The organism is Actinokineospora sp. UTMC 2448 (genome assembly GCF_024760565.1).
Lineage (GTDB): Bacteria > Actinomycetota > Actinomycetes > Mycobacteriales > Pseudonocardiaceae > Actinokineospora > Actinokineospora fastidiosa.
Window position 1 is genome coordinate 4,918,877 of the sequence record NZ_CP031087.1, and the last position, 225,077, is coordinate 5,143,953.

Here is a 225,077-nt window from a genome sequence, read left to right on the forward strand (position 1 = left end):
GAACAGGTGTCGCCGGAAGGCCAATGTGGACTCCCAGTCGACGGTGTTGTCGCCCAGCGGGTCCGCCGCGACGTGGGCGGCGGCGAACAGGACCCGGGAGGCGTGCGGCCGGGGGTGCTCCTCCCAAGCCCGCGGGGGTGACAGTTCCACCGACGTCCACGTGCCGTCGGCGAGCGGGACCCTGATCACGCGTCCTCCAGGAGCACCCGACGCCCGTGCCGGGAGGATTCGAGGCCCGCGGCCACCAGGCGCAGCCCGCGCACGCCCGCGGCGAGGTCGTACGGATGGGGCGTCCCGTGGTGCACATCGGACAGGAACCGCTCCCACTGGGCGCGGAAGCCGTTGGCGTACACGTCGTTGTCCGGTACCTCGTCCCACTGCGCGCGGAAGTCCTCAGCGGTGGGCTCGTCCGGGTTCCACACCGGCTTGGGCGTGCGCACGCGAGGCTGGACGCGGCAGCCGAACAGGCCCGCGACGGCCGAGCCGTGGGTGCCGTCGACCTGGAACTCCACCAGTTCCTTGCGGTCGACCCGCACCGCCCACGAGGAGTTGACCTGCGCGATGACGCCGCCCGCCAGCTCGAAGATCGCGTACGCCGCGTCGTCCGCGGTGGCCGCGTACGGCCTGCCGTCCTCGTCCCAGCGCCGCGGGATGTGGGTGACCGCCTTGGCCGTCACGGCCTCCACCCGGCCGAAGAGGTTCTCCAGCACGTAGTTCCAGTGGCAGAACATGTCCAGCACGACGCCGCCGCCGTCCTCGGCGCGGTAGTTCCAGCTCGGCCGCTGCGCTGGCTGGAGGTCGCCCTCGAACACCCAGTAGCCGAACTCGCCGCGCACCGACAGGATCCGGCCGAAGAAGCCGTGGTCGATCAACCGCTTCAGCTTGAGCAGGCCGGGCAGGTACAGCTTGTCGTGCACGACGCCGTTGATCACGCCCGCGGCCGCCGCCGCGTCGGCCAGCGCCGTCCCGTCGGCGACCGAGGTGGCCACCGGCTTCTCGGTGTAGACGTGCTTGCCCGCGGCGATCGCCTTGGCGATGGCGTCCTTGCGCTCGCTGGTGACGAGCGCGTCGAAGTACACCGGGGCGTCGTCCTTCAGCGCGGTGTCGAGGTCGGTGTACCAGGTGGCGATGCCGTGCTCGTCGGCGATGCGGGCGAGCTTGTCGGCGTTGCGGCCGACCAGGACGGGCTCGACCGGCAGGCGGGCGCCGTCGGGGAGCCGGAGCCCGCCGTCGTCGCGGATGGCGAGGACCGAGCGCAGCAGGTGCTGGCGGTGGCCCATGCGCCCGGTGACGCCGTTCATCAGGATTCTCATGCTCGCCCCATCCGCATAGAAAGCGCTTTCGTAAGCGCTTACAGTACGATAGGTCCGACCCGGCGGCGCAGGCAAGGGCTCCCGGTAGAAGATGTCCCGTGAGGGAGGGACGATGACGCAGCGACGGGCTCGGCTGATCGATGTCGCCGACGCGGCCGGGGTGTCGATCGCGGCCGCGTCGCGGGCGATGTCCGGCTCGACCGGGGTCAGCGACGCGATCGCGGCCCGGGTGCGCCGGGTGGCCGCGGAGATGGGGTACGTGGCCAACGTGCACGCCCGCACGCTCGCGGGCGGCGCGAGCACCACGATCGGGCTGCTGGTGCACGAGATCGGCGACCCGTACTTCACCGAGATCGCGGGCGGGGTCCTGCGCCTGGGCGCGCAGCAGGGCCTCACCGTGCAGATCGGCCACACCGGCCGGGACCCCGACGCCGAGCTGACCCAGGTCCGGGCGCTGGTGGCCAACCGGGTCAGGGCAATCGTCATCGCCGGGTCCGGGTTCGTGGACGCGGCCGTGCAGGCGCCGGTCAAGGCGGAGCTGCAGGCGTTCCAGGCGGGCGGCGGGCGGGTCGCGGTGATCGGCCGCCACCACCTCGGCGCCGACGCCGTCCTGCCGGACAACCACACGGGCGGCCGGTCGCTGGCCGAGCACCTACTGGCCCTCGGCCACCGCCGGATCGCCTTCGCCGTCGGCTCCCGCGCGCTGACCACGGTCGCCGACCGGCTGGCCGGGATCGCCGAGGCGCTGGCCTCGGCCGGTCTCGACCTCGACGACCTGCCCGTCGTCGAGGAGGAGTTCACGCGCGCGGGCGGGCGCCGGGCGACGCACGCCATCCTCGACGCGCACCCCGACGTGACCGCGATCGCCGCGCTGAACGACGACATGGCGATCGGCGTGCTGGCCGCGCTGCGCGCCCGCGGCGTGTCGGTCCCGGGCGAGGTGTCGGTGTCCGGCTTCGACGACGTCCCGGTCGCGGAGTACCTGTGGCCCGCGCTCACCACCGTCCGCCTGCCGATGGCGGAGATGGGCGAGCAGGTGCTGGAGCTGGCGCTCAAGCCCGCGTCGAGCAGGCCGAGGCGCAGGCTGACCGGCCATTCCCTGGTCGTCCGCGACTCGACGGCGCCGCCGCGCGGTTGACATGCAGCCGTCAGGCTGCCTAACCTGACATGCAGCTGGACGGCTGCATGTCAGGAGGCGCGCGCGTGGACGAGGTGTTCAAGGCCCTGTCCGACCCGAGCAGACGGGCGCTGCTGGACTCGCTGAACAGCCGCACCGGGCAGACGCTGCGGGAGCTGTGCGCCGGGCTGGACATGGCGCGGCAGTCCGTCAGCAAGCACCTGGCGGTGCTGGAGGCGGCGAACCTGATCACCGTGCTGCGGCGGGGGCGGGAGAAGCTGCACTACCTCAACGCCGAGCCGATCAACGCCATCGCCGAGCGATGGATCGACCAGTACGACCGCGGCCGCGTGCGCGCGCTAGCGGACCTCAAGACGGCATTGGAGAGCACGGTGGACGAGTTCGTCTACACCACGTACATCAACACCACGCCGGAGAAGCTCTGGCAGGCGCTGACCGACCCGGCGTTCACCCGGCAGTACTGGGGGACGACCTTCGAGTCGGACTGGACCACGGGCGCGCCGGTGGTGTGGGTGTGGAACGGGGTGCGCATGGAGGACCCCGAGCAGGTGGTCGTTGAGGCCAAGCCGTACGAGCGGCTGTCCTACACGTGGCACACGATCACACCGGAGTTCGCCCGCGCGGCGGAGATGTCCGACGAGGAACTGGCGGCGATGGCGGCCGAGCCGCGCTCGACGGTGTCGTTCACGATCGAGCCGCACGGGCGGGCGGTGCGGCTGACCGTCGTGCACACCGGGTTCACGCCGGACGGGCTGCTGGTCAGGGGTGTGAGCCAGGCGTGGCCGGAGCTGCTGGCGAGCCTGAAGACGCTGCTGGAGACGGGGTCCCCGCTGCCCGCCTGAACACGACCCAGCGCATGGCCGCGTACATGTAGACCGCCTCGCACGCGCCCGCGGCGAGCCGCGCCAGGTGGTAGTCCACCCCGAGGGCGGCCAGCCCGCTGCCGACGCCGAGGATCCAGGCGAGGTAGTTCACCACGACGACCACGACGTAGATCCCGACCTGCGGGCCGACGGGCGCGTGCGAGCGGAAGTTGAAGGCGCGGTTGAGCACGAAGCTCAGCCCGAACGCGATGACGTACCCGATGGTGATGCTCACCGGCAGCGGCCAGCCGAGCCCGCTGCGCATAATCGTCAGCAGGGTGAGGTCGACGGCGAAGGTGAAGCCGTTGATGACGCCGAACCCGACCAGGTTCCCCGGCACGATCCGCGACAGCCCGAACGGCAACCTGCGTGCGACGGCGTCCATCGCCTCGTTGAACCTCGGCACGCGCGCAGTGTTCCAAGCTCGCGTGTCCGGCAGCCGACACCGCGGCGTACGTCAGCTGACGTACGCGGAGATACGTTCCTGATCGGACGACGCGGGTCGGCGGCTCCGGGATCGTGATCGCCATGACGACGACCCTGACCCGCGCCACGCCGGTCCGCTTCCGCCTGAGCACGACCGCCCGCAGGACCTGGCTCCTGACCCACATAGCCGCCGCGGGCGTCTGGCTGGGCATTGACGTGGTCCTCGCCATCCTCGTCGGCACAGCCCTGCTGACGTCCGATCCGATCCTCACCGAGTCGGCGTTCCGCGCCTTGGAGGTGTTCGCGGTCGGCCCGCTGATCGCGGTCTCCCTGATCACGTTCGGCACGGGCGTCGTGCTGGGCTGGGGCACGAAGTACGGCTTAGTCCGGTACTGGTGGGTGGCCGTCAAGCTGGGGCTGAACACGATCCTGACCCTGCTCATCATCTTCGGCCTGTCCCCCACCCTCCACGAGACAGCGACCATGGCGACCGTGTACGCCACCGAGGGCGCCCCAGACATCAGCGGCCTAGTGGCACCCCCCATCGTGTCCACAACGGCCGTCCTGCTGGCGACGGCGTTGTCGGTGTTCAAGCCGTGGGGCCGGACCAGGAGGCCCGCGTGACCAAATCCCGCCCCCGGCCGCTTCGCGCCGCCCGGTCATCGACCACAAGCGTCGTGGAGCGGCCCGATCAACCCGCCCGCCAGCCGCCCGCAACAGCCCAGCAGACCAGCGGAGCCGGGCAGGGGCGGTCGGTGCGCAGTCAGGTCGGTTGTGCAGTTCAGGAAGCGGCCGAGGCAGTCGACCACATCAGCCCGTCCACCCACCAAACAGCCCACCCACCAAGCAGCGGACCCACGAAGCAGTCCACCCACAATGGAGCCCACCGGCCAACCAGCCATTCACCACGCAGCTCACCCGCCCAACAGCCCTCCGCCAAACCAACCATTCACGAAGGAGCCCATTCACCAAGCAGCCCACCCGCGGAGCAGCCCGTTCGCCAGTCCTCCCGGTCGCTCGACGATCCGCAGACCGGTTCTTCCGGCAGCTCTGCCATCCGCCAATCCAGCTCCGACCGGTGGCTCGACCGATCCGCAGGCCAGCAGCTCCGCCAACCGCCAAACCATCTCCGACCTGCGGATCAGCCGATCCGCAGGCCGAAGCTCGGCCACCCGCCAACCGGCCTACGACCGACGGATCAACCGGTCCACTGGCCAGCAGCTCTGCGCAACCGCCAACCCACCTCCGACCGGCGAATCAACGGACTGCAGGCCGTCGCTCAGCCGTCCGCCAACCCGCCTCCGATCCGCTGGCCAGCATCCCTGCACAACCGCCAATCACCTCCGACCGGCGAAGCAACCGACCCACATGCCGAAGCTCAGCTATCCGCCAACCCACCTCCGGCCTGCGGCTTGGCCCATCCGCAGGCCGGTCCTCCGGCAGCTCTGCCATCGGCCAATCCGCTCCGGCGGACCGGTCCTCCCGCCGCCCATCCAGTCCCCCGGCCCCCACCCCACCACCCGGGCGGACTGGGGCGAGCCTTGGCTTGTCCGGTGGTGTATGAGGGGAAGACCATGGGACTGAGGAGGTCTCGATGAAGCTGCGGATCACCGACGTCCTGCTGGCGCTCCTGCTGGCCGCCATCGGGGTGTTCGGTTCCCTCGGCGCCGATGGCGTGTCCACGCTGGACCGGCCCGTGGATGGGTTGGCGTTGGGGCTGGCGGGGGCGAACGGTGTCCTGCTGGTCCTGCGGCGGGCGGTTCCTGTGGTGACCGTGGTGGCCTCCGCTGTGGTGACCTCGGCCTACCTGGTCCTCGGCTACCCCTACGGCCCGATCCTGGTGAGCTTGCTCGTCGCCGTCTACAGCGTGGCGCGGTATGTGTCGTTGCGGTGGTCGCTGCCTGCTGGGGGCGCGGCCTTGGTCATCCTGCTCGTGCATGTGTTCACCAATCCCGTCGCGCTGCCGGGGTTGGTGGGGCTCGTGCCGGGCTCGGCCTGGGTGGTGGTGCCGTTCGCGGTGGGGGTGAGTGTGCGCCAGTATCGGGAGGGGGTCGAGCGGGCTCGGGCGGAGGCGGTGCGCAGGCGGGTCGACGCGGAGCGGTTGCGGTTGGCGCGGGAGGTGCATGACGTGGTGGGGCACGGGTTGGCGGCGATCAAGATGCAGGCCGAGGTGGCGCTGCACCTGATCGACGTCAAACCGGCCCAGGCCGAGGTCGCGCTCATCGCCATCAGCCGGACGGCAGCCGACGCGCTCGACGAGGTGCGGGCGATGGTGCGCTCGACCGGGGAGGCCGAGCGGGCGCCCGTTCCCGGGCTGGCGCGGCTGGCCGACCTGCGGGACCGGATGTCCGACGCGGGCATGCGCGTCGACCTCGACGCCGAGCCCGTGCCCGGGGGCCTCTCGCCCGCCGCCGACCTGGCCGGGTACCGGGTGGTGCAGGAGTCGCTGACCAACGCGCTGCGGCACAGTCTGGCGAAGCGGGCCAGCGTGCGGGTGCGGTTCGACGTCGATGTAGTGATCATCGACGTGCGCAACCCGGTCGAGCGGGCGCCGGGGCCCGACGGGATGGGCATCCCCGGCATGCGGGAACGGGTCACCGCGCTGGGCGGGGACTTCTCCGCCGGGCCCGACAACGGCAGTTTCCGCGTGCATGCGCGCATACCCCGGGAAGGCGTTTCATGATCAGCGTGGTGGTCGTCGACGACCAGGACCTCGTGCGCATCGGGCTGCGCACGCTCATCGAGAGCGAGGCGGACCTGGTCGTCACCGGAGAGGCGGGCGACGGGCTGACGGCCGTCCGCGCCGTGCGCGAGCTGCGGCCGGACGTGGTGCTGATGGACATCCGCATGCCCGGCGTCGACGGGCTGGAGGCGACCCGGCGGATCACCGCCGACCCCGAGCTGGCCGCCGTGCGCATCATCGTGCTGACCACCTTCGAGCTCGACGAGTACGTCTTCGACGCGCTGCGGCACGGGGCCAGCGGGTTCCTGCTCAAGGACACCCACCCCACCGACCTGCTGCGGGCGATCCGGGTGGTGGCCTCCGGCGAGGCTTTACTGTCCCCGTCGGTCACCCGACGGGTGATCAGCATGTTCGCCGACGGCGGCAAACCCAAGTCCGCCCCGCACCCCCGGCTCGGCCACCTCACCGAGCGCGAGCGCGAGATCGTCGGCCTGGTCGGGCAGGGGCTGACCAACGACGAGATCGCGGGCAGGCTGGTGGTCAGCCCGGCGACCGCTCGCACGCACGTCAGCCGCGCCATGAGCAAGGTCGGCGCCCGCGACCGCGCCCAGCTGGTCGTCTTCGCCTACCAGTCGGGGCTGGCGGGCTAGGGCCGCACCTCGAAGGTGAAGCACCCGGCGTTCGCGCTGCGGACGTGCAGGTACGACACGTCCGGCTGGGCGAGCACGAGCCGCACGGCGGCCTCGTGGTCGTCCTCGGGCCGCAGGAAGGTGATGTGGCCGTACGCGCGCTCGCCGTCGGGCTGGAACGGGTTCAGCATGGACGCGTAGTCCAGGAACGCGGGCGGGTACTCCCCCGGTGTCGAGTAGCCCGCGCACCGGTCGAAGTGGACGTACACCGGCCCGGTCTCGGCCCACGGGCTCCGCTGGGTCCACGGGTTGTAGCTGATGAGCGCGATGTCCTCACCCGGGGTCGCCCAGGTGAGGCAGCAGCGCAGCGGCTCGTCGCCGTCCGCGGGCCGCAGGGTCCAGGGGTTGCCGGACTCGTCGGCGCCGCTGTCGCGCATGGCCTGGAGACGATCGGGGTCGATGGCGATGTACTGGATCACGGGTGGAACTCTGCCGCGCCGGACGCGCCGGTTCCGGCGGAAATCGGCCGTGTCGTTCCGGGCCGGGCCGGGTCCCCGATGGACGTCGCCACCAGGCTTACCGCACGACCGGGCGCCAGGTCCAGCGCGGCGGCCCGGGTGCGGTCGAGGGTGACCATCACCTGCTGGCCGTCGCAGTCGACGTGGGCGCGGACCTCGAAGCCCACCCGGCTGAGCCGGTCGACCCGGCCGGGCACGCCCACGCCGTCGAGGCGCACGTCGATGTCGTGCGGGCGGACCAGGGCGTCGCCCAGGCGGGTCGTCGGGCCGAGGAACCGCATGACGAACTCGGTGGCGGGCCGGTCGTAGAGCTCGTCCGGCGGCCCGGTCTGCTCGACCCGGCCCTGGTTGACCACGACGATCTCGTCGGCGACCTCCAGCGCCTCCTCCTGGTCGTGGGTGACGAACACCGTCGTCACCCGGACCTCGTCGTGCAGGCGGCGCAGCCACTCGCGCAGTTCCTTGCGCACCTGCGCGTCCAGCGCGCCGAACGGCTCGTCGAGCAGGAGGACGCGGGGTTCCACGGCCAGCGCGCGGGCCAGCGCCATCCGCTGCCGTTGCCCGCCGGACAGCTGCGCGGGAAGGCGGTCGGCGAACTGCTCCAGCCGCACCAGGCGCAGCAGCTCGCCCACCCGGTCGCGGATCTCCCCGGCCGGGCGGCGCCGGATCTCCAGTCCGAACGCGACGTTGCGGTACACCGTGAGGTGCTTGAACGCCGCGTAGTGCTGGAAGACGAAGCCGACGTCGCGTTGGCGCACCGGCAGGTGGGTCGCGGGCCGCCCGTCGATGAGCACCTCGCCGCCGTCCGGGGTCTCCAGGCCCGCGATCACCCGCAGCAGCGTCGACTTCCCGCCGCCGCTCGGCCCCAGCAGGGCGGTGAGACCGCCGGTGGGCACGTCGACGGACACGTCGTCCAAGGCGGTGAACGCGCCGAAGCGTTTGCGCACCGCGCGGACCTGGATGCTCACGAGCCCTCCTTCGGGCGGATGACGGACACGACGACCAGGCAGAGCACCGCGGCGAAGGCCAGCAGGAACGCGGTGGCGTACGCGGTGGTCTGCTCGAAGTCCTGGTATTTCTGCTCGACCACGAGCGTGGCGGTCTGCGTGCGGTTGATGAGGTTCCCGGAGACGATCTTCACCGCGCCGAACTCGCCGAGCGAGCGCGCCAGGCTCAGCACGACGCCGTACACGACGGCCCAGCGGATCGCGGGCAGGGTGATCCGCGCGAAGACCTGCCATCCGGTGGCGCCGAGGGTCCTGGCGGCCTGCTCCTGCTCGTCGCCGATCTCCCGGAGCACCGGCACGACCTCGCGGATCACCAGCGGCAGCGCGACGAACACGGTCGCCATCACCATGCCCGGCGCGGCGAACACGACCTGGAGTCCGCCCGCCTCCAGCGTCGGCCCGAACCAGCCGTCCACCCCGCCGTACACCAGCACGATGGCCAGGCCGACCACGACGGGCGACACCGACAGCGGCAGGTCGATGAGCACCGACAGCAGCCGTCGCCCCGGGAACCGGTGCCGCACAAGCAGAAGCGAGACCCCGACGCCGAACACGGTGTTGATCACAACGGACACCACCGCCACCTGGACGGTCAGCCACAGCGCGTTGACCACCACCGGGTCCGACAGCGCCGCGACCAGCGCGTCGGCGCCGTCGGCGAAGGTGTTGGCCACCACCAGCCCGACCGGCCAGAGCACCAGCAGTCCCAAGTAGACCACCACGATCACGCGCTTAACCACGGCGGGCCACTCTCCGCTGGATCAGGTCGAGCGCGGTGATGGCGGCCAGCGCGATCACCAGCAGCACGGCCGCGACCGCCGACGCCGCGGCGAGGTCACCGTTCTCGATGTGGCTGAGGATGCGCACCGACGCCACCTCCGTGCGCATCGGCAGGTTGCCCGACAACAGCACCAGCGAGCCGTACTCGCTGATGCCCCGGGCGAACGACATGGCCGCGCCCGCCGCGATCGCGGGGGCGAGCGCGGGCAGGACGATCCGGCGGAAGGTCGTGAGCCGAGAGGCGCCCAGCGTCGCGGCGGCCTCCTCGGCTTCCCGGTCGAGTTCGGCCAGGACGGGCTGCACGGTGCGCACGACGAACGGCAGCGTGACGAACAACAGGGCCAGGAACACCGCTGTCCGCGTGTTGGCGACATCGACGCCGATGGGGCTGCGCGGGCCGTACAGCGCGAGCAGGACCAGCCCGGCCACGATCGTCGGCAGCGCGAACGGCACGTCGATGACGACGTCGAGCACGCGCTTGCCCGGGAAGTCGTCGCGCACCAGCACCCACGCGATGAGCGTGCCGATGAGGACGTTCACCAGCGTGACCAGCAGCGACTGGGCGACGGTCAGGCGGATCGCGGCGAAGGTCTGCTCGTCGGCGACCGCCCGCCAGAACGCGCCCCAACCGCCCGCGGCGGTCTCCACCAGGACCGCGGTCAGCGGGATCAGCACCAGCAGGCTGAACCACAGCGCGGCCAGGCCGAGACCCAGTGCCGGGCCCCGGCCCAGCCGGACGGCCACGCTCACGACTTGCCGGTTTCCCGCTGGATGCGGGTGATCACGCCGGTCTCGGCGGCGAAGAACCGCTCGCTGGCGGCGGGCCAGCCGCCGAAGTCGGCCGCGATCGTCTGCAACGCCCTGGGCGCGGGGAACGGGTTCGCCGGGTCGTTCGCGCCGGGCACCTCGACGCTGATCCCGTCGATCACCGGACGGAAGCCGGTGCGCGCGAACTCGGTCTGGCCGGTCGGGCCGAGGACGAACCTTAGCCACTCGACGGCCTTGGGGTCCGCGGACTTCAGCACCGCGCCGGGATTCTCGATGAGCAGCGTGGTGTCCGGGACGATGTAGTCGAAGTCGGCGCCGTTCTGCCGGGCCAGGATGGCCTCGTTCTCGTAGGTGAGCAGGACGTCGCCGGTGCCGCCGGTGAAGGCGGTGGTGGCGTCGCGCCCGCTGCCGGGCAGGGCGACGACGTTGCGGAAGAACCTGGTCGTGAAGTCCTCGGCGTCGAGTCCGGCGGCCTGGGCGTGGCCGTAGGCGGCGAGGATGTTCCACCGGGCGGAGCCGGACGAGCCGGGGTTGGGGGTCACGATCCCGACGCCGGGTTCGACGAGGTCGTCCCAGCCGGTGATGCCCTTCGGGTTGCCCGCGCGCACGGCGATGACCACGACCGAGGTGGACACGATGCCCTTGGTCGGCCCCTTGTCCCACTCGGGCGCGACCAGTCCGGCGTCCACCAGCCGGGTGACGTCGCCCTCCAGGGAGAAGTGCACGTAGTCGGCGGGCAGGCCGCCCGCCACGGCCCGGCTCTGGTCGCCGGAGGCGCCGTAGGACTCCTGCCAGGTGACGCCCGCGCCGTCCGGCGTCTTCGCCCACTCCCGCTGGATGGCGTTGTTGGCCGCCTTCGGCACGGCGAACCCCACCAGCGACAGGGTGGTGCCCGCCCCGTCGCCGGTCGCGGTGCCGCAGGCCGATAAGGCCACCAGGACCGCTGCGACCGCTGTCTTGCGCACGTCTGCCTCCCGATTCTCGGTGTCGGGAGGGGACCGTAATGATCGGCCGATTATCTTGGAAAGCTGTTCCACATTGTGGATGTGCCAGGATTCGACGGTGTCCGACGTGCGGGAATCCCGGTCCGGAGCGCAGGCGATCGAGCGGGCGCTCGCGGTGCTGCGCTGTTTCGAGAGCGGCGAGCGCACCCAGGGGATCAGCGAGCTGGCCCGGCGCACCGGGCTGACGGTCAGCACGACCCACCGGGTGACGCGGGCGCTGGCCGACGGCGGGCTGCTCATGCAGGTCCCGCGCGGCGACCGCTACCAGCTCGGCCCGACCCTGGCCGTGCTGGGAGCGCGGGCGGCCGACCAGCTCGGCTACGACCAGGCGCTGCCCCTGCTGGCCGAACTTGCCGAGAGCACCGGCGAGTCGGTCAACCTGGGCATCCGCACGGGCACGGACGTGCAGGTGGTGCTCGACGTGCCCTCCACCCAGCCGCTGCGCTTCGACCAGCCGCCGGGCACCCGCGTCCCGCTGTACGCCTCGGCCATGGGCAAGTGCCTGCTGGCCGCCGCCGCCGACCTCGAGGCCGAGGCGGCCGCGCTGGGCGAGCTCACCGCCCACACCGACCGCACGGTCACGACCACGAAGGCCCTGCTCGCCGACCTCCGCGCCGTCCGCGAGCGCGGATGGGCCCTCAACGACGAGGAGCGCAACCCGGGCGTCCGCGCCATCGCGGTCGCCATACGCACCGACACGGGCACGGTCGCCGCGATCGCCGTCCAGGGCCCCACGGTCCGCATCACCGAGGACCGCTTCGCCACCCTGGCCAACCAACTCACCCACACCGCCCGCCGCGTCGCCCCACTGCTGGCCGCCACCCGCTAGGACCGCTCAAGTCACGCAGGCAGACCAAGCACGGCCGCGCCGCCGCATCGGCTCGACAACGATGGGCATCCGCACCGGCTGCCGGTCGGCTGGGGCAAGGGGATCCGCTCCACCGTCGCCGTCCACGACCAGCAGGCCATCTGCCCCACGCACGAAAGCCGCGCATGAGGTCGGCCCCGCCCCGCCGCCAGCCGCCAGCGATAGCCCGCCCAGGTCACGACAGGCGAGCCACCGTGCACGACCGGCAGGCTCTCCGCCTTCCAGACGCGAAAGCTTCCCACTAGGCCGACGCCGCCCCACTGCCAACCGCCCCGATAACCCACTCAGGTCACCTCAGGCGAGCCGCCGCCCACCCGGCAGCCCCTCGGCCCCCACACGCGAAAGCCACCAGGTCGACGCCCCCGCCAGTCGCCACCGATAACCCGCTCAGGTCACTGCGGGCGAACCGCCGTCCACCACCGGTAGGCCCTCCGCCTCCCAGGCGCGGAAGCCGCCGATCAGGTCGGTCGCGCGGCGCAGGCCGATGCGTCGGAGGTCGCGGGCGGCCAGGCTCGATGCGTAGCCCTCGTTGCAGAAGACGATCACCACGCGGTCGGCGGTGATGTCCGGCAGCCGGTGTGAGCCCGCCGGGTCGAGGCGCCACTCCAGGACGATTCGCTCGATCGGGATCGCGCCTGGGATCTCGCCCTCGGCGAGGCGGTTGTAGTACGGACGGATGTCGACCAGCAGCGCCCCCTCCCGGACTAGGGCGTGCGCCTTGAACGGGTCGACCCGCTCGATCTCGCCGCGGGCCTGCGCCAGGTACGCCTCGACGCTCACGGCACCTCCACCACAACGGAGCCGCGCCGCGCGGGCAGGGCCACCCGGCGCGCGGGGATCTCGGCCAGGCTCGGGTATTCGCGGGTCGGCACCAGCGGCGGCGAGTACGCGTGCACGCTCAGCGCGGGCTCGACCGACGTGTTGGCCACGACGTGGGCCCGGCCCGCGCCGAAGGCGACGGTCTCGCCCGCGCGGCGCAGGCCCCGGTGCTCGCCGGAGTCCGGGTACCGGTAGCGCTCGGTCAGCGCGCCGCGGACGACGGTGAACGAGCCGGCCGCGCCGCCGTGGTCGTGCGGCGGGGTGGCCTGGCCGGGCAGCCACGACAGCAGCCAGAGTTCGACGCCCTCGGTGAGGGCCAGCCGGGTCCACCAGCGTGATCGCGGGTCGTACCTGGCGATCTCGGCGAGCTCGTGGCCGAACGTCGAGCCGACCTGCCGGGTGAGGGAACGCAGTTGGCGCACCGACCAGACGACGCGCGTCGGGTGCAGCAGTGTCTCGGAAACCTTCATGCCAGCAGGCTGGCACCGCCCGACCGACTTGGCATGCCTTTCCACATTGCGGAACTCTGATTGAGCAGCGCCGGGCGTGGGCACCTCGCGGGTGTGTGGAAGCGGGTGATCGTCGCGGTCGCGGTGCTGCTGGCGGCGGGCTGCCAGTGGCCGCGGGACGCGGAAGGGACGTTGGACCGGGTGCGCGGCGGGGTGCTGCGGGTCGGGGTGGTCGAGGACCCGCCGTGGACCGTCGTCGACGACCGGGGCGCGGTCGGCGGGGCCGAGGCCGCGCTGGTCGAGCGGCTCGCCGCCGAGCTGGGCGCGCGGGTCGAGTGGATCGAGGGTCCGGAGTCGACGCTGATCGGCGCGCTCAGCCACCAGGCGCTGGACCTGGTGATCGGCGGGATGACGCGGTCGTCGCCGTGGACCAAGGAGGTCGCGCTGACGGTGCCGTACTTCACCAGCAAGCGGGTGGTCGCCGTGCCGCTCGCTGCGGGCTCGTCGCTGGAGGGCGTGCCGGTCGCGGTCGAGGCGGGCACGCCCGAGGTGACGTTCCTGGCCGAGGAGGGCGCGGTGCCGGTCGTCGTCGACGAGGTGCCCGCCGGGGTCCCCGCGGTGGTCCCGGACTGGGCGGTCGATCCGGCGTGCCAGCGGGCGGTGCTGGAGCTGGGCAGCACCGACCACTCGTTCGCCATGGCGCTGGGCGAGAACGCCTTCCTGGTGAGAGTCGAGGAGTTCCTGCTCGCCCTGCCGCCCGAGGAGATCCGCGGCCTGCTGGTGCAGGCGCGCGGCGGGACGGGGTGCGGCCGGTGAGGGTCTACGACAAGTTCGAGCTGCCGTCGGACAAGGCCGAGCTGCACCGCCGCGCCGTGCGGCTGGAGTGGTGGACGCTCGGGTTCTTCACCGTCACGATCGTGCTGGTCGCGCTCGTGCTGGGGCAGTCGCAGGCGCTGAAGGCGGCCTGGGTGGAGGACATCCTCAGCATGACCCCGCCGCTGGCCTTCCTGATCGCCGCGCGGTTCCGCGACCGCGCGCCGAACAAGGAGCACCCCTACGGCTACCACCGCTCGGTCGGCATCGGCTTCCTGGCCGCCGCGCTGGCGCTGCTCGGCCTGGGCGGCTACATCCTGGTCGACTCGGTGGTGCGGCTGATCGCCCGCGAGCGCGTGCCCATCGGCATGACGGAGCTGTTCGGCGTGACGATGTGGCTGGGCTGGCCGATGATCGCCGTCCTGACCGCGACGATGATCCCCGCCGTGGTGCTCGGCCACAAGAAGCTGAAGCTGGCCCGGCAGCTGCACGACAAGGTCCTGCTCGCCGACGCCGGGATGAACCGCGCCGACTGGATGACCGCGGGCGCTGCCGTGCTGGGCGTGGTCGGCATCGGCGCGGGCCTGTGGTGGGCCGACGCGGTCGCGGCCTGCCTGATCTCCGCGGACATCGTCCGCGACGGCGTCCGCACGACCAAGGCCGCCGTGGCCGACCTGATGGACACCCGCCCGCGCACCGTCGACGGCGAGCCGCACCCGCTCGGCGACCAGCTCACCGCCATGGCCATGGACGAGCCCTGGGTGGCCGACGCGTGGATCCGGCTGCGCGAGGAGGGGCACGTCTTCGTCGGCGAGCTGCTGGTCGTGCCCACGGCGGATGCCGACGACCTGGTCCACCGGGTCGCCGCCCTCGGCGACCGCCTCCGCGCGGCGGACTGGCGCATGCACGACCTGGCCGTGGCGCCGGTCCCGGCGATCCAACCCGCGGAATGACGCGCGTGGGGCGGCCCCAGGACCGCCCCACGCACAATCGTGACAATTACACCGGGCAGGTGTTGCGGTATTCGACGAAAGTCGAGTCCTGCGCCGGGCCCGGGCAGACGAACGGGGAATACCGGGTGTCGCTGTCCAGGAAGCGCTTCAGCCAGGGGAGGATGAACCGCATATTCGTGGCCGTGTAGGAGTTCGTCACGAAGTGGCCGCCGGTCAGCTCGACGTAGGCGTGCTCGTCCGGGCTGGTGAGCGCCGCGTACATCGGCTCCGCGTGCCCGCTGACCGAGGCGATGGAGTCCGACTGCGCGCCGATGATCATCGTCGCGGCCTCGATCCCGGGGAACCGCTTGGTCATGTGCCATGGCGTGAGGGCGACCGCGGCCTTGATCGACGGTCGCTTGTTGGCCGCGGCCAGGGTGCCGCCGCCGCCCATCGAGTGGCCCATGACGGCCAGCCGGGCGGGGTCGACGCGGTCCTTGACCGGCGAGGACGCGACCAGCCAGTCCAGGGCGGCGATGAGCTGGTCGCCGCGCTGGTCGGGGAAGTCGAACAGCCCGTGGGTCTCCAGGGTGAACACCACGAACCCGTGCGAGGCCAGCGCCGGGCCGAACCAGGACTGGGTGTACTCCCCCTCGAAGAAGCCGGGGATCACCGCGACGGCGGCGTACGCGCCCTGGCTGGTGTCGGTCGGGTAGTACAGCGTGCCCTTGTTGAACCCGCGCCCCGACCCGGCGGGCACCGACGTCCGCGCGATGTCGAACGGGCCGGTCTGCGACTTCACCAGCTGCTCGGTGGGGTCCGGTCCCTTCTGCGGCTGCGCGGCCGAGGCCTGCGGCCCGACCAGGACCACGGCGCCCACCGTCGCGGCGGCCGCGACGGCCGCCCACATCGATATCACCTTTCGGCGCACGATCAGACTCCTCCGGATTCAGCAGGGAAATCACTGGCACACGAACGCTAAGTGTTTCACTGCCTGTCCGGATAGGAGCGCGCGGAAATACCGTCTCCGGATTCCAGTGGGGTCGGACGAAATCGTCAGGGTGGTGAGTGGTTCTCAGCGCCAGCCGACGTCGATGCGCCCGCCGCGCCGCTCGAAGAAGTGCAGCATGTCCAGCCGCACGCCGATGGTGATGTTCTCCCCCGACGCGGCCCGCACCCTCGGTGGCAGCCGGACGGTCAGCTCTGCGGGCCGCAGGTGGTGGCGGCCCGCGTGCCCGTTCTCCGCCTGCGCGACCTCCGGGCCGCGCTCGGTGCGGGTGATCCTGTCCAGGAACCGGTTGAACAGCGACTCCGAGGCGCGGGCGTGTCTTCGCGCGGCCGCGGCCGCCGCCCTCGGCCGCACGCCGTCGGGGTCGACGTCGATCTCGGTGGCGCCGATGTCGATGAACGCCAGCGACTCGTGGCCGTGGTGCTCCAGGTGCCGGATGCTGCCGCGCAGCGACTGCCCGCGCCGCGGCTCGGCGATCGGGGCCACCGCCTCGGCGCGCACCCCCACCACGATCGCCTCCCCGTGGTAGTGCGCCAGTTCCCGCGCCCTCGGGTCCGACCACGGCAGGTAGAGCTGCTGCTCGCCGATGCGCAGCGCGATGTGGCTGTTGAGGTAGACGTAGACGAACGCCTCCAGCAGCGTGATCCTCGGCGTGCCGAGGAAGGCGGCGACGAACATCGTGGCGGGCTTGTCGTAGACCCGGCCCGCGGTGCCGACGTCCTGCAGCACGCCCTGGCTGAGCACGGCGATGCGGTCGGCGAGGGTCAGCGCCTCGGTCTGGTCGTGGGTGACGTAGACGGTGGTGACGCCGAGCGAGCGCACCATGCCGGAGATCTCCGCGCGCAGCTCGGCCCGCAAACCGCTGTCGAGATTGGACAGAGGTTCGTCGAGGAGGAACAGCCGCGGCTGGCGCACCAGCGCCCGGCCCATCGCCACCCGCTGCCGCTGGCCGCCGGAGAGCTGGTGCGGCCAGCGGTTGAGCAGTTCGCGCACGCCCAGCGCGCCAGCGGACTCGGCGATGCGCTCGCCCTGGGCCGCCGGGTCCATTCCGGATATGCGCAGCGGGAAGGCGATGTTCTCCCCCGCGCGCATGTGCGGGTACAGCGCGAAGTTCTGGAACACCATCGCCACCTGCCGCTCCTTGGGCGAGAGGTGGCCCGCGTCCATGCCGTCGAGGTGCACCTCGCCGGACGTCGGCGTCTCCAGTCCGGCGATGATCCGCAGCAGCGTCGACTTGCCGCAGCCCGACGGGCCGATCAGCACCATCAGCTCCCCGTCGGCGATGTCCAGGTCGACGCCGTCGAGCGCCACCGCTCCGCCGGGGAACACCTTGGTGATGTCCCGGAGCCCGATTCTGGCCACATCGCCCCCCGCCTGCCTCGGTGGTTGGGTCTGAATCGAAGCACTCTGGCCAATCAACTGTATAGGTCGCAATCACCCGAATGCGCTAAGCACCCTCGGTGTCTCCCCTGGCACCCTGCGCGACTGGGCGCTGAGCGGCACTGTGGACAGTCAGTTCCTGCGCGCCGCCAGCACGAATCCGGTGATGGCGAGCACGACCGCCAGTATCAGCCCGACCGCGATGGCCGTGGCGACGAACTCGGGCAATTCGGGGTCGGTGGTGATGTAGGCGATCAGGCCGAGCGCGACGGCCAGGGCGGCGACCGCGACGCCCGCCCACGCCCAGCGCTGCCGGGCCGAGCGGCCGGGCGCGGGCGGGCAGTGGTCGAGGACGGCGTCCAGCAGGTCCGCGTAGCCCTCGGCGAGACCGTTGAAGCGGACCTTGCGGCGGGTGCCGCGGAGCGTGAGCGCCACCCACACCTGCGAGCCGAAGTAGTGCGCGACCGGGCTGCGCACCTGGCCGAACTGCACGCGCGCGTGGACCACGCTCTCCCACGGGACGACGATGTCGCGCCGGTCGGTCGCGTACACCAGGCCCTTCTCGTGGACGATCAACCGCTCGTTGGGCAGCATCGCGGCCTTGGCCAGGTGCACGCCGCCGATCACGAACGCCGACAGCGCGAGCCCGATCGCCCCGCCGAAGGCCTGCCGGGCCGCCGAGGTGTCGTCGTCGCCGCTCAGGCCGACGGCGATGATCGCGGCGAGCACGCCGAGCACGATCCCCCACCCGCCGATCGCCCTGCGGCGGTCGTTGTCGACGGGATGGACACGCACAACCGGGCCGAGTTCGTGCATCGCGGGCGCCTCCCCCGGGAGAATGGCCGTTGATCACCGGTCTACCACGGAGGTGCCGCGTGGCCGTCGTCCGAGGGTTGATCGCCGTCGCCCTGCTGGTGGGGTTCTACCTGCTCGTGATCGTCCTGGTGCTGGTCTACGCGGCGCTGGTGGTGGGCGTGCTGATCACCGGTCAGGTCGCCTTCCAGCCCACGGTCCTGCTGGCCATGATCGGCCTCGGCGTGGTCGTGCTCGCGCTGGTGCGCTCGCTGGTCCGGGTCAGCGACCTGGCCCCGGAGCCCGACGGCGAGGAACTCGCCCGGCCCGCGCCGCTGTGGGAGCTGGTCGACGAGCTGGCCGGGCTCGTCGGCACCCGCGCGCCGGACGCCATCCGGCTGACCATGGACGCCAACGCGGCCGTGGTCGAGGAGATCCGCCTGCTCGGGCTCGTCGGCGGCGCCCGCACCCTGGCCGTGGGCAGGCCGCTGCTCGCGGGCCTCACCGCGGGCGAGCTGCGCGCGGTCATCGCCCACGAGCTGGGCCACTACGCGCGCGGCCACACCCGCCTGGCGGCGCTGACCTACCGCGGCTCGGTCGCCCTGGCCAGGGCCCGGCTGGCCATCGCCGAGGCGGCGGGCGCCGACCGGATCACCCGGATGTACGCGGGCCTGCCGTTCCGGCTGTTCTCGGCCTACGCCTGGGTCTACGACCGGATGACCGTCGGCCCGCGCCGCCGCCAGGAACTGGCCGCCGACGCCGCCGCGGCCCGCGCGACCGACCCGGGGACCACCGCGGGCGCGCTGCGCTCCGCCGTGCGCACGGGCGTGGCGTGGGCCGACTTCGAGGCACGCTTCCTGGCCCCGGCCAGCACGCGCCCGGACGACCCGGTGGCCGCCTTCGCTGCCATGCTCGCCGACCCGGACTACCGCGACGCGCTGGCCGCGGCCGAGCTGCCCGACCCCGAGCCCACCTGGCGCGACTCCCATCCCAGCCTGCGCGCCCGGGTCGCGGCGCTGGCCCGGCTGCCCGCGCGGGCGGTCGAGCCGGACCGCCGCCCGGCCGCCGATCTCGTGCCACCGCCCGTGGCGCGCACCAGGGCGCAGCCGTGGCGGGACTGGGTCGACGCCGCGTCCGCCCGGATCGCGGACGAACTGGCCGCTCCCCTGGTGACCGCCCTCGGGCCGGAACCGACGCTGGCGGCCGTGCTGGACCTGCTGGAGTCCGGCGGGCGCGACCGGATCGCCACCCGCGCCGCGGTCACCGCGGTCATCGGGCGGGCGCTGGTCGACGCCGGGGTGGCGGCGTGGTCGGCGCCGTGGACCCGGTTGCGGCTGATCGCCCCGGACCCGATCGCCGACCGCCTGGACGCGGCGCTGGAGGACCCGAGCGCGGTCCGCGGGCTGCGCGCCGCTCTCTCTATTGTGGACATCGACGCCGTCTTGGCCGTGCCGGAGCGGGAGAAGCCGCCGCGGCGGTCGCTGTTCCCGGACGCGCCGGAGGCGTCGATCATGCCGGTCGTGTGGTTCGTGGCCGTCGTGGCCGTGGTCGCGGTGCTGGTCTCGCTGTCGCAGGAGGACGATGAGCCGGTCGTCCCGGTCCACCGCCCGGTCTTCCCGACGACCTACTACGTGCCGCCGCTGCCGCCCTATCAGCCGACGTACCGGGTCCCGACCTTCGACATCCCGCTGCCGTCGCTGGGCGACATCGTGGTGACCCGCTGAGGGCCGTGGCCCTCAGCGGGTCGGCTCACGTCAGCACGCTCCCAAGTCGGCCCACGTGCTGCCGCTGCCGGGCGCCTGGTTGTAGGAGAAGAACGACTGCAGCTGCCACAGGTGCCCGTTGTGGCTCACCTGCGCGCCGAAGAAGTAGAACTGCGACGCGCTCCACGCGGGCGCCGAGCACGGCTCCGGGTCCGGGTCGGGATCCGGGTCGGGGTCGGTGCCCTCGCCGACGAACAGCAGGTTGTTCGGCGATCCGCTGCCGGGGTTGCCGATCGAGTTCTTCGTGGCCCCGTCCTTCAGCGCGGTCTGCACCTGCGCGGGCGTCGCGCCCGGGTGTCCGGCCAGGTAGACCGCGGCCGCGCCCGCGACGTGCGGGGCCGCCATCGACGTGCCGCTGATCGTGTTGGTCGCGGTGTCGCTGGTGTTCCACGGCGCGGTGATGTCCTGGCCGGGCGCGAAGATGTCGCTGCACGAGCCGTAGTTGGAGAACGACGCGCGCGCGTCCGTCCGGGTGCTCGCGTTGACCGTGATGGCCTCCGGAGTGCGGGCGGGGGTGAAGTTGCAGGCGTTGGCGTTGGAGTTGCCCGACGCCAGCGCGTACACCACACCGGACGCGATGGAGTTGCGGACGGCGTTCTCCAGGGTCGCGTTGGTGCCCGACGCGCCCAGGCTCATGTTCGCCACCGCGGGCTTCCTGGCGTTCGCGGTCACCCAGTCCACGCCCGCGGCGACGCCGGACAGCGTGCCCGAGCCCTGGCAGTTGAGGACCTTCACCGCGACCAGCCGCACGCCCTTGGCGACGCCGTGCGCGGTGCCGCCCACGGTGCCCGCGACGTGGGTGCCGTGGCCGTTGCAGTCGGTGTTGTTGCTGTCGACGGTGTTCGTGCCCCACGTCGCCCGGCCACCGAAGTCGGCGTGGGTGGTCCGGATGCCGGTGTCGATGATGTACGCGGTCACGCCCGCGCCGTCGTTGGGATAGGTGTAGCTGTTGTCCAGCGGCAGATCGCGCTGGTCGATGCGGTCCAGGCCCCACGACGGCGGGTTCGGCTGGGTGCCGGTGGTCCGCACGATCCGGTCCTGTTCGACGTAGGCCACCCTCGGGTCCGCGGCGGCGCGGCGGGCGTCGGCCTCGGACATCCGGGCGGCGAACCCGGTCAGGGCGCGGCCGTAGGTGTGCGTGACGCGCGCGCTGTGCCGTTCGACGACGGTTCGCTTGGCGTCAGCGCTCTTGAGCACGACCAGGTAGCTGCCGGGGATCGCGTCCGGCGATCCGGCGCCCAGGATCTGGCCCTGGGCCGCGGTCGCGGACGGCACGACCGCGACGGTTAACGCCCCGGCGGACAGCACGGCCACGAGGCCGCGCAGGATTGAGCGGTGCAAGGGGTCCTCCTTCACGAGCAGGGGACGCCCCGGTGCCCGCCCTCACCAGGGCACCGGAGCGCGGAACGAGGTCCTTGCAGTCAAGTCGATGCGAGAAGTCTTCACTAGTGGTTAGCCGGAAAATCCGTCCAATCGGACCAGCAGCACAAAACCTGGTGAACAACTTGTCACGCGCGCTCGTAGGTTTGACCCCCGTGCTGCGCCTACGCTCGCCGCATGCGGCGGCTGGCGATCTTCTGCCACCGGCGGGCGGGCTGGGTGGTCGCGGTCTGGCTCGCGGTGCTCGCCGGGCTCACCGTCGGCTCCGCGCTGGCCGGTCCGGACCACCAGGACATCCCGACGCTGCCCGCGTCCGACAGCAGCCGCGCGCAGGAACTGCTGGGCGGGCAGGGCGGCGTGGCCGAGCGCGTCGTGTTCTCCGGCGCGCTGGACCGCGCGCGGATCGAGCCGGTGCTCGGCGAGCTCGCCCGGCTGCCCGGCGTCGTCGCGGTCGTCTCGCCGTTCGAGGCTCCGCAGCAGGTCTCCCCGCGCGGCGGCATCGCCTATGCGACGGTCACGTTCGCCGACCCCGGGTCCGTCGACCTGGAGACGGCCCGCGACCTGGTCGGAATCGCCGAGGCCGCCAGCGGCGGCGGCCTGACGGTCGCGGTGGACGGCCCGGTCGCCGCGCGCACCATCGCCCCGCCGAGCGTGCACGACTCCGGGCTGGGCCTGCTGGCCGCCGCGGTGGTGCTGCTGCTGGCGTTCGGCTCGCTGATGGCGATGCTGCTGCCGCTGGTGACCGCCGCGGTGTCGGTGGGCTCGGCGGCGGGCGTGGTCGGGCTGCTGACGCACCTGGTGCCGGTGCCGACGGTGAGCCTGGAGATCGTGGCGCTGCTGGGGTTGGGCGTCGGGGTCGACTACGCGCTGTTCGTCGTCACCCGGTACCGGCAGGAGCTGCGCTCGGGCGCCAGTCCGGAGGAGGCGCTGGGCACGGCGGCGTCGACGTCCGGGCGCGGGGTGCTGTTCGCGGGCGTGACGGTGTGCGTGTCGCTGATGGGGATGCTCACCGTGGGCATCGACTTCCTCGACGGCATCGCGTTCTCGGCCAGCATCGCCGTGCTCATGACGATGCTGGCCGCGCTGACGCTGCTGCCCGCGCTGCTGCGCCCGTTCGGGCGCAGGCTCGCGCCGAAGGCCCGCCACCGCAGGTACGTCCCGGAGGGCCGGGGCTGGGCGTGGCTGGCCCGCGGCGTGACCCGGCGGCCGGGGCTGAGCACCGCGGCCGCGCTGGTGATCATCGGGGTGCTCGCCCTGCCCGCCGCCGCCCTGCGGCTCGGGGTGCCCGACGCGGGGGTGCACCCGGAGGGCTCGACGACGCGCGTGGCGTACGACCTGCTGGCCGAGGGGTTCGGTCCGGGGTTCGCAGGCCCGCTGGTCGTGGTGGGACGGGTGCAGGACCCGGTGGCGCTGGAGCGCGTGCACGCAGCGGTGTCCACACGCGACGACGTCGAGCTGGTCGCTCCGCCGTCGATCCACAATGGAGTCGGCGCGTTCGTCGTGCAGCCCAAGGGAACTCCGCAGGACCCGGCGACCGCGGAGTTGGTGCGCTCGCTGCGCGAGGACATCATCCCGGCCTCCGGCGGCGAGTTCCACGTCGGTGGGAACACGGCCGTGCAGGCAGATTTCTCCACCGCCATCACCGACCGGCTCCCGCTGTTCCTCGGCACGGTGGTGGCGATCTCCTTCGTGCTGCTGGTGATCGTGTTCCGCAGCCTGCTGATCCCGCTGACGGCCGCGGTGATGAACCTGCTCGCCGCGGCGGCCATGTTCGGCGCGCTGACGGCGGTGTTCCAGCTCGGCTGGTTCGGCTCCGGCCCCACCGGGCCGATCGAGCCCTACATCCCGGTGTTCCTGTTCGCCGGGCTGTTCGGGCTGTCGATGGACTACGAGGTGTTCCTGGTGACGCGCATCCAGGAGGAGTGGCGCAAGGGCCACGACACCGTGACCGCGACCGTGCGCGGGCTGGCCTCGACCGGCCGGACGATCACCGCGGCCGCGCTCATCATGGCGCTGGTGTTCGTGTCGTTCGTGCCGGCAGGCGACCGGGTGGTGCAGGAGACCGGGTTGGGGCTGACCGTGGCCGTGCTGCTCGACGCCGTCGTCATCCGCGCGTTCCTGGTGCCCGCGGTGATGGCGGCATTCGGCCGGGCGAACTGGTGGCTGCCGGGCTTCGTCGACCGCGCCCTGCCCCGGCTCGACGTCGAGGGCCACGCGCCCGACTTCGACTGGTTCCGGCCCGCCCGCGAACCGGTCGGGTCAGGCGTCTGACCGGGGCAGTTGCCTGTACGCCATGCCGCCGGTCGGGTCGACCATGGTGCGCAGCAGTTCCACCACCGCCTGGCGCTGCACCTCCGTCACCATGTCGAGCAGTTCGTGCACCTCGGCGGTCGAGGCGACCGGTCTGCCCGCGCGGGACGGGTCGTAGGACGTCGGGTCGAGCCCGGCCAGCTGCAGCACCTGGCGCGGGTCGAGGTCGAGCGAGCGGGCGACGAGGGTCAGCGAGACCGGCTTGGGGCGCAGCGGCCGACCGTCCGGGCGCTCGCCGGACTCCAGCTGCTGCCATAACGCGCGCGAGACCCCGGCCCGCTTGGCCGCCTTCGCCTGGGAGAGTCCGGCGGCGTTGCGCGCCCGCCGGAGCGCCGGGCCCAGCGGCCAGTGCGTGTCGTCCTCGCGCCCGTCCATGTCGTTGATGATCTCGCAGCGGGGCGCGGGCGCGAACGGTGAAACGCTTGCGGCCTTAATGTTGCTGTTTGTGGCGAACAAGATAGACCGGGACAAGTTGCCACCGGGTGCCGCTCGCGGTAGGAGTGGCCCTGCACCCACTTGGAGGAACCCCATGCCGCAGTACGCCGTCCTGCTCTACAGCCCGACCCCGGGCGACCCCGCCGACGTGCCGGAGGAGGAGATCGCCGCCCACATGGCCTACGGCGACCGGATCGGCGAGCTGGGCGGGACCATCGTCGCCGCCGCGGCGCTGGACGCTAGCACCGAGGCGGTGTCGGTGAAGGGCACCGTGGTGACCGACGGGCCGTTCGCCGAGACCAAGGAGGTGCTGGCCGGGTTCTTCGTGCTGGAGGCGCGCGACCGCGACCACGCGCTGGAGATCGCCCGGCTGTGCCCGTCGACCTGGCGCGGCGGCGTCGAGGTCCGCCCGATCCTCGGGGAGTGACCCCGGCCGAGCGCGCCCTCGCCGACGCCCACCGCGCGGAGTGGGCGATGGTGGTCGCCGCGACCGCCCGGCTGACCCGCGACCTCGACCTGGCCGAGGAGTGCGTGCAGGACGCCTATCTGTCCGCGCTGGAGGCATGGGAGCGCGACGGCGTCCCCGCCAAGCCCGGCGCCTGGCTGACGACCACCGCGCGGCGCAAGGCGCTGGACGCGCTGCGGCGGGACCGGACGCTCCGCACGAAGCTGCACCTGCTGTTGGAGCCGGAGGACGACGAGCCGGTCGCTGCCGACGAGATCCCCGACGACCGGCTGCGGCTGGTCTTCACCTGCTGCCACCCGGTGCTGGCCCAGGAGGCCCAGGTCGCGCTGACGCTGCGGCTGGTGTGCGGGGTGGCGACGCCGGACATCGCCAAGGCGCTGCTGGTCAGCGAGCCGACCATGGCGGCGCGGCTGACCCGCGCGAAGAAGCGCGTCGCGGCGGCGGGCGTGCGCTACGAGGTCCCGTCGGCCGCGGCGCTGCCCGACCGGTTGGACTCCGTGCTGACCGTGGTGCACCTGCTCTTCACCACCGGGCACACGGCCCCGTCCGGCGCGGAGCTGGTGCGCGCGGACCTGGTGGAGCGCTCGATCGATCTCGCCCGGATGCTGCGCGCGCTGATGCCCGACGAGCCGGAGGTCGCCGGTCTGCTGGCCCTGCTCCTGGTCACCGACGCCCGCAGGGCGACCCGCGCGTCGGAGTCCGGGCTGACGCTGCTGGCCGACCAGGACCGCGCGCGGTGGGACCGCGCCGCCATCGACGAGGGCGACGAACTGATCGTGTGGGCGCTGCGGCGCGGATCGCCGGGACGCTTCACGCTGCAGGCCGCCATCGCCGCGCTGCACGCGACCGCGCCGAGCGCGGAGGAGACGGACTGGCCGCAGATCAGGACGCTGTACGACGCGCTGCTGAAGGTGTGGCCGACGCCGGTGGTGGCCCTGAACCGGGCGGTGGCGACGGACCGGGTGGCGGGCCCGGAGGCGGCGCTGGCCGAGGTGGAGCCGCTGTCGGAGCGGTTGTCGGGATACCGCTACCTGCACGCGGTCAAGGCGGACTTGTTGCGCAGGCTGCACCGGGTCGATGAGGCGCGGGCGTCCTACGAGGCCGCGTTGGCGTTGACCGACAACGAGACCGAGCGCGACTTCCTGCGCGCCCGGCTCGGCGAGCTCGGGTGATCAGCGGCGGCGCGCCTCGAACGCGATCCGCCGCGCGGGCCGGGACCGCGACTCCGGCCGCTCCGGGCGCTCCAGGTCAAGGCTCGTCGCGATAGCGGCGCCGATCAGCCGGAAGACGAACCGGAACAGCCTGCGGACCGGCTTGCGCGGCAGCCCCATCAGGCCTCGCGCGCCTCGGCGTCCAACCACCCGTGCGCCCTGGCGATCCCGACGACCGTCTGCCGCACGCGCACCACCTGCTCGGCGGTCAGCGTCGGCACGCCCGACAGCAGCGCCTCGGTGACCTCGTCGCGGAACTCCCGGACGGAGAGCAGGTCGGCGAAGTCCCCGTCGTCGGCGAAGGCCGGATCACTGGTGTACTCCGTGGCCCGACCGGAGACGAGGCTGACGTCGGAGGCCTTGAGCCCGCGCTCCCCCTCCTCGATCACGAACTCCACGACCGCGCCGGGGACGAGCTTGCGCTTGTCGAAGGTGATGTCGTTGACGTGCAGGAACACGTCTTCCCCACCGGTCTCGGGCAGCACGAACCCATACCCGCGGACGTCGTCGAACCGGATGACCTTGCCCCGGACCACAGCCACACCCCACACCCATCAGCCAACTTCCAGCACCCCCATCCTAGCGCTGTCACCTGTGGACGATCACGCCCGGTGGCGGAGCCGATCCCCCGGCGCTTGTGGACGGAGAACGGACTCCGGGCAGGTGGTGGCGTCGGGCGCGACCGGGTGATCCGCGGCGGGTTCGCCCGTTCGGCGCAGCGTCGCGGCGTTACGGACGCGGCGCCGTGGGCAACCGGTCACTACCTCCGTTCCGATCTTGAAAACTGTCGGACCGGCGTGCACTAATGGACTGAGTCGATTCCGAAGGGGGACGACAGCGTGAGCACCGCCCGCACCGCGCTCGTGACCGGGGGGAATCGGGGGATCGGGTACGAGGTGGCGCGCAGATTGGCCGAGACCGGCCTCAACGTCCTGCTCGGCGCCCGGGACCTGGAGCGGGGGCGGGTCGCGGCGGCGGCGTTGGGGCGGGCGGGGCACCGGGTGCGGGCGGTGGGGGTCGACGTGGCCGACGCGCGGAGCGTGCAGCGGCTGGTGGAGGGGCTCGCGGCCGACGGCACCAGCGTCGACGTGCTGGTCAACAACGCTGGCGTCTACCCGACGCATCCGGTGTTCGCCATCCCGGAGGCGGTGTTCGAGGAGACGCTGCAGGTGACGCTGCTCGGCGCGTACCGGCTGTGCCGGGAGTTGATGCCGGGCATGGTCGACCGCGGCTGGGGCCGGGTGGTCAACGTGTCCTCCGGCGCGGGCGCGGTGACCGACAACGTGCCGTCCCCGCCCGCGTACGGGGTCGCCAAGGCCGCGCTCAACGCGTTGACCATCGCGCTCGCCGCCGCCGTGCCGAGCACCGTCAAGGTCAACGCCGTCTGCCCTGGCTGGGTGCGCACCGACATGGGCGGCCCCGCCGCCCCGCTCTCCCCCGCCCAGGGCGCCGACACCGTCGTCTGGGCGGCCCTCCTGCCGCCCAGCGGACCCTCCGGCGGCTTCTTCCGCGACCGGAAGCGCATCCCGTGGTGACCTACGATCTGAATCGTGGAGACCAGGAACATTGACCGACTGAACCGCACCACGGGCGTCATCGGGCTGGGCTGCTGGCAGCTCGGCGCCGACTGGGGCGAGGTGGACGAGGCCGACGCGATGGCCGTCCTGCACGCCGCCGCGGACGACGGCGTCACCTTCTTCGACACCGCCGACGTCTACGGCGACGGCCGCAGCGAGACGCTCGTCGGCCGCTTCCGCGCGGAACGCGACGGCGTCACCGTCGCCACCAAGATGGGCCGCCGGGTCGAGCAGACGCCGGAGAACTACACCGCGGCCAACTTCACCGCCTGGGTCGACCGCTCCCGCCGCAACCTGGGCATGGACACCCTCGACCTCGTGCAGCTGCACTGCCCGCCGACCCCGGTCTACGCCGACGACGCCGTCTTCGACGCGCTCGACGCGCTCGTGGAGAAGCAGGCGATCGCCGCGTACGGGGTCAGCGTCGAGACCTGCGAGCAGGCGCTGACCGCCATCGCCCGCCCCGGTGTGGCGACCGTGCAGATCATCCTCAACTGCCTGCGCCTCAAGCCGCTGGAGCGGGTGCTGCCCGCGGCGGCGGACGCGGGCGTCGGCGTCATCGCCCGGGTGCCGCTGGCGTCGGGCCTGCTGTCCGGCCGCTACACCGCCGGCACGACCTTCGCCCAGGACGACCACCGCACCTACAACCGCCACGGCGAGGCGTTCGACGTCGGCGAGACCTTCTCCGGCGTGCCCTACGACGTCGGGCTGGAGGCGGTGTCGCGGCTCAGGGCCGCCGTGCCGGACGGCTGGACTATGGCGCAGTTCGCCCTGCGCTGGATCGCCGACCAGCCGGGGGTGAGCGTGGTGATCCCGGGCGCGCGCAACCCCGGGCAGGCGCACGCCAACACCTCGGTCGGCAGCCTGCCCCGGCTGTCCGACGACGCCCACGCCACGGTCCGCGCGGTCTACGACGACCTAGTCCGCCCCCTGGTGCACGACCGCTGGTGACGGACGCGACGGCGGCCCGCCGTCGCGGCTGTGCGACAATTTGGTCAGATGCCCAAATTGACGGAGGTGAGCGCCATGCGCGCCCTGATCTGCGGCGCCGGGATCGCGGGACTGACCCTGGCCTGGTGGCTGCGCCGGGCCGACTGGGAGGTGACGGTCGTCGAGCGCGCCCCGGGCCCGCGCCCCGACGGCTACATGATGGATTTCTTCGGCTCGGGCTACGACATCGCCGAGCGCATGGGCCTGATCGACCGGATCGTGGCGGCCGACGCGGGCATCACCGCCCTGCGCTACACCACTGCGGACGGCGAGCCGCGCGGCGGCGTCAGCTACGCGTCGATGCGCGCCGCGCTCGACGGCCGCCTGATCAGCCTGATGCGCGGCGACCTCGACCGGGTCCTGCGCGAGGCCGTCCCCGACCTCGACATCCGCTACGGCACGTCGCTGGCCGACGCCGACACCCTCACCGACGGCAGCCCGGTCGATGCGGACCTGGTCGTCGGCGCGGACGGCATCCACTCGCGCGTCCGCGAGCTGACCTTCGGCCCCGAGCGCGCGTTCCTCCGCCCGCTCGGCTACCACACCGCGTCCTACCTGCTCACCGACCCGGACCTGGCCGACGCCGTCGGCGACCGGTTCCGGATCGTCGCCCAGCCCAACCGCCAGGCGGGCCTCTACCCGGCGGGCGGCCACCTGGCGACGATGTTCGTGCACGCCACGGACGCCCCGCTCACCGACAACCCGCGCGCGCTGCTCAAAGCCCGGTTCGCGGGCATGGGCGAGTTGGTCGACCGGGCGCTGGACCACTGCCCCGACGACCCGTACTACGACACCGTCGCCCAGATCGAGCTCCCCAGCTGGCACCGCGGCCGCACGGTCCTCATCGGCGACGCCGCGCACGCGGTCTCGCTGATGGCGGGCCAGGGCGCGTCGCTGGCCATGGCGGCGGCGTGGGTGCTGGCGGGCGAGCTGGCGAAGGCGGACGTGCCGCGCGCGCTGCCCGCATACGAGGCGCGGATGCGGCCGTTCGCCGAGGCCAAGCAGCGCTCGGGCCGCAGGGCGGCGCGGTGGATGCTGCCGGAGAGCCGCTGGAAGATCAGCCTGCGCAACCGCCTGCTGGGCGTCGCCGACCTTCCCGGCGGGCCGACGGTTGTGCGCAAGGCCATGGCGGGCACGGCGTCAAGCATCGTCGGGTAGCCCGTCCCGGTCGGCCCACTCCAGCAGCGGCTGGAGCGAGAACGCGGTGTCGTCGATGCCCGCGTGCAGGTCGCCCAGCTCCGCGAAGCGGGCGGGCACGGTGGCGATGGTGAACTCGCGCGGGTCCACGTCGGGGATCTCGTCCCAGGTGACGGGCGTCGAGACCGTCGCGCCGGGGACCCCGCGCACGGAGTACGCGCTGGCGATCGTGTGGTCGCGCGCGTTCTGGTTGTAGTCGACGAACAGCGCGCGCGGGTCGCGGTCCTTGCGCCACCACGTCGTCGTCACGTCGTCGGGGGCGCGCCGCTCCACCTCGCGGGCGAACGCCAGCGCGGCGCGCCGCACGTCGGAGAAGCCCCATGACGGCGTGATCCGCACGTAGACGTGCAGGCCGCGCCCGCCCGAGGTCTTCGGGTACCCGGTGACGCCCAGCTCGTCGAGCACCTCGCGGACCACGCCCGCGACCCTGCGCACCGTCGAGAAGGGACAGTCGGGCATCGGGTCGAGGTCGATGCGCCACTCGTCGGGGCGCTCGGTGTCGGCGCGGCGGGAGTTCCACGGGTGGAACTCCACAGTCGACATCTGGACCGCCCAGATGACGTCCGCCAGCTTCGTCACGCACAGTTCGTCGGCGTGGCGGTTGTAGCGGGGGAAGTGCAGCCGCACGGTCTCCAGCCACGGCGGGGCGCCGTGCGGGACGCGCTTCTGGTGGACCTTCTCCCCGGCGACCCCCTCGGGGAAGCGGTGCAGCATGCACGGGCGCTCGCGCAGCGCCCGCACGATGCCGTCACCGACCCCGAGGTAGTACTCGACCAGGTCGAGCTTGGTCGCCCCGCTCTCGGGGAAGTAGACGCGGTCGGGGTTGGAGACCCGCACGGTGTGCGGGCCCACCTCCACCTCCACAGCCTTGGCCATGGACCCGACAGTAATGCTCAGGCGTTCTTGATCGCCGAGATCTCGAACTCCAGGGTGATCTTCTCGCTGACCAGCACGCCCCCGGTCTCCAGGGCGACGTTCCAGGTCACGCCGTAGTCCTTGCGGTTGATGACGACCGAGCCCTCGAAGCCGATCCGGGCGTTGCCGAAGGGGTCGGTGGCGCTGCCGGTGAACTCCAGCGGGAACGTCACCTGCTGGGTGACGCCCTTGACGGTGAGGTCGCCGGTCACCTCGAAGTCGACGCCGCCGAGGTGCTTGATGGCGGTCGAGGCGAAGGTGATGGTGGGGTACGTGGCGACGTCGAGGAAGTCGTTGTTGCGCAGGTGGTCGTCGCGCTGGCCGTTGCGGGTGTCGATGCTGGCGACCTGGATGGTCAGCGCGACGCTCGACTTCTCCGGCGCGGCGCCGTCGATGGTCGCGGTGCCCTCGAACTCGTTGAACGCGCCGCGGACCTTGGTCACCATCGCGTGCCGGGCGACGAAGCCGACGCGGCTGTGCGCGGTGTCGATCGTGTAGTCGCCGGTCAGAGTGGTGAAGTCGGTGGTTGCGGTGGTCATGATGTCCTCCGGGTTGGTTGATGACGCAACTGGGATACTGCCCTCAACATAGATGACGCGTCAACTATTCCGGGTAGACTGTTTCCCATGACACGGTGGCTGGACGACGACGAGCAGCGGGCCTGGCGCGGGTACCTGCACATGCAGGCCCGGCTGACCGCCCGGCTCAACCGGCAGTTGCAGGACGACTCGGGCCTGTCGCTGGCCGACTTCGCCGTGCTCGTCGAGCTGAGCGAGGTCGCGGGCGGGCGCACGCGCGTGCTCGCCCTGGCCGAGAAGCTGGAGTGGGAGAAGAGCAGGCTGTCCCACCAGCTCAACCGCATGCGCGCCCGGGGCCTCATCGACCGCCAGGAGTGCCCCAACGACCGCCGCGGCGCCTTCGTGGCGCTGACCCCGCAGGGTCGCACCACCATCGAGGCCGCCGCGCCCCGGCACGTGGAGACCGTCCGCGAGTACCTGTTCGACCGGCTGACCCCCGAGCTGGTCGCCGCGCTGACCGACATCACCGACCGGGTCGCGGCCAGGCTCGCCGAAGATGAGGACTGATACTCAACAGAGCACGATCGAGAATGCGGCCCCTGTGACGGCAGTGCCAGCATCCGGGGGATGACGACCGACATCGCGCTCGTGCCGGAGGCCCTGCTGACCACCACCCGGACCGTGCGCAGGCGGCTGGACCTGGGCCGCGACGTCCCGCTGTCCGAGATCGACACCTGCCTGGCGATGGCCGCGCAGGCGCCCTGCGGCTCCCGGCAGGCGCACTGGCTCGTCATCACCGACCCGGCGATCCGGGCGGCCATCGCGGGCTACTACCGCTCGGCGTTCACCGTCAAGCACCGCGGCTCGCCGCCGTCGCGCAGCCTGGAGAGCGCCGCGTACCTGGCGGAGAACCTGGCCAGGGTGCCGGTCCTGGTCCTGGCCTGTGTGGACACCGGCGGCCCGCTGCCGCCGGGCAACCAGGCGTCGCTGTGGGGCGGGCTGCTGCCGTCGGTGTGGAGCTACATGCTCGCCGCGCGCAGCCGCGGGCTCGGCACCGCGTGGACCACCGCCCACCTCGCCCACGAGCGCGAGATCGCCGACCTGCTCGGCCTGCCCGCCGGCGTCCACCAGGGAGCGCTGATCCCGACCGCCTACTACCTGGGCACGTCGTTCCGCCCAGCCGCGCGACCCACGCCCGCCGTCCACCGGGACCGCTGGTAAGCGCTTACGAAGAAGTGGCTGGGAGCGCTCCCGATCCGCCCGGATCTCTGTTACCTTCCGGCTGATCCCACTGGGAGCGCTACCAACCAACGGAGGTCCAGGTGCGCAAGGTCCTCGCCTTGGCGGCGGCGGCCGCGACGGCCGTCGGCACGGCCGTGGCGCTCGGCGTCGCCGCCCCGAACCCGCAGGCCGCTGCCGCGGCGCCACCCGAATGGCGCAACGTCGAGATCGGCGGCGGCGGCTTCGTCCCCGGCATCGTGTTCAACCAGACCGAACCGGGCCTGGTCTACGCCCGCACGGACATCGGCGGCGCGTACCGGTTCGACACCGCGACCCAGCGGTGGGTGCCGCTGCTGGACCACGTCGGCTGGGCGGACTGGGGCTGGAACGGCGTGGTCAGCCTGGCCACCGACCCGGTCGACCCGGACAACGTCTACGTCGCCGCGGGCATGTACACCAACTCGTGGGACCCGAACAACGGCGCGGTCCTGCGCTCGTCCGACAGGGGCGCGACCTGGGCGGCGTCCCGCTTGCCGTTCAAGCTGGGCGGCAACATGCCCGGTCGCGGGATGGGCGAGCGGCTGGCCGTCGACCCCAACGACAACCGCGTGCTCTACCTCGGCGCGCCGTCGGGCCACGGCCTGTGGCGCAGCACCGACAGCGGCGTGACCTGGGCCGAGGTGACCGCCTTCCCCAACCCCGGCGACTACGTGGCCGACCCGTCGGACCCCAACGGCTACGGCAGCGACATCCAGGGCGTCGTCTGGGTGACGTTCGACCCGTCCTCCGCGACGCCGGGCGCCCGCACCCGCACGATCTACGTGGGCGTGGCCGACAAGGAGAACACCGTCTACCGCAGCACGGACGCGGGGGCGACCTGGGAGCGGATCGCGGACCAGCCGACCGGCTACATCGCCCACAAGGGCGTGCTCGACCACGAGAACGGCTTCCTCTACCTGGCCACCAGCGACACCGGCGGCCCGTACGACGGCGGCAAGGGCGACGTGTGGAAGCTGGACACCGCGACCGGCGCGTGGACCCGGATCAGCCCGGTGTCCTCGTCCAGTCCGGACGCCTACTTCGGCTACAGCGGCCTGACCATCGACCGGCAGGACCCCGACACGATCATGGTGGCCACCCAGATCTCCTGGTGGCCGGACATCATCATCTTCCGCAGCACCGACGGCGGCGCGACCTGGACCCGCGCGTGGGACTTCACGTCGTACCCGAACCGCGGCTTCCGGTACGAGATGGACATCGCCGAGGTGCCCTGGCTGACCTTCGGCGCCACCCCGGCCCCGCCGGAGACCGCGCCGAAGCTGGGCTGGATGACCGAGGCGCTGGAGATCGACCCGTTCGACTCCGACCGCATGCTCTACGGCACCGGCGCGACGATCTACGGCACGGACAACCTGACCGCGTGGGACACCGGCGGCAAGGCGGTCATCAAGCCCGTCATCAAGGGGCTGGAGGAGACGGCCGTGCTCGACCTGATCAGCCCGCCGTCCGGCGCGCCGCTGGTCAGCGCCCTCGGCGACATCGGCGGCTTCCGGCACGACGACCTGACCGCCATCCCGGACATGATCTTCACCGGGCCCGTCTTCACCTCGACCACCAGCCTGGACTTCGCCGAGAAGTCGCCGAACATCATGGTGCGCGCGGGCAACTTCACCGACGCCGACCGCCCGAACGACAGCCACGTCGCCTTCTCCACCGACGGCGGGAGCAACTGGTTCCAGGGCAGTGAGCCCGGCGGGATCAACAGCGGCGGCACGGTGGCCGCCTCGGCCGACGGCACGGCGTTCGTGTGGTCGCCGGGCGAGGGCCAGGTGGTCCGCTCGACCGGGTTCGGCACGTCGTGGACCGCCGCGCGGGGCCTGCCCGCGCAGTCCGTCGTCGAGTCGGACCGGGTGAACCCGGCGAAGTTCTACGGTTTCCAGGACGGCACCTTCTACACCAGCACCGACGGCGGGGCGACGTTCACCGCGCGGGCGAGCGGCCTGCCCGCGTCGGCGAAGTTCAAGGCCGTCGCGGGCCGCGAGGGCGACATCTGGCTGGCTGGCGACCTCGGCCTGTTCCGCTCGACGGACTCCGGGGCCACGTTCACGAAGATCTCCTCGGTGGCCAGCGCCCGCAACATCGGCTTCGGCAAGGCCGCACCGGGTCACGACTACCCCGCGCTGTTCCTGGTCGGCACGGTCGGCTCGACGCGCGACGCGGTCTTCATGTCCGACGACAGGGGCGCGACCTGGCGGCGGATCAACGACGACCGGCACCAGTACGGCAACATGGGCGAGGCGCTGACCGGTGACCCGCGCGTCTATGGCCGGGTCTACCTGGGCACCAACGGCCGCGGCATCGTCTACACCGACGCTGCGGGCACCACCCCGCCCACGAGCACCACGACGACGACAACCACCACGACCACCACTCCCCCGCCCCCTGGTGAGTGCACTGTCCGGTACACCGTCACCGGAAGCTGGAACGGCGGCTTCCAGGCCTCGGTCCGCGTCACCAACAACACGATGCCCCGCATCGACGGGTGGACGCTGGACTACAGCTTCACCGCGGGACAGCGGGTCTCCCAGCTGTGGAACGGCTCCTACACCCAGACGGGCCCGGATGTCCGGGTGAAAGCCGCCGACTGGAACAAGACGCTTGCGCCGGGGCAGAGCGCCGAGTTCGGGTTCCTCGGCAGCAGGCAGTCCGACAACCCGGCGCCCACCGCGTTCCGCCTGAACGGAACCGTTTGCGCCGTCGGCTGAGACAGCGAGACCCCGCCCACCTGAGTGGGCGGGGTCTGGTGCGTCAGGGGCAGCGGGTGCGGAGGACGCAGAACTCGTTGCCCTCCGGGTCGGCGAGGACCACCCAGCTCTCCGCGCCCTGCCCGACGTCAGCGGGTCGGGCGCCGAGGTCGAGCAGCCTGCGGACCTCGTCGTCCTGGTCCCGGTCGGTGGGGTTGACGTCGATGTGGAGCCGGTTCTTGACCGTCTTGCCCTCCGGCACCCGCGCGAACGTCAGCGTCGGCGGCACCGGTCCCACCCGGTTCTTCCCCTCCGGCACGGCAGGCGAGCCGATGGTGACGACATCGTCGTCGGCGTCCTGCACCTCGTAGTCGAGGACCGCGCACCAGAACCGGGCGAGACCGTGGGGATCGGCGCAATCGATCGCGAGCTCGGTGAACTTGCTGGCCATGACGCGGAACGCTACCGAACGCGCGTCACTGCGCCCACGGTGCGACCGGGTACCACGGGATGATGTCGCGCCGCGCCAGCAGCCGGATGTCCCAGTACATCACGGTGAACACGCCCGCGATGATGAGCGCGGACACCGTCAGCACGGCCAGTCGCCTGGGGTCGGCGGCCAGCCAGCGCTGCAGTCGGCCGCCGGTGCCGTAGGCGAGGATCAGGAAGATCAGCGCCATGATCACCACGTTGCCCAGCGACTGCAGGACGAACGCCGCCGCGCCGTACAGCGGGTCGTGCGCCTCGGCGGCGTCGCGGAACATCTGGCGGAACAGCGGGTACGGCCGTCCGATGAGGAACCCGCCGACCAGCACGCCCATGAACACCATGGGGGCGTTGGGGAAGCGCGCGGCGATCCGGGCGAACGGGTCGCGTACCTTGCCCGCCGCCGCCAGCCCGATGTAGATCATGATCAGGCCGATGACCCCGAACACGATCATCGACTGGATGCTGCGCGCGGACAGCTCGCCCGGCGCGGGCTGCGCGGTGTCGAACTGCGGCATGCTCGTCCCGATGATCCCGACCAGCGCGCCGTACGGCGCGGAGATCGCGACCATGCCCACCGCGAGCCAGCCGACCGGCCGCAGCGTCGCCCGGAAGCGGGACCACCGGGTGCTGGAGTCGGTCAGCATCGGGGCCACCGCGCCGAACGCGGCGATGTTGCACGCGGTGAAGGTGCCCGCGATGCCGGTGACGAACGCGAATGCGATGCCCGAGCCGATCCCGGCGATGGGGGTGGCCGCGGCGTCGTGGCCGAGCAGGGTGTTGGCGACGTTCGCCCCGATGGTGTGGTCGACGAACCGCGCTGACCACACCACGGTCAGCAGGAACCCCGCCAGCGCGCTCAACCCGATCACCAGGCCGGGGCGGCGCGGGAAGATCCCGGAGACGAAGGCCGACGTCGCCTTCGGCTCCACGGTGGACTGCTCGGATAACGTGCCCGGTGCTGTCATCCAGTGCTCCTTGTGCCAAGGGAATCCCTGAGCGGAGCGTTCCGGCTGACGATCATCGCGGACAACCGCCATTGTGCTTAATCCCGGAGCAGGAACTCGGTCACTACGGGCGACAGGATCTCGGGCTTCACCATGTGTGTCTGGCCCGGCAGAGTGCGGTGCTCGGCCGTGGGCAGGGTGTCGGCGAGCATGCGCATGGCGTTGCGGAGGTAGTCCGGGCTCTTCCCGCCGTCCATGGCCAGGACGGGCTGCTTGGCATCGGCCCAGCGGTCCTGCGGCAGCGGCTTGCCGGAGCCGGTCTCGCCGAGGACCCGGTAGTCGTAACGCAGCGTGGGCGCGACCGCCTTGAGCTTCTTCCACATCGGCATGAGCTTCATCACCATGACCGCGAATCCGGGGGTGCCGACCATCCGCATGAACGACGTGACCGCGTCGCCGCGCCGGTCCTGCGCGATCATGGCGTCCATGTCCTCGATCAGGGACGCCGGGCGCGGGGCGTGGGTGTCGTCGACGATGAACGGGCACTCGTAGACGGCCGCCTTGGTGATGCTGTCGAGCCGGTTGGCCGCGTCCAGGGCCAGCACGCCGCCGGAGGACAGGCCGAGGACGGCCGCGGCGCCGCCCGCCGCGTCGATCACGGCGGCGATGTCGTCGATCTCCTTGTCCACGGAGTACGGCGCGGTGTCGCCGCTCTCGCCCCGGCCCCGGCGGTCGTAGGCGTAGACGGTGAAGTCGGACGAGAACGCCTTGACCAGGTCGGGCGACGGGCCGAAGCCCCGGTGGCACAGGGCGCCGTCGACCAGGACGAGCGCGGGTCCGGAACCCGTCGCGGTGTAGGCGATGCGGGTGCCGTCTGCTGAGGTGGCGAAGGGCATGGGTCTGTTCCTCTCAGGCGAAGTGGCGGCCGAGCCAGCCGTCCCAGTCCTGCTCGACGGGGGCGAACAGGACGTGGCCGAGCATGAGCTTGTCGTTCATGCCTCGGATGAAGCGGTAGAGCGCGTCGGCGGTGCGGATGCCGAAGGTCTGGTCGTTGCGGTGGAAGACGGCGCCGTCGATGACGCCCACGCCGTCGATCTCGGTGTGCGCGGTGTCGCCGTCGATGCCGAGCAGGTCGGGGAGCCGGTCCCAGGCGGCCAGCCCGCCGCCCCAGCGGGTGAGCGGGACGCCCGTGCGCGGGGCGAAGTGCGTGACGTACTCGCGCAGTGTCGCCACGAAGAGGGCGTTGCCCTGCAGCATGGCCTCGTACTCGTCGGCCCAGTCGTCGCCGGGGAGGAAGCCGCTGGTGACGACCCGCACGACGGTGCTGGCCCGGTCGCGGCCCTCGACCAGGTACTCGTAGGCCATGAACCGCCCGTCCGGGGCGTCCGGCACGCGGTGGGCGAAGCGCTTCCCGGGCTCGTACGCGGTGACCCGCGATTCCGGCCGGTAGTCGCCCATCTCCATGCGGACGGCGTCGCCGTCGATCTCCGTGCGGCCCAGGAACCAGGACTGCACGCCGGGTCCGGTGGTGATGGCGGCCCAGACGTCCTCGACGGACGCCGGCGTCTCGATCTCGGCGACGTCCTCGAAGCGGTGTCCCATGTCAGTCCGCCTTCGGGTGCACGGCGACGACGACGCGGTGGTCGCGGCCGTCCTCGGAGTGGTACTTGGCCAGCAGCGCGGTGACGGTGTCGCCCAACTCGGCGGCGAAGGCCGCGCGGTCCTGCGGGGTGGCGAAGCGGACCTGGCCGTCGAGCGCGTAGGTCGCCACCTTCTTGTTCGCCTTGGCGGAGTTGGTGATGAGCGCGCCGACATCCCGCACGAGCCGGGCGGCGAGGGCGAGCAGCCAGCGCGCGGAGAGCCGGTCGCCGGAGCGGTCGGGGTCCGGCGCGAGCTCGGGGGCGACGTCCGGTGAGATGACGTAGGAGGTGGCGGTCGCCCGCAGCACCCGCTCGGTCATGTTGCCCCTGCGGCGCTCCTCGACCAGCTCCACCAGGCCGTGCTTCTCCAGCGTGCGCAGATGGTAGTTGATCTTCTGCCGGGGGATGCCGAGCTGCCCGGCGAGGGTGCTCGCCGACCCGGGCTCGGCCAGCCGCGCGAGCAGCCGGGCCCGGGTCGGGTCCAGCCACGCCTCGGCGGCGGCCCGGTCGTCGATGACGGTCACGTCGTCCATGGGCAGAACGGTAGTGACCGACAACTGAAGTTGTCAAGACAAACTGATTTGTCGGTCTCACGGCAGGTAGGCGAGCTGGAACGCGGAGCCCTGGCGGGTGACGACGGTCGACCGGACCGCGGCCGCGAGCATCAGCAGGACGCCGAGGTTCTCCCCCAGCTCCTCCGCGTGGTAGGTCAGCACGTAGAGCGGACCGCTCTCGTCCAGCGCGATCAGCACGCCCTGCAGCGTCTCGATGCCCAGCGCCGAGCCCAGCAGCAGCGCGCAGCCGCCGACCATGCACCAGCGGGCGACCCCCTGCAGCCGCACGGCGAGCAACAGCAGCCCGCCCGCCACGACCGCCCCGAGGACGAGACCGGGCAGCACCCAGTAGTGCGGGAACCGCTCGAACGTCGTGATCTGGTTGCCGATCCGGTCCAGCCGCTCGTGCAGCTGCGTGTGGTCGTCCAGCGCCAGCGCCCCGAGCACGGCGGCGCTGACGAACCACGCCCACGCCCCCCGCACACCGCTCGCGCGGGCCAGCGCGCCGACGACGGCGTGCACGAGCGCGCCGGTCGTCAGCAGCGCCACGCTCCACCAGGTCGGGAGGTTCCCCTCCATGAACACGTCGAGGTAGTTCTGGATCTCCCCTCGGTCGCGGGTCAGCGGATGGTCGATCAGCGCGGGCACGCCCATGCTGAGCAGGCTCAACGCGACGGTGACGCCGAGGACCCACCACCCCACGCGGCCGAACCGCACCTCCACACCCGCCACGACCCGTTCGACGTGCGCGACCACCCGGCAACCTCCAGTTCAGGGAAGGCCTCACACGATATGCCCCTTTTATGAAGACCCGATCGGGCGATCCACCCCGGCTCCGGAACCGGTTCCGGAAAGGTCTTGTCGAACCAGGTCCAGACCATGCATATTTGTTGTCACCCTGGACAAATCACTCGCCGAGGTGACGACGATGTCCCACGCGAAACCCCGACTGCTCGCCGCGCTCGCCGCGGCCTTCGCCGCGTCCGCGCTGGTCGCAGCCCCCGCCTCCACCGCGGAGCCCGTCCGGCCGATGGCCGTGGTGTGGGCCGACGAGTTCACCGGACCGGCGGGCGCGCCCGTCGACCCGGCCAAGTGGCGCCACGAGGTCGGCGACAACGTCAACAACCACGAACGCCAGTTCTACACGGGCAGCACCCGCAACGCCGCGCTCGACGGCGCGGGCAACCTGGTCATCACCGCGCGTCGGGAGAACCCGGCCAACTACCAGTGCTGGTACGGCACGTGCCAGTACACCTCCGCGCGGCTGAACACCGCGGCGACCTTCACCCAGACCTACGGCCGGTTCGAGGCGCGCATCAAGGTCCCGCGCGGGCAGGGCATGTGGCCCGCGTTCTGGATGCTGGGCAACGACATCGGCTCGGTCGGCTGGCCTGCCAGCGGCGAGATCGACATCATGGAGAACGTCGGGTTCGAGCCGTCGACCGTGCACGGCACGATCCACGGCCCCGGCTACTCCGGAGCCGAGGGCGTCGGCGCCGGGTACACCCTGCCGAACGGGCAGCGCTTCGCCGACGGCTTCCACGTCTTCGCCGTGGACTGGGCGCCGGGCCGCATCACCTGGTCGGTGGACGGCGTCGTCTACAGCACCAAGACGCCCAGCGACCTCGGCGGCGACCGGTGGGTGTTCGACCACCCGTTCTTCCTGATCCTCAACCTCGCCGTCGGCGGCTACTGGCCGGGCGACCCCGACGCCACCACGGTGTTCCCGCAGGCGATGGTGATCGACTACGTGCGCGTCAGCTCGGGCGACCGCGCGGGCCCGATCACCGGCCTGGCGGGCAAGTGCGTCGACGTCGCGGGCGCCAACACCGCCAACGGCACGCCCGTGCAGTTGTACGACTGCAACGGGACCGGGGCGCAACAGTGGACGATCGCGGGCGACGGCAGCATCCGCGCGCTCGGCAAGTGCCTCGACGTCACCGCGGGCGCCACGAACGATGGCGCCAAGGTCCAGCTCTGGGACTGCAACGGCACCGGGGCGCAGCGCTGGGCCATCAGCGGGGCGCGCGACATCGTCAACATCGCCGCGGACAAGTGCCTTGACGTCACTGGCCACAACAGCGCGAACGGGACGAGACTGCAGATCTGGACCTGCACCGGGGCGGCCAACCAGAAATGGACGACGCCGTGAATGTGTAGCCGCCTGGCGTGCGGGGTAGTCATCGATCGAGGACAACGGAAGGAGTTCACGGTCGATGAGCACGATCACTGAATCGGTGGACGTCCACGTTGACGTGCGAACCGCGTACAACCAGTGGACCCAGTTCGAAACATTCCCTCGGTTCATGGAGGGGGTTGACGAGATCAGGCAGCTCGACGACCGCACCACCCATTGGAAGACGACCATCGGCGGGGTGACCCGCGAGTTCGACGCGGTCATCGCCGAGCAGCGCCCGGACGAGCGGGTCGCGTGGAAGTCCGTCGACGGGCCCACGCACGCGGGCGTGGTCACCTTCCACCGCATCGACGCCGACACCACCCGGGTCACGGCCCAGATGGACATCGACCCCGAGGGGTTCGTCGAGAACGTCGCTGACAAGCTGGGTGTGCTGGACCGCAGGGTGAAGTCCGACCTGAAGCGGTTCAAGCAGTTCATCGAGCAGGACCGCGCGGGCATGGAGACCGGCGCGTGGCGCGGTGAGGTCGATCCGCCGCCGCAGGCGCCCACCACCAACCCGCTGTAACCACGAGCCGCGTAGCCCCCGGTCCCCCCGCCGGGGGCTACGTTTGTGCCCGGCGGGCGCCGGGAACCTCCACGCCATGGCTCACTTCGGATACACGCTGATGACCGAGCAGGCCGGGCCCGCGCAGCTGGTGGCCTACGCCGCCGCTGCCGAGCGCGCCGGGTTCGACTTCGAGGTCTCCAGCGACCACTACTTCCCCTGGCTCGACGCCCAGGGCCACGCCCCGAACGCGTGGAGCGTGCTGGGCGCCGTCACCCAGGTCACCGAGCGGGTCGAGCTGATGACGTACGTGACGTGCCCGATCATCCGCTACCACCCGGCGATCGTGGCCCAGCAGGCGGCGACGACCCAGATCCTGGCCAGCGGCCGCTTCGTGCTCGGCCTGGGCGCGGGCGAGAACCTCAACGAGCACGTGGTCGGCCGCGGCTGGCCCACCGTCGACGTCCGCCACGACATGCTGGCCGAGGCCGTCGACATCATCTCGGCCCTGTTCGACGGCGGCTACGTCACCCGGGGCGGCAACCACTTCCGGGTGGATTCGGCGAAACTGTGGGACCTGCCCGACACCCGCGTGCCCATCGCCGTCGCCGTCTCCGGCAAGCAGTCGGTCAACCGCTTCGCCCCACTGGCCGACCACATGATCGCCGTCGAGCCCAACGAGCAACTCGTCACCGGCTGGGACGCCGCGGCCCGCGGCCGCAGCCGCAAGATCGGCCAACTCCCCATCTGCTGGGACCGCGACCGCGACGCCGCCATCACCAGGGCCCACGACCAGTTCCGCTGGTTCGGCGGCGGCTGGAAGGTCAACGCCGAACTCCCCGGCACAGCGGCCTTCGCCGCGGCCACCCAATTCGTCCGCCCTGAGGACGTCGCCGCGAGCATCCCTTGTGGACCCGACATCGACCCCATCCTCAAGGCAGTCTCCGCCTACACCGAGGCAGGCTTCACCGACATCGCCCTAGTCCAAATAGGCGGCGACCACCAACGCGACTTCTTCGACTTCGCCGAGAAGGAACTCCTCCCCGCCCTCCGCACCCTCTAACCACTTGCCACATTCGGCCTCAGCTATTGCACACCCTTACACCTACTCACCGCACTTGCGACTGACCACACACGCTCCACCCCTGCGGCACGCGCGCCTACCGCACGCCCGCTACTGCGGGCCGCCACTGCACGCGCGCCCACTGCACACCTGCCTGCTTCACACCCAACTACAGCCCATCCGATTCACACCCAGCTACAGCCCATCTGCCTCACCCACTGCGCCCAACTGCTCCATACCCACCTGCTGCACACCCACACCACTGACGCGCAACCACACCTGCTTTCCCCCAACCACACCCTGCTTCACGCACGCGCGCGCAGAGAGCAGACCCCCTCCCACCCGGGGGCGAACCCCCAGGTTCAATCCTATCGCCGGGGCACGACAAAATTTCTCGATGCCGCAACGCCCTGCCGCATCGGCCCACTTAGCCGCCGCGCCGCGATCGGTCGCCCGGCAATCACCCCCGAAATGAGACGACGCGGGAAGGTCTCGATACCCCTGAAGGACCGGCCTCCAGAACACCCGCCGAGCGAAGCCGAACGTCCCTCACCATCGAGTTATCCACAGCCCGGCGGCGAGGGGCGGCGCGCGTTTCCGGCGCGCCTCTAGGATCGGACCCGTGCCTCCCGAGACCCAGATCGACGTCCGCGCCGCCGCCCAGGAAGTCCTGCGGCGGGTGTTCGGCTACGAACAGTTCCGCGGCGACCAGGCCGAGATCGTCACGCATGTGGCGAGCGGCGGCGACGCGCTGGTGCTCATGCCGACCGGCGGCGGGAAGTCGCTGTGCTACCAGATCCCGTCGCTGGTGCGCTCCGGTGTCGGGGTCGTGGTCTCGCCGCTGATCGCGCTCATGCAGGACCAGGTCGACGCGCTGCGCGCGCTCGGGGTGCGGGCCGGATTCCTGAACTCCACCCAGGGTTTCGCCGAGCGCCGGGACACCGAGCAGGCGTTCCTGGCCGGTGAGCTCGACCTGCTGTACCTCGCGCCCGAGCGGCTCAAGGTGGAGTCCACCGTGCGGCTGCTCGACCAGGGCGAGGTCGCGCTGTTCGCCATCGACGAGGCGCACTGCGTGTCGCAGTGGGGGCACGACTTCCGCCCCGACTACCTGCTGCTGTCCGAGTTGCACAAGCGCTGGCCGGACATCCCCCGCATCGCCCTGACGGCGACCGCCACCGAGGCCACCCGCGCGGAGATCGCCACCCGCCTCGACCTGGCCGACGCGCGGCACTTCGTCGCCAGCTTCGACCGGCCCAACATCCAGTACCGCATCGTCCCCAAGAACAACCCGCGCCGCCAACTGCTCGACCTGATCCGCACCGAGCACGACGGCGACGCCGGGATCGTGTACTGCCTGTCGCGCAGTTCGGTCGAGGACACCGCCCAGTTCCTGGTGGACAACGGAATCCCCGCCGTCCCGTATCACGCGGGCCTGGACAACCGCACCCGCGCTGCCAACCAGTCGCGGTTCCTCCGCGAGGACGGCCTGGTCGTCGTCGCCACGATCGCGTTCGGCATGGGCATCGACAAACCGGACGTCCGGTTCGTGGCGCACCTGGACCTGCCGAAGTCCGTGGAGGGCTACTACCAGGAGACCGGCCGCGCGGGCCGCGACGGCCTGCCGTCGACGGCGTGGCTGGCGTACGGCCTGCAGGACGTCGTGCAGCAACGCAAGCTGATCGACGCCTCGGAGGGCGACGAGGCGCACCGGCGCAGGCTGGGCCAGCACCTCAACGCGATGCTCGCCCTCTGCGAGACGGTCGAGTGCAGGCGCGGCCAACTGCTGAACTACTTCGGCCAGAGCGCCCCCGAGTGCGGCAACTGCGACACCTGCCTGACCCCGCCGGAGACCTGGGACGGCACGGTCGCCGCCCAGAAGCTGCTGTCCACCATCGTCCGCCTCGACCGCGAACGCAACCAGCGCTTCGGCGCCGGTCAGATCATCGACATCCTCCTGGGCAAACGGACCGACAAGGTCACCCAACACCGCCACGACCAACTCTCCACCTTCGGCATCGGCACCGAACTGAAGGACACGGAGTGGCGCGCGGTCGTGCGCCAGCTGCTCGCCCAAGGTCTGCTCAAGGTCGAGGGCGACTACGGCACCCTGCACCTGACGGACGCAAGCCCCGCAGTCCTAGCCCGCCAACGCGAGGTAATGCTCCGCCGCGACCCGGAACGCGCAGCCCGCCCCACCCGCACGGCTTCGACGAGCAAGCGCGCGTCCGTCGACATGCCCTCCACCGCCCAACCCACCTTCGACCGCCTCCGCGCCTGGCGAGCGGCATCAGCGAAGGAACAGGGCCTCCCCGCCTACGTGATCTTCCACGACAGCACCCTCCGCGCCATCGCCGCCGCCAACCCCACCACCCTCGCCGAGCTGAGCAAGATCAGCGGCGTAGGCGAAGCCAAACTGGCCCGCTACGGCCAGCAAGTCCTGGACACCCTGACAGGCAACACCCCAGCCACCCCCAACGCCGCCCCCTCCACACCGAACGCCCCCTCCACACCAACCACCCCCGCCCCCGACCACCCCCACCTCACCTCCCACGACGACACCGACATCCCCCTGCCCGAACCCCCCGAGGAGGACTACTGACCCCACAGGACAACTAAATCGGCCCCAAGGCACGACCGAGCCACCGAGCACCAGGAATGCAGGGCGAACACCAGGAATGCAGGGGCCGGGAGCGAGACCGCCGAAGGTGCGTTCGCATATGGGTGGCCGGGCGCGACGGCAACCCCAGCCGCGCACCCTCTAGCGACGCCAGCCCAGCGGATAGCAGTCAGGGTCTCGGCGGACCACGGCAGTCGGGATGGGCCAGCCAGCACGAGGAACCGGCACGCGTCTTAGGCGCACGGCAGTCCAGGCACAGCAGTCGACGCACGCGTCCAGCGAGAGCGTCCGGCGCGCGGCGTCCAGCGAGAGCGTCCGGCGCACGGCGTCCGGCGCACGGCGTCCGGCGTCGGGAGACGGCGGTCGGCGTCAGGAGCCAACGCCGGGGAGCGGTGGATTGGCGGCAACCAGCCAACTCCGGAGAGCGTAGGGCGGTCAGCGCACCAAGCAACCCGGAGGGTGGGGGACGGTCGGCGCGCCAACCAACCCGCCGGAGGGGTGGGGGATCGGCGCACGGCAGTCGGAACGCCTCGACCAGCACGGGGATGCGGGACGGCGGCCAGCGAGCGAACGGTCAGCGAGCGAACAGCCAGTGAGTGGGCGGGCGAAGTCGGAGTGCTGCGCGTCGTTCATCGGCGGTCTGCGCTCCGCGCGCCTGCGGTCAGCGAGTGGGCGGTCAGCGCAGGTCGGTCGGGCGTGGCACTCGGGGCAAGGAGCCTAGGGCGCGGCAGTCGGCTTTCGCTGACGGTCGGGACAGGCGGGGGCGGGGAGCTGGGCACGTCATGGAGGGGCGGTGGCTGGTGCGCTCTGCCGGAGCACTGGGCCGAGACGTGGCGGTCGGGGTGCCTTCCAGCCTGGGGAGTTGTACGCGGCCTGCTAGCCCGCGTCTAAGCGGTCTGGGCGAGCCAGGCTGGGGGGTCGGCGTCGTGGGCTTCGCACCACTCCAGGGAGCCGACGGTCCACAGGAGGGCTAGGACGAGGACGCTCAGGGGGTCGCCGCCTTCGTTGCGGACGGACAGTTCCAGCTGGACGTCCACGTCCTCCGGGCGGCCGTTCAGGTCCGCAAGGACGGCTCGGACCAGGGCCCGGACGGGTGGGGTGAGGTCGTCCACCGAGACCTCGTTGCCCTCGGCGTCGCGGAGGTCCAGTAGGTAGAGGTGGTCTGGGTTGTCGCCGCCTCGGTGGAGGAGCATCGCCGCGGTCGCGTCCACCAGTTCGCGGATGACGGCGCGGAGGCGGGTGCGTTCGTCGGGGCCGCCGAGCAGGTCGAGCGGGGCGTCGACGCCGGGGGCGGCTCCGCCCCGCGTCACCGTCACCAGCCTGCGCGCGATGCCGCGTGGGTGCTCGGTCATGACAGTCGCTCCTCGTCGTCCGCCGGTTTGGTTCAGGTACCCCGCGGACTGTGCGCGCATGCACCCCATCTGCCCTGCGCGTGTCACGACGTGACACGATTCGCGAGGGCTCGCTACTCAGCGTTGCACATTCCGGATCATCATCCATAGGGTGCGGTGCATCACAGTGCACTCCATCCGGGTCAATCCCGGCGTCCGGAAAGGCGCACATGTCGATCCCCGCCAACCGCAGACGGTTCCTCGCCTACCTGGTCGCCGCGCCGACGCTCACGGTGGCGGCCAAGATCGGCACAGCCGAACCCGCGCTCGCCGCTGTCCCCACCCCGCCCGCCCCCGCCGACCTGCTCGACCTCGGCGACATCCTGATCCTCGCGGGCTCCCCCACCGCGAACCTGCTCACCCTGACCGTCGACGAGGACGGCGGCGCGACGCTGCACCTGCCGCGCGCGGAGGTCGGCCAGGGCATCACCACCGCGACCGCCATGCTCGTCGCCGACGAACTCGACCTGCCGCTGGCGCTGGTCAGGGTCGTGCTCGACGACGCCCGCCCCGAGCTGCTGTTCAACCAGCTCACCGGCGGCTCCAACACCATCCGCTCGGTCTACCGCCCGGTGCGGACCGCCGCTGCCGCCGCCCGCGCCCGCCTGGTGGCCGCCGCAGCGGCCCGGTGGGGCGTCCCGGCCACGACGCTGCGCACCGAGGACGGCGCCGTGCTCGGCCAGGACCACCGCGCGACCTACGCCGAGCTGACCCGCGACGCCGCGCGCACCGACCTCGGCCCCACGACCGTCACGCCCAAGTCCGAGCACCGCATCGTCGGCACCCCCACCAGCCGGGTCGACGCGCGGGCGATGGTCACCGGCCGCCAGCGCTACACCCTCGACCTCGACCTGCCCGGCCACCCGACCATGGTCCGCAGGCCGCCGACGATCAACGGCACCGTCCGGCGCGTGCACAACGCCGCGGCGGTCAAGGCCATGCCCGGCGTCGTCGACGTCGTCGTGGTCGAGACCGGCGTCGCCGTCCTCGCCGAGACGTTCGGGCAGGCCCAGCAGGGCAAGGACGCCCTGGAGGTCTCCTGGAACCCCGGCACGGTCGACGACGAGGACGACGACACGATCCGCCGCAAGCTGCGCGCCGCCGCCCTGCCGTTCGTGGTCCCGCCCCTGCTGACGCAGTACCAGGACGCCGAGTTCGACTTCGCCTTCGTCAGCCACGCGCCGCTGGAGTCCAACACCGCCATCGCCGACGTGCGGGCCGACCGGGCGGAGATCTGGGCCGGGCTGAAGTCGCCGATCGTCGCCCAGCAGACCATCGCCGGCGAGCTGGGCCTGCCGCAGCACCGGGTGAAGGTGCACGTGGTGCAGGGCGGCGGCTCCTTCGGCCGCAGGCTGTTCTTCGACGCCGCGCTGGAGGCCGCGCGGATCTCCAAGGCCGCGGGCAGGCCGGTCAAGCTGCTGTGGAGCCGTATCGACGACATGCGGCACGGCCGCACCCGCGCGGCCAGCCACCACAAGCTGCGCGCCACGTTCGCCCTGGGCAACGTGCTGACCTTCGAGCACCGCGTGGCCAGTGTGGAGACCGACTTCGGGCACGGCCTCGGCGAGATCCTGACCGCCACCGCGGCCGAGCTGCCCGTGGGCGGCAACCTCAGCTTCGCCCAGACGGTCTTCCTGACCACGATCAAGTCCCCGTACCACTTCGGCGTCACCACGCAGCTGCTCAACGAGGTCCCGCTGCGCATGCACACCGGCTCGTGGCGGTCGGTGTACTCGGCGAACACCCGCGGCGCGGAGGAGATCTTCGTCGACGAGCTGGCCCGCCGCCTGCGCAGGGACCCGGTCGCGTTCCGCCGCGCGTTCCTCAAGACCGACCGCCAGCGCGCGGTGCTGGACAAGGTGGCGGTGGAGGGCCAGTGGGGCAAGGCGCTGCCTGCCGGGTTCGCCCAGGGCGTCGGGTTCCACGAGGAGTACAAGTCGTGCACTGCGTGCCTGGTGGAGATCGACGCGCGCGACCGCGCCCACCCGAGGGTGACCAGGGCGGTGATCGCCGCCGACTACGGCCTGCCGGTGAACCCGCGCGGCCTGGAGGCCCAGCTGCTCGGCGGCCTCACCGACGCGATCTCCACGACGCTGACCGCGGGCCTGCACATCGACCGGGGCCTGCCGCTGGAGGGCAGCTACTCCCAGTTCCACTACGCCCGCCAGGCCGATTCCCCCACCGACGTGCGGATCTTCATCATGCCGCCGTCCGGGGAGCCCGGCGGGGCCGGGGAACTCGGCGTGCCCGCGGCCGTGGGCGCGATCGCCAACGCCTACGCCCGCGCGACCGGGGTCAAGCCGCGGTCGTTCCCCATCAACTTCCCCGTCGACTTCGAGCCGTTCCCGCGTTAAGGAGCCATCCGTGCCGACCTACTCCTTCACCGTCAACGGGGAGACCGTCACCGTGGACGCTCCCGCCGACCTCCCCGCGCTGTGGGCGCTGCGGGACAAACTGGGCATCACCGGACCGAAGTACGGCTGCGGCATCGACGTCTGCAAGGCGTGCACCAGCCACATCGACGGCGAGGCGTTCAACCCCTGCGTCACCCCGGTGGCCGACATCGCGGGCCGGGAGGTGACCACGATCGAGGGCCTCGCCGACGGCGACGTGCTCCACCCGGTGCAGCAGGCCTGGCTGGAGCAGGACGTCGCCCAGTGCGGCTACTGCCAGCCGGGCCAGATCATGGCCGCGGTGGCGCTGCTGCGGCGCACCCCGGACCCGACCGACGCCGAGATCGACGCGATCGAGAACGTGTGCCGCTGCGGGACGTACTTCCGCGTCCGGCAGGCGATCAAGCGCGCCGCCGAGTTGATGAGAAGCTGACGTCCGGCTGCCCGACCCCCGGTCCGGATGACAGGATCGGGGGGTGGGCACCCTTCTGGCCGTCAGCGACCTGCACATCACCTACGACGAGAACCGCGAGATCACCCGCGGTCTGCGCCCGGGGTCGGCCGAGGACTGGCTGATCGTCGCAGGCGACATCGCCGAGAAGACCTCGGACGTGCGCTGGGCCCTCGAACTGCTCGCGGGCCGCTTCGCGCGGGTCGTGTGGACGCCGGGCAACCACGAGTTGTGGACGACGCCCAACGACCCCGACCAGACCCGCGGCGTCGAGCGGTACGAGCGGCTGGTGGCGATCTGCCGGGAGCTGGGCGTGCTGACCCCGGAGGACCCGTACGCGGTCTGGGAGGGCGAGGACGGCCCGGTGCGGCTGGCCCCGCTGTTCGTCGGCTACGACTACACCTTCCGCGCCCCCGGCGCGTCGACGAAGGAGGAGTCGCTGTCGATCGCGCACGCCGCGGGGATCGTCTGCACCGACGAGTACTACCTGTTCCCCGACCCGTACGAGACCCGCGACGACTGGTGCCGGGCCAGGGCGGCGGAGACCGAGGCCCGCCTGGCTGGCTGCGACCCCGACGTGCCGCTGGTGCTGATCAACCACTACCCGACGGTCCGCGAGCCCACCGACATCCTGCGGTACCCGGAGTTCGCCCAGTGGTGCGGCACGACGCTGACGGCCGACTGGCACACCCGCTTCCGCACCGCCGCGATGATCTACGGGCACCTGCACGTCCCGCGCGTTACCCACCACGACGGGGTCCGCTTCCAGGAGGTCAGCCTCGGCTACCCCAGGGAGTGGAAGCGCCACGGGAACCCGCACGGCATCCTGCGCAAGGTCTTCCCGAGCCCGGCGCGCGTCTGACCCCGGCGGCACTCCGCCCCGGCACAATCCGGGACCGGCGCCGCGCGGGCGGGTGACGCCTCTCCGGACGACCGCCCTCGGCGCGACCTGCCCGGATGCGCCGCACCGCCATCCGACTATGACCGTCTGTGACCGTTATCACCGTGAGGTTATGGGTTACTGGGATGAGTCGCGGGGGGCTTCACCGCCGATCCTTTAGATGAACGAGAGTCGGCGCCCGGCGGCCGCAATGGGGCGACATGCCGGACGGCGACGGTGGAGGGTGGCTCGCCATGACGGCGGCGAACATCGCGGCGTTGCACGCCGTGGACGGAGACGGAAGACCGGAGTCGGTCGCGTTCGAGGTGTCGGAGTACCGCTCGGTGCTGCACTGGCCCGTGGACGGCGACTCGCTCGGCGCGTACCTGGAGGTCGGCCCCGAGGTGGGCGCCCTGCGCATGCGCGCGGGACTGGGCGCGGAGGTGCAGTGGTGGCTGCGGCTGCGCATGCTGGCGGGCCCCGTCCTCGCGGTGCCCGGCAAGCGCACGGAGTGGACGTTCCTCACCCAGCCCGCGACCGATGACCAGCGGCGGCGCCCCTTGCCGCCGGGTGTGGAGCCGGTGACCGCCAGGGTCCTGCTGCCCACACCGGACACCGACCGGTCGGTGACGCACTGGGCCACCGCGCCCGACCTGGCGCACCCGTCGCTGCCGTTGTTCAGCTCCGTGGTCGGAGCGGTGCGCAGCGTGCTCTACGGGCACCGGTTCTAGGACCTCCCCCGGGCCGCCCCGCCACCCCGGTGGCGGGCGCGGCGGCCGACCGGGCACGATCGTGGGCACCATGACGCTCACCGCCCGCCTCCCCGGCTCCCCCGACCCCGACGCGCTGTTCGACGCCTTCGCGGGGTGGGCGGACGACCAGGGCCTGTCGCTGTACCCGGCGCAGGAAGAAGCGCTGATGGAGCTGGTCTCCGGCGCCAACGTCATCCTGAACACCCCCACCGGGTCCGGGAAGTCGCTCGTGGCGACGGGCGCGCACTTCGTGGCGCTCGCGCACAAGCAGCGCACCTTCTACACCGCGCCGATCAAGGCGCTGGTCTCGGAGAAGTTCTTCGCCCTCTGCGACATCTTCGGCGCGTCCGAGGTGGGCATGATGACCGGCGACTCCAGCGTCAACCCGGGCGCGCCGATCATCTGCTGCACGGCGGAGATCCTGGCCAACATCGCCCTGCGCGACGGCGCGGACGCCGACGTCGGCCAGGTCGTCATGGACGAGTTCCACTTCTACAGCGAGCCCGACCGGGGCTGGGCCTGGCAGGTGCCGCTGATCGAGCTGCCCAAGGCCCAGTTCCTGCTGATGTCGGCCACCCTCGGCGACGTCACCCGGTTCAAGGACGACCTGACCCGGCGCACCGGCCGCGACACCGCCGTGGTGGCCAGCGCCGAGCGGCCGGTCCCGCTGTTCTTCTCCTTCGGCATGACGCCCCTGCACGAGGCGCTGGAGGAGCTGCTCAGCACCAACCAGACCCCGGTCTACGTCGTGCACTTCACCCAGGCGGCGGCGCTCGAACGCGCGCAGTCGCTGATGAGCATCAACGTCTGCACCCGCCAGGAGAAGGACGAGATCGCCAAGCTGATCGGCGACTTCCGCTTCTCCCCCGGCTTCGGCAAGACGCTGAGCAGGCTCGTGCGCCACGGCATCGGCGTGCACCACGCGGGCATGCTGCCCAAGTACCGCAGGCTGGTGGAGCGGCTGGCCCAGGCCGGGCTGATGAAGATCGTCTGCGGCACGGACACGCTCGGCGTCGGGATCAACGTGCCGATCCGGACGGTGGTGTTCACCGCGCTGTCCAAGTACGACGGCGTCAGGACGCGGCTGCTCAAGGCGCGCGAGTTCCACCAGATCGCCGGACGGGCGGGCCGGGCCGGGTACGACACCGTCGGGACCGTGCTGGTGCAGGCGCCCGAGCACGTCATCGAGAACGAGAAGGCGCTGGCCAAGCTCGGCGACGACGTCAAGAAGAAGCGCAAGTTCGTCCGCAAGAAGCCGCCGGAGGGCATGGTCTCCTGGGGCAAGCCGACCTTCGAGCGGCTGGTCGAGGCCGAGCCCGAGCCGCTGACCTCCAGCTTCCAGGTCAGCCACGCGATGCTGCTCAACGTCATCGGCCGCCCGGGCGACGCGTTCGCCGCCATGCGCAAGCTGCTCACCGACAACCACGAGGACCGGCCCGCCCAGCGCCGCCACATCCGCAGGGCGATCGCCATCTACCGGGCGCTGCTGGCCGCTGGCGTGGTCCGCAAGCTGGACGAGCCGGACGAGCAGGGCCGCACGATCGCCCTCGCCGAGGACTTCCAGGTCGACTTCGCGCTCAACCAGCCGCTGTCGCCGTTCGCGCTGGCCGCGATCGAGCTGCTGGACCGCGAGTCGCCGTCCTACGCCCTGGACGTGGTCTCGGTCGTGGAGTCCATCCTGGACGATCCGCGCCAGGTGCTGTCGGCCCAGCAGCACAAGGCCAGGGGCGAGGCCGTCGCGGCGATGAAGGCCGAGGGCATGGACTACGACGAGCGCATGGCGCTGCTCGACGAGGTCACCTACCCCAAGCCGATGGCCGAGCTGCTGGACGCTGCCTTCACCACCTACCGGCGCGGGCACCCGTGGGTCGGCGACCACCGGCTGTCGCCGAAGTCGGTCGTGCGCGACATGTACGAGCGCGCGATGACCTTCGCCGAGCTGGTCTCCTTCTACGGCCTGGCCCGCTCGGAGGGCCTGGTCCTGCGCTACCTGGCCGACGCGTACAAGGCGCTGCGGCAGACGGTGCCGGACGAGGCCAAGACCGAGGAGCTGACCGACCTGGTCGAGTGGCTGGGCGAGCTGGTCCGCCAGGTCGACTCCAGCCTGCTGGACGAGTGGGAGAAGCTGACCAACCCCGCCGACGACGCCGAGGCCCCCGTCGACGAGGCCCCGCCCGCGGTCACCACGAACCCGCGCGCGTTCCGCGTGCTGGTGCGCAACGCGCTGTTCCACCGCGTGCAGCTGGCCGCCCGCCGCGACTGGCACGCGCTGGGCGAGCTCGACGGCGACAGCGGCTGGGACGCCGAGGCGTGGGCGGACGCGCTGGAGCCGTACTTCGACGTGCACGCCCAGATCGGCACCGGCCCGGACGCGCGCGGGCCCGCTCTGCTGATCCTGGAGCAGGGCGAGGACGTCTGGCACGCCCGGCAGATCTTCGACGACCCCAACGGCGACGGCGACTGGGGCTTCACAGCGGACGTGGATTTGCGCGCTTCGGATGAATCCGGGACCGCCGTTCTGGCGGTGCGGACAGTGGGCGAGTTCTGACGTTGATCGGTCCCGGTCGCCGTGGGATGTTCGGGTCCCACCGACCAGGAGCGGGTGATGCCCCGTGGCGGCCCTCCGCCCTCTGCTGACGGCCGCGGTCGCGGTGATCCTCGGGGCCGCCGTGATCGCGGTCGTGGACGGGCCGTCGCCGTCGGGGGCGGCCGAGTGCGCGATCCCGGCGTACGCCGAGGGGACCCCGGCCGCGCCGTCTGCCGCCCCCGACGGCGGTGGGCTGCGGGTGGTGGAGCAGGGCTTCACGCAGAGCGCGGACGTGGTCAGCGTCGGCGCGGTCGTGGAGAACACGAGCGGTCACGCGGCGTACCGGACGCGGGTGCTGGTGCGGCTGTTCGACGCCAAGCGGATGTGGCTGCCCGAGGAGCGCGCGGGCGAGGTCCGGCGGGTGGTGGAGATCCCGGTGGTGCTGCCGGGGCAGCGCGTGGGTGTCGGCACCGACGCCCACCCCGCGCCGCTGTACGGCGGCGGAGCGGCGGTCGTGGCGTCGTTCGAGGTGGAGCTGACCACCACGACCTGGCTGGACGGGAACGCGCTCGGTCCCTTCCGGACCGTCACGGCGACCGGGGTCGCCACCGAGCACCCGAACCCGGCGGCGCCGGGCGTGGTCAGCCTGCGCTACCGGGAGGACTCGCCGAACTGCCGGGCGCTGACCAGCCGGGGCGCCGCCGCGGTGTACCGGGACGCCACGGGCGCGATCGTGGGCGGGGCGATCGAGCCCCCGGGCGCGCTGATCGTCTTCCGCGACGACGACGGCGCCGTGGTCGGCGGTGAGCCGGGACCGCCCGCGAGCCCGTCGTGCGCGCCCGGCGACCGGGAGATGTGGATCATCCCGCTGCACCCGGCGCCGCCGTCGGCCGACCACACGCGCACCGAGGTCCACCCCTACTGCGACCTCTCCCGCCCCGCGCACGCGACCGGAGCCCGCGAACCCCGCAACTGACCGCCTACGGTTGACCTCGGCGGAAAGGGGACGGCGTGGGCAAGGGCGACGGCGACCGGGTGGTGCGGTGCGAGCGGGGCCACCTGCACTGGGGCCGCTTCGGCGCGGCCGGGCTGCTGCCGGTCTCGGACGGGCACGTGCTGCTGCAGCACCGGGCCGTGTGGACGATGGGCGGCGGCACCTGGGGCACCTTCGGCGGCGCCCGGGACAGCCACGAGGACGCGGTCACCGCGGCCCTGCGGGAGACCGCGGAGGAGTCGACGCTGGACCCCGGGCTGGTCAGCCCGCTGGGCATCCTCCGGGAGGACCACGGCGGCTGGGCGTACGACACCGTGATCGCCACCGTCGAGCGGATGCCGCCCGTGGGGCCCGCGTCCGGGGAGACGGAGGACGCGGCGTGGGTGCCGGTCGGCGAGGTGCACCTGCGGCCGCTGTTCGGGCCGTTCGCCAAGGCGTGGCCGAGGGTGCGGGAGCACCTGCGCAGGCCGGTGCTGGTGGTGGACTGCGCCAACGTCATGGGCTCGCGCCCGGACGGCTGGTGGCGCGACCGGCGCGGCGCGGCGACCCGGCTGCGCGACGCGCTGGCCGGATTGGGCGACGTGCCCGGCCTCGGCGGGTTCGACGTGGCGTTCCCTGAGGTCGTCCTGGTGGTCGAGGGCCAGGCCCGCGGGGTCGAGTCGGTCGCCGGGGTGCGCGTCGTCTCCGCCGAGGGCAGCGGCGACGACACCATCGCCGAGCTGGCCCGGGGCGGGGCGCGCACAGTCGTCACGGCGGACCGGGGGCTGCGGGCGCGCTGCCAGGAGGCGGGCGCGGAGGTGGTCGGCCCGCGCTGGCTGCTGGACCGCGTGGCCTACTGACGGCGCGCGGGGCTACCCTGGCCGTGTGCGACGTTCCGGATGGGTGCGGCACGCACGGGATCTCGACCTTCATGATCATGTGTGCTGGTGGTATTCCGATGCTGCGGAGTTCCGGCTCCGCGCGCGGGAGTTCCTGGTCGACGGCCTGGCCGCCGGGCAGCGGGTCCGCTATGTCGGCTCCGCCCCCGAGGCGGTCCTGACCAGGGAGCTCGACGGGGTGACGGAGTTGGCCGAGGCGTTGCGGGACGGGACCGCGCAGGTCCGATCCCTGGCCGAGGCGTACCCGGGCGGCTCCGTCGTCGATCCGGACGAGCAGGTGGCGGTATACGCGCGAGCGACCGAGGAGGCCGTTGCGGACGGGTTCACCGGGTTCCGGGTCGCCGCGGACGCGACCGCGCTGGTGCGCGCCCCCGACCAGCTGGCCGCCTTCCTGCGCTACGAGCACCTGATCGACCGGTACATGTCCGAGAACCCGATGTCGGCGATGTGCGGATACGACCGCTCCGAGCTGGGCGACCCCGCGGTGGCGCAGCTGGCGTGCCTGCACCCGCAGACGAACGTGCGGCTCGCCGGTTTCCGGCTGCACGCCGCCTCGGACCGCACGGTCGCGCTCGCCGGGGAGCTGGACATGACGAACCGGTCGCTGCTCGACTCGGCGCTCGACCGGGTCGACCTGGCCGCCGACGGCGGGGAGATGGTGGTGGACGCGCCGGAGCTGGCCTTCATCGATCACGCCTGCCTGCTGCGGCTGGCGGGCTACGCCGAGCGCCGGGGCGTGACGCTGGTGCTGCGCACCGACTGGCCCGGCGCGAGCCGCATGGCGCAGGTGCTCGGACTGTCGAGGGTGCGCGTGGAGCAAGCGGCATGACGATCGACACGACACTCGACGGTTTCGTCCACCCGGCGCTGTTCTACCGGTCCGACGACGAGTACCTGGCCGCGCTGGTGCCGTTCGTCAGCGACGGCGTCGCGGCGGGGCAGCCGGTCGCCGTGGCGGTGCCCGGTCCCCGGCTGTCGGTGCTGCGCGCGGCGCTGTCCGGGGTCGCCGACGGGGTGACGATGATCGACATGGCCGAGGCGGGCCGCAATCCCGGCCGGATCATCGCCGGGGTCCTGCGCCGCTTCGCCGACGAGCACCCCGGCACCCACGTGCGCATCATCGGCGAGCCGATCTGGCCGGGGCGCACCGCCGACGAGTACCCGGCGTGCGCCCAGCACGAGGCGCTGATCAACGCGGCGTTCACCGGCCGCGATCTGACGATCGTGTGCCCGTATGACGTGGCCGGTCTCGATCCGCACGTGGTGGCCGACGCGCGGGCCACCCATCCGCTGGTGTGGGAGGCGGACAGCCGCTATCCCAGCGACGACTACGCCCCCGAGCGCGTCATCGCCCACTACAACCAGCCGCTCGACGGGCGGGCGGACGCGGTCGCCATGACGGTCACCGAGGTCAACCAGATCACCGCGGCCCGCCGGTTCACCACCGCCCACGCCCGCGCGCTCGGCCTGGCCGAGGAGCGGGTGGCCGACCTGGAGCTGATCGCGACCGAGCTGGTCACCAACAGCCTCATCCACGCCACCGGCTCCTGCGTCCTCCGCCTCTGGCGCCACGGCGACCACCTGGTGTGCGAGGTCCGCGACGCGGGCCACCTGTCCGACCCCCTGGCAGGCCGCCGCCCCGCCCCCGGCGACCAGCCCTTCGGCCGAGGCCTCCTCCTGGTCAACGAACTCGCCGACCTGGTCCGCGCCCACACCACCCCCACCGGCACCACCCTGCGCGCCCTGCTCCGCCTGGCCCGCTAACCGGTCGAGGTACCGGACCACGCCCGCTCCGGCTGGCTCACTGACCGGGCAGGCGGGAGAAGGCCATGAAGCGCGCCGCTCTGGCTCGTTTCGATGACCAGCGGGAGAGGTCGCCGCTTTACCGGCCGGGGCGCGTCACCAACGAGCCCGCACGGCCTGCTTTCGCTCAGGAAGATCCACCGACCGATTCAGCGACTCTTGCCGGGCGAGCCCACACGCCCCACTCCGGCCAAGCCGGTGGGCGCCGCCCGGGCCGGGGCTGCCTCCCCTGCCGCGCCCCTATCCGGCGCTGATCCCGCCTGCGGGGTCGGCGGATCGCACCCGAAACACCACCACCGCGCACACCGCACCACGTGCCACACCGAAACCGTGCTGAGCAACCCCAAGCCAGGCCCGAACCACCACCAGCACCCCGGGGCAGAGCCGCGTGCCCCACCCGAATCGGGCACTGCTCCAGCCTGCGGCCCCCCGCCTGGAAACACCACACCCGCGGCGGTGCGGGTCAGCCTGTCGGGCGGTGGGCGGCGTCGGGGAACATCAGGAGGGCGCGGAGGGCGGTGCCGAGTTCGGTGACGTCGGCCGGGTCCGTCAGGGAGCGGCCCAGTTCGTCGGTGACGCGGCGGAGGCGGTGGCGGACGGTGTTCGGGTGGCAGTACAGGCGTTGGGCGGTCAGCCGGGTCGAGCCGCCGCAGGTGTACCAGGTGTGCAGGGTCGACAGCAGGACATCGCGGTCGTCGAGGGCCAGTACGGGGCCCAGGACCTGTCGGGCCAGTTGGGCTGAGGTCTCCGGCGCGCCCGCCACCAGGCCGGACAGGGGTGACTGGTCGAACTGGGCGACCTCCGCCGACCCCCTGGGTAGCGACGCCAGGGCCACCCTGGCGAAGTGCAGGGCCTGCGCGGTGTTCCCCAGGCCCGCGTACACCGGGCTCACCCCCACCCGCGCGGTCAGGTCGGCGCGCAGGACGTCCAGGACCGGGGTCAGGACGCCGTGCAGGGAGACCACGCCCACCTGCAGGTCGGGGGTCAGCCGCCAGGCCGAGGCCAGGTGCGCGTCGCGCAGCCGCGCCTCCACCCTGGGCAGCGGCTCCTGGCCGAGCCCGGTCACCTCGGCGGCGACGACGGCGAACGTCCCGTCCAGCGGCAGGTCGAGCAGCCGGGCGATGTCCCAGAGCGAGGCGTCGGTCCCGCCCGCGAACAGCGCCTCCACCAGCGCGGACCGCTGTTTGTGGCGGATCAGCGCCAGTTCGGCGTTGGCCTCGCGGTACTCGCTGGTCACCGCCTCGCTGAAGGCGTCGAACAGCCGCCAGGTGGTGCTCGCCGCGCCGACGACGGCGCGCAGGGCCTCCGGATCGTCGCCTGCGAGTTCGACCAGCCGGTCCCAGATCAGCGTGAAGCCGATGCGGAACGCCCGCAGCACCTCCGGCAGCGGCGCGCCCTGGGCGGCCCGCTCGCGCGCGGTCACCCGGGCGGGGGTCAGGTCGGTCGCCCCGCGCAGGCCGGTCAGGGCCGCGCGCAGGTTGGCCGCCACCGAGGCGTGCAGCCGCTCGACCGGGACCACCGCGCCGTACACGGCCATCTCGGCCTCGATCCGGGCGCAGGTGACCGCGGTGAGCGCGTCGACCTCCCGGTCCACCCGGTCGATCAGCTCGGCCACGCGGTCGACGCTGGACACCGGCGCCTCCTCAGTCGTCGTTGTCAGTACAACGACGACCGGGGGCGTCGGGTATCAGCCGAACCGCACGCAGCCCAGCCGGGCGCCCGCCGCGCCGCCCACGTGGGTGTGGTGCTCGTGCAGCACGATCGAGTCGGCCTGCCGGTCGCCGAAGGTCCACGCGACGCGGGAGACCGCGAGCGCGCTGCCGCGCCGGTTGGTGGTGAAGTCGAGCCAGACCTCGTTGCGCGGGTTCGCGTAGGCCGGGTCGGTCGAGGGCTGGTTGGGGTCGGGGACGTTCTGGAAGTGCGGCCCCGAGTCCGCCGGGTTCGGTCCGCACGGGCGGACGTGCACGTGGGCGCCGTACTCGGTGTTCGGCGGCAGGCCGGTCACGGCCAGCGCGACCACCGTCCGCCCGCCCAGGTCGTAGGAGAGCACCGAGGCCCGCGCGCCGACCGGGACCCGGTCCAGCGAGTAGGTGACGGCGTCGGCGCCCGGCCGGTACTGCTCGAACACCGCCGTCCGCGCGTGTCCGCCCTCGGCCGACGCGGGCTGCCCCGCGGCCGACGCGGGCACCGCGCCCAAGGCACTCATGATCGTCGCAACAATTAGCGCTCGCACGAGTCGAGTGTTGTCACCCGGGGACAACCCGTCAACTCAGAGCGATGGACCGGCTGCACACAGTTAAACCGTCGTGTTTACGTCTCGTCCCGACTCTCGGGGATCACGATCACGGTCGGTTCCACCCGCTCGGCGGGGACCACGATCGAGTCGATGACGCCCGCCCGGCTCGCGGCCCTGCGCAGCAGCCGCTTGCGCACCAGCGCGCGGGTCGGCGGGAACAGCAGCGTCAGCGCCAGCACGTCGCTGATGAGCCCCGGGACGAACACCAGCACGCCCGCGGCGGCGATCAGCATGCCGTCGACGACCTCGCGGTCGGGCGCCCGGCGGGCGAACACCGCCTGTTGCAGCGCCCCCAGCGCCCGGGCGCCCTCGCGGCGCAGCAGCCAGCCGCCGAGCAGCGTCGCGGCGACCAGGAGCAGGATCGTCGGCAGCACGCCGACCAGGCCGCCGATCCACACCAGGACGGTGATCTCGACGGCCATCGCGAGCAGCAGCAGCACCAGGACCGGCACGGCGGGCCTCCTTCCACGTCTGTACCGGTTCAACGCGCGAACGGGCCCAAACATCCCCGCACCCACGAAACCGCAGGTCAGGGACGTTCTGGCGGCGCTGACCCCGTCAAGGGGCACGTGGCGATTTTCACGCGCGCCGTTCGGCCTATCCCGGATACGAACATTTCACACTATTGTCATGAGAACCCCGGAAGATCCCGGGGCGCCAGACGGCGACGGGACCGTGCCAGCGCAGTCCGCCCGACGCTCATAATCACGACATAGCGTCCGCACAGTGAAGTGCGTTGATGACTCGCGCCCGTCGCCAATGGGGTCCGACGGCCGCGCTCCGCACGACGAGGTGCGCTCAACCGCCCGATGCCCGGGCAGTCCAATGTCGCCGGAAGATTCCGGGGACGCCACCGGGCGCGGGGTTCCCGGTGCGCCGCCCTGGCCCCTGGTCCCCGCCTGCCCGCTCGCGTTCCCGCCATATGGGAGGGCCGCTAGCGTGACGACCCGCCAAGACCACCTGCGCGGTGGTCTCTACGACGAGCAGTACGAGCACGACGCGTGCGGTGTGGCCTTCGTGGCCGACCTCACCGGCCGCCGAGACCACGGCATCGTCGCCAAAGCTCTCGTCGCCCTGCGCAACCTGGAGCACCGCGGCGCCCGCGGCGCCGAGCCGGACACCGGCGACGGCGCGGGCATCCTGATCCAGGTGCCGGACGCGTTCTTCCGCGCGGTCGTGGACTTCGAGCTGCCCGCCGCGTACGCCGTCGGCACGGCGTTCCTGCCCGTGGACCCCGACGCCCGCGCCGCCGCCGTCTCAGCTGTTGAGACGATCGCCGCGGAGGAGGGCGCCGTCGTCCTCGGCTGGCGCGAGCTGCCGGTGCGGCGCGAGCACTGTGGAGCCACCGCCGCCTCCGTGATGCCGCACTTCGCGCAGCTGTTCATCGCCGCCGCCGACGGGGTCGACGGGATGGCGCTGGAGCGGCTGGCGTTCTGCGTGCGCAAGCGCGCCGAGCGGGCCGCCGACGTCTACTTCCCGAGCCTGTCCTCGCGGACCATCGTCTACAAGGGAATGCTCACCGAGCCGCAGGTCGCCCTGTTCTTCCCCGACCTGACCGACGAGCGGGTCACCAGCTCGATCGGCCTGGTGCACTCCCGCTTCTCGACCAACACGTTCCCGTCGTGGCCGCTGGCCCACCCCTACCGCTACGTCGCGCACAACGGCGAGATCAACACCCTGCGCGGCAACCGGAACTGGATGGACGCCCGCGAGGCGACCCTGGCCACCGACCTGATCCCCGGCGACCTGCGCCGGATCCTGCCGGTCATCACCCGGGGCGCCAGCGACTCGGCGTCCTTCGACGAGGTGCTGGAGCTGCTGCACCTCGGCGGCCGCCCGCTCCCCCACGCCGTGCTGATGATGATCCCCGAGGCGTGGGAGAACCACACCACGATGGACCCCGCGCGGCGGGCGTTCTACGAGTTCCACTCCACCCTGATGGAGGCGTGGGACGGCCCGGCGCTGGTGTCCTTCACCGACGGCACCCAGATCGGGGCGGTGCTCGACCGCAACGGCCTGCGCCCGGCCCGGTACTGGGTCACCGAGGACGGCCTGGTCGTGCTGGCCTCCGAGGTCGGCGTGCTGGACATCGACCCGACCGCGATCGTCCGCAAGGGACGGCTGGAGCCGGGCAGGATGTTCCTGGTCGACACCGCCCAGGGCCGGATCATCGACGACGAGGAGATCAAGGGCGAGCTGGCCGCCGCGCACCCCTACGGCGAGTGGGTCGAGCGGGGCCTGGTGCGGCTGGAGAGCCTGCCCGCGCGCGAGCGCGAGGTCCCGACGCACGACTCGCTGGTGCGCCGCCAGCAGGCCTTCGGCTACACCGAGGAGGAGCTGGCGCTGCTGCTGGAGCCGATGGCCCGCACCGGCGCCGAGCCGATCGGCTCGATGGGCAACGACGCCCCGCTCGCGCCGCTGTCGAGCGACCAGCGCCCGCTGTACGACTACTTCAGCCAACTGTTCGCCCAGGTCACCAACCCGCCGCTGGACGCGATCCGGGAGGAGCTGGTCACCAGCCTCGGCACCCAGCTGGGCGCCGAGCCGAACCTGCTGGCCCCGGGCGCGGACTCCTGCCGCCGGATCACCCTGCCGTTCCCGGTGCTGGACAACGACGAGCTGGCCAAGATCGTCCACGTCAACGACGACGGGGACCTGCCGGAGTTCCAGTCCGTCACCATCCACGGCCGCTACGCCGTGCGCGGCGGCGGCGACGCGCTGCGCGAGCGACTGGGCGAGATCCGCGCCGAGGTGTCGCTGGCGATCCGCGACGGCGCCCGGATCGTGGTGCTGTCCGACCGCGGCGTCGACGCCGACCTGGCGCCGATCCCGTCGCTGCTGCTGGTGGGCGCGGTCCACCAGCACCTGGTGCGGGAGAAGACGCGCTCGCAGGTGAGCCTGGTCGTGGAGACCGGCGACGCCCGCGAGGTGCACCACATCGCCCTGCTCGTCGGCTACGGCGCGTCCGCGGTCAACCCGTACCTGGCGATGGCCACGGTCGAGGAGATGGCCGAGCGCGGCCGGATCCCCGGCGTGGACGCCAGGCAGGCGACCCGCAACCTGATCAAGGCCCTCGGCAAGGGGCTGCGCAAGACCATGTCGAAGATGGGCGTGTCCACTGTGGCCTCCTACCACGGCGCGCAGATCTTCGAGGCGCTCGGCCTGGGCCCGGAGGTGATCGACGCCTGCTTCACCGGCACCACGTCGCGCCTGGGCGGCGTCGGCTTCGACGTCCTCGCCGAGGAGGTGGCGCGCAGGCACCGGGCGGCGTTCCCGGCCGACGGCGTGCGCGCCAGCCACCGCGAGCTGGCGGTGGGCGGCGACTACCAGTGGCGCCGCGAGGGCGAGCCGCACCTGTTCAACCCGCAGACGGTGTTCAAGCTGCAGCACTCCACGCGGACGGGCAAGTACGAGATCTTCAAGGAGTACACCCGGCTCGTGGACGACCAGTCGGCGTCGCTGAAGACGCTGCGCGGGCTGTTCGCGTTCAAGGAGGGCGTGCGCCCGCCGGTGCCGATCGAGGAGGTCGAGCCGGTCAGCTCGATCGTCAAGCGGTTCTCCACCGGCGCGATCTCCTACGGCTCGATCTCCCAGGAGATGCACGAGACGCTGGCGATCGCGATGAACCGGCTGGGCGCGAAGTCCAACACCGGCGAGGGCGGCGAGGACGCCGAGCGGCTCTACGACCCCGAGCGGCGCTCGGCGATCAAGCAGGTCGCCTCCGGCCGCTTCGGCGTCACCAGCGAGTACCTGGTCAACGCCGACGACATCCAGATCAAGATGGCCCAGGGCGCCAAGCCCGGCGAGGGCGGCCAGCTGCCGGGCACGAAGGTGTACCCGTGGATCGCGCGCACCCGGCACTCCACGCCCGGTGTCGGGCTGATCTCGCCGCCGCCGCACCACGACATCTACTCCATCGAGGACCTGGCGCAGCTCATCCACGACCTGAAGAACGCCAACCCGAGGGCGCGCGTCCACGTGAAGCTGGTGTCCGAGGTCGGCGTGGGCACGGTCGCGGCGGGGGTGTCCAAGGCGCACGCTGACGTCGTCCTGATCTCCGGGCATGACGGCGGCACTGGCGCGTCCCCGCTGTCGTCGATCAAGCACGCGGGCGGGCCGTGGGAGCTGGGCCTGGCCGAGACGCAGCAGACGCTGCTGGCCAACCGCCTGCGCGACCGGATCGTGGTGCAGACCGACGGCCAGCTCAAGACCGGCCGCGACGTCGTGGTGGCCGCGCTGCTCGGCGCCGAGGAGTTCGGCTTCGCGACCGCGCCGCTGGTGGTCTCCGGCTGCATCATGATGCGGGTGTGCCACCTCGACACCTGCCCGGTGGGCGTGGCCACGCAGAACCCGGTGCTGCGCGAGCGGTTCAGCGGCAAGGCCGAGCACGTGGTGAACTTCTTCGAGTTCATCGCCCAGGAGGTGCGCGAGCTGCTGGCCGCGCTGGGCTTCCGGACGCTGGCCGAGGCCGTGGGCCACGCCGAGCTGCTGGACACCCGGGCCGCCGTCGACCACTGGAAGGCCAGCGGGCTCGACCTCTCGCCGATCTTCCACGTGCCCGCGCTCGCCGAGGGCGCGGCCCGCCACCAGGTCGTCGCCCAGGACCACGGGCTGGAGCGGGCGCTGGACAACACGCTCATCCAGCTCGCCGAGGGCGCGCTGGAGTCCGGCGACAAGGTGCGGCTGGAATTGCCCGTGCGCAACGTCAACCGGACGGTGGGCACCATGCTCGGGTCCGAGGTGACCCGGCGCTGGGGCGGCGGCGGGCTGCCCGACGACACGATCGAGGTGACCTTCACCGGCACGGCGGGCCAGTCCTTCGGCGCGTTCCTGCCCGGCGGCGTGACGCTGCGGCTCATCGGCGACGCCAACGACTACGTCGGCAAGGGCCTCTCCGGCGGGCGCGTCATCGTGCGGCCGCACCCGGAGGCGCAGTTCGCCGCCGAGCAGCACGTCATCGCGGGCAACGTGATCGGCTACGGCGCCACCAGCGGCGAGATCTTCCTGCGCGGCAAGGTGGGCGAGCGGTTCTGCGTGCGCAACTCCGGCGCGCTGGCCGTCGTCGAGGGCGTGGGCGACCACGGCTGCGAGTACATGACCGGCGGGCGCGTCGTCGTGCTCGGGCCGACCGGGCGCAACTTCGCGGCGGGCATGTCCGGCGGCATCGCCTATGTGCTCGACCTCGACGCGGGCCGGGTCAACCCGGAGATGGTCGACCTCGACCCGCTCGACGCCGACGACCACGACTTCCTGCGCGAGACCGTGGTGCGCCACCAGGCCGAGACCGACTCGGCGGTGGCCCGCTCGGTGCTGGCCGACTGGGACAGCGTCGTCAGCCGCTTCACCAAGGTGATGCCCAAGGACTACAAGCGCGTGCTGGCCGCGCGCGCCGCGGCCGAGGCCGAGGGCCGCGACATCGACCAGGCGATCATGGAGGCCGCTCATGGCTGACCCCAAGGGCTTTCTGACCACCCCTCGGGAGAACGCCCCCTCCCGCCCGGTGTTCCTGCGCCTTCAGGACTGGCGCGAGGTGTACGACGAGTTCGGGAACGAGCGCGTGGCCAAGCAGGCCGGGCGCTGCATGGACTGCGGCATCCCGTTCTGCCACCAGGGCTGCCCGCTGGGCAACCTGGTGCCGGAGTGGAACACCCTGGTCTGGCGGGACGACTGGCGCGCGGCGGCCGAGCGGCTGCACGCGACCAACAACTTCCCGGAGTTCACCGGCACGCTGTGCCCCGCGCCCTGCGAGGCCGCGTGCGTGCTGGGGATCAACCAGGACCCGGTGAGCATCAAGCGGGTCGAGATCTCGATCGTGGACCGGGCGTGGGACGAGGGCTGGATCACCCCGGTCCGGCCGGTTGCCCGCACCGGCAAGACGGTCGCGGTCATCGGGTCCGGCCCCGCCGGGCTGGCCGCGGCGCAGCAGCTGACGCGGGCGGGCCACGACGTGGAGGTCCTGGAGCGCGCCGACGCCATCGGCGGGCTGCTGCGGTACGGGATCCCCGAGTTCAAGATGGAGAAGTCCCGGCTGGACCGGCGGCTGGAGCAGATGCGGGCCGAGGGGACGGTGTTCCGCACCAACGTCAACGCGGGCGTGGACGTGACGGCCGCCGAGCTGCGCTCGTCCTACGACGCGGTGGTGCTCGCGGGCGGCGCGACGGCGTGGCGCGACCTGCCCATCCCCGGGCGCGGGCTGACCGGGGTGTACCAGGCCATGGAGTACCTGCCGCTGGCGAACAAGGTGGCAGCCGGGCTGCTGGACCGCTCCCCGATCGACGCGGCGGGCAAGCACGTCGTCGTCATCGGCGGCGGCGACACCGGCGCCGACTGCGTGGGCACCGCCCATCGGCAGGGGGCGGCGTCGGTGACGCAGCTGGAGATCATGCCCAAGCCGCCGTCGTCCCGCCCGGAGTCCACCCCGTGGCCGACCTACCCGATGCTGTACCGGGTGTCGTCGGCCCACGAGGAGGGCGGCGAGCGGGTGTACTCGGTGTCCACGACGGAGTTCGTCGGGGAGGGCCACGTGCGGGCCCTGCGCCTGACCGACGTCCGCGCCGAGGGCGGCCGGTTCGTCCCGGTCCCCGGCACCGAGCGCGAGATCCCGGCCGACCTGGTCACCCTGGCGATGGGCTTCGTCGGCCCGGAGAAGTCCGCCCTGCTCGGCGACCTGGGCGTCGACCTCGACGACCGGGGCAACGTCGCCCGGGGCGCCGACTTCCAGACGTCGGTCCCCGGCGTCTTCACCGCGGGCGACATGGGCCGGGGCCAGTCCCTGATCGTCTGGGCCATCGCCGAGGGCCGCGCCGCCGCCGCGGGCGTCGACGCCTACCTCACCGGCCGCCGAGTCCTCCCCCGCCCCATCGCCCCCACGGACCGTCCGCTGGTCTAGGGGTTGTGTGACCGGACGGGCCCGCAGTCGACGATGCCTGCGGGCCCGTTCTCTATTCCGGGGCCAGGAATTGCCGCCACCTCGCGCTTAGCACGCGCCACGTGGGCGGGTCGACAGTTCGGACGCACGGGTGGTGGTCGGTCGCCCGACCGCCTGCTTCCTTGCCATCCAGTCCGCTAGGCAGGGGCCCGCCTGGTGCTGGTCCCCTGCCCAGTGGGTCCTCTAGCCCAGCGTCACCGGGAGGGTGGAGAGGCGCCAGGTGCCGGGGTCGGGGGCGCGGTGGGGGATGCCTGCGAGGGAGAGGTTCGGGTGGTGGCGTAGGAGGGCGGACAGGGCGAGTTCCGTTTGGACTCGGGCGAGGGGTGCGCCCAGGCAGTAGTGGGGGCCGTGGGCGTAGGCCAGGTGTTGGGCTGGCGGGCGGGTGATGTCGAGGGTGGCGGGGAAGGCTCGGGGGTCGTGGTTGGCGGCGGCGATGGAGGCGGTGACGGGCTCATCCGCGGGGATCGTGGTGCCGAAGAAGTCGACGGGCTCGCGGGTGTAGCGGGGTGTGGTGAGGAGTTGGGGGCTGCACCAGCGGGTCAGTTCCTCGACGGCGGTTGGCATCAGGGTGGGGGTCTCGCGGAGCAGGGCGAGTTGGTCGGGGTGGGCGAGCAGGGTCTCGACGGCGTTGGCGATGAGGTTGGTCGGGGTCTGGCCCGCGAGGACCAGGTGCCAGACCAGGGTGACCAGTTCGGTGTCGGTGAGGCGGTCGTCGTCGTTGACCTGGATGAGGTCGGAGAGCACGTCGTCGGCGGGTTCGGCCCGGCGGCGGGCGACGGCGGACTTGGCGCCCTCGATGATCGCGGGGATGGCGGCCATGAACTGCGCGCCGAAGCCCGCCGCGACGGCGGCGCCGTGGGTGCGCCAGTCGGCGCGGTCGGCTTCGGGGATGCCGATGAGCTCGCAGATCACCTCCATCGGCAGCGGGCGGGCGAAGTCGGCGACCAGGTCCGCCGGGTCGGGCAGCTCCGCTGCCAGGCGCTCGACGATCCGCTCGACGCGCCCGCGCACGGCCTCGGCCCTGCGCGCGGAGAACGCGGGCGCGACCAGCCTCCGCAGCCTGGTGTGCTCCGGCCCGTCCTTCTCGGCCATCGTGTGCAGGTACGGCTCCACCTCCGGACCCAGCGGCGGCCGCTGGAAGCTGTCGGCACGCAGCTCGAACCGGGGGTCGCCCAGCATCGCCCGGGCGCCCTCGTGCCGCGTCACCACCCACAGCGACCGCATCCCCGGGACCACCAGCCGGGCGAGCGGCCCGGCCTCCCGCGCCTCCCCGTACACCCCGAACGGGTCCCCCAGCACGCGCGGGTCGGTCGCGTCGATCTCCAGCACCGGCACCTCCAGATGATGAGAACATATGATGTGAACATCCGAATGATGCCATCATCTGGATGATGGCATCATATGATCTCAACATCTGGATGATGTGGTCATATGGTGACATCATCTGGGCTGCTATCTTGATCGGCGAAGCACGAGGCGCCAGGGAGGATCACGTGGCCAAGCAGACGAGGCTCGCCACCCGCGAGGGCAACCGGGCGAAACTGATGGCCGCCGCCCGCGCGGAGTTCGCCGAGCGCGGGTACCCGGCGACCAAGGTCGACGCCGTCGCCGCCCGCGCCGGGCTCACCCGGGGCGCGGTGTACTCGAACTTCCCCAGCAAGCGCGCCCTCTACTTCGCCGTCCTCGCCGAGGACGCCGAGGCAGCCGCCGCCGACGGCGGGCAGGCCAGGAAGAAGACCCAGAAGGACGCCCTCGGCGCCCTCGCCCGCGCGTTCGTCGCCCGCCTGCCGCTGGCCACCGCGCCCACCCACCTCGGCGCGCACCTGCTCTCCGAGGTCATGGCCGACGACCGCACCCGTCAGGCCTACACCCAGCTCATGAAGCTGTCGGCGCTGCAGATCGGCTTCGCGCTGGGCCACCTGGGCGGGACCCGCCCGCGCGTGCGCCAGGCCGAGGCCGCGCTGACGATCCTGGAGGGCGCGCGCCAGTTCGCCGCCGCCGCGCCCGGGCTGGTCGAGCCGTTCCACATCGTGCAGACCTGCGAGAACCTGCCCGACCTCGAGACCGCGTGGCGGTTCCCGGACCAGCTGCCGCCCACCAAGGTCCTCGACGACCCGTGGTCGCCCGGCGAGGCGAGGGACCTCGCGCACGACGCGCCCGCCGACCTGACGAGCACCGGCCTGGTCGCCATCCTGGGCGTGCACCGGCTCTCCGCCATCGAGGAGGCCATCCGCGAGATGCCGGACAACGAGGACATCACCCTCGTGGTGGTCTCCGCCGACCCCGGCGAGCTCGTCGGCCTGGTCCGGCTCACCGTCGCCGAGACGCGCGCTCACCTCCGCCAGGCGTTCCCGCCCGCGAGCGTGCCGCGCCTGCGCGTGGTCGTGGACCCCGACGGCGCGATCGCCGCCGCGGCGGGCGTCACCGGTGTCTCCGACACGACCGAGGTCGCGCTCCGCATCGCGGGCGGTCGGATCAAGCTCCGGTCGGAGGGCTTCGCCGCCTGCGCCGCGAGCAGCCTCCACGACACCAAGGCGCCGCGGTAGCCGGGTGCCCGCCGCCGGACGGACCTATCGTGGGTCCGCACGGAGGAGGCAGGCCATGTCCGTCGACGTACGCCCGGTGACCCTGATCCGCCGACCGCGCGCCGAGGTCGCCGCGTTCATGTTCGACCCGGCCAACGACCTGCGGTGGACCGGCGGCATCCGGTCGAGCAGGCCGGACCGGCCGGGCCCGCTCACCACCGGGATGACGGTCGAGCGCACGGCGCGTTTCCTCGGCCGCGACTTCACCTACGGCTACGTCGTCACCGCGCACGAGCCGGGCCGCATGGTGGAGCTGGACGTCGAGCGCCCGTTCCCCATGCGGATCCGGTACGAGCTGGCCGACGCCGAGGGCGGCACCGAGGTGGCCATCGACGCCAGCGGTTCGCCCGGCCGGTTCTTCGGCCTTCTCACGCCGCTGCTGCGCAAGCAGGTCCACCGCGCCATCAGCGCCGACCTCCGGCGGCTGCGCTCGTGCCTGGAGGAATCTCCGTAGAGTCGGGCGCATGCTCCTGTGGATCAACGGGCCGTTCGGCTGCGGGAAGACGCAGACGGCGCACGAGCTGCGCCGACGCCTGCCCGGCAGCGTCATCTGCGACCCGGAGATGGTCGGCTTCGGCCTGCACCGGATGATGCCCGCCCACCTGCGCGAGGACTTCCAGGACCTACCCGCGTGGCGACAGGGCGTCTACGAGGTCCTGTCGCTCACCCTGGCCAAGCACGACGTCATCGCGCCCATGACCCTGACGGAGCCCGCGTACTTCGACGAGATCGTCGGCAGGCTCCGCGACGACGGCCACGACGTGCGCCACTTCTCCCTGCTGGCGGATCGGGAGACGATCCTCAACCGCCTGCGCGAACGCGGCTTCGGCCACCTCCTCGCGTTCATGGCGGGCAAGGACGCCCCGCTACGCCGGGAGAGCTGGGCGGTGTCGAAGCTCGACCACTGCCTGGAGCGGCTGAGCGGCCCCGAGTTCGGTGAGCACGTCTGGACGGACGAGCCGTCGGTGGCCGAGGTGGCCGACCACATCGCCGCCCGAGCGGGCCTGCACCTGACCCCGAACACCGACAGCCCCCTCCGCGGCGCCGTGCGGCGGGCCTGGGTCGGGGTGAAACACATCCGCCTGATCGCTTAGCCGGGCGAACGAGCACCGACCGGTGGAGGGTGGCCGGGACGCGGAGCTGCCGGATCCGTGGTCGGCGAGTTGCCGTGGCCGCCGCTGCCGGGAGGCAGGTGGGGGTTGGCGGGAGTAGGACCGATTCGGTACGGGCGCAGCTGCACGCTGCACCGCCGGACCAGGCGGGCGGGCTCCGGCGGGAGCCGCTTCGGCCCAGGCATCGCTGTGCGCCAGCCTGCCGGGCTAGGCGACCCGGGTTCGCGGAAGTAGGGCCAGCACACGGCCGCCGCTGCGCGTCGGCTTTCCGGACCAGGTGGGCGGGAATCGCGCGGGAGGCCCGGTTCGATACGGCTGGGGGCCGCGACGGCAGCCCGGCGGCGAGCTGCGGCGGCTCGGCGGCTGCTGCAACGGCTCGGCGGCTCGGCTGCTACTGCGGCAGCTCGGCTGCGGCAGCTCGGCTGCGGCAGCTCGGCTGCGGCAGCTCGGCTGCTACTGCAGCGGCGGCTCCGCGGCTGCTGCGGCGGCTGCTCGGCGGCTGCTGCGACCGCAGCTCGACTGCTGCTGCTGCGGCCCGACTGCTGCTGCTGCTGCGGCTCGGCGGCGGCGGCTGCTCGCCGGCGGCGGCGGCTGCTCGCCGGCGGCTCGGTTGCTGCGGCGGCGGCCGGACCAGGTGGCCAGGCAGTTGCCGTCCAGCTGAATCGAGCCGGGGTGGGGAGGACTCGTCCACCTGGACCGGCAGACCGGTCAACAATGCGATTTCCGCCCGAACACGCGACACCACCCGAACGGGCCGATCCTGCGCGACCGCGCTGGCCGCGTTGAGCGGCGAGCCGCTGGTCGGCACAGCGGTCGGCAGGCACCCGCCTCCCCCGGCCGCCTAGTTCGACGGGCGGGCGATCACCGAGAACTCCGTGCCGAACGGGTCGAGCAGGACGGCGAAGCGGCCGTAGATCATGTCCTCGGTGTCGACCACTCGGCCGCCTGCCTTGATGGCCTTGGTGGCGGTGTCGTCGGTGTCGGCGACCTCGAAGGTGGTGGACCAGCGGGAGCGGTGGGCGGTCTGCGAGCCCATGATGCCGCCGATCTCGTGGCCGTCGGGGCGGCGGAGGAAGGTGAAGTCCATCGACGGGAGGTCGGGGTTGGTGTCGAGGGTGAAGTCGAAGACGGTGGCGTAGAACCGGCGGGCGGCAGCGGGGTCGGGGGTGGTGAGGTCGTTGCGCACCAGGGCGCCGGGTTCGTTGACGACCTCGCAGCCGACCATCTTCTTGCCCTGCCACAGGCTGAACGGGGCGCCGACGGCGTCGACAGCGGCGGCCATGAAGCCGAGGTCGGCCATGGCGTCGGGCTCGTTGACGATCCGGCCGCCCGCCTCCCGCACCTTCTCCGCCGTCGCGGCGCAGTCGTCGGTGGCGAGGTAGACGTTCCACCAGTGGTCCGGGCCCTCGGCGTAGCCGGAGATGCCCGCGACCTTGCGGCCGTCGAGCAGGGCGACGCTGTAGCCCGACCAGTCCTCGAAGTCCCACCCGAAGACGGCCTGGTAGAACTCCTGGCCGCGGGCCAGGTCGGGGATGCCGAGGTCCACCCAGGTCGGGGTGCCGAGGGGCTGGTTCTCGCTGACGTGGCTCATGCCCCCACGCTAACCGGGGTCACCGACACTCGCGTGGGTTCGCCGCGCGCGGGGCCGGGTAGCCGGGTGGATGGCCGATTGCGCGATCACCTTCGTCGGCACCGCCACCACGCTGCTGCGGCTCGGCGGGTTCACCGTGCTCACCGACCCGAACTTCGTGCGGCGCGGCCAGTGGGTCCATATCGGACACGGCCTGGTCAGCAGGCGCAGGACCGATCCCGCACTCACCATCGGCGAACTGCCGCCGCTGGACGGTGTCGTGCTGTCGCACCTGCACGGCGACCACTTCGACCGGGTCGCCCGCCGCGACCTGCACCGCGACCTGCCGGTGTTCACCACCGAGCACGCGGCGGGGAGGCTGCGCGGCAAGGGCTTCACCGAGGCCGTGCCGATGCGCACCTGGCAGGAGCGGGTCCTGGACAAGGACGGCGAGCGCCTGCGCGTCACCTCGCTGCCCGCCGTGCACACGCGGGGTCCGCTGGCCGGGCTGCTCCCGCCGGTCATGGGCACGCTGCTGGAGTACGAGCCGCCGGACCGCGCGCCGCTGCGCGTCTACCTCAGCGGCGACACGCTCCCCTTCCCCGGCATCGCGGGCATCGCCGAGCGCTACCCGCACATCGACGCCGCCGTGATCCACCTCGGCGGCACGAGGATCCTCGGCATGCTGCTGTCCATGGACGGCGAGCGCGGCGTCGACCTGCTGGACATGGTGCGTCCCAAGAAGGCCCTACCCGTGCACTACGACGACTACGGCCTCTTCCACTCGCCCCTGTCGGACTTCACCCACGAGGTGGAGCGCCGCAAGCCCAGCGCGACGATCGAATACCTGTACCGGGGTCAGACCAAGCCCCTCTAGATGCGCGCCAGGAAGTCCTGCAGTCGCGCGCGCAGGTCAGCGATCTCGGCCACGGTGACGTCCGTGTCGCGGAACAGCCCGCCCGGGACCTCCGCGACGCGCCCGCGCAGGGCCGCGCCCTCGTCGGTCAGCTCGACCACGACGCTGCGCTCGTCGTCGGCGCTGCGGGTGCGGCGGAGCAGGCCCGCGGCGGCCATGCGCTTCAGCAGCGGCGAGAGCGTGCCGGAGTCCAGCCGCAGCTCCTCCCCCAGCTCCTTCACCGTCCGCCCGTCGCGCTCGTAGAGGGCGAGCAGGACCAGGTACTGCGGGTAGGTGAGCCCGAGTTCGTCGAGCAGGGGGCGGTACCGGGCCGTCATCGCCCGGGACGCGGAGTACAGCGCGAAGCACAGCTGTTGCTCCAGCGTCGGCGAGACGGCCACGGCTACCTCCGGATGCTCAGGCGACCACCAGGTCGACGTCGATGTTGCCACGGGTGGCCTTGGAGTAGGGACACACCTGGTGGGCCTTGGCCACCAGGTCCTCCACAACGGACCGCTCGACGCCGGGCACCGTCACGGTCAGCCGCACGGCCAGGCCGAGGCCGTCGGCGGACTTGCCGATGTCGACGGACGCGGTGACCTGCGAGCCCTCGACGGACGCCCCCTCCTGCCGGGCGACGAGCTGCAGGGCGCCGTGGAAGCACGCCGAGTAGCCCGCGGCGAACAGCTGCTCGGGGTTGCTCGCCGCGCCGCCCGGGCCGCCGAGCCCGGTCGGCACCGCCAGGTCCTGATCGATGACGCCGTCGGACGAGCGCACGTGCCCGCCGCGACCCGCACCGGTGGCGGTCGCCTCTGCGGTGTAGAGCACCTTCATCGCTTGACTCCTTCGCGGTCGACTACCCACAAAGCTAGCCTGCAATTAAGTTGTGCACAACTCGAAGTGGCGGGGCTTACCCGGGGCGGACCCCGGGCAACTCCCCTACATGTTGATCATGTGACCGGCGAGGCCGTGGACGGCCTCCTTGACGGCCTCGCCCAGCGTCGGGTGCGCGTGGACGTTGCGGGCGACCTCGTGCACGGTGAGGTCCCACTGCTGGGCCAGGGTCAGCTGCGGCAGCAGCTCGGTGACCTCGGGCCCGATCAGGTGGCCGCCGAGCAGCTCGCCGTGCTTGGCGTCGCTGATCAGCTTGACGAAGCCCACCGGGTCGTTGAGGCCGTGCGCCTTAGCGTTGGCGGTGAAGGGGAACTTGGCCACCTTCACGTCGTAGCCGCGCTCGCGGGCCTGCGCCTCGGTGTAGCCGAAGCTGGCGATCTGCGGCTGGCAGTAGGTCGCCCTCGGGATCATGACGTAGTCCAGCTCCATGGTCTCCGCGCCCGCGATCGTCTCCGCGGCGATGACGCCCATGGCCTCGGCCGTGTGGGCGAGCATCAGCTTGGCGGTGACGTCGCCGATGGCGAAGATGTGCGGCACGGAGGTGCGGCAGAAGCCGTCGATGTCGATGGCCTTGCGCTCGGTCAGCCGGACGCCGGTCTTCTCCAGGCCGTAGCCCTCCACGCGCGGGGCGAAGCCGATCGCCTGGAGCACCTTGTCGGTCTCCAGCACCTGCTCCTGGCCGCCCTTGGAGACGGTGACGCGCACCTTCTCGCCGCTGTCGTCGATGGACTCGACGCGGGTGCCGGTGAGGACCTCGATGCCCAGCTTCTTGTACCGGCGGGCCAGCTCCTTGGACACCTCCTCGTCCTCCAGCGGCACCATCCGGTCGAGGAACTCGACGATGGTGACCTTCACGCCGTAGTTGTGCATCACGTACGCGAACTCGACGCCGATGGCGCCCGCCCCCGCGATGACGATGCTCTCCGGGAGCGTGTCGCTGAGGATCTGCTCCTCGTAGGTGACGACGCGGTCGGACAGCTTCGTGCCGGGCAGCAGCCGGGTCGTCGCGCCCGCGGCGACGATGGCGTGGCCGAAGGTGACGGTCTCGGTGCCGCTGTCGGTCTTGACCTCGATGGTGTTCGGGTCGGTGAACGTGCCCCAGCCGAAGAACTGGGTGATCTTGTTCTTCTTCATCAGGTAGTGCACGCCCTTGACCCGGCCGTCGGCGACCGTGCGGCTGCGGGCGAACGCCTTGCCGTAGTCGAAGCGCAGCGAGCCCTCGACCTGGATGCCGAGCGTCTCGGCGTCGTGGGACAGGATGTGCGCCAGCTCCGCGTTGCGCAGCAGTGCCTTGGACGGGATGCAGCCCACGTTGAGGCAGACACCGCCCCAGTAGCGCTCCTCGATGATGGCAGTGCTCAGCCCGAGCTGCGCCGCCCGGATGGCGGCCACGTAGCCGCCCGGCCCGGCGCCGAGGACCACGACGTCGAAGTGTGTGCTCATACCGCCCACACTATTGCCCGCGCCGGTGTTGTCAGGTGCGTGCCCGTCCGAGTTCGGCGAGCACCGAGGCGACTACCTGCGGTGAGGAGAGGTCGCGGCCGGGCACCCGGGCCGTGTGCACCCCGGTGGTGGCCGGGAGGTCGCCCGCGCCGACCACCACCAGCGTGCGCACGATGTGGGAGAACTCGGCGAGCACGCCCGCGGCGAACTCCGCGAGTTCGGCGTCGGCCACGATGTGGGTGCGCACCCGTCGGTCGGCGAGGGTCTCCAGCACGTCCTCGACGGCCTCGGGGCCGGTCTCCGGCCCGGGGGTGGCGCACCAGGCGATCTGGAACGAGTCGGTCAGCGGGACCCAGGCGGCGGGGATGTCGTCCGGCCTGGACCCGGCGGCATCGAGCACGACGAGAGCGGGGCCGTACTCGAGTCCGCGCCACAATGGGCGCGGTGGGAGCCTGAGGGGTAGCAAAGCCGCCTCCGGAAGGTCGGGGGTTCGGCTGAGTAGTACCCATTAGCGTGAGTTTCAAACCCGAACCGGTCATGTTCTTTCAGTCAACGGCGTGGCGGCGGGCGGTGCGCGGGCCTACTGTTTGGCGTACAGGGAGAACTCGGGGAGGGTCCGTGGCACGACCGGTCTGGGCAGGCGCCATCAACTTCGGCCTGGTGACCGTGCCCGTGGAGCTGTACAGCGCGACGGAGGACCACACCATCAGCTTCCGCCAGTTCGAGCGGGGCACCTCCGACCGGATCCGCTACAAGCGGGTCAACGAGCGCACCGGCAAGGAGGTCGCGTACTCCGACATCGTCAAGGGCGCCGACCTCGGCGGCGGCGAGTACGTGATCCTGGAGCCCGACGAGCTCGACGCCATCGCCCCGGGGCGGTCGCGGACGATCGACATCAGCGCGTTCGTCGACCTCGACGAGATCGACCCGATCTACTTCCAGAAGACGTACTGGCTCAGTCCCACGAAAGAGGAGTACGGCCGCGCCTACAGCCTGCTCCTGCAGGCGATGCGGAAGACGAACAAGGCCGGGATCGCGTCGTTCGTCATGCGTGGCAAGGAGTACCTGACGGCGCTGCGGCCGGGTGATGAGCTGCTCATCCTGACGACCCTGCTGTTCCCCGAGGACATCAGGAACCCGGCGAAGGAACTGAAGTCCATGCCGGAGCTGGTCTCCGCGCGCGGCAAGGAACTGGACATGGCGGTCTCCCTGGTCGAGTCCATGGCCGAGGACTGGACGCCGGAGAACTACCACGACACCTACACCCAGCGCGTCGAACAGCTCATCGAGGACAAGCGCCAGGGCCGCACGATCGTGGCCGAGGAGGAGCCCGCCGAGCCGACGAAGGTCGTGGACCTGTTCGAGGCCCTGAGCGCGAGCGTGGAGAGCCGCAAGAAGGGCAAGACGGCCACGCCGAAGAAGGCGGAGCTGGAAGAGGACCTGTCCGAGCTGACCAAGGCCGAGCTGGAGAAGCTGGCCAAGGACCTCGACATCAAGGGCCGCTCGAAGATGACCCGCGAGGAACTGGAGAAGGCCATCGAGAAGGCAGGCACCAGGGCGGCGTCGTAGGCGGGCAGCGAGGCCGGTGCTGTAGAGGCGGCAGCGGGGCCACGGCAGAGGGCGAGCGAGGCGCGCTGCTGGCGGGCAGTTGCGCCGAGGGCTGGCAGCGAGACAGCTTGTAGCAGGCAGCGAGACCACCGCAGACGGCCAGCGAGCCGCGCCGCTGGCGGACAGTGACGCCGAGGGCTGACAGCGAGACGAGGTTGTAGCAGGCAGCGAGGCGCGCCGCTGGCGGACAGCAACGCCAACGCCGAGGACTGGCGGCGCGGCCATGCCGTCGTCGGCGGAGAGCGAGTCGGGGATTGGCAGCGGAAGCACGCTATCGGCGCGCGGCGAAGGTGCGTCGCGGGCGGGCAGCGGGCCACGCGTTGGTGGGCGAAAGAGCGCGGCGGGGGCGAGCAGCGGGGGCGAGCGGCGCGAGCACGCCATCGGCGGGCAGCCAGACCACGCCGTCCAGCAGGCGGCGAGACCACACCACCGGCACCCGGCGAGACCCCACCACCGGTGCCCGGCGACGCCACGCCGCAGGCGGGCGGCGAGACCAACCGTTGATGGGCAGGGTGGGCGGTGGTGGTGTGGCCATGGCCGTCGGTGATGGTGCGTGGGTGGCTGCAACCGCCGGGTGCTTGTTGTGCGCAGGGCCGGTCAGGGCGGGACTGAGCAAGCGTGGGGGAATGGTCAGGGGGTGGTCAGCCACTCCCTGTCGGTCGGTGGTTCTGTGGCTGGTGCGCCTCGGCGGGGTGGGTCAGGATGCATGGCGGTCGGCCGTTCTCGGTTCCACCGGGAGGAGCCGGGGGTCCGCGGTTCCGGCTAGCCAGGCGCGTAGGGCGTCGTTGAACAATGCGGTGTCCTCGATGTTCCAGATGTGGTGCATCCCCGGCGCGAGTCGGAGGATGGATTGGGGGGCGCCTTTGGCGATGTCCGCCAAGGACCGCCGGACGGCGGCTGACTCCTTCTGGCCTGCGATCGCGAGCAGGGGGCCGGTGTAGCGGCCCAGGTCCGCTGGCACGCCGCCTGCGCACACTTCGGCGTTCATCGCGGCCGCGGTCTCGCGGCGTACGGAGAGGCCGTGGGCGACGTACTGGGCGCGGGCGTCCGCCGGGATGCCGAACGCGGCGGCCTGGCCGCGCCAGAACCACGGCATCTGGCAGAAGGCCAGGTGGACCTGGCAGATCAGGCGCAGTCCGACGCCCGCGCGGGTGAGCGGCGCGCCCGTGAGGAACGCCGAGCGCACCCGGTCCGGGTGTCGGGCCAGCAGGCGCAACGCCGTCACCGCGCCCAGCGAGAGCCCGACGAGGTCGAACGGACCCTCGACGTGGGCGGTCACGCGGGCGACGACGTCGTCGGCCGCCGCGTCCAGGCCCGGCCAGTCCTCGCCGACCCGGGCGCCGAAGCCGGGCAGGTCCGGGGTGAGGACCATCCGGTCGGTGAGCGCGGGGAGCTGCGGCTCCCACATCCAGTTGCCGACGTTGCCGCCGTGGAGCATCACGACCGGGCGACCCGCCGCCGGGTGGTGCACCTCGGGAAAGCCGGTCATGCCAGCTCCTCCTCGACGGCGTCGAGCCAGGCGAGTTCGGTGCGCAGGTGGGCGATGCCGTTGTCCAGCGTGGCGAGGCGCAGCCGGGCCGCGCGGTCGGGCGCGTCGGCCTCGGCGCGCAGCCGCTCGAAGCCCGCCAGCCGCGCGCTGGTCGTCTCCCTGCGGCCCGCGATGAGCGCGCGGAAGCCGTCGTCGTCGAGGTCGGCGCCGAAGAACACCCTGGCGAGGAACGGGTCGCGCTCGACCTGGCGTTCCGGCGCGCTTTCCAGCCACGCGGCCAGCGCCGACCGCCCGGCGGCGGTGATCCGGTGCTCCTGGCGGTCGGGCGCGCCCGCGCCCGCGACGGTCTCGACCTGCGCATAGCCGTCGGCGACGAGTTGGGCGAGGGTCCGGTAGATCTGGGCCTTGTCGGCCGACCAGAAGTGCCCCACGGTCGAATCGAAGTGCCGCTTGAGGTCGTATCCGGTCATGGGCGCGATGGCGAGCAGCCCCAGGATGATGCGGGAGAGAACCACCCCACTAGTAGACAAGTCCCCTAGGAGATTTGTCAACTAGCCGCACCGCGGGCGGTGTCCTGGGACCTGGACACCGCCCGCGGCTTCAGCGGGTATTCAGTTGTCGACTACCCCCTACAGCGGCGGGTAGGCGTTCGCCATGAGCTCCTGGAACTGGGCGGAGAACCAGTGGCCCGACAGCGGCGCGTTCGGCAGGGCGCCCGACGGGTTGTTGCCGTTGCGGGGGTTGCCCTGGTAAGTCGGGTCGCACATGCGGTCGAAGCCCTTGCCCTCGTCGTTCGGGATCTCCTCGCTGGCGCCGTCGGACTCACCCGGGGGCTTGATCCAGACGTAGGCGTCGATACCCGGCTCCGGGGCGGCCTTCGGCCGCTCGCCGAGGCCCGCGCCGGACTGGTTGCACCAGTTGCCCTTCTGGATGCGCCGGTCGATCCGCGACTCGTTGACGTAGGTGTCCGGGTTGGTGGACGTCGACTTCGCGGTCGGGCGGTTGGGGCCGCCCCAGCCGTTGCGGGAGGTGTCGATCAGCATGCCGATCGTCGACGGGAAGCCGTTCTTGATGAGTTCGGCGCGCATGCCGGTGGCGAAGCCGAGCTCACCGTTGAAGTCGTTCCAGTCGACCCACTTGGCCTGCTCCTTCACCGGGCGGCCGTTGACGATGTCGTCGACCGTCCAGTAGGGCTCCCGCAGGGCGGAGTAGTTCGCGGTGTTGGTGATGAAGCCGTGGACCATGTCCAGGCGCGCGCCCTCGCGGCCGTTGATCGAGGCGAACATCCGCGCCGAGGCGTGGAAGTTGTCGTACTCGGGGACGGGGTCGCCCCAGCCGATCCAGCCGTGGTGGCCCGCGTCGATGTAGTTGTAGACGTTCGGGATCGCGCCACCGAGGTTGGCCACCGCGTAGGCGACGCCGTTCTGGTAGTTCTCGTTCTGCTTCATCACGTCGCAGTTGGCCGTGGCCGTCGCCCTCGGCGTCACGTTGGTGACGATGTTGGGCAGCGAGTCGATCTCGATGACGGCGACGATGCGCAGCTCGGAGTACTGCGGCCGGGACAGGATGTCCGCGATCACGTCGATGTACTCGCTCTTGTAGCGCGGCAGCTCCGTCGGGCCGAGCTCGCCGTTGGAGGCCAGCGCGGCGCAGTCGCGGCCGGGCAGGTTGTAGATGACGACCTGGAAGACGAGCTCACCGGTGGGCGAGGCCGCCAGCTGGCGAACAGCCTCGTCCAGGTGGTCCTCAAGACCCATGGAGCCCGTGGTCGGCGAGTCGTTGCCGTGGATGGCGCTGATGCGGTCCATCCAGACACCGGTGGGCTGGTTGGCGATCCGCGAGCCGCCCGGCTCGGCCTGGGCGCGGGCCTTCCACTGCGGGTTGACGTACACGCTCGCGCCGACGTACGGGTTGTCCACCTTCTGCCCGGGCGGGTTGTCGCCCGTGGTGGTCGTGGTCGTCGTCGTGGTGGTGGTCGTCGTGGTCGACGTCGTCGTGGTGGGCGGGACGTTGCCGGTGCAGACGGTCCCGTTGAGCCGGAACTGCGTCGGCGCCGGGTTGGACCCGGTCCACGAGCCGTTGAAGCCGGGGGTGACCGTCGCGCCGGTGGCCAGGGACGGGCTCCATCCGGGGTTGCGCACCGTCACGCGGTTGCCGGACTGGGTGAACTCGCCGTTCCAGCCCTGCTGGATCCGCTGCCCCGCCCCGAAGTCCCACTCCAGGGTCCAGCCGCCGCTGATCGCGTCACCGAGGTTGGTGACGGTCACGTTGGCCCCGAACCCGCCGGGCCACTGGCTCGACACGGCATAGTTGACCCGGCAGCCGGGCGCGGCGTTGGCGGTGGTGGTGCCCGCCACGACAAGCGTCGCGGACAGGGCGGCCACCGAGGTCACCGCCATCGCCGTGGCCAGCTTTCGGGATCGGCCAATCTTGCGCAGACTCATGCATCGCCTCCTTGCGAGCAGATCGCCGTTTGAGAGCGCTCCCACTAGAAGTGGATCGTTCCGACATCCGCCGCAAGACTGGGTGGTTGCAGGTTGGGAGCGCTCCCAGCAATGACCGTAACGCAGGACACACCACGGTGACAAGACCGTCACAGGAGGAAACTGGGAGCGCTCTCAGTTCTCGTCAGGCCGTGATCAGCACTCGATCACGTTCAGCGCGAGCCCGCCGCGCGCGGTCTCCTTGTACTTCGTGTGCATGTCGGCGCCGGTCTCGCGCATGGTCTTGATGACCTTGTCGAGGTGCACGACGTGCGTGCCGTCGCCCTGCAGCGCCATCCGGGAGGCGTGGATCGCCTTGGTGGAGCCGACCGCGTTGCGCTCGATGCACGGGATCTGGACCAGGCCGCCGACCGGGTCGCAGGTCAGCCCCAGGTGGTGCTCCAGCGCGATCTCGGCGGCGTTCTCCACCTGCGCGACGCTGCCGCCGCGCACGGCCGTCAGCCCGGCGGCTGCCATCGCGGCGGCCGAGCCGACCTCGCCCTGGCAGCCGACCTCGGCGCCGGAGATCGAGGCGGTCTCCTTCAGCACCACGCCGACCGCGGCCGCGGTGAGCAGGAAGTCGACGACGCCGTCGTCGGACGCGCCGGGGATGAACTTGGCGTAGTAGTGCAGGACCGCGGGGATGATGCCCGCCGCGCCGTTGGTCGGGGCGGTGACGACCCGGCCGCCCGCGGCGTTCTCCTCGTTGACCGCCAGCGCGAACAGGCTCACCCAGTCCATGACGTAGAGCGGGTCGTGCGCGCCGTCCTCGGAGAGCAGCTTCTCGTGCAGCGCCTTCGCCCGGCGCGGCACCCTCAGCCCGCCCGGCAGCACGCCCTCGGCCGCGCAGCCGCGCTCCACGCAGTCGCGCATGACCGCCCAGATGGCCAGCAGCCCGGAGCGGACCTCGGCCTCGGTGCGCCAGGACAGCTCGTTGGCCAGCATGACCCCGGCGACGGACAGCCCCGAGGACTCGCAGTGCGCCAGCAGTTCCGCTGCCGTGCGGAAGGGGTAGGCGACCGGCGTGGTGTCCGCGGAGATCACCGGGCCGTCCGCGGAGGACTCGTCCTTCACAAAGCCGCCGCCCACGGAGTAGTACGTGCGCGCGGCCAGTTCCGCGCCGGAGGCGTCGTAGGCGGCGAACGTCATCCCGTTGGGGTGCAGCGGAAGCGACTTGCGGCGGTGCAGCACGAGGTCGTCGTCGAAGGAGAACGGGATCTCGTGGGCGCCCAGCAGGGAGATCCGCCCGGACGAGCGGATCGCCTCGACCCGGGCGGGGACGGACGCGGTGTCGACGTCCTCGGGCCGCTCCCCCTCCAGCCCCAGCAGCACGGCCTTGTCGCTGCCGTGCCCGTGCCCGGTCGCGCCGAGCGAGCCGAACAGCTCGCAGCGGACCCGGGCGACCCGGGGGAGATCGATGCCGGAGACGAACATCAGGGCGGCCCGCATGGGGCCGACGGTGTGCGAGCTCGACGGCCCGATACCGATGCTGAACAGATCGAAGACGCTGACGGCCACGACGTTGGGACCTTCCACACTACGCCGGGTGGGGCCGGGTCACGGCCCCACCCGGTCGGGCTCAGCCCAGCTCTGGATAGAGCGGGCGGCGCTTGACCAGCAGGTCCACGCGCTCGCGCAGGGCCTGCTTGGTCGCCTCGTCGAAGTCGGGACGAAGCGCGATGGCGATGATGTCGGCGACCTCGGCGAAGTCCTCGGCGTCGAACCCCCGGGTGGCCAGCGCGGGCGTGCCGATGCGCAGCCCGGAGGTGACCATCGGGGGGCGCGGGTCGAACGGGACCGCGTTGCGGTTGACCGTGATGCCGACCGAGTGCAGCCGGTCCTCGGCCTGCTGGCCGTCCAGCGACGACTCGACCAGGTCGACGAGCACCAGGTGCACGTCCGTGCCGCCGGAGGACAGCTTGACGCCGACCTCGCGGCAGTCCGGCCGGGACAGCCGCTCGGCGAGGATCTTCGCCCCCTCCAGCACGCGGCGCTGGCGCTCGGCGAACTCCTCGGACGCGGCGATCTTGAACGAGACCGCCTTGGCCGCGATGACGTGCTCCAGCGGGCCGCCCTGCTGGCCGGGGAACACCGCGGAGTTGACCTTCTTGGCCAGCTCCTTGGTGCACATGACCACGCCGCCGCGGGGTCCGCCGAGGGTCTTGTGCGTGGTGGTGGTCACCAGGTGGGCGTGCGGGACCGGGCTGGGGTGCAGCCCGGCGGCGACGAGCCCGGCGAAGTGCGCCATGTCGACCATGAGCAGCGCCTCGACCGCGTCGGCGATCTCGCGGAACTTGGCGAAGTCGAGCTGGCGCGGGTAGGCCGACCAGCCCGCGATGATCAGCTTCGGCTTGTGCTCGGCGGCCAGCGCGGCGACCTCGTCCATGTCGACCAGGCCGGTGTCCTTGTCGACGTGGTAGGCGACCACGTTGTAGAGCTTGCCCGAGAAATTGATCTTCATGCCGTGCGTCAGGTGCCCGCCGTGGGCCAGGTCGAGGCCCAGGATGGTGTCGCCCGGCTTCAGCACCGCCATCATCGCCGCGGCGTTGGCCTGCGCGCCCGAGTGCGGCTGGACGTTGGCGTGCTCGGCGCCGAAGAGCGCCTTGACCCGCTCGATCGCCAGCGTCTCCACGACGTCGACGTGCTCGCAGCCGCCGTAGTAGCGGCGGCCCGGGTAGCCCTCGGCGTACTTGTTGGTCAGCACCGACCCCTGGGCCTCCAGCACGCCCAGCGGCGCGAAGTTCTCCGAGGCGATCATCTCCAGGGTGTTCTGCTGCCGACGCAGTTCGGCGTCGACCGCCGCGGCGACCTCGGGGTCGACCGTGGCGAGGTCGGCGGAGAAGGAGGTCATGTCTAGCCCTCTTCCTTGGTCAGCTCGGCGTAGCGCTCGGCGTCGAGCAGCTCCAGGTCGCCCGCGACGCGGAACCGGAACAGCCAGCCGTCGCCGAACGGGTCGGTGTTGACCAGCTCGGGGCTGTCGACGACGGCCTCGTTGATCTCGACGACCTCGCCGTCGGCGGGCGCGTACAGCTCGCTGACCGACTTGGTGGATTCGATCTCACCGCACGGCTGACCGGCCGTGAGGTTGTCGCCGACCGCGGGCAGCTGCACGTACACCACATCACCGAGCGCGTTGGCGGCGTATGCGGTGATGCCAACGGTAGCCGCCGCCGGGTCGGCGGCGTCGACCCACTCGTGCTCCTCCGTGTAGGACAGGTTCTGCGGGTTGCTCATGTCGGTGTCGACTCTCCTGGTCAGGCGGGACGCTGGTAGAAGGGCAGGGCCACGACCTCGACGGGGGCCTTCGCGCCCCGGATGTCGACGGTCAACGCCGTCCCCGGAGCGCTCAGCGCGGCGGGGACGTAGGCCATCGCGATCGGGTGCCCGAGGGTCGGCGAGAGCGCGCCGCTGGTGACAGTACCGACCTGGGCGGAATCGGCGTCGAGCACGGAGTACCCGTGTCGGGGGGCGCGCCTGCCCTCCCCGCGCAGGCCGACGAGCGCCCGGTCGGTCTCCTGGCGCCTCTCCAGCGCCGCGCGGCCGACGAACTCGGGCTTCTCGAACTTGACGACGCGGCCGAGACCGGCGTCGAACGGGGTCAGCTCGGCGGTGAGCTCGTTGCCGTAGAGCGGCATCCCGGCCTCGAGGCGCAGGGTGTCGCGGCAGGCCAGCCCGGCCGGGGTCGCGCCGCGCTCGGCGCAGGCTGCCCAGATCTCGGGCGCCTGCGCGGCCGTGGCGTAGATCTCGAAGCCGTCCTCGCCGGTGTAGCCGGTGCGGGCGAGCAGGACGTCGTGGCCCGCGGCGGTGGCGGGCATGCTCGCGTAATACTTCAGCCCGTCCAGCGTGGCGCCGGTCACCGCGGCGACGATCTCCGCCGACGTCGGGCCCTGCACGGCGATGAGCGCGTACTCCGCGGAGCGGTCGGTGACGGTGGCGTCGAAGTCGGCCGCCCGCTCGGTCAGCGCGGCGACGACGGTGGCCGCGTTGGAGGCGTTGGCGACGACCATGTACTCCTCGTCGGCCAGCCGGTAGACGACCAGGTCGTCCAGCACGCCGCCGTCCTCCGCGCAGAGCATCGTGTAGCGGGCCCTGCCGGGCTTGACCTTCGACAGCGTTCCGACCAGGGCGAAGTCCAGCGCCGCTGCGGCCTGCGGGCCGGTGACGGCGATCTCGCCCATGTGGCTGAGGTCGAACAGCCCGGACGCGGTCCGCACGGCCTTGTGCTCGGCCAGCTCGCTGCCGTACCGCAGGGGCATGGACCAGCCTGCGAAGTCGGTGAACGACGCGCCCAGCGACTGGTGGACCTCGTGCAGCGGGGAGGGTGTGCTCATGGCCTGGCTGGCTCCTTCGGCGCGCGGGAATCGAGACGGCAGCGTGCCACGGCGGACAGGCTGCCGCTGGGTGATGGGAGACGCGGCGAAGGCGGGCGGACTTCGGGCACCAGAGCTCCTGCGGTTCGACGGGTCGGGAGGACCCGCTTCGGTGGCGGAACTCCCCCTCTGTCATCGGCACCTGAGAGCTTCGCCGTCGAGACGGCTTGCACCGTGGGTGAGGCGCTGACCGCGCGCCTGCTTTCCAGAGTGGCCTGGCCTGGGACGGTAGCTTTACCTGAGAGATTCCGGGGAGTTTGCTCCTTCGGTGCCCCGCTCGCTGGCGGAGGCTCTCCCGTCCTGGCTCGTTGCGGCCCTATATGCGGTTGTGCAGGGCAGACACTAGTCCAGGCGGAACCCGAACGGAAGTTCCAACCGGTGCGCGGCCAGCAGCTCGGTGTCGGCGAGCAGGTCGCGGGTGGGTCCGTCGGCCACGACGACGCCGTTGTCGATCAGGACCGAGCGCGGGCACAGCTGCAGGGCGTAGGGCAGGTCGTGGGTGACCATGAGCAGGGTGCGGTCCAGGCCGAGCAGCACCTCGGCGAGCTCGCGGCGGGCCACCGGCTCGAGGTTGGCGCTGGGCTCGTCGAGCACCAGGATCTCCGGGTCGCAGGCCAGGACCGTGGCGAGCGCCACGCGCCTGCGCTGGCCGCCGGAGAGGTGCAGCGGCGAGCGGTCGGCGTGCTCGGTCATCCCGACGGCCGCCAGCGCCTGGTCGACACGCTCGGGGGGCAGGCCGAAGTTGGCCGGGCCGAAGGCGACGTCCTCCCGGACGGTGGGCATGAACAGCTGGTCGTCGGGGTCCTGGAAGACGATGCCGACGCGGCGGCGGATCTCCTTGAGGTTCGGCTTGGCCACCGCCAGCCCGCCGACCTCGACGCGGCCCGCGCCGGGCGTGTGGACGCCGTTGAGGTGCAGGACCAGGGTCGTCTTGCCCGCGCCGTTGGGGCCGAGCAGGGCCACCCGCTCGCCCCGGTCGACGCGCAGGTTGACGCCGAAGAGTGCCTGGTGCCCGTCGGGGTAGGCGTAGGCGAGGCCGTCGACCAGCAGGGCCGGTGGTGTCACAGCGTGCCGACCAGGACGACGGCCGCGGTCGCGGCCGGGACCAGCCCGGACAGCCAGGACAGCGGCCGGGCCGGACCGCCCGCGTCGGGCAGCGCGCCCGCGTAGCCGCGCGACACCATCGCCAGATGCACCCGTTCGCCCCTCTCGTAGCTGCGCAGGAACAGTGTGCCGATGCCGCGCGCGGTCGCGCCGACCTGCCACAGGAAGCGGGGGTCGTGGCCGCGGCTGATGCGGGCCAGCCGCATCCGGCGGGCCTCGGCGACGATGACCTCCAGGTACCGCAGCATGAGCGTGGCGATGGTCACGACCACCGACGGCGTGCGCAGCCGCTGCAGGCCGACGACCAGGTCGCGCGGCGTGGTCGTGGCCGCGAGGGTCAGCGAGGCGAGGACGCCGATGGTGCCCTTGGCCACGATGTTCCACCCCGCGAGCAGGCCGCCCACGGAGACCGAGACCCCCAGCACCTCGGTCTCCGGGCCGCCGCCGAGGAACGGCGCGGCCAGCGCGAGCACCACGAACGGCGTCTCGATCAGCGCGCGCTTCGCCATCCAGCCGGGCGGGATGGCCGCGACCACCCACACCGCGGCCAGCACGGCGAGGTACGCGCCGAACGCCCAGTACGCGGTGCGGTCGGTCGCGACGACGCACAGCACGAACGCCAGCGCGCCGACGATCTTCACCTGGGCCGGGAGCCGGTGGACCGGGCTGTCCCCGGGCCGGTGCAGCGGGTTCACCCCCGGGTCGGCGTCCGCCTGCGCAGCAGCCAGAACAGCCCGCCCGCGACGGCGACGGTGATCAGCACGCCGATCACGCCCGCCAGGCCGGTGGTCCCCTCTGCGCCGCTCACGGCGTAGTCGGCCAGCGGGCTCTCGGCGAGGTCGTGGTCGGTGGCGTTCTGCGCGACGCACTGGCCGGTCAGCCCGGCGTCGGTCTCCTCGCAGCCCTGCAGGGTGGCGTGGTCGAGGCCGTCCGGGCTGCTAGAGGCCAAATAGGACACCCCGCCCGCCAGCACCAGGGCGACGATCAGGAATCCGAAGAGGAACGTGCGGTTCTTCACGCCGACACCTCCAGCGGCCGCCGCTCGCCGCGCAGCAGGTAGACCAGGTCGGGCCGGACGGCGGCGATCGCGCCCACGGTCAGTGCGGTGATGATCCCCTCGCCGATGCCGATCAGGCAGTGCACGCCGACGACGGTGGTGGCGATGGTGCCGAGGTCGAACGCGGGGTCGCCGCCGATCGCGTACTCGGCCACGAACCCGAGCGACGCGACGACCGTGCTGGCGAACGCTGCGATGAACGCGGTCGCCACGAGCCCGCCCCTGCCCCTGCGGACGAGCCCGCGCAGCCCGAGCGCGACCAGGAATCCGACGGCGGTGCCGATGAGCGCGAGGTTGGTCACGTTGGCGCCGAGCGCGCTCAACCCGCCGTCGGCGAACACCAACGCCTGCACGACGAGCACGATCGCGATGCACAGCGCCCCCACCCACGGCCCCACCAGGATCGCCGCGAGCGCCCCGCCGAGCAGGTGACCGCTGACCCCGGGGAGGACGGGGAAGTTGAGCATCTGCACCGCGAAGATGAACGCCGCCACCAACCCGGCCATCGGCGCGGTCCGATCATCCAGCGCGCCGCGCGCCCGCACGAGGGCGAGCAGAACACCGACACCCCCGACGACGAGAAACAACACCGACGTCGGGGCGTCGAGCAGCCCGTCGCTCATGTGCATGGCGAGGGTGGCGGGCATGGCACCTCCCAGTGGGTTTGGGGATCGCCCCAGCTTAGATGCCACGACCTCGCTACCGCCAACATCTGGCCGTAGCGATGTCCTTGCGATCACCCCACCGACTGGCTGGCTACCGTTCGTGGTCGCTGACCAACAGGTGGACGTGGTCTACCCGGGCGTCCAGCCTGGTCGACTGCGCGCTGTCGGCCAGGGCACGCGCCCGGGCGATCACCTCGTTGGCCGCGCCGCGGTCCCCCGCCCGCGCGTAGGACTCGGCGAGCCACGACATATACAGCGCCCGCTCGCGAACGTGCTCGGCCGGATATTTCTCTATGACCGCGGAAAGGAGCGGTGCGGCATTGCGCGGGTCACCGAGTTCGACCATGCAGCGTCCGGCCATGACCGCGATTTCGTCGCGATTCACCCAGTACACCCATTCGGGCTCCTCGATAGAGGGTGACCGCCGCTCGTAAACGTCGTCCACCGCGTCCAAGGCGCGTCGGGTCCCCTCACGGTCTCTCGACCTGGCGGACGCCCAAGCCACTCTTTCCCACAACAAGGCCCGCACGACCGGCGTCGCGCGTCGAGCTCCAGCGGCGGCCGTGCGGGCGAGCAAAGCGGCGTCCACGGGATTCCCGACGTTGGCGATCTGATAACTCAGACAGGACAGCAGCTGCGCCACCAGAACGTCGTCGCCCGCCTCCCGCGCCGCGGAGACGCCGGACAGATAGACGCGCTGCGCTTCCCGATACCGACCCGCGTCGCTGGCCACCCATCCGGCGAGTTGCGCTAGTTCGCCCACCACTGTCAGCAAGCGCCGGCTCGTCCTTGCGTCGTACGCGGCAGTCTGGATCGTCTGTTGGGCGTCGAGAAGCTCGTTGCGCACCAAAGGGAACAGCTCGCGTCCGCCTATCACGTCGTCGAGGTTGCGCAACCGCACCACCCTGGTCTCCAGTGCCGTCGCCAGCTCCGCTCCCACCCGACGCCCGGAGTCGAGGTGGGCCTTGGCCGGGGAATCGGACACCAACCATTCATGCGCCGCCCGCAGTGGATCGCCCATCGGCCCATACAGCGCGGACTCCGGAACGTCGAGGGCACGGGCGTAGGCCGTGACGTGCTCGGGCTTGATCATGCGCTTGCCGGTTTCCAACTGACCGAGGTACGGCTTGCTGTAGTGGGTGCGCTCCGCCATCGCGGACAGGCTCACTCCCGCCGCCACACGGGCCGCCCTGAGCATCGCGCCGAGGTTGTCCACGTCGATTCCTTTGCAGACTCTTGCAGACGGCCACATTCTTCCTGTCGCGCTCCGTATTCGCCACGATACAGGAAGCGGCCGCCTCGCGAACGGAGATCCGGCGCCGCGTCGAACAAACAACGGAAAAGGGTGCTGGGATTATGTCGGGGAAGCCAACGGTCCCCTATGTCGCGGCGTGGAGCGGCGAACGCGTCTTGCCCACCGTGGTTGTGCCTATGGCCAGCGGCGCGGGGATCCGGTATCGGGATGAGACCGTGGGCGATCGGGATGGGAACGGCGTTCTCTGGGCGCGGATGGAGTCCCGTCCGGGTGTGGGCAGGCCGGTTTTCGGCAACGTCCACTCGCTGCGGCAGCGGCGGGTGATGCGGCGACTGCTGTGCCAGGTGTGCGCGGGCCCGCCTGATCGAAACGACGACGGCGTGTTGTGGGTGCTGCCCGACTACCGCGATGACTGGCCAGGCTGGCCCGATGGCATGGCGACCTACGACGCCCCGGTCTGCCTGCCGTGCGCTCGGATCTCGGCTCGGGTGTGCCCTGGTTTGCGCGGCCGGATGGTGTGCGTTCGGTCCAAGTGCCATCCGGTTGTCGGGGTTCGTGGAGCGCTTCACGTGGTCGGGGCGCTGGGGATGGTCGCGATGGAGGACATCATCGTGGCCTTCGATGATCCGGCGGTTCGGTGGGTTGTCGCGCAGCACCTGGTGCGACAACTCGGTGAATGCGTCGTCGCCAGTGGGAATGTCCTGGGCTGTTCGGGTGATTGAGGGGCGCCGGTGGTGGTTGTTGAGATGTTGCAGACCGCGTGGCAAGCACGTGAGCTTCTTACTCTCGCCGAGGAGCGCAGCAGATGGTCGATCGTCGGTTATGTAGGCGCACTTTCCTCTCCCTGACAGCCGCAACAGCCGCAACCGCCGCCGTCTCCGCTGTTGGCGGTGGTGCTTCAGCCCAAGCGTCCCCCGTGATCGACCGTGCCGCCGGGCCGGTGGGTGGGCGGGTGCTCGCCCTCAGCGGGGGCGCCTGGGTGCTGGCCGACGAGACCGGCGCCGTCCCGACCCGGGGGCTCGACGGGGCGGACGTCATTGCCGTGGCGGCGGGCTTCGTCGCCGTTGGCGCCCACGGTGGGAAGGCCGCCATCTGGGAGTCGGCCGACGGCCTTGGCTGGACCGCGGCCGGCAGGCGCAACGAGCCGCACGCGGTGTTCACCGCGGTCGGGGCGGGGCCGAGGGGGACTCTGGTCCTCGGCTCGCTGCTCTCCGAGGAGGGCACGCCCGTGCGGGCCGTAGCCGCCATCCGCACGCAGTCGCGGGACTGGCTGACGCTGCCGGTGCGGGGGCTCAGCGACGGGCTCGCCGTCACCGCGGTCATCGGGCACGCCGACGGCTGGACGGCCGCCGCCGTCGACCTGCACGGCTCCGTCGTCTTCCACTCCCCCGACGGCATCGCGTGGACCCAGGGCGCCACCGTGCCCGCGAGCGCGGTCCGCGAACTCGTCGGCGACCGCTGGACGGGCAACGCGCTGGATGACACCGCGCCCGTGCGGGGAACCCTCGCTGGCGACCGCGAGGTCGTCGCCGTCCCGCGCGACGCGCACGCCGTCGGCGGCGGCTTCTGGCTCACCCGCGGCACCCTGGTGAGGGAGCGATGATCACCTTCAGCCGCATCGACGGCACCCCCGTCTACTACTGGCGCTCCAACCGGGGCAACACCACCCTGCGCAACTGGCAGTGCACGCAGGCGTTCTACGACTCCCTGGTGCTCTGGATCCGCGACCTGCGCTCGCTGTCCAGCGGGTACGGCAGCATCACCTACCTGGTCTCCGCCGGGTTCTACGTGAACAAGCCCGGCCAGCACGGCGCGGGGACCGCCATGGACCTCGACCACGTGCGCTGGTCCGGCGGCCAGGTCAGCTCGCCGCTGGACCGCCACCACTCCTCCGGCACCCAGTCGCTGCGCCGCCGCTACCTGGCCGTGGACGCCGTCTGCCGCCGCCGCTTCCGCTACGCCCTCGACGGCTGGTACAACGCCGACCACGAGGACCACATCCACGCCGACTTCGCGGGCCTGCCGACCGTCTGCCAGAAGGGCTCCCGCAGCGACACCGTCTTCGTCCAGGCGATGTGCAACAACTTCATGGGCTCCGGCCTATCCGTCGACGGCGACTGGGGCCCCCTGACCCAGAGCGCCTTCACCACCGCCAAGGCCCGCCTGGGCATCAGCGGCGACCCGCACACCAGCACCACGGCCTGGCGCGCCATGCTCTCCGGCATCGCCCGCCACGGCTTCGCCAACCAGGCCATCTGAACGACGGAGGGCCTGCCCGGGTGCTCACGCCGGGCAGGCCCTCCTCCATCCCAGAGCCCCGATAGCCCTGTCTACGGGATAACGAGCGTCCGCCCGCCACGACCCGCACGCATCTCGGCGAAGGCGTTCTCGATCCCCGACAGGTCCGTGCGGGCCGTGATCAGCGAGGACGCGTCCAGCTGGCCGGTGCGGACCCAGTCGAGCACGCGGGGGACGTCCACGTCGGGGTCGATCTCGCCGTAGACGCAGCCGCTGAGGGTGCGGCCGAACCAGTACAGCTCCAACGCGCTGAACTCGACCTTGGCCTTCGCCGAGCCGACGCCGACGACCACGACGTGGCCGCCGCGCCTGCTGGCCGACCAGGCAGTGCGGATCGCGGCCGGGTGGCCGACGCACTCGATCACCACGTCCGCGCCGCGCCCGCCGGTCAGGGCGCGCACGGCCTTGCCCGCCTTCTCGTCGGACCGGACGAAGTCCGTGGCGCCGTGGGCCATGGCCAGCTCGGCCTTGTCCTGCACGTCCAGCGCGACGATCGGCCCGGCGCCCGCGATCCGGGCCGCCTGCAGCACGGACAGCCCGACGCCGCCGAGCCCGACGACCGCCACCGACTGGCCCGGCCGCACGCGCGCGGTGTTGAACACCGCGCCCGCGCCGGTCAGCACGGCGCAGCCCAGGACTGCCGCCTCGGCCAGCGGGATGTCGGACGGGATCTTGATCGCGCCGCCCGCTGGCACGATCGTCTCCTCGGCGAAGGCGCCCGCGCCCAGCCCGGGGTACAGCTCGGCGCCGTCGGGCAGGGTCGCGTGCGAGGTGTCCGACCAGTCGGCCCGCTCGCACAGGTGCGGTTCGCCGATTTCGCAGAACCAGCACTCGCGGCAGGGCGGGGACCAGTTCAGCAGCACGTGGTCGCCGGGGGCGACGCTGGTCACCCCCTCCCCCACCGCCACGACCGTGCCCGCGCCCTCGTGGCCCAGCACCGCCGGGACGGGCTGGCGCAGCGTGCCGTTGGCCAGCGACAGGTCCGAGTGGCACACGCCCGCCGCGGCGACGCGCACCTTCACCCGGCCCGGCCCCGGCTCGCCGACGACGATGTCGGTGACCTCCAGCTGCGTGCCCTGCTCCGCCAGCACCGCGGCCCTGACCATGTGCGCTCCTCCCTGCGTGTGCGTCACCCGAGTGTTCCCGACACCCGCGCGTGCCCCTTCAGCAGGTTGCGGGCGATCGTGCGGCGCTGGATCTCGTCGGTGCCCTCGTAGATGCGCAGCAGCCGCAGCTCCCGGTACCAGCGCTCGACGGGCAGCTCCCGGGTGTAGCCCATGCCGCCGTGGATCTGCAGGACCCGGTCGACGATCTCGTTGGCCTTCACGCCGCCGTACAGCTTGGCCATGGACTGCGCGTGCCGGGAGTCCGCGCCCCGGTCGACCAGCCACGCGGCGTGCAGGACCAGCCAGCGCAGCGCCTCGATCTCCACCGCGGAGTCGGCGATCATCCACTGGATGGCCTGCCGGTCGGCGATGGGCGCGCCGAAGGTCACCCGGGTGCGGGCGTGCTCCATGGCCATCTCGACCAGCCGCTCGCACGCGCCCAGCGCGCGGGCGGGCAGCAGGTAGCGGCCCCGGCCGATCCACTTCATCGCCAGGTCGAAGCCCTTGCCCACCTCGCCGAGCACGTTGGCGCCCGGCACCCGGACGTCCTCGAAGACCAGCGCCGCCGGTCCCCACTCGCCCATGGTGTCGATCGGCTCGGAGCGCCAGCCGTCGGCGCGGTCGGCCAGGAAGCAGGTGACGCCCTCGTCGGTGCGGGCGAACACCATCGCGAAGTCGGCCTCGTTGCCGCCGGTGATGAACGTCTTCTCGCCGTTGATGACCCAGTCGTCGCCGTCGCGGCGGGCCGTGGCGCGGATGGCGCGCGCGTCGGACCCGGCGCCCGGCTCGCTGATGGCGAAGCACGAGCGGCGCTCACCGGCGATCGTCGGCAGCAGGTAGCGCTCGCGCTGCTCGTCGTTGGCGTAGTAGAGGATGTTGTCGGCGTGGCCGCCGAAGCGGAACGGGACGAACGAGCGCCCCAGCTCCGCCTCGATGAGCGCGGTCAGCACCGCGCCCAGCCCCATCCCGCCGTACTCCTCGGGCGTCTGCACGCCCCAGAACCCGGACTCCCTGGCCTTGAGCTGCAGCTCGCGCAGCTCGTCGGCGGCCAGGCCCGGCAGATGCGCGCGCTCGCGGCGCAGCACCTCCGGCTCGAGCGGGGCGATCTCCTTGCGCACGAAGGTGCGCACCCAGTCGCGGACCTGGGTCTCCTCGTCCGACAGCGCGAAATCCATGTGTCCGTCCTATGTGAACGCGTTCAGGCCGGTCAGCGCGCGGCCGATCAGCAGCTTCTGGATCTGGCTGGTGCCCTCGTAGAGGGTCATGACCCGGGCGTCGCGCAGGTACTTGGCGACCGGGTACTCGTCGAGGTAGCCGTAGCCGCCGAAGACCTGGATCGCCAGGTTGGCCGCGTTGACGGCGTTCTCGCTGGCGAACAGCTTCGCCATCGACGCGGCGGTGCCGAAGGGCTGCTCGCGCTCGACGAGGTCGGCCACGCGCCAGACGAGCAGGCGCGCGGCGTCGGTGTTGACGGCCATGTCGGCCAGCATCTGCTGCACGAGCTGGTAGGACGCGATCGGCTTGCCGAACTGCGTGCGCTCCTTGGCGTACTGCACGCTGGCGTCCAGCGCTCCCTGGGCGAGGCCGACGCAGCCGGACGCCACCGACATCCTGCCCTTGTCCAAAGCGGACATCGCGATCTTGAAGCCGACGCCCTCGTCGCCGAGCCGGTTCTCCACCGGCACCCGGACGCCGTCGAGCGCCAGCTCGCCGGTGGACTGCCCGCGCAGCCCGAGCTTGCCCTTGATCTCGGTGTGCGCGAAGCCCTCCGCCGCGGTCGGGACGAGGAACGCGCTGATCCCCTTGGGGCCGGGCCCGCCGGTGCGGGCGAAGATCAGCGCCACGTCGGCCCACGTGCCGTTCGTGATGAACATCTTCGAGCCGGTGATCACGTACTCGTCGCCGTCGCGGACCGCGCGGGTCGACAGCGACGCGGCGTCGGAGCCGGTGTCCGGCTCGGTCAGGCCGAAGCACGCCAGCGACTCCCCGGAGCACAGCCCGGGCAGCCACCGCTGCTTCTGCTCGTGGGTTCCCCACGCGGCGATCGACTTGCCGACCAGGCCGAGGGAGACGCTGACGATCCCGCGGATCGCCGAGTCGCCTCGGCCCAGCTCCTCCATCATCAGGCAGTACGAGAGCGTGTCGCCGCCGGAGCCGCCGTACTCCTCGGGGACGGTCATGCCCAGGAACCCGACCGCGCCGAGCTTGCCGACGATCGCGCGGTCCACCTGCTCGCGGCGGTCCCACTCCCGGGTGTTGGGCACGACCTCCCGGTCGATGAAGTCCCGCGCCAGGTCCCACAGCGCCTGCTGCTCGTCGGTGAGCGAGAGGTCCATGCGTGCCGTCCCTCATAAACCGTACGGTGTTAGGTAACCTGAGGATAGGATCGCCGAGGACGCGCGGGCAACCGCGCCCGGACGTGACCTGGGAGACAGCGTGATCTGGGACCGGCAGTGCCCCGCCCGCCCACACCGCTGCTGAGCCGCGAGCGCATCCGCTCGCGCGCGCTCGCTCTGGTGGATGCCGACGGCCTGACCGGCCTGTCGATGCGCAGGCTGGCCGCGGAGCTGGGCGTGCAGGCGCCGTCGCTGTACTCGCACTACAAGACCAAGGACGAGCTGCTGCAGGACATCGCCGACGGGATCATGGAGGCGGTCGACACCAGCGCGTTCGCCCTTGACTGGCGCTCCGGCCTGCGCACCTGGGCGCGGTCCTACCGGGCGGCGCTGGCCGCGCACCCCAACATGGTCCCGGTGCTGGCCACCGGACCGGCCCGGCGCGAGGTCTCGCTGGCCCGCGCCGACGCCGTCCACGGCGGCCTCGTCGCCGCGGGCTGGCCGCCGCGCTACGCCACGATGATCGGCGCGTCCACCAAGTACCTGGTGCTGGGCGCGGCGATCAGCTCGTTCTCCCGCGGCTTCGAGGACGACGTGCAGGTCTACGTCGACCGCTACCCGCACCTCACCCAGGCCCACCGGCTGCGCGAGCACGCCGACCAGATCGACGCCGACTCCTTCGAGCTGGCCCTCGACGCCTTCCTCACCGGCCTCGACGCCCTGCGGGCCACCCTCGTGCCGTGAGGGTGGCCCGCCCGCGGGTCACATGTTCTTCCGCAGCACGTCCCACTCCGTGGAGCACAGCCCGCAGTCCGGCCCGACGAACTGGGCACGGCTGGCCGCCTCGCCCTTGAGCTGCCACTTCAGCCAGTGCCCGCCGACCCGGCCGAACTCGCCGCCGTTGGGCTCGGCGAAGGTGCCGTAGTGGCCGACGTCCAGGTTGCCCATGAACGCGGGCAGGCCCGCGGGCAGCCGCCGCCAGTCGTCCATCGCGTTCCCGTGGGCGATGTCCTCGGGGCCGCCGATGAAGTAGGCGATCGGGGCGTGGAGCCCCTGGAGCAGGTGGTTCTGCGAGTCGCGCAGCAGGCCGCTGTTCCACAGCACCGTGGTGGTGATCCGCGGGTCGTCGGCGACCTCGTAGGTCTCGATGCCGCACGACTGGCCCATCACCGCGATCCTGGTGGTGTCGATGCGGCCGTAGTAGCGGCTGCGGACCCGGGAGTTCTCCGCCACCGCCCAGTCGATCGCCTCGACCAGCATGTCGGAGCTGGTGGAGCCCCAGCCGCCCGGCCTGCCGTTGGCGATGACCAGGAACCCGTGCGACGCCCATTCGGTCAGGACGTTCTCGAACCAGGTGCCGTCCGCGCGGCAGGCGCCGTTGCCCCACGCGACGATCGGCAGCCGCACGCCCGCGGGGAGCGTGTTCGGCCGGTAGATGGTGTGGTCCGGCAGGCGGTAGGAGGTTTCGTAACCGGCCGGGTAGGGGCCGCTTCCGCCCGCCACCGCGGGCGCCGCGCCGGTGATCAGTGCTGCCAGGACAAGGACGCTGAGAATCGCACCGCGCAATCGCATTGGCTTCTCCGTTGCCGTGGGTGAGTGCGACGTCGCGGGAGAACTCTCGCGGACACGGCGGGGTCACGGCCAGTGACGCGCTGCGACACCGGCCAAAGTGCCGATACCCGCTAGCCGAGCACCTCCAGGTCGAGCAGGGCCAGGCGGTCGGGGTCGGTGAGGATGTCCATCGCGGTGATGCGGCCGTCGGCGACGGTGAACGAGGCCACCGAGAAGACCTTGCCGTCGGCCAGGGCCACCGCGCCCGCGCCGCCGTTGACCAGGGCGGGGACGGTGTGCATGGCCAGGCGCGCGAAGGCCACCGCGCCGCGGGACACCGCGTCGACGCCGCGCAGGACCGAGGTGGGGCCGTGCTCACCGCCGTCGGCGCGGATCACCACGTCCGGGTGCAGGACGGCGACCAGGGCGGCGAGGTCGCCGCCCCGGGAGGCGGCGAGGAAGGCGTCGACCACCGCGCGCTGCTCGGCCACCGGCGTCTCCGGCACGGGCGCGCCCTGCACGCGCCTGCGCGCCCGGCTGGCCAGCTGGCGGGTCGCCGCGGGCGACTTGTCCACGATCGGCGCGATCTCGTCGAAGGGCACGGCGAAGAGGTCGTGCAGCACGAAGGCCAGGCGTTCGGCGGGCGTCAGCGTCTCCAGCACGACCAGCAGGGCGATGCTCACCGAGTCGGCCATCAGCGCCGACTCCTCCGGCTGCGGGCCGTCCGCCGGGGCGACGACCGGGTCGGGGACGTACACCTCGCGCTTGCGCGCGCGCAGCATGTTCAGCGCGACGCGGGCGACCACCGTGGTCAGCCACCCGCCGAGGTTGTGCACCTCGGTGTCCGAGCGGCTCACCCGCAGCCAGGTCTCCTGGACCGCGTCGTCGGCCTCGGCCAGGGAGCCCAGCATCCGGTGCGCCACCGAGCGCAGGTGCGGCCGGTACTGCTCGAACTGCGTCGCGTCCATCAATCCATCCTCCGTCGCCTCGTCACACCGCTGACACGCGGGGTGGGACGGATGTGACGGCGCGGGTCGGACGGGAAGGACGGAGCCGGGATCGGCCGGGTGACCGATCGCCAGGGAGTCAGCCGACCCCGGCTCCGTGGAGGGCCACCCAGCGGCGCATCGAGTACTCCACCATCGTGATGAGGGTGTTCTTCACCGACTCGCGCTCGCGGGCGTCGCAGGGCACGATCGGCACCTCGTGCGGGATGGCCAGGGCGTCCCTCACCTCCTCGACGTCGTGGTTCAGGTGACCGTCGAAGCAGTTCAGGCCGATGATGTAGGGCAGGTTCCGCTCCTCGAAGAAGTCGATCGGGGAGAACGAGTCGGCCAGGCGGCGGGTGTCGGCCAGCACCACCGCGCCGATGGCCCCGCGCACCAGGTCGTCCCACATGAACCAGAAGCGCTGCTGGCCGGGCGTGCCGAACAGGTAGAGCACCAGGTCGGAGTCCAGCGACACCCGGCCGAAGTCCATGGCCACCGTCGTCGTCGACTTGTTCGGCGTGGCGGCGATGTCGTCGATGCCCGCGCTGGCGCTGGTCATGACCGCTTCCGTCGTCAGCGGCATGATCTCCGAGACCGACCCGACGAAGGTGGTCTTGCCCGCGCCGAAGCCGCCTGCGACGACGATCTTCACCGAGGTCAGGGTCGGCGCGGGGTCAAAGTCGACGGAGTCCACTCAGTACCCTTTCCATCAACACCAGGTGCGCCCGGTTGGCGCCGCCGGTTGCGGTCTTGTGCACGGTGACCAACCCGAGCTGGGCCATGTCGCCCAGCAGCACCTTGGCCACACCCAGCGGCGCGCCGAGCAGCGTGGCCACCTCGGCCACCGACCGGGGCTCCCGGCACAGCTCGCCGATGGCCCGGTGCTCGGACTCGGCGAACGCGGACGCGTCGGCGGCGCGCGGGCTCGTCGACACCATGGTCTCCAGCCGCAGCTCGAAGTTGGACCGGGTGCGGCCCCGCGTCCAGGCGTACGGCCGGACGATGGCGGCCTGCTCGGCCGCGTCCGGCAGGCGGACCATCGGCACCGACTCCGCGTCCGGCCACTGCGGCTCGACCGGTCGCGCGGGCCTGGGGTCCACATCGGACCGTCCCTTGGCGCGCTTGCGCGATCGGGTGAGCCCGTTCATCACGTCGGCGATGGTCGGCTCGTGCTCGCTGCTCATGTCGCGGTCATGCGGGCTGCCCCACCATCCTCCCGGCCGCGCCCTGCAGCGCCGCGCGCAGCTCCGGGGTCAGCAGCTGGCCGACCCGGTCGACCAGCAGGGTCATCTCGTAGGCGACCTGCCCGATGTCGCAGGTGGGGGCCGCGAGAACCGCTAAACACGACCCGTCCCCGATGGCCATCAGCAGCATGATGCCGCGCTCCATCTCGACCACCGTCTCGCGCACGGAGCCCGCCTCGAAGCAGCGGGCAGCGCCCTGGGTGAGGCTGATGATCCCGGAGGCGACCGCGGCCAACTGGTCGGCGCGGTCCACCGGCAGCCGGTTGGACGAGGTGAGCAGCAGACCGTCCGCGGACACCACAACGGCGTGCGCGACTCCGGTCACCCGCTCCGCGAAGTCGTTGACCAGCCAGCCGAACCGGCTTGGCTTGGACTGCGTGGACGTCATCGTGCTCCATTCGGTGGTGGGGCTGGGCGAGCGGGCGTCACGCATCGCCGTCGCCCTCGTGATCGACACGCCCGGACTGGCCTGCGCCGGAGGACGCCGACCCGGCGGGCACGCCCCGCTGCGCGAGGCTGTCGCGGCCGCGGTCGAGGCCCCGCTGGAACCCGGAGAGCCGGGAGCGCAGCGCCTCGGCGTCGCGCTCCACCCGGGGCCCGGACGCGGGGGCCGCGGTCTCCAGGCTGCCCGGGAGCAGCCGCTCGCGCGGCGTGCGCCGGGGCAGCCCGGTGGGCGTGGTGGCGGCCGGGACCGACCGGGCCACCGCGTCGGCGGCCTGCCAGCCCACGTCCGCGGCGAAGCGCCAGCGCGCGCCGCGCAGGTCGAGGCTGTCCGGCGTGCCGTGCGCGGGCCCGGTGTGGTGCACACCGCGGGCGCGGTGCACGCCGCGCTGGTAGCTCGACAGGCGGTCGCGCAGGTCGTGCGCGCTGCGCTGGGCGAACGAGGGGCGGTGGTGCACGCGCGTGTCCACGCTGCCCGGCACCAGGTTCCGCCGCGGGGTGCGCCGGGGCAGGCCGGAGTCGGTGTACTCCTCGGCCTCGGCGGACGAGACGGTCCGCGCGGTGCGGAACCCGGTGTCCGCGGCGAAGTCCCAGGCGTTGTCCGGGGCGTCGGAGACCGCGCGGAACCAGGCGGACACCATCTCGTCGAAGATCGGCGTGGTCTCGTGCACCGCGGGCGGGCGCTCGTGCACCACCGTGGTGTCCCACCAGCCGGTGTCGGTCGCCTTCGGCTCGGCCGGGCTGAACAGCGCGTCGCCGACGTCGTCCGGGGCGGTCTCCGGGAGGTTCTGCGTGACCTCGGCGTCCACCGGCTTGCGCGGCTGCCTGCGCGGCAGCGGCGCGGGCTCGGCGGTGTCCGGCTCGGACGGCGCGGGCGCCTCGGCGACGGTGTCGATCGGCTTGTCCGGCATGGACGCGCCGTCGCCCGGCGAGAGCAGTTCGAGAAGGTCCGCTGTGGACGGTCCGTCGACGACGGTGGTCTCCACCGGGGTCCACGGGGCGAACGGGTCGACGCCGGGGACCGGGGAGCCGTTGGCGTGCCCGTTGGTGTGGCCGTTCGTGCGGCGGGGCAGCGCGTCGGGCTCGGCGGCGGGGCCGTGGGCGCGCCGGGGCTCGGGGCCGTGCCCGTTGGTCCCGTTCACCCCGTTGGTCCCGTTCACCCCGTTCACCGTGGTCTCCGGCGCGGGCGGGGCGGCGGGGGCGGGCAGGACGGGGACCCGGGCGGGCTCGGGGGGCGCGGTCAGGTCGGCGGGCACGGTGATGATGGCCCGCATGCCCTGCCCGATCGCCGGTTCCAGCCACACCCGCACGCCGAGCCGGGCGGCGAGCCTGCCGACGACGAACAGGCCCATCCGGCGCGAGGTGGACGCGTCGACAGCGCCCGCGTCGGCGAGCCGGGCATTGGCCTCGGCCAGCTCGGTCGGGGTCAGGCCGATGCCGCGGTCGGCGATCTCCACCCGGATCGCGCCGCCGGGGCTGTGGTGGCTGGAGACCGTCACCTGGGTGGCGGGGGCGGAGAACGCGGTCGCGTTGTCCAGCAGCTCGGCGGTGAGGCGCACGATGTCGCCGACGGCGTAGCCGACGACCAGCACGTTCGCGGGCGGCTGGATGACGACGCGCTGGTACTGCTCGATCTCGGAGACCGCGGCGCGCAGCAGGTCGGCGAGCGGGGCGGGCAGGCTGGCCCTGCGCACCAGGTCGGCGCCGGAGAGCACCATCAGGTTCTCGTTGTTGCGGCGCATCCGGGTGGCCAGGTGGTCGAGCTGGAACAGCACGGCCAGCTGGTCGGCGTCCTCCTCGTCGCGCTCCAGCCGCTCTAGCAGGTGCAGCTGGCGCTGGACCAGGCCCTGGCTGCGGCGGGAGAGGTTGACGAAGACGTCGCTGTAGTTGGCCCGCAGGCCCGCCTGCTCGGTGGCCAGCTTGAGCGCCTGCCGGTGCACCGCGTCGAAGGCGCGGGCCACCTCGCCGACCTCGTCGCCGGTGGTGATGGGGACCGGGTCGATCTCGGGTTCGGCAGGCAGGTTCTTGCCGCCGCGGATGCGCTCGACGGCCGCGGGCAGCGACTCCTCGGCGACCCGGAACGCCTCGCGGCGCAGCAGTCGCAGCGAGGTGAGCAGCTGGCGGCCGATGGTGATGATGACCGCCGCGGCGATCACCAGGGCGACGGTGAGCACGACCGACGCCAGGCCCGCGCCGTCGCTGGCCGCGTCCCGCATGGCCTCCGAGCGGGTGATGATCTCCCGGCCGAGGGTGCCGCTGACGTTGCTGATGCGGCCGGAGGTCAGCTCGGAGGCGCCGTTCCAGTCGACCGAGGTGATCGGCAGCGGCACGCCGACCGGCGGCAGCGTCTCGGCCTCGCCGCCGACGACCAGCCGCAGCAGGCCGACCCGGGCGGCGACGCCGGGCACGTCGAGCATCCGGTCGAACTCGGCGCGCTGGGCGGGGGTGGCCACGGCGCGGAACTCGCGGACGTGCTCGTCGTAGCGGGCCTGCGAGCTGCGCAGCGCCTCCAGCTCGGCCGCGGACAGCCCGCCGCGGGCGATGCCCATGGCGACCAGGGCCTGCTGGTAGTAGACGGCCTCCTTGGCCGCCTCCAGGTGGTGCAGCGCGCCCGCGGTGCCGGACAGGCCCGGGTCGGCGATCTCCTCGGCGGCGGCGCGGTCGAAGGCCAGCAGCGACTCGATGACCGCGGTGTACCCGGCCAGCGCCGACGCGCCGTCGATCTCCCGCTCGGCGACGCGGGCGCGCAGCCCGTCCAGCTCGCCGAGGCGGGTGAGGGCGGCGGCGTGCCGGTCGGCGGTGGCGGGGTTGGCGAACTCCGCGCGCTCGACCGAGCGGACCAGGTTCGCGCGGGCGGCGTCGGCGCTGCGCTGCTCGGCGGTGAGCTCGGAGGTGATGTCCCGGGTGCCGCCGGTGAGCAGCGTCGCGGCCTTGGTGCGCTCGCGCTGCAGCCAGGTGAGGACTTTGCGCAGGTCGTCGTTGACCACGACCAGGCGGTCGACCCTGCGGAAGGAGTCGGCGGTGTCGATCTGCCCGCCGATGGTCAGCCCGCCGAGCACGATGGCGAACACGACGGGGACGAGGATGACGGCGCTGAGCTTGACCGGGAGGTTCCAGTCGCGCCACCGGGTGATGGTGGACCACCGAGTGGCTTCCCCACCCTCGGTGCTCTCGGTCTTGGACGCCATGTCGGTCACGCTCGGCCCCTTACGCATCGTCGGCCGTATCGGCTTCGCCGCGTCACGGGGAATAACAGCCTCACCGCACAGCTCCCTTCCGTGACAGATTCCAGGCAGCACTGATTTCCGACAGCGCCCGCGGTCCCCAGCGGCCGATCCGGCCGCGGACCGCTCGCCCTACTTCCCGGCGGCGACAACGTGGCAGAAGACTACCGGAATCGCCCACTCGGGAAAGCCTCTCGATCTCTCGCCTTTGACCTGGGAAAACGAGCCGTTAACCGGCGCAGGCGGCCCCGATCCGCCGGTCAAGATCGCGTCGTGGTCACCCTTCGCGGTTGTTTGGCCGACTTAATCGCTAGATCGGGCTACATCCGCGGGCGCGTCGTCCCTCGTCGGAGCCCAGGTCAGGCCCACATGCAACTCCCACGACGCAAGGTGACCGATCGATTCACCACTAAGTGTGAGATCGCCTGGGCCCGCGTATCCATACCAGACCGTCATCGTTCCGTGATCTCACGGCTCCGATATACGCAGGCAGGCCTATCCACGGCTCTTTAAAGAGCGCGCGTACACGCTTTGGATCGATAGTGGCCCATACGTCGGCGCATTAGGCGAACCAGCCCCTCGTGGTTACTATGACGCCCGCCCGATTCGGCATTCACCCCTTTCCCCGGAGGAACGCATGACCGAGGTCGTCCCCCCGCGGCCGCGGGTCGCGACGTTCGGCGGCATCGCGCCCGGCGCCGCCGCGCCCGCCCCGCCAGCAGGCCCGGACTTCGCCGCGATCCACGCCAGCCCGGCCTTCGTCGCGCTGCGCGGCCGGTTCCGCCGCTTCGTCTTCGGCATGACCGCGGTGTTCTTCGTCTGGTACCTGACCTACGTGCTGCTCGCGGCCTACGCCAAGGACTTCATGGCGACGCGGGTGACCGGGTCCGTCACGGTCGGGCTGATCCTCGGGCTGCTCCAGTTCGCCTCCACGATCGCCATCACCGCCTGCTACCTGCGCTGGGCGCGCTCGCGGATCGACCCCGACGTCGCCGCCATCCGCGCGGCGGCGCAGGGGGTGGCGCGGTGATCCTGGCCAGCGAGGGCGTCGGCAACCCGACGCTCAACACCGCGGTGTTCGCCGCGTTCGTCGTCGTGACGCTGTACGTGGTGTACCGCGTCAGCTCGCGCAACAGCTCGACCGCCGACTACTACGCCGCGGGCGGGGGCTTCTCCGGCGTGCAGAACGGCATCGCGCTCTCCGGGGACTTCCTCTCCGCGGCGTCGTTCCTCGGCATCGCGGGCGCCATCGCCATCAACGGCTACGACGGGTTCCTCTACTCGATCGGCTTCCTGGTGGCGTGGCTGGTGAACCTGCTGCTGGTCGCCGAGCTGGTGCGCAACACCGGCCGGTTCACCATGGGCGACGTCATCGCCTTCCGCATGCGCAAGCGCCCGGTGCGGGCCGCGGCGGCGACGTCCACCCTGGTCATCTCGTTCTTCTACATGCTGGCCCAGATGGCGGGCGCGGGCGCGGTCGTCGCGCTGCTGCTGGACGTGCAGAGCAAGGCGGGCCAGGCGCTCGTCATCGCCGTCGTCGGCCTGATCATGGTCCTCTACGTGCTGGTCGGCGGCATGAAGGGCACCACGTGGGTGCAGATCATCAAGGCGTCGATCCTGATCCTCTGCGTCGTGCTGATGACGGTGTTCCTGCTCGGCAAGTTCGGCTTCAGCATGACCGCGCTGCTGGAGGAGGCCGCGGCCAACAACAGCAAGGGCGAGGCCGTGCTGGAGCCGGGCGCGCAGTACGGCTCGTCGCCGCTGGACTTCATCTCGCTGTCGCTGGCGCTGATCCTGGGCGCCGCGGGCCTGCCGCACGTCCTCATGCGCTTCTACACCGTGCCCAACGCGACCGAGGCGCGGCGCTCGGTGGTGTGGGCGGTCGGCACGATGACGGTGTTCTACGTCTCGACCCTGGTCATCGGCTACGGCGCGTCCGCGCTGGTCGGCTCGGAGCGCATCCTGGACTCCACCGGCGGGGTCAACTCGGCCGCGCCGCTGCTGGCCTTCGAGATCGGCGGGACGGTCCTGCTGGGCATCGTCGCCGCGGTGGCGTTCGCGACGATCCTGGCCGTCGTGGCGGGCCTGACGATCACCGCGTCGGCGTCCTTCGCCCACGACGTGTACGCCGGGATCTTCCGCCACGGCCGGGCCGACGCGGCGAGCGAGGTGCGGGTGGCCCGCATCACCGCCGTCGTCATCGGCGCGCTGGCGATCATCGGCGGCATCCTGGCCAACGGCCAGAACGTCGCGTTCCTGGTGGCCCTGGCGTTCGCGTTCGCCGCGTCGGCGAACCTGTCGACGATCCTCTACTCGCTGTTCTGGAAGCGGTTCAACACCACCGGCACGCTCTGGGCGATGTACAGCGGTCTCGGGTCGTGCCTGCTGCTGGTGTTCTTCTCACCGGTGTTCTCCGGCTCCCCCAACTCGATCTTCAGCGGCGCGGACTTCGCGCTGTTCCCGCTGTCGAACCCGGGCATCGTCTCCATCCCGGTCTCGTTCGTCTGCGGGTACCTGGGCACCGTCCTGTCGTCGGACAAGGCCGACGAGGCGCTGCAGAAGGAGATGGAGGTCCGGTCGCTGACCGGCATCGGACGCTGACCGCGATCGACCTGGGGGCCGCTCGTCCGGGTGGCCCCCAGGTGTGAGCCGGTCGGCGTCCACCCTGCGCCCGATCCGGTACTAAAGTGCACGCCGTGTTGCACACTTCCCCCGCTCACGGTACGGAGGCCCGGCTGCGCGCGTTCCTCGACGAACACGCGCCCGAGACCCCGTGCCTGGTGATCGATCTGGCCGCCGTCCGGGCGAACTACCGGTCACTGCGGGACGAACTGCCCGAGGCGGGGGTGTTCTACGCCGTCAAGGCGAACCCCGCCCCGGAGATCGTCCGGGCGCTGGCGGTCGAGGGCTCGGCCTTCGACGTGGCCAGCGTCGGCGAGATCGACATGTGCCTGGCGCAGGGCGCGAGCCCGGAGTCGCTGTCCTACGGCAATCCGATCAAGAAGGCGCGCGACATCGCCTACGCGTACGCGCGCGGTGTGCGCCGGTTCACATTCGACTCCGACGACGACCTGGAGAAGCTGGCGGCCAACGCGCCGGGCGCGCAGGTCTGGTGCCGGTTCCTGGTCGACGCGCCGGAGTCGGGGACGCCCTTCGGCCGGAAATTCGGTTGCGCCCCGCAGATGGCGGCGCGACTGTTGGTCCGTGCTGCCGAACTGGGCATGGACGTGCGCGGGGCCTGCTTCCACGTCGGCTCCCAGCACACCGACCCCGCCGCGTGGGTGGCGGGGATCGCGCAGGCCGCGGCGATCGGGCGGGCGAGTGCCGCCCGCGGCGTCGTGCTGACCTCGCTCAACCTCGGCGGCGGGTTCCCGGCCAGCTACATCACGGCCGCGCCCGCGCTGCGCGAGCACGCCTCGGCCATCCGGGCGGCCGTCGCCGAGCACTTCGACACCCCGCCCGAGCTGCTCATCGAGCCGGGGCGGGCGGTCGTGGCCACCGCCGGGATGATCCGCAGCGAAGTGGTGCTGGTCTCGCGCAAGTCCGACGCGGACGAGCACCGCTGGGTGTATCTGGACATCGGCCGTTACCAGGGGCTGGCGGAGACGGAGAACGAGTACATCGCCTACCGGCTGCGCACCGCGCACCCGGACACCCCGAACGGGCCCGTGGTCATCGCGGGCCCGACTTGCGACGGCGATGATGTGATTTACCAGCGGACCCCGTATCGTCTCCCCCTGGCTCTGCGCGCGGGCGATCATGTCGACATCCTCGACACGGGCGCCTACACGGCAAGCTACGCATCGGTGTCCTTCAATGGATTCCCGCCACTGCCGACACTGTTCGTCGGCTGACACACCCCCGTAGGAGGTTGGATAGATGGCGCACGACCTCACGCCCGCAGCGGGCGTAGGCTTCTTCGCCGGTCGTCACGTACTCGCCGAGTTCGAAGGTGTCGACGCCTCGAAGCTCGACGATCTGGCCTTCCTCCATACGACCCTGGAGGACGTGTTGCGGCAGGCGGGCGCCACGGTCTGCGACGTCATCTCGAAGCAGTTCGAGCCGCAAGGGGTGACGGTGCTGGCGCTGCTCTCGGAGTCCCACGCCTCGATCCACACGTACCCGGAGATCGGCTCGATGTTCGTCGACATCTTCACCTGCGGCGACACCGCCGACCCCGAGCTGGCCGCCGCGCTGCTGCGCGACCGCCTCGGCGCCCGCGAGGCGACCATCCAGACCGTCCACAGGGGACACAAGGTGCCCGCGGCCGGGGTGGTCGCGTGACCACCATCGTCGAGCCGCTGGGCGCCGGGATGACCAGGGTGTGGCAGATGCCCGAGGTCATCGTCGACACCCGCACGCAGTTCCAGCACCTGGTCATCGGCAGGACCGCGCAGGGCGTCAGCCTCTTCTGCGACGACGACCGGCAGAGCACCGAGTTCAGCCAGCTGACCTACCACGAGGCGCTGCTGGTGCCCGCGCTGCTGCTCGCGGCGAAGGTCGAGCGGGTGCTGGTGGTCGGCTCCAGCGAGGGTGTTGTGAGCCAGATCTCAGTGGCCGCCGGGGCCTCGGTCGTCGACCACGTCGACATCGACCGGCAGGCCGTCGAGCTGTGCGCGCAGCACCTGCCGTACGGCTACACGCCGGAGGAGCTGGAGCGCGCGGTCGCGGGCGACGGCCCGGTCCGCGTGCACTACGCCGACGGCTGGCAGTTCCTGGCCGAGACCACCGAGAAGTACGACATCGTGCTGGTGGACCTGCCGGACGAGCGGCCGGAGTTCGCCCAGCACAACCGCTTGTACGAGGAGGAGTTCCTCACCCGCTGCAAGTCCGTGCTCGCTCCCGGTGGCGTCGTGGTGTGCCAGGCGGGCTGCCAGACCATGTGGCGCAACGAGACGCTGCTGCGCTCGTGGCGCCGCTTCCACGAGGTCTTCGGCACGACGGTCTACTACGGCTCGGACGAGCACGAGTGGGCGTTCCTCTTCGGCATGGCCGAGGAGGTCCCGGACACGACCGAGCGCATGGTCGCCCGGTTGGAGACGCTGCCCTACCGCCCGGAGACGATCGACGCCGACGCCCTGCGCGGCTGCTCGGTGCCGCCGTACCGGGTGCGCAGGTCGCTCTAGGCCCGATCAGGGAACGGGGCCGTCTCGCAGCGCGCGGGGCGGCCCCTTCCGCATCCGCCGGAGGTGCTGGATGTACGTCCCCACCCATTTCGCCATGTCCGACGACGACGTCACCGCGATGCTCACCGGCGTCGGCGCCGCAGACCTGGTGACCGCGACGCCGGAGGGCCTGCGCGCCACCCTGCTCCCGTTCGTCTACGCCGACGGGACGCTGCGCGGGCACCTGGCGCGGAACAACGACCAGTGGCGGCTGCCGGTGCTCGGCGAGGCGATGGTGATCGTCCGCGGCCCGGACGCCTACGTCTCGCCGTCCTGGTACGCGACCAAGGCCGAGCACGGCAGGGTCGTGCCGACCTGGAACTACGTGACCGCCCACGTCTACGGCGAGGTCACGTTCCACGACTCGGCGGAGTGGGTGGAGCGGGTCGTCCGGGACCTGACCGCCAAGCACGAGAACGGGCGGGCCCGGCCGTGGGCGGTGGACGACGCGCCGGAGCGCTTCATCGCCGGGCAGCTGCGCGCGATCGTCGGCGTCGAGGTGGCGGTGTCCCGCGTCGAGGCGAAGCGCAAGGCGAGCCAGAACCGGTCGGAGGCCGACCGGGCAGGCGTGGCGGCCGGGCTCGCGGCCGAAGGTGACGCGGCGATGGCGCGCGAGGTGTATCCATAAGTCATGTTGGACAACGCCATTCAACTCCCGGACGGCGCGTGGGTGCGCGGGCGGGGGCTGCGCAGGCCGGAGCCGGGCGGCGAGCCGCCGGAGTACGGGCTGTACCTCGGCAACGGCAAGCTGCGGCAGTACAAGCCGGATTGGGAGCACGCCTGGGTCGACTGGCCGGACTTCTTCGTCCCCCGCGACTTCCGGACCGCGGTCACCCTCATCCGGGACCTGCACGCCCGGGCGAAGGCGGGCGCGCGGGTCGAGGTGGCCTGCGGCGGCGGGGTCGGCCGGACCGGGACGGCGGTGTCCTGCCTGGCCGTCCTCGCGGGAGTGCCCGCACAGGACGCGGTGGCGTGGACGCGGGCGCACCTGCACCCGCGCGCCGTCGAGATGCCCTGGCAGCACCGCTGGATCAGGCGGTTCGCCAAGACGGTGTGACCCCGGTGGCGGGACGCGCCCGCCACCGGGGACCGGCTCAGGACCGCAGCGTCAGCCGCGCCCAGTCCAGGGTGCCGCTGTCAGTGCTGTCGTGGTCCCTCACCACCAGCGTCCAGACGCCGTTGACGCCTTCCTCGGTCAGGTCGACCGGGTAGACGGCGTGCAGGTTGTCCGACGAGTCGCCGGGGTTCGCCGCCTTGAGCGGGTAGATGCTGCCGTCGGGCGCCTTCAGGTCGATCGACAGGTCGCCGACGTAGGGGTGGGTGATGTGCACCTCGACGGTGCTGTTGGTGGCCGCGAGCACCCCGCAGTCCTCGACGCCGATCGGGACGTTGACGGTCTGCAGGTTGGGCAGCGGGTAGCTGATGGAGTTCGCCTCGCACACGACCGGCGGGGGCTCGACGACGGTCCAGGTGAACGACGTCTGGCTGATCGGGCCGGAGTTGTCGGTGGCCGACGCGTAGACGTTGTAGGTGCCCGCGGTGGTCGGGGTGCCGGAGATGACACCGGTCGCCGTGTTGACCGACAGCCCCGGGGGCAGGTTGTGCGCGGCGTAGACGAGCGGGTCGTCGTTGCCGTCCCAGGCCTGCAGGCCCAGGTTCACCGTCTCACCGACCTCCGACTGCCGGTTGCCCGGGAAGGCGATGCGCTCGGGCAGCTGCACGTCGGCGAGGTAGTGGTCGATCGCCGTGCGCAGGTTGGGCAGCGGGCCGATGTGGTCGAGACCGGACTGCGCGGTGCCGGTGGCGATCAGGATCTCCCTGGCCCTGGCCGGGCTCAGCGTCTCGCCGTTGGCCTCGGCCACGCTCAGCAGCGACGCCAGGGCGGAGGCCACGATCGGCGACGCGCTCGACGTGCCGCTGAAGTACGAGGTGTAGAGGTCGTTCGGCGTGCTGCCGTGCAGGCCGCCGTAGCCGGTGGTGGTGACGCACTCGCCCCAGCCCTGCAGGTCGACGCGGGTGCCGTAGTTGGAGAAGCCCAGCCGCGTCCGGACCGGGCTGGTGCAGCCGGGGGCCGCGCCCGCGCCGACCATGATCGCACCGGAGTCGGGGCGGTCGTAGGGGAAGCGAGCCCCGAAGCAGGAGCTGTTGAGGTTCTGGTTGCCGTTGCCCGCGGCCTCGACGACGTGCCTGCCGGACTGGACCGCGGTCACGATCGCGTCGTAGACCGAGGGCCAGACCTCCATGGGCGCCCAGTTCCCGCAGTCGTAGACGTGCTGCTCGATGAGGAGCACGTCGCCGACGCCGACGCCCGCCGCGGCGGCCAGGATGCCGTTGGCCAGGTCGTAGCCGTTCTCCTGGCTGCTGACGTTGGTGTAGTGCAGGCCGGCGTCGGGGACCAGGCCGGTGACGCCGAAGCCGTTGTCGTCGGCGCCGATCACGCCCATGACCGCGGTGCCGTGGTCGATGCTGCCCGGGTCGAAGCTCGGGGTGCCGTTGGGGATCAGCGCGCCGGGCAGGCGCAGCTTGGAGAGGTCCTCGTGCTGGGTGTTCCAGTTCTGCTCGAGGTCGACGACCTTGACGTTGCCGCCCCGGCCGCCGGGCTTGGTGTGGGCGTAGTCCGCGTCGATGCCGTTGCTGCTCGCCGCGTCGGCGTAGCCCTGCTGCGGGGAGAAGTCCGGGGTGACGGGGTTGCCCGCCTTCGGCTGCGGGTAGGCGACCTCGACGCCGGGCAGCGCGGTCAGCTCGCGCGCCGCGGCCTCGGCGTCCACCCCCGTCGCGAGCTCGACCCGGTGCCAGCGCGACAGTCCGGGCGCCGACGCCTTGCCGTTCCCCCGCAGGGTGGTCAGCCGCTCGTCCAGCCGGTCGAACAGCGGCTTCGCCTCGGCGATCTCGGGCGCGGCCAGCGCCTGCCGCAGCGCGCCGACGCCGTGGCCCGCGCTGAGCTTCACCTCCAGGACGGCGCCGGGTCCGCTCGGCGCGGCCGCCGCGGCGGGAGCGGGCAGCGCCACGGCCGCAGCGCTCACCATGAGCGCCGCGGCCAAGGTCGGTAACGATCTCCTTCGCACAGTCTTCCCCTTCGTCGATCACGCGTGGCGAGGGTGGACGGGGACGTGCGCCGTTGCATTCCGCGCATCGGCTTTCGGCGCGGAATGTGGTCGAGTCCCCAGTGCCCCAGTGCTTTCACTTCAGCGCAGATCGCCGCCGTTGTCCAGACCAATTGATCAAATGGGCCGATCGGCCCAAGGTCGCTTTGGGACGTTCGCGTGACCGCGCCGCCCTAAGCACACCGAGCGGGGTTCACACAAGGGTGTCTGCCGGATTCCCGGACGCCGCGCCGCTGCGCCACTCTGGAAGCCATGGGGGACAACAATGTCGTGCGCCTAGATTCCGTCAGCAAGTCCTACGGCCGTCTCGTCGCCATCGACGACCTGTCGATCGGGTTCGCGCGGGGGACGTTCACCGCGGTGATGGGGCCGTCCGGCTCGGGCAAGAGCACGTTCCTGCACTGCGCCGCCGGTCTGGACCGGCCGACGTCGGGCCGGGTGGTGCTGGACGGGGTCGAGGTCGACGCGCTGGACGAGAAGGCGCGGACCGTGCTGCGGCGGGAGCGGGTCGGGTTCGTCTTCCAGGCGTTCAACCTGCTGCCCGCGCTGACGGTGGTCGAGAACGTCGCGCTGCCGCTGCGGCTCGCGGGCCGCGCGCCGCGGCGCGAGGAGGTCATGGCCGCGCTGGAGCGGGTCGGGCTCGCCGACCGGGCGCGGCACCGGCCAGCCGAGCTGTCGGGCGGGCAACAGCAGCGCGTGGCGATCGCCAGGGCGCTCATCGCCCGGCCCGCCGTCGTGTTCGGCGACGAGCCGACCGGCGCGCTGGACACCAGGACGGCGCTGGAGGTGCTCGCCCTGCTCAGGGCGGTCGTCGACCGCGACGGCGGCACCGCGGTCATGGTCACCCACGACCCGGTCGCCGCCGCGCACGCCGACCGCGTGGTGTTCCTGGCCGACGGCCGGATCGCCGGGGAGCTGGCCGCGCCGACGGCCGCCGCGGTCGCCGAGCGGATGACCCACCTGGGCGCATGGGAGCGGGTGCGCTGATGTTCCGGCTGTCCCTGCGGGCGCTGCGCGCCCGTCCGGGGTCGTTCGCGGCCTCGTTCCTCGCCCTGCTCATCGGCGGCGCGGTCGTGCTGGCCTGCGGCGGGCTGCTGGAGACCGGCATCAGGACCGCCGTGCCCGCCGACCGGCTGGCGGGCGCCGCGGTCGTGGTGACCGGCGACCAGGACAACCCCGGCGAGTCCGAGCCGCTGGCCGAGCGGGTGCGGCTCGATCCCTCCATTGTGGACATCTTGGGCGGGCTGCCCGGCGTGGTCGCCGTGCCGGACGTGTCGGTCCCCGCTACGATCGACGGGACACCCGTGGTCGGCCACGGCTGGGGGTCGCTCGGTCTCGGGTCGGCCGAGCTGGTCGGCGGTCGTGCGCCGAGCGCGGACGACGAGGTCGTGCTCGACGCGGCGCTCGGCGACCGCGACCGCGTCCGCATGGCAGTCCGGGGCGAACCGGCGGAGTTCCGGGTCGTCGGGACCGTCCGCGCGGACGGCGCGTCGGCGTACTTCACCGACGCCGCCGCCATCCGGATGCTGGACGGCCGAGTCGACGCGGTGGCCCTGGTCGGCGACGGCGATCCGGAGGCCATCAGCGCCGCGGCCGAGAACGCGCTCGCCGGTCACCGCGCGGTCGCCCTGACCGGCGACGACCGGGGCCTGGCCGAGGTGTTCGACGCGCACGGCGCGAGCGCCCGGATCATCCCGGTGGCCGCGGTCTTCGGGGGCGTCGCGCTCATGGTCGCCGGGTTCGTCGTGGCGAGCACGCTCAGCCTCGCGATCCGCCAGCGCGACCGGGAGATGGCGCTGCTGCGGGCCGTCGGCGCGACACCGGGGCAGCTGCGGCGGATGATCATCGGCGAAACGCTGGTCGTCGCCGTGCTCGCCGGGGCGGCGGCGTGGCCGCCCGGCGACGCGCTCGGCGGCTGGCTGCTGGACCGGCTCGTCGACGCGGGCGTCGCCGTGCCGGAGATCGAGTTCCGCGCGGGCTGGCTGCCCGCCGTGGTCGCCGCCGGGTCGATCCTGCTCGCCGCCGTCGCCGCCGCGGCCGTGGCCGCCCGCGCGGCCACCCGGGCCCGGCCGACCGACGCGCTGGCCGAGTCGGCCCTGCCCCGCCGCTGGCTCTCCCCCGCCCGGCTCGTCATCGCGGTCCTGGCGCTGGCGGGCGCGCTCGCGCTGGCCATCGTCACGGCCACGGTCATGTCCGGGCCGGTCGCGGCGAGCACCGCGGGACCGTCGGCGCTGCTGTGGGCGGGCGGGCTCGCCCTGCTCGCCCCCGGCCTGACCCGCGTGCTGCTCGCCGTGCTCGGCGGTCCGCTGCGGGCCGTCACCGGCGCGCCGGGCAGGCTCGCCGTGCTCAACGCCCGGGCCCGGCGGGTGCGGGTCGCCGCCGCGGTCGCCCCGGTCATGCTGGCCACCGGGCTGGCCACCGCGCTGATCTACCTGCAGGTGACCCAGGCCGAGGTCGCCGAGCGGCTGTTCGCCGGGTCGCTGCGCGCCGACGCCGTGGTCACCGCGCCCGGCGGCCTGGCGCCCGACGCGGTGGCCGAGATCGCCTCGGCCCCGGGCGTCACCGCGGCCTCCGCGCTGGTGACCAGCCACGGCCACCTCGTCGAGTCGGACGAGGGGGAAGAAGAAGGAGAAGAGGACACCACCGCGCTCGCGCTGCGCGGGGTGACCCCGGCGGCCGCCGCCGAGGTCACCGCGGACACCCTCACCTCGGGGTCCTTCACCGCCCTTGGCGGCGACACCGTGATCCTTCCCGACACCCTCGACCGCGCCGTGGGGGAGGAGATCCGCCTGCGCCTGGGGGACGGCGAGGAGGTCACCGCGCGGGTGGTCGGGACGGTCGCGGCCACGCCCGGGTTCGAGAGCGCCTACGTCGCAGCCGACCTGCTCCTGCCGCACACGACGACCGGGCTGGTCCCGCAGGTGCTCGTCCGGGGCGACCCGGCCGCGCTCGCCGGGCCGGACCGCGTCGTCGCCGACCGCGCCCAGGTGCTGGCCCGCGCGGGCGACAACACCGGCGCCCTCGTGAACCACCTGCTGGTCGCGATCATCGTCGGCTACGCCGTGGTCGCCCTGGTCAACACCCTGATCGTGGCGACGACCGAGCGCCGCCGCGAGTTCGCGACGCAGCGGCTCGTCGGCGCGACCCGCGGCCAGGTCCTGCGGATGGTGACGGCCGAGGCCAGCCTGGTCGCGGTCTCCGGCATCGCGCTGGGCACCGCCGTCGCCGCGCTCACCCTGGGACCGTTCGGCATCGCGCTGACCGGCGACCCGGCGCCGTCCGGTCCACTGTGGATCTACCTGGCGATCGTCGGCGGGGCGGCGGCGCTGACCGCGCTGGCCACCCTGCTGCCCGCCGCCGCCGTCCTGCGCAAGGCCCCTACCGCTCAGCCTTGAGCGGGAGCAGGCCGCGCTTGGCGAAGACTTCCTTGGCGGTGTGCATGGCGTTGACCGTGCGGGGGAAGCCGACATAGGCCAGGCAGTGGTAGATGGTCTCCACGATCGTCTGCGGCTCCACCCCCACGTGCAGCGCGGCACCGATGTGGAAGGACAGCTGCCGGTCCGTGCCGCCCAGCGCGATCAGCGTCGCGATGGTGAGCAGCTGGCGCTGCGGGGGTGCCAGCCCCGGCCTGCTGTAGAGGTCGCCGAAGGCGAACTCGGCGACGAAGCGGCTCAGGTCCGGGGCGACGTCCGCCATCGGCTCGAAGATCGCCTGGTAGCCGCCGCCGAGGCCGTCGATGGCGGCGACGCCGCGATCGAAGCGCTCGTTCATCACGCGGAGGCGGGCGCTTCGACCCGGCCGTGCAGGCGGGTGAAGTCGAGGATGCGCTGCCAGGCGTCGGAGCACGCGTCGGCCCACTGGCCGTAGGCGCGGTCGAAGAACGAGTGCGGCGCGCCGTCGTAGACGTACATCTCGTGGGTCTTGCCCGCGTCGGCCAACTCGGCGGAGAACGCTGCGAAGTCCTCCTGCGTGGTGGCCACGTCCGCGCCCGCGATCAGCAGCAGCGCCGGGATCGCGAAGTCGGGCAGCTGGTCGCGCACGTTCTTGGGCTGGCCGTAGAAGCCGATGACGCCCGCGAGGTCGAGGTCGCCTGCGGAGAGCCGCCAGGACTCGCTGCCGCCGTAGCAGAAGCCGACGGTGAAGACCGGCCCCGGGTTGAGCTCGCGCACCCGCTCGACGGCGGCGGCCACGTCGGCGCGGATGTGGTCGGGGGTGACCTCGGGCAGGTACTTCTCCCAGTCGAAGTCGTCCCCGCGCACGCCGACGCCCGCGTTGCGGCCGTAGTAGTCGATGTTGATCGCGTGGAAGCCCGCCTCGGCGAACCGCTCGGACAGCGCCTGGTAGTACGGGTGCACGCCGCGCACGTCGGGCAGGATGACGACGTTCATCCCGTTCGGCGTCTGCGGAACGGCCTGGTAGGCGGAGAACACCGTGCCGTCGGCGGAGGTCAGCTCCAGCAGGGCGGTCTCGGCGACGGCGCCGTCGATCGGCGACGCGGGCGGCCTGCTGTCAGTGCTGTGGCACATGGTCGGGTTACCTTTCCGTTCCCTGGTCACGCCGTTCACGGCGCTCGGGATCGACGCTATTGCGCTCCCGGGTGGACAACCACGCCCGACTTTTCCCCGTATCAGGGTTCCTGGGTCTGCCAGTACCACCCCGTTGCCTGGTGGCCCCGGTACCAGTACAAATGACGGCAGGTAGTCGGCGGATACGCGGTGTTAGCGTCGGCGGCATGACCGAGCGAACTGACGTGCTCATCGTGGGGGCCGGGCCCGTCGGCCTGGTGCTGGCGTGCGAACTGCGCCACCAGGGCGTCGTGGTGCGCGTCGTCGACCGCAGGCGACGGGCGGCCGCGGTCGGCGGCACGCAGTCCCGCGCGATCCTGATCTGGCCGAGGATCCTGGAGCAGCTGCGGCGCATCGGGGTCAGCCACCGCATGGTCGAGCTGGGGCACCTGCTGCCCGCCGTCGACTACTTCTCGTCGGGCCGCCTGCGCGGCACCGTCCACATCGACCGGTTGCCGGACACGGCGTACCCGTTCATCCTCACGCTGGCCCAGAACGACACCGAGGCCGTGCTGCTCGACCGGCTGCGTGAGCTCGGCGGCGAGGTGGAGGGCGGCGTCGAGCTGACCGCCGTCCACGACCCCGAGGGCGACCTCGCCGCGGAGCTGCGCCACGACGACGGCACGACCGAGACCGTCCGCCCCGGCTGGCTGGTGGGCGCGGACGGCGCGGGCAGCACCACCCGCGGCCTGCTGGACATCACCTTCGCGGCCGACCCGATCGACATCACCTACGGCATCGGCGACTTCCCGATCGACGGGCCGGTGCCCAACACCGTGCAGTACTACTACTCCCGCACCGGCATCGGCGTGATCGTGCCGCTGAAGAACGGCATGTTCCGCATCGCGGGCAACATCCCGCACCGGGCCGAGGGCGAGCAGCGCCCGCCTGCCGAGATGTACCGGACGATGATCTCCCAGCGCACGGGCCTCGACATCCGGCTCGGCGATCCGCTGTGGACCAACTCGTTCCGGCCGCGCTGCGGCGTGGTCCAGCAGTACCGCCGGGGCCGCTGCTTCCTGGCGGGCGACGCCGCGCACGTGGTGAGCCCGGCGGGAGGGCAGGGCATGAACATCGGCCTGCAGGACGCGGTCGAGCTGGGCTGGAAGCTCGGCGGCGTGGTCGCCGGGCGCTTCGGCGAGTCCATCCTGGACTCCTACGAGCCCGAGCGCCGGTCCGCGGCGCGCCGGGTCGCCGACACCTCGGCGGCGCAGATCCGCTTCGGCGCGGCGCCGAGCCGGTGGAAGGCGCTGCAGCGGGACACCGTGTTCGCCGCGGCCGACCGGTTGGGCGTGCTGCAGCGCCGGTTCGCGCCGCTGCTGGCCCAGACCGACTTCACCTACGGCGACGAGCCCGGAGGTTCGCTGTTCCGCGGCGTGCGCGTGCCCGCCCAGGTCGGCGACCGGCTGCCGGTCTTCGCCCCACCCGCGGTGCTCCCCGGCCTGCCCGCCCTCGACCTGCACGACTTCACCGTGCTGCTGTGGCCGGGCGACACCGGGTCGCGGGACTGGCCCGCGCTCCGCGCCCAGGCCCATGCCGCCCTGGCGACCGAGCACACCGTGCACGACCTGGGGTCGCTCTTCGGCCGCGCGGCGGACAACCTGCGCCGCCTGCTGGGCGGCGCGCCCGCCGTCGTCGCCGTGCGGCCGGATGGGCACATCGCCGCCAAGGCCTCCCCCGCTGGGGTAGGCGCGGTGACCGACTTCCTGCGCTCGACGCGCGTGGGTGTCCCCGGCGGTACCGGTAACAAGCCGCCCTTGTTGCTGTCCTGACGCCGCTTTTGACTCTGACTAACCACTTCTGACTCCTTGGGGCGCCCATGTCCACTGTTTCCGTCAGCCCGGAGGCGACCGCGCCGGGCACCGGCAGGCGCGGGCAGCTGCTGCTCGCCGTCCTGCTGGTCGCCCAGTTCACCGTCGCCCTGGACTTCTCGATCCTCAACGTCGCCCTGCCGGACATCGGCGAGGGCCTGGGCATGTCGCTGTCCAACCTGCAGTGGGTGGTGACGGTCTTCGCGCTCACCTCCGCGGGCTTCACGCTGCTGTTCGGCAGGGTCGCCGACCTGGTGGGCCGCAGGCCCATGTTCCTCGGCGGGATCGTCCTGCTGGGGGCGTCGTCGCTGCTGGGCGGGCTGGCCGACGACGTCACCACGGTGCTGGTCGCGCGGGTCGGGCAGGGCCTGGCCACCGCCGTGCTCGCGCCGGTGGCGATGGCGCTGCTGACGACGTCGTTCCCCGAGGGGCCGCAGCGGCAGCGGGCGATCGGCCTCGGCGGCGCCATGCTGTCGGCGGGCTTCACCGTCGGCGCGGTCCTCGGCGGCGTGCTGACCGGGCTGCTGAGCTGGCGGTGGGCGTTCCTGATCAACGTGCCGCTGTGCGTGGTCGTCCTGCTCGCCGCGCCCGGGCTGATCCCCCGCCACCAGGAGCGCGAGCGCGCGCGGCTGGACATCGGCGGCACGCTCACCATCACGACCGGCCTGCTGGCCCTGGTGTACGGCGTCACGTCCGCAGGCCACAACGGGTGGGACAGCACGGGCACGCTGGTGTCGCTCGCCGCGGCCGTGGTGCTGCTGGCGGCGTTCTGGCTGATCGAGTCGCGCGTCGAGCAGCCGCTGGTGTCGCCGAGGGTGCTGCGGCGGCCCTCGGTGACCTGGGGCAACGCGGGCGGGCTGCTCACCTTCACCATGTTCAGCGCGGTGATCTTCCTGATGACGCTGTACCTGCAGCGGGTGCTCGGGTACTCCCCGCTGGTCACCGGCCTGGCGTTCGGCGTGCAGGGCGTCACGGCGTTCTTCGCCGGGGTGTTCGCGCCGAAGCTGATCGGCCGGTTCGGGTCCAGCCGGGCGACGCTGACCGGCGGGCTCGTCCTGCAGGCCGCCGCCACCGGCGCGCTCCTGCTGGCAGGCGACAGCCGCGACTCGCTGGCGCTGGTGGTCATCGCGACCGCGGTGGGCGGCTTCGCCCACGTGCTGAGCGTGGTGTCGTTCATGGTCACGGCGACGTCGGGGCTGTCGAACCAGGAGCAGGGCCTGGCCACCGGGATGACCTCGCTGACCCAGCAGGTCGGCATCACCATCGGCATCCCGATCATGAGCGCCGTGGCGACGGCCCGCATCGACTCGCTCTCGGCCACGTCCAGCCCGGCGGCCGCGGTGCTCGGCGGGACCAGCCACGCGCTGGCGATCGACGCCCTGATCGTGCTCGCCGGGGCGATCGTCATCGGCTTCTTCCTGCGGCGGGCCGCCCGCGTCTGATCGTCTTTCCCCTTGCAGCCCCCGGCCTTTCACGGCCGGGGGCTGTTTGGCTGGTACCAGCAGACCCAGGCTGGAACGGGCGAGGTGGGGCAGACTGGACGCATGGCCGACCAGAACGAGCTGGGCCGCTTCCTCAAGTCCCGGCGGTCCCGGCTGACCCCGGACCAGGCGGGCATCGACGTCCTGACCCGACGCCGCGTCAGCGGGCTCCGGCGGGAGGAGGTCGCCGCCCTGGCGGGCATCAGCGTGGAGTACTACGTGCGGCTGGAGCAGGGCAGGGCCAGCAAGCCCTCCGACGCCGTGCTGGACGCGCTGGCCCGCGCGCTGTTCCTCGACGAGGTCGAGCGCCGCTACCTGGACGACCTGGCCCGACCGAGGGCGGGCGCGCCCCGGGGCTCCCGCGCCGACCGGCCGAGGGCGGAGCTGGTGCAGCTGCTGTCGATGCTGGACCGGGTGCCCGCGCTGGTGCTGAACCACCGGATGGACGTGCTGGCGTGGAACCGGCTGTCCCCGCAGCTGTTCTTCGACTTCGCCGCGGCCGCCCCCCGCGACCGCAACCTGGCGCGCTTCGCCTTCCTGGACGAGGCGAGCAAGGAGCGCTTCCTGGACTGGAACGACGTCGCCAGGGCGACGGTCGGCCAACTCCGCCTGGCAGCGGGCCGCCACGCCGACGACGACGCCCTGGCGACGCTGCTGGGCGAGCTGACGATGAAGAGCCCGGTGTTCCGCACCCTGTGGGCGGGCCGCGACGTCAAACAGCGCACCCACGGCGTGAAACGCTTCCACCACCCGTTGATCGGCGAACTCCCCCTGCGCTTCGAGAACTTCGACGTGTGCGGCGAGAGCGGACAGCGGCTGGTGACGTTCAGCCCGGAGCCGGGAAGCCCGGCGCAGTCGGCCCTGGAACTCCTGGCCATGTGGACGGCGCCCGCCGCGGTGCGGGAGGAAGCGGCGGAGGTCCCGCGGGAGGTCTGAGGGGCACTGCGGCCGTCGGTTCCGGTTTCCTGCGGTGGGCTGGTCGGGGCACCCGGAAAATCGGTGGACGGGTCGGGTGCGGCCTTGTTCGATCGCGGGATGTCTATCGTGGTGAGCACGCCGGGTGTCGGCGACCTGGACGATGTCGTGCGCGCGCTGGCGCAGTGGCGGCACGAGGGAGCCCCGATGCAGCTGCACCCGGGGGACATCGGGTACTACTGGCAGTTCGGCCCGGAGGTGACCGCCGCGGCGGTGCGAACCTGGCGCCGCCAGGACCGGATCCTCGCGGTCGGCCTGATCGACGGCCCGGAACTGGTGCGGCTGGCCGTCGCGCCGGAAGCGCGGGAGGACGAAGCGCTCGCCCGGCGGATGGCCGAGGACGTGACCCGACCCGAACGCGGTGTGCTGACGGCAGCCAAGGCCTGCGTCGAAGCGCTCTGGGAGGGCCGTTTCCGGGAGTTGCTGCAGGAGGACGGCTGGGAGCCGGATGCGCCGTGGATCCCGATGGCGCGTGACCTGAGCGAACCGGTGGCGGACAGCGGCCTGCGGGTCGAGGTGGTGGGCCCCGAACGGGTCGAGGACCGGGTCGCGGTCCACCGCGCGGCGTTCGCGGGGTCGAGGTTCAGCGTGGAGCGTTGGCAGGCTATGGCCGCCGGGACACCGTACGCCGATGCCCGCTGCCTGGTCGGGTACAACGACCAGGGCGCGGCGGTCGCGGCCACGACTGTGTGGTCAGCGGGCCCGGGGAAGCCCGGGTTGATCGAACCCCTCGGCGTGCACGGCGGCCATCAGGGACACGGTTACGGCAAGGCGATCGCGGTCGCCGCCGCCGCGGCCCTGCGGGACATGGGCGCGTCCAGCGCGACCGTGTGCGCCGAAGGCGCCAACTCCGCGGCTGTCGCCACCTACCGTGCTGGCGGATACCGACCGCACCCCGAGGTCCGGGACCTGCGCCGGGTCGGCTGATCCCGCGGCGAGGGCGAGTCGCCTGCCCGCCACCGTTCACGCCCCGCTCAAGGCAACGCCTGTCCCCTGCCGACCGGCACAGCCGCCCGTCCGGAGGGACGGGCGGCTGTCTCCGTTCGAGGCCGGACCAGGGTCAGGGGGACGACTCGAACGGAAGCCCAGCGGCGATCCAGTCGCTCAGGCCTGGCCGGTAGCGGTGGACGTTGGTGTAGCCGAGGGATTCCAGGGCCTCCGCCACGCGCAGGCTGGCGGTGCAGCCGTGGTTGGAGCAGTACGTCACCACCATCCTCCCCCGGTCCGGCAGCAGTGACGAGACCACATCGGCGCGGACGTCGGACGGGGGCAGGTGCACCGCTCCCGGCAGCCTGCGGGCCGCCCAGCTCATCCGCGACAGCGTGTCCACAACGGACACCTCGCCGTCGTCGATGGCCGCGCGGAGGTCCTCTCGGTCGATCAGGCGCACCATCAGGACTCCCAGGCCAGGGCGGCTCGGTAGCTGTCCTCGAACATGTGGTACCGCGTGATCAGCCCGTCCGACACCCGGATGTGGAGGGCGAAGCGGCTGGCGAAGAACTTGCCGGTCGCCGTGACGCGGTGGGCGAATGCGCCGAGCACCACGCCGTCCTGGCCCAAGACGATGATCTGGTCGATGTCGAACTTCTCCGTCGCGATGTCCTCCAGGGCGATGCGGAGGAACTCGTCGATCGCCGCCGTGGTGGTGCGCTCGCCGGTCCAGGGGACCGCGGGGGCGCCGGGGACCGAGAAGTCCGCGTCGGGCGCGAACAGGTCCACCATGCCGGGGCGGTCGCCCGCGCCGAAGCGCGTGAAGAACTCGCTGATGGTGGTGGCGGTGTCGCGGATGGTCGTCGGGGTGGACATCGTTCTCCTTAGACGACGGACAAGACGATCTTGCCCAGGGTGCGGTTGGTCTCGCCGACCTCGTGGGCCTTGGCCACGTCGGCGAGGGGGAACACGTGCTCGACGTGCACGCGCAGGGCGCCGTCCTGGACCAGGGCGGTCAGCTCGGCGAGCCCGGCGTGGTCCGGCTCGACCAGGAACGGCGTGACCCGCACGCCCAGGTCGGCGGCGCGGGCGGCGACCTGCGGGCTGACGACGCCGATCGGCTGGATCAGCAGGCCGCCGGGACGCAGGCAGGACAGCAGTTCGATCGTGGTGTCGCCGCCCAGCAGGTCCAGGACGACGTCCTGGTCGCGGACGGTCCGGCCGACGTCGACCAGCGTGTAGTCGATCGCCTCGTCCACGCCGACGTCGGCGAGGAACGCGTGCTTGGCCGTGCGGGCCGTCCCGGTGACGATCGCGCCGCGCGCCCGGGCGATCTGGGCGGCGAGATGCCCGACCCCGCCCGCGGCCGCGGTGATGAGGACGCGGTCGCCTGCGCCGATCCCGGCCACGTCGACCAGGGTCTGCCAGGCCGTCAGGCCCGCCATCGGCAGCGCGGCGGCCTCGACCATCGTCATCGCCTCGGGCTTGCGGACGAACTGGCGGGCGGGCGCGGTGACGTACTCGCCGTAGGCCCCGGCGCGCCGGGGGAACCACAGCAGGCCGAGCACCTCGTCGCCGGGCTGGAACCGGGTGACGCGGGGACCGGCGTCCACCACGCCCGCGACGTCCCAGCCCTGCACGAACGGGTGCGGCCCCAGCGCGCCGGGCGGGAAGACGCCCGCGCGGATCTTCCAGTCGACCGGGTTCACCCCGGCGGCGTGCACGCGGACGCCGACCTCGGTCGGCAGCGGCACCGGCTGGGGCACGGTGGCGGGGGCGAAGACCGCGCTCGCCTCGCCCGCCGCGGTGGTCATCATGACCTTCATCCGGATCTCCTCATCGTGTGGGTGATGGCACCCTGGCCCAGCCGTGCCGGTGGGCGTGGGCGGTCAGGACCAGGTCGTCGCCGACCACGACCGGACTGCCGACGGCGGCGAGCGCGGCCAGGTCGGAGGCGTCGTCGCCGTAGGAGTGGCAGCCGGCAAGGTCGAGGCCGTGGGCGACGGCGACGTCGTGGATCGCCTGCGCCTTGCGCGCGCCGACCATCGGCCGGTCGACCGCGCCCGTGTATCGGCCGTCGACCTGCTCGGGCTCCGTGCACACCACCACATCGGCGGCGACGTGCTCGGCGATCGGCGCGACGCACGGGGCGAACGAGCCCGACAGCAGCACGATCAGCTCGCCCGCCGCGGCGTGCGCGCGCAGCCGGGCCAGCACGTGCGGGTGGAACAGCCCGCCCGCAGCGTTCTCCTCGGCGAACCACCGCGCGCCCTCGGCGGCCAGCTCGGCGACCGGCCGCCCGCGGAAGGCCGCGTAGAACGCGCGGTTGGACTCCTCCCGGCCCGCGCCCGCCGCCTTCATCCGGGCCAGCGCGGCCATGACGTCGTCGTAGCGCCGTCGGGGCTCCCCGCGCGCGGCCATGTCGTGGGCGAGGAAGCGGAACAGGCTGGTCACGGTGATCAGCGTCCCGTCGACGTCGAAGAACGCCGCTCGGCGGGCCATGTCAGCGCGTCCGCGCGTCGAGGTAGTCCAGCGCCTCGCGCAGCGTCTGCTCGTGGTGCAGGTCGCCCTCGGGGATGGCGACGCCGTACTCCTTCTGGACCGCCAGCGCCACCTCCATCAGGTGCAGCGAGTCCAGTCCCAGCTCGTCGAAGGTCAGGCCGGGGTCCAGCTCGTCGACGGTCAGCTCCGCCTTCTCGGCGAAGAGCTCCAGGAATCTCGTGGTCGTTGCAGTGTCCATTGTGTCCTTCCGATCAGGCCGGGTCCGGCCACTCCAGGGTCACCGCGCCCCAACTGGCGCCGCCGCCGAACGCGGTGAGCAGCACCCGGTCGCCCGGGTTCACGAGGCCCGCGGCGACGGCGTCGTCGAGGGCGATGGGGATGGACGCCGCCGCGGTGTTGCCGAAGCGCTCGACGTTGACGAACGCCTTCTCCCGGGGCAGGCCCAGCTGGTCGGCCACCGCGCGCAGGATGCGCACGTTGGCCTGGTGGCCCACGAGCCAGTCGACGGCGTCGACCGGCCATCCGGTGCGGGCCAGCACGGTCCGCGACGACTCCGCCATGCGCAGCACCGCGTGCTTGAACACGGCCTGGCCCCGCATGGTGAAGAAGTGGTCGGACGGCGACGCGCCGGTCTTCATCCGGGAGCCGCCCGCGGGCACGATGATCAGGTCGGCCAGCGCGCCGTCGCTGCCGAGGTCGAAGCCGAGCAGCGCGCCGCGCTGGGACTGCTCCCCCGCGGCCAGCACGACCGCCCCCGCCCCGTCGCCGAAGATCGGCGCGGTGGCGCGGTCGTCCGGGTCGATGATCGTGCTGAACGCCTCGGCGGCGATCACCAGCACCCGCTCCGCCGTGCCGAGCGCGATCATCCCGGCCGCGCTCGCCAGCCCGTAGAGGAAGCCGGAGCACACCGCGGCGACGTCGTAGGCGGCGACGGCGCCGAGGCCGAGCCTGCTCGCCACCGTCGGCGCGGTGGCCGGGCAGGGGTGGTCGGGGGTCGTGGTGGCCAGGACGACGGCGTCCACGTCGGCCACGCCCGCCGACTTCATCGCCCGGCTCCCGGCCAGCACGGCCAGGTCGCTGGTCGCCGTGCCGGGCTCGACCAGCCTGCGCTCGCGGATGCCGGTGCGCGAGCGGATCCACTCGTCGGAGGTGTCCATCCGGGCGGCGAACGCGTCGTTGGTGACGACCCGGTCCGGCACGGCGGACCCGATCCCGGTGAGGACGGCGGCACGGCCCATCAGGACGCCTTGTCCACGGCCCACGCGCGGTCGGACTCGATCGTCATGTCGACGGCCCGGTACTCCTCCTGCGCGCGTTCGATCGCGGTGTCGACGTCCATGACCGGCTGGAAGCCGAAGATCTCCACGATCCGCAGCAGCCGTTCGGTCAGCGTGCCGCCGACGACGTGGCGCGGGATGCCCAGCTCGTCGATGGCCTTGGCGATGCCCTCGTCGGCGAGCCTGCGGAAGCGCTCGTTGACCGGCCGGTGGCCGTCCTTGGCCAGCTCCAGCTCGTTGGGCAGGTGCACGAACGCGTCGTAGGTGGTGCGCACGTGCTCCTTGATGGCGACGCCGAGCTGGTCCATGACCTGCTCGAAGAACAGCATCTCCTGCGTCTTCGCCACGGTCTCCATGTCGCCGAGGTGCACGGAGTCGTTGGGGTTGATGCCGACGATCACGCGCACCGAGCCGTAGAGCCACTCCTGCAGCGACGAGCCGTCGGAGACGAAGCCGTCGGTCAGGTGGCTCTCGTGCACGACCCGCTCGACGTGCCTGCGCACGATCAGCTGGATCAGCTCAGCGCCGGTGCACTGCTCCAGCGTCTTGCCGGGGACGGCGAAGGGCAGCAGTTCGCGCATGGTGCGGGCGCGGGTGCGCGGGATGCCGACGTAGTGCGCGAGCGCGTAGGAGGTCAGGGTCTTTCCGGACGAGTACGTGCCGGAGATGGCGAGCTTCATCGTTGTCCGTTTCAGTGGTCGGTCGGAAGGGCGTGGGCGACGGCGCAGGTGAAGGTGATGCCCGCGAGGTCGCAGTGGATCTGCGCGGTGCGCCAGCGGCCGCCGTCCATGTCGATCAGCGCCGGGTCGCGCAGCGTGGTGGTCAGCGGCAGCGCGTCGGCCATCGGGCGGTCGGGACGCGGGACGTCGAGCACGGTCGAGCGCATCCACAGCGTGTTGCTCTCGCTGCGGCGCATGGAGTCGTGCTCGTAGAGCAGGATCTGGGCGAGCTGCAGGCCGGTGGCGAAGGCGTCCACGGTCGTGGGCGCCGGGCTGTACGCGCCCTCGATGCCCTGGTCCGCGGTCGACTGGTCCAGCCGGACGACACCGGATGCCGTCAGGGTGGGCACGTCGACCGCCAGCGCGTCGATGCGGTGGACGGCTGTGGCGAAACCGCTGCCGTAGTAGCGCTGGGAGGCCGGGCCGAGCAGCACGTCGGGGTGCGCGTACTCCGCGCGTCCGATGTGGACGTCGCCGCCCCCGTGCACGACCTCACAGCGCACCCGCATGGCGCCGACCTGGCTGTCCACAACGGAGACGCCGTCCGCTGTCCCGCGCAGCCGCGCGCCGAGGGGCAGCTCCCCCAGGTCCTCCTCGGGCGCGCGGCCCGCCCGGATCTTGATCCGGCGCACCCACATGGCCCGGTGCGCCGCCGGATCCGGGCGGAACGCCGAGACCAGGCAGAGCTCGGCGAGTTGGACGCCGAGCAGGATGGCGTCGATGGTGCTCAGGTGCGGCCGCAGGTCGGCCGACGCTGTCTTCTTCGACCAGTCGACCGGGTAGGCCAGGCCGACGGTCGTGGCCACCGTCGCGTCGTCCGCCGCCCGGACGGACGCGGTGACCGGCCCGAAGGCGTAGTCCACGCGCCGGTATCCGGCGGAGAAGAAGCGCTTGGCGCCGTCGCCGAGGTAGTCGTCCACGGTCGCGCGCGCCAGGGTTTCGCGCGGCAGAGTCTGATGCGTCATCCAGCCGTCCAATCGCCGAGCACGGTTCGTAACACCGAGAAACAAGGGATGAGCGGGCCGGTCACCCATTCGGACCTCTATGGCCGCCGCTCACCCCGAAGCTATCACCGAGAGCGACGAGCGAGCCTGCGCTGCTTTGTACATGTACGGCCAAACAGGTACCGCGAACACCACGGTGATGTGGGCTACAAACGAATGCCGGGCCGCGCGCCCGCCCGTACACACTGGACCGACCTACCGATTCCCGCGAAGGGCCTGCCCGTGTCCACGAACCTCTTCCCCGTGCAGGTGAATGCCGACTACCAGGCTGAACAGCTCATCGCCAAGCTCGGCATCACGCTCGTCGAGTGCAGGCCGGGACTGGTCGTCGGCACGATGCCGGTGTCCGGGAACCGGCAACCCGTCGGCATCATGCACGGCGGCGCCAACGCGGCCCTCGCCGAGACGCTCGGCTCGTTCGCCGCGTGGCTGCACGCTGGCGACGGCGGCCAGGCCGTCGGCACCGACCTGTCGTGCACGCACCACCGCTGGGTCGCGTCCGGCATCGTCACCGGCGTCGCCACGCCGCTGCACGAGGGCCGCACCAGCGCAACGTACGAGATCGCCATCACCGACGAGGCCGGGCGCCGCACCTGCTCGGCCCGGCTCACCTGCGCCATCAGCCGCCGCGTCCGCAGGCCGAGGTGATCATGCTCCACAGTCGACACCCAGCGCCTCGGCCGTCGCGGACGCGGTGATCCCCGGGCGCGGACCGCCTGCGAAGGTGAGCACCGCGCCGTCCACCGCCACGACACCGAGTCCGTGCCGAGGGTGCGGGGTCGGGGTGAGCGATGCCCACGTCCCGGTGTCCGCCGAGTAGGCCTCGACTTCGGCGAACGTCGACGCGCCCTCGCCGCCGATGGCCACCACCACGTCCGGGCACGGTGTCGCCGCGCCCAGACCGCTGCGGGGCGTGGGCAGCGGCTCACGCGTGGACCACTCGCCGCGCGCCGGGTCGTAGACCTCGTGCGCGGCCAGGTTTCCGCCCGCGCGGCCGCCGATCGTGTGCACGGTCCCGCCGATCGCCGCGCCCGCCAGGTGCTCGCGCGCGGTCGGCGGGCCGGGGGCGGTGGACCAGCTGTCGGCGGCGACGTCGTAGACCAGCATGTGCTCCGCCAGGCCGTCCGGGCCGATCCCGCCAGCGAGGTAGACCCGGCCGCCGACGGCGACCGCCACGCCGGCGGCCCGGGGCTCGGGCATCGGGGCGCGGGCGGTCCACGTCGTGCCGTCGAGGCGGTGGACGGCTGTCAGCGGGTCGCGGGCGGCGTCATAGCCGCCGAAGACGTGAACCGCACCGTCCACAGTGGCCGACATGGCATGATGCGCGGGGACCGGCAGCTCCGGGCCGGTCCGCCAGCGGTCGGCGGCGATGTCGTACACCTCGGTGAGCGCGAGCGGGGTCCAGTCGTCCACCAGGCCGCCGACCACGACGACCTCCCCGCCCGCGCGGGCGGCAGTCACCTCGGTCCGCTCGGACGGGGCCTGCGCGAGCGGTCGCCAACCCGCCTGCTCGGGCGTCGTCGTGGCGGTGGACGCGGATCGCGGGGGCACGGAAGGCGCAGGCGCGGGCCGCACCGGCGCGGTCGGCGCCGGAGCGGCGCAGGCCGCGGTCAGCAGCACGGCGGCGAGGGCGGCCAAGCGCATCGACGTCATCTCCCGGCGTTGTGATCTCGCTACCCAGTGTGCTGAGGCGCGGCCGGAAGTGCCTGGTCCTGTTGTTACCAGTACCCGCCGACCGGGGGACGCCCGCTGCCTGGCCGCGCCCGGCGCGCTGCGGCACGCTGGTGGCACACCCGGGAGTGAGGGGGACCGTGGCCTCAGAGCGCGGCCCGGTTCGGCTGCCCGCCGACGCGGGCCTGTCCACCGGAATGGTGACCCTGTTCGCCGTCGCGGCGGGCATGGCGGTCGCCAACATCTACTACGCGCAACCGCTGCTCACCGCGATAGCGCGCGAGTTCGGCGTCGGCAGCGGCGCGGCGTCCCAGCTGGTGACGGTGACGACCGCCGGGTACGCGCTCGGGCTCGTGCTGGTCGTGCCGCTGGCGGACATGCGCGACCGCAGGCGGCTGGTCGTCACGCTGCTCGGGATCGTCGCGGTGCTCCAGGCGCTGTCCGCGGCCGCGCCGACGCTCTGGGCGCTGACCGTCCTGTCCGGCCTGATGTCGGTGCCCGCGGTGGTCGCGCCCATCATGGTCGCCTTCGCCGCCACGCTGGCCGCGCCCGAGCAGCGCGGCAGGGCCACCGGCACGGTGATGAGCGGCGTGCTGGTGGGCGTGCTGCTGGCCAGGGCGGGCGGCGGGCTGGTCGCCGACTGGGCGGGCAGCTGGCGGGCCGTGCACCTCACGGCGGCTGCCCTGATGGTCGGGCTCGCGGTCGTCCTGCACCGACGTCTCCCGGACGCGCCCGTGGGCGAGCGCACGCGCTACCGCGCGCTGCTGCGGTCGGTCGCGACGATCGTGCGGGAGGAGCCGGTGCTGCGGCTGCGCTGCGTCTACGGCTTCCTCGGCTTCGCCGGGTTCAGCGCGTTCTGGGCGTCGTCGGCGTTCCTGCTCGGCGGCCCGCCGCACGGCATGGGCGAGGCGCTGATCGGCGCGTTCGGCCTGCTGGGCGTCGTCGGCGCGATCGCGGCGCGGACGGCGGGGCGGTTCGTCGACCGGGGCAGGGAGAAGGCGACGACCGGCGTCCTGCTCGCCCTCGTGCTGGCCAGCTGGGGTGTGATGGCCGTCGACGGCGGTCACTGGCTCCCCGCCCTCGTCATCGGGGCGATCGCGCTCGACCTGGGGGTCCAGGGCGTGCAGGTGACGAACCTGAGCGTCATCTACCGGCTGCGGCCGCAGGCGCGGGCGCGCGTCACCATGGCCTACACCGGGACGTACTTCCTCGGCGGCGCGCTCGGGTCGGCGGCGTCCGGCATCGCCTACGCGGCGGGCGGATGGCCCGCCGTGTGCCTGACGGGCGCGGTGCTGGCCGCGGCTGCGCTCGGCGTCTGGGTCAGGGTCGGCTAATCCGCGCCGATCATCGGATGCATTTCACGATTGTTTCCTATTCATCTACTCCGCTTCGCATTAGCGCCGGTCGACCGGCACGAACGGGCAGCCTCATACCATGACCGCTTGACATTTACCAGATGAGCGACGATGCTCGCTGACATGGGTAGATCAGGGGGCACAAGCCGTAAACGTGAAGAATTAGCCAACTTTCTGCGCACCAGAAGATCGCGTTTAAGACCGAGTGATTGCGGTTTGTCCGCTTCGCCCGGGCGCAGGCGCACTCCGGGCCTGCGCAGGGAGGAAGTCGCGGTCCTCGCCGGGATCGGCACGTCCTGGTACACGTGGCTGGAGCAGGGCAGGGACATCAACGTCTCGGAGTCGGTGGCGCGCGCGATCGGGTCGGCATTGCGGCTGAGCCCGTCGGAGATCCGCTACCTTTACCAGCTGCTCGATATCAACCCGCCGCCCTATCTGCGCGACGCGGCCGATCCGCGCGCCCTCGATCTGGGATCAATCGTCGACGAATGGATGCCGAGTCCGGCACTGGTGATCGACAGCCTTTGGAACCTGCTCGCATACAACACCTCGGCGGCCGTGGTGTTCGGAATTGTCGAATCCGAACCCAATCTGCTGGTGAGCTTCTTCACAAATCCAGCCGTCCGCGCCCGTTACGTCGACCCGCTGCGCACCGGGCGGCTGGCCGTAGCGCAGTTCCGCACCGGCGCGGCCGCGCGCTATGACGACCCGGAGTTCGTGCGCCTGGTGAACGGCCTGCGCGAGCGCAGCCCGGAGTTCGCCGCCCTCTGGCACAGCCACGAGGTCGTCGACGCCTGCCTCAAGGTGAAGGAGCTCGACCACCCCGAGGTCGGGTCGCTCTGCTTCGACACGCAGTCGTGGCAGCTCGACGGGCCGGACATCCGGCTGTTCCTGCACCTGCCCCGGCGCCAGTCCGACACCCGGGCCAAGCTCGCCCACCTGCTGCGCGTGCGCGAGCCCGCGCTCGTCGCGGGGGTCTAGACCTTCTCCCCGGCGCGGACCTTGCGGGTCACGGAGCGCTCGACGATGAAGGACACGAAGGGGATCATCCCGGCGATGAGCACCCACAGCGTGCCCTTGACCGACCAGCGCGCCTTGAGGGCGAGGTCGAACGCCACCACGAGGTACACCGCGTAGAGGAAGCCGTGCGCCGGGCCGACGATCGCCACGAAGGAGGCGTTGTCGAAGGCGTACTTGAGCACCATCGCCGCGACCAGCGCCAACAGGCCGACACCGACGACGTAGGCCAGCACCCGGTAGCGGGCGAGGGCGCCGCGCACCCCGGGGGCGGACACCGCCTGGGCCGGGTTCTCCTCGTCGGTCATGGGGTCGCTCTGTGTCATCGGGGTTCCTGATTCTCGTGCAGCCTGGCCAGGTAGCGGTTGTACGCGGCGAGCTCGTCGTCGCCGGAGTCGTCGATCACCGGGCGCGGGGGCGGGGGTGGCGGCGCGGCGGCGACCGGGTCCTGCGGGCGGGTGCGCAGGCGGTGCCAGCGCCAGAACATGTACGCCGGGGCGAGGCCGAACAGCGGCCACTGCAGGACGTAGCCCAGGTTCTGGAAAGTGCCGTTGGCCTCGGTGAACCGGTCCCACTGCCACCAGGCGAGCGCGCACGCCGCGACCAGGGACAGCAGGCTGACCCCGACGATCACGACTTTGCGCAGCACAACCCGATGCTAACCCCCGTGACCTGAGAGATCGCGCTCACGTCCGGCTCTCGCGCGCGTACCGCTCGGCCAGGCCGAACACCTTCTGCCCGTACTCGACGGAGTTGTTGTAGGAGAGCACGCCCGCCCACCAGCCCTCCGGCGTGCGCAGGTCGCGCCCGCCCGCGCAGAGGTACCGGCCCGCGGCGAGGGCGGCGTCGTCGATCTGCTGGGGGTCGCCGACGCCGTCGATGTCGGCGTCGGAGGACCAGCGGGCCCAGGTGGAGGGGATGAACTGCATGGGGCCGACGGCGCGGTCGACGGTCCGGTCGCCGTCCAGCGCGCCGCCGTCGGTGTCGGCGATGGCCTTCACCCCGGGCGAGCCGTCCAGCGGGACGCCGATGATGGGCGTCGACGGGCGGCCGTCGGCGCCGAGGGTGCGGCCCTGGTAGCGGCCGTGGTCGGACTCCACCCGGCCGATGCCCGCCAGGGTGGCCCAGGACAGGCCGCAGTCGGGATCGGTCGACCGCACGACCAGCTCGGCGTTGCCGTAGGCCATGAGCGCGCGGGCGGGGACGTCCGTCCGGGTGGCGACGTCGTCCGCCCAGGCCTTCAGCGGATCCGCCCCAGCCGCCCCCGCCTGCGGCGCGGGCGCCCCCACCCGCACGGGCGCGACGGCCCCCGGCTCCACGTCGACCGCGGGCACCTGCAGAGCAGGGATATCCGCCACCGGCCCGGCAACCGGCGCCGAGGTGACCCGCACAACCCACACAACACCAGCCGCGACGACCAGCACGGCGACCACAACCGCCAACCTCAGCAGTGCGCCCCGCACGTTCCGCCGCTCTCCCACCACACTCCCCTTCCCCCCAGCCCAACGACGGGGGCGGAGCGAACGTTACGCGGTAGTAGGTCTCCCCGCGTCCAGTGGGCGGGGGTGCTGGGCAGGACCGGCAGGCAGGAGCGCTGCCCTCATCGGCAGGTCACCCCGAAGGGGTCGGCGGCCTTCGCGGGGCACAGCCCGGCGACCGCGCCTGGTGGCTCCGCGGGCGGGGGCACCCACGACGGGGGCTGGGAGGTCGGCACCTGGGCGGTGGCGGCCGTGGCAGGTCAGACCAGGCCCACGGCGATCCCCGGTGGACAGGTTTGCCGAGGTCAGAACGCCGTGGAGGAAGAGCGGTGCACCGCACGCGCCGCAGCGGGACATGGGTCGCGCTTCTCGCCAGCAACCACCCGCCGATTCCCCGGCGGCGGGCCTTGGAGCCGACAGGGCTGGCCCCAGTCCTTCCGGAGTGGACCGCTGCTCTCGGGACCAGGCCGCATCGCCACCCGCCCGCAGACCGTTCCGGGGCCCCGAGCCAACCCCACGGCAGGTAGGACGCACCCGACGTGCCGCTGGTGGGGTTGAAACCCGTCCTCGCGGCTAGACCGAATCACCGACCCACCCCGCAAACGGTCGCGGAGTTCCCGGCCAGCACCCGCACAGCAGGCGGCAATACACGGCGAGCCGTTCGTCCCGATTGGGCTCGCCCCCGCAGCAAGGCCGGTTCGCCACCCGCCAGCGAAACGATTCCTGGAGTCAGGCCTCGCCCGGACCACCACCCGCCGACGAGACGGTTCCCGAGGTCAGGCCACCCTGCCACCAGGCGCAGCGGTATTCGGCGCGCCGGGTGGGTCGTGGGCTCGGCCGCGTCGCCAGCCACGATCGCCATCGGCCGGCGCAACGATCCCGGAGTCAGGCCGCCCTCGCGCCGGGCATAGCGGTATCCGGCGTGGGGCGGGTGTGGTGGGCCTCGTGGTCAGGCTGGGGCGCCTGGGGTGGGGAGGCCGGGACGCGGGCAGGGCGGCATCCTGGTGGACGTCGCCGCCGCGCGTGTGGGGGTCAAGGGGCCCGAGGGGGCGCCTTGGGCCTGGTCAGGCGACGCCTTCGCGGCGTTGGCGGGCCAGGCGGGCTACGCACCATGCGGGGGCGCTGCCCCTGCGGAGGTGTTCGAGGACGGTCAGGGGGCCGAGCCTGCGGCGCAGGTCGGAGGGGGCCAGGCCCGCCGCCCGGTAGTCGAGGGCTCGTTGGTCGAGGGGGCTGAGACCGGCGTCCCACCACTCCTCGGCCTCGGCGACGCCGCCGACCATCTGCCACCAGCCCGCCGCCTGGGCGAGCAGCTCGGCGGGGACGCCGGGCAGTCGCTTGCGCATGGCGTCCACGTAGCGCGGGTCGGTGGCCTCCACGTCGGCCCAGCGCTGCGCGGCGCCGCCGCGGGCCCGCTGGCCGGGGATTCCCGGCTGCGCGGGCACTGGGGCCTCGGCCAGCCACTCCGACGCGATCCGCCTCGCCTCTACCGCGTCGGCGTCCTGGGCGCGCTCTGCGGTCCACTGCCGGACCAGCGCGTCGACCCCGGATTCGTCGAGCATTCCGCCTCCCTGGAGGTCTCATGATCACTCGATGGCTGAAACCGTAGGGGCAGGCACCGACAGATCGCCAGACCCAATTTCCGTGCCGACCCCACCTACCGGTGGTTAACCCCCGAGATCCACCCGGACGGTCCAATTTGGATCTTATCCGGACACCGGAGATCACCCTGAGTGATCAGGCGAACAGGCTCCGCAGGAAGGTGATGATCGCCTCGGCGCCGTCGCGCAGCCACCCGAAGATCCCCTGGACCGCGTTCGCGGCCGAGTTGGGCTGCGAGATCACGTAGAACAGCACGATCGCAACGCCTGCCACGATCAAGATCTTCTTGACGTCCATCGCCCTCTCCCTGTCCGATCGACGCGCGGTAACCCGTCCGGCGCGCCTCCCGCTGACATGATCGCCCAACTTGTGCACCGGTGACCACGGTTCGCGAGACTCTCCGTGCACAACGGTACGGCAAGCCAGCCTTCGGATACGGGATGTCACCCAACGGGCGCAACCACACGATCACCGGCCGATGATCACTCCATGGAGTGATCTAGGCGATGATCCCATCGGCCCGGAGCTGCGCGATCTCCCCTTCGGTCAGTCCGAGGTCGATCAGCACGGCGGCGGTGTCGGCCCGCGCCTGGCTCGGCGGGCTCGGCGTGTCGGGGGCGGTGCGGCTGAACTTGGGCGCGGGCGCGGGTTGGACGCCGCCGCCAATGTCGACAAAGGTCCCCCGGGCGACGTTGTGCGGGTACGTCCTGGCCTCCTCCGGCGTCAGGACCGGCGACAGGCAGGCGTCGGTGCCCTCGGCGAGCTTCGCCCACTCGTCCCGGGTGCGGGTGCGGATCGTGTCGGCCAGGATCTCGCGGAGCGCGGTCCAGTTCGCGGGGTTGGTGTGCTCGGGCACGTCCTCCAGCCCCAGCACCTCGACCAGCGCCCGGAAGAACCGGTGCTCGATGGCCCCCACGGCCACGTACTTGCCGTCGGCGGTCTCGTAGGTGTCGTAGAACGGCGCGCCGCCGTCGAGCAGGTTCTGGCCGCGCGGCTGGTTGAACGCGCCCAGGTTGCGCAGCCCGTGCAGGTGCGTGGCCAGCAGCGCGGCCCCGTCGACCATGGACGCGTCGACGACCTGGCCGCGCCCGCTGGTCTGCCGCTCGACCAGCGCGGCCAGCACGCCCATGGCCAGCAGCATCCCGCCGCCGCCGAAGTCGCCGACCAGGTTCAGCGGCAGGGTCGGCTTGTGTCCGGCCTGGCCGATCGGGTCGAGCGTGCCGGACACGGCGATGTAGTTGATGTCGTGCCCGGCCGCCTGCGCCAGCGGCCCGTCCTGGCCCCAGCCGGTGACGCGCCCGTAGACCAGGCGGGGGTTGCGGGCGTGCAGGTCGTCCGGGCCGAGGCCCATCCGCTCGGCCACGCCCGGCCGGAAGCCCTCGATCAGCACGTCCGCGTCGTCGGCCATGCGCAGCACGATGTCGCGCCCGACGGGCGACTTGACGTCGACGCCGATCCAGCGCCGCCCCCGGGTGAGCGGGTCGTTGGGGAAGCTGAGCACGTCGAAGCCGGGCTGGGCCCGGTCGACGCGGATCACCTCGGCGCCGAGGTCGGCGAGCATGGTCGCGGCGAACGGGGCGGGCGCCAGGCCCGCCAGCTCGATCACCCGCAGGCCGGTGAGCGGTCCCACGTTCTTCCTCTCCCTCAGAGCGTGCGGGCGATGATTTCCTTCATGATCTCGTTCGTCCCGCCGTAGATCCGCTGCACGCGCAGGTCGGTGAACATGCGCGCGATCGGGTACTCGTTCATGTAGCCGTAGCCGCCGTGCAGCTGCAGGCAGTCGTCGACGACCTTCATCGCGCGGTCGCTGGTCCACCACTTGAGCATCGCCACGGTCGGGATGTCGAGCTCGCCGCGCAGGTGCTTGCTGATGCAGTCGTCGAGGAACACCCGGCACACGCGCGCCTCGGTGGCGACCTCGGCCAGGGTGAACTTGGTGTTCTGGAAGCCGAACACCGGGCGGCCGAACGCCTGGCGGTCCTTCGTGTACTGCAGGGTGACCTTGAGCGCCAGCTCCATGCCGACGACCGACGACACGCCGATGATCAGCCGCTCCTGCGGGAGCTGCTGCATCAGCTGGATGAAGCCCTGGCCCTCCTGCGGGCCGAGCAGGTTGGCCACCGGCACGCGCACGTCGTCGAAGAACATCTCGGCGGTGTCCTGGGCCTTGAGCCCGACCTTGTCCAGCACCCGGCCGCGGCGGTAGCCCTCGCGGGCGGTCTCCACGCCGATCAGCGAGATGCCCTCGGCGCCCTTGGTCGGGTCGGTCTTGGCCACGACGATGACGAAGTCGGCCTGGCCGCCGTTGGTGATGAACGTCTTCGCGCCGTTGAGCACGTACTCGTCGCCGTCGCGGACGGCCTTGGTCTTGACGTTCTGCAGGTCCGACCCGGTGCCGGGCTCGGTCATGGCGATGGCGCCGACCCACTCGCCGGAGGCCAGCTTGGGCAGCCAGGACCGCTTCTGCTCCTCGGACCCGTAGGCCAGCACGTAGTGCGCCACGATGCCGTTGTGCAGGGACACGCCCCAGCCGGAGTCGCCTGCGCGGGCCTGCTCCTCGATCAGCACGACCTCGTGGGCGAAGGTGCCGCCGCCCCCGCCGTACTCCTCGGGGATCGACAGGCACAGCAGGCCGACCTCACCGGCCTTGCGCCACAGGTCGCGGTCGACCTCCTTCTGCTCGATCCAGCGCTCGACGTTGGGCGTCAGCTCCTTCTCGCAGAACGTCCGCGCCAGGTCGCGGAAGGCGTCGAGGTCGTCATCCATCCACGGCGAGCGGTTCACCGGAGCCTCCACGGGGTGAAAAACAATCAGTCCGGAATGTATCTTCAGGAGCGAAGGTACCCGCACGGTCGACGGCCCGTAAAGTCCCGCCGAGGACTTGGGAGGTTTCGGTGGCCACACGCACCCACCGCACGCAGCAGGAACGCAGCGAGCAGACCCGGGAGGCGCTGCTCGACGCGACGATCGAGTGCCTGGTCTCGCTGGGCTACGCGCGCACCACGGTGCAGGAGATCTGCGCGCGGGCGGGCGTGTCGCGCGGGGCGCAGCAGCACCACTTCACCACCAAGGCCGAGCTGATGACGGCCGCGCTGCAACACCTGTTCGGCAGGCTGATCACGCAGGTCACCGCGTCGGCGAAGGAACTGCCGCCGGGCCCGGAGCGGATCAGCCATGGCATCGATCTGCTCTGGGAGGCCTACTCCGGGACGCTGTCGACGGCGGCGGTGGAGCTGTGGGTCGCCGCGCGGACCGACGCCGAACTGCGGGAATCGCTGCGCCCGGTGGACCGCGCGCTCGGCCACGCGACGCTGTCGCTGTACCGGGAGGCGGCAGGCGACCTCCCCGAGGCCGAGGTGGAGACGTTGCTGCTGCTCAGCGTCAACCTGGTCCGCGGCCTGGCGCTGGACGCGATGATGGGCGGCGACGAGGCGCGGCGGGTCCGGCTGCTGGAGGAGTGGAAGGCCACGGTGCTGGAGCGGTATCTCGCCTTCACCGGCTGAACAGCGGTGGCCCACCCGGCCCTCGCTCGGGTGGGCCACCGCTCATGTAGAGATGAGGGCGCAACTACCCGATAGTGACGTTCGCTTTCGCGAACACTTTCCATCCCGGGGTGATCGGTCCACCGGACAGGGGATGACCTGGCCTTAGTCCGCGTACTGCCACCATTCGTCCGACCAATAGGTGTCGGCGACCTCGAACGCGGTGATGCGGTCGGCCTCGCGCCAGGGGGACACCGCGTCGAGCTGGGCGAGGTCCACCCAGTCGGTCTCGTCGTACGCGGTGAGGTTCGGGCGCGGGTCGCCCGCGTCGAGGTCGAGTGTGGACTGGCTGGGCAGCTGGCAGCGCAGGACCCGCAGGACGGCCGGGTCGCCGGTGGACGTGGGCCAGGAGACCAGGGCGCGGTCGGACAGGATGCGGTCCACGCACCGCAGATCGATCGCGAACTCGACGGTGAACAGCTCCGCGAGCGCGCTGGCCTCCGAGCCGCCCTCCGGCACCTCGACGCCCGGCAGCTCCCAGTAGCCCGCCACCGGCTGCGGCCTGCAGCGGCGGGCCACGAACAGGCGTCCCGCGCGGACGATGGCGGCGCCGACGACAACGGTCTCCATGCCCGCCAGCCAATCCCGGCGCGGCGGTCCCGGCGTGGGCCCGGAGGGCGGCCGTCGGGGCGACCGCGTCCGCCCGAACGGGAACGGGCGACCGGGTTGGTCCAGCGATGGGCCACTGGGCGGGGAACGGAGCAGGCGCCACTGCTCCATCCGGGTGGCCGCGGCCGGGCTGACCAGGCGAGGGGACTGTCGCGGAAGCAGTACCGTGCGGGATGATCGCCGCGTGTCCGGTCGGCGGTCGGGTGCCATCGTCCTGTTGGTCTCCCTCGCACTGCTCGGCGCGGCCGGGTGGTGCCTGCTCTCCCGCGCGCTCGCGCCCGGCGACGGGGCGACGGTCAACCTCGGCGACGCTGCGCACTCCCCCGCGGGCGTCGTGGTCATCACCGCCGACGCCGGCAGTCCGCTGCGGCCGGGCGACCTCATCGAGTCCATCGACGGTCGGGAAGTGCCTCACGCGGGCGGGCCTGCCGCGCAGGTGGGAGACGTCCTCGTCTACCAGATCGTGCGCGACGGTGTCGCGCAGTCGATCCCGGTCCCGCTGCGCCCCTACCCGCTGACCCGCGACCTGAACAACGGCTGGCCGACGCTGCTGGTCGCCGGGCTGCTCGCGGTCATCTCGATCACCATCTTCCGCGTGCGCCCCAGCGAACCGGCGGCGCGCGCCGCGCTGCTGGCGTCCGGGTTCGCGGTGCTGACCACGACCGGCGCCGCGGTCTTCGGGCTGCAGCCGCTCGACCTCGCCGCGGGCGACCAGTTCTGGCGGTGGTACGTCGGCGAGGCCGCGTTCGTCCTGCTGTGGGGCGCGATGCTGCACTTCGCGCTCGTGTTCACCGGGCCTCGCCCGCTGTGGCAGGTCGGGTCCGCCTACCTCGGCGGGCCGCTGCTGTACGGCGTCGTCTCGCTCATCTCCCCCACCTTCGCCACGACGGCCTCCCCCGCGATGCCCGCCCTGTTCGTCTACCCGATCCTCGTGCTGGGCGTGCTGATCCACACCTACGTCACCGACGTCGAGTCGCGCAGGCGCCTGCGGCTGCTGGCCATCGCGATGGGCGCGGGCGTGCTGACGTACCTGGCGGTGTGGGCCCTGCCGACCGCGCTGGTGGGCGCGCCGCTGCTGCCCGAGCGCTACCACACGCTGGCGTTCCTGCCGGTGCCGATCGCGGTGGCGACGGCGATCCTGCGGCACCGGGCGCTGGACATCGAGGTCGCGATCAGCCGCTCGCTGGTCTACGGCGTGGTCAGCGCGGGCATGATCGGCGCCTACATCGGCGTGGTGACGGCGTTGTCGCTGCTGTTCCCGCCGATGGACCGGCTGTGGCAGCAGGCGCTGGCCGCGGCGACGCTGGCGGTGCTCGTGCAGCCCCTGCACGGCTGGGTCCGCGAGCGGGTCAACCGCAGGCTGTTCGGCCATCCGGACGACCCGTACCGGGTGGTGTCCATTCTGGCCGATCGGCTCGCGGGCACCCGCGCGCCCGGCGAGACCCTCCCCGACATCGTGGCCACGGTCGCGCGGGCGCTGCGCCTGCCGTACGTGGCCGTCGAGTTCGCGGGCCCCGCCGGGCCGGAGACGGCGGCCAGCACGGGCGAGCCGACGGCCGACACGCACCGCCTGCCGCTGACGTTCTCCGGCACGCCGGTCGGCACGCTGATCGCGGGCGGGACGGGCGTGCTGCGCCGCCGCGACCGGGTCGCCCTCGCCGACGTGGCCGCGCACCTCGGCGCCGCCGTGCACACCGCCCGGCTGACCCGCGACCTGCGGCGCAGCCGCGACCGGCTGGTCCGCGCCCGCGAGGAGGAGCGCAGGCGGCTGCTGCACGACCTGCACGACGGCGTCGGCCCGACGCTGGCCGCGATCGCGCTCGGCCTCGACGCCGCCCGGCGCGGGGTCGACCCCGACTCGCCCACCGCGGCGCTGCTGTCGCGGCTGCGCGCCGAGCTCGCCGACGCCGTGGCCGAGATCCGCAGGCTCGCCCACGGCCTGCGGCCCCCGGTGCTGGACCAGATCGGGCTGGTCCAGGCGCTGCGCGCGTACGCGGGGGCGCTGGCCAGCCGCACCGCGCAGATCGGCGGGCACGAGGGCGTCACGATCATGGTCGAGGTGCCGACAGTCATGCCGAGGCTGCCCGCGTCCGTCGACGTGGCGGCCTACCGCATCGTGTGCGAGGCGCTGACCAACGTCACCCGGCACGCCGCCGCGCGATCGTGCTCGGTGCGGCTGTGGGTGGACGACGAACTGCACATCGAGGTGGTCGACGACGGCATCGGCCTGTCGGAGGTGGCAACCGCGGGGGTCGGCCTGGCGTCTATGCGGGAGCGAGCGGCCGAGCTGGGCGGCGATTGCCTGGTGCGGTCGGACGACGGCGGCGGCACCCGCGTGCTGGCCACGCTGCCGCTGCCCAAGGAGGGGGTGCCGTGATGACGTCCAGCGCCGTGGCGACGACGCGCGTCCTGGTCGTGGACGACCATCCGCTGTTCCGGTTCGGACTGTGCACCGTGCTGGCGGGCGAGCCCACCGTGGACCTGGTGGGCGAGGCGGCCACCGGGGCGGAGGCGATCGCGGCGGCCGGGGCGTTCGGGCCGGACGTGGTGGTGATGGACGTCCACCTGCCCGACATGACCGGCATCGACGCCACCCGGGAGATCGTGGCGTCGCGCCCCGACACCGGCGTGCTGATGCTGACCATGTTCAACGACAGCGAGTCCGTCTTCGCCGCCATGCGCGCGGGCGCCCGGGGCTACCTGCTCAAGGGGTCCGGCCAGGAGGAGATCGTGCGCGCCGTGCACGCGGTCGCCCGCGGCGAGGCGATCTTCGGCCCGGACATCGCCAGCCGGGTCCTGGGCTTCTTCACGACCCCGCCCGCCGCGCCGGACGTGCCGTTCCCGGAGCTGACCTCGCGCGAGCGGGAGGTGCTGGCCCTGCTGGCCGACGGGGCGAGCAACGCGGCCATCGCCTCCCGGCTCACGCTGAGCCCGAAGACGGTGCGCAACCACGTGTCCAGCATCTTCGCCAAGCTGGCCGTCGCCGACCGCGCGCAGGCCATCGTCCGGGCGCGGCAGGCGGGCCTGGGCAGCGGCCGCTGATTCGGCCGGGTGTCCCCCGGGTACCCGGGGCGGCATGGACGACACCGACATCCACGACCGCATCAAGGGCCTCATCGACGAGGAGCACCGGCTGCGCGAGCGCGCCCAACAGGGCGACATCGAGCCCGACGACGAGGCGCGGCGGCTGCGCGCCGTCGAGGTCCAGCTGGACCAGTGCTGGGACCTGCTGCGGCAGCGGCGGGCGCTGCGCGGCGCGAGCGACGACCCGGACGCGGCGGCGCCGAGGGACGAGAGCACCGTCGAGAACTACCGGCAGTAGGCGGAAAGGGCACCAAGAAGGGTCCCAACCGGGACACCGGTCCCATGCGCCCGGGACGCCTGAAAGGGCAAGGTATCGGGCAGCCGAGCGAACAGGGGTGGGGACCATGTTGGAGCAGAACCGGACCGCCGTCGTCATCAGGGCAACGGACCCGATCTTGCGCAACGGGGTGCACATGGCGCTGCGGACCAGACCGGAGGTGTGGCTGGTCGACGACATCGCCGCGGCGGACGTCAAGGACGCGGTGGCCCTCGTCGTGGCCGACCGGTTCGACGACCGGGCCAACACGCTGCTGAAGTCGGTGCAGTGCCGGGGGTTCGGCCGGATCGTGCTCGTCGCGGGCGAGCTGGAGGACACCGAGATCCTGACCGCCGTCGAGGGCGGGGTGTGTGCGGTGGCGCGGCGCAGCGAGACCACGCCGGACGTGCTCGTGCGGCTGGTCAAGGCCGCTGCCGCCGGGGAGGGCGCGCTGCCGCCGGACCTGCTGGGCAGGCTGCTCAGCCGGGTGTCCCGGCTGCAGCGGCACGTGCTGGAGCCGCGCGGGCTGCACCTGGCGGGCATCACCAACCGCGAGACCGAGGTGCTGCGGCTGGTCGCGTCCGGACTGTCCACAAAGGAGATCGCGGACAAGCTGTGCTACTCCCAGCGGACGGTCAAGTCGATCCTGCACGACGTGACCAACCGCTTCCAGCTGCGCAACCGCTCGCACGCGGTGGCCTACGCCCTGCGCGAGGGCCTGATCTGACAGCGTGCACAGGGAAACGGCGCGATCACCCGATCGCGCCGTTTCGCTGTTCCCGGATCAGCCCGCGAGTCTGCCGGAGAAGGACGCGGCGGGGGTGCAGGTGTCGGTGGCGGGGTCCTCGCAGCTGACCGCGAGCACCAGCTGCTCGCCGGGGGCGAACGTCCACGGCTCGACCAGGTGGTAGTCCAGGTCGCGGAAGTTCGCCAGCCCGACCTCCAGCAGGACGATGTCGCCTCGGCGCAGTTGCAGCAGTCCGGCGTCGCCGCGCGGGTTCTGGAGCAGGATGTCGGTGATCACCAGCGTCTTGTCCGCAGCGGGGGCCGGGTCCGCGGTGAAGGTGGCGAAGTCGGTGGGGTTGGCCGCCGTCGGGGCGCTGGCGGTGATGCGGAAGTCCGTGGTGCTGCCCGCGGAGATGTCCACCCCGCCCGGGGAGACCACGGACGGCTTCGGCGGGGCGATCCCGCCGTCCTCGACCGCCTTCTGCGCCGCGTCCGCCTTCTGCTGGGCGTCGGCCGCCTGCGCGGCGGCGTTGTCGGCCTTCGCGGCGACCTCGGCCTGCTTCTCCTCGGCGGCCTCGACCGCGGCCTCCCGCGCCGCGGACTGCAGCGTCGGCTTCAGCACGGTGAACCACAGCGTCACCAGGGCGATGGCGATGACCAGCAGGGCGATCAGCGCGGGCAGCAGCCACTTCGGCAGCAGCTGCTGCTGCACGACCGTGCCGTTGGCGTGCACCGGCGGCGTCTCCGGGGCGACCGCGGTCACCTGGAACGGCAGCCTGCGGTCCTGCCCGCGCAGGAACCGGTCGTACGGGCGCACCTTCAGCTTGAGGAACGCCGAGGTGCCCGGCTCGACGGTCAGCGCGGCGTGGTCCAGGCTGAGCTTGAGCTGCTCCTCCGGGTCCGACGGGTGCAGCTCGACCGACAGCGGGTGGTTGCCCGCGTTGTCCACCACCAGCTGGTGGCGCGCCCGCCGCCTGCACGTCGACGTCTTGGGCACCAGCTCCAGCTGCAGGTCGGTGAACGGCGCGACCAGGACCGCGCCCTCCTCGACCCGCGACCCGGTCGGGTCCTCGCGCGAGGCGACCCGCACGCCGAACGGGACCGCGCCCGCGAGCACCTGCGACGAGCGCGGCGGGGCGAAGGCCACCTCGACCTCGGCCTCCTGGCCGGGCATGAGGTTGACCACCTGCGGGGTCACCGTCGTCCACTCGCGCGCCTCGCCGACGACGTCCACGCTGAACTGGTCGACCAGCGGGCCGGAGTTGTGCACGCGCACGGTGGTGACGACCGTCTCGCCCGGGGTGGCGGCCAGCTCGCGGCCCGCCAGCGTCGTGGTGGCTCCCATGCGGGGAAGTGTCTCGATCACCGCGGACGGCGGGGACGCCGCGCGGGGTGCCGGGCCGGGCAGCGCGCGCTGCCCCAACGGGCACCCCACGGCGACCGCTTCGCCACCCGCGCACCTGGTCATCTTCTCCTTCAGCGCGCCTAGGTTCGGCTGCGCAGTCCGCGATCAGGGGAGGTACCGGTGCGCGCAGCGCGATCGGCCGCGGTCCGCCGCGGCGCGCTCGGACTCGTCGTGGTGACGGCGGCGGCGCTGGTCGTCTGGGTCCCCGCGGGCACGGCGGCCGTCGCCCCCGGCGACACCGCGCTGGTGACCCGCTCGACCGAGGCGACGCTGCCGAACTCCGAGGCCGTGGAGACCGCGATCTCCGGCGACGGACGGCACGTCGTCTTCTCCTCCCGCGGTTCCTACACCGACCTGGACAACGACTTCTCGGTCAACGTCTTCGCCCGCGACCTGACCACGGGCGTCACCACCCAGGTCAGCGTCGCCTACTCCGAGGGCGAGGCGGTGTCGCCCAACGGGGACAGCGCCCAGCCCGCGATCTCGGCGGACGGCCGCTACGTCGCCTTCGTCACGACGTCGACCGACATCACCGGCGACGACTACCCGGCGGACGTCGTCGTCGCCGACCGCGACGGCGACGGCAACGGCACGCTCGACGACAGCCTCCTGGAGTTCCACCGGATCTCCGACTCCGACATCTACGAGGGCAGCCCGCGCACGCCGCGCATCTCCGCCGACGGCGGCCGGGTGCTGTGGACCGACGAGTCCATCGGCGACTCCGGCCGCCGGTGGGTGGTCCGCTACCGCGACCTCGACAGCGGCGCGCCGACCTCGCCGATCCGCACCGTCGGCGCCGACCCCGACCCCGACGACCTCCGGTTCGTCGTGGGCGCCTACGACGGCGCGCTGTCCGCCGACGGCACGCACGTCGCGATGACCGTCGACTTCGTCGAGTACACCGAGCCGGGCCTGCGCGGGCGGCCGCTGCTGCGGCTGGCCGGGCAGAGCGCCCCCGCCCCGGACTTCACCGCGATCGTGCTGGTCCGCCTGGCCGTCGGCGACGAGTCCGACGAGGTGTCCAGGGTGGACTTCGACGAGGACGGCGCGTTCCTGGGCACCAGCCGCGAGGTCGGGGTCCGGTTCCCGGCCCTGTCCGGGGACGGCTCGGTCGTGGCGTTCGAGGCCCAGGCCTACGACACCAACTCCGACGGGGCCTGGTTCCCCTTGGCCGACCAGCCCAACGTCTACGTGCACCTGCGCGGCGAGGAGCGGTCGTCGATCGCCTCCCGGAACAACGCGGGCGAGCCGCGCAACGGCGCCCGGCCCGCGCTGTCGGCCGACGGCCGGTACCTCGCGTTCGTCACCGACTCCCTGGACATGCACGACGGCGTCGACTGGGGCCCCTACTCCAGCTCGTGCCTGCACGAGACCGACTCGGTGGCCGCCGTCCCGCCGCCGGACGCAGAGCGGGACCTGCGCACCTACTGCCAGGTCGTCGTGCGTGACCTCATCCTGGACGAGGCCCGCGAGACGGCGGGCGCGGACCGCCTGCCGGGCGTGCTCGCCTCCCCCGGGCTCGACCCGTTCTGCTCGGAGAACGTGCCCGATGGCGAGACCTGCGCCGGGAACCGCAGCAGCGGCCTGAGCCCCAGCCAGTGGATCCTCGACTTCGGCGACGGCGAGGGCGTGCCGAGCCTGAGCGCGGACGGCGGGCGGGTCGCCTTCGACTCCTTCTCCGAGGACCTGACCGCCGACGACCCGGCGCCCGAGGCGCGCGAGTGGGACGGCTTCGTCCGCACGTTCCTGCCCACCCTGGTGGCGGACCCGGTGGACTTCGGCGACACCGAGGTCGGCTCGACCCGCGACCGGACGGCGACGCTGCGCGTGGTCGGCGCAGGCCCGCTGACCATCGCCTCGATCACGGTGGACGGCGTCGACTTCGCCCCGGGCGCGGACACGTGCGTGGGCGTCCGCCTGCACCGCGAGGACTCCTGCCTGGCGGGGGTGCGGTTCTCGCCGACCGCGGCGGGCGGGAGGTCGGGCGTGCTGGTCGTGCGGCTGGCCGACGGCCGGGAGTTCGCCGTCGACCTGCGCGGCAGCGGGTCGGACGTCCCGGTGGTCCCGGACGGCCCCGAGTTCGCCGCGACGCCGAACCCGGTCGACTTCGGGGCGCGGCTGCTGCTGTCCACCGACCCGACCGCGACCGTGACGGTCACGAACACCGGCGGCTCCCCGATGACCTTCCCCGCGCCGCCGACGGCCGCCGGCGACTTCTCGGTGCGCTCGACCGACTGCGCCGTCCTCGCCCCGGGCGCGTCCTGCGGGGTGGTCGTGCAGTTCCGGCCGACCCGGCCGGGGGCGCGGACCGGGGTGCTGGTCATCGCCAGCGACGCGCCGGGCGCGCCGCACCTGGTGGCGCTGCGCGGGTCCGGCAGTCAGCCGGTGATCGTGGTGAACCCGGGCGTGAGCAGGCCGGGGCGGGTCATCTCGGTGAGCGGCACGGGGTTCCCGGCGAACGCGGCGGTGACCGTGGGCTACCAGGAGTCGATCGAGACCGCGACCGCGCAGTCGTCGAACGAGGGCGCGTTCCGCGTCTCGCTGCTGCTGTTCCCCAAGGCGGCGATCGGGACCCGGACGGTCACGGCCACCGTGGCCGGGGTGGCGCCGGAGTTCATCCAGCCGGGGCGGCTGCTGGTGGTGTACCCGTCGATGTCGCCGCCGGAGTTCCTGACCCGGGGCTGAGGTCGGCGCGCGGCGGGAGCGGCAGCGGCAGCGCGGGCAGGCCGTCCAGGCTCGCGCCGACGTGCGGCTTCTTGGCGCAGTACTCGGCGAACTCGGGATCGGACTTGCGTCCGAAGTGCTCCTCGTGCAGCGTGCGCTCGCCGCGGTACTCCATGAACGGGACGGCGAACCCGCAGGTGTCGCTGATGCGGGTCGCGGTGACGACGATCACGGCGCGGATCGCGGGCTTGTCGCCGTCGGGGAAGCGGGCCGCGAGCGCGGGGAACCGCTCGTCGTCGCGGAAGACGGGCTCGCCGGTCCCGTGCACGCGCACGATGTTCGGCGGGCCGTCGAAGGCGCACCACATGAGCGTGATGCGGCCGTTCTCGCGCAGGTGCGCGATGGTCTCCGCGCCGCTGCCGCCGAAGTCGAGGTAGGCGACGGTCCGCTCGTCGAGGACGGTGAGCGAGCCGGACCGCCCCTTCGGGCTGACGTTCACGTGCCCGCCGTCGACCGGCGCGGTGGCGACGAAGAAGACAGGCTGCGCGTCGATGAAGTCGCGCAGCCTGCCGTCGATGCGGTCGTAGGTCTTCCCCATGCCGGGGAGTCTATCGTCGGATGAACATCTCAATCTCCGTGAAGGCCAGGTCGGTGCCCTTGACGGACTTGAAGACGTCGATCACGTGGATCTCCACGCTGCGCGCGCCCTGGCCGTTCTCGAAGCTGATCTCCTGCGGGTCCGGCTGGTCCTTGAGCTCGACGTCGGCGGTGCGTCCGGTGTCGAACACCAGGTGCAGCCTGCGGGGGCGGTGCATGCTCTGGAACCCGTCCTGGGCGCCTGCGCGCACGATGGCCTTCTCCAGGTCGACAGGGCGGTCGTAGGTGAGGATCAGGATGGGCTTGCTGTTGCCGGAGGTGGCCCAGTAGGACTTGGTGTTGCCGTCGACGGCGGCCTCACCGGGGTGGTCGGGCAACGCCGCGGTCGCCTTGACGGCGATCGGGGACACCGGGTCGTACTGCGGGAGGACGAGCTCCTCCACCCACTGCTTGGCGCCGAGCGCGCGTTCGTTGACCCAGCCGCGGAACTGGCTGGAGACCCCGTAGGCGATGGTGGCGATCAGCAGGAGGATGGAGACGACCCTGCGGGTGGCGCGGAAGACGGCGCCAGCGGTCTCGGCGAACTTGGACTGGCCCTGGCGGGTCCCCTTGGGACGGTCGCCGGTCTTGCGGACCTTGGCGCCGCCCTTGGGAAGCAGCTTCCGCCACCACGGCGTTTTGACGACCTCGGCGTCGGCCAGGGAGGTGCCGCATCGGCTGCAGAACTTGCGGGTGGGCGCGTTGCCCTCGCCGCACTCGCCGCAGACCAGGTCACCGGGCTTGAGCTTGGTGGTGGGCGGCCGCTTGCGGGTGACGGGCGCCGCGGGCTTCGGCTGCTGCGGCAGTTCCCCCTTCCCGGTCTGCCCGACCCCGGCAACCGGCACCACCAACTTCTTGGCCGCGTCCCGCTCCTCGACAGTGGGCAACCGGGGCGGTTCGGGAGGAGTGCTGTCCATAGGACCGACCTTGTCCGCGGAGGGCTTGGGGGTGATCGCGGGGAGCGGGATCGAGCTAGCCGTCTGCCCGTTGGCGGCATGCTCGGGTGGGCTTGCCGGTGGGGGAACCTGCGGGAGCGGAGGTGGGGGCGGCGGCAGGGATCGACTGTCGACCGATGCCTTCGGCACAGGTGGCGGCGGCAGCTTGAGCGCACTGCTGGCCGCAGGAGGCACGGGAGGCGGCACGGCACCGACCGGCTTCGGCGGCGCAGGCGGTGGAGCCGTCGCGCCCGTACTCACCGGAACCGGCGGCGGAGCCGTAGCGGCTGGCTTCGGAGGAGGAGGAGGAGGAGGGGGCGGCACGGCGGCACCCGGCAATGGTTGGGCCGGGGGCGGTGGGGGCACGACAGCCGCCGGTTTCGTCGAAGCAGGCGGCGGGACCGCCGCACCCGGCACCGCCGGAGCGGGTGAAGTGGCCGCTGCGCCCGGGTTCGCCGGAACGGGTGGTGGGCTCGCTGCGGCCGCTGTCGCGGGAGCGGGGGGCGGGACCGCCGCACCCGGCACCGCCGGAACGGACGGCGGGGACGCCCCACCCGAGACCGCCGGAGCGGGTGGGGGGCTCGCTGCGCCTGGTGTCGCGGCAGCGGAGGGCGGAACCGCCGCCGCACCCGGGACCACCGGAACGGACGGTGGGGCCGCCGCGCCCGGCACCGCCGGAGCGGGTGGGGGGCTCGCCGCGGCCGCTGTCGCGGCAGCGGAGGGCGGAACCGCCGCCGCACCCGGGACCACCGGAACGGACGGTGGGGCCGCCGCGCCCGGCACCGCCGGAGCGGGTGGGGGGCTCGCCGCGGCCGCTGTCGCGGCAGCGGAGGGCGGAACCGCCGCCGCACCCGGCACCGCCGGAACGGACGGCGGGGCCGCCCCACCCGCCACCGCCGAAGCGGGTGGGGGGCTCGCCGCGGCCGCTGTCGCGGCAGCGGGGGGCGGGACCGCCGCCGCACCCGGGATCGCCGCAGCGGGTGGTGGGGCCGCTGCGGCTGGGGGCGGCGGAGCGGGTGGGGGTGGGGGTGCTGTGGTGCTGGGTTTGGGGGGCGGCGGTGGGGGGACCGCGCCGGCTGGCTTTGGTGGGGCTGGGGGTGCGGGCGGTGCTGGGGGTGCGGGAGGCGCTGCGGCGGGGGGTTTTGGGGGAGGTGGGGGGACGGCGCTGGGATTGGGGGGGACTGGGGGTTTGGGGGGTAGTGGCGGTTTGGGCGGAGGCGGCTTCGGCGGGGGTGGCTTGGGTGGGGGTGAGCCGGGCTTGGGCGGGGGGCTGGGGCGGGACGGGGCGGACGACGTGGAGGGGGTCGTTGGGGTGCCGCCGGGGCGGGGTGGGGCGGGGCGGGTGGGGGTTGTGCCCGGGCGGGTGGGGGTGGCGCCTGGGCGGGGGGTGGATTCGACGGGTGGGCGGTTGCCCACGTCCGCGTAGAGGACCGACTGCAGCCGCGACAGGAAGCCGCGCTTCGGGGCGGCCTCCTCCTCGTCCTCCTCCACCGGGGGCGGCGGAGGCGGTTGCACGCGTTCGCCCGTCCACTCCAGGAAAGCGCCGCATTGGCCGCAGAAGGTGTCCTTCTCGGAGTTGTGGTGGCCGCAGCCCTTGCAGACGATCACGTCGTCACCTCCACCCGGTGGACCACGTGGGCTGGTTTGCCCGCGGCCACCGCTTCCTCGACCACTTCCTGCGGGATCGGCGCCGCCGCGCGGACGCGGACGGCGAGGCGGGGGTGGGACTCGCCGGGCAGGGGCGCGCCCGGGTCGGTCGACCACGCGACGCCGCCGCTGTCGGCTATGTCCACGGTGCCGCCGGTCAGCACCTCCAGGTGCGCGCGCAGCCCCGCGACCGTCCCCCGCATCCGGTACATCTCCACCGCCGAGGCCACCACGGCCCGTCTGCGCTCCACGGGCCACTCCGGGTCCAGGTCGATGCCCACCCAGCCCGACAGCCACGTCAGGAAGTCCTCCGGCGCCAGCATCGGGTCGACGTAGTTCACCAGGCAGTCCACTGTCGACAGAATGGGCGCCAGCACGTCGTCGAAGCCCGCCACGAACCGCTCGGTGAAGGGGTCCTCCTGGTACACCGCGGGCAGCATGTCCAGCAGCGGGGACGGGGAGGCCAGACCGGGGACCAGGCCGCGCATCAGTGGTCCTCCACCTTCACGTGGTGGTCGTACCCGAACACCAGACTGTGCCGGTCCAACTCCAGCCGCTGCGTCTGCGCCCCGCGCTCGCCGGTCACCGGGTTCGCGCCGAACAGCCGGACGTCCTCGACCAGGTCGACGCCGCGCACCCGCTGCAGCAGCGCGTAGACGTCCCCGGCCTGCACCGGCCGCCCGAACGGCCAGCCCGTCCCGTCGGGCCCGCCGCTGATCGGGTTCAGGAACCCGTACAACGCCGCCAGGGCGTCCGTGCGCACCCGTGCCTGGTCCACCCGGGGCCGCGCGATCAGCCGGGCCACCACCGTCACCCCGCGATACCGCGGCGGCGACACCAGCACCCGCGTGCCGATCAGCCGCACCGAGTCCAACCGGTCGGTGATGCGCGCGAGCATGTCCTCGCCCGGCACCAGGTCGGCGAACTCGACGCGCCCGTCGCGCTGCGCCGCCGCGGGGACGACCAGCACCCGCAGCGAGCCCGCGTCGGCCTCGTCGTCGCCCGCCGTGACGCACCGCACGCGCGCCACGTCCGGGGCGGCCTCGCGGGTGATGGCCTCGTAGTCCTCCGCGGTGACCGCCCGGCTGCGGGTCCGCAGCAGGATGGGCCCGCGCGCCTTGGCCTGCTCGACGGTCTCCCCGTCCACCCCGCCCGATGCCGCGTGCAGGTTCTCCACCGACGCGACGAACGGGATGGACGACTTCAGCGTCCGGATCGTGCCCCGCCCCACGTTGCCCAGCCGCCCGCCGCCCACGGCATACCGCAGCCGGATCACCGCGGACGGCTCGGGCACGGCGCCGTGCACGCGGAACCCGCCGTCGGCCTCCCGGATGGACGGACCGAAGTAGACGGTCCCGCCCGCCGCGTCCAGCACGTAGTGCCGGTCCTGCGGCCCGCTGCCGACGAAGTGCTCGACCCGGGTCCACTCCTGCCACCCGGCGTCCGACGACACCTCCAGCACCACCCGGTCGGCCACCACGGGCCCGCGCTCGATCGGGAACGACTGCCCGGGCACGCCCTCCGACACGCCCAGCACCTCGTCGTCCACCAGCTCGCAGTGCGCGGCCTCCACGGTGCCGCCCACGGTCCCCGCCGCGAGCGCGCCGATGATCGGCGACTCGTGGTAGGTCGGGAACTCCGCGCCGACCTCGACGACGCGAGCGCGCAGCCATCCGGCCCGCTCCCCCGCGATCACGCTCACCTCGTGCGTCCCGGGCACGTGCACCAGCACCTCGCCCGCGGTGTTGAGCGCGCCCGTGCTGTCCTTGCTGACGACGCACTCCACCCATTCCGACCCGGTCCACGCCTCCCAGACCAGCGGCGGGTGGTCCGGGTGCACGCCGACGCCCTCGACCCGCGCCGAGACGTCCAACCGCACGACGCAGTGCGGGACGGCCGAGGTCAGCCCGACCAGCAGCAGGTCACCGGGCGCGGGCACCACCGAGAACGCCGGGAACGTCTCCCCCATGCGCAGCGCGTCGGTGTGGAAGGCGGGCTCGCCGTCGGCCACCGTCGCCACCGCGTGCACCGCGCAGGGGATGATCGACAGCGGGTGCGCGGTGGAGAACACCACCGACTCCTCCACGTCGGTCCGCACGGTCGCCACCTCGGTCCCGGCCGGGATCCGGACCGGCGCGATCGCCGGGGCCGAGAGCCAGAACGTCACCGGCACCCGCGCGGTCGCGGGCGGGATGAGCCGCAGCCCGATCATCTCCAGGAACTTCACGTACAGCCGGTCGGGCACCTGGTTGAGCCGGAACAGCAGCTGGTCGGTCATGTAGGCGAACGTCTCGATCAGCGTCACGCCCGGGTCGGACACGTTGTGGTCGGTCCACTCGGGACAGCGGCGCATCACCATCCGCTTGGCGTCGTCGACCAGGTCCTGGAAGCGGCGGTCGTCGAGGTTGGGGGCGGGCAGGGCCATCAGTAGTCACTCCCGTCCTCGGGGATGGTGTAGAACGGGAAGACCAGGTTGCGCCGGTCGTTGGTGTCCTTGATCCGGTACCGGATGTCGATGAACAGCGCGCCCTCCGTGTCCGGGTCGGGACGCACGTCCACGACCTCGATGTCCACCCTCGGCTCCCAGCGCAGCAGCGCCCGCCGCACCTCGTGCGCCAGCTCGGCGATCGTGGCCGGGTCGATGGAGCGGAAGACGTAGTCGCGGATGCGGCTGCCGAACTCCGGCCGCATCGGCCGCTCCCCCGGGTAGGTCGCCAGGATGAGCCGCATCGCCTGCTCCAGCTCCACCTCCCGGCGCACGAGCGCGATGCCGCCCTGGGCGCCGACCCCGAGCGGGAACGCCCAGCCAGCGCCCACGAAGTCTGCCGACACCGCGTCCTCCTTCAGTTCAGCTTGATGATCTTGCCCTTGATCTCGGTGGCGGTCTGCCCCTCGATCGCGACGGTCTTGCCCTTGAGCGTCAGCGGGCCGTCGGACTCCAGCTTCAGCCCGGCCAGGCCCGCCTTGATGGTGATCGAGCCCTGCCCGCCGCACTCGATGGTCAGCGCGCCCGGGACCTGGCTGACCGGCGGCGCGGGGTCGCACTTCAGCGAGACGGTCCCGGCGACCTGGTCGATGCGCAGCGAGAGCTTGTCGTCCTTGGTGCCCAGCACGATGTCCGAGCGCCGCGGGCGGGGCGCGGGCGGCACGACCTCGTCGCCGAACAGCAGCCGGTTGCCCGCAGGCGAGGCGATGCCGCGCTCGACGACCGCGCCCGAGCCGTTGACCGAGGTCTCCAGCGAGCCGAAGTCGGAGTTGCGGTTCACCAGCCCGCCGAGCACGTACGGGCGGCGCGGGTCGCCGAACTCGAAGCCCACCAGCACCTCGTCGCCGACCTCGGGCAGGAACAGCATCCCGCTGCGCCGCCCGGCCCCCACCTGCGCCACGCGCGCCCAGTCGGACTCGTAGTCCGGCGCCAGCCACGGCATCGCCACCTTGACCCTGCCGAGGTGGCGCGGGTCCTTGGCGTTGGTGACGACCGCGCACACCAGCCCGTCGGTCGGCGACTGGCGCGCCGACCCGGCGGCGGTCAGCCGCAGCAGCGACCGGTCCTGGCGTCCGCTGACGACGAACCGGGTGTGGTAGCCGCCCTCGGTCGGGTCGAAGACGTGCCGGGCGTTGGTCACCACCCAGTCGCCCTCGAACTGGGCGGGCACGCCCACGATGGCGACGGTGGCCCCGGCCTGGATCGCCGGGTCGCCGTCGGCGTCCCCGTCGGCCTCGGCGAACGTGCTCGACACGTGGTCGGCGACGCTGCGCGCGACCCGGTCCGCCGCGCTCTGCGCGCTCGGCCCGCTGCCCACCGGGCGGTCGACCACGAGGTAGGCCGTCGCGCTGGGCGTCGGACCCATGTCCAGCGCGGGCATCCCGGGCAGCGGCGGGGGCGCGGGGACCGGCACCGGCAGCGAGATCCCGCTGCCGAACGAGCGGGCAAGCGCTTGCGGGTCGTCGTCCACACTGGCCGAGCCGGTGGTCGAGTCCGAGCGGCCGACCACGACCTCGGCCGTCATCGGGTCCCACACCCTGACCTCGACGTCGGGGGTCAGGTTGGCCGCGCTCGTGCGGGCCAGGAACGTGTGCAGGTTGCGCTTGAAGGTCAGCGTCGAGCCGAGCCCGGCCAGCGACGCCGCCGCGTCCACCAGGCCGCCGCCCCCGCCGGAGGCCGAGGAGGCCGCGCGGAAGAAGAACTCCCCGCCCGCGACGCCGGTCTCGTAGCCGATCTCGCGGGCGCGGGCGGTGAGGAAGTCCCAGTCGGTCTGGGCGATCTGGGCGATGTGCTCGTGCGTGCCCCGGGATGCCTCGATCGTCCCGACGCGCAGCCCGGCCTCGCGGGCGATCTTCCGCGCGATGTCGGAGTCGGTCATGTTGACGAACGTGCGGGTGCGCCGCGCCCGCTGCAGCCGGTGCGCCTTCTCGTAGCCGCGCACGACGGTGAGGATCATCGCGTCCTGGCAGACCGCCTCGATCGCGGTCACCTCGCCGGTGATGAGCTCGGTGTCCGACCCGCCCGCCTTGCGGCCCTTGACGGTGACCACCGCGCCGATGGCGAGCCCGGTGTCGGCCACGAGCGTGCCCGCCTCGTCGGTGAACGTCAGCTCGAACATGTCGGGCAGGTGCAGGTGGGTGTCCACGACGGCGCGGATCAGCTGTTGGGAGTACATCGGCAGCATCGGCACGCCGACCGGGTGGCCGATCGACACCGCGGGCATGACCACCGCGGAGGCGTCGGAGAACAGGCCCGTCACGCCGTGCCCCCGGTCAGCTCGTGCGGGTTGGGCAGGTAGAGCGTGCGGCCGGGCCGGACCCTGCTCGGGTCGGTGATCCCGTTGACCTCGGCGATGCGCCGCCACAGCCCCGGCCTGCCGTAGCGGGCGGTGGCGATCGAGGTCAGCGTCTCGCCGTCGCCGACGGTGTGCGTGGCGCGGCCGGGCAGGCCGCCGGAGGTCGGGTTGGTGGGCAGGCTGGCCAGGGCGCTGGGCTGCTGGCGCAGCTTCAGGTCCACCTCGGCGCGCAGCGGGATGCCGGTCACGTCGAAGCGGACGAAGGTGATCGCGACGTTGAGCAGGCGCACCTCGTACATGAAGGCCACCATCGGCGGTCCCCACTGGAAGATCAGCTCCGGCAGCGTGGTCTCCAGCGTCGCGCCGCCGATGCCGGTCGCGCCCGGGCCGCTGAACGGGCTCATCCAGCGGATCAGCTGGTCGCAGCGCAGCTTCGCGGTCAGCCCCTCGAAGGTGACCTTGCTCAACACGATCTCCGGGGCCATCACCTTGCGGGTGATGGTCGCCGTGCCGCCCGCGGGCTCCTGCAGGTCGTGCATGTTGGGGCGGGAGACGTAGCTGGCGCTGCGCCGGATGGAGATCTTCTCCGGGTTGAAGTCGAACGGCACCACGCCCGGGGTCTTCGGGTTGAGGCAGTACAGCACGGCGGGCACGCGCGCGCCCGCGACCACCGCCGCGCCGACGCCCGCGCCCACGACCGCCGACGCCGTGCTCTGCGCCATGTCCATCGGCGTGCTCACCGCGCTCGCGGCCTGGTCGACCGGGCCGCCGGACATCGCCACGCTGAAGTCGGTCACAGGAACCCCTCGTGCACCAGGGTCAGCGACTCCATCGCCACGCCCAGCGAGGTCGCGTCCAGATCGGGGCCCTTCCAGCTGCTGGGGTAGACGTTGCGCAGGTGCCAGGAGGTGACCTCCTTGGCGTGCGCGTCGAACAGCGTGATGCGGGCGGTGCCGCCGGGGGCGCCGATCATCGACTGGACCCACGCCTGGGCGCGGTTGCGCAGCCACGCCTGCACCATGGCGGCGCTGGCCTTGTCCATCGCGCGCTCCAGCGTGACCTCGGGGTAGTCGATGTTGCCGGGCAGCACCGGCTGGTAGAGGTAGTTGCCGCCCTCCTTCACCTTGTGCGGGTTGAACTTCACCGCGAGTCCCTTGCAGCGGGCCCAGCCGCCGAGGTCCACGCCGTCGACCGACACGTGGAACCGCGTGGTGAGGGCCAGCATGGTCTTCATGGTCATGGCCACGGCGCACCTCCTCAGGTGGTCAGAACAGCATCCGCTCGTCCGGCAGGAATCCACTGTGGACGAGTTCGAGGGTCTCGACGGAGATCTGGCTCGCCCCGGCGTCGAAGCTGCTGATCGCCCACCGGGCGGGCATGACCTCGCGCAGGTCCCAGGTGGTGACGGGGTCGGCGTGCAGCGCGGTGTAGAGCTCGATCACGCCGTCGAAGACCTCGCAGTTGAACTGGTTCTTGTCCAGCCACTCCCGCACCTGCTTGGTCTCGTCCGACACCGCGCGGGAGAGCTTGACGTTGGTGTACTTGGTGTTGCCCGGGAAGTAGAACCGGTTGTTGCCCTGGTCGCCCGCGCGGTACTCGGCCACGTCGAAGGCCACGTCCAGGCCGTCGGCCTTGGTCCAGCTGCCCAGGTCGTAGACCTTCTTGCCGGACATGCGCACGACGAACCGGTTCGCCATGCCGATCTTGCTGCTGTCGCTCAGTGGCACGATTCGCCCCCTTTCTCTAGCGGAAGTCGGTCAGAAGCCCGGCGCGTTCGCGGTCGACCAGCAGCTCGAGGCGCAACCGCCCGCGCAGCCGCTCGTACAGGCGGGCGGTCAGCTCCTCGATGTCGACCCGGTCGAGGTCGATCGGCTCCTGCTCGCTGCCGTGGCCCGCGCGGTCGTGGCCGTCGTCCGGGCGGCGGACCGGGACGGTCTCGCTGAACTGCACGACGTCGCCGAACACGCCGTCGACCTCGTCCGCCCTGCGGCGGTCCCGGTGGTCGGAGTAGCGGTGCGGCCTGTGCTCGTCCTCGTCGTCGGGCTCGACCGGTCGAGGTCTGTCCGGCGTCCGTCCCTGCCGCGCGGGCGCCGGAGCGGACGCGCCCGCCGGGGTCACCGGCCGGGGCCTGCCGTCCGCGCCGACGACCTCGCTGAACTGAACCACGTCGCCGAACACGCCGTCCGGCGGCGGCGCCGACCACGAGCGGCGCGGGCTCGGCCGGAAGCCGGTGAACTCCTCCCGGTCGAGCCTGCGCTCCAGGCGTTCGAGGTCGGCCTGGTCGAGGTGCCCGACCGGGGGGAGGTTCTGGTAGTCGCGGTCGGTGTTGATCATGTCGAGCATCTCCGCCTCCAACTCCTGGCGGCGGGCCTCGCGGTCGAACTCCGGCGCGGGCGCGGGCGCGGGGCCGCCGCCGAGCCGGGGGTGGCTCCACTGCTCGACCACGCGGTGGGCGGAGGTCTCGGCGATGTGCGCGATCTCCTCGCGTTCGGGCTGCTCGAAGTGCGACGACTGCACGGCCGTCGGCTGGACGGCGAGCTGGGCTGGTCCGGCGAGCGCCGGGGCGGGGGCAGGCCTCGGGTGGTGGAGTTCGGGGGCGGCGGCGCTGGTGGTCTCGTAGCGGCGTTCGACGGCGACGGCCTCGGCCTCCAGCCTGCGGCCCTGGTCCGGCACCCTGCCGAGCACGCGCTGCTGGGCGACGTGCACGAGTTCGTGGGCGACGAGCGCGCGCGCCTTGGGCGCGGTGAGGGGACCGGCGGCGTCGGGGAGGAACACGGCGCCTGCCCTGGCGAACGCCCGCGCGCCCCGCTCCCGCGCGGCGGCGTCGACGGCGGGGCCGCGGAAGACGGGGACGTCGGTGACGTCGGTGCCGGTCGTCCGGCTGACGTCGTCGGCGATGTCGGCGGGGGCGGTCACCTGAACGATCGGCTCCCCCTGGGCCGGGGGCCGGTCAAAAGGGCGCTCCGACCGGTCCTCCGACCCGGTCGGCGTGGCCTCGGGGTGCACGAGCGGAGGCTGTTCGGCGGTCGCCGCAAGCGCTTCGGGGTGCACGAGCGGGGGCTGCTCAGCAGTCGCGGCGAGCGCCTCGGGGTGCACAAGCGGGGGCTGCTCAGCAGTCGCGGCAAGCGCCTCGGCGAGCGACGGCGGCTGGTCGACCTTGCGCAGACCGTCCAGGGTGTACGGGAACCCGGTGCGAGCGGGCGTCTCCGGCGGGGCATCGGGCTCCACCCGCGAGACCGGCGCGCCGAGCCCGAGCCTGCGCGTCTGCCCCAAGGACCGTCGCCGCGGCGGCAGCGGCCTCGGCGGCGCGGGCGCGGTCCCCTGCTCGGCCACCCGGGCGGGCGGCTCGGGGGACGGTCGCGGCGCCGGATCGGCCTGCTGGGCAGGCGGTGGGGTGAGGGGCGGCAGGACAGCGGGGATGTTGGTGGGGATGGTCGTCGGGATGTTGGTGGGGATCGCCGTCGGGATTGACCTGGGGAAGTCCGCCGGGATGGTGCTGGGGATGGCGGGCGCGGCCTCGGGCTTCATCCACTCGGGAATGTGCCGGAGCCACCCGGGCGCCCGGTACGGCTCCGCCGGCTCCCGTGCCTCCCCGACGAACTCGTCGGTCGCCGCGGTCAACGGCCTGCTCTCACCAGCCACCCCAGCCCGCACCCGCCGCGGCGCGGGCGGCGGCGGCAACGGCGCGGTCGGCCCGGCCACCACCTCAGGCACCGGCAACACCCGCGCCAACCCCTCCACCCGCCCGATCGCCTCCCGCTCCACCACGACGGAGGCCCGAGGATCGATCAACGGCGGCCGCACCGGAGCGTCCCCCACCACCAACGGCGCAACCCCCCGAACAGTGGGCGTCAACGGCGGCAAGGAGGCCCAGGACCGAGCAGACCCACGCCCAGCCCCCGCCCCACCCGCACCGCTCGCCTGGCTAGACCCGCCCGGCCCCGGCGCTCCGCCGCCCGTGGCCGAACCAGCCGACCCGTGGCCCACCGGCACCTGACCTGCCGTACCTCCGGCCAGCGCCTGCCCCGCCGCGCCATTCGACGCCTGCCCGACAATGCCGCCAGCCGTTGCTTGACCCGCCGCACCGCCCGACGCCTGCTCCCGCGCGCTGCCGCCCGGAAAGGCAGCACCGCGAGCCGATCCACCAGCAGTCCACTGCTCCACCGGGCCGCCTGCCGAGCCTGCACCGTCGGCAGGCCCCGTGCCGCCTGCGGTCGCACCGGTGGCCCACTGGGCATCCGGGCTTCCCGGCGATCCCGCACCAGCGGGACCGGCACCCGGCGCTGGACCTGCCGCGCCGCCCGGCGCCGAATGCGTCGCGTCGTCGGGTGGGGCCTGGTCCGCTTTGGCCGTGCCCCAGAACCTCCACCGCATGGGCCCCTCCCTCCTACTGTTCGACTCTGGTGTGGATGCGGCCGATCTCGGTGATCAGCCGGGTGCGCACCGGGTGTTCGAGGTCGAGGATCGAGTCGAACTGCCAGTGCAGGTAGTAGGCGACGTACGCGACCTCCTCCCAGAGGCGGTCGGTCGCGTACGTCACGATCCCCCCGGCGCATCACCGGCGAGGTCCACCGCGAAGCCCTTGCCGCAGTGCGGGCAGTCCACCGCGACCTCGGTGTGCCCGTCTGCGTTGATGCGTCGGTACAGGTCCTGCAGGAACGCCATGTCGGAGGCGAACAGGTTCTCCACCACGAACGTGTCCACAGCGGGCAGGTCGCCCAGCGTGGTGACGGTGCGCTCCAGCAGCAGCACCGTCAGGTACGCCGGGTTGGCGCGCGCCCGCTGGTCGGACTGCGTCGTGATCTCGTCGCGGGCCGTGGCCAGGCGCATGACGCCGGAGCGGTGCACCTGGCCGTGCTCGTCGACGTACCCGCGGGGCAGCGTGAACGGGTACTCCGTGCGCAACCCGGTCGAGGTGACCGCCGCCGTCACACCGACACGCGCTGGATGCGCTCGGACACGATCGTGACCGTCTCCATCAGCACCTCGCTGGAGCCCGCCTTCAGCGCGCCGATCTCCAGTTTGGACGGCCACGCGTGCTCGAGGTGGTACCGCGCCACCGGCTTGCCGTCCGTGCCGTACATGACCAGCGAGCACGACTTGCGCGCGGCGACGATGTCCCCGGCGAGCACGGCCTCGTGCCAGGCCCACAGTTCCATGCTGGAGTTCTTGCCGCGCTTGAGCACCAGCGTCGCTGGCTTGGTCTTGCCCGGCAGCTTCTTGAGGACGACCTCCTTGTCCGTCGACTCCATCAGCTCGACCGGCTCCACCTCGGTGGTGATGCCCTGCAGCTCGGAGAACGACGCGATCTCGTAGCCGTCGATGGTGATCGAGAACCGCGCCGCGGTCAGCGCGTCGTTCGGTTGGTTGGAACCCAGTCCACCCGCCATGACCTAACTCCTATTCCTCGAGACCGGCGCCCTCGGCGAACTGCGAGATGCGGAACACCACGAACTCGGCGGGCTTGACCGGCGCGATGCCGATCTCCACGGTGAGGATGCCCGCGTCCCGGTTCTCCGGGGGGTTGTTCTCCTCGTCGCACTTGACGAAGAACGCCTCGGCGGGCGACTTGCCGAACAGGGCGCCGTCGCGCCAGACCCGCCGCAGGAACATCGTCACCGTGCGCTTGACCGAGTCCCACAGCTTGGGGTCGTTGGGCTCGAACACCACCCAGTTCGTGCCCTGCAGGATGGACTTCTCCACGTAGTTGAACAGCCTGCGCACGTTGAGGTAGCGCCACTCGGGGTCGCTGGAGAGCGTGCGCGCGCCCCACACCCGGATGCCCTGGCCGCGGAAGGAGCGGATGCAGTTGACCGCGATGGGGTTCAGCAGGTCGTGCTCGCCCTTGGTGATGTTCAGCTCCAGCGTCACCGCGCCGCGCACGACCTCGTTCGCGGGGGCCTTGTGCACGCCGCGCTGGGAGTCGTTGCGCGCCCAGATGCCCGCCATGTGGCCCGACGGCGGCACGAACACCTGCTTGCCCGCGACCGGGTCGGCGACCTTGATCCACGGCCAGTACAGCGCGGCGTACTTGGAGTCGTAGCCTGCGAAGTCCTGCCGCCACTCCTTGACCTGCTGCGCCTTGAGCCCGGACGGGGCGTCCAGGATGGCCACCCGGTCGGCCATGAGCTCGCAGTGCGCGATCATCGCCAGCTGCACTGCCTTGACGTCCTCGCCGCTGAGCGCGCCCGCCTGGTGGGCGGCCATGAGGTCGGGGACGCAGAGCATGGTGATCTCGTCGATGGCCTCCAGCCCGGCGAAGCCGGTGCGGTCGGCGGCGTTGCCCACGTACTCGTTGGAGTCGATCCTGGCGGGCAGGTTGGCGTCCGCTGGCGGGACCAGCGCGGTCTCCCCGGCGTTCGGCACGGCCAGCGCCTTGCCCTTGACCTCCTCGACGGTGATCAGCTTGGACTGCTGCTGCACCACGGTGGCCACGTTGTTGGGGCCGCGCTTGGCGGTGACGTTGTCGAACGTCTCCACCGGCTGGCCCGCCTTCTTGACCACGAGCCGGAAGGTGTCCTCGCCGTCGGGCGTGACCTCCACGGCCAGGTCGGTGTCCATGGGCGAGCGGGCGGCCACGGTGAGGCCGGGGCGGCCCTCGGCGCCGGGCAGCTCGGCCCGCGCGGCGGGGGCGTGCCCGTTGCCCTGCGCGCCGCCGTCGGGCGCGGCGCCGACGCGCACCACGTAGGCGACGCCGCCGCCGTTCTGGAAGTAGCCGTAGACGGCGTGGGCCAGATAGCAGCCCGGCACGAAATCGCCGAAGGTCGTCTTGAACTGGGTCCAGTTCGTCACGAGGACCGGTTCGTGCAGGGGGCCGCGCTCGGCGAACCCGACGAACGCCGCGACCGCGGTGCCCACGGCCTCGATGGGCCGTGATCCGGAGGACACCTCCTCCATGTAGACGCCGGGCGCGAGGTAGCTGCTGGCCATGTCGACTTCTTCTCCCTCACATGCGAGCGGATCCGCCGGTTCCGAGCTTGGGGGGACGCGGCGATCAACCGCAGTCGCCGCGGGGCGGGGGCCGGGGCACCCGCGGCTGCACCTTCGGGCGAACCCGCCGCGCCGGAAGGACGGGCGGCGGACCGTGTACAGGGCGTCCGGACCGGGCGAAGACTGGCGCGTGTGATCACCGAGGTGGACGACGCGCTGTGCGTGCTCATCGGCCGCGCCCTGCCCGAGGGGACGGCCGTGCGGCTGGACCCGCCGAAGCCCACCTGGCAGACCGAGCGCCCGTCCGCGGCGATCGATCTGTTCCTGTTCGGCCTGCACGACGACCCGCGCGGCCGCCAGTCGGGATGGGACGACATCCGCGACGAGCGCGGCGCGGTGCGCTCCCGCCGCGCCCCCGCCCGCCGCTGCGTGCTGTCCTACCTGGTCACCGCCCGCGCGGCGAAGGTCGGCGACGAGCACCGGCTGCTGGACCTGGCCCTGCGCGCGATCCTGTTCGCCGACGTCATCCCCCCGGACTGCTTCGAGTCCGACGCCGACGAGCCGGTGACCCTGGCCCTGTCCGGCGACGGCCCCGGCGACCTGTGGAGCAGCCTCGGCATGCCCGCCCGAGCCGCCTTCGTGTTCACGGCGTCGGCGGCCTACCTGCCCGCGTCCGACGAGGACATCGCCCCGCCCGCGGAGAAGCTGGCGTTGCGCTCCGGCCAGAACGTGCCCGGCGCGCTGAGCCCGTCCGCGCCGAAACGGTGGGTGCGCGCATGAGATCCGCGGCGAAACGGGCACTGCGCCCGAGCCTGCCCGGCCCGCTCTCCCCGGAACGACGGGTGCGGGCATGAGCTTCGCGGCCAAGATGGGTGACAAGGTGGTCGGCACCGACACGCACGTCGTGCTGGTCCCCTCCCCCGGCGGTCCGGTCGCCACGCCGACGCCGTTGCCGTTCGCGGGCACCATCACCGGGGGGTGCAGCGCCGACGTGCTCATCGGCGGCCAGCCCGCAGCCGTGGTCGGCAGCACCGCGACCAACGCGCCGCCGCACATCGTCCCGCCGCCGTCGACGTTCCAGAATCCGCCGACCAATCAGGGCACGGTGGTCAAGGGCAGCTCATCGGTCCTCATCAACAACAAGCCCGCCGCCCGCAACGGCGACAAGGTCAACACCTGCAACGACCCCGCCCCGGCCCCCACGGGCACGATCGTCGCCGCGGGCACGGTGATGATCGGCGGCTAGCGTCAGCCGCCGGTGCTCCGCAGGATCGGCGGGTGCAGCACGTCGGCGGTCCCCCTGCGGTACAGCGCGGCAGGCCTGCCGCCGTGCTTGGTCGTGTGACCGCCGGTCGGGACCAGGAAATCCGCCACGCCGGTGACCTTGCGGTGGAAGTTGCGCGGGTCGAGGGTCTCGCCCCACACGATCTCGTAGACGTTGCGCAGGTCGGCGACGGTGAACTGCGGCGGGCAGAACGCCGTGGCCAGTGCCGAGTACTCCAGCCTGCTCCTGGCCCGCTCGACCCCGTCGGACAGGATGCGCTGATGGTCGAAGGCCAGCGTGGCGCGTCGGGTGAGCACCTGTGACACCGGAACCCACCGGGCCGAGCGCGCGTGCCGGGTGTGGTGGTCCACTCGGTGGAGAGCGGCGCCGTCACCGCGACCCTGATGACCGAGGGCGCCGGTTCCTGGGTCTCCTACGGGGCGGACGGCTCGTCGCTCGCGGTGAGCGGGAACGGCGGCGCGGGAGTTCTGGGACGCGACGACCGGTTCGTGCGCGTCCACTCCGGGCACTAGGGCCGAGGACTGCGCGGACCTGGCCTTCGCCCGGGACGGCACCCTGTTCGCCACCTTCGGCAGGGACGGCGCGGTGGACGTCTGGGACGCGCGGAACCTGCGCCCGATAGGCGGGTTTACGACCGACGGCGTCACGGCGCTGGGCCTTCAGCCCGGACGGGAGCTCCTCGCCACCGCCGACGGCGACGGCGTCGTCCGGATCTGGTCGGTGACGACCGGCTGATCACGAGGCCACGAGGCGGTCGGGGGCCACCGGGACGGCGGCGAGGACGACCATGCCGATGGCCGACACCTCCTGGTCGTGGCGCTGCATCCACGCGCGGGCGCCGTCCCACGCCGGGCGGCCGCCGTCGGTGCGGGGGCGGGCGGAGACGGCGAGCCGGTAGCGCAGGGTGCCCGCGACCGAGACGGCGGCGCGGGCGAAGTCGACCACGCACAGGCCCGCCGACACGGCGGTGTCGGGCACGCGGAAGGAGCGGGTCGTCTGGGTGAAGCGGTGGCCTGCGCCCGCGGTGATCCTGGGCCGGGGGCCGCTGACGCCGCCGACGCGCACGCCCGTCCCGAGTTCGCGCACGGCGGCCAGGCAGGGCGCGCGGTCCGGGCCCGCGACGGCCACCTCGCCGTCGAGGCTCAGCACGATCCGGACCTCCACCTGTCCTATATCGACGGACGTGCTGGCCACCGGAGCGCGCGGCAGCCGGTACCGGAACCCGACCATGCCCCGACGGTAGGAACCGGGAGGGCCGAGGGGGAGGTCCCATCGGGCAGCCGTAGGTGCGAACCCGGTCACATCACAGAACGGAAACCCGCACGCCCCCGGCAGGCAATACCGGGCGGGCAGGCTGCTGGCATGGACACACCCACCACCTGGCGGCTGCGGGTGAGCCTCGACGACCGCCCCGGCGCGCTGGCGCGGGTCACCACCCGGCTGGCCGCGCGCGACTGCAACGTCCTGAGCCTGTCGGTGCTGCCGGTGCCCGGCGGCGTGGTGGACGAGATCGTGGTCAGCACCCCGCCCGGCCTGGCCCCGGCGACGCTGATCGGCGACATCCGCGCTGAGGGCGGCCGGTGCGTGGGCATCACCCGCGCCGACGTGCGGCACCTCGTCGACCGCACCACCGCCGCCCTGCGCGCGACCGCGAGCGCCCTGCGCGACCCGCAGACCACCGCCGAGGCGGTGCGGGTCCTGCTGGGCGCGGACGCGGTCGGGACCGGCTCGCTGGGCGACCACGGGTGCGCCGTCGTCCGGCTCCCCGACGGGACCGAGCTGGCCGCGCGGCGCGGCTGGGCGCCGTTCACCGAGGTCGAGCTGGCCCGCGCGGGCGCGTTCGCCGAGGTGCTGGCCGCCGCCGGGGCCGTGCCCGGACCGTCCGCTGTCATCACGAGGACCGGCGCGGGCGTCGTGCTGCGCGAGGGCAGGGCCGACGACGCCGACGCCGTCACCGAGCTGCACGCGCGCTGCTCGACGCAGACCCTCTTCGCCCGCTACCACGCGGGTGTCCGCACGCTCCCGCGCCGCTGGCTGCACCGGCTGCTCCAGCCGCCGCGCGGGCGCACCCTGCTGGCGATGGCGGGCACGAGCGTGATCGGCATGGCGCAGGTGATCAGGACGACCGACCCGGCCGAGGCGGAGGTCTCCGTGCTCGTCGAGGACGCGTGGCAGCGCCAGGGCGTGGGCTCGGCGATGATCACCCGCCTGGGCGCGATCGCCAGGGCGGCCGGGCACACGCGGCTGGTGGCCTGGTGCCTGCCGTCGGAGTCGGGGTTCGAGCGGGCGGCGGCCGCGGCCGGGCTGCCGATGTCCGTGCGCACCGAGGACGGCCTGGCGCGCATCGAGCTGACCGTCGCCCGGGTGACCCGCGCCACTACCCGGTAGCTATTACTCGGAAGTAACATGGTGGCCCCGAGCGAAGGAGCCGCCCCATGACCGCTACCGCCGCCTCCGTTGGCGCCGTCGCAGGCGCGCCGTCGGCCGAACGGGCCGCCGAGCTAGTCGGTCGGGCGGTCGGCGGGACGGCGCCCACCACGGTGGCGATGACCGCGCCGTTCACCGGGGAGCCGATCACGGCGCTGCCGCAGATCGACGACCCGGACGTGCGGCAGGCGTTCGCGCGGGCCCGGGCGGCGCAGCGGGAGTGGGCGGCCCGGCCGGTAGCGGAGCGGGCGAAGGTCATGATGCGCCTGCACGACCTCGTGCTGGCCCGCCAGGACGAGGCGCTGGACCTGATGCAGGTGGAGACGGGCAAGTCGCGTCTGGACGCCTACGACGAGATCGCCGTGACGGCCATGACGGCCGCCTACTACGGCCGCAAGGCGCCCAGGCTGCTCGCGCCCAAGCGCAAGGCGGGCGCGCTGCCGGTGTTCACCCGCACCACCGAGGTCCGCCACCCCAAGGGCGTCGTGGCCATGATCTCGCCGTGGAACTACCCGCTCGCGCTCACCGGCATGGACGCCATCCCGGCGCTCGTCGCGGGCAACGCGCTGGTGCAGAAGCCGGACAACCAGACGGCGCTGACCGCGCTGTGGCTGCACGAGCTGGCCTCCGACGCCGGCCTGCCCGACCACGTCTGGCAGATCGTCCTCGGCCGCGGCTCCAAGATCGGCTCCGCGCTCATCGAGGAGGCCGACTACCTCGGCTTCACCGGGTCCACCGAGACCGGGCGCGGCCTGGCCGCGCAGGCGGCGGCGCTGCTGACGAGCTACTCCATGGAGCTGGGCGGCAAGAACCCGATGGTCGTGCTGCCCGACGCCGACATCGACCGCACGGCGACGGGCGCGGTCACCGCGTGCTTCTCCTCGGCCGGACAGCTGTGCGTGTCGGTCGAGCGGATCTACGTGCACGAGAGCATCCGGGCGTCGTTCGTGCAGGCGTTCGTCGACCGCACCAAGGCGCTCAAGTTGGGCGCGAGCCTGGACTACAGCTCCGACATGGGATCGCTGACCTCCGCCGAGCAGTTGGCGACGATCAGCGCGCACGTCGAGGACGCCCGGGCGAAGGGCGCCACCGTCCTGGCGGGCGGCAAGGCGCGCCCGGACCTCGGCCCGCTGTTCTACGAGCCGACGATCCTCACCGGCGTGCGCGAGGGCATGACCCTGCACAAGGAGGAGACGTTCGGCCCCGTCGTCTCGGTCTACGGCTACACCGATGTGGACGACGCCATCGCCCGCGCCAACGACACCCGTTACGGGCTCAACGCCAGCGTGTGGACGCGCGACCGCCGAATGGGTGAGCGGGTCGCCGCGAACATTCACGCGGGCACCGTGAACGTGAACGACGGCTTCGGCGCCGCCTTTGGCAGCCTCGACGCGCCGATGGGCGGAATGGGTGACAGCGGCGTCGGCAGGCGCAACGGCGTCGAGGGTCTGCTGAAATACACCGAGGTCCAGACGATCGCCGCCCAGCGGGTCGTCCCGCTGCGCCCGACGCGGGCCGTGCCGTCCGCGCTCTGGACCAAGGGCCTCACGCTCGGACTGAAAGCCCTCAAGCGTCTGCCCCGTTAACTGGGAAGATTTCCTGTGTGAATGCGTCTTCCCATATATATCTCCCGCTGCATACGTTCGGGCTCCGTCCCCACCACGCCAGGGAGATAGCTGATGGGCCGATCCCGCACGTTCAAGGCGGCAGGCGTCGCGGCGTTGTCCGCCGTGGCGCTCGCCATCACCCCGTTCGCCCCGAGTTCGGCGCTGTCGGCGGCACCGGTGCTCGACTGCCTGAGTGAGACACCGACGTCGGCCGCGGCCCGCGGCGGCAGACCGCTCGACCACGAGCCGATGTCCGCCGCCGACGTCGCCGCGGTGGAGAAGAAGACCAAGGACCTGTTGGCGCGCAAGCGCGCCGAGGGCTACTACGTGCCCCAGGGCGCCCTCGCCGCGGCGACCGTGCCGGTGTACGTCCACGTCATGGCCGCGGCCAACGGCCGGGGCGACGTGACCGACCAGCAGATCGCCCAGCAGATCGCGGTGCTGAACGAGACGTTCGCGGGCCGGGAGTCCAGCCAGGCCGCGAACACCGGCTTCACCTTCCAACTCGCGGGCGTCGACCGCTTCTACAACGACCGCTGGCACCGGGACGAGCAGAGCAGCACCTACCGCGCGAAGACCCGCAAGGGCGGGATGAACGCGCTCAACATCTGGCTGGTCGAGTTCGACTACCTGGGCATCGCGACGTTCCCGTGGAGCGGCAACCAGCGCATCGACGGCATCCGCGTCCACTACGACTCCCTGCCCGGCGGCGGGATCGCGAACTACAACCTGGGCGAGACGACCACCCACGAGGCGGGCCACTGGTTCGGCCTGTACCACACCTTCCAGGGCGGCTGCACGACCAAGAACGACGAGGTCGCCGACACCCCGGCCCAGTCCAGCCCCACCGACGGCTGCCCCGAGGGCCGCGACTCCTGCTCGCTGCCGGGCGTCGACCCCATCCACAACTACATGGACTACTCGTACGACTCCTGCTACAACCAGTTCAGCCCCGGCCAGAGCCAGCGCATGAGTGACATGTGGACGGCGTACCGCGCCTGATCCACCCGGCCCAGCGGGCCTGCCCGGGGCGCCAGGGCAGGGCCGCTGGGCCTTTCCGTCCTCTAAGGACTTCAAACCGCGAGCAAGCCGAGCACCGCGCGTTCGGTGAGGTCGATGTCGTGCGGGGTCTGGCCCTGCTGCTCGCACAGGCGTTACTTCCCACTCAGCAGCCGAATCCGCCCACGTGTAGCGGTACGACACCGCCCTGCTGCCAGCGCAGGCGCCTACTCCGCCCTCTCCAACAACCCCCGGTCGTAAGCCACCGCCACCGCCTCCGCCCGGCGGGTGGCGCCCAGCTTGGCCATGATGCGGCTTAAGTGGACACTCACCGTCTTCTCCGAGATGAACAGCTCGTCCCCCACCTGGCGGTTGGTGCGGCCCTGGGCCACCAGTGCCAGCACCGCCCGCTCCCGGGGCGTGAACAGGTCGATGCGCTCGCGGGGCGTCGCGTCCGGGTCCAGGGTGATGCGGGCGCGACGGGCCATGCGGCGCAGCGCCTCGCGCAGGGGCTTGGCGCCCAGGGTCGTGGCCACCTCGTCCGCCAAGCGCAATGCCTCGGCCGCGCCCGCGCGGTCGTCGGTCAGCAGGCACGCCTCGGCCAGGCGCCAGCGGCACAGGGCCTGCTCGTACACCGCGCCGTAGCCGAAGGCGTCCACCGCGCGGCGCCACAGGTCGGGATCGGCGCCCGTCAGGCGGGAGTGCTCGGCCTCGGCCCTGGCCAGCCACGCGCGGCCCTCCGGGCCCAGCACGCCCGTCCTCGGCACGACCGACCCGGCCGTCTTGCGCGCCAGGTCCAGCAGTTCCGCGGCCTCGGCAGCGATCGCCCCGGTCGCGTCGTCGTCGCGCCGGGTCGCGGCGGCGTGGGCCAGGTCGGCTGCCGAGGACAGGGCGAGGGCGGCCAGCCGGATCGACACCATCTCCCAGCTCACCGTCGCCCACGCCAGGGTCGCCCGCAGGTGCTCCAGCGCCCGCTCCGGCTTGCCGCGCCACTGCGCCAGCTCGGCGGCCACCATCCCGGCCACGATCGGCGTCGGGGTCGCGCGGTGGTCGTCGCTGCGGTAGTCCGCCAGCACCCGGTCCACCTCGGCGAAGCGGCCCCGGGCGACGCTGATCATCGCGCCCAGCATCGCCAGCCGCCCCCACACCACGTGCGACACCCGGTGCCCGGGCTCCGACGACGCCTCCGCGGCGTCCCAGTCGCCGTTGGTGTAGCGGGTGACCATCTGCAGCGCGCGCAGCTCAAGCCCGTACGTGCTCCACGTCAGCCCGACCTCGGACGCCCGCGCGACGCCCTCGTCCAACGTGCGCACCGCGTCCGCGAGGTCGCCGTGGTCGTACTGGTTCACCGCCAACGTGAACCGCGCCCGGATCTCCACCGTGGGCGCGCCCACCGAGTTCGCCAGCGCCATCGCCGTGCGCAGGCCCGCCCGCGACGCCTCCGTCTCACCGCGGCTCTCGTCCAGCATCGCCAAGGTGATCAGCGCGTCCGCCTCCGCGCCGCCGACCGACATCGCGCGCGCCTGGGTGACCGCCTCGCGCGCGTGCGCCGCCGCGTCCTCGGGCTGCCCCAGGCCGCGCAGGATCGTCGCATACGCCGCGTGCACCCACGCCGTCACCGGCACGCCGGGGCGGTCGGCCACCAGCGCGAGCGCCTCCTCGATGACCGTCCTGGCCTCCTGCTCGCGCCCGTCGGTGGCGTAGAGCGCCTGCGCCAGCCGCCGCCGGACGTGCGCGGCCTGCTCGGGCTCGGCGACCGGGTCGATGGCGGCCACCGCCGCCTTCGCGTAGGCGATCGCCCGCTCCGGCTCCCCGGACGTGCCCGCCACGAACGACGCGCGCTCCAGCAGCCGACTGTTCGATTCGGACGGACGCTCGGCCACCGGCACCGCGGCCCAGATCTTCAGCGCCCGCTCCAGGTGCTCCAGCGCCTCGGCGGGCGCGCCCAGCCGCTCGGCCTCCGACGCCGCCTCCAACGACGCCCGCAGCGCCACGGTCAGCGCGTGGCTCTCCATGCTGTGGTGGGCCAGCGCCGCGGCCACCCCCGGCTCCCCCATCCGGCTCGACAGCTCCCTGGCGTACGCCGCGTGCAGCCGGACCCGCTCCCCCGGCAGCAGGTCGTGGTACACCGCCTCGCGCAGCAGCGCGTGCCGGAACGTGTAGACGTCGCCGTCCTCGGGCACCAGGACGTTGTGCTGGACGGCCTCCCGCAGCCCCGCGTCGAGCCCGGCGTCCATCTCGGCCACGGCGCGCAGCCGCGAGTCCGCCACCCGCCTGCCCCCGACCGACGCCAGCCGCACGACGTTCTGCGCCTGCGGCCCCAGCCGCTCGATCCGGGCGAGCAGGACGTCCACCAGCGTCGCGGGCAGCGCGTCGGACTGCTCGGCGCAGTCGGAGTAGGCGGCCAGCAGCTCCTCGGCGAAGAAGGCGTTGCCGTCGGAGCGCTCGGCCAGCTCCCGCACGGCGGCGTCGGCCAGCCCGCCCTCCGACAGCGCGCTCACGAACGCCCGCGCGTCGGCCCGGCTGAACGGCGCCATGTCCAGCCGCTCGACGGCGGGCAGGCGCAGCAGCTCGGCCAGCAGGGGCCGCAGCGGGTGGCGGCGGTGCAGGTCGTCGGCGCGGTAGGTGCCGAGCACCAGCAGGGCCTGCGTGCGCAGCCTGCTCAGCAGGAACGACACCAGCCGCCGGGTCGACGCGTCGGCCCAGTGCAGGTCCTCCAGGATCAGCACGACCGGCCGCTCGCAGGCCAGCTCGGCCAGCAGCGCGTGCACGGCGTCGAACAGCTGCAGCTGGTTGAGGTCCTGCTCGGTGCGCGGCGCGCCGGTCGCCGCGGAGTCCAGGCCCGGGTCCGGCAGGCCCAGCTCCACCCAGTCGCCGAACAGCCGGGCGAGCGCTGCCCGGCTGCCCGCGCGCTCGCGGACCGGGCCCAGCGCCTCGACCACCGGCAGGTAGGGCAGTCCCGTCTCGCCGGAGTCCAGGCAGCGGCCGGTGAGCACCAGCGCGCCGTCCTCGCGGGCGATCCTGGCCAGTTCCTCGGTCATCCTGGTCTTGCCGACGCCCGCGTCCCCGGACAGCAGCACCGCGGCGGCCTGGCCACCGGCCGCCGCGGCGTAGGCGGCCCGCAGGGCGCGCAGTTCGCGTCCGCGGGCCACCAGGGGTATTCCGGAACCGAGGCGCGGCATGTGCGGCATGGTCGCACACATTCAGTCGGTGACCCGACCTCCCCGCGTCCGTGATCGCCACAGCCGCGTCCTGCGACCCCGCGCGGAACCCGCGCCGGTGCCCCGGGCGGTGTTGGCCACGCGGCGGTACTCGACCTCGGCCTTGATTCCCTCGATCGTCCAGTTCATCTCGCGACTCCCTCATCCGTGGTGATGACGATGAGATTGCCGCTGAGGCGCGGGCCCCGGCATCGGACGATCGCGTCGTGGACAGCGGACGACCCCTTACCCCCGGCCCCCTGAGGGGACGCCGGACCCGGGTAAGGGGTCGTCCCTGGTCAGTGCTCGAGCAGATCAGCCTTGACCGCGCCTAGGAACCCGGCCCACGGGCCGCTGGGCAGCGCCAGGTGTCCGTGGTCGGTGTTCTTGGAGTCGCGGATGGCGGCGCCTGTGGTGTGGACCACCAGCTCCACACAGTCGTTGCCCGCTCCGCTGCGGCTGCTCTTGCGCCATTGGGCACGTGCCAGGTCTGCGGTCACGCCCCACTCCTTTCGGTTTCGGGTCGTTGGGCCAACCGGTCGGCGGCCCGCCGGATGAGGTCGACGGTGTCCTCCGGCCGCAGCGCCGCGGCCCGCAGGTGGTCGAACATCAGGGTGTAGCGGCGCACGTCGGAGGGCTGTTCCAGGTAGGTGCCGGTGCTCGTGCTCTCCACGTAGACCACATCCGGGTCGGCGGGCTCGGGGAAGCCCAGGATGAGGAACGGGGCCTCCATGCCCGCGTGCGCGCCGGTGCCGAACGGCACCACCTGCAGCGTCACGTGCGGCAGCGCGGCGGCATCGGCCATGCGCAGCAGCTGGGCGCGCATCACCTTCGGCCCGCCGACGACGCGGTGCAGGACGGCCTCGTCGATGACCGCCCAGTACTCGGGCGGGTGGGGATCGGTGAGCAGGCGCTGGCGGGCCAGCCTGCCGCGCACCCGCTTGTCGATCTCCGCGGCGCCCGCGTCCGGGCGGATCGCCTGGATCACCGCGCGGGTGTAGTCCTCGGTCTGCAGCAGGCCGGGGACGAGCAGCGCCTGGTGCGCCCGCAGCGAGGCGGCCTCGGCCTCCAGGCCGACGAACGCGCCGGTGAACACCTCGGTGTAGGCGTGCCACCAGCCCTTCTGGCGGGCCTCGCGGGCCAGCTGCACCAGGGCCTCGCGGCGGTCGGTGTCGATGCCGTACAGCTCGGACATGTCGCGGACGTCGCGCGGGGTCACCCCGACGTGCCCGGTCTCGATGCGGCTGATCTTGGAGGCCGAGCACTCCAGCTTCTCGCCGACCTCGTCGATGGTCAGGTTCGCCGCTTCCCGGAAGCGCCGCAGTTCGCTGGCCAGCCTGCGCCTGCGCACGGTGGGGCTGTGACCACGCGCCACGTTCGTCACCTCGTCTCTCCCCCGCCTTAACGACCCAGGCGCACCGAGGGGTGCGCGGCCAGTGTCTGCCGAGAGCCGAACGCACACAAGGGACGCGGTCCGGTGCTGGGCATATTCGGTGAAACGTTCACCACGGCGCCACCGCTGTCACCCGATCGAGTGGTGCAACTTGCACAAAGCGATCTGCGAGGCGCAGGCTGCTCACTGTTCCCCTCAGACGGAGACGTCCACCCCAGGGCCGGGCGACCCCGACCACCGAGTCATCGGCAGGTCGCGGTGTCCACTTGAGCCCTCCGGGATGGTCCGCAGTCCACACCGGGCACAGGAGGCGCCGTGCGCGAGTCGCTTTTCGGACACCTTGAAGCGTCACTGCACGGCTACCTCGACGACCTCGACCGCCGCTCCGGCACCGGGGACCCGGCACTGGCCAGGGTGGAGCTGCCGAGGGTGACCACCGCGCTGCGGGCCCTCCTCGACGACCACCGACCCGACGCGGACGGTCGCTGCCCGACCTGCCGGACCAGGCTGTTCACCCGCGCGCCCGCCCCCTGCCGCGCGTACCTCACCGCCCACCTGTGCCTGCTGGTCACCGAGGACGTGGAGGACGGGATCGCCCAGCAGCACGACGCGTTCCACTGAAAGCCCGGGTAGCGCGGGCCTCTCCCACCCCTCCCGCCCGCGCCCCGCGTCGGACGACCGGACCACCCCAGGTCCACGCCCGACACGACGGCAGGGCCGGAAGCCACCCCGACGGCTTCCGGCCCTGCCGTCCATTCAGGACTCAGTCGATGACGCGCAGCATCCCCTCCTGCACGACGGTCGCGATCAGCCTGCCGTCGCGGGAGAAGAACCGGCCGGTCGCCAGCCCCCGCCCGCCGGACGCGCTGGGCGAGGCGCAGTCGTAGAGCACCCATTCGTCCGCCCGGAACGGACGGTGGAACCACATCGCGTGGTCCAGGCTGGCGCCGAGGACGTTGTCCACTCCCCAGTAGACGCCGTGCCGGGCGAGCACCGCGTCGAGCAGCGTCATGTCGGAGGCGTAGGCGAGCACGCAGACGTGGGTCAGCGGGTCGTCGGGCAGCACGCCGTCGGCGCGCATCCACACCTGGTTGCGGGCATCGCGCGGGCCCGTCTCGCGGGAGCGCCACGCGGGCTCGGACACGTAGCGCACGTCGATCGGGCGGGGCCGCTGCGCCCACGGGCCGAACTTCTCCCGCAGCTGCGGGCTCATCAGCTCCGAGTAGGTCGGCAGCGTCTCCGGGTCGGGCACGACCGGCATCTCCTCGGCGTGCTCGACCCCGGACTCGACCAGCTGGAAGGACGCCGAGAGCGAGAAGATCGGCTTGCCGTGCTGGACCGCCACGACGCGCCGGGTGGTGAACGAGCGCCCGTCGCGGATGCGGTCGACCTGGTAGACGATCGGCACCGCCGGGTCGCCACCGCGGATGAAGTACGCGTGCAGCGAGTGCACCGGCCGGTCGGCTGGCACGGTCCGCCCGGCGGCGACCAGCGCCTGCCCGGCCACCTGCCCGCCGAACACCCGCACCGGCGAGTGCTTGGGGCTCACGCCGCGGAAGATGTCCTCCTCGACGCGCTCCAGGTCCAGCAGCCTGACCAGCCGGTCCAGCACCGTCGGCTCGGCGACGTCCGTCATCTGCCCTCCACCGGCCCGTAGGTTAATCGCGATTAGCCTAACGGCCCGGCGCGCGATCACCACCCTGGCGCGGGGCCGGGGCGGTGTGACGCGTTACGCGTGGTCGTCCTCGCCGAGGCGGTGCACGCGGATGAGGTTGGTGGAGCCGACCGTGCCCGGCGGGGAGCCCGCGACGACCACCACGACGTCCCCGGGCTGGTAGCGGCCGATCGACAGCATCGAGGTGTCGACCTGGCGGACCATGGCGTCGGTCGAGTCGACCTGCGGCACCAGGAAGGTCTCGGTGCCCCAGGTCAGCGAGAGCTGGCTGCGCACGCTCGGCTCGGGGGTGAACGCCAGCAGCGGCAGGTGGGTGTGCAGGCGGGCCAGCCGCCGCACGGTGTCGCCGGACTGGGTGAAGGCGACCAGCGCCTTGGCGTTGAGCCGCTCGCCGATGTCGCGGGCGGCGTAGGAGATGACGCCGCGCTTGGTCCGCGGGACGTGGCTCAGCGGCGGCACGGCCAGCGTCTCGGACTCCACGGCCTCGACGATGCGGCTCATCGTGCGCACGGTCTCGATCGGGTAGCGCCCGACGCTGGTCTCGCCGGACAGCATGACCGCGTCGGCGCCGTCGAGGACCGCGTTGGCGACGTCGGAGGCCTCGGCCCTGGTCGGGCGCGAGTTGCTGATCATCGAGTCGAGCATCTGGGTCGCCACGATGACCGGCTTGGCGTTCTCCCTGGCGATCTGGATGGCCCGCTTCTGCACCAGCGGCACCTGCTCGAGCGGCAGCTCGACGCCGAGGTCGCCGCGGGCGACCATGACGCCGTCGAAGGCCAGCACGATGGCCTCCAGGTTGGCCACCGCCTCGGGCTTCTCCAGCTTGGCGATGACCGGCAGCCTGCCCCGGCCGACCCGGTCCATCACCTGGTGCACCAGGTCGATGTCGGCGGGCGAGCGGACGAAGGACAGGGCGATGAAGTCCACGCCCAGGTGCAGGGCGAACTCCAGGTCCTCGATGTCCTTGTCGGACAGCGCCGGGACCGAGACGTCCATGCCGGGCAGGGACAGGCCCTTGTTGTTGGAGACCGGGCCGCCCTCGGTGACCTCGCAGACCACGTCCGGGCCCTCGACGCTCAGCACGGTCAGGCCGACCTTGCCGTCGTCGACCAGCAGCCGGTCGCCGGGCTTGGCGTCGTGCGCGAGGCCCTTGTAGGTGGTGGAGACCCGGTCGTGGGTGCCCGCGACGTCCTCGACGGTGATGCGCACGACGTCGCCGGTGCGCCACTCGACCGGGCCGTTGGCGAAGGTGCCCAGGCGGATCTTGGGGCCCTGCAGGTCGGCCAGGATGCCCACCGCGCGGCCGGAGTCGTCGGCCGCCCGGCGCACCAGGTCGTAGATCTGCTTGTGGTCGCCGTGGCTGCCGTGGCTGAAGTTCATCCTCGCCACGTCCATGCCTGCCGCGACCAGCTCCGCCACTCGCTCCGGAGTGCCGGTGGCGGGGCCCATCGTACAAACGATCTTCGCGCGTCGGCTCACGGTCCCAGAGCCTAATACGTCTTGCTTTAACGATCCCGAGATACCGGCCAGTAGGGCGAGTTTCGATTCAGAAAGTTCGACGGACGGTCACTTGCTGTCTGTGTGCGCTCCCACACGGTGACGGGCCCAGTCGTTGAACGGCCGCAGCTGCTGCCACGCCTTGCGCACCCGGGTCAGCGCGCCCCGCTCGTGGAGCGTGTCGTCGGGCGGCCACACCCGGGTCGCGTAGACCGAGCGGTACTGGAGCAGGTCCAGGTGCGGGTGGTCCTTGGCGAACCCGCGCGGCGCGGTGCGCATGCGGTCGCCGTGCAGCTCGAAGCCCTGCCTGACGAGCTTGTCGAGGATCGCCCGCAGCTCGGCGCCGCCGGTGTCGACGGCCTGGCGGTACCGGGCCAGCTGGTCGGGGGCCAGGTGGAAGCAGCCGCCGCCGACGCGCAGGCCGTCCGGGCTCACCTCGACGTAGTACGCCCCGCCGCCGCGCCCGGCCTCCACGACGCCGCCGCAGTGGGTCTTGTAGGGCGACTTGTCCTTGGCGAAGCGGACGTCGCGGTACGGCCGGAAGATCTTGCCCGGGCCGAGGCCGGGGGCGAACTCCGGCTCCAGCTCGGCGAGCAGCGCCTGCATGGGCGCGCGGACGTCGGACTCGTAGGTGGCCTTGTTCGCCTCCCAGTACGACTTGGAGTTGTCGACGACCAGGCCGTCGTAGAAGTCGATCGCGTACTCGCCGAACCCCGCGAACCTCACACGCGCTCCTCGGGCACGAGGTCGTGGGCGCGGCGCAGGATGGACGCGGTCTCGTCGTCGACGGCGTACTCGACGTCATCGATGCGGGTGATGGGCCGCACGGGCGCGAGCGCGTTGGTGGCGAACGCCGACCGGAAGCCCGCCAGGTCGTCGAGGGTGACCGGGCGGGTCTCGTGCTTGTGGCCGAGCCGGGTGAGCCCGTTCTGGATCAGCGCCGCGGACACCCCGGGCAGCGCGGGCGCGCTCGGCCAGACGATGGCGCCCGCGTCGTCGCGGAAGCAGATGTTCCAGGTAGCGCCCTCGGAGACCTCGTCGTCGGGGGCGAAGAGGGCGTCGTCGAACCCGGCCATCCTGGCCAGCCTGCGCTGGTAGAAGATCCCGAACGTGCCGACGTGCTTGACCTGCGGCAGGTCCCGGCGGTAGCCGGCCGTGCGCACGGCCAGCGTCGCGCTCTCCTCGGGCGGCGGGAAGGTCTCCACGACGACCGACAGCTCCTCGGGCGTCCCCGGGTCGCGCGGGTTGAAGTCCGGCGCGACCACGGTGACCTTGGCGGCCACCCGCTCGTCGCCGATCGCGGCCCGGATGGCCGCGCGCACGTCCTCCTCGGGCAGGCCCCGCCCGAACACCACCCACGCGTCGCGGTCGAGCCGCTCCAGGTGCCGGGCCAGCCCGCGCACCCGGCCGCGCTCGACCAGCATCGCCGTGTAGTGGCCGTAGTTGACCAATGCTGCGCTCACCTCGCGGAGTCTCGCACGCTCAGAGGCAGTGGGAGGCGATGAGGTGCCCGAGCGCCCGGATGTCGGCCTTGCCCCTGAACTCCAGCCGCACCTTGCCCAGCCCGCTGAACCACAGCTCCAGCTCGGCGTCGAGGTCGAAGGTGCCCGCGGTCTCCACCGAGAACGCCTGGACCTTGGCGAACGGCAGCGAGGTGAAGTCCCGCTTCTTGCCGGTCATGCCCTGCACGTTGACGGCGATGAGCCGCTTGTTCGTGAACACGACGAAGTCCCGCACCGACTTGAACGCGTAGAGCATGTCCTCGCCGTTGACCAGCAGCGGCGCCACGGACCCGCCGATGTCCTTGGGGTCACAGGGGGACAGCTTGAACACCGAAGCCTTGGAGAAGTCGATCATGCGGACAGCATAGGCCCGCGCAGGCCACCCGGCGGACACGGCGCGTCGACCAGGCGATGCGCTTGGGGCTGGCTCCGGGTACCGCCCTCGGCGCTCAGCAGAGGTCGCCGCGGAGGTCGAGGGCGCCGTCGACGCACGGGACGTAGCCGGAGCGGCGCAGGATGTTCTTCGTGGCGTCGGTCTCCATGTGCTTGATGAGCGCGTCGACCAGGCCGCCGGGCTCGGGCGGGCCGTAGGTGTAGAAGTACTCGACCGTCCAGAAGGGATAGCCGGTGCGGACGACCGAGTCGATGTCGGGCTCCTTGCCGTCGAGGCGGACCCGGGCGACGTGGGGGTAGTCGGCGGTGGCGGTGGTCTCGGCGTAGCCGATCGCGCCGGGGATGCGGTCGACCTCGCCGAGCAGGGCCGAGGTCGAGTTGCGCTCGCAGCGCAGCACCGGCGCGGCGCCCGCGAGGGGCGAGCGGTTCGCGCAGTCGGTCGAGGAGACGGCGGGCTCCTGGGCGCCCAGCACCTTGGTCTCGAACGCCTGGCGGGTGCCGGAGCCGGAGTTGCGGCTGACGATGCTGATCGGCAGGTCGTGGCCGCCGAGCTGGCGCCAGTTGGTGAGCCGCCCGTCGAAGACGGCGCGCACCTGGTCGCGGCTGAGCTGGGTGACGCCGACGGTCTTGTTGACCACGACCGAGAACGCCACGACGCCGATGGGGTGCGCCTTGAGGTTGGGGAACCCGGCTACCGGGTCGTCGGACATGGCCATCCGCCGCTCCCGCTGGGCGGGGTCCTCCCGGCCGAGGGTGTCCAGCTCGCGGACGCCGTCGAGGCTGCCCCGGCCCTCGACCCGCACGGACGCCTCGGGGCATTGCGCGGTGTAGGCGGTGATGATCTCGGTGGCCACCGGGGCGAACGCGCTGGACCCGGCGAGGACCACGTCCCCGTCCGCACAGGCGACCTGCGCGCCGGGCGACTTGCCGAGCGGGCTCAGCAGCAGCACCACGGACGCGCCGACGAGGGTGGACGCGATGCCGCCGAGCACCAGGCTGCGCCTGCTCGGCCCGTTGCCCCGGGTGGTGTCCCGCACGATCTTGCCGTCGGTGACGAAGCCGGTGCAGGTGACGCCGTCCTTCGTGCCCGCGGCCTCGGGCTTGCCGGAGAGCAGGACCAGCACCTTCATCCGGTCGCGCCGGTTGAGCGGGATCCTCGGCAGCGGCAGCTCCGCCCGCCCCACCGGCGGCCACTCGCCGTCGACCATCGCCCGCACCCCGTCGCCGACCTCGATGATCTGCGCGTCCACCACCGTCCGCCCGGCGAACCGCAACGTCAGCGGCGCGTCCCTGGGCACGTCGGTGACCTTGATGCTGGTGCTGCCGGTGTTCATGATCCGCACCAGCGCCAGACTGGGATCGACGACCGTCTCGTCGGCCTTCCGGTTGGTCAACCGCACATCGATCATGTCCGTCGCGTGCGGCGTCACCCCGATGGCGGTGTCCAGATGAACCCGATAACTCACCCGTTTGCGGCGCAGCCACAGCGACAGCAGATACCCGCCGAGGCTGAGCACCAGCGTGACCATGCCGACGAACGCTTCGAGGTTGTCACCAACCCATTTGGCTAACACACGGCCACGGTAAGGATCACCGGTATACGTCGATCACCCCTTCACCTGGCGTTCTCCTGATGTTCGCCCGAGCCCCGGAGTTGCCAACCGAGGCCGAGTCTCGCCATCGGCGATCACACCACCGAAAGCGGCAGTGCGGTCGGGTGCACGGGGGCGGGGAGGTCGGACGAGCCCGTCAGGTACGCGTCCACCGCGTGTGCCACCGAGCGGCCCTCTGCGATGGCCCACACGACCAGGGATGCGCCCCGGTGGGCGTCGCCGCAGACGAAGACGCCTGGGGTGGTCGTCTGCCAGTCGGGGCCGCAGGAGAGGGTGCCTCGGGGGGTGCGGGTCAGGTTGAGGTCGTCGAGCAGGGGCATGGGCTGCACGCCGGTGAAGCCGATGGCGAGCAGGACCAGGTCGGCGGGGAGTTCGTGGACGGTGTCGGAGGTCGGGACGACCTCGCGGACGCCGGTCACCGGGTCCTTGCGGACGCGGACCTCGCGGACGCGCACCGCCGACACCGCGTCCGTGCCTGCGAACTCCTCGACGGCGACGGCGAAGCGGCGTTCGCCGCCCTCCTCGTGCGCGGGGTAGGTGCGCAGCACCCACGGCCAGGTCGGCCACGGGGACCGCTCGTCGTCGCGGGTCTGCGGGGGACGCGGGTACTGGTCGAGCTGGGTCACCGACAGCGCGCCCTGGCGGACGGCGGTGCCGTAGCAGTCCGCTCCCGTGTCGCCGCCGCCGATGATGACCACGTGCTTGCCCCGCGCGTCGATGCGCGCCGGGCCGTCGCCCTCGCAGGCGCGGTTGGCGGTGACCAGGTGCTCCATCGCCAGGTGCACGCCCGGCAGCGACCGGCCCGGGATCTCCGGGGCGTCGCGGCCCTCCAGCGCGCCGACCGCCAGGACGACCGCGTCGTGGGCGGCGCGCAGCGCGGACACCGGCAGGGACGGGCCGCCGACCTCGCAGCCGGTCACGAACCGGGTGCCCTCGGCGCGCAGCTGCGCCAGGCGGCGGTCCAGCAGGCGCTTCTCCATCTTGAACTCGGGGATGCCGTAGCGCAGCAGGCCGCCGAGGCGGTCGTCGCGCTCGTAGACGGTCACCTCGTGCCCTGCGCGGGTCAGCTGCTGCGCGGCCGCGAGCCCGGCGGGTCCCGAGCCCACCACCGCGACCCGCCGCCCGGAGGACACAGTGGACACCCGGGCGGCCACGACGCCCTTCTCCCACGACATGTCCGCGATCGCGTTCTCCACGCGCTTGATCGCCACCGGCTCGCTGGAGATCGACAGCACGCAGGCCGCCTCGCACGGCGCGGGGCACAGCCTGCCGGTGAACTCGGGGAAGTTGTTGGTGGCGTGCAGGCGGTGGCTCGCCGCTTGCCAGTCGCCTCGGCGGACGAGGTCGTTCCACTCCGGGATGAGGTTGCCCAGCGGGCACCCGGCCGACCCGGAGTGGCAGAACGGGATGCCGCAGTCCATGCAGCGCGTCGCCTGCTCGCGCACCGCGTCCGCGTCGTCCGGCCGGTACACCTCGCGCCAGTCGGCGGCGCGCTCGGCCACCGGCCGCTTCGGGATGTCGGCCCTGGGGTAGCGCAGGAAGCCCTCGGGGTCAGCCACGGGACGCCTCCATGATCGCGGTGTCGATGTCGCGGCCCTCGGCCCGTGCCAGCCGCATCGCGGCCAGGACGCGCTGGTAGTCCCGCGGCATGACCTTGGTGAAGCCCGCCGCCCGCCGGGTCCAGTCGCCGAGCAGGGACGCCGCGACCGGGGAGCCGGTCAGCTCGCGGTGGCGGGCCACGACCTCCCGCAGCGCGCGCAGGTCGTCCGCGCCCGGCCGCTGCAGCTCCACCATGTCGGGGTTGACGTCGCGCGGGTCCAGGTCCAGCACGTACGCCACGCCGCCGGACATGCCCGCGGCCAGGTTGCGGCCGGTCGCGCCCAGCACGACGGCCACCCCGCCGGTCATGTACTCGAAGGCGTGGTCGCCCACCCCCTCGGCCACGATCGTCGCCCCGGAGTTGCGCACCCCGAACCGCTCCCCCACGCACCCGCGCAGGTACACCTCGCCGGACGTCGCGCCGTAGGCGATGACGTTGCCCGCGATCACCTGCCGCTCGGCGGCGAAGCGCGCGTCCGGGTGCGGGCGCACGACAACGCGGCCGCCGGAAAGGCCCTTGCCCACATAGTCGTTGGCGTCGCCGACCAGGTCGATGGTGATGCCGCGCGGCAGGAACGCGCCCAGCGACTGCCCCGCCGAGCCGGTCAGCGTCACCCGGATGGTGTCGTCGGGCAGGCCGTCACCGCCGTAGCGGCGGGTGACCTCGGCGCCCAGCAGCGTCCCGACGGTCCGGTTGACGTTGCGCACCGGCAGGTCGAGCCGCACCGGGTGGGCGTCCTCCAGCGCCGCCTCGGCCAGCTGCACCAGCGTGCGGTCCAGCGCCTCGGCCAGCCCGTGGTCCTGCGCGCGCACCCGCCGCCTGCTCGTCCCGTACGGCGCGGGCGGGACGGCGAAGACCGGCGCGAGGTCCAGTCCCGCGGCCTTCCAGTGCTCCACCGCGTCGTCGGTGTCCAGCAGCTCGGCGTGCCCGATGGCCTCGTCCAGCGTGCGCAGGCCCAGCGACGCCAGGATCTCGCGGACCTCCTCGGCGACGAACCGGAAGTAGTTGACCACGTGCTCGGCCTGCCCGGTGTAGCGCTTGCGCAGCTCCGGGTTCTGCGTGGCCACCCCGACCGGGCAGGTGTCCAGGTGGCACACCCGCATCATCACGCAGCCCGCGACGACCAGCGGCGCGGTCGCGAAGCCGTACTCCTCCGCGCCCAGCAGCGCGGCGACCACCACGTCCCGCCCGGTCTTCAGCGCGCCGTCGACCTGCACGGTGATGCGGTCGCGCAGGCCGTTGAGCACCAGCGTCTGCTGCGTCTCGGCGAGCCCGACCTCCCACGGCGTGCCCGCGTGCTTGAGCGAGTTCAGCGGGGAGGCGCCCGTCCCGCCGTCGTGCCCGGAGATCAGCACGACATCGGCGTGCGCCTTCGACACGCCCGCCGCGACCGTGCCCACGCCCAGCTCCGACACCAGCTTCACGTGGACGCGCGCGTGCTCGTTGGCGTTCTTGAGGTCGTGGATGAGCTGCGCCAGGTCCTCGATGGAGTAGATGTCGTGGTGCGGCGGCGGCGAGATCAGCCCGACGCCCGCGGTGGAGTGCCGGGTCCTGGCGATCCACGGGTACACCTTGTTCGGCGGCAGCTGGCCGCCCTCGCCGGGCTTGGCCCCCTGCGCCATCTTGATCTGCAGGTCATCGGCGTTGACCAGGTACTCGCTCGTCACGCCGAAGCGGCCGGAGGCGACCTGCTTGATCGCCGAGCGCCGCTCGGGGTCGTAGAGCCGGTCGACGTCCTCGCCGCCCTCCCCCGTGTTGGAGCGCCCGCCGATCCGGTTCATCGCGATGGCCAGCGTCTCGTGCGCCTCGGCCGAGATCGAGCCGTAGGACATCGCCCCGGTGGTGAACCGCTTGAGGATCGCCTCGACCGGCTCGACCTCCTCCACCGGGATCGGCGGCCGGTCGGACGTCAGCCGGAACAGCCCGCGCAGCGCGCCGCCCTCGCGGTTGAGCCGCTCCACCTCGTCGACGTAGCGGCGGTAGACGTCCGCGCGGCCGGACTTCGAGGCGTGCTGGAGCAGGAACACCGTCTCCGGGGTGAACAGGTGCAGCTCGCCCTCGCGGCGGTAGGCGTACTCGCCGCCGGTGTCGAGCCTGCGGTGCTCGCGGTCGGTCGGGTTGTCCGGGTGCGCGCGCCGGTGCCTGGCCAGCGCCTCCCGGGCGACGACGTCCAGCCCGACGCCGTCCAATTTGGACACCGTGCCGGTGAAGTACTCGTCCAGCACGTCCTGGGCCAGGCCGAACGCCTCGAACACCTGCGCTGCGGTGTAGGCGCCGACGGTCGAGATGCCCATCTTGCTCATGATCTTGAGCACGCCCTTGACCAGGGCGGTGACGTAGTTGCGGATCGCCACCCTCGGCTCGACGCCGGTGATCGCGCCCTGCGCGATGAGGTCCTCGATGGTCTCGAACGCCAGGTACGGGTTCACGGCGGCGGCGCCGTAGCCCAGCAGCAGCGCGATGTGGTGCACCTCGCGCGCGTCGCCGCTCTCCACCACCAGCGCGACACGCAGGCGCTCCTTGGTGCGCACCAGGTGGTGGTGCACAGCGGAGACCAGCAGCAGCGACGGGATCGGCGCCATCCGGTGGTCGGAGTCGCGGTCGGACAGGACCAGCGTGCGCGCCCCCGCCGCGATGGCCTCCGATGCCTCCCGGCGCACCCGCGCGACCGCGTCGGCGAGCGCCTGCCCGCCGCCGTCCACCTCGTACAGTCCGGACAGGACGGTGCAGGCGAAGCCGGGGAGGTCGCCGTCGTCATTGACGTGGATGAGCTTGGCCAGCTCGTCGTTGTCGATGACCGGGTAGGGCAGCTGGATGTGGCGGCAGGACGCCGGTCCCGGCTCCAGCAGGTTCTGCTCCGGGCCCATAATGCGCTGCACGCTGGTGACGATCTCCTCGCGGATGGCGTCCAGCGGCGGGTTGGTGACCTGGGCGAAGTTCTGCTTGAAGTAGTCGTAGAGCAGCCGGGGCCGCTGCGACAGCGCGGCGGGCGGGGTGTCGGTGCCCATGGAGCCGATCGGCTCGGAGCCGCTGACCGCCATCGGGGTCAGCAGGATCTTCAGCTCCTCCTCGGTGTAGCCGAAGGTCTGCTGGCGGCGCACCACGGACTCGTGCGTCTGCACGACGTGCTCGCGGTCGGGCAGGTCGGCGATGGTGAGCAGGCCCGCGTGCAGCCACTCCTCGTACGGCAGCTCGGCGGCCAGCCCGGCCTTGACCTCGTCGTCGTCGACGATCGCGCCCGCCGCGGTGTCGATGAGGAACATGCGGCCCGGCCGCAGCCTGCCCTTGGCCACGACCTGGTCCGGCGGCACGTCGAGCACGCCCGTCTCGCTGGCCAGCACCACCCGGTCGTCGGCGAGGTGCCACCAGCGGGCCGGACGCAGCCCGTTGCGGTCGAGCACGGCGCCCACAACCGTCCCGTCGGTGAAGGTGACGCAGGCCGGACCGTCCCACGGCTCCATCAGGCTGGAGTGGAACTGGTAGAAGGCGCGGCGCGCGGGGTCCATCGTGGCGTGGTTCTCCCACGCCTCCGGGATCATCATCAGCACGGCGTGCGGCAGCGACCGGCCGCCGAGGTGCAGCAGCTCCAGCACCTCGTCGAAGGACGCCGAGTCCGACCCGTCGGGGTCCACGACCGGGAACAGCCGGGTCAGGTCGCCGGGGATGAGGTCGCTGGCCAGCAGCGCCTCGCGGGCGCGCATGCGGTTGCGGTTGCCGCGGATCGTGTTGATCTCGCCGTTGTGGGCGACGTAGCGGAACGGGTGCGCCAGCGGCCACGACGGGAACGTGTTGGTCGAGAACCGCGAGTGCACCAGGGCGATCGCGGTCACCAGGCGCGGGTCGACCAGGTCGCGGAAGAAGCGCGGCACCTGCGCGGTGGTCAGCATTCCCTTGTAGACCATGGTGCGGCTGGACAGCGACGGGAAGTACATGCCGCACCCGGCCGCCGCGCTCTCCCGCTCGGCGCGCTTGCGCAGGGCGAACACCCGCCGGTCCAGCTCGACGCCGTGCCCGTCCCCGGTGACGAACAGCATGGCGAAGTGCGGCATGACGCCGCGCGCGGTGGGCCCGATCCCGGCGCCGTCCGGGTCGACGGGCACGTCCCGCCAGCCGAGGACGGTCAGGCCCTCCTCGTCGGCGATCCGGTGCACGGTCTCCTTGGCCGCCGTCTGGTCGTCGGCGGGCAGGAAGGCGATGCCCGCCGCGTAGCGGCCGGGCGCGGGCAGGTCGAAGGGGACGTCCGCGCGCAGCAGCTCGTCGGGGAGCTGCACGAGGATGCCCGCGCCGTCGCCGCTGGTCGGCTCGGCGCCCGCGGCCCCCCGGTGCTCCAGGTTGGCCAGCGCGGTCAGCGCGTCCACCACGATCCCGTGCGACCGCCGTCCCCGCACGTCCGCCACCATGGCGACGCCGCAGGCGTCGTGCTCGGCGGCGGGGTCGTAGAGCCCCTGCGGGCGCGGCAGGGCGGAGAAGATCATCGCGTAGGGCCCCCTTGGCGTCTCGCGCTCAGGAACGTGATGGAGGACTTGTCACGGCTGGGCACGGGACTACGGCGGCCCGCGTGTCTACTGAGACTAACAGCCTGGAAACGTGCTCGACATCGGATGAACCGGCCTTCAGTGTAACCGATTCGTCGCTGAGCGCGATAAACCTAGGTTCGGGCCACCACGAGCGGGAACGCGAACGTGCGCCCGGCGTCGGCGTCGAGCATCTCCACGGTCTCGGTCGACATCCTGCGTACGAACTCCGTCTTGCCGTGCTCGGCGCACGCCAGCGACCAGGCGCGCCAGTTCTCGACGGCGTTCGGCGCCTCCCTGGCCGACAGGACCGTCACCTGCCCGGGGCGCGACCAGTGGGTCCGCCACCACTCGGCGGTGTGGAAGACGGCGAAGTCGTGCTCCCAGTACCGCTCCAGCCACGGCGGCGGGGTGACGACCTCCGTCCGCACGCCCGGCACGGCGACGCCGATGTAGCCGCCCTTGCGGACGAACGGGGCCAGGTAGGGCAGGTAGAGGTCGTCGGTGCCGAAGTACTGGTAGGCGTCGACGCTGATGGCGGCGTCGAAGTAGCCCTTGGCGAACTTGAGGTCGTGCGCCTCGGCGTGGATGGGGAAGACCCGGTCGTCGACACCCGCCTCGGTGAACCGGCGCAGGTTGTCCGTCGGCTTGACCCACAGGTCGCAGGCGAAGACCTGCACGCCGTACTCGCGGGCCAGGAACACCGAGGTCAGGCCCTGGCCGCAGCCGAGGTCGAGCACGCGGTCGCCGGTGCGCAGCGGCAGGTCGGCGAGCAGGTCCTCCAGCAGCCACAGCGGGTTGGGGCCCATGCAGCCCTCGATCATCCACATGGGGTCGTACGCGGCGGAGCGGGGGTAGGCGGGCAGGCGGAGTGAAGCGAGGTCGGTCATGGTCGGGGCAGGGCCGTCAGTCGCGCTTGTCCGCGGTCGCGGACGCCTCTTCGCCGTTGGGCTCGTCCTCGCGGTCGGCGCGCTCGCCGTCCTCGTCGGCCGCCCGCTCGCCGTCCGTCGCGCGCTCCCCGTCGGTCACGGCCGTGCCGTCCGCATGAGCCTCCCGGAGCGCGGCCAGGTCCTCCCGGGGGCCGCGCTTGCGGGCGATGACGAAGTACGCGACCGCGCCCAGGAACAGCAGGATCGAGGTCCAGACGTTGACCCGCACGCCGAACACCAGGGTGGCCTCGTCGGTGCGCATGAGCTCGATCCACGTGCGGCCGAGGGTGTAGCCGGCGACGTAGAGGGCGAACACCCGGCCGTGCCCGAGGCGGAAGCGCCGGTCGGCCCAGACGATGACCAGGGCCACGGCGACGTTCCACAGCAGCTCGTAGAGGAACGTCGGGTGCACCGGGCTGCCGTTGATGAGCGTGTGGTCGACGGCGACGCCGTTGAGCGGGTCCTCGACGCCGAACTCGTTGACCCTGCGGTACAGCTCCAGGCCCCAGGGCAGGTCGGTCGGGGCGCCGTAGAGCTCCTGGTTGAAGTAGTTGCCGAGGCGGCCGATGGCCTGCGCGACGACGATGCCGGGCGCGATGGCGTCGGCGAACGCGGGCAGCGGCACGCCTCGCCGCTTGCACCCGATCCAGGCGCCCACCGCGCCGAGCGCGATCGCGCCCCAGATGCCGAGCCCGCCCTCCCAGATCTTGAGGGCGTCGAGGGGGTTCTTCCCCTCCCCGAAGTACCGGTGGTAATCGGTCGCCACGTGGTAGAGCCGCCCGCCGACCAGCCCGAACGGCACCGCGAACACGGCCACGTCCAACACGGTCCCCGCCGCCCCACCCCGCGCGACGAACCGCTTCTCCCCCCACCAGATGGCCACCACGATGCCCGCAATGATGCACAGCGCGTAGGCGCGCAGGGGGAAGCTGATGAACCCGAGGTCGACCTCCCACACCCCGCGGTCGGGGCTGGGGATGGACGCCAGGACCAGGCTTGAGGCGCTCGTCACGCGCCCACCGTAGCCACCGCGCGTTCGGTCCCGGTGAGGAGGTGCCCCTCAGTCGAGTTTGACGGCCACGGGGACGGGTTCGGTCAGCATGAGCACGCCCAGCATGGGTTCACCGACAGGCTCATAGCGACCATGCTCGCCCAGCCGGAAGAGGTCCGTTCGCACGGGCGAGACCGGCGGATCGATGACGACGTAGTGCTGGATGCCCGCCTCCGCGTACAGCTCGCGTTTGCGGTTCCGATCGGTGGCCCGGGAGGAGGGGGACACGATCTCCACCACCATGAGCACGTCGTCCGCTTCGAAGAACAACGCGTCCCGTCCGCAGGCGTCGACCACCGCCAGGTCGGGGATCAGCATGGTGGACATGTTCAGAAGGACGTTGACGCCGGTGAACACCTCCATCGTCGGAGGCAGCGCGGCGTCGATGCCGACCAGGACCCGGCGCTCCACCCGCTGGTGCGGGATCGAGGGCGCCGGGCTCACGAGGAGCGAGCCGTCGTCGAGTTCCACCCGCTCGCCCCGGTCCTCGGGGAGCATGAGGAACTCTCCCAGGGTCCACCTGCGCGGAGGTCGGTAGAACGGGTCGCTTGGCATGGCCACTCCGGGTCACCTCCGAGGTCAACCAGTGCCAGGCCAGTCTGGCACGCCGCATGCGGGAGCACGAACCACATGCGCGGAGTATCGAGACCGTCACCGGCAGAAACAGTGGCCGGTCAGGGGCGGAAAGCCGAGCTCACCCGATCGTGGAAGGGGTGCGGCGGACGCCCTGGGCCAGTTCCTCCGTCAGCGCCCGCACGCCCGCGACGCCGTCGGTGGTCGCGCTGGTGACGTAGGCCGAGCCGACGATCACGGCGTCGGCGAAGGCCGCCACCTCCGCGGCCTGGGCCCCCGACCGCACGCCCAGGCCCACGCCGATCGGCAGGGTCGTGTGCTCGCGGGTGCGGGCCACCAGGCCCTCGGCCGCCGAGCCCACCTGGTCGCGCGCGCCGGTCACGCCCATGACCGCTGTGGCGTACACGAAGCCCGACGACGCCTCCACCGTGCGCGCGATGCGCTCGGGGGAGGACGACGGGGCCACCAGGAAGATGCGGTCCAGGCCGTGCGCTTCCGAGGCCGCCATCCAGTCGTCGGCCTCGTCGGGGACCAGGTCGGGGGTGATGATGCCCAGCCCGCCCGCCGCGGCGAGGTCGCGGGCGAACGCGTCGACGCCGTACCGCAGGACCGGGTTCCAGTACGTCATCACCACGGCCCGCCCGCCCGCGGCGGAGACCTGCTCCACCACGGTGAACAGCGACTTGAGCCGGAAGCCCGCCGACAGCGCCGTCTCCGCGGCCGCCTGGATCGTGGGCCCGTCCATCACCGGATCGGAGTACGGGACGCCGACCTCGACGAGGTCGCAGCCCGCGTCGACCATGCCGCGCAGCAGGTCGACGGAGCCGTCGACGGTCGGGAAGCCCGCGGGCAGGTACCCCACCAGCGCGGCGCGGCCCTCGGCGCGCACCTCGGCGAACAGCGGCTCCAGGCCCATCACGACTCCCCAAACCCGAAGTACTTCGCCGCCGTGTCCATGTCCTTGTCGCCGCGGCCGGACAGGTTCACCAGCACCAGCCCCTCCGGCCCCAGCTCGCGGCCGAGCACGAGCGCGCCCGCCAGGGCGTGCGCGGACTCGATCGCCGGGATGATGCCCTCGGTCCGCGCCAGCAGCCGGAACGCGTCCATGGCCTCGGCGTCGGTCGCCACGCGGTACTCGGCGCGGCCGGTGTCTTTGAGGAACGAGTGCTCCGGCCCGACGCCGGGGTAGTCCAGGCCAGCCGAGATCGAGTACGCCTCGATGGTCTGCCCGTCGTCGTCCTGCAGCAGGTAGGACATCGCCCCGTGCAGCACGCCCGGCGTGCCCTCCGACAGCGTCGCCCCGTGCTCGCCGGACTCGATGCCGTGCCCGCCCGGCTCGATGCCGACCAGCCGGACGCCGGGGTCGTCGACGAACCCGTGGAAGATGCCGATCGCGTTCGACCCGCCGCCGACGCACGCGGTCACCACGTCGGGCAGGCGGCCCGCCTGGTCGAGGATCTGCGCGCGGGCCTCCGCGCCGATGACGCGGTGGAAGTTGCGCACCATCAGCGGGAACGGGTGCGCGCCAGCTGCGGTGCCCAGCAGGTAGTGCGTGGTGTCCACATTGGTCACCCAGTCGCGGAGCGCCTCGTTGATGGCGTCCTTGAGCGTGCGCGACCCGGACTTCACCGGGATCACCTCGGCGCCGAGCAGCCGCATCCTGGCCACGTTCAGCGCCTGCCGCTCGGTGTCGACCTCGCCCATGTAGACGACGCAGTCCAGGCCCAGCAGCGCGCACGCCGTCGCGGTGGCCACGCCGTGCTGGCCCGCTCCGGTCTCGGCGATGACCCGCTTCTTGCCCATCCGCTTGGTGAGCAGCGCCTGGCCCAGCACGTTGTTGATCTTGTGGGAGCCGGTGTGGTTGAGGTCCTCGCGCTTGAGGAACACCCGCGCGCCGCCCGCGTGCTCGGCGAAGCGCGGCGCCTCGGTCAGCAGCGACGGCCGACCGGCGTAGTCGCGCAGCAGCCGGTTGAACTCGTTGACGAACTCCGGGTCGAGCCGGGCCTTGTCGTACTCGGCGGCCAGCTCGTCCAGGGCGCCGATCAGCGCCTCCGGCATGTAGCGGCCACCGAAGATGCCGAAGTGGCCGCGCTGGTCCGGGTCGTGCGCGCTGTGCGCGTGCGCGTCGAAGTCGGGCTTGTCGTTCATCGGCTCGGCCTCGGGCAGGCGGGGTGCGATCCGGCGGTCACCAGTTGCTGGAGCGCCGCCTTGGGGTCACCGGAGGTGACCAGTCCTTCACCGACGAGCACGGCGTCGGCGCCCGCGCCCGCGTACGTCATCAGGTCGCTCGGCCCGCGCACGCCCGACTCGGCGATCTTCACGGTCTCGAACGGCAACCCGGGCGCGAGGCGGCCGAACACGTCGCGGTCGACCTCCAGCGTGTGCAGGTTCCGGGCGTTGACGCCGATGACCGACGCGCCCGCCTCCAGCGCGCGGTCGGCCTCCTCCGCGGTGTGCACCTCGACCAGCGCGGTCATGCCCAGCGACTCGACGCGGTCGAGCAGGGAGGCCAGCACCGGCTGCTCCAGCGCGGCCACGATCAGCAGGACCATGTCCGCGCCGTGCGCCCGCGCCTCGTGCACCTGGTAGGGGGAGATAACGAAGTCCTTGCGCAGCAGGGGAACATCCACCATCGCGCGCACGGCGTCGAAGTCGGCCAGCGAGCCGCCGAAGCGGCGCTGCTCGGTCAGCACGCTGATGACGCGCGCGCCCGCGTCGGCGTAGTCCTTGGCCAGCGACGCCGGGTCGGCGATGGCTGCCAGGTCGCCCTTGGACGGGCTGGCCCGCTTGACCTCGGCGATGACCCCGACGTCCGAGCCGCGCAGGGCGGCGTGGGCGTCCCGGGCGGGCGGGGCCTTGGCGGCCAACTGCTTGATGGTCTCGAACGGGACCAGCGCCTCACGCGCGGCGAGGTCCTCCCGGACACCGTTGACGATGGACTCAAGGATGCTCATGCGGCACCCTCGATCGTTGTGTTGCTCGTGTAATCCCTCACAAGCACTGCCCCTTCCCGCCGGTTCGATGCTAACTCCGGGGCCGTTGGCCACTCCGAACCGGGTAGGCGCTTCACCGCTCCAAGTCGGTGGGATCATCACCATCGCTGAGCGACTGCCACAAGTCCGGTTGCGTCTTCCTGCCGCTCGCCGGCGCCGAGTAGCGCGATCCCATACGGGGCATCCGATGCCCGCTCACCGCGACGACCGCGCCCGCCACCGCCATCAGCGCACCGCCCGCGACGGCCGCCGCCGAGCCCCAGGACGCCGATTCCGCGCCCAGGCCGACCCAGACGGGATACACCGCCGCGGCGACCACGACCGGTCCCAGCAGCCTGCGCCAGACGCCCGCGAGCGCCAGCAGTCCGGCGATGGCCGCCAGCGCCAGCAGCGCGACCGGGACGAGCGCGGGCGCGACCTCGGAACCGGGCGTGTCCACCACGATCGGCACGTCGCTGCCCGGCCGGGGCCGGGTGCGCCCGCCCCAGGCCAACGCCGATGCGGCCCAGAGCGCACCGGCGGCGAGCACCAGGGCCAGCAGCGCGGTCCAGAGTGGACGCTTAGCCATCCGTCGGCACGGCCGGGCGCATGGTCCCGGCGGTCGCGATGGCGGCCAGCACCGCGCCCGCCTTGTTGACGCACTCGGTGTCCTCCGAGCGGGGGTCGGAGTCGGCCACGATCCCGGCCCCGGCCTGCACGTACGCCACGCCGTCGCGGATCAGCGCGGTGCGGATGGCGATCGCGGTGTCGCCGTCGCCCGCGAAGTCCAGGTAGCCGACGACGCCGCCGTAGAGGCCGCGCCTGGTCGGTTCCAGCTCCTCGATCAGCTCCATCGCCCTGGGCTTCGGCGCGCCGGAGAGCGTCCCGGCGGGGAAGCAGGCGGCGACGGCGTCGAAGGCCGTCTTGCCCGGGGCCAGCTCGCCGGTCACCGTCGAGACGATGTGCATCACGTGGCTGTAGCGCTCGACGCGGAAGAAGTCGACCACGTGCACGGTGCCCGGCGCGCACACCCGGCCCAGGTCGTTGCGACCCAGGTCGACGAGCATGACGTGCTCGGCGCGCTCCTTCTCGTCGGCGAGCAGGTCCTTCTCCAGGATCTGGTCCTCGTCCGGGTCGACCCCGCGCCAGCGGGTGCCCGCGATCGGGTGCGTGGTCGCCCGGCCGTCGCGCACGGTGACCAGCGCCTCCGGGCTGGAGCCGACGATGTCGAAGCCGTCGAGCCGCAGCAGGTACATGTACGGGCTGGGGTTGGTGGTGCGCAGCACGCGGTAGACGTCGAGTGGGTCGGCGTCGGTCTCGACCTCGAAGCGCTGGGAGAGCACCACCTGGAACACCTCGCCCGCCCGGATGGCCTCCTTGGCCGTGCGCACGGCGTCCTGGAAGTCCTCGGGCGTGCGCCTGCGCCGGTAGACCGGCTGCGGGCGGGTGAAGACGGTGGCCGACGGCGGCGACGGGGTCTGGAGCGCGACGGTCATCCCGTCGAGGCGGGCGACGGCGTCGTCGTAGGCGGCGTCCACGCCCTCGGGCGCGTTGTCCCAGTTCACCGCGTTGGCGATGAGCGTGATGGTGCCCTCGTGGTGGTCGAGCGCGGCGAGGTCGGTGGCCAGCAGCATGACCATCTCCGGCAGCCGCAGGTCGTCCTCGGTCAGCTCGGGCAGCCGCTCCAGGCGGCGCACCGAGTCGTAGCCGATGAAGCCGACCATGCCGCCGGTCAGCGGGGGCAGGTCGGGCAGCGGGTCGGTGTGCAGGACCCGGACGGCCTCGCGCAGCGCCTCCATGGGGTCGCCGCCGGTGGGCAGCCCGACCGGCGGCGTGCCGGTCCAGCGGGCCTCGCCGCCGACGGAGGTGAGCGCCGCGGGGCTGTGCACGCCGACGAACGACCAGCGCGACCAGGAGCGGCCGTTCTCGGCCGACTCGAACAGGAACGTGCCGGGGCGGTCCCCGGCGAGCTTGCGGTAGACCCCCACGGGGGTCTCCGCGTCGGCCAGCACCCGGCGCACCACGGGGATCACCCTGCGGTCCGCGGCGAGGGCGTGGAACTCCTCGCGGGTGGGGCTCACCTCGCCCATGCCGGTGGAGACCGGGTAGCGCGGTTGCACACCGATTGCACTCACCATGCGCGTCATTCTGCCGTGTCGGGGGCGGCCAGCGGCCCCTGGCCTAATTCAACATGTGTTGAGCGCAGGATCGCGGTGGGTCATGATGGGACGGTGACCGCCGAGCCAGAACGCCGCCGCGGCCGCCGCCCCGGCGGGGCCGACACCCGTGCCGCCCTGCTGACCGCCGCCCGCGCGGTGTTCACCGAGAGCGGCTACGACGGCGCCACAGTACGCGCCATCGCCCGCCGGGCGGGCGTCGACCCCGCCATGGTCAACCACTGGTTCGGCGGCAAGGAGGCGCTGTTCGCCGAGGCGGTGCTGCACCTGCCGTTCAACCCCAAGGCGCTCATCGCCGAGATCCTCAAGGGCGACCGGGAGGTGCTGGGCGAGCGGATCATCCGCACCTTCCTGACCAACTGGGACGCCCAGGACGGCGGGGTGTTCGCGGCGATGATCCGCAGCGTGTCCGCCCACGAGCAGGTGGCCAACGCGCTGCGGGAGTTCTTCGTCCACCAGGTCTTCGGCCAGATCGTGAGCGCGATGCACGACGACGGCAGCGCGCTGCTGCGGGCCAACCTGGTGGCCAGCCAGATGATCGGCCTGGGCATGGTGCGCTACGTGGCGCGCTTCGACCCGGCCTCGACCGCGGACGTGGAGACGCTGGTGGCCGCCATCGGGCCGACCATCCAGCGGTACCTGACCGGGCCGATCGGCTAGAGCAGCGAGATCCCGTCGAAGCAGGTGCGGGTGCCGGTGTGACAGGCAGGCCCCTCCTGGTCGACGACCAGCAGGACCGTGTCGCCGTCGCAGTCCAGCCGGACCTCGTGGACCCGCTGGGTGTGCCCGGAGGTCTCGCCCTTCTCCCAGAGCCTGCCCCGGCTGCGGGAGAAGTACGTGGCCCTGCGGGTCGTCAGGGTGCGGTGCAGCGCCTCGTCGTCCATCCAGGCGACCATCAGGACCTCGCCCGTGCCGCGCTGCTGGGCGACCGCGCACACCAGCCCGTCGGCGTTGCGCTTGAGCCGCCCGGCGACAGCCGGGTCGAGGTCACTCATGGGGCACTCCCTGCAGATGTTCGCGCGCGGGCTTGGTCAGCACCAGGATCGCGGCGTAGATATGGGCGGCGGCCAGGACCCCGGACAGCACGCGGAATCCCCAGTGCACGTCGCCCAGGGCGATCAACATGTGGGCCAGAGCGATGAGCCCGGCGGCGACAAAGGCGGCCATCCCCCCGGAGTGCCAGCGCGCGACCAGCCCCGCGGCCGCCAGCAGCCCGATCACCGCGACGATGACGGGGAAGGTCAGCGCGGCCGCGTCGCGCAGCGCGCCCGCCCCGACGAACAGGACCGCGCCCGCGACGAAGACGGCGATCGGGACGCGGATCTCCAGCGGGCGGCTCACCGGACCTCCACGCCGGAGGCCCGCAGGGTGTCCTTGACCTCGGGGATGCGCAGCTCGCCGAAGTGGAAGACGCTGGCGGCCAGCACGGCGTCGGCGCCCTCGGCGACCGCGGGCGGAAAATGCTCCAGCGCGCCCGCGCCGCCGCTGGCGATCAGCGGCACGTCGACCGCGGCCCGCACCAGGCGGATCAGCTCGAGGTCGAAGCCCGCCTTGGTGCCGTCGGCGTCCATGGAGTTGAGCAGGATCTCCCCGACGCCCAGTTCCTGGCCGCGGGCGGCCCACTCGACGGCGTCGATGCCGGTGCCGCGCCTGCCGCCGTGCGTGGTCACCTCGAAGCCGGACGGGGTCTCGGCGCGGCGGGCGTCCACCGACAGCACGACGCACTGCGCGCCGTAGCGGTGCGATGCCTCGCGGAGGAACTCCGGGCGGGCGATCGCGGCGGTGTTGATGCTGACCTTGTCCGCGCCCGCGCGCAGCAGTTTGTCGACGTCGTCGACGGTGCGCACGCCGCCGCCGACGGTCAGCGGGATGAACACCTGCTCGGCGGTGCGGCGCACGACGTCGTAGGTCGTCTCGCGCTCGCCGGATGACGCGGTGACGTCGAGGAAGGTCAGCTCGTCTGCGCCCTCGGCGTCGTAGGCGGCCGCCAGCTCGACGGGGTCGCCCGCGTCGACGAGGTCGGTGAAGTTGACGCCCTTCACCACGCGTCCCGCGTCGACGTCCAGACATGGGATGACCCGCACTGCCACAGCCATGCCCCAAGCGTACGAGAACGGCCGCCGCGACCAGCGGGAAGGGCCGTCCGGTCCGATGTGGAGCGATCAGACCGGGCGGGTCTCCCTGCGCACCTGGTCGACCAGCGCGCGCAGGTCCTCCAGCAGGTGCTTGACGGCGACGCGCACCTCCTCCAGCTTGAGGTCGCGGTCCACTTGGGCCGCCTCCCTGCCCTGGGCCCCGCGCCACCGGCTCTGCGCGCGCCTGCCGAGCACGGCGGCCCTGCGCACGAGGGCGACGACGGGTCCGTTGGCCTTCACCAGTTCCCGGCGGACCTGCACGAGCCCGGCCTGCAGCCGGTGGTGGGTGGTGCCGACGCCGAGGCGCACCATCTCCTCGGCCATGCGCGTCTGCTTGAGCACGTCGTCGCCCACCGCGAACAGCCCGCTCACCTCGGCCAGCCGCGCCGAGCCGTCCCCGCCCGCCTCGATCGCGGCCAGGGTGGCGTCCCAGGCGTCGATGGCCGCCTGGACGAGTTCGACGAAGCCGACGACAGCCGGGTCCGCGCGCAGCTGGCGGCGGTCTTCCCCTAGGCCGTCCAACAGTGTGGACAGTGCTGCAGCAGCGGACATCGCGACCTCTTCTCGATCAGGCGCGGCCCAAAATAGCGATCTCCGCCGGGGCGGGATACCTCTTCTCGGAGGAACTATCCGCCGCCGGAACCGCCCGCCGAGCGGCGACCGGACGGCGGTCCGCGCCTGCGGATCGGGGTGCGTTCGCTTGATGATCTTGAATCGCGGGCGGCGCGGAACCGACTCCACACGCGACACGGGTGGCAGCGGTCGCGGCTGGATCATCTTGCTGTTTCGGCAACAAAGTTTGTCAGGACGGCATCGGCTGGCGCACTGTCGTGTCATGACACGACAGCGGTACAACGTGGTGATCGTCGGCGGCGGCGCGGCGGGCCTGAGCGCGGCCCTCCTCCTCGGTCGGGCCCGCCGCTCGGTGCTGGTGGTGGACGGCGGCGAGCCCCGCAACGCCCCCGCGGCCCACATGCACGGCTTCCTGTCCCGCGACGGCCTGCCGCCGCGGGAGTTGTTGGCGATCGGACGGGAGGAGGTGCGGCGGTATGGGGTCGAGGTCCACCAGGGCCACGTCCTGTCGGTGTCCGAGGACCTCACCGTCGAGATCGACAACCGCCCACCCGTCCACGCCCGACGCGTGCTCCTGGCAACCGGCATGCGCGACGAACTGCCCCCCATCCCCGGCCTCCGGGACCGCTGGGGCCGAGACGTCCTGCACTGCCCGTACTGCCACGGCTGGGAAGTCCGGGACTCGGAGATCGCGGTACTGGCGACGGGGCCCGCGAGCATCCACCAGGCGTTGATGTTCCGGCAGTGGACGCCGAACCTCACCCTGCTGACCCACACCCACCCGCGCCCCACGGACGTGGACGCCGCAAAGCTGGCGGCAAGGGGAATCTTAGTGGTCCCCGGCGAGGTGACAGCCCTGGAAATCCGGGACGACGCCCTGACCGGAGTCCGCCTACACAACGGTGTCGTGCTCCCGGTGCGCGCGCTAGCGGTAGCCCCCCACTTCTCCCCCCGCCTGCCCGCGACCGCCCTAACCCCGACACCCCACCCGAACGGAATGGGCACCCACATCCCCACGGACGCCACCGGCCGCACCGCCATCCCCGGCCTGTGGGCCGCAGGCAACATCACCGACCCCATGGCCACCGTCCCCGACGCCACAGCCGCAGGCGCCACAGCCGCCCGAGCCCTCAACGCCGACTTGATCACCGAGGACACCGACCTAGCCCTCCGCGCCACCCCCCAAATGATCTGACCATCCGACCCAACTCAGATGCCCACACCATCCCAATCCCAGATGCCCACATCATCCGAATGACGTCACCATCTCAAACCCAGATGACCACACCATCCGGACGACAGAACCACCTCAATCGAGATGACCCCACCATCTGGATGACGTGACCATCTGAACGGTGCCATTCCAAGCCCAGGCACCCGATCCAGATGGCGTGATCATCCGAAATTCAGATGGTGGCATCATCGGAACCGCCTCCCCCTCCGCCCCAGGCGGGCCAGCCAGCCAACAGGGCTCACAAGGGCAAGCCCGGCCAGCCCACCGAGCCTGCACCCTGCTGGGCTCACCGGGCCGCAGGACCTACCACGCCTGCCGGGCTTGCCGCGCCACCTGCCAGGCCTGCCAGCGCGCCTGCCGGGCCTGCCGCGCGCCAGCCGCCAGGCTTGTCGGGCCGCCTACCAGGCCTGCCGCGCCTGCCGGCCTGCCGCGCGCCACCTGCCAGGCCAGCCGGGCAGCGCGCCGCGTCTGCCAGGCCTGCCGCGCCAGCTGCCGGGCTGGCCGTTCAGATGATGACATCATCTCGATCGTCGTTCGAATGATGTGGTCATCTGTGGGTCGAGCCTCTCGGCCAGTGAGATGGCAATGGTGAGGGCCGAATGGCGGTGCCTCGGCGGGGGTGGGCGTTCCTACCTTCGCAAGTGCCGCCGTCTTGGGGAGGTCCCGTGATCGCCGCTGCTGCCGCCGTGCTCGCCCTGTTGGCCCCCGCCGCGCCGGTCGCCGTGGCGGACGGGGCGGATGCCGCGCCCGCCGTGCCTGTTGGCGCGGCCACCGCGCCAGGCAACGCGGCCACCGTGCCGGGCAGCGCGGCCGCCGGGCCGGTTGGTGAGGGCGCCGGGCCGGTTGGTGAGGGCGCCGTTGGACCCTCCGCGCCCATCGTGGGGGGTGATCCGTTCTACCTCGATGGGCGGCGGTGCGTCGTGGGGTTCAACGCGAAGACCTCTACTGGTGCGCATCGGCTCCTGGTCAGTGGGGCGTGCACCGGTTCCTCCCGGGCGATCGACGTCATCCTGCCGCCCAAGGGGTCCACCTCCACCCCGCTGGTGCGCGGGCCAGGCGGCACCATCACCGTGCGCGGGGTCAGGCAGGCGCCCGTGGGGGCCGCCGTGTGCGCCAGTGGGCCCACCACCGGATGGCGGTGCGGCACCATCCAGGCCAAGAACGTGACCATCACCTTCCCCGGCGGCACCCTCTACGGCCTCACCCGCACCTCCATCTGCTCCGAGCCTGGCGACCACGGCAGGCCGGTGATGGCCGGGGATCAGGCGCAGGGGATCACGGTCGGGGGGAGCGGCAACTGCACCTCCGGCGGCACTACCTACTTCATGCCGCTCCCCCCGACCCTGTCCGCCTACGACCTGACCCTGCACACCGCCTAGGAGCTGACCTTCTGCGTCCCGCTCAGCGTCGCCAGGGACTTGGCGTGGCGGACGCCCGAGGTGGGGCTGAGGCGGTCGGCCAGGTAGTACCAGTCGACCTGGACGCGGGCCCGGGACACGTCCACCACCGAGTACCCGTGCGAGTCCAGTTCGACGTACTTGAGGTGCCAGTTGCGCGCCGCCAGTGCGGCCTCCGCGACCGGCGACAGCGAGCGCGGCGGCACGTTCAGCAGGTCGTCGATGTTGTCGCTGGTCACCGACGGCGTGACGAACTCGACGGCGGCGCTGTTGCCGTTCCACCAGTAGCTCGACCGGTCCAGCGGCACGTCCGCGCCCCACGAGGTGTGGATGTCGCCGGTGAGGAAGACGGTGTTGCCGATCCGGTTGTCCTTCAGGTGCCCCAGCAGCTCCTGCCGGTCGGCGGTGTAGCCGTCCCACGCGTCGGCGTTGGCCGCGACGCTGCCGACCGGGAGGCCGAGCAGTTCGCCGAGGGCCTCCAGGAAGCGGGACTCGATGTTGCTCAGCGAGATCGGGGTGACCATCACCGAGTTGCCGACGAGCTTCCACCGCGCGTCGGTCACCAGGCCGGACTTCAGCCACGCCATCTGCGGGTCGCCGGTGATCGTGCGCGCCGGGTCGTTCGGGTCGCCCTGCGACGGCGTCGTCTGCTTGGACCGGTAGCTGCGCAGGTCCAGCAGCGACAGCTCGGCCAGGCGCCCCCAGCGGAACCGGCGGTAGATCTCACCCTTCGGACCCTGCCGCACCGGCATCCACTCGAAGTACGCCTGGTGCGCCGCGGCTTTCCTGGCGCTCCACGGGCCTTCGCCCGGCTGGTGGTTCTCCGCGCCGTCGGACCACGCGTCGTTGGCGTACTCGTGGTCGTCCCACGTGATGAACCACGGCTTGGCAGCGTGCAGCGCCTGCAGGTCGGGGTCGGACTTGTAGAGGGCGTGCCGCTGCCGGTAGTCGGCCAGCGTCAGCATCTCGTGCGCGGGCACGTGCGGGCGAATGGTGACGCCGCGCGCGCCGTACCCGCCGACCGGGTACTCGTAGAGGTAGTCGCCGACGTGCAGCACGCCGTCGAGGTCGGCGCGCGCCGCGAGGTGGCGGTAGCTGGAGAAGTAGCCCGCCTGCCAGTTGGAGCAGGAGACCAGGCCCAGCTTGAGCCCATCGACGTCGGCGTCCGGGGCGGGTGCGGTGGCGGTCCGCCCGGTCGCGGACGCGACGCCGTCGAGCAGGAACCGGTAGTGGTACGCCGTCGCGGGCGCCAACCCGCCCGCGTCGACCTTGACGGTGTGGTCGCGCTCGGGCCCGGTGGTGACCGCGCCCGAGGAGACGACGTCGGCGAACGCGGCGTCCAGCGCCACCTCCCAGCGCACCTCGACGCTGGGGCCGACGCCGGAGCCCGGCGTCGATTCGGGCGTGGGCGTCACCCGGGTCCACAGCAGGACCCGGTCGGGAAGCGGGTCGCCGGAGGCGACGCCGTGCGCGAACTGCGGCACGGCCGCGGCGGCGCGGGCGGCGAGCGCGGCGGGGACCAGCAGGGCCCCGCCTGCGACGGCCGACGTGCGGAGGAACGTGCGGCGAGTGGTGGGAGTCACGCCTGCCAGTGGTACACCGGCAAGGTTTCTGTCACACCCGCTACTCGGGTGAATTACCGCCGAACTCCCCGCGCCCCTACGGTGGACGCCATGACCCCACTCGCTCGCCTGGGCGCGGGCAAGTACGTGCTCGTCACCACCTACCGCCGCGACGGGCGCGCGGTGCCGACCCCGGTCTGGGTGGTGCGCGACGACGACGAGCTGCTGATCTGGACCGTGACCGACTCCGGCAAGGTCAAGCGCATCCGCAACAACCCGCGCGTCGAGCTCGCCGAGTGCGACTTCCGCGGGCGGCCGACGGGCGAGTCCGTGCCCGCGACCGCCCGCCTGCTCGACGCCGACGAGACCGAGCGCGCCCGCAGGCTGATGCGCCGCAAGTACGGCATCACCGGAACGCTGACGATCCTGGGCAGCAAGCTGCGCCGGGGTGCGCGCGGCACCATCGGCGTCGCGCTGACCCTGGACTAACGAACGGCGGCGAGCGCGTCCGGCAGGGTGAAGTTGCCGTTGTAGAGCGCCTTGCCGATGATCGCGCCCTCCACGCCGTCGCCGGACAGCTTCGCCAGCTCGCGCAGGTCGTCGATGCTCGACACCCCGCCCGAGGCGATCACCGGGGCGTCGGTGCGGGCGCAGACCTGGCGGAGCAGGTCGGTGTTCGGGCCGGTCAGGGTGCCGTCGCGGCTGACGTCGGTGACGACGTAGCGGCTGCAGCCCTGGGCGTCGAGGCGGGCCAGGATCTCCCACAGGTCGCCGCCGTCGGTGGTCCAGCCGCGGCCCGCCACCCGGATGCCCGCGTCGCCGATGCGCACGTCCAGGCCGACGGCGATCCGGTCGCCGTACCGGTCGATGGCGGCGGCGCACCAGTCGGGGTTCTCGATCGCGGCGGTGCCCAGGTTGACCCGGGCGCAGCCGGTGGCGAGCGCGGCGGCGAGGGTGTCGTCGTCGCGCAGGCCGCCGGAGAGCTCCACATCGATGTCGAGCCTGCCGACGACCTCGGCGATCAGCTCGCGGTTGTGGCCCCGGCCGAAGGCGGCGTCGAGGTCGACGAGATGCAGCCACCGCGCGCCGTCGGCCTGCCACGCGGCGGCCGCGTCCCAGGGGGTGCCGTACTCGGTCTCGGTGCCCGCCTCGCCCTGGGTGAGGCGGACGGCCTTGCCGTCGACCACGTCGACGGCGGGCAGCAGCTCAAACGTCACGGGGTCACACTATGGCACGCCCGCCCAGGGCTCCCGCAGTGCGGAACACCCCGCTGGAACACCCCGCCTAGGCCACCGAGACCAGCCAGTTGCGCAGGAGCTGCGCCCCGGCGTCGCCGGACTTCTCCGGGTGGAACTGGGTGGCCGACAGCGGCCCGTTCTCGGCGGCGGCGACGAACTGCCCGCCGTGGTCGGCCCAGGTCACCAGGGGCGCGATCATCGGCGGCTCCGGGTTGAGCTCCCAGGTGCGCGCGGCGTAGGAGTGCACGAAGTAGAAGCGGGCGTCGTCCAGGCCGTCGAACAGCACGGACTTCTCCGGCGCGCGGACGGTGTTCCAGCCCATGTGCGGCACGATCTCGGCGTCGAGCCGCTCGACCGTGCCGGGCCACTGCCCGCAGCCCTCGGTCTCCACGCCGTGCTCGATGCCGCGCTCGAACAGGATCTGCATGCCCACGCAGATGCCCAGCACGGGACGGCTGCCCGCCAGCCTGCGGCCGATGATCCGCTCGCCGCGCACGCTCCTGAGCCCGGCCATGCAGGCCGCGAACGCGCCCACGCCGGGGACGACCAGGGCGTCGCACTCGACGGCGGCATGGAAGTCGGCGGTCACCTCGACGTCGGCGCCGACGCGGCGGAGCGCGCGTTCGGCCGAGCGGAGGTTGCCGGAGCCATAGTCGAGTACGACGACACGTGTCACCCCACCAGCCTAGCCGGCTTCCGTCGTGATGGAACCGTGACCTTCGGCGCGATTCGCTCGTCACCCGACCGGGTACAAGAGCCAGCGGGTGGTGGTGGCGATGCGCGATCGGTTCACGCGGTGGGGACTGGCCTCTGTGCTGGTCGTCGCCGCGCTGCTGGACGGCTATCTCGCGGTCAGCGAGAACGTGCTGTGGCCGGTCGCGCTCGCCCTGCTGTGGGTGGGTCTCGCCGCGGCGCTGCTGACGGCGCGGGCCCCGGAGCCCGCCGCGTTCCCCCAGGCGCGGCGGGCCCCGGAACCCCGGCCCGTCGAGGTCTGAGCCATCCGGGCGATCCTGACACTTCCGAGTAACACCGCCTACACGCACCGCGACGCTCCACGCGGGCGCCCTCCTTTCCATCCGCAAGCGGAAGGACGGCAAAATGCGTGTGCGGAAACATCGAAGACGCGGTATCGCGGCGTTGGCGTGCACGGCGATGGCGCTCCCGCTGATCGCCATCCCGGCGGCCGCGGCGCCCGTGCCCGGCACGGACGTGCTCTACACCCTCGATGAGGACTTCGACCAGGGTGTCCTGCAGGACGTCAACCACGACGCCCCCAACAACGACCAGCTCCAGCTCGACCGGACCACCACCTTCTTCCCGTACGTCAACGTCGCCGCCTCCGCGCGCGGCACGATGGTCCGCATCGACGTCGACACCGGCGAGATCGTCGGCGAGTGGCTCTCCGCGCCCGACGGCCGGGGCCGCAACCCCTCCCGGACCACAGTGGACAGACTGGGCAACACCTGGCTGTCCAACCGCAACGAGGCCGAGGGCGGCCGCGGCTCGGTGACCCGCGTCGGCGTCATCGTCGGCGGCACCCGCGTGGACGGCGCCGGGACGCCCGACCCGAACGGCGACTACCTCGCCGGGCCCTTCTCCTACAACACCTGCGTCGACCGCGACCTCGACGGCCTGATCGCCACCAGCCGCGGCCTCGGCGACATCCGGCCGTGGACCAACGCGGGCGGGGTGGACAACGACGGCGGCGTCGAGACCGCCGCTGACGAATGCCTCATCAACTACACGCGCGTGGCGGGGAACAACACGCGCACCGTCGCGGTCGACGCGCAGAACGACCTGTGGACTGGCGGGTCGGACACGCAGCACGAGAAGCTCGACGGCGAGACCGGGGACGTCATCCCCGGCACCCTGTTCTCCCTGGGCTGCGGCGGCTACGGCGGCCTGATCGACCCGGCTGGCACCCTGTGGTCGGCGCGCTACGGCGCCAACCTGCTGCGGTACGAGACCGGCACCGGCACGGGCGCGTGCCTCGACACCTCGCACGGCGACTACGGCCTCGGCCTCGACCCGAACACCGGCGAGATCTGGCACACCAACGTGGCGGGCAACCGCGTCGCGAAGCTCGCGCCGGACGGCACCGTCCTCGGCGCGTTCCAGCACGGCTTCTCCGGCGCCCAGGGCGTGGCCGTCGACGGCGACGGCAACGTGTGGGTCGCGCACTCGCTCAACGGCGGCACCACCGTCGGGCACCTGCGCACCGACGGCACCTTCGTGGGCAACGTGGCGCTGCCCGGCGGCAGCGGGCCGACCGGCGTGGCGGTGGACAGCAACGGCAAGGTGTGGGTCACCAACATCTACACCGACAACGCCCAGCGCATCGACCCGGCTGCGGGCCCGATCGGCGGCGGCGGCTTCCCGGTCGGGGCGGTGGACCTCACGGTCGACCTGGGCGCGGGCGCGGGGCCGTACAACTACTCGGACATGACCGGCTCGGTCCTCGGCGAGGTCACCGCGCCGGTCGGCACCTGGTCGGTGGTGCAGGACGGCGGGTACGCGAACCAGCTGTGGGGCACCGTCACCTGGAACACCGAGCCGCAGGGCAGCGTGCCCCCGGGCACGTCGATCACCGTCGAGGTCCGCACGGCGAACAGCGAGGCCGACCTGGCCGCGCAGCCGTTCACCGCGGTCGGCAACGACGTCCAGTTCACCGCGACCGGCCGCTACATCGAGGTCCGGGCGACCCTGCGGGCGAACTCCGCGGGCGACAGCCCGGTGCTGTCGGACCTGCGGATCCGCACGCGCGAGCGCTCGGGCGTGTTCTCCTGCCAGGCGACGGCGCTCAACCTGGCCGGGATCATCGTCGCGCGGGCGAACCCGCCGGACGTGCCGTGCGTCGACGACCACGAGCAGGTGGCCAACGTGAACCTGAACGCGGGCATCCTCAACGTCCGGGCGAACGCGCTGACCGCCACGACGACGCAGACCCCGGACGACCCGCTGGTCCCGCCCGCCGTGGGCGACGCGTCTACCGGGTTCGCCAGGGTCGAGTACACCCGGATCGCCTCGCTGCTGGTGACCATCGAGGTCGGCGTCATCGAGGCCCGGGCGGCGGCGACCTGTGTGGACGGACCGGACGGGCTGCGGCCGGAGTTCACCGGCTCCTCGCAGATCGCCAGCCTGAAGATCAACGGCGTCGCGGTGACCGTGGGCAGCGCGCCGCTGACCATCCCGCTGGTGATCGGCACGCTGAGCCTGAACAGCCAGACGGTCTCCGGCGGCACGATCACCCAGCGCGCCCTGGCCCTCGACACCCTGCTGACCGACGTCGTGGTCGGCGAGGCGAAGGCCAACGTGGAGGGGAAGCCGGAGACGCCGTCCGGCAACCCGTGTAGGTAGCGCGGTGGCGGGGGCGGGCCCGGTCCGCCCCCGCTATTCGCTTGCCCCGGGATGCTCTACTGGGGTCGCTATGGACGAGAAGACCATGATCCGGCACTCCAAGCGGCTGTCGGGACTGCTGCGCCACGATCCCCGAGGGCTCACCATGGACGGCGCGGGCTGGGTGCCGGTCGCCGAGGTCCTCGCGGCGCTGCGGCTGTCCCGGGCGGAGCTGGACGAGGTCGTGGCCCGCAACAACAAGTCGCGCTTCGCGTACGACCCGAGCGGCGCACTGATCCGGGCCAGCCAGGGCCACTCGCTGCCGGTCGACCTCGGGCTCACCCCGGCGGTCCCGCCGGACGTGCTCTACCACGGCACGGTGGCGTCGTCCCTGGACGCGATCAGGGCCGACGGACTGCGGCCGATGGGCCGCACCCACGTCCACCTGTCCCCGGACGTGGAAACGGCCACCCGCGTCGGCGCCCGCCACGGCCGTCCGGTGGTCCTGACGGTCGCGGCGGGCTCGATGCACGCGGATGGCCTACCGCTGTACGTGAGCGAGAACGGGGTCTGGCTCGCCGACCACGTCCCGCCCGCCTACCTTCAGTAGCGCGGCTGCTTCCGGGACGCGAGCCACTGCGCGCCGGAGCCGCCGAGCGCCATCGCCAGGCCGATCGCGGGCATGATCGCGAAGAACAGCGGGAAGATCGTCGCCAGCGCCTTCATGTCCTCGACGAACTCGAAGCCCCCGTCGTCCACGGCGAGGATGCTGATCAGGTAGTACAGGCAGATCGCCAGCTCCAGCCCGGCCCCGATGAGGTACGGGGTGCGGGTGACGCCGCCCGCGAGCTTCACGCCGCCGAGGATCAGCAGCACGCAGCCCGCGAACTGGGCGAGGACGACGAGCACGCCGAGCACGACGCCCCCGTCGGCGTCGGAGGCCGCGCCGAGGCCCGCGATCAGGATGATCGAGGTGATCAGCGTGATACCGGCCTGCACGTAGCCGAGCACGGCGGCCGTCATGATCGTCCCCGGCCGGGCGGACGGGGCGTGCTCGGGCGGCGCGGCGGGCATCGAGCCGTAGGGCGGCACGCCGCCTGGTGGCGTCGTCGGGTAGCCCGGGGCCTGCGGATACTGCTGGTCGCCGGGCTGTTGGCCGTACGGCTGGGTCATGGAACTCTCCTCATCCCCACGTCAGGTGGGCCAGATACTGGCACAATCGCCGTGATCGCCTCAGCGGTTACGCGGAATCGGAAACCCGCGATCTACTTCGACCAAAGTCGAACCTTCGCCTAGCCTGGGCCGCGTGTCACCGACTCTGCCCGAGCAGCTCACCATCGGCGAGGTAGCCGACCGCAGCGGCATCCCGCACACGGCCCTGCGGTTCTACGAGGAGCGCGGCCTCATCACCGCCCACCGCAGCGCGGGCAACCAGCGCCGCTACCCCCGCGCCGTCCTCCGCCGCCTCGCCTTCATCCGCACCGCCCAACGCGTCGGCCTCTCCCTCGAGGAGATCCGCGACGCCCTCGCCACCCTCCCCGACGGCCGCACCCCGACGAAGGCCGACTGGGCCCGCCTGTCGAAGTCCTGGCAGGCCGAGATCGACACCCGCATCGACGCCCTCCAACGCCTCCGCGACAACCTCACCGACTGCATCGGCTGCGGCTGCCTGTCGCTGAAGTCGTGCACGCTGATCAACACGGAGGACCGCCTGGCGGCATATGGCCCGGGCGCGCCCCGGCTGAAGGCCTCGTCGGAGGGCGGGATCGGCTAACCAGCTCAGCGCACCGTCTCAGCCGCGACGAGTGCGGGATCCAGCCGCAGTGCCGGGAGGTCCGCCCGCAGCCGCTCGGCGAACTCGGAAACGGCCGCCGCCATCTCCGCCGCGGTCACCCGATACCCGGACCGATCCGGGTGGAAGACCGAGCTGAACAGCCACTGCCCGCCGTCCACCGGGTCGAATCGGATCACGCCCGGCTCGGAGAACGACGAACCCACCATCGTGTCGTCCAAGGTGAACGGCCCCCGCTCCGCTCCGTCCTGCCACCAGGCGAGCAGATGGCAGGCCAACTCCAGGACGGGGAAATCGCTCTCGGAGTACAGCACCTCCCCCGCGTCGTCCAGGAGCCGCACGTCGGCCTCCACGTTCACCAGGTACTCGAGAACGGTCGCCCCTCGCAGGTCGTCCGCGTTGAGGTTCTCGTACTCGAACCTCATGTCGACATCACCTTCCGATGCGGATCCGGTGGGGGTGAAGAGCCAAACCGTCGTTGGAGACCAGTTAGCCCTCGAACGGGCGAACTGGCGCGCTGCCTCCCGCCGCTCTCACAGGGAGAGGTACCAGGCCACCGCGCCGCCCGCCGCCAACAGGGCCAGTACGCCCAGGACGACCGCTGCCGCCTTCGTCGTCTTCCACATCGTGTACGCGCCGCCGACCAGGATGCCTGCGAGGGCTACCAGGCCGATGCTGACCAGGGCGGACATCAGAGGACGCCCTTGGTCGACGGGATGCCGCCGATGCGGGGGTCGGGTTCGGCGGCGGCGCGGAGGGCCCTGGCGAAGGCCTTGTACTCCGCTTCCGTGATGTGGTGCGGGTCGCGGCCGTGGAGGACGCGGAGGTGGAGGGCGATCTGGGCGTGGAAGGCGATGGACTCGAAGACGTGTCGGTTGAGGACTGTCGGGTAGTTGCCGCCGACGGTGAAGCCGATCATCACGTCCGGCTCTCCGGTGTGGACGCAGTACGGGCGGCCCGAGACGTCCACCGCGGCGTGGGCCAGGGTCTCGTCCATCGGGATCCAGGCGTCGCCGAAGCGGCGGATGCCCGTCTTGTCGCCCAGCGCCGCGCGGAGGGCCTGGCCCAGGACGATGGCGACGTCCTCGACGGTGTGGTGGGCGTCGATGTGGGTGTCGCCGGTCGCCTGGACGGTGAGGTCGAAGGCGCCGTGCGCGCCGAAGGCGGTGAGCATGTGGTCGTAGAACGGGACGCCGGTGGCGATCTCGACCTTGCCGGAGCCGTCGAGGTCGATCTCGACGACGACGGAGGACTCCTTGGTCGCCCGCTCCACCCTGGCCGTGCGGTTGGTCATGGGATGATCTCCTTGCTGGCGGCCAGGAACGCGTCGTTCTCGGCCGGGGTGCCGATGGTGACGCGCAGGTGGCCGTCGATGCCGACGTCGCGGACCAGCACGCCAGCGTCCAAATAGGACTGCCAGGCGGCCGCCCGGTCCGCGAACGGTCCGAACAGGATGAAGTTGGCGTCGCTGGGCACCACGGACGCGCCCAGCCCGGACAGCGCCGCGGCGACCCGGTCGCGCTCCGACGACAGCAGCCGCACCGACGCCAGGGTCTCCTTCGCGTGCCGCAGGGCAGCCCGCGCGCCCGCCTGGGTCAGCGACGACAGGTGGTACGGCAGGCGCACCAGCAGCAGCGCGTCCACCACGGCCGGGGCCGCGGCGAGGTAGCCGAGCCGACCGCCCGCGAACGCGAACGCCTTGCTCATCGTCCGGCTGACGATCACCCGCGCGGGGAACTCGTCGATGAGCCGCACGGCGCTCTCCCGCGAGGAGAACTCCGCGTACGCCTCGTCGACCACCACCACGCCCGGCGCGGCCGCGATCAGCGCACGCAGGTCCGACAGCGGGATCGACTGCCCGGTCGGGTTGTTCGGGCTGGTCACGAACACCACGTCGGGCGCGCGCTCGGCGATCGCCTCGGCCGCGGCGGCGGCGTCGAGGGAGAAGTCCGCGCGCCGGGGCGCGGGGACCCACTCGGTGCGCGTGCCGGAGGCGATGATCGGGTGCATCGAGTACGACGGCTCGAACCCCATCGCCGTGCGGCCGGGACCGCCGAAGGCCTGCAGGATCTGCTGCAGGATCTCGTTGGACCCGTTGGCCGCCCACAGGTTCGCCACCGACAGCCGCACGCCGGTCGCGTCGGACAGGTACTCGGCGAGGTCGGTGCGCAGCGCGACGGCGTCGCGGTCGGGGTAGCGGTTCAGCGTCCCGGCGATCTCCCCGACGGCCGCGACGATCTCGGCGACCAGGCCGGGCGGCGGCGGGAACGGGTTCTCGTTCGTGTTGAGCCGCACGGGCACGTCCAGCTGCGGCGCCCCGTACGGGCTGCGGCCGCGCAGGTCTTCGCGCAGCGGCAGGTCGTCCAGCCGGACCCCGGCCCCCGGGGCGCTCACGAGCGGTCCTCGAAGCGGGCGGTGACGGCCTCGCCGTGCGCGGGCAGGTCCTCTGCGGTGGCCAGCGCGACGACGTGCCCGGCGACGGCGCGCAGCGCGTCCTCGGTGTACTCCACGACGTGGATGCCGCGCAGGAACGTCTGCACCGACAGCCCGGAGGAGTGCCGCGCGCAGCCGCCGGTCGGCAGCACGTGGTTGGACCCGGCGCAGTAGTCGCCCAGCGACACCGGCGACCACGGTCCGACGAAGACCGCGCCGGCGTTGCGCACCCTGGCGGCCACCGCCGCAGCGTCGGCGGTCTGGATCTCCAGGTGCTCGGCGGCGTAGGCGTCCACCACCCGGAGCCCGTCGTCCACAGAGGACACGAGCACGCAGCCCGACTGCGGGCCCGACAGCGCGGTCGCGATGCGCTCGCTGTGCTTGGTCGCCTTGACCCGCACGGCCAGCTCGGCGTCGACGGCGTCGGCCAGCTCGACGGAGTCGGTGACGAGCACGCTCGCCGCCAGCGGGTCGTGCTCGGCCTGGCTGATCAGGTCGGTGGCCACGTGCGCCGGGTCGGCGCCCGCGTCGGCGAGCACCGCGATCTCGGTCGGCCCGGCCTCTGAGTCGATCCCGATCAGCCCGCGCAGCAGGCGCTTGGCCGCGGTCACGTAGATGTTGCCCGGCCCGGTGACCATGTCGACCGGGTCCAGCGCGGCGCCGTCGGTGTCCGTGCCGCCGTAGGCGAGCAGCGCGACGCCGTGCGCCCCGCCGACCGCCCACACCTCGGTGACGCCCAGCAGCGCGGCGGCGGCCATGATCGCCGGGTGCGGCAGGCCGCCGAACTCCGCCTGCGCGGGCGAGCACACGACCAGCGACTCGACGCCCGCGGTCTGCGCGGGCACGACGTTCATGACCACGCTGGACGGGTACACCGCCAGCCCGCCGGGCACGTACAGCCCGACCCTGGCCACCGGCACCCACTTCTCCGTCACGGTCCCGCCGGGCACGACCCGGGTCGTGGTGTCGGTGCGCCGCTGGTCGGCGTGCACGCGGCGGGCGCGCTCGATCGACTCCTCCAGCGCCGCCCGCACTGCCGGGTCCAGCTCGGCCAGCGCCCGGTCCAGCTCGGCGGCGGGCACCCGCACGGCGGCCGGGCGCACGCCGTCGAACCGCTCGGTGTACTCCAGCGCCGCGGCGGCCCCGCGCTCGCGCACCGCGTCGACGATCGGCCGCACGTGATGCAGCACGGCGTCCACGTCGACCTGGGCCCGGGGCAGCGTCGTGCGCAGCTCGGCGGGCGTGGGGACGGCGGAGCGCAAGTCGATTCGGGTGAGCATGGTGTCCTTTCAGCCAGGCCCCCAGCGTAGTGCGCGCCGCCCGCGCGCCTGCGGACCGGTAGGCGCAGCTCACACCGTCCCGACCAGCTCCACCGCCCGATCGATCTGCTCGTCGCTGACGAAGTAGTGCGGCGAGGCGCGGACCATGCTCTCCAGCCCGCGCCGGGTCATGTCGAACCGGGTGGAGGAGCGCCTGCTCACCGTGACCGTCACGCCCGCCTGCCGCAGCCGGTCGCGCAGCTCGTCGGCGGGAGTGCCCGCCTTGCTGAACGTGACGATGCCGCAGCGGTGTTTGCCCAGGTCGTGGACGGTGACGCCGGGCAGTTCGGCGAGCCCGGCCCGCAGCCGCTCTGCGCGGGCGGCCACCTCGGCGGCGACCACGTCGACGCCGAGGTCCAGCAGGTAGCGGGCGGCGGCGTAGAGGCCGAGCCGGTTCGCGACCGAGTTCTCCCACAGCTCGAAGACGCGGGCGTCCTCGCGGAGCTTGATCTGGTCGGTGTCGGTCCACTCGCCGCCGTGCAGGTCGGGCAGCCGGGGCCGCAGCCGGTCGCGGGCGGCGGCGCGCACCACGAGGAACCCGGTCCCGCGCGGGCCGCGCAGCCACTTGCGCCCGGCGCCGGTGATGACGTCGACCCCGGTCTCGGCCGCCGACACCGGCACCTGGCCGACCGACTGGCAGGCGTCGAGGAACACCAGCGCCCCGACCTCGTGCGCGGCGGCCACGACCTCGCGGACGGGGTTCACCAGGCCGCCGTTGGTGGGCACGTGCACCAGGGAGACCAGCTTGACCCGCTCGTCGAGCATCCCGCGCAGCGCGTCGACGTCGACCTCGCCGTCGGGCGTCGACGGCACGACCTCGATGCGCGCGCCCGCGTTGAGCAGCGGGATCGCGGTGCCGCCGTACTCGACCTCGGTGACCAGCACGCGGTCGTCGGGCCCGAGGTCGAGCCCGGCGAAGGCGGTCAGCCAGGACCGGGTGGCGCCGTCGGTGAAGGCGACCTCGTCGGGCTCGCAGCCCAGCAGCTCGGCGAACAGCGGGTAGCCCTGGTCGAGGTCGGCGTCGTCGCCCGCGCGGTAGCCGCCGATCTCGGCCTCCCTGCGCAGGTGTCCGATGACGGCGTCCAGCACCGGCCGAGGCGGCAGCGAGGAGCCCGCGCTGTCGAGGAAGACCTGGTCGAGGCAGCCGGGGGTGTCGGCGCGGACGGCGGCGAGATCGAAGACCATGCCGTCAGCCAACCATCAGCGCGGCGTCCAGTCAGCAAGGTTCCACCACGCGCCCCACGTGTGGTCGGTGACGGGGGCGTCGGTGACCGCCGCGTGGCCTGCCCACGCGTCGCGGTGCACGTAGGCGTGGTTGGCCTGGACGAGGACGACGGCGGCGGGGCTGGTCCGGTTGGCCCGCTGCGCGGCGTGCAGCGCGACGGCGGCCTGGACCGGGTCGGTGGCGGCGCGGGCCTGGTCCAGCGCGGCCGCGGTGGAGCCGCCCGCGGCGTAGAGCAGGCCGCGCAGGGCCGCCTCGGGGTCGACCGGGTTGCCGACGGCCCGGTACTGGGCGCCGTTCTCGCCCCCGGCGCGCGGGGTCACCTCGATGCCGATCTGGGCCGCGGCCTGGGCGAACGCGGTGACCAGCTGCTCGGCCTCCGCGTCGCCCTCCGGGTAGCCGACGACGAACGACGCGCGCACGCCCTTGCGCACACGGACACCGTCGTCGCCCGCGATCCAGTCGGCTGAGGTGAGCACGGTCGCCGCGGTCGCGGGCTCGAAGGCGAACGCGGCCGCTGGCTCGGCGAACTCGGCCTGCACGTCCGGCACCGGCAGCGAGGTCGGCACGCCGACGCCCGCGAGGACGGTGTCGAGCACGGCCTGCCGGTCGACGGCGAGGTTGAGGGCCAGCCGGACGGCGGGGTCGCCGGTCACCGCGTTGCCCGAGGGCAGGGTGATCGCGCGCAGGTCGGCGGCGCGGTGGGTGTGGGTGGTCATGCCGTCGGCCCCGTCGAACTCGGCGGCGAGGGCGGCGGGCAGCGGCGCGCCGTCGACCGTCCCGTCGCGCAGGCGCGCGGCGCGCTCGGCCGGGTCGGGCACGAACTCGACGGTGACCTCGGTGATGGCGGGCCGGTCGCCGAAGTAGCCGGGGTTGGCGGTCAGCACCAGGCGCTTGCCCGGGTCCCACAGGGAGACGCGGTAGGGGCCGGTGCCGACGGTGCGGTCGGTGCCCGCGGACTCGCTGGGCTCGATGCCGAGGGTGAGCACCGAGGGCAGGTCCGGGTACGGCCTGCTCAACGCGAACTGGACGGTGGTGGCGTTGACCGGCTTGACCCGCTCGATCATCCAGAACCGGCCCTCGCCGACGAGCGGCTGGTAGCTGGCGGCGACGTCGGTGGCGTCCAGGCCGGTGCCGTCGTGGAAGGAGACGTCGGTGCGCAGCCGGACGGTCCAGGTGAGCCCGTCGGCCGAGGGCACGGGCGGGGCGGCGGCCAGCGTCGGGCGCGCTCCGGTGGGGCTGAGCTCGACGAGGCCGTCGTAGATCTGGGCCGCGCCGTAGGGGGCGTACCCGGCCTGCGGGTCGAGCGTCTCGGGGGCCGTGCCGACGGCGATCACCAGCGACGTTCCGTCCGGGTCGCCGGACGCGGGGGGCGGCGGATCGCCCGTGCACGCCGCGAGCAGGAGGACGGCGAGCACAATTGACAGCCTGGAGAGCACGGGACCGAATCTATAGGGAGCGACTGTGCGCGTTGCGCTGTGCCAGATCAGCAGCGGCGATGACCCGGCGGCCAACCTGGCGCTGGTCCGGGACTGGACCGCCCGCGCGGCGGCGGGCGGGGCGGCCGTCGTGGTGTTCCCGGAGGCCACGCAGTGCCGGTTCGGGGTGCCGCTCGGCCCGGTCGCCGAGCCGGTCGACGGCCCGTGGGCGACGGCGGTGCGGGCGGTCGCCGACGAGCACGGCGTGGTCGTCGTGGCCGGGATGTTCACCCCGGACCCGTCGGGTCGGGTGCGCAACACCCTGCTGGTGACCGGCCGGGGCCAGCACTTCGGGTACGACAAGATCCACCTCTTCGACGCCTTCGGCTTCACCGAGTCGAAGACGGTCGCCCCCGGTACGGAGCCGATCACCTTCACCGTCGACGACGTCGTGTTCGGCTTGGCGACCTGCTACGACATCCGCTTCCCCGAACTGTTCCGCGCCCTCGCGGCGAAGGGCGCGACAGCCATGATCGTCGGCGCGTCGTGGGGGGCCGGTGAGGGGAAGCTGGAGCAGTGGGACCTGCTGTGCCGCGCCCGCGCCCTCGACTCGACGTCGTGGGTGCTGGCGTGCGGGCAGGCGTTCGCCGGGATCGAGGGCCCGGCGCCCACCGGCATCGGCCACAGCACGGTCGCCGGGCCGACCGGCGCGGTCGTGGCCCACGCGGGGGCGGACCCGGAACTGGTCGTGGTGGACATCGATCCGGGGGTGGTGGAGAGGGTGCGGGAGACCATTCCGGTCCTGGCCAACCGACGCCTGTAGCGCCGCACTCCGGAGTGCGGGCAACCAGCGCCGGTCAATCACGCGCAGCCGGGGGCGACTCAGCGCGAACCAGCGCCCCGCTCACGGGCGCCCGGCGTGCGGCAGGCCACCTCATGCACGCGCCGCTCAGTGCCGCGGCGGCCCCTGCCGGTCGGGCGGTTCAGCGGCGGGTCAGGATCACCCGGGCGCCTCGCTCCGGGACCAGGGTGATGTTGCGGGAGCGGGCGTCCTCGCGGGGGCCGCCGGGGGTGATGGTGTAGCGCGTCAGGACCTCGCGGAGGACGGCGGCCGCCTCCTGGAGCGAGAAGCCTGCGCCGATGCAGCGGCGGACGCCGCCGCCGAAGGGGATCCAGGTGCCGGATTCCGGGGAGGCGCCGATGAAGCGTTCCGGGCGGAAGTCGGCGGGGGTGTCGTGGTGGTCGGGGTCGGCCTGGACCAGGCCGATGCTGGGGGTGACGATCGTGCCCGCCGGGAGCAGCCGCCCGGCGACCTCGGTGGGCTCGGTCAGCTTGCGGGCGACGCTGTAGATCACCGGGCGCAGGCGCATGGCCTCCTTCGCCACGGCCTGCAGGTACTCGTCGTCCCCGTCGTCGGCGGCGCGCCGGGCCCGGGCCTGGACGTCCTCGTGGCGGGCGAGTTCGTGGAACGCCCAGGCCAGTGCGGTCGCGGTGGTCTCGTGGCCTGCGAGCAGCAGGGTCATCATGTCGTCGCGCAGCTGCGCGTCGGGGGTGTCGGGGTCCGCGGACAGCAGCCGCGACAGGACGTCCTCCCGGTCCGCCAACTCCTGGCCCCGCCGCTCGGCGATCTCGGCGTACAGCAGCGCGTCGGCGGCGGCGAGGTTGTCCTGCATGGTGCGCCACGGCGGCACGCGCTGCAGCCGGGGGTAGGTCCACCCGAAGATCTGGATCGGCCCGACGTCGGTGACCTTGGCGATCCGCGGGCGCAGCCGCGCGAGCCGCTCGCCGTCGGCCATCCCGAACACGACCCGCAGGATGATCTCCAGCGTCACCCGGTTCATCGGCCCGTGGATGCCGAACGCCCGCCCCACCGGCAGCCGCTCCGCCGCGTCGGCGGCCAGCCTGCCCATCATCTCGGAGTAGCCGCGCAGCGCTGCCCCGTTGAACGCGGGCATCAACCGCTTGCGGGAGCGCAGATGCGCGTCCTCGTCGAGGATCAGCAGCGAGTTCTCGCCCATGACGGGCGCGAGGATGTCGTTGCCCTCCCCCGCGTGGAACACCGTCGGCGCGCCCGCGAACACCGCGCGGATGTCCTCAGGCCGGGTCAGCACCACGACCGTCCGCCCCAGCGCGAGCCGCAGCGTGAACACGGGCCCGTACTTCGCCCGCCAGCGCGGCGCGACCCGGTGCCGGGACCGCATGAACAACGCGGTCTGCACGACGCGCGGCAGACGTGGACCCGCGGGCAACCCCAGCACACTCACCGGCCGACCTCCACGTCGCTTGGCTACTCCCGAGTTTATACGCGCGTGTAGATCAGCCGGTCAACAACTCACTGGAGGTCAAGGCCGAGGTCCAACGCCGGGGACGAGTGCGTGAGCGCGCCGACGGACAGGTAGTCGACGCCGGTCTCGGCGTAGGACCTGGCCACGTCGAGGGTCAGGCCGCCGGAGGCTTCCAGGCGGGTGCCCGTGCCGCGCGCCCTGCGGACCGCCTCGGCGCACTGCGCCGGGGTGAAGTTGTCCAGCAGGACCAACTCCGCGCGCTCGGCCAGGGCCTCGTCCAACTGGTCGAGGCTGTCGACCTCCACCTCGCACAGCAGGTCGGGGGCGTGGGCCCGGGCCGCCGCCAGGGCCTTGGCGACCGAGCCCGCCGCGACGACGTGGTTGTCCTTGATCAGGACCGCGTCGCCCAGGCCGAGGCGGTGGTTGACGCCGCCGCCGCATCGGACGGCGTACTTCTCCAGCAGGCGCAGGCCGGGCAGCGTCTTGCGGGAGTCGCGGACCGCCGCGCCGGTGCCCGCCAGGGCCGCCACCCAGGCCGCGGTGGCCGTGGCGATGCCGGACAGGTGGCAGACCAGGTTCAGCGCCGTCCGCTCGGCGGTCAGCAGGGCCCGCGTGCTACCGCGGACGACCAGGGCGGGCTGGCCGGGCACGGCAGGCGTGCCGTCCTCCTCAGAGGACAGGACGGTCAGGTCGGGCACCACGCGCTCGAACACCGCGATGGCGACCGGGACACCCGCCAGCACGCCCGGCTTGCGGGGCGTCATCTCGGCCACGGCGACCGCGTCGGCGGGGACGGTGGCCTCCGTGGTGGCGTCGGGCCCGTAGCGCAGGTCCTCCTCCAGAGCCGTGGCGATGACGCGCTCCATGTCGGCGCGGTCGAGGGTCATGCGGCACCTCGCAGGGACAGCGGCCACGCCAGGACCGGCTGGCCGGACGGGGTGGTGCGGATGAACAGCCGCCGGGCGAACTCATCGCGCGCCGGGAAGTCGGTGCGGACGTGGCAGCCGCGGGACTCGGTGCGCGCCGACGCCGAGGCGATGAGCGCGCGGGCCACCAGCGTCAGCGCCGCGTCCTCGACGAGCTCCCTCGTGGTCAGCTCGCGGTCTACAGAGGACACATCGAGCACCGAGCCGACGACGGCGAGGCCCTCGGCGTCGCGGCCGATCCCGGCGTAGCGGCTCATGACCCGCTGCAGGGAGTCCCGGGTGGCGACCGGGGCGACCGGAAGCGCGGCGTCCGTCGCGGGCCGGGCGAGCAGGCCTGCGGCGAGGTCGGCGGCGACCGCCTCGGCCGCCCGCCTGCCGACGACCAGCCCCTCCAGCAGGCTGTTGGACGCCAAGCGGTTCGCCCCGTGCAGGCCGGTGCTGGCCACCTCGCCCGCGGCGTAGAGCCCGACCACCGGGGTGCGTCCGTCCACAGTGGCCACGACACCGCCGCAGGCGAAGTGCGCGGCGGGCGCGACCGGGATCGGCGACACCGCCGGGTCGATCCCCTCGGCGACGCACGCGGCGTGCACCGTCGGGAACCGCGCCGGGAAGGAGTCGATACCGGTCGCGTCGAGGAACACATGGTCGTCCACACCCCCCGGAGCGGACGCCGTGTGCCGGGTGATCGCTGCGGCGACGACGTCGCGCGGCGCGAGGTCGGCCAGCGGGTGCACGCCTGCCATGACCCGGTTCCCCAGCGCGTCGACCAGCACCGCGCCCTCGCCGCGCACGGCCTCCGTCACCAGCGGGCAGCGCCCCCGCGCGCCCGCTCCGGTGTAGAGCACCGTCGGGTGGAACTGCACGAACTCGATGTCGGCCACCGGCGCCCCCGCCCGCAGCGCGAGCGCGACGCCGTCCCCCGTGGCGACCTCCGGGTTCGACGTCGCCTGGTACAGCTGCCCCAGTCCCCCCGACGCCAGCAGCACCGCCTGCGCCCCCAGCACGCCCGGCACGCCGGAGCCGTCCAGCACCAGCAGCCCGGCCACCGCCCCCGACGCCGTCCGCACGGCGTCGACGGCGACATGTCCCTCCAGCACGGGAACGCGCCCGTCCCGCGTCGCCGCGAGCAGCGCGCGCTCGACCTCCGCGCCCGTGGCATCGCCGCCCGCGTGCACGACGCGGAACGCGCTGTGCCCGCCCTCGCGGGTGCGTGCCAGCCGCCCGTCCGGGCCGCTGTCGAACACCGCCCCCAGGTCCATCAGCCGCGACACCGCGTCCGGGCCGTCGGCCACGATCGCGCGCACGGCGTCCTCGTCGCACAGGCCCGCGCCCGCGGTGAGCGTGTCGGCGATGTGCCGCTCCACCGAGTCGCCCGGGTCGTGCTCGCCCGGCAGGACGACGGCAACGCCGCCCTGGGCGTACCGCGTGTTGCCGTCCTCGGCCTCGGCCTTGGTGACGACCAGGACCCGCAGGCCCAGCTCCCGCGCGCGCAGCGCCGCCGTCAGCCCGGCGACGCCGGTGCCGACCACGACGAGGTCGGCGCGGGCGGCCCAGCGGGCGGTCACTCGCCGCCGCCGGGGGTGCCGATCTCGATCATCCGCTGCACCGCGCCCCTGGCCTTGCGCGCGGTCTCGGGGTCGACGTGCACCTCGTCGGCGTTCTCCCGCAGCGCGCGCAGCACGGCGGCCGGGGTGATCATCTTCATGTACCGGCAGGACGCGCGGTCGTTGACCGCCTGGAAGTCCACGCCCGGGGCGGCCTTGCGCAGCTGGTGCAGCATGCCGACCTCGGTGGCCACGAGCACGGTCTTGGCCTTGCTCGCCTTGGCCTGGCCCACCATGTCCCCGGTGGACAGGATCTTGACCTGCTCGCTGGGCACGATGCCCTCGCCTGCCAGGTACAGCGCGGAGGTCGCGCAGCCGCACTCGGGGTGGATGTAGAGGTCGGCGTCGGGGTTGGCGGCGGCGCGCTCGGCCAGCTCGGGGCCGTTGATGCCCGCGTGCACGTGGCACTCCCCCGCCCAGATGTGCAGGTTCTCCCGGCCGGTGACCCGCTTGACGTGCGCGCCGAGGAACTGGTCGGGCAGGAACAGCACCTCGCGGTCGGCGGGGATCGACGCGACGACGTCCACCGCGTTCGACGACGTGCAGCAGATGTCGGTCTCGGCCTTCACCTCGGCGGTCGTGTTCACGTAGGACACGACGACCGCGCCGGGGTGCTCGGCCTTCCAGGCGCGCAGCTCGTCGGCGGTGATGGAGTCGGCGAGGGAGCAGCCCGCGCGCGCGTCCGGGATCAGGACGGTCTTGTCCGGGCTGAGGATCTTCGCGGTCTCGGCCATGAAGTGCACGCCGCAGAAGACGATCGTCGACGCCGACGAGTTCGCGGCGATGCGCGAGAGGGCCAGCGAGTCGCCGGTGTGGTCGGCGATGTCCTGGATCTCCGGCAGCTGGTAGTTGTGCGCGAGCAGCACCGCGTCGCGCTCGTCGGCGAGCCTGCGCACCTCGTCGCGCCAGGCGGCGTCCGCCACGACCCCGCCGTAGGGGGTCAGGTCGAGCAGTTCGGCGGTCATCGCGTCCTCCATCCGTTCGGCCGTTTCCGTTCCCGAGGTTTTCGCCTTAGGATCGAAAACATGGCTGATGCTATCACCCCACACAGCGCGCTGGCCCACGAAGTCCTAGCCGCTGTGCTCCAGGTGAGAGAGGGATCACTGCGGGTGCTGCTCTGGGAACGCGCACGGGAGCCGCACGCGCACCGCTGGTCACTGCCGGGCGGGCGGCTCGGCGCGGACGAGGACGTGGAGTCGTCGATCCTGCGCCAGCTCGCCGAGAAGGTCGACGTGCGCCAGGTGAGCCACGTCGAGCAGCTCGCGGTCTTCAGCGCGCCGGACCGGGTGCCCGGCCCCCGGGTGCTGGCGACGGCGTTCCTCTGCCTCGTCCCCTCGCACCTCGACCCGGAACTGCCGCCGGACACCGCGTGGCACGCGATCGACGCGCTGCCCAGGACCGCGTTCGACCACGGCGCGATCGTGCTGCGGGCACGCAACCGGCTGCGCGCGAAGATGTCGTACACCAACATCGGCTTCGCGCTCGCGCCCCCGGAGTTCACGATCTCGGCGCTGCGCGAGTTGTACTCGGCTGCTCTCGGCTATCGGGTTTCCGCCACTAACTTGCAACGCGTGCTCGCCCGCCGTGGCTTGCTGGAGCCGACCGGTCACACGACGAAACCGGGCCGCAGCGGCGGCCGACCCGCGGCGCAGTTCCGGTTCGCCGAGACAGCGATGGTGGTCACCGACCCGTTCGCCGTGCTGCGCCCGCCGTCGACCGGCAGAACCGGCTGAATACGGACGGCGGAGCGGTCCGCTTCGTCGTAGCGTGGTCGCGTGCCCGAGTCGCTACCGCTGTTCCCCCTGCAGGCGGTCCTGCTGCCGGGAGCGAGCCTGCCGCTGCACATCTTCGAGCCGCGCTACCGGCAGCTGACCGTCGACCTGGTCACCGGCGCGGTCCCCGGCCGCGAGTTCGGCGTGGTGGCGATGCGCCCGGCCAACGACCACGAGGTCACCGACGTGTCCCAGCTGCGCGAGATCGGCTGCACGGCGGCCCTGCGCCAGGCCAAGCGCCTCCCCGACGGCCGCTACGACATCATCACCACAGGCGGGCGCCGGTTCCGGCTGCTCGACCTGGACGCCAAGAGCGCGCCCTACCTGGTCGGGACGGTCGAGTGGCTGCCGGACTCGGCGCTGCCCGACAGCGCTCCCGGCTCGGTGGCCGCCCTCGCCGACGCCGCCCGAGCCGCCCACCGCCGCTACTGCGAGGCCGCCTGGCAGGACGACGACTGGTCCGAACCCGACCCCGACCTCGACGTCTGCGCACTGGCCCACGTGATCGCCGCGGACTGCCTGCTCACCCTGGAGGACCGCCAACACCTTCTGGAGGAAACCCGCCCCGTCCACCGCCTACGCCAGGTGGTGCGCCTCCTCAACCGCGAAACCGGCCTCCTCACCCGCCTGCGCGCCGTGCCCGCCCCGCCGTCGGAGTTCACCACCCCGATCAGCCTGAACTAGCGCGATCCCTCGATCGACGCGCCTACCTGCGGGGGCGGAACGAGCCGAGACGGCGGCCGGGACCGGGGCAGCTGGACCGCCCGACCCCCGCAAACACCGCGAAGCCAGCCGAGGCGGCTATCGGGATCAGGTTGCCCGCCAGCTGAACCAACAACAGCCACCCGACCGTCGCTAGCCGAGGCGGCAGCAGAGATAGCCGAGACTGCGGATGCCCACCAGCTGACCAGCCCCCGCCCGACCTCCGCAACCACCGGAGAGCTAGCCCAAGCGGCGGCCGAGGTCCGGGTGGCCGTTCCAGGCGGCGGCCAGGCTGTAGGCGAGGGCGGTGCCCAGGGGCCAGGCCACGATCACCCAGGGCGACTCCAGCCGGGGGGCCAGCGCGATCACGTCGCCGACCTGGGGGGCCGAGGTGATCGCGAAGCGGGACTGGGCCCAGGCCAGGCCGACCTGGGTGGCCAGCCAGGCCGCCAGCGCGGAGCCGCCGGTGGCCGCCAGGAGGACCACCGGGCCGCGGCGCTCGCGCAGCAGCCAGACCGCGGACCCGGTCACCAGGCCTGCGGCCAGGGTGAGCAGCAGGAACAGCACCAGGTCCTCGAACCGGTGGTAGCTCTCGGCCCGCAGCGGCACGTACTTGCCGCCGTCGACCACCGCGGAGAGCTGCTCGGGGGCCAGCCGCGACCACAGCCAGCCGATCGCCATGCCGAACAGCGCCACCGTCGACAGCACGGAGACCGCCGGGAGCAGATCGCGCTTCACCACGACGCGGGGGCGTTGCGGGGCAGGCCAGGGCAGGTAGGCCGGGGCGATCTCCGCCCGGGCGTGGCCCACATCCCGCTGCTGCGTCACGAAACCTCCGCACCCGTGGAAAGAGAAGTCAACGGTGCGAAGCGTAGTGCCTACGCCGTGGGATGCAGGTCAGCCCCGCTGGACAGCTCGCCGTGCCTGCTGCACCGGGCCGTCCACCCCACGGGCGTCACCTGGACGACCATGCGGCGGGCGCACTCGGCGCAGAAGCGGGGCGGCTCCAGGGCGGTGCGGGGGCTGTCGCAGCCGGTGTGCCCGCCCTCGGCCACCGGATTCCCGCAGTGCACGCAGAACACGGCTACAGGCTCTCGCTCAGCGCCTTGATCGGCATCTTCAGGTCGCTCAGCATGTCGAGGTCGCGCTGCGCGGGCCTGCCGAGGTTGGTCAGGTAGTTGCCCACGATGATCGCGTTGACGCCGCCCAGCATGCCCTGCTCCGCGCCGAGGTCGCCCAGGGTCAGCTCCCGGCCGCCCGCGAAGCGCAGCATCGTGCGGGGCAGTGCCAGCCGGAACGCGGCGACCACGCGCAGGGCGTCGCGGCCCTCGATCGGCTCGTAGTCGGCGTACGGGGTGCCCGGCTGCGGGATGAGGAAGTTCATCGGGACCTCGTCCGGCTCCAGCTCGGCGAGCTGGACGGCGAACTCGGCGCGCTGCTCGTCGGTCTCGCCCATGCCGATGATGCCGCCGGAGCAGACCTCCATGCCCGCGTCGCGCACCATGCGCAGGGTGTCCCAGCGCTCCTCCCAGGTGTGCGTGGTGACGACCTGGGGGAAGTGCGAGCGGGCGGTCTCCAGGTTGTGGTTGTAGCGGTGTACGCCCATCGCGACCAGCTCGTCGACCTGCTCCTGGGTGAGCATGCCCAGCGAGCAGGCGATCTGGATGTCGTTGCCGGACTCGCGGATGGCCTTGATGCCCTCGCGGACCTGGGACAGCAGGCGGGCGTCGGGCCCGCGCACCGCGGCGACGATGCAGAACTCGGTCGCGCCCGTGGCGCGGGTCTGCTCGGCGGCCTTGACCAGGCCGGGGATGTCCAGCCACGCCGAGCGCACCGGGGTGGGGAAGCGGCCGGACTGCGAGCAGAAGTGGCAGTCCTCGGGGCAGCCGCCGGTCTTGAGCGAGACGATCCCCTCGACCTCGACCTCCGGGCCGCACCACTTCATGCGGACCTCGTGGGCCAGGCCCAGCAGCTCCTCCATGCGCTCGTCCGGCAGGCGCAGCACCTGGAGCACCTGGGCCTCGTCCAGCCCGACCCCGCGCTCCAGCACCTGCTCGCGGGCCACGGCGAGCACGTCGGTGGTCGTGCGCTCGGCGGCTGCCGTCACGGTGGTCCTCCTTGATCCGGCTACGGCGTTCGACGGGTCAGTCTGCCGCATTCCGCTGACACCGACGCGCGATGTTTCTCACGCCGGATAGCGGCCCGCGAACTCCTTCGGGTCGAACTCCCCGCCCAGCGCAGGCGCCAGCGCGCGGCGCGCGACCAGGGCGAACTCGGCGGCGGGCAGCTCCCCCGCGCCCTCGGGCACGGCCCCGGCCAGCGGCGCGTTCGCCACGGACGGCAGGTCGTCGAGGTTGCAGCGGGAGGCCAGGTCCGGGTCGGCGGGCCAGGACCCGATGACCACGCCCGCGCAGGCGACGCCGCGCGTGCGCAGCGCCTCGCCGGTCAGCGCGGCGGCGTTGAGCGTGCCGAGGCCCGCGCTCGCGACGACCAGCACGGGGGCGCCCAGCGACCAGGCGACGTCGGCCAGCGTGCCGCCGTCGGGGTCCAGGCGCACCAGCAGCCCGCCCGCGCCCTCGACGAGCACGAGGTCGTGGGTGGCGGTCAGCTCGCCGACGGCGGAGGCCACCTCGGAGGGCCGCACCGGCGGCATCCCGACGCGGCGCGCGGCGGTGTCCGGGGCCAGCGGGTCGGGGAAGCGGCGCAGCTCGACGCCGGTGATCTCACCCGCGAGCGCGCGGACCACGTCCACGTCGCCCGGCTCGTCCGTGGACACCCCGGTCTGGGCGGGTTTGAGCACCGCGACCCGCCTGCCAGCCGCCACCGCGATGGCGGCGACGGCCGCGGTCACGACGGTCTTGCCGACACCGGTCCCGGTCCCGCTGATCACCAGCACACTCACGTCAGGACAGGCTAGACCTGGCAATTGGTATGGACCTAAACAGGGCGGCGCGACGGCTAGGGTCTCGTCCGTGGAGAACGTGATCGTCTACGGCGCGGACTGGTGCGGCGACTGCCGCCGGGCCAAGGCCTGGCTGCGCCGCGCCGGTGTCGGGTTCACCGAGATCGACGTGGAGCACGACGAGCGGGCCCGTGCCGAGGCCGTCGACCTCGCCGGTGGCCGCAAGAACATCCCCGTGGTGGTGCTGCCCGGCGGCGCGGTGCTGGTCGAGCCCACGAACACCGAGCTGGAGCGCGCGCTCGGCTAGGCGGCGGCCGCCGCGAGGACCCCGGCGGCGATCGCGGCCACGTCCTCGGTGGTGCTGACGAACGGCGGCATGGTGTAGATCAGGTCGCGGAACGGGCGCAGCCAGACGCCAGCGTCCACGGCGGCACTGGTCGCCGCGGCCATGTCGACCGGGCGGTCGAGCTGCACGACGCCGATCGCGCCCAGCACCCGGACGTCGCGGACGCCGGGCAGGTCGCGGGCGGGCTTGAGGCCCGCGGTCAGCTCGGCCTCGATGCGCTTGACCGTGCCCTGCCAGTCGCCCGCGAGCAGCAGGTCGATGGACGCCGACGCGACCGCCGTCGCCAGCGGGTTGCCCATGAACGTGGGGCCGTGGGCGAGCACGGGCAGCTCGCCCCGGGAGATGCCGTCGGCGATCCTCGGCGTGCACAGGGTGGCGGCGAGGCTGAGGTAACCGCCGGTCAGCGACTTGCCCAGGCACATCACGTCCGGGCTGACGCCCGCGTGGTCGGCGGCGAACAGCGCGCCGGTGCGGCCGAAGCCGGTGGCGATCTCGTCGAAGACCAGCAGGACGTCGTGGGCGAGGGTGAGTTCGCGCAGGACGTGCAGGTAGCGGGGGTCGTGGAAGCGCATGCCGCCCGCGCCCTGCACGACCGGCTCGACGATCACGGCCGCGAGCTCGTCGGCGTGCTCCTCGATGACGGCGGCGAGGTGGGCGACGTAGTCGTGGTCGAACTCGGCTGGCGGGGCGTCGGCGAAGACCTGGACCGGCAGGACGCCGCGCCACAGCGAGTGCATGCCGCCGTCGGGGTCGCAGACGCTCATCGGCTGGAAGGTGTCGCCGTGGTAGCCGCCGCGCCAGGTCAGCAGCCGGGACTTGGCCGGTCGGTCGATCGAGCGCCAGTACTGCAGGCACATCTTGACCGCGACCTCGACCGAGACCGAGCCGGAGTCGCAGAGGAAGACGTGCTGCAGCGGGTCGGGGGTGATCTCGACGAGCTTGGTGGCCAGCCGGACGGCGGGCTCGTGGGTGAGGCCGCCGAACATGACGTGGCTCATCCGGCCGAGCTGGTCGGTGACCGCGGCGTCGAGCACGGGGTTGCGGTAGCCGTGGATGGCCGCCCACCAGGAGGACATGCCGTCGACCAGCTCGCGGCCGTCGGCCAGCGTCAGCCGCACGCCGCTCGCCTCGCGGACGATCAGCGGGTCCTGCGTGCCCGGCATGGGCGAGTACGGGTGCCAGACGTGCGCGCGGTCGGCGGCCAGCAGCTCATCGGGGCTCACGGGCGCCGAGGCTAGTCGACCCCGGCCAGCGCCTTGCGCCTGGCGACCAGCCGGGCGATCTCGCGCCCGTGGTCGGTCGGCACTATCCACTCCCCCGGCGGCACGGTGATCCGCACGGCGGGCCCCGGGGTGACGGTCACCCGGACCTCCCCGACCCCCGGCACGGGCAGCGTGGCCCGCCGGGCGACCATGACCTGCTCGACGCTGCCGACCCCGGACAGCGCCACCGCGGGCCGCACGGTCTTGAACCGCCCGCCCGCCAACGAGATCCGGTCGGTGCCTACGACCAGCTCCAGACCCCGCGCCCCACGCGCCTGCCACGGCACCTCGACGGGCGAGTCGGCCAGCTCGGGGGTGTACGGCTCCAGGACGACGGCACGGGCCTTGTCGGCGACCCACCACCCAGCGGCCCCGAGCACCACCGCGGCGACCGGGCACACGACCCACGGCAGCACCGGCACCCCCGCCGCGATCCCGGCGGCGGCCCCGAGCACAGCGGCCCGCAACGGCCAGCGCCGCGGCCGGAACCGGATCGCCCGGAACCACCCGACCCCGACGACGGCGATGAGCACGGGCACCGCCAGCAACGGCAACCACCCACCGAACCCAAGCACAGACGCGACGCCGAGCAGCGGTCCCAACAGGGTCACCAAAGCCAGGTGACCACGCACCCGCCGCAGCCGCGCCGCCACCACCCCGGAACCTTCGTCACGCCCCCGCACCAACCGAACGCTACCCGCCCACCCGAACGAACGCCGGGTGCCACACCGGATGTCAAGGCCCATTCGTCTATCCGAACACCCAGACCTCGTGCGCCGAGGGGCAATCCACGGCGATCACGGCCGCGGTGACGGAGAACGCCTGGAACTGACACGGCACCGCGATCGAGCGCACCTCGGCGAAGTTATCGGCATCGAGGACCCGCAGGGCGCCCGCGTCGCGGTCCACCAAGGACTGCACGAGCAGGCGGTCGCCGATGCCGATCGCGTGCGCCACGCGATGTCCGTCTCTGCGGGAGCGGTGCCGATCAGGGCGACGGACCGGGCGTCGAACACCTGGCCCGGCTCGCCGTCGCGCGTCACGAGCACCCGTTCCGGGAGGTCGCGGTGCGCGGGCAGAACCACGGCGCCCACCTTGTCCGAGGTCGAGGCTGCCAGGCCGAGCAGCAGGGGCCCGGCGCCGTGGCGGACCAGTCGGACCGTCCACCGCCCGCCGTGGGAGGTCAAGACGCCGCCCGACGACGCCACCGGCGGAACGACTACGTCCATTCGGCTGAATCACGGCGGCTTCGCCCGGGCAAGGGCTGGCACCGCCCGCTCCATGGGCGGCAGGCGTCCTGGCTCGCCGCAGCGACGAAACCCGGCGAGCTGACGACACGGCCATCGTGGCAGCAACCAGGAGCCCCGGTGTACTGGCGGCACCTGCCCCCGTTACGGCAACCACCAGAAACCCGGCGCGCAGACCGGCGGCCGTGGCAACCACCAGGAAAGCCGGTGTACTGGCGGCCGTCGTGGTTGCCCTTGTGCTGTCCTCAGCCGGGGCGCCTGTCCTTGCGCCGGGTCCGGCGGGTTCAACCCGCCGGACCCGGGGGAATCAGCGCAGGCGGACCGGGAGTTCCTCCAAGCCCCGCAGGATCGGGCTGGTGCGGTAGCGCAGGTCGCCCGGGTCCGCGGCCAGGGTCAGATTCGGGAAGCGGCGGAGGAGTTCGCCCAGGGCTACCTCGCCCTCCATGCGGGCCAAGGGGGCGCCGACGCAGTAGTGGATGCCGTGGCCGAAGGCGAGGTGGGCGCTGGGGGCGCGGCGGACGGACAGGGTTTCCGCGTCCGGGAAGCGGGCCGGGTCGCGGTTGGCGGCGCTGAGGGAGAGGAAGACGAACTCGCCCTCGGGGATCGTCACCTCGTCGAGGGTGAGTGGGGTGGTGGTGTAGCGGAGGGTGGCGATGTTGACCGGGCCGTCGTAGCGGAGGAACTCCTCGATGGCGCCGGGCAGCAGGGCGGGGTCGGCCTGGAGGGCGGCCAGCTCCGACGGGTGGCGCAGCAGGCCGAGGGTGCCGTTGCCGATCAGGTTGACCGTGGTCTCGTGGCCCGCCACCAGCAGCAGGAACGCCATCGACACCAGCTCGGGCTCGCTGAGGCGGTCGTTGTCCTCCGTGGCGTGGCACAGGGCGGTCAACAGGTCCTCGCCGGGGTTGGCGCGTTTGGTGGCGATCAGGTTGAGCAGGTACTGCAGCATCGCCTGGGCCGCGGCGCCCATCTCCTCCGGGCCTGCCGCCGACAGCAGGACCGACGACCACCTGCGGAAATCGTCGCGGTCGTCGTCCGGGACGCCCAGCACCTCGCAGATCACCGTCATCGGCAGCGGGAACGCGAACGCCGACAGCAGGTCGACCTCGTCGGGGCCGCTCTCCATCGCGTCGAGCAGTTCCCTGGTGATCTCCAGGATCCTCGGGCGCAAGCCCTCGA

General features: G+C 72.5%; 224 protein-coding genes, 1 pseudogene and 1 riboswitch (2 of these 226 running past the window's edge). Of the genes and pseudogenes, 84 read left to right on the forward strand and 141 right to left on the reverse strand.

Translation table 11 applies throughout. The annotated features are described in order from the left end of the window. On the reverse strand, positions 1–189 hold the 5' end (the start) of the coding sequence (locus Actkin_RS22260) for a dihydrodipicolinate synthase family protein (protein ID WP_258904140.1). Its footprint begins 945 nt before the window's first position; only the first 189 of its 1,134 coding nucleotides appear in the window; it begins with the start codon at positions 187–189; its stop codon lies off the left edge, out of view. Further along, the gene (locus tag Actkin_RS22265; protein WP_258904141.1) at positions 186–1,313 is read right to left on the reverse strand and encodes a Gfo/Idh/MocA family protein; all 1,128 of its coding nucleotides are present in this window, start codon (positions 1,311–1,313) and stop codon (positions 186–188) included. The genes Actkin_RS22260 and Actkin_RS22265 overlap by 4 nt, the downstream gene beginning before the upstream one ends. A 112-nt stretch (positions 1,314–1,425) precedes the next feature. Here Actkin_RS22265 and Actkin_RS22270 point away from each other — a divergent pair, with 112 nt between their 5' ends. Then, positions 1,426–2,451 carry a LacI family DNA-binding transcriptional regulator gene (locus Actkin_RS22270; protein WP_258904142.1) on the forward strand — a complete coding sequence of 342 codons (1,026 nt, stop codon included), beginning with the start codon at positions 1,426–1,428 and terminating at the stop codon, positions 2,449–2,451. Between the two features lie 65 nt (positions 2,452–2,516). Next, the gene (locus Actkin_RS22275; protein ID WP_258904143.1) at positions 2,517–3,293 is read left to right on the forward strand and encodes an ArsR/SmtB family transcription factor; all 777 of its coding nucleotides are present in this window, start codon (positions 2,517–2,519) and stop codon (positions 3,291–3,293) included. Here the strand turns inward: Actkin_RS22275 and Actkin_RS22280 are convergent. After that, positions 3,211–3,720: a GtrA family protein gene (locus tag Actkin_RS22280; protein ID WP_396122799.1), complete on the reverse strand. Its 510-nt coding sequence runs from the start codon at positions 3,718–3,720 to the stop codon at positions 3,211–3,213. The two genes, Actkin_RS22275 and Actkin_RS22280, sit on opposite strands and share 83 nt — an antisense overlap. Positions 3,721–3,842: 122 nt before the next feature. Between Actkin_RS22280 and Actkin_RS22285 the strand changes: the two genes are divergently transcribed. From Actkin_RS22285 to Actkin_RS22295, 3 genes are all read left to right on the forward strand, one after another. Continuing rightward, positions 3,843–4,364, forward strand: coding sequence for a hypothetical protein (locus Actkin_RS22285; RefSeq protein WP_258904144.1), 522 nt, complete (start codon positions 3,843–3,845; stop codon positions 4,362–4,364). A gap of 970 nt (positions 4,365–5,334) precedes the next feature. Beyond that, on the forward strand, positions 5,335–6,423 hold the full coding sequence (locus Actkin_RS22290; protein ID WP_258904145.1) for a sensor histidine kinase: 1,089 nt from the start codon (positions 5,335–5,337) through the stop codon (positions 6,421–6,423). Continuing rightward, a complete protein-coding gene (locus Actkin_RS22295) occupies positions 6,420–7,073 on the forward strand; it encodes a response regulator (RefSeq protein WP_189211351.1) in 654 nt (217 codons plus the stop codon). The genes Actkin_RS22290 and Actkin_RS22295 overlap by 4 nt, the downstream gene beginning before the upstream one ends. Here Actkin_RS22295 and Actkin_RS22300 read toward each other — a convergent pair. The 5 genes from Actkin_RS22300 to Actkin_RS22320 are packed head-to-tail and all read right to left on the reverse strand — an operon-like array spanning position 7,070 to position 11,090. Beyond that, positions 7,070–7,531 (reverse strand): DUF1203 domain-containing protein, encoded by a 462-nt coding sequence (locus Actkin_RS22300; protein ID WP_189211352.1) that lies wholly within the window; start codon positions 7,529–7,531, stop codon positions 7,070–7,072. The two genes, Actkin_RS22295 and Actkin_RS22300, sit on opposite strands and share 4 nt — an antisense overlap. Next, positions 7,528–8,538, reverse strand: coding sequence for a sulfate/molybdate ABC transporter ATP-binding protein (locus Actkin_RS22305; protein ID WP_258904146.1), 1,011 nt, complete (start codon positions 8,536–8,538; stop codon positions 7,528–7,530). Before Actkin_RS22305 ends, Actkin_RS22300 begins: the two co-directional genes overlap by 4 nt. Further along, a complete protein-coding gene (locus Actkin_RS22310; protein WP_258904147.1) occupies positions 8,535–9,317 on the reverse strand; it encodes a sulfate ABC transporter permease subunit in 783 nt (260 codons plus the stop codon). The genes Actkin_RS22305 and Actkin_RS22310 overlap by 4 nt, the downstream gene beginning before the upstream one ends. Beyond that, positions 9,310–10,107: a sulfate ABC transporter permease subunit CysT gene (cysT, locus tag Actkin_RS22315; protein ID WP_258904148.1), complete on the reverse strand. Its 798-nt coding sequence runs from the start codon at positions 10,105–10,107 to the stop codon at positions 9,310–9,312. Before cysT ends, Actkin_RS22310 begins: the two co-directional genes overlap by 8 nt. Then, the gene (locus Actkin_RS22320) at positions 10,104–11,090 is read right to left on the reverse strand and encodes a sulfate ABC transporter substrate-binding protein (RefSeq protein ID WP_258904149.1); all 987 of its coding nucleotides are present in this window, start codon (positions 11,088–11,090) and stop codon (positions 10,104–10,106) included. Before Actkin_RS22320 ends, cysT begins: the two co-directional genes overlap by 4 nt. A gap of 97 nt (positions 11,091–11,187) precedes the next feature. Between Actkin_RS22320 and Actkin_RS22325 the strand changes: the two genes are divergently transcribed. Then, positions 11,188–11,958: an IclR family transcriptional regulator gene (locus Actkin_RS22325; RefSeq protein ID WP_258904150.1), complete on the forward strand. Its 771-nt coding sequence runs from the start codon at positions 11,188–11,190 to the stop codon at positions 11,956–11,958. A gap of 426 nt (positions 11,959–12,384) precedes the next feature. Here Actkin_RS22325 and Actkin_RS22330 read toward each other — a convergent pair whose 3' ends face one another. Both Actkin_RS22330 and Actkin_RS22335 read right to left on the reverse strand, forming a co-directional pair. Next, on the reverse strand, positions 12,385–12,777 hold the full coding sequence (locus Actkin_RS22330) for a rhodanese-like domain-containing protein (protein WP_258904151.1): 393 nt from the start codon (positions 12,775–12,777) through the stop codon (positions 12,385–12,387). Continuing rightward, complete coding sequence (locus Actkin_RS22335; protein WP_258904152.1) at positions 12,774–13,286, reverse strand: cysteine dioxygenase; 513 nt, start codon at positions 13,284–13,286, stop codon at positions 12,774–12,776. The genes Actkin_RS22330 and Actkin_RS22335 overlap by 4 nt, the downstream gene beginning before the upstream one ends. A 93-nt stretch (positions 13,287–13,379) precedes the next feature. Here Actkin_RS22335 and Actkin_RS22340 point away from each other — a divergent pair, with 93 nt between their 5' ends. Together Actkin_RS22340 and Actkin_RS22345 are read left to right on the forward strand one after the other, a co-directional pair. Further along, entirely contained in the window at positions 13,380–14,081 is a 702-nt protein-coding gene (locus tag Actkin_RS22340; protein WP_258904153.1) for a substrate-binding periplasmic protein, read from the forward strand. Next, positions 14,078–15,031, forward strand: coding sequence for a cation efflux transmembrane domain-containing protein (locus tag Actkin_RS22345; protein WP_229786978.1), 954 nt, complete (start codon positions 14,078–14,080; stop codon positions 15,029–15,031). The genes Actkin_RS22340 and Actkin_RS22345 overlap by 4 nt, the downstream gene beginning before the upstream one ends. A gap of 46 nt (positions 15,032–15,077) precedes the next feature. Here Actkin_RS22345 and Actkin_RS22350 read toward each other — a convergent pair whose 3' ends face one another. The 3 genes from Actkin_RS22350 to Actkin_RS22360 all read right to left on the reverse strand — a co-directional run bounded on the left by Actkin_RS22350 (position 15,078) and on the right by Actkin_RS22360 (position 18,215). After that, positions 15,078–15,920, reverse strand: coding sequence for an alpha/beta hydrolase family protein (locus tag Actkin_RS22350; RefSeq protein WP_189211362.1), 843 nt, complete (start codon positions 15,918–15,920; stop codon positions 15,078–15,080). A 165-nt stretch (positions 15,921–16,085) separates the two neighbouring features. After that, a complete protein-coding gene (locus Actkin_RS22355; protein WP_258904154.1) occupies positions 16,086–17,381 on the reverse strand; it encodes an ABC transporter ATP-binding protein in 1,296 nt (431 codons plus the stop codon). A 150-nt stretch (positions 17,382–17,531) separates the two neighbouring features. Next, entirely contained in the window at positions 17,532–18,215 is a 684-nt protein-coding gene (locus Actkin_RS22360) for a hypothetical protein (RefSeq protein ID WP_189211364.1), read from the reverse strand. A 59-nt stretch (positions 18,216–18,274) separates the two neighbouring features. Between Actkin_RS22360 and Actkin_RS22365 the strand changes: the two genes are divergently transcribed. After that, entirely contained in the window at positions 18,275–19,915 is a 1,641-nt protein-coding gene (locus Actkin_RS22365; RefSeq protein ID WP_258904155.1) for a M48 family metallopeptidase, read from the forward strand. A gap of 30 nt (positions 19,916–19,945) precedes the next feature. On the opposite strand, the gene Actkin_RS22370 is transcribed toward Actkin_RS22365, so the two are convergent. Continuing rightward, positions 19,946–21,295 (reverse strand): S8 family serine peptidase, encoded by a 1,350-nt coding sequence (locus tag Actkin_RS22370; protein ID WP_229786979.1) that lies wholly within the window; start codon positions 21,293–21,295, stop codon positions 19,946–19,948. Positions 21,296–21,511: 216 nt separating this feature from the next. On the opposite strand from Actkin_RS22370, the gene Actkin_RS22375 reads away from it, so the two are divergent. Further along, positions 21,512–23,605: an MMPL family transporter gene (locus Actkin_RS22375; RefSeq protein WP_258904156.1), complete on the forward strand. Its 2,094-nt coding sequence runs from the start codon at positions 21,512–21,514 to the stop codon at positions 23,603–23,605. Here Actkin_RS22375 and Actkin_RS22380 read toward each other — a convergent pair. Next, positions 23,594–24,019, reverse strand: coding sequence for a helix-turn-helix domain-containing protein (locus Actkin_RS22380; RefSeq protein WP_258904157.1), 426 nt, complete (start codon positions 24,017–24,019; stop codon positions 23,594–23,596). The genes Actkin_RS22375 and Actkin_RS22380 overlap by 12 nt on opposite strands. Positions 24,020–24,173: 154 nt before the next feature. Here Actkin_RS22380 and Actkin_RS22385 point away from each other — a divergent pair, with 154 nt between their 5' ends. Together Actkin_RS22385 and Actkin_RS22390 are read left to right on the forward strand one after the other, a co-directional pair. Next, on the forward strand, positions 24,174–24,506 hold the full coding sequence (locus tag Actkin_RS22385; RefSeq protein WP_189211368.1) for a YciI family protein: 333 nt from the start codon (positions 24,174–24,176) through the stop codon (positions 24,504–24,506). Then, positions 24,503–25,717 carry an RNA polymerase sigma factor gene (locus Actkin_RS22390; RefSeq protein WP_258904158.1) on the forward strand — a complete coding sequence of 405 codons (1,215 nt, stop codon included), beginning with the start codon at positions 24,503–24,505 and terminating at the stop codon, positions 25,715–25,717. The genes Actkin_RS22385 and Actkin_RS22390 overlap by 4 nt, the downstream gene beginning before the upstream one ends. Here Actkin_RS22390 and Actkin_RS22395 read toward each other — a convergent pair whose 3' ends face one another. Together Actkin_RS22395 and Actkin_RS22400 are read right to left on the reverse strand one after the other, a co-directional pair. Further along, positions 25,718–25,876 (reverse strand): hypothetical protein, encoded by a 159-nt coding sequence (locus Actkin_RS22395; protein ID WP_258904159.1) that lies wholly within the window; start codon positions 25,874–25,876, stop codon positions 25,718–25,720. It abuts the gene before it with no gap. Continuing rightward, the gene (locus Actkin_RS22400) at positions 25,876–26,298 is read right to left on the reverse strand and encodes a cold shock domain-containing protein (RefSeq protein WP_308425893.1); all 423 of its coding nucleotides are present in this window, start codon (positions 26,296–26,298) and stop codon (positions 25,876–25,878) included. The genes Actkin_RS22395 and Actkin_RS22400 overlap by 1 nt, the downstream gene beginning before the upstream one ends. A gap of 297 nt (positions 26,299–26,595) precedes the next feature. Between Actkin_RS22400 and Actkin_RS22405 the strand changes: the two genes are divergently transcribed. The 3 genes from Actkin_RS22405 to Actkin_RS22415 are packed head-to-tail and all read left to right on the forward strand — an operon-like array spanning position 26,596 to position 29,481. Continuing rightward, a complete protein-coding gene (locus tag Actkin_RS22405; RefSeq protein WP_189211370.1) occupies positions 26,596–27,291 on the forward strand; it encodes an SDR family NAD(P)-dependent oxidoreductase in 696 nt (231 codons plus the stop codon). Positions 27,292–27,306: 15 nt separating this feature from the next. Next, a complete protein-coding gene (locus Actkin_RS22410) occupies positions 27,307–28,284 on the forward strand; it encodes an aldo/keto reductase (RefSeq protein ID WP_258904160.1) in 978 nt (325 codons plus the stop codon). Positions 28,285–28,332: 48 nt separating this feature from the next. After that, entirely contained in the window at positions 28,333–29,481 is a 1,149-nt protein-coding gene (locus tag Actkin_RS22415; RefSeq protein WP_258904161.1) for an FAD-dependent oxidoreductase, read from the forward strand. On the opposite strand, the gene ligD is transcribed toward Actkin_RS22415, so the two are convergent. Together ligD and Actkin_RS22425 are read right to left on the reverse strand one after the other, a co-directional pair. Beyond that, the gene (gene ligD, locus Actkin_RS22420; protein ID WP_189211373.1) at positions 29,464–30,396 is read right to left on the reverse strand and encodes a non-homologous end-joining DNA ligase; all 933 of its coding nucleotides are present in this window, start codon (positions 30,394–30,396) and stop codon (positions 29,464–29,466) included. The genes Actkin_RS22415 and ligD overlap by 18 nt on opposite strands. 17 nt (positions 30,397–30,413) lie before the next feature. Beyond that, positions 30,414–30,974, reverse strand: a complete 561-nt coding sequence (locus Actkin_RS22425; protein ID WP_189211374.1) for a YceI family protein — start codon at positions 30,972–30,974, stop codon at positions 30,414–30,416. An 87-nt stretch (positions 30,975–31,061) separates the two neighbouring features. Here Actkin_RS22425 and Actkin_RS22430 point away from each other — a divergent pair, with 87 nt between their 5' ends. From Actkin_RS22430 to Actkin_RS22440, 3 genes are all read left to right on the forward strand, one after another. After that, on the forward strand, positions 31,062–31,520 hold the full coding sequence (locus tag Actkin_RS22430; RefSeq protein ID WP_189211375.1) for a MarR family winged helix-turn-helix transcriptional regulator: 459 nt from the start codon (positions 31,062–31,064) through the stop codon (positions 31,518–31,520). A gap of 60 nt (positions 31,521–31,580) precedes the next feature. Beyond that, complete coding sequence (locus tag Actkin_RS22435) at positions 31,581–32,174, forward strand: nitroreductase family protein (RefSeq protein WP_258904162.1); 594 nt, start codon at positions 31,581–31,583, stop codon at positions 32,172–32,174. Positions 32,175–32,275: 101 nt separating this feature from the next. Further along, positions 32,276–34,939 (forward strand): cellulose binding domain-containing protein, encoded by a 2,664-nt coding sequence (locus Actkin_RS22440; protein ID WP_258904163.1) that lies wholly within the window; start codon positions 32,276–32,278, stop codon positions 34,937–34,939. A 43-nt stretch (positions 34,940–34,982) separates the two neighbouring features. Here the strand turns inward: Actkin_RS22440 and Actkin_RS22445 are convergent, their stop codons facing one another. The 6 genes from Actkin_RS22445 to Actkin_RS22470 all read right to left on the reverse strand — a co-directional run bounded on the left by Actkin_RS22445 (position 34,983) and on the right by Actkin_RS22470 (position 39,301). Beyond that, the gene (locus tag Actkin_RS22445; RefSeq protein WP_258904164.1) at positions 34,983–35,369 is read right to left on the reverse strand and encodes a VOC family protein; all 387 of its coding nucleotides are present in this window, start codon (positions 35,367–35,369) and stop codon (positions 34,983–34,985) included. A 25-nt stretch (positions 35,370–35,394) separates the two neighbouring features. Then, positions 35,395–36,372, reverse strand: coding sequence for a hypothetical protein (locus Actkin_RS22450; protein WP_189211379.1), 978 nt, complete (start codon positions 36,370–36,372; stop codon positions 35,395–35,397). Between the two features lie 77 nt (positions 36,373–36,449). Then, the gene (locus Actkin_RS22455) at positions 36,450–37,247 is read right to left on the reverse strand and encodes an alpha/beta fold hydrolase (RefSeq protein ID WP_189211380.1); all 798 of its coding nucleotides are present in this window, start codon (positions 37,245–37,247) and stop codon (positions 36,450–36,452) included. 13 nt (positions 37,248–37,260) lie between these two features. Next, complete coding sequence (locus tag Actkin_RS22460) at positions 37,261–37,953, reverse strand: SRPBCC family protein (protein WP_258904165.1); 693 nt, start codon at positions 37,951–37,953, stop codon at positions 37,261–37,263. A gap of 1 nt (position 37,954) precedes the next feature. Then, positions 37,955–38,524 carry an ArsR/SmtB family transcription factor gene (locus Actkin_RS22465; protein WP_189211382.1) on the reverse strand — a complete coding sequence of 190 codons (570 nt, stop codon included), beginning with the start codon at positions 38,522–38,524 and terminating at the stop codon, positions 37,955–37,957. A gap of 57 nt (positions 38,525–38,581) precedes the next feature. Further along, on the reverse strand, positions 38,582–39,301 hold the full coding sequence (locus tag Actkin_RS22470) for a DUF8692 domain-containing protein (protein WP_258904166.1): 720 nt from the start codon (positions 39,299–39,301) through the stop codon (positions 38,582–38,584). A 172-nt stretch (positions 39,302–39,473) separates the two neighbouring features. Between Actkin_RS22470 and Actkin_RS22475 the strand changes: the two genes are divergently transcribed. From Actkin_RS22475 to recQ, 4 genes are all read left to right on the forward strand, one after another. Continuing rightward, the gene (locus tag Actkin_RS22475; protein ID WP_258904167.1) at positions 39,474–40,697 is read left to right on the forward strand and encodes a ricin-type beta-trefoil lectin domain protein; all 1,224 of its coding nucleotides are present in this window, start codon (positions 39,474–39,476) and stop codon (positions 40,695–40,697) included. Between the two features lie 64 nt (positions 40,698–40,761). Continuing rightward, positions 40,762–41,250, forward strand: a complete 489-nt coding sequence (locus tag Actkin_RS22480) for an SRPBCC family protein (RefSeq protein WP_189211385.1) — start codon at positions 40,762–40,764, stop codon at positions 41,248–41,250. 76 nt (positions 41,251–41,326) lie between these two features. Further along, positions 41,327–42,292 (forward strand): TIGR03557 family F420-dependent LLM class oxidoreductase, encoded by a 966-nt coding sequence (locus Actkin_RS22485; RefSeq protein ID WP_258904168.1) that lies wholly within the window; start codon positions 41,327–41,329, stop codon positions 42,290–42,292. A 622-nt stretch (positions 42,293–42,914) separates the two neighbouring features. Further along, positions 42,915–44,891 (forward strand): DNA helicase RecQ, encoded by a 1,977-nt coding sequence (gene recQ / locus Actkin_RS22490; protein ID WP_258904169.1) that lies wholly within the window; start codon positions 42,915–42,917, stop codon positions 44,889–44,891. Between the two features lie 905 nt (positions 44,892–45,796). Here the strand turns inward: recQ and Actkin_RS22495 are convergent. Then, the gene (locus Actkin_RS22495; RefSeq protein WP_189211387.1) at positions 45,797–46,261 is read right to left on the reverse strand and encodes a hypothetical protein; all 465 of its coding nucleotides are present in this window, start codon (positions 46,259–46,261) and stop codon (positions 45,797–45,799) included. A gap of 209 nt (positions 46,262–46,470) precedes the next feature. On the opposite strand from Actkin_RS22495, the gene Actkin_RS22500 reads away from it, so the two are divergent. From Actkin_RS22500 to Actkin_RS22540, 9 genes are all read left to right on the forward strand, one after another. Continuing rightward, on the forward strand, positions 46,471–48,654 hold the full coding sequence (locus tag Actkin_RS22500) for a xanthine dehydrogenase family protein molybdopterin-binding subunit (protein ID WP_258904170.1): 2,184 nt from the start codon (positions 46,471–46,473) through the stop codon (positions 48,652–48,654). Positions 48,655–48,664: 10 nt separating this feature from the next. Beyond that, a complete protein-coding gene (locus tag Actkin_RS22505) occupies positions 48,665–49,126 on the forward strand; it encodes a (2Fe-2S)-binding protein (RefSeq protein ID WP_258904171.1) in 462 nt (153 codons plus the stop codon). A 43-nt stretch (positions 49,127–49,169) separates the two neighbouring features. After that, the gene (locus Actkin_RS22510; RefSeq protein WP_189211390.1) at positions 49,170–50,006 is read left to right on the forward strand and encodes a metallophosphoesterase family protein; all 837 of its coding nucleotides are present in this window, start codon (positions 49,170–49,172) and stop codon (positions 50,004–50,006) included. Positions 50,007–50,278: 272 nt separating this feature from the next. Next, entirely contained in the window at positions 50,279–50,755 is a 477-nt protein-coding gene (locus Actkin_RS22515) for a hypothetical protein (RefSeq protein ID WP_189211391.1), read from the forward strand. A 70-nt stretch (positions 50,756–50,825) separates the two neighbouring features. Further along, a complete protein-coding gene (locus Actkin_RS22520; RefSeq protein ID WP_189211392.1) occupies positions 50,826–53,324 on the forward strand; it encodes a DEAD/DEAH box helicase in 2,499 nt (832 codons plus the stop codon). 64 nt (positions 53,325–53,388) lie between these two features. Further along, complete coding sequence (locus Actkin_RS22525; protein ID WP_258904172.1) at positions 53,389–54,279, forward strand: hypothetical protein; 891 nt, start codon at positions 53,389–53,391, stop codon at positions 54,277–54,279. A gap of 35 nt (positions 54,280–54,314) precedes the next feature. Further along, on the forward strand, positions 54,315–55,136 hold the full coding sequence (locus Actkin_RS22530; protein ID WP_258904173.1) for an NUDIX domain-containing protein: 822 nt from the start codon (positions 54,315–54,317) through the stop codon (positions 55,134–55,136). A gap of 79 nt (positions 55,137–55,215) precedes the next feature. Next, positions 55,216–56,004: an MEDS domain-containing protein gene (locus tag Actkin_RS22535; protein ID WP_258904174.1), complete on the forward strand. Its 789-nt coding sequence runs from the start codon at positions 55,216–55,218 to the stop codon at positions 56,002–56,004. Next, complete coding sequence (locus tag Actkin_RS22540; RefSeq protein WP_258904175.1) at positions 56,001–56,939, forward strand: anti-sigma factor RsbA family regulatory protein; 939 nt, start codon at positions 56,001–56,003, stop codon at positions 56,937–56,939. The genes Actkin_RS22535 and Actkin_RS22540 overlap by 4 nt, the downstream gene beginning before the upstream one ends. Before the next feature lie 502 nt (positions 56,940–57,441). Here the strand turns inward: Actkin_RS22540 and Actkin_RS22545 are convergent. The 3 genes from Actkin_RS22545 to Actkin_RS22555 form a co-directional block, all read right to left on the reverse strand. Then, positions 57,442–58,611 (reverse strand): PucR family transcriptional regulator, encoded by a 1,170-nt coding sequence (locus Actkin_RS22545; protein ID WP_258904176.1) that lies wholly within the window; start codon positions 58,609–58,611, stop codon positions 57,442–57,444. Positions 58,612–58,665: 54 nt separating this feature from the next. Beyond that, the gene (locus Actkin_RS22550) at positions 58,666–59,184 is read right to left on the reverse strand and encodes a superoxide dismutase (RefSeq protein WP_396122801.1); all 519 of its coding nucleotides are present in this window, start codon (positions 59,182–59,184) and stop codon (positions 58,666–58,668) included. A 104-nt stretch (positions 59,185–59,288) separates the two neighbouring features. After that, positions 59,289–59,726, reverse strand: a complete 438-nt coding sequence (locus tag Actkin_RS22555) for an FxsA family protein (RefSeq protein WP_189211397.1) — start codon at positions 59,724–59,726, stop codon at positions 59,289–59,291. A 487-nt stretch (positions 59,727–60,213) separates the two neighbouring features. Here Actkin_RS22555 and gltB (Actkin_RS22560) point away from each other — a divergent pair, with 487 nt between their 5' ends. Both gltB (Actkin_RS22560) and Actkin_RS22565 read left to right on the forward strand, forming a co-directional pair. Next, complete coding sequence (gene gltB / locus Actkin_RS22560; protein ID WP_258904177.1) at positions 60,214–64,725, forward strand: glutamate synthase large subunit; 4,512 nt, start codon at positions 60,214–60,216, stop codon at positions 64,723–64,725. After that, positions 64,718–66,163, forward strand: a complete 1,446-nt coding sequence (locus Actkin_RS22565) for a glutamate synthase subunit beta (RefSeq protein ID WP_258904178.1) — start codon at positions 64,718–64,720, stop codon at positions 66,161–66,163. Before gltB (Actkin_RS22560) ends, Actkin_RS22565 begins: the two co-directional genes overlap by 8 nt. Positions 66,164–66,385: 222 nt before the next feature. Here the strand turns inward: Actkin_RS22565 and Actkin_RS22570 are convergent, their stop codons facing one another. Next, positions 66,386–67,537 carry a cytochrome P450 family protein gene (locus Actkin_RS22570; RefSeq protein ID WP_258904179.1) on the reverse strand — a complete coding sequence of 384 codons (1,152 nt, stop codon included), beginning with the start codon at positions 67,535–67,537 and terminating at the stop codon, positions 66,386–66,388. 158 nt (positions 67,538–67,695) lie between these two features. On the opposite strand from Actkin_RS22570, the gene Actkin_RS22575 reads away from it, so the two are divergent. Genes Actkin_RS22575 through Actkin_RS22585 form a run of 3 tightly spaced genes read left to right on the forward strand, consistent with a single transcriptional unit; the run spans position 67,696 to position 69,881 of the window. Beyond that, complete coding sequence (locus Actkin_RS22575) at positions 67,696–68,748, forward strand: TetR/AcrR family transcriptional regulator (protein ID WP_258904180.1); 1,053 nt, start codon at positions 67,696–67,698, stop codon at positions 68,746–68,748. A gap of 55 nt (positions 68,749–68,803) precedes the next feature. Further along, positions 68,804–69,241 carry an SRPBCC family protein gene (locus tag Actkin_RS22580; protein ID WP_189211402.1) on the forward strand — a complete coding sequence of 146 codons (438 nt, stop codon included), beginning with the start codon at positions 68,804–68,806 and terminating at the stop codon, positions 69,239–69,241. A gap of 10 nt (positions 69,242–69,251) precedes the next feature. Further along, positions 69,252–69,881 (forward strand): AAA family ATPase, encoded by a 630-nt coding sequence (locus Actkin_RS22585; RefSeq protein ID WP_258904181.1) that lies wholly within the window; start codon positions 69,252–69,254, stop codon positions 69,879–69,881. Positions 69,882–70,740: 859 nt separating this feature from the next. On the opposite strand, the gene Actkin_RS22590 is transcribed toward Actkin_RS22585, so the two are convergent. Next, positions 70,741–71,490 (reverse strand): VOC family protein, encoded by a 750-nt coding sequence (locus Actkin_RS22590; RefSeq protein WP_258904182.1) that lies wholly within the window; start codon positions 71,488–71,490, stop codon positions 70,741–70,743. 70 nt (positions 71,491–71,560) lie between these two features. Between Actkin_RS22590 and Actkin_RS22595 the strand changes: the two genes are divergently transcribed. Continuing rightward, positions 71,561–72,346: an MBL fold metallo-hydrolase gene (locus Actkin_RS22595; protein ID WP_258904183.1), complete on the forward strand. Its 786-nt coding sequence runs from the start codon at positions 71,561–71,563 to the stop codon at positions 72,344–72,346. Here the strand turns inward: Actkin_RS22595 and Actkin_RS22600 are convergent. The 4 genes from Actkin_RS22600 to Actkin_RS22615 all read right to left on the reverse strand — a co-directional run bounded on the left by Actkin_RS22600 (position 72,343) and on the right by Actkin_RS22615 (position 75,137). Next, a complete protein-coding gene (locus Actkin_RS22600; protein ID WP_189211859.1) occupies positions 72,343–72,702 on the reverse strand; it encodes a MarR family winged helix-turn-helix transcriptional regulator in 360 nt (119 codons plus the stop codon). The two genes, Actkin_RS22595 and Actkin_RS22600, sit on opposite strands and share 4 nt — an antisense overlap. 79 nt (positions 72,703–72,781) lie before the next feature. Then, on the reverse strand, positions 72,782–73,198 hold the full coding sequence (locus tag Actkin_RS22605) for an organic hydroperoxide resistance protein (RefSeq protein WP_258904184.1): 417 nt from the start codon (positions 73,196–73,198) through the stop codon (positions 72,782–72,784). A gap of 105 nt (positions 73,199–73,303) precedes the next feature. Beyond that, positions 73,304–74,701 (reverse strand): dihydrolipoyl dehydrogenase, encoded by a 1,398-nt coding sequence (gene lpdA / locus Actkin_RS22610; RefSeq protein WP_258904185.1) that lies wholly within the window; start codon positions 74,699–74,701, stop codon positions 73,304–73,306. A 31-nt stretch (positions 74,702–74,732) separates the two neighbouring features. Continuing rightward, positions 74,733–75,137, reverse strand: a complete 405-nt coding sequence (locus Actkin_RS22615) for a hypothetical protein (protein WP_258904186.1) — start codon at positions 75,135–75,137, stop codon at positions 74,733–74,735. A gap of 182 nt (positions 75,138–75,319) precedes the next feature. Here Actkin_RS22615 and Actkin_RS22620 point away from each other — a divergent pair. Then, positions 75,320–76,295, forward strand: a pseudogene (locus Actkin_RS22620) (Ku protein). A 711-nt stretch (positions 76,296–77,006) separates the two neighbouring features. On the opposite strand, the gene Actkin_RS22625 reads toward Actkin_RS22620, so the two are convergent. The 12 genes from Actkin_RS22625 to Actkin_RS22680 all read right to left on the reverse strand — a co-directional run bounded on the left by Actkin_RS22625 (position 77,007) and on the right by Actkin_RS22680 (position 88,693). Beyond that, positions 77,007–77,798, reverse strand: a complete 792-nt coding sequence (locus Actkin_RS22625) for an alpha/beta fold hydrolase (RefSeq protein WP_258904188.1) — start codon at positions 77,796–77,798, stop codon at positions 77,007–77,009. Continuing rightward, a complete protein-coding gene (locus Actkin_RS22630; protein WP_258904189.1) occupies positions 77,795–78,313 on the reverse strand; it encodes a PadR family transcriptional regulator in 519 nt (172 codons plus the stop codon). The genes Actkin_RS22625 and Actkin_RS22630 overlap by 4 nt, the downstream gene beginning before the upstream one ends. Positions 78,314–78,427: 114 nt before the next feature. Continuing rightward, positions 78,428–80,242 carry a glycoside hydrolase family 6 protein gene (locus Actkin_RS22635; RefSeq protein WP_258904190.1) on the reverse strand — a complete coding sequence of 605 codons (1,815 nt, stop codon included), beginning with the start codon at positions 80,240–80,242 and terminating at the stop codon, positions 78,428–78,430. A 195-nt stretch (positions 80,243–80,437) separates the two neighbouring features. After that, positions 80,438–81,799 (reverse strand): L-serine ammonia-lyase, encoded by a 1,362-nt coding sequence (locus Actkin_RS22640; protein WP_189211413.1) that lies wholly within the window; start codon positions 81,797–81,799, stop codon positions 80,438–80,440. Positions 81,800–81,860: 61 nt separating this feature from the next. Beyond that, positions 81,861–83,132, reverse strand: a complete 1,272-nt coding sequence (gene glyA / locus Actkin_RS22645) for a serine hydroxymethyltransferase (protein WP_258904191.1) — start codon at positions 83,130–83,132, stop codon at positions 81,861–81,863. 2 nt (positions 83,133–83,134) lie between these two features. Then, positions 83,135–83,515: a glycine cleavage system protein GcvH gene (gcvH, locus tag Actkin_RS22650; RefSeq protein WP_189211415.1), complete on the reverse strand. Its 381-nt coding sequence runs from the start codon at positions 83,513–83,515 to the stop codon at positions 83,135–83,137. Between the two features lie 20 nt (positions 83,516–83,535). Next, complete coding sequence (gene gcvT / locus Actkin_RS22655) at positions 83,536–84,612, reverse strand: glycine cleavage system aminomethyltransferase GcvT (protein WP_258904192.1); 1,077 nt, start codon at positions 84,610–84,612, stop codon at positions 83,536–83,538. A 255-nt stretch (positions 84,613–84,867) separates the two neighbouring features. Further along, a riboswitch (glycine riboswitch) is annotated at positions 84,868–84,959 on the reverse strand. Between the two features lie 34 nt (positions 84,960–84,993). Continuing rightward, on the reverse strand, positions 84,994–85,716 hold the full coding sequence (locus tag Actkin_RS22660; protein ID WP_189211417.1) for an energy-coupling factor ABC transporter ATP-binding protein: 723 nt from the start codon (positions 85,714–85,716) through the stop codon (positions 84,994–84,996). Beyond that, positions 85,713–86,450: a cobalt ECF transporter T component CbiQ gene (cbiQ, locus tag Actkin_RS22665; protein ID WP_258904193.1), complete on the reverse strand. Its 738-nt coding sequence runs from the start codon at positions 86,448–86,450 to the stop codon at positions 85,713–85,715. Before cbiQ ends, Actkin_RS22660 begins: the two co-directional genes overlap by 4 nt. Continuing rightward, on the reverse strand, positions 86,447–86,773 hold the full coding sequence (locus tag Actkin_RS22670) for a PDGLE domain-containing protein (RefSeq protein WP_189211419.1): 327 nt from the start codon (positions 86,771–86,773) through the stop codon (positions 86,447–86,449). The genes cbiQ and Actkin_RS22670 overlap by 4 nt, the downstream gene beginning before the upstream one ends. After that, positions 86,770–87,459: an energy-coupling factor ABC transporter permease gene (locus Actkin_RS22675; RefSeq protein ID WP_258904195.1), complete on the reverse strand. Its 690-nt coding sequence runs from the start codon at positions 87,457–87,459 to the stop codon at positions 86,770–86,772. The genes Actkin_RS22670 and Actkin_RS22675 overlap by 4 nt, the downstream gene beginning before the upstream one ends. A 109-nt stretch (positions 87,460–87,568) precedes the next feature. Then, complete coding sequence (locus Actkin_RS22680; RefSeq protein ID WP_258904196.1) at positions 87,569–88,693, reverse strand: helix-turn-helix domain-containing protein; 1,125 nt, start codon at positions 88,691–88,693, stop codon at positions 87,569–87,571. A 215-nt stretch (positions 88,694–88,908) separates the two neighbouring features. On the opposite strand from Actkin_RS22680, the gene Actkin_RS22685 reads away from it, so the two are divergent. The 3 genes from Actkin_RS22685 (at position 88,909) to Actkin_RS22695 (ending at position 90,991) form a co-directional block, all read left to right on the forward strand. Next, positions 88,909–89,454, forward strand: coding sequence for a hypothetical protein (locus tag Actkin_RS22685; protein WP_258904197.1), 546 nt, complete (start codon positions 88,909–88,911; stop codon positions 89,452–89,454). Between the two features lie 194 nt (positions 89,455–89,648). Then, positions 89,649–90,335, forward strand: a complete 687-nt coding sequence (locus Actkin_RS22690; protein ID WP_258904198.1) for a hypothetical protein — start codon at positions 89,649–89,651, stop codon at positions 90,333–90,335. Next, on the forward strand, positions 90,332–90,991 hold the full coding sequence (locus tag Actkin_RS22695; protein WP_258904199.1) for an extensin family protein: 660 nt from the start codon (positions 90,332–90,334) through the stop codon (positions 90,989–90,991). The genes Actkin_RS22690 and Actkin_RS22695 overlap by 4 nt, the downstream gene beginning before the upstream one ends. Before the next feature lie 71 nt (positions 90,992–91,062). On the opposite strand, the gene Actkin_RS22700 is transcribed toward Actkin_RS22695, so the two are convergent. From Actkin_RS22700 to Actkin_RS22710, 3 genes are read right to left on the reverse strand one after another with little or no spacing between them, the layout of a single operon-like run. Beyond that, complete coding sequence (locus Actkin_RS22700) at positions 91,063–92,136, reverse strand: alcohol dehydrogenase catalytic domain-containing protein (protein ID WP_258904200.1); 1,074 nt, start codon at positions 92,134–92,136, stop codon at positions 91,063–91,065. A 23-nt stretch (positions 92,137–92,159) separates the two neighbouring features. Beyond that, the gene (locus tag Actkin_RS22705; RefSeq protein WP_258904201.1) at positions 92,160–93,311 is read right to left on the reverse strand and encodes an acyl-CoA dehydrogenase family protein; all 1,152 of its coding nucleotides are present in this window, start codon (positions 93,309–93,311) and stop codon (positions 92,160–92,162) included. A gap of 9 nt (positions 93,312–93,320) precedes the next feature. Beyond that, positions 93,321–94,472, reverse strand: a complete 1,152-nt coding sequence (locus Actkin_RS22710) for an acyl-CoA dehydrogenase family protein (RefSeq protein ID WP_258904202.1) — start codon at positions 94,470–94,472, stop codon at positions 93,321–93,323. 117 nt (positions 94,473–94,589) lie between these two features. Here Actkin_RS22710 and Actkin_RS22715 point away from each other — a divergent pair, with 117 nt between their 5' ends. Continuing rightward, positions 94,590–95,216 carry a TetR/AcrR family transcriptional regulator C-terminal domain-containing protein gene (locus Actkin_RS22715; RefSeq protein ID WP_258904203.1) on the forward strand — a complete coding sequence of 209 codons (627 nt, stop codon included), beginning with the start codon at positions 94,590–94,592 and terminating at the stop codon, positions 95,214–95,216. Between the two features lie 18 nt (positions 95,217–95,234). Here Actkin_RS22715 and Actkin_RS22720 read toward each other — a convergent pair whose 3' ends face one another. The 6 genes from Actkin_RS22720 to Actkin_RS22745 all read right to left on the reverse strand — a co-directional run bounded on the left by Actkin_RS22720 (position 95,235) and on the right by Actkin_RS22745 (position 101,885). Further along, positions 95,235–96,044 carry a poly(ethylene terephthalate) hydrolase family protein gene (locus Actkin_RS22720; RefSeq protein ID WP_258904204.1) on the reverse strand — a complete coding sequence of 270 codons (810 nt, stop codon included), beginning with the start codon at positions 96,042–96,044 and terminating at the stop codon, positions 95,235–95,237. A gap of 110 nt (positions 96,045–96,154) precedes the next feature. Further along, a complete protein-coding gene (locus tag Actkin_RS22725) occupies positions 96,155–96,991 on the reverse strand; it encodes a sigma-70 family RNA polymerase sigma factor (RefSeq protein WP_189211432.1) in 837 nt (278 codons plus the stop codon). Between the two features lie 118 nt (positions 96,992–97,109). Next, a complete protein-coding gene (locus Actkin_RS22730; RefSeq protein ID WP_229786986.1) occupies positions 97,110–97,706 on the reverse strand; it encodes a GTP-binding protein in 597 nt (198 codons plus the stop codon). Continuing rightward, a complete protein-coding gene (locus Actkin_RS22735; protein WP_189211433.1) occupies positions 97,687–98,196 on the reverse strand; it encodes a DUF742 domain-containing protein in 510 nt (169 codons plus the stop codon). Before Actkin_RS22735 ends, Actkin_RS22730 begins: the two co-directional genes overlap by 20 nt. Before the next feature lie 7 nt (positions 98,197–98,203). Beyond that, positions 98,204–98,644, reverse strand: a complete 441-nt coding sequence (locus Actkin_RS22740) for a roadblock/LC7 domain-containing protein (protein WP_189211434.1) — start codon at positions 98,642–98,644, stop codon at positions 98,204–98,206. A 37-nt stretch (positions 98,645–98,681) separates the two neighbouring features. Then, positions 98,682–101,885 (reverse strand): sensor histidine kinase, encoded by a 3,204-nt coding sequence (locus tag Actkin_RS22745; RefSeq protein WP_258907973.1) that lies wholly within the window; start codon positions 101,883–101,885, stop codon positions 98,682–98,684. Between the two features lie 673 nt (positions 101,886–102,558). Here Actkin_RS22745 and Actkin_RS22750 point away from each other — a divergent pair. The 7 genes from Actkin_RS22750 (at position 102,559) to Actkin_RS22780 (ending at position 108,143) form a co-directional block, all read left to right on the forward strand. Then, entirely contained in the window at positions 102,559–102,951 is a 393-nt protein-coding gene (locus Actkin_RS22750; protein WP_189211436.1) for a DUF485 domain-containing protein, read from the forward strand. Further along, positions 102,948–104,522, forward strand: a complete 1,575-nt coding sequence (locus Actkin_RS22755; RefSeq protein WP_189211437.1) for a monocarboxylic acid transporter — start codon at positions 102,948–102,950, stop codon at positions 104,520–104,522. Before Actkin_RS22750 ends, Actkin_RS22755 begins: the two co-directional genes overlap by 4 nt. An 86-nt stretch (positions 104,523–104,608) precedes the next feature. Beyond that, positions 104,609–105,775 (forward strand): type III PLP-dependent enzyme, encoded by a 1,167-nt coding sequence (locus Actkin_RS22760; protein WP_396122805.1) that lies wholly within the window; start codon positions 104,609–104,611, stop codon positions 105,773–105,775. Between the two features lie 25 nt (positions 105,776–105,800). After that, entirely contained in the window at positions 105,801–106,205 is a 405-nt protein-coding gene (gene speD, locus Actkin_RS22765) for an adenosylmethionine decarboxylase (protein WP_189211439.1), read from the forward strand. 29 nt (positions 106,206–106,234) lie between these two features. Further along, positions 106,235–107,047, forward strand: coding sequence for a spermidine synthase (locus tag Actkin_RS22770; RefSeq protein ID WP_189211862.1), 813 nt, complete (start codon positions 106,235–106,237; stop codon positions 107,045–107,047). A gap of 70 nt (positions 107,048–107,117) precedes the next feature. Beyond that, entirely contained in the window at positions 107,118–107,714 is a 597-nt protein-coding gene (locus tag Actkin_RS22775; RefSeq protein ID WP_189211440.1) for an FMN-binding negative transcriptional regulator, read from the forward strand. 3 nt (positions 107,715–107,717) lie between these two features. Further along, positions 107,718–108,143: a protein-tyrosine phosphatase family protein gene (locus Actkin_RS22780; RefSeq protein WP_189211441.1), complete on the forward strand. Its 426-nt coding sequence runs from the start codon at positions 107,718–107,720 to the stop codon at positions 108,141–108,143. A gap of 37 nt (positions 108,144–108,180) precedes the next feature. Here the strand turns inward: Actkin_RS22780 and Actkin_RS22785 are convergent, their stop codons facing one another. After that, positions 108,181–110,127, reverse strand: a complete 1,947-nt coding sequence (locus Actkin_RS22785) for a S8 family serine peptidase (RefSeq protein WP_258904206.1) — start codon at positions 110,125–110,127, stop codon at positions 108,181–108,183. A gap of 315 nt (positions 110,128–110,442) precedes the next feature. Between Actkin_RS22785 and Actkin_RS22790 the strand changes: the two genes are divergently transcribed. Beyond that, complete coding sequence (locus tag Actkin_RS22790) at positions 110,443–111,177, forward strand: ABC transporter ATP-binding protein (protein ID WP_189211443.1); 735 nt, start codon at positions 110,443–110,445, stop codon at positions 111,175–111,177. Beyond that, on the forward strand, positions 111,177–113,585 hold the full coding sequence (locus tag Actkin_RS22795; protein ID WP_258904207.1) for an FtsX-like permease family protein: 2,409 nt from the start codon (positions 111,177–111,179) through the stop codon (positions 113,583–113,585). The genes Actkin_RS22790 and Actkin_RS22795 overlap by 1 nt, the downstream gene beginning before the upstream one ends. On the opposite strand, the gene Actkin_RS22800 is transcribed toward Actkin_RS22795, so the two are convergent. Continuing rightward, the gene (locus Actkin_RS22800) at positions 113,569–113,961 is read right to left on the reverse strand and encodes a carboxymuconolactone decarboxylase family protein (RefSeq protein WP_189211445.1); all 393 of its coding nucleotides are present in this window, start codon (positions 113,959–113,961) and stop codon (positions 113,569–113,571) included. The genes Actkin_RS22795 and Actkin_RS22800 overlap by 17 nt on opposite strands. Further along, the gene (locus tag Actkin_RS22805; protein ID WP_189211446.1) at positions 113,961–114,716 is read right to left on the reverse strand and encodes a dienelactone hydrolase family protein; all 756 of its coding nucleotides are present in this window, start codon (positions 114,714–114,716) and stop codon (positions 113,961–113,963) included. The genes Actkin_RS22800 and Actkin_RS22805 overlap by 1 nt, the downstream gene beginning before the upstream one ends. 206 nt (positions 114,717–114,922) lie before the next feature. Between Actkin_RS22805 and Actkin_RS22810 the strand changes: the two genes are divergently transcribed. The 4 genes from Actkin_RS22810 (at position 114,923) to Actkin_RS22825 (ending at position 119,949) form a co-directional block, all read left to right on the forward strand. Then, positions 114,923–116,527, forward strand: a complete 1,605-nt coding sequence (locus Actkin_RS22810; RefSeq protein WP_258904208.1) for an FAD-dependent monooxygenase — start codon at positions 114,923–114,925, stop codon at positions 116,525–116,527. A 47-nt stretch (positions 116,528–116,574) separates the two neighbouring features. Next, positions 116,575–118,008, forward strand: a complete 1,434-nt coding sequence (locus tag Actkin_RS22815) for an MFS transporter (protein WP_258904209.1) — start codon at positions 116,575–116,577, stop codon at positions 118,006–118,008. Positions 118,009–118,110: 102 nt separating this feature from the next. Then, positions 118,111–118,983, forward strand: a complete 873-nt coding sequence (locus Actkin_RS22820; protein WP_189211449.1) for a helix-turn-helix transcriptional regulator — start codon at positions 118,111–118,113, stop codon at positions 118,981–118,983. 99 nt (positions 118,984–119,082) lie between these two features. Further along, positions 119,083–119,949, forward strand: a complete 867-nt coding sequence (locus Actkin_RS22825; RefSeq protein ID WP_258904210.1) for a GNAT family N-acetyltransferase — start codon at positions 119,083–119,085, stop codon at positions 119,947–119,949. A 133-nt stretch (positions 119,950–120,082) separates the two neighbouring features. Here Actkin_RS22825 and Actkin_RS22830 read toward each other — a convergent pair whose 3' ends face one another. From Actkin_RS22830 to Actkin_RS22865, 8 genes are read right to left on the reverse strand one after another with little or no spacing between them, the layout of a single operon-like run. Next, positions 120,083–120,415 (reverse strand): rhodanese-like domain-containing protein, encoded by a 333-nt coding sequence (locus Actkin_RS22830; RefSeq protein ID WP_189211451.1) that lies wholly within the window; start codon positions 120,413–120,415, stop codon positions 120,083–120,085. Continuing rightward, complete coding sequence (locus Actkin_RS22835; protein ID WP_258904211.1) at positions 120,415–120,828, reverse strand: nuclear transport factor 2 family protein; 414 nt, start codon at positions 120,826–120,828, stop codon at positions 120,415–120,417. The genes Actkin_RS22830 and Actkin_RS22835 overlap by 1 nt, the downstream gene beginning before the upstream one ends. 8 nt (positions 120,829–120,836) lie before the next feature. Further along, the gene (locus tag Actkin_RS22840; RefSeq protein WP_258907974.1) at positions 120,837–121,769 is read right to left on the reverse strand and encodes an NADP-dependent oxidoreductase; all 933 of its coding nucleotides are present in this window, start codon (positions 121,767–121,769) and stop codon (positions 120,837–120,839) included. 19 nt (positions 121,770–121,788) lie between these two features. Next, on the reverse strand, positions 121,789–122,454 hold the full coding sequence (locus Actkin_RS22845) for an HAD family hydrolase (protein ID WP_258904212.1): 666 nt from the start codon (positions 122,452–122,454) through the stop codon (positions 121,789–121,791). Position 122,455: 1 nt separating this feature from the next. Beyond that, positions 122,456–122,692 (reverse strand): acyl carrier protein, encoded by a 237-nt coding sequence (locus Actkin_RS22850; protein ID WP_189211455.1) that lies wholly within the window; start codon positions 122,690–122,692, stop codon positions 122,456–122,458. 13 nt (positions 122,693–122,705) lie between these two features. Beyond that, complete coding sequence (locus Actkin_RS22855; protein WP_189211456.1) at positions 122,706–123,692, reverse strand: beta-ketoacyl-ACP synthase III; 987 nt, start codon at positions 123,690–123,692, stop codon at positions 122,706–122,708. Continuing rightward, complete coding sequence (locus Actkin_RS22860; RefSeq protein WP_189211457.1) at positions 123,692–124,411, reverse strand: AAA family ATPase; 720 nt, start codon at positions 124,409–124,411, stop codon at positions 123,692–123,694. Before Actkin_RS22860 ends, Actkin_RS22855 begins: the two co-directional genes overlap by 1 nt. 11 nt (positions 124,412–124,422) lie before the next feature. Further along, positions 124,423–125,415, reverse strand: a complete 993-nt coding sequence (locus Actkin_RS22865) for an AvrD family protein (protein ID WP_258904213.1) — start codon at positions 125,413–125,415, stop codon at positions 124,423–124,425. Positions 125,416–125,676: 261 nt separating this feature from the next. Between Actkin_RS22865 and Actkin_RS22870 the strand changes: the two genes are divergently transcribed. Next, a complete protein-coding gene (locus Actkin_RS22870; protein ID WP_258904214.1) occupies positions 125,677–126,102 on the forward strand; it encodes a hotdog fold thioesterase in 426 nt (141 codons plus the stop codon). Here Actkin_RS22870 and Actkin_RS22875 read toward each other — a convergent pair whose 3' ends face one another. Further along, positions 126,103–127,107 (reverse strand): Kelch repeat-containing protein, encoded by a 1,005-nt coding sequence (locus tag Actkin_RS22875; RefSeq protein ID WP_258904215.1) that lies wholly within the window; start codon positions 127,105–127,107, stop codon positions 126,103–126,105. Between the two features lie 158 nt (positions 127,108–127,265). On the opposite strand from Actkin_RS22875, the gene Actkin_RS22880 reads away from it, so the two are divergent. After that, positions 127,266–128,459 (forward strand): MFS transporter, encoded by a 1,194-nt coding sequence (locus tag Actkin_RS22880; protein ID WP_258904216.1) that lies wholly within the window; start codon positions 127,266–127,268, stop codon positions 128,457–128,459. A 144-nt stretch (positions 128,460–128,603) separates the two neighbouring features. Continuing rightward, a complete protein-coding gene (locus Actkin_RS22885; RefSeq protein ID WP_258907975.1) occupies positions 128,604–129,461 on the forward strand; it encodes a helix-turn-helix transcriptional regulator in 858 nt (285 codons plus the stop codon). Here the strand turns inward: Actkin_RS22885 and Actkin_RS22890 are convergent. The 7 genes from Actkin_RS22890 to Actkin_RS22920 all read right to left on the reverse strand — a co-directional run bounded on the left by Actkin_RS22890 (position 129,458) and on the right by Actkin_RS22920 (position 135,340). After that, positions 129,458–129,805: a DUF3817 domain-containing protein gene (locus tag Actkin_RS22890; RefSeq protein WP_189211864.1), complete on the reverse strand. Its 348-nt coding sequence runs from the start codon at positions 129,803–129,805 to the stop codon at positions 129,458–129,460. The two genes, Actkin_RS22885 and Actkin_RS22890, sit on opposite strands and share 4 nt — an antisense overlap. A gap of 14 nt (positions 129,806–129,819) precedes the next feature. Further along, complete coding sequence (locus tag Actkin_RS22895; RefSeq protein ID WP_189211462.1) at positions 129,820–130,146, reverse strand: hypothetical protein; 327 nt, start codon at positions 130,144–130,146, stop codon at positions 129,820–129,822. Between the two features lie 37 nt (positions 130,147–130,183). Beyond that, on the reverse strand, positions 130,184–130,978 hold the full coding sequence (locus Actkin_RS22900; RefSeq protein WP_229786991.1) for a lytic transglycosylase domain-containing protein: 795 nt from the start codon (positions 130,976–130,978) through the stop codon (positions 130,184–130,186). Between the two features lie 1,061 nt (positions 130,979–132,039). Beyond that, positions 132,040–132,534 carry a helix-turn-helix transcriptional regulator gene (locus Actkin_RS22905; RefSeq protein WP_189211464.1) on the reverse strand — a complete coding sequence of 165 codons (495 nt, stop codon included), beginning with the start codon at positions 132,532–132,534 and terminating at the stop codon, positions 132,040–132,042. Between the two features lie 175 nt (positions 132,535–132,709). Beyond that, positions 132,710–132,871 carry a hypothetical protein gene (locus Actkin_RS22910; protein ID WP_189211465.1) on the reverse strand — a complete coding sequence of 54 codons (162 nt, stop codon included), beginning with the start codon at positions 132,869–132,871 and terminating at the stop codon, positions 132,710–132,712. A gap of 202 nt (positions 132,872–133,073) precedes the next feature. Continuing rightward, positions 133,074–134,204: a CaiB/BaiF CoA transferase family protein gene (locus Actkin_RS22915; protein ID WP_189211466.1), complete on the reverse strand. Its 1,131-nt coding sequence runs from the start codon at positions 134,202–134,204 to the stop codon at positions 133,074–133,076. A gap of 14 nt (positions 134,205–134,218) precedes the next feature. Next, positions 134,219–135,340, reverse strand: a complete 1,122-nt coding sequence (locus tag Actkin_RS22920; RefSeq protein ID WP_189211865.1) for an acyl-CoA dehydrogenase family protein — start codon at positions 135,338–135,340, stop codon at positions 134,219–134,221. Positions 135,341–135,468: 128 nt separating this feature from the next. Between Actkin_RS22920 and Actkin_RS22925 the strand changes: the two genes are divergently transcribed. Beyond that, positions 135,469–136,077: a TetR/AcrR family transcriptional regulator gene (locus tag Actkin_RS22925; protein WP_189211467.1), complete on the forward strand. Its 609-nt coding sequence runs from the start codon at positions 135,469–135,471 to the stop codon at positions 136,075–136,077. Between the two features lie 144 nt (positions 136,078–136,221). On the opposite strand, the gene Actkin_RS22930 is transcribed toward Actkin_RS22925, so the two are convergent. Then, positions 136,222–136,686 carry an NUDIX hydrolase gene (locus Actkin_RS22930; protein ID WP_189211468.1) on the reverse strand — a complete coding sequence of 155 codons (465 nt, stop codon included), beginning with the start codon at positions 136,684–136,686 and terminating at the stop codon, positions 136,222–136,224. Between the two features lie 256 nt (positions 136,687–136,942). Between Actkin_RS22930 and Actkin_RS22935 the strand changes: the two genes are divergently transcribed. From Actkin_RS22935 to Actkin_RS22950, 4 genes are all read left to right on the forward strand, one after another. Continuing rightward, positions 136,943–139,102: a sensor histidine kinase gene (locus tag Actkin_RS22935; protein ID WP_258904218.1), complete on the forward strand. Its 2,160-nt coding sequence runs from the start codon at positions 136,943–136,945 to the stop codon at positions 139,100–139,102. Beyond that, positions 139,102–139,767 carry a response regulator gene (locus Actkin_RS22940; RefSeq protein WP_189211470.1) on the forward strand — a complete coding sequence of 222 codons (666 nt, stop codon included), beginning with the start codon at positions 139,102–139,104 and terminating at the stop codon, positions 139,765–139,767. The genes Actkin_RS22935 and Actkin_RS22940 overlap by 1 nt, the downstream gene beginning before the upstream one ends. Before the next feature lie 34 nt (positions 139,768–139,801). Continuing rightward, a complete protein-coding gene (locus tag Actkin_RS22945; RefSeq protein WP_189211471.1) occupies positions 139,802–140,047 on the forward strand; it encodes a DUF2630 family protein in 246 nt (81 codons plus the stop codon). 106 nt (positions 140,048–140,153) lie between these two features. Beyond that, the gene (locus Actkin_RS22950) at positions 140,154–140,792 is read left to right on the forward strand and encodes a helix-turn-helix transcriptional regulator (RefSeq protein ID WP_258904221.1); all 639 of its coding nucleotides are present in this window, start codon (positions 140,154–140,156) and stop codon (positions 140,790–140,792) included. A gap of 57 nt (positions 140,793–140,849) precedes the next feature. On the opposite strand, the gene Actkin_RS22955 is transcribed toward Actkin_RS22950, so the two are convergent. Then, positions 140,850–142,259 (reverse strand): COG1470 family protein, encoded by a 1,410-nt coding sequence (locus tag Actkin_RS22955; RefSeq protein ID WP_258904222.1) that lies wholly within the window; start codon positions 142,257–142,259, stop codon positions 140,850–140,852. Between the two features lie 57 nt (positions 142,260–142,316). On the opposite strand from Actkin_RS22955, the gene Actkin_RS22960 reads away from it, so the two are divergent. After that, the gene (locus tag Actkin_RS22960; protein ID WP_258904223.1) at positions 142,317–144,881 is read left to right on the forward strand and encodes a choice-of-anchor D domain-containing protein; all 2,565 of its coding nucleotides are present in this window, start codon (positions 142,317–142,319) and stop codon (positions 144,879–144,881) included. On the opposite strand, the gene Actkin_RS22965 is transcribed toward Actkin_RS22960, so the two are convergent. From Actkin_RS22965 to Actkin_RS23030, 14 genes are all read right to left on the reverse strand, one after another. Next, entirely contained in the window at positions 144,811–145,458 is a 648-nt protein-coding gene (locus tag Actkin_RS22965) for a pyridoxamine 5'-phosphate oxidase family protein (protein ID WP_258904224.1), read from the reverse strand. The genes Actkin_RS22960 and Actkin_RS22965 overlap by 71 nt on opposite strands. A gap of 10 nt (positions 145,459–145,468) precedes the next feature. Next, positions 145,469–146,413 carry a zinc ribbon domain-containing protein gene (locus tag Actkin_RS22970; RefSeq protein ID WP_258908093.1) on the reverse strand — a complete coding sequence of 315 codons (945 nt, stop codon included), beginning with the start codon at positions 146,411–146,413 and terminating at the stop codon, positions 145,469–145,471. A gap of 1,622 nt (positions 146,414–148,035) precedes the next feature. Beyond that, positions 148,036–148,566: a phage tail protein I gene (locus Actkin_RS22975; RefSeq protein ID WP_258904225.1), complete on the reverse strand. Its 531-nt coding sequence runs from the start codon at positions 148,564–148,566 to the stop codon at positions 148,036–148,038. Beyond that, positions 148,566–150,503: a putative baseplate assembly protein gene (locus Actkin_RS22980; RefSeq protein WP_258904226.1), complete on the reverse strand. Its 1,938-nt coding sequence runs from the start codon at positions 150,501–150,503 to the stop codon at positions 148,566–148,568. Before Actkin_RS22980 ends, Actkin_RS22975 begins: the two co-directional genes overlap by 1 nt. Further along, positions 150,503–150,910, reverse strand: a complete 408-nt coding sequence (locus tag Actkin_RS22985) for a gp25 family contractile injection system sheath assembly initiator (RefSeq protein ID WP_189211479.1) — start codon at positions 150,908–150,910, stop codon at positions 150,503–150,505. Before Actkin_RS22985 ends, Actkin_RS22980 begins: the two co-directional genes overlap by 1 nt. An 11-nt stretch (positions 150,911–150,921) precedes the next feature. Beyond that, positions 150,922–152,823 carry a phage baseplate assembly protein V gene (locus tag Actkin_RS22990; RefSeq protein ID WP_258904227.1) on the reverse strand — a complete coding sequence of 634 codons (1,902 nt, stop codon included), beginning with the start codon at positions 152,821–152,823 and terminating at the stop codon, positions 150,922–150,924. Further along, complete coding sequence (locus tag Actkin_RS22995) at positions 152,820–153,656, reverse strand: LysM peptidoglycan-binding domain-containing protein (protein ID WP_189211481.1); 837 nt, start codon at positions 153,654–153,656, stop codon at positions 152,820–152,822. The genes Actkin_RS22990 and Actkin_RS22995 overlap by 4 nt, the downstream gene beginning before the upstream one ends. After that, complete coding sequence (locus tag Actkin_RS23000) at positions 153,653–154,099, reverse strand: phage tail protein (RefSeq protein ID WP_189211482.1); 447 nt, start codon at positions 154,097–154,099, stop codon at positions 153,653–153,655. The genes Actkin_RS22995 and Actkin_RS23000 overlap by 4 nt, the downstream gene beginning before the upstream one ends. A gap of 25 nt (positions 154,100–154,124) precedes the next feature. Continuing rightward, positions 154,125–154,586: a phage tail protein gene (locus tag Actkin_RS23005; protein ID WP_189211483.1), complete on the reverse strand. Its 462-nt coding sequence runs from the start codon at positions 154,584–154,586 to the stop codon at positions 154,125–154,127. 16 nt (positions 154,587–154,602) lie between these two features. Continuing rightward, a complete protein-coding gene (locus Actkin_RS23010) occupies positions 154,603–156,663 on the reverse strand; it encodes an eCIS core domain-containing protein (protein ID WP_258904229.1) in 2,061 nt (686 codons plus the stop codon). A 583-nt stretch (positions 156,664–157,246) separates the two neighbouring features. Then, on the reverse strand, positions 157,247–157,399 hold the full coding sequence (locus Actkin_RS23015) for a DUF6760 family protein (protein ID WP_189211485.1): 153 nt from the start codon (positions 157,397–157,399) through the stop codon (positions 157,247–157,249). Beyond that, entirely contained in the window at positions 157,396–157,791 is a 396-nt protein-coding gene (locus Actkin_RS23020; protein WP_189211486.1) for a phage tail assembly protein, read from the reverse strand. Before Actkin_RS23020 ends, Actkin_RS23015 begins: the two co-directional genes overlap by 4 nt. Then, a complete protein-coding gene (locus Actkin_RS23025) occupies positions 157,788–158,249 on the reverse strand; it encodes a phage tail protein (protein WP_189211487.1) in 462 nt (153 codons plus the stop codon). The genes Actkin_RS23020 and Actkin_RS23025 overlap by 4 nt, the downstream gene beginning before the upstream one ends. Positions 158,250–158,259: 10 nt before the next feature. Continuing rightward, the gene (locus tag Actkin_RS23030) at positions 158,260–159,789 is read right to left on the reverse strand and encodes a phage tail sheath family protein (RefSeq protein WP_258904230.1); all 1,530 of its coding nucleotides are present in this window, start codon (positions 159,787–159,789) and stop codon (positions 158,260–158,262) included. Between the two features lie 192 nt (positions 159,790–159,981). Here Actkin_RS23030 and Actkin_RS23035 point away from each other — a divergent pair, with 192 nt between their 5' ends. Next, a complete protein-coding gene (locus Actkin_RS23035; protein WP_258904231.1) occupies positions 159,982–160,569 on the forward strand; it encodes a Pvc16 family protein in 588 nt (195 codons plus the stop codon). 70 nt (positions 160,570–160,639) lie between these two features. Next, a complete protein-coding gene (locus tag Actkin_RS23040; RefSeq protein ID WP_189211490.1) occupies positions 160,640–161,035 on the forward strand; it encodes a PAAR domain-containing protein in 396 nt (131 codons plus the stop codon). 2 nt (positions 161,036–161,037) lie between these two features. Here the strand turns inward: Actkin_RS23040 and Actkin_RS23045 are convergent, their stop codons facing one another. Next, positions 161,038–161,379: an NUDIX hydrolase gene (locus tag Actkin_RS23045; protein ID WP_258904232.1), complete on the reverse strand. Its 342-nt coding sequence runs from the start codon at positions 161,377–161,379 to the stop codon at positions 161,038–161,040. A 24-nt stretch (positions 161,380–161,403) separates the two neighbouring features. Between Actkin_RS23045 and Actkin_RS23050 the strand changes: the two genes are divergently transcribed. Next, on the forward strand, positions 161,404–161,586 hold the full coding sequence (locus Actkin_RS23050) for a hypothetical protein (RefSeq protein ID WP_258904233.1): 183 nt from the start codon (positions 161,404–161,406) through the stop codon (positions 161,584–161,586). 19 nt (positions 161,587–161,605) lie between these two features. Then, complete coding sequence (locus Actkin_RS23055) at positions 161,606–161,809, forward strand: WD40 repeat domain-containing protein (protein ID WP_396123004.1); 204 nt, start codon at positions 161,606–161,608, stop codon at positions 161,807–161,809. Here the strand turns inward: Actkin_RS23055 and Actkin_RS23060 are convergent, their stop codons facing one another. Continuing rightward, the gene (locus Actkin_RS23060) at positions 161,810–162,304 is read right to left on the reverse strand and encodes a hypothetical protein (RefSeq protein ID WP_258904235.1); all 495 of its coding nucleotides are present in this window, start codon (positions 162,302–162,304) and stop codon (positions 161,810–161,812) included. 132 nt (positions 162,305–162,436) lie between these two features. On the opposite strand from Actkin_RS23060, the gene Actkin_RS23065 reads away from it, so the two are divergent. From Actkin_RS23065 to Actkin_RS23075, 3 genes are all read left to right on the forward strand, one after another. Next, positions 162,437–163,462 (forward strand): GNAT family N-acetyltransferase, encoded by a 1,026-nt coding sequence (locus Actkin_RS23065; RefSeq protein WP_258904236.1) that lies wholly within the window; start codon positions 162,437–162,439, stop codon positions 163,460–163,462. 47 nt (positions 163,463–163,509) lie between these two features. Further along, positions 163,510–165,087: a succinic semialdehyde dehydrogenase gene (locus tag Actkin_RS23070; protein ID WP_258904237.1), complete on the forward strand. Its 1,578-nt coding sequence runs from the start codon at positions 163,510–163,512 to the stop codon at positions 165,085–165,087. 93 nt (positions 165,088–165,180) lie between these two features. Next, on the forward strand, positions 165,181–166,110 hold the full coding sequence (locus Actkin_RS23075) for a zinc metalloprotease (RefSeq protein ID WP_258904238.1): 930 nt from the start codon (positions 165,181–165,183) through the stop codon (positions 166,108–166,110). A 224-nt stretch (positions 166,111–166,334) separates the two neighbouring features. On the opposite strand, the gene Actkin_RS23080 is transcribed toward Actkin_RS23075, so the two are convergent. The 4 genes from Actkin_RS23080 to Actkin_RS23095 all read right to left on the reverse strand — a co-directional run bounded on the left by Actkin_RS23080 (position 166,335) and on the right by Actkin_RS23095 (position 170,682). Continuing rightward, positions 166,335–169,298, reverse strand: coding sequence for a helix-turn-helix transcriptional regulator (locus tag Actkin_RS23080; RefSeq protein ID WP_258904239.1), 2,964 nt, complete (start codon positions 169,296–169,298; stop codon positions 166,335–166,337). A gap of 12 nt (positions 169,299–169,310) precedes the next feature. After that, entirely contained in the window at positions 169,311–169,457 is a 147-nt protein-coding gene (locus Actkin_RS23085) for a hypothetical protein (protein ID WP_189211499.1), read from the reverse strand. A gap of 149 nt (positions 169,458–169,606) precedes the next feature. Then, complete coding sequence (locus tag Actkin_RS23090; protein ID WP_189211500.1) at positions 169,607–169,807, reverse strand: DUF397 domain-containing protein; 201 nt, start codon at positions 169,805–169,807, stop codon at positions 169,607–169,609. Continuing rightward, positions 169,804–170,682: a helix-turn-helix domain-containing protein gene (locus tag Actkin_RS23095; RefSeq protein WP_189211501.1), complete on the reverse strand. Its 879-nt coding sequence runs from the start codon at positions 170,680–170,682 to the stop codon at positions 169,804–169,806. Before Actkin_RS23095 ends, Actkin_RS23090 begins: the two co-directional genes overlap by 4 nt. A gap of 333 nt (positions 170,683–171,015) precedes the next feature. Between Actkin_RS23095 and Actkin_RS23100 the strand changes: the two genes are divergently transcribed. After that, positions 171,016–171,321, forward strand: coding sequence for a hypothetical protein (locus tag Actkin_RS23100; RefSeq protein WP_189211502.1), 306 nt, complete (start codon positions 171,016–171,018; stop codon positions 171,319–171,321). A gap of 142 nt (positions 171,322–171,463) precedes the next feature. Here Actkin_RS23100 and tesB read toward each other — a convergent pair whose 3' ends face one another. The 16 genes from tesB to Actkin_RS23180 all read right to left on the reverse strand — a co-directional run bounded on the left by tesB (position 171,464) and on the right by Actkin_RS23180 (position 191,157). Further along, complete coding sequence (gene tesB, locus Actkin_RS23105; RefSeq protein ID WP_189211503.1) at positions 171,464–172,336, reverse strand: acyl-CoA thioesterase II; 873 nt, start codon at positions 172,334–172,336, stop codon at positions 171,464–171,466. Between the two features lie 93 nt (positions 172,337–172,429). After that, a complete protein-coding gene (gene pyk, locus Actkin_RS23110) occupies positions 172,430–173,854 on the reverse strand; it encodes a pyruvate kinase (protein WP_189211504.1) in 1,425 nt (474 codons plus the stop codon). 87 nt (positions 173,855–173,941) lie between these two features. Next, positions 173,942–174,598, reverse strand: coding sequence for a DUF2461 domain-containing protein (locus Actkin_RS23115; RefSeq protein ID WP_189211505.1), 657 nt, complete (start codon positions 174,596–174,598; stop codon positions 173,942–173,944). Further along, positions 174,595–175,335, reverse strand: coding sequence for an aminotransferase class IV (locus Actkin_RS23120; RefSeq protein WP_258904240.1), 741 nt, complete (start codon positions 175,333–175,335; stop codon positions 174,595–174,597). The genes Actkin_RS23115 and Actkin_RS23120 overlap by 4 nt, the downstream gene beginning before the upstream one ends. Positions 175,336–175,354: 19 nt before the next feature. Next, positions 175,355–175,729, reverse strand: a complete 375-nt coding sequence (locus Actkin_RS23125; protein ID WP_189211507.1) for a PH domain-containing protein — start codon at positions 175,727–175,729, stop codon at positions 175,355–175,357. Positions 175,730–175,823: 94 nt separating this feature from the next. Then, on the reverse strand, positions 175,824–177,341 hold the full coding sequence (locus tag Actkin_RS23130; protein ID WP_189211508.1) for a substrate-binding domain-containing protein: 1,518 nt from the start codon (positions 177,339–177,341) through the stop codon (positions 175,824–175,826). Positions 177,342–177,454: 113 nt separating this feature from the next. After that, positions 177,455–178,939, reverse strand: coding sequence for a glutamate synthase subunit beta (locus Actkin_RS23135; RefSeq protein WP_258904241.1), 1,485 nt, complete (start codon positions 178,937–178,939; stop codon positions 177,455–177,457). Beyond that, positions 178,932–183,455, reverse strand: coding sequence for a glutamate synthase large subunit (gltB, locus tag Actkin_RS23140; RefSeq protein WP_258904242.1), 4,524 nt, complete (start codon positions 183,453–183,455; stop codon positions 178,932–178,934). The genes Actkin_RS23135 and gltB (Actkin_RS23140) overlap by 8 nt, the downstream gene beginning before the upstream one ends. Before the next feature lie 173 nt (positions 183,456–183,628). Beyond that, a complete protein-coding gene (locus Actkin_RS23145) occupies positions 183,629–184,384 on the reverse strand; it encodes an SAM-dependent methyltransferase (protein ID WP_189211511.1) in 756 nt (251 codons plus the stop codon). Between the two features lie 16 nt (positions 184,385–184,400). After that, complete coding sequence (gene lgt, locus Actkin_RS23150; protein ID WP_258904243.1) at positions 184,401–185,435, reverse strand: prolipoprotein diacylglyceryl transferase; 1,035 nt, start codon at positions 185,433–185,435, stop codon at positions 184,401–184,403. Positions 185,436–185,483: 48 nt separating this feature from the next. Beyond that, positions 185,484–186,029, reverse strand: a complete 546-nt coding sequence (locus Actkin_RS23155) for a Uma2 family endonuclease (RefSeq protein ID WP_309569144.1) — start codon at positions 186,027–186,029, stop codon at positions 185,484–185,486. A gap of 139 nt (positions 186,030–186,168) precedes the next feature. Then, positions 186,169–186,963 carry a tryptophan synthase subunit alpha gene (trpA, locus tag Actkin_RS23160; RefSeq protein ID WP_396122811.1) on the reverse strand — a complete coding sequence of 265 codons (795 nt, stop codon included), beginning with the start codon at positions 186,961–186,963 and terminating at the stop codon, positions 186,169–186,171. After that, a complete protein-coding gene (gene trpB, locus Actkin_RS23165; protein WP_189211515.1) occupies positions 186,963–188,195 on the reverse strand; it encodes a tryptophan synthase subunit beta in 1,233 nt (410 codons plus the stop codon). The genes trpA and trpB overlap by 1 nt, the downstream gene beginning before the upstream one ends. Further along, a complete protein-coding gene (trpC, locus tag Actkin_RS23170) occupies positions 188,192–189,001 on the reverse strand; it encodes an indole-3-glycerol phosphate synthase TrpC (protein WP_189211516.1) in 810 nt (269 codons plus the stop codon). Before trpC ends, trpB begins: the two co-directional genes overlap by 4 nt. A 112-nt stretch (positions 189,002–189,113) precedes the next feature. Then, positions 189,114–189,608 (reverse strand): Trp biosynthesis-associated membrane protein, encoded by a 495-nt coding sequence (locus tag Actkin_RS23175; RefSeq protein WP_258904245.1) that lies wholly within the window; start codon positions 189,606–189,608, stop codon positions 189,114–189,116. Beyond that, positions 189,601–191,157, reverse strand: coding sequence for an anthranilate synthase component I (locus Actkin_RS23180; protein WP_258904246.1), 1,557 nt, complete (start codon positions 191,155–191,157; stop codon positions 189,601–189,603). Before Actkin_RS23180 ends, Actkin_RS23175 begins: the two co-directional genes overlap by 8 nt. A 93-nt stretch (positions 191,158–191,250) precedes the next feature. Here Actkin_RS23180 and Actkin_RS23185 point away from each other — a divergent pair, with 93 nt between their 5' ends. Next, positions 191,251–191,856 carry a TetR/AcrR family transcriptional regulator gene (locus Actkin_RS23185; protein ID WP_189211519.1) on the forward strand — a complete coding sequence of 202 codons (606 nt, stop codon included), beginning with the start codon at positions 191,251–191,253 and terminating at the stop codon, positions 191,854–191,856. Here Actkin_RS23185 and hisI read toward each other — a convergent pair. The 4 genes from hisI to Actkin_RS23205 form a co-directional block, all read right to left on the reverse strand. Next, positions 191,853–192,191, reverse strand: a complete 339-nt coding sequence (gene hisI / locus Actkin_RS23190; protein WP_189211520.1) for a phosphoribosyl-AMP cyclohydrolase — start codon at positions 192,189–192,191, stop codon at positions 191,853–191,855. The genes Actkin_RS23185 and hisI overlap by 4 nt on opposite strands. Next, positions 192,184–192,537: a PGF-CTERM sorting domain-containing protein gene (locus tag Actkin_RS23195; RefSeq protein WP_258904247.1), complete on the reverse strand. Its 354-nt coding sequence runs from the start codon at positions 192,535–192,537 to the stop codon at positions 192,184–192,186. Before Actkin_RS23195 ends, hisI begins: the two co-directional genes overlap by 8 nt. Then, the gene (hisF, locus tag Actkin_RS23200) at positions 192,534–193,292 is read right to left on the reverse strand and encodes an imidazole glycerol phosphate synthase subunit HisF (RefSeq protein ID WP_189211522.1); all 759 of its coding nucleotides are present in this window, start codon (positions 193,290–193,292) and stop codon (positions 192,534–192,536) included. Before hisF ends, Actkin_RS23195 begins: the two co-directional genes overlap by 4 nt. 66 nt (positions 193,293–193,358) lie before the next feature. Further along, the gene (locus tag Actkin_RS23205) at positions 193,359–193,883 is read right to left on the reverse strand and encodes a hypothetical protein (protein WP_189211523.1); all 525 of its coding nucleotides are present in this window, start codon (positions 193,881–193,883) and stop codon (positions 193,359–193,361) included. 283 nt (positions 193,884–194,166) lie between these two features. Between Actkin_RS23205 and Actkin_RS23210 the strand changes: the two genes are divergently transcribed. Next, positions 194,167–195,099, forward strand: a complete 933-nt coding sequence (locus Actkin_RS23210; RefSeq protein WP_258904248.1) for an NAD(P)/FAD-dependent oxidoreductase — start codon at positions 194,167–194,169, stop codon at positions 195,097–195,099. Between the two features lie 342 nt (positions 195,100–195,441). Here the strand turns inward: Actkin_RS23210 and Actkin_RS23215 are convergent, their stop codons facing one another. Beyond that, positions 195,442–195,657, reverse strand: a complete 216-nt coding sequence (locus tag Actkin_RS23215) for a hypothetical protein (protein WP_258904249.1) — start codon at positions 195,655–195,657, stop codon at positions 195,442–195,444. A gap of 146 nt (positions 195,658–195,803) precedes the next feature. On the opposite strand from Actkin_RS23215, the gene Actkin_RS23220 reads away from it, so the two are divergent. After that, the gene (locus tag Actkin_RS23220; RefSeq protein ID WP_258904250.1) at positions 195,804–196,517 is read left to right on the forward strand and encodes a S1 family peptidase; all 714 of its coding nucleotides are present in this window, start codon (positions 195,804–195,806) and stop codon (positions 196,515–196,517) included. On the opposite strand, the gene Actkin_RS23225 is transcribed toward Actkin_RS23220, so the two are convergent. Next, entirely contained in the window at positions 196,514–198,118 is a 1,605-nt protein-coding gene (locus Actkin_RS23225) for an alkaline phosphatase D family protein (RefSeq protein WP_258904251.1), read from the reverse strand. The genes Actkin_RS23220 and Actkin_RS23225 overlap by 4 nt on opposite strands. A gap of 90 nt (positions 198,119–198,208) precedes the next feature. Between Actkin_RS23225 and Actkin_RS23230 the strand changes: the two genes are divergently transcribed. Next, positions 198,209–198,586 carry a PPOX class F420-dependent oxidoreductase gene (locus Actkin_RS23230; protein WP_258904252.1) on the forward strand — a complete coding sequence of 126 codons (378 nt, stop codon included), beginning with the start codon at positions 198,209–198,211 and terminating at the stop codon, positions 198,584–198,586. Here Actkin_RS23230 and priA read toward each other — a convergent pair. Together priA and hisH are read right to left on the reverse strand one after the other, a co-directional pair. After that, a complete protein-coding gene (gene priA, locus Actkin_RS23235) occupies positions 198,583–199,314 on the reverse strand; it encodes a bifunctional 1-(5-phosphoribosyl)-5-((5-phosphoribosylamino)methylideneamino)imidazole-4-carboxamide isomerase/phosphoribosylanthranilate isomerase PriA (protein WP_258904253.1) in 732 nt (243 codons plus the stop codon). The two genes, Actkin_RS23230 and priA, sit on opposite strands and share 4 nt — an antisense overlap. 67 nt (positions 199,315–199,381) lie before the next feature. Continuing rightward, a complete protein-coding gene (gene hisH, locus Actkin_RS23240; RefSeq protein WP_189211529.1) occupies positions 199,382–200,011 on the reverse strand; it encodes an imidazole glycerol phosphate synthase subunit HisH in 630 nt (209 codons plus the stop codon). Between the two features lie 100 nt (positions 200,012–200,111). On the opposite strand from hisH, the gene Actkin_RS23245 reads away from it, so the two are divergent. From Actkin_RS23245 to Actkin_RS23255, 3 genes are all read left to right on the forward strand, one after another. Next, entirely contained in the window at positions 200,112–200,330 is a 219-nt protein-coding gene (locus Actkin_RS23245) for a hypothetical protein (RefSeq protein ID WP_258904254.1), read from the forward strand. Positions 200,331–200,433: 103 nt separating this feature from the next. Beyond that, the gene (locus Actkin_RS23250; protein WP_258904255.1) at positions 200,434–202,692 is read left to right on the forward strand and encodes an NHL repeat-containing protein; all 2,259 of its coding nucleotides are present in this window, start codon (positions 200,434–200,436) and stop codon (positions 202,690–202,692) included. A 70-nt stretch (positions 202,693–202,762) separates the two neighbouring features. After that, positions 202,763–203,281, forward strand: coding sequence for an RNA 2'-phosphotransferase (locus Actkin_RS23255; protein WP_258904256.1), 519 nt, complete (start codon positions 202,763–202,765; stop codon positions 203,279–203,281). Here Actkin_RS23255 and Actkin_RS23260 read toward each other — a convergent pair. After that, a complete protein-coding gene (locus tag Actkin_RS23260; protein ID WP_258904257.1) occupies positions 203,275–203,844 on the reverse strand; it encodes a hypothetical protein in 570 nt (189 codons plus the stop codon). The two genes, Actkin_RS23255 and Actkin_RS23260, sit on opposite strands and share 7 nt — an antisense overlap. A gap of 133 nt (positions 203,845–203,977) precedes the next feature. Between Actkin_RS23260 and soxR the strand changes: the two genes are divergently transcribed. Next, on the forward strand, positions 203,978–204,445 hold the full coding sequence (soxR, locus tag Actkin_RS23265; RefSeq protein WP_189211534.1) for a redox-sensitive transcriptional activator SoxR: 468 nt from the start codon (positions 203,978–203,980) through the stop codon (positions 204,443–204,445). Between the two features lie 5 nt (positions 204,446–204,450). Here the strand turns inward: soxR and Actkin_RS23270 are convergent, their stop codons facing one another. From Actkin_RS23270 to Actkin_RS23300, 7 genes are all read right to left on the reverse strand, one after another. Next, positions 204,451–204,888, reverse strand: a complete 438-nt coding sequence (locus Actkin_RS23270) for a DUF7878 domain-containing protein (protein WP_258904258.1) — start codon at positions 204,886–204,888, stop codon at positions 204,451–204,453. 108 nt (positions 204,889–204,996) lie between these two features. Further along, the gene (locus tag Actkin_RS23275) at positions 204,997–205,155 is read right to left on the reverse strand and encodes a CG2302 family histidine operon protein (RefSeq protein WP_189211536.1); all 159 of its coding nucleotides are present in this window, start codon (positions 205,153–205,155) and stop codon (positions 204,997–204,999) included. Next, positions 205,155–205,757: an imidazoleglycerol-phosphate dehydratase HisB gene (hisB, locus tag Actkin_RS23280; protein WP_189211537.1), complete on the reverse strand. Its 603-nt coding sequence runs from the start codon at positions 205,755–205,757 to the stop codon at positions 205,155–205,157. Before hisB ends, Actkin_RS23275 begins: the two co-directional genes overlap by 1 nt. Beyond that, positions 205,754–206,857: a histidinol-phosphate transaminase gene (locus Actkin_RS23285; RefSeq protein ID WP_189211538.1), complete on the reverse strand. Its 1,104-nt coding sequence runs from the start codon at positions 206,855–206,857 to the stop codon at positions 205,754–205,756. Before Actkin_RS23285 ends, hisB begins: the two co-directional genes overlap by 4 nt. Next, entirely contained in the window at positions 206,854–208,176 is a 1,323-nt protein-coding gene (hisD, locus tag Actkin_RS23290) for a histidinol dehydrogenase (protein WP_258904259.1), read from the reverse strand. Before hisD ends, Actkin_RS23285 begins: the two co-directional genes overlap by 4 nt. Before the next feature lie 69 nt (positions 208,177–208,245). After that, positions 208,246–209,400 carry an aminotransferase class V-fold PLP-dependent enzyme gene (locus tag Actkin_RS23295; RefSeq protein WP_258904260.1) on the reverse strand — a complete coding sequence of 385 codons (1,155 nt, stop codon included), beginning with the start codon at positions 209,398–209,400 and terminating at the stop codon, positions 208,246–208,248. Positions 209,401–209,415: 15 nt separating this feature from the next. Continuing rightward, a complete protein-coding gene (locus Actkin_RS23300; protein WP_258904261.1) occupies positions 209,416–210,876 on the reverse strand; it encodes an ABC transporter substrate-binding protein in 1,461 nt (486 codons plus the stop codon). Positions 210,877–210,901: 25 nt separating this feature from the next. Here Actkin_RS23300 and Actkin_RS23305 point away from each other — a divergent pair, with 25 nt between their 5' ends. Next, the gene (locus Actkin_RS23305; protein ID WP_258904262.1) at positions 210,902–211,678 is read left to right on the forward strand and encodes a carbon-nitrogen hydrolase family protein; all 777 of its coding nucleotides are present in this window, start codon (positions 210,902–210,904) and stop codon (positions 211,676–211,678) included. A 160-nt stretch (positions 211,679–211,838) separates the two neighbouring features. Here Actkin_RS23305 and Actkin_RS23310 read toward each other — a convergent pair whose 3' ends face one another. The 4 genes from Actkin_RS23310 to nadA all read right to left on the reverse strand — a co-directional run bounded on the left by Actkin_RS23310 (position 211,839) and on the right by nadA (position 216,734). Further along, positions 211,839–213,119: a cytochrome P450 gene (locus Actkin_RS23310; protein WP_258904263.1), complete on the reverse strand. Its 1,281-nt coding sequence runs from the start codon at positions 213,117–213,119 to the stop codon at positions 211,839–211,841. Between the two features lie 68 nt (positions 213,120–213,187). Further along, entirely contained in the window at positions 213,188–214,027 is an 840-nt protein-coding gene (nadC, locus tag Actkin_RS23315) for a carboxylating nicotinate-nucleotide diphosphorylase (protein WP_258904264.1), read from the reverse strand. Next, complete coding sequence (locus tag Actkin_RS23320) at positions 214,024–215,631, reverse strand: L-aspartate oxidase (RefSeq protein ID WP_258904265.1); 1,608 nt, start codon at positions 215,629–215,631, stop codon at positions 214,024–214,026. The genes nadC and Actkin_RS23320 overlap by 4 nt, the downstream gene beginning before the upstream one ends. Next, entirely contained in the window at positions 215,628–216,734 is a 1,107-nt protein-coding gene (gene nadA / locus Actkin_RS23325) for a quinolinate synthase NadA (RefSeq protein WP_308425896.1), read from the reverse strand. Before nadA ends, Actkin_RS23320 begins: the two co-directional genes overlap by 4 nt. On the opposite strand from nadA, the gene Actkin_RS23330 reads away from it, so the two are divergent. Both Actkin_RS23330 and Actkin_RS23335 read left to right on the forward strand, forming a co-directional pair. Continuing rightward, positions 216,696–217,403 (forward strand): NUDIX hydrolase, encoded by a 708-nt coding sequence (locus tag Actkin_RS23330; RefSeq protein ID WP_189211546.1) that lies wholly within the window; start codon positions 216,696–216,698, stop codon positions 217,401–217,403. The two genes, nadA and Actkin_RS23330, sit on opposite strands and share 39 nt — an antisense overlap. Before the next feature lie 42 nt (positions 217,404–217,445). Further along, complete coding sequence (locus Actkin_RS23335) at positions 217,446–218,126, forward strand: LON peptidase substrate-binding domain-containing protein (protein ID WP_189211547.1); 681 nt, start codon at positions 217,446–217,448, stop codon at positions 218,124–218,126. Positions 218,127–218,384: 258 nt separating this feature from the next. Here Actkin_RS23335 and Actkin_RS23340 read toward each other — a convergent pair whose 3' ends face one another. From Actkin_RS23340 to bioD, 4 genes are all read right to left on the reverse strand, one after another. After that, positions 218,385–218,972 carry a DUF2567 domain-containing protein gene (locus tag Actkin_RS23340; protein ID WP_229786994.1) on the reverse strand — a complete coding sequence of 196 codons (588 nt, stop codon included), beginning with the start codon at positions 218,970–218,972 and terminating at the stop codon, positions 218,385–218,387. 50 nt (positions 218,973–219,022) lie between these two features. Then, positions 219,023–219,226 carry a biotin synthase auxiliary protein BsaP gene (locus Actkin_RS23345; protein WP_189211548.1) on the reverse strand — a complete coding sequence of 68 codons (204 nt, stop codon included), beginning with the start codon at positions 219,224–219,226 and terminating at the stop codon, positions 219,023–219,025. 2 nt (positions 219,227–219,228) lie between these two features. Beyond that, positions 219,229–220,251, reverse strand: a complete 1,023-nt coding sequence (gene bioB / locus Actkin_RS23350; protein ID WP_258904267.1) for a biotin synthase BioB — start codon at positions 220,249–220,251, stop codon at positions 219,229–219,231. A gap of 78 nt (positions 220,252–220,329) precedes the next feature. Beyond that, complete coding sequence (gene bioD, locus Actkin_RS23355; protein ID WP_189211550.1) at positions 220,330–221,046, reverse strand: dethiobiotin synthase; 717 nt, start codon at positions 221,044–221,046, stop codon at positions 220,330–220,332. Between the two features lie 70 nt (positions 221,047–221,116). Here bioD and Actkin_RS23360 point away from each other — a divergent pair, with 70 nt between their 5' ends. After that, positions 221,117–221,353 carry a glutaredoxin family protein gene (locus Actkin_RS23360; RefSeq protein WP_189211551.1) on the forward strand — a complete coding sequence of 79 codons (237 nt, stop codon included), beginning with the start codon at positions 221,117–221,119 and terminating at the stop codon, positions 221,351–221,353. Here the strand turns inward: Actkin_RS23360 and Actkin_RS23365 are convergent. The 4 genes from Actkin_RS23365 to Actkin_RS23380 all read right to left on the reverse strand — a co-directional run. Continuing rightward, entirely contained in the window at positions 221,350–222,615 is a 1,266-nt protein-coding gene (locus Actkin_RS23365) for an adenosylmethionine--8-amino-7-oxononanoate transaminase (protein WP_258904270.1), read from the reverse strand. The genes Actkin_RS23360 and Actkin_RS23365 overlap by 4 nt on opposite strands. 11 nt (positions 222,616–222,626) lie before the next feature. Further along, positions 222,627–223,208, reverse strand: a complete 582-nt coding sequence (locus Actkin_RS23370) for a hypothetical protein (RefSeq protein ID WP_258904271.1) — start codon at positions 223,206–223,208, stop codon at positions 222,627–222,629. A gap of 196 nt (positions 223,209–223,404) precedes the next feature. Further along, the gene (locus Actkin_RS23375) at positions 223,405–223,611 is read right to left on the reverse strand and encodes a hypothetical protein (protein ID WP_258904272.1); all 207 of its coding nucleotides are present in this window, start codon (positions 223,609–223,611) and stop codon (positions 223,405–223,407) included. Between the two features lie 597 nt (positions 223,612–224,208). Next, positions 224,209–225,077, reverse strand: the 3' portion of a protein-coding gene (locus Actkin_RS23380; RefSeq protein ID WP_258904273.1) for a cytochrome P450 family protein. It continues 340 nt past the right edge of the window; the window shows 869 of its 1,209 coding nt (coding positions 341–1,209); its start codon lies beyond the right edge, outside the window — the gene reads right to left on this strand; its stop codon occupies positions 224,209–224,211.

Coding starts and splice junctions, on each gene's coding strand:
- Actkin_RS22265 (WP_258904141.1), bottom strand. CDS start 1,313: ATGAGAATCCTGATGAACGGCGTCACCGGGCGCATGGGCCACCGCCAG.
- Actkin_RS22270 (WP_258904142.1), top strand. CDS start 1,426: ATGACGCAGCGACGGGCTCGGCTGATCGATGTCGCCGACGCGGCCGGG.
- Actkin_RS22285 (WP_258904144.1), top strand. CDS start 3,843: ATGACGACGACCCTGACCCGCGCCACGCCGGTCCGCTTCCGCCTGAGC.
- Actkin_RS22290 (WP_258904145.1), top strand. CDS start 5,335: ATGAAGCTGCGGATCACCGACGTCCTGCTGGCGCTCCTGCTGGCCGCC.
- Actkin_RS22295 (WP_189211351.1), top strand. CDS start 6,420: ATGATCAGCGTGGTGGTCGTCGACGACCAGGACCTCGTGCGCATCGGG.
- Actkin_RS22335 (WP_258904152.1), bottom strand. CDS start 13,286: ATGAAGGTTTCCGAGACACTGCTGCACCCGACGCGCGTCGTCTGGTCG.
- Actkin_RS22350 (WP_189211362.1), bottom strand. CDS start 15,920: ATGTGGGCGGCCGTCGCGGCCGCCGCGACGGTGGGCGCCGTGGTCCTG.
- Actkin_RS22360 (WP_189211364.1), bottom strand. CDS start 18,215: ATGCACGAACTCGGCCCGGTTGTGCGTGTCCATCCCGTCGACAACGAC.
- Actkin_RS22375 (WP_258904156.1), top strand. CDS start 21,512: ATGCGGCGGCTGGCGATCTTCTGCCACCGGCGGGCGGGCTGGGTGGTC.
- Actkin_RS22380 (WP_258904157.1), bottom strand. CDS start 24,019: ATGGACGGGCGCGAGGACGACACGCACTGGCCGCTGGGCCCGGCGCTC.
- Actkin_RS22385 (WP_189211368.1), top strand. CDS start 24,174: ATGCCGCAGTACGCCGTCCTGCTCTACAGCCCGACCCCGGGCGACCCC.
- Actkin_RS22395 (WP_258904159.1), bottom strand. CDS start 25,876: ATGGGGCTGCCGCGCAAGCCGGTCCGCAGGCTGTTCCGGTTCGTCTTC.
- Actkin_RS22415 (WP_258904161.1), top strand. CDS start 28,333: ATGCCCAAATTGACGGAGGTGAGCGCCATGCGCGCCCTGATCTGCGGC.
- ligD (WP_189211373.1), bottom strand. CDS start 30,396: ATGGCCAAGGCTGTGGAGGTGGAGGTGGGCCCGCACACCGTGCGGGTC.
- Actkin_RS22425 (WP_189211374.1), bottom strand. CDS start 30,974: ATGACCACCGCAACCACCGACTTCACCACTCTGACCGGCGACTACACG.
- Actkin_RS22430 (WP_189211375.1), top strand. CDS start 31,062: ATGACACGGTGGCTGGACGACGACGAGCAGCGGGCCTGGCGCGGGTAC.
- Actkin_RS22435 (WP_258904162.1), top strand. CDS start 31,581: ATGACGACCGACATCGCGCTCGTGCCGGAGGCCCTGCTGACCACCACC.
- Actkin_RS22445 (WP_258904164.1), bottom strand. CDS start 35,369: ATGGCCAGCAAGTTCACCGAGCTCGCGATCGATTGCGCCGATCCCCAC.
- Actkin_RS22450 (WP_189211379.1), bottom strand. CDS start 36,372: ATGACAGCACCGGGCACGTTATCCGAGCAGTCCACCGTGGAGCCGAAG.
- Actkin_RS22455 (WP_189211380.1), bottom strand. CDS start 37,247: ATGCCCTTCGCCACCTCAGCAGACGGCACCCGCATCGCCTACACCGCG.
- Actkin_RS22460 (WP_258904165.1), bottom strand. CDS start 37,953: ATGGGACACCGCTTCGAGGACGTCGCCGAGATCGAGACGCCGGCGTCC.
- Actkin_RS22465 (WP_189211382.1), bottom strand. CDS start 38,524: ATGGACGACGTGACCGTCATCGACGACCGGGCCGCCGCCGAGGCGTGG.
- Actkin_RS22475 (WP_258904167.1), top strand. CDS start 39,474: ATGTCCCACGCGAAACCCCGACTGCTCGCCGCGCTCGCCGCGGCCTTC.
- Actkin_RS22480 (WP_189211385.1), top strand. CDS start 40,762: ATGAGCACGATCACTGAATCGGTGGACGTCCACGTTGACGTGCGAACC.
- Actkin_RS22485 (WP_258904168.1), top strand. CDS start 41,327: ATGGCTCACTTCGGATACACGCTGATGACCGAGCAGGCCGGGCCCGCG.
- Actkin_RS22495 (WP_189211387.1), bottom strand. CDS start 46,261: ATGACCGAGCACCCACGCGGCATCGCGCGCAGGCTGGTGACGGTGACG.
- Actkin_RS22500 (WP_258904170.1), top strand. CDS start 46,471: ATGTCGATCCCCGCCAACCGCAGACGGTTCCTCGCCTACCTGGTCGCC.
- Actkin_RS22515 (WP_189211391.1), top strand. CDS start 50,279: ATGACGGCGGCGAACATCGCGGCGTTGCACGCCGTGGACGGAGACGGA.
- Actkin_RS22520 (WP_189211392.1), top strand. CDS start 50,826: ATGACGCTCACCGCCCGCCTCCCCGGCTCCCCCGACCCCGACGCGCTG.
- Actkin_RS22540 (WP_258904175.1), top strand. CDS start 56,001: ATGACGATCGACACGACACTCGACGGTTTCGTCCACCCGGCGCTGTTC.
- Actkin_RS22550 (WP_396122801.1), bottom strand. CDS start 59,184: ATGAGTGCCTTGGGCGCGGTGCCCGCGTCGGCCGCGGGGCAGCCCGCG.
- Actkin_RS22565 (WP_258904178.1), top strand. CDS start 64,718: ATGGCTGACCCCAAGGGCTTTCTGACCACCCCTCGGGAGAACGCCCCC.
- Actkin_RS22580 (WP_189211402.1), top strand. CDS start 68,804: ATGTCCGTCGACGTACGCCCGGTGACCCTGATCCGCCGACCGCGCGCC.
- Actkin_RS22585 (WP_258904181.1), top strand. CDS start 69,252: ATGCTCCTGTGGATCAACGGGCCGTTCGGCTGCGGGAAGACGCAGACG.
- Actkin_RS22590 (WP_258904182.1), bottom strand. CDS start 71,490: ATGAGCCACGTCAGCGAGAACCAGCCCCTCGGCACCCCGACCTGGGTG.
- Actkin_RS22595 (WP_258904183.1), top strand. CDS start 71,561: ATGGCCGATTGCGCGATCACCTTCGTCGGCACCGCCACCACGCTGCTG.
- Actkin_RS22600 (WP_189211859.1), bottom strand. CDS start 72,702: ATGACGGCCCGGTACCGCCCCCTGCTCGACGAACTCGGGCTCACCTAC.
- Actkin_RS22605 (WP_258904184.1), bottom strand. CDS start 73,198: ATGAAGGTGCTCTACACCGCAGAGGCGACCGCCACCGGTGCGGGTCGC.
- lpdA (WP_258904185.1), bottom strand. CDS start 74,701: ATGAGCACACACTTCGACGTCGTGGTCCTCGGCGCCGGGCCGGGCGGC.
- Actkin_RS22625 (WP_258904188.1), bottom strand. CDS start 77,798: ATGACCGGCTTTCCCGAGGTGCACCACCCGGCGGCGGGTCGCCCGGTC.
- Actkin_RS22635 (WP_258904190.1), bottom strand. CDS start 80,242: ATGAGTCTGCGCAAGATTGGCCGATCCCGAAAGCTGGCCACGGCGATG.
- glyA (WP_258904191.1), bottom strand. CDS start 83,132: ATGACCTCCTTCTCCGCCGACCTCGCCACGGTCGACCCCGAGGTCGCC.
- gcvH (WP_189211415.1), bottom strand. CDS start 83,515: ATGAGCAACCCGCAGAACCTGTCCTACACGGAGGAGCACGAGTGGGTC.
- gcvT (WP_258904192.1), bottom strand. CDS start 84,612: ATGAGCACACCCTCCCCGCTGCACGAGGTCCACCAGTCGCTGGGCGCG.
- Actkin_RS22675 (WP_258904195.1), bottom strand. CDS start 87,459: ATGCCCGCCACCCTCGCCATGCACATGAGCGACGGGCTGCTCGACGCC.
- Actkin_RS22685 (WP_258904197.1), top strand. CDS start 88,909: ATGGCCAGCGGCGCGGGGATCCGGTATCGGGATGAGACCGTGGGCGAT.
- Actkin_RS22695 (WP_258904199.1), top strand. CDS start 90,332: ATGATCACCTTCAGCCGCATCGACGGCACCCCCGTCTACTACTGGCGC.
- Actkin_RS22700 (WP_258904200.1), bottom strand. CDS start 92,136: ATGGTCAGGGCCGCGGTGCTGGCGGAGCAGGGCACGCAGCTGGAGGTC.
- Actkin_RS22705 (WP_258904201.1), bottom strand. CDS start 93,311: ATGGATTTCGCGCTGTCGGACGAGGAGACCCAGGTCCGCGACTGGGTG.
- Actkin_RS22710 (WP_258904202.1), bottom strand. CDS start 94,472: ATGGACCTCTCGCTCACCGACGAGCAGCAGGCGCTGTGGGACCTGGCG.
- Actkin_RS22720 (WP_258904204.1), bottom strand. CDS start 96,044: ATGCGATTGCGCGGTGCGATTCTCAGCGTCCTTGTCCTGGCAGCACTG.
- Actkin_RS22725 (WP_189211432.1), bottom strand. CDS start 96,991: ATGGACGCGACGCAGTTCGAGCAGTACCGGCCGCACCTGCGCTCGGTG.
- Actkin_RS22735 (WP_189211433.1), bottom strand. CDS start 98,196: ATGAGCAGCGAGCACGAGCCGACCATCGCCGACGTGATGAACGGGCTC.
- Actkin_RS22740 (WP_189211434.1), bottom strand. CDS start 98,644: ATGACGTCCACGCAGTCCAAGCCAAGCCGGTTCGGCTGGCTGGTCAAC.
- Actkin_RS22745 (WP_258907973.1), bottom strand. CDS start 101,885: ATGGCGTCCAAGACCGAGAGCACCGAGGGTGGGGAAGCCACTCGGTGG.
- Actkin_RS22750 (WP_189211436.1), top strand. CDS start 102,559: ATGACCGAGGTCGTCCCCCCGCGGCCGCGGGTCGCGACGTTCGGCGGC.
- speD (WP_189211439.1), top strand. CDS start 105,801: ATGGCGCACGACCTCACGCCCGCAGCGGGCGTAGGCTTCTTCGCCGGT.
- Actkin_RS22770 (WP_189211862.1), top strand. CDS start 106,235: ATGACCAGGGTGTGGCAGATGCCCGAGGTCATCGTCGACACCCGCACG.
- Actkin_RS22775 (WP_189211440.1), top strand. CDS start 107,118: ATGTACGTCCCCACCCATTTCGCCATGTCCGACGACGACGTCACCGCG.
- Actkin_RS22780 (WP_189211441.1), top strand. CDS start 107,718: ATGTTGGACAACGCCATTCAACTCCCGGACGGCGCGTGGGTGCGCGGG.
- Actkin_RS22790 (WP_189211443.1), top strand. CDS start 110,443: ATGGGGGACAACAATGTCGTGCGCCTAGATTCCGTCAGCAAGTCCTAC.
- Actkin_RS22795 (WP_258904207.1), top strand. CDS start 111,177: ATGTTCCGGCTGTCCCTGCGGGCGCTGCGCGCCCGTCCGGGGTCGTTC.
- Actkin_RS22800 (WP_189211445.1), bottom strand. CDS start 113,961: ATGAACGAGCGCTTCGATCGCGGCGTCGCCGCCATCGACGGCCTCGGC.
- Actkin_RS22805 (WP_189211446.1), bottom strand. CDS start 114,716: ATGTGCCACAGCACTGACAGCAGGCCGCCCGCGTCGCCGATCGACGGC.
- Actkin_RS22810 (WP_258904208.1), top strand. CDS start 114,923: ATGACCGAGCGAACTGACGTGCTCATCGTGGGGGCCGGGCCCGTCGGC.
- Actkin_RS22815 (WP_258904209.1), top strand. CDS start 116,575: ATGTCCACTGTTTCCGTCAGCCCGGAGGCGACCGCGCCGGGCACCGGC.
- Actkin_RS22820 (WP_189211449.1), top strand. CDS start 118,111: ATGGCCGACCAGAACGAGCTGGGCCGCTTCCTCAAGTCCCGGCGGTCC.
- Actkin_RS22825 (WP_258904210.1), top strand. CDS start 119,083: ATGTCTATCGTGGTGAGCACGCCGGGTGTCGGCGACCTGGACGATGTC.
- Actkin_RS22830 (WP_189211451.1), bottom strand. CDS start 120,415: ATGGTGCGCCTGATCGACCGAGAGGACCTCCGCGCGGCCATCGACGAC.
- Actkin_RS22835 (WP_258904211.1), bottom strand. CDS start 120,828: ATGTCCACCCCGACGACCATCCGCGACACCGCCACCACCATCAGCGAG.
- Actkin_RS22840 (WP_258907974.1), bottom strand. CDS start 121,769: ATGATGACCACCGCGGCGGGCGAGGCGAGCGCGGTCTTCGCCCCCGCC.
- Actkin_RS22845 (WP_258904212.1), bottom strand. CDS start 122,454: ATGGCCCGCCGAGCGGCGTTCTTCGACGTCGACGGGACGCTGATCACC.
- Actkin_RS22850 (WP_189211455.1), bottom strand. CDS start 122,692: ATGGACACTGCAACGACCACGAGATTCCTGGAGCTCTTCGCCGAGAAG.
- Actkin_RS22855 (WP_189211456.1), bottom strand. CDS start 123,692: ATGGGCCGTGCCGCCGTCCTCACCGGGATCGGGTCCGCCGTGCCGGAC.
- Actkin_RS22860 (WP_189211457.1), bottom strand. CDS start 124,411: ATGAAGCTCGCCATCTCCGGCACGTACTCGTCCGGAAAGACCCTGACC.
- Actkin_RS22865 (WP_258904213.1), bottom strand. CDS start 125,415: ATGACGCATCAGACTCTGCCGCGCGAAACCCTGGCGCGCGCGACCGTG.
- Actkin_RS22875 (WP_258904215.1), bottom strand. CDS start 127,107: ATGACGTCGATGCGCTTGGCCGCCCTCGCCGCCGTGCTGCTGACCGCG.
- Actkin_RS22885 (WP_258907975.1), top strand. CDS start 128,604: ATGGGTAGATCAGGGGGCACAAGCCGTAAACGTGAAGAATTAGCCAAC.
- Actkin_RS22890 (WP_189211864.1), bottom strand. CDS start 129,805: ATGACCGACGAGGAGAACCCGGCCCAGGCGGTGTCCGCCCCCGGGGTG.
- Actkin_RS22905 (WP_189211464.1), bottom strand. CDS start 132,534: ATGCTCGACGAATCCGGGGTCGACGCGCTGGTCCGGCAGTGGACCGCA.
- Actkin_RS22910 (WP_189211465.1), bottom strand. CDS start 132,871: ATGGACGTCAAGAAGATCTTGATCGTGGCAGGCGTTGCGATCGTGCTG.
- Actkin_RS22920 (WP_189211865.1), bottom strand. CDS start 135,340: ATGGATGACGACCTCGACGCCTTCCGCGACCTGGCGCGGACGTTCTGC.
- Actkin_RS22930 (WP_189211468.1), bottom strand. CDS start 136,686: ATGGAGACCGTTGTCGTCGGCGCCGCCATCGTCCGCGCGGGACGCCTG.
- Actkin_RS22940 (WP_189211470.1), top strand. CDS start 139,102: ATGACGTCCAGCGCCGTGGCGACGACGCGCGTCCTGGTCGTGGACGAC.
- Actkin_RS22945 (WP_189211471.1), top strand. CDS start 139,802: ATGGACGACACCGACATCCACGACCGCATCAAGGGCCTCATCGACGAG.
- Actkin_RS22950 (WP_258904221.1), top strand. CDS start 140,154: ATGTTGGAGCAGAACCGGACCGCCGTCGTCATCAGGGCAACGGACCCG.
- Actkin_RS22955 (WP_258904222.1), bottom strand. CDS start 142,259: ATGACCAGGTGCGCGGGTGGCGAAGCGGTCGCCGTGGGGTGCCCGTTG.
- Actkin_RS22965 (WP_258904224.1), bottom strand. CDS start 145,458: ATGGGGAAGACCTACGACCGCATCGACGGCAGGCTGCGCGACTTCATC.
- Actkin_RS22970 (WP_258908093.1), bottom strand. CDS start 146,413: ATGGACAGCACTCCTCCCGAACCGCCCCGGTTGCCCACTGTCGAGGAG.
- Actkin_RS22975 (WP_258904225.1), bottom strand. CDS start 148,566: ATGCGCGGCCTGGTCCCCGGTCTGGCCTCCCCGTCCCCGCTGCTGGAC.
- Actkin_RS22980 (WP_258904226.1), bottom strand. CDS start 150,503: ATGGCCCTGCCCGCCCCCAACCTCGACGACCGCCGCTTCCAGGACCTG.
- Actkin_RS23000 (WP_189211482.1), bottom strand. CDS start 154,099: ATGACCATGAAGACCATGCTGGCCCTCACCACGCGGTTCCACGTGTCG.
- Actkin_RS23025 (WP_189211487.1), bottom strand. CDS start 158,249: ATGGCGGGTGGACTGGGTTCCAACCAACCGAACGACGCGCTGACCGCG.
- Actkin_RS23030 (WP_258904230.1), bottom strand. CDS start 159,789: ATGGCCAGCAGCTACCTCGCGCCCGGCGTCTACATGGAGGAGGTGTCC.
- Actkin_RS23040 (WP_189211490.1), top strand. CDS start 160,640: ATGAGCTTCGCGGCCAAGATGGGTGACAAGGTGGTCGGCACCGACACG.
- Actkin_RS23060 (WP_258904235.1), bottom strand. CDS start 162,304: ATGGTCGGGTTCCGGTACCGGCTGCCGCGCGCTCCGGTGGCCAGCACG.
- Actkin_RS23065 (WP_258904236.1), top strand. CDS start 162,437: ATGGACACACCCACCACCTGGCGGCTGCGGGTGAGCCTCGACGACCGC.
- Actkin_RS23070 (WP_258904237.1), top strand. CDS start 163,510: ATGACCGCTACCGCCGCCTCCGTTGGCGCCGTCGCAGGCGCGCCGTCG.
- Actkin_RS23075 (WP_258904238.1), top strand. CDS start 165,181: ATGGGCCGATCCCGCACGTTCAAGGCGGCAGGCGTCGCGGCGTTGTCC.
- Actkin_RS23080 (WP_258904239.1), bottom strand. CDS start 169,298: ATGCCGCACATGCCGCGCCTCGGTTCCGGAATACCCCTGGTGGCCCGC.
- Actkin_RS23085 (WP_189211499.1), bottom strand. CDS start 169,457: ATGAACTGGACGATCGAGGGAATCAAGGCCGAGGTCGAGTACCGCCGC.
- tesB (WP_189211503.1), bottom strand. CDS start 172,336: ATGACGGACGTCGCCGAGCCGACGGTGCTGGACCGGCTGGTCAGGCTG.
- Actkin_RS23125 (WP_189211507.1), bottom strand. CDS start 175,729: ATGATCGACTTCTCCAAGGCTTCGGTGTTCAAGCTGTCCCCCTGTGAC.
- gltB (WP_258904242.1), bottom strand. CDS start 183,455: ATGATCTTCTCCGCCCTGCCGCGCCCGCAGGGGCTCTACGACCCCGCC.
- Actkin_RS23145 (WP_189211511.1), bottom strand. CDS start 184,384: ATGACCGACCTCGCTTCACTCCGCCTGCCCGCCTACCCCCGCTCCGCC.
- Actkin_RS23155 (WP_309569144.1), bottom strand. CDS start 186,029: ATGCCAAGCGACCCGTTCTACCGACCTCCGCGCAGGTGGACCCTGGGA.
- trpA (WP_396122811.1), bottom strand. CDS start 186,963: ATGGGCCTGGAGCCGCTGTTCGCCGAGGTGCGCGCCGAGGGCCGCGCC.
- trpB (WP_189211515.1), bottom strand. CDS start 188,195: ATGAACGACAAGCCCGACTTCGACGCGCACGCGCACAGCGCGCACGAC.
- trpC (WP_189211516.1), bottom strand. CDS start 189,001: ATGAGCATCCTTGAGTCCATCGTCAACGGTGTCCGGGAGGACCTCGCC.
- Actkin_RS23175 (WP_258904245.1), bottom strand. CDS start 189,608: ATGGCTAAGCGTCCACTCTGGACCGCGCTGCTGGCCCTGGTGCTCGCC.
- Actkin_RS23180 (WP_258904246.1), bottom strand. CDS start 191,157: ATGGTGAGTGCAATCGGTGTGCAACCGCGCTACCCGGTCTCCACCGGC.
- hisI (WP_189211520.1), bottom strand. CDS start 192,191: ATGAGTGACCTCGACCCGGCTGTCGCCGGGCGGCTCAAGCGCAACGCC.
- hisF (WP_189211522.1), bottom strand. CDS start 193,292: ATGGCTGTGGCAGTGCGGGTCATCCCATGTCTGGACGTCGACGCGGGA.
- Actkin_RS23205 (WP_189211523.1), bottom strand. CDS start 193,883: ATGTCCGCTGCTGCAGCACTGTCCACACTGTTGGACGGCCTAGGGGAA.
- Actkin_RS23210 (WP_258904248.1), top strand. CDS start 194,167: ATGACACGACAGCGGTACAACGTGGTGATCGTCGGCGGCGGCGCGGCG.
- Actkin_RS23215 (WP_258904249.1), bottom strand. CDS start 195,657: ATGTCATCATCTGAACGGCCAGCCCGGCAGCTGGCGCGGCAGGCCTGG.
- Actkin_RS23230 (WP_258904252.1), top strand. CDS start 198,209: ATGACCCCACTCGCTCGCCTGGGCGCGGGCAAGTACGTGCTCGTCACC.
- Actkin_RS23245 (WP_258904254.1), top strand. CDS start 200,112: ATGCGCGATCGGTTCACGCGGTGGGGACTGGCCTCTGTGCTGGTCGTC.
- Actkin_RS23250 (WP_258904255.1), top strand. CDS start 200,434: ATGCGTGTGCGGAAACATCGAAGACGCGGTATCGCGGCGTTGGCGTGC.
- Actkin_RS23255 (WP_258904256.1), top strand. CDS start 202,763: ATGGACGAGAAGACCATGATCCGGCACTCCAAGCGGCTGTCGGGACTG.
- Actkin_RS23260 (WP_258904257.1), bottom strand. CDS start 203,844: ATGACCCAGCCGTACGGCCAACAGCCCGGCGACCAGCAGTATCCGCAG.
- Actkin_RS23270 (WP_258904258.1), bottom strand. CDS start 204,888: ATGAGGTTCGAGTACGAGAACCTCAACGCGGACGACCTGCGAGGGGCG.
- Actkin_RS23275 (WP_189211536.1), bottom strand. CDS start 205,155: ATGTCCGCCCTGGTCAGCATCGGCCTGGTAGCCCTCGCAGGCATCCTG.
- hisB (WP_189211537.1), bottom strand. CDS start 205,757: ATGACCAACCGCACGGCCAGGGTGGAGCGGGCGACCAAGGAGTCCTCC.
- hisD (WP_258904259.1), bottom strand. CDS start 208,176: ATGCTCACCCGAATCGACTTGCGCTCCGCCGTCCCCACGCCCGCCGAG.
- Actkin_RS23295 (WP_258904260.1), bottom strand. CDS start 209,400: ATGGTCTTCGATCTCGCCGCCGTCCGCGCCGACACCCCCGGCTGCCTC.
- nadC (WP_258904264.1), bottom strand. CDS start 214,027: ATGACCCTCGACCGCGCCGACATGGAGCGCGTCATCGCCACGGCTCTG.
- Actkin_RS23330 (WP_189211546.1), top strand. CDS start 216,696: ATGGCTGATGCTATCACCCCACACAGCGCGCTGGCCCACGAAGTCCTA.